Genomic DNA, 187,708 nt, shown 5'->3' with positions numbered 1-187,708 from the left:
TCGGGCGGGCCAGAACACGGAGCCAGCATCACCAGAACCAGCAGCAGCGTGATCGGCACGAGAGTCGTCGCCGTGCTGGCTGTGCTGGTCTGGGTGCTGGTTCACCCCGTCCTGGTCCTCCATGTCTCCCACGCTATCCACCTCCTCTGACGTCTCTGCCGGGGTGCCCGTCTCTGCCGTCCCTGCCGGGAAGCCCGTCCCGGCTGCCCTCTCGCGGGGATCCTGCCCCGGCTCCTCCTGGTGCTGTTCAGTCTTCCGGCACCCTCTGACACATCCCGGAGGAGCGGGACCAGCCGGCCAAAACGCACGGTCAGATCCGACCCCAGCCTCGGCCGCAGAACGACTCGAGCGGGGCCCCGACGATCTGTCGGCGACAATGGCGCCGACGTCGACGGGACCCCGCTCGAGGTGCCTCAGAGGTGAGATTCAGGCCAGGGCGGTCTCCAGCGGGAGCGCCTCCTCGCCCAGGGCGTGGGCCACCGGAGCGTGGGTGAGCCGTCCGTCGTGGACGTTCAGGCCGGCCGCCAGGTGCGGATCATCGGCCAGCGCCTGCTTCCAGCCCTTGTCCGCCAGGCGGAAGATATACGGCAGGGTGGCGTTGGTCAGGGCGGCGGTGGAGGTGTGGGGCACAGCGCCGGGCATGTTCGCCACGCAGTAGTAGATCTGCTCGCCGACGGGGAACGTCGGATCGGCGTGCGTGGTGGGGCGGGAGCCCTCGAAGCAGCCGCCCTGGTCGATGGCGATGTCCACCAGGACCGAGCCGGGCCGCATCTGGGAGACCATGTCCTTGGTCACGAGCTTGGGGGCGGAGGCACCCGGAATGAGCACCGAGCCGATCACCAGGTCTGCCGCGGCGACCTCCTCCGCGATGGTCAGGGTGTTCGAGGCCAGAGTGGTCAGCCCGCGGCCGGACATGGCAGAGAGCTCGCGCAGGCGGTCCAGGTTCAGGTCGATGACCGTCACGTCCGCGCCCATGCCATGAGCCGTGATGGCCGCCTGCTCGCCGGCCTTTCCGCCGCCGATGACGACGACCTTCGCCGGGCGTGCGCCGGGCACGCCACCGATCAGCAGCCCGGAGCCGCCCTGGGAATGCATCAGGTGGTAGGCGCCCACCTGTGCCGAGAGGCGCCCGGCCACCTCGCTCATCGGTGCCAGCAGCGGCAGGCCGGTGGGGCCGGTGACGGTCTCATACGCGATGGCGGTGACGCCGCGCTCCTTCAGGGCGGCGGCGCACGCCGGCTCCGCGGCCAGGTGCAGATACGTGAACAGCACCTGACCCTGACGCATGCGGGGGAACTCCTCGGGCTGCGGCTCCTTGACCTTCAGCACCAGCTCGGCCCGACCCCAGACGTCGTCGACGTCGGGCACCAGCTCGGCGCCGGCACCGCGGTAGTCCTCGTCGGAGAACCCTGAACCTTCCCCGGCCCCAGCCTGGATCAGCACGGTGTGCCCGCGGCGGGTGAGGTCGACGGCGCCGGCAGGCGTCAGCGCCACGCGGAACTCGTTGTTCTTGACTTCGGTCGGGACTCCGATGATCATCTGGTCTCCTTGCTCCGCCTCCCTTGTGAGGCTGCGGTCGCTGGTGGTCTGGGCGGCGGAGTCGGGCTGAGGTGCGGCGCGGGAGTGGACCGGACGACGTCGTCGTCGGCTGATCCGGGCGCTGGTGCCGCAGTCCGCCGGCCTGGGGGAGGTGGCCCCGGGCTTCACAAGGTTATGGCCCGGCGTGAGGTCCTGCCAAGTGCCGGCGTCACCTGTCGACATGGTCCTTGGATCCGCGTCATTCCGGGGGAGAGGGCTCCGGCCACGTCGCGCACGCGTCAGTGTGGTCGGTGCGGCGGCGCCGTGTGGCAGGCTGTAGTCATGCTCGAAGGACTCGTCGCGGAAGGTGTCGCCACCGGGGTGGCCTTCGTCCTGCTGCTGGTCGGCATGGCCGGAGTGGTGCTCCCGGTGCTGCCGGGCAGTCTGCTGATCATCGTCACCCTCCTGGCGTGGGCGGTGCTGCTGGGAGGGCCTGCGGTCTGGACGGCTGCGGTGATCGGCATGGTGCTGGCCACGGCTGGCTGGGCGGCGTCCACGGTGCTCACCGGACGGGCGCTGCACCGTGAACGGATTCCCCGTGGCCCCATCCTCGTCGGCGTCGTGGCGGCCCTCGTCGGGCTGGTTTTGCTGCCTCCGTTGGGTCTCTTCCTCGGCTTCGCGCTGGGACTCTTCGGCGCCGAGTTCATCCGGCGCGACCGTGACTGGCAGGCTGCCGCGCAGGCCAGCCTTGCCGCGCTGCGTGCCATGGGGCTGGGCATCCTGGTGGAGTTCGGCCTCGCCGGCCTCGCAGTGTCCAGCTTTCTGATCGGGACGCTCGTCCACCTGCTCACCTGAGCAGGGCCGCGCCGACGGTGAGGGACACTATGGCGGAAACCCCTGTCGTTCTCCGCCCGACGCGACGCTCACCAGGGACGATGTCTGCGGTGCTCCGCTCCTCGTCCGGTTCCTTCAGGGTGTCGGACGGCACAGATGTGGGCTATCTTGGCTGTCTGGACACACGCTGGATCTCGCCGTGCGCGGCGCCGCTGACATGCGCGCGGCGGCCGCGCCGAGTGATCGCCGGACGGAGGACGCTGTGGAGGCAGAGCGCGAGGAGGCCCCCGTGCGCGAGGGTGCCGACGCGCCAGAGCCGCATATCTCCTCGCCGGTGCTGATCCTCGCCGGCCCCTCTCCGGCGGTCTCCGAGCTGACGCAGCGCCTCAGAGGCCTGGACGTGAAGGTGCTCCACGCGCCCACCCCGGACTCGGCCCGGCACCTCATCACAGAGGAGCAGCCACAGCTTCTTGTGGTGGACGCCCGGTCCAGCCGACGGATCCCGGGGGTGGAAGAGACCGTGCCCGAGCTGCGTCGGCTCATGGAGGACGCCGCGGCCCTGGTGTGGTTCGACGCCGACGTGGAGTTCGCCGCGGTGACGGCGCTGTGCGAACCCGTGGACGACCACATGGCGTCTCGGATCGACGTCGAGGAGTCGCTGCGGCGTCTGCACTTCCTCACCGGGCGGCTGCCGGAGCGTCGCGAAGGTGAGCGGCTGGTGGTGGGAGACCTGCAGATGGACACCGCGGCACGCACCGTCCGGCGCGGAGAGAAGGACATCGACCTCTCCGACACCGAGTTCCGCCTGCTGCGGCTGCTGATGCGTCACGCCCGCACGGTGCTGCCGAAGACGGAGATCCTCCAGCAGGTGTGGGAGTACGAGTTCGCCGGCCAGGCGAACATCGTGGAGCTCTACATCTCGTATGTGCGGAAGAAGATCGAAGCGGACATGCCCCGCATGATCCACACGGTTCGCGGTGCGGGCTACGTCCTGCGTCCGGCTGAGCCCCCACGACCCGTCGACGGTCCATCCGACGGCCCGCCCGACGAGGAGGCGCGGGATGAAGCTGGAGGGGATGCTCAGGATGACGGCGCTCCGGCGAGGACGAGCGACCCCGACACCGCTGATTACTGATAAGTAGGTTCTGTGGCAGACTGGATGCCATGCATGTGATCTTCCGCACCCTCCTGACCCTGCTGCGCGCTCGTCGCCGCCCGCCGCTCTCGCCCTGGGAGACCTCCACGGTCACGCTGCGCGCGCTGCCCACGGACATCGACATCGCCATGCACATCAACAACGGGCAGTACTTCTCGCTGTTCGACCTCGGCCGCTTCGACCTCATGGCGCGGGCAGGTCTATGGCGGCGTATGCGTGAGCTCGGGTGGTCGCCGGTGGTCCAGGCGGAGCAGATCACCTTCCGCAAGTCGGTCACCTTCCTGACCCGCTTCGAGATCCACACGCGCATGCTCGGCATGGATGAGAAGAGCATCTACTTCGAGCAGCGCGTCGTCGTCGACGGCGAGATCTACGTCCGCGCCCATATCGCTGCGCGACTGCTGTCCGGCTCCGGACCGGTGACCAACGAGCAGATCCTGGATGAGATCCGCGGCCTCGGTCATGAGACCCCCGCCGACCTGGACGTCGGCGAGGAGCTGCGCCGGTGGCGGGAGTCAGCGGCACTGCCTTCGAGCAGGAAGCCGGCGCCGAACGTGTGGTGAACCGCGGATCAGCTCTGACCAGGTGTCAGAGTGGTGTCATGCGGAATGTCTTCAGCATCGATCTCGGTCTTCTCCTGCTCCGCCTCGCGGCGGGCATCCTCCTGCTGGTCGGCGGCCTGCGCAAGGCCACCTGGCTCGGTGTGGACGGCTCGAGCGAGTATGTCGCCGGGCTCGCCGTCCCCTTCGCCGAACATCTCGGGGCTGCCATGGTGTTCACAGAGATCATCGGCGGCGCACTGCTGACGCTTGGGCTGATGACGCGGGTCGCGGCCGCTGTGCTCGCGCTACTCTCGGGCATGGCGGCGTTCCTGCTGCTCGACGGAGGTACCGTCTTCGTCAGCGTGCACGGGTGGAATGAGCCGTTCCTGCTCCTCCTGGGCAACCCGGTGGAGTTCATGGTGCTCTACGCCGTCCTCGGGCTCGCCCTGGTCTTCACCGGGCCCGGTGCATTCAGCGTCGACGCACCCGCCTGGCGGGCGATCCGCCGCCGCTGACCCCGCCGCTGATCCTGCCGGGGACGAGTGGGACCAGTCCGCGCTCAGTGCCTCCGGCTGAGCTGACCGCGTCGGTGTGCCGTCCAGACGGCCAGGGAGCCGGCCCCGAGGGCGGCGACTCCCAGTGCTCCGGCGGCGAGGGCATGCGGGGCGGCACCGGTCGAAGCCAGTCCGTCGCCGTCGTCCTCGTCGTCCGCTCCCGTCTCGCCAGCACCCGTCTCCTCTGCGGAGGGCTGCGTGGTGGCGCTGTCGCTGAGGTCGCGATCGGGCGCGCCGGGGACCAGGGGACGCGGGCTGAAGCTCGGGCGGTCCTCGACGCCGTCGTCCTCGCTGGACTCGCCCTCGCTGGACTCGCCCTCGCTGGACTCGTCGGCGCTGTCCTGGCCCGTCGGCCGGCCCTCCGGAGTGGGGTCCGGAGTCGACGGCGCCCCGGGGACCGAGGGCACTTCGGCAGGGCTGGGCGCGCTGGTGCGGTCCACCTCCTGCGTCGGGTCGGGGTCAGCGGTCGGGTCGGTGTCACTCTCCGGGCTGTCCTCCTGCCCGGGAGTCTCGTCCACGGCGTTCGGGTACAGCGTGAACGTGCTTGAGCAGCTGGCGGTGCGTCCGTCCTCGGCCTCCACCTGCACGGTGACGGTGTCCTGGGTGATCGAGGAGACCTCACGCTCCAGCAGATAGTGGACCGTCATGCCCTCATGCCAGGAGCTGCCTCCGCGGATTCCGGAGCTCACCGAGGTGATGCGGGCGTCAGAGGCGTTGACACTGACTTCGAAGGTCAGGACCTCTCCGGGGTAGCCGGTGGCCGAGGTGCAGGTGGCCTGCAGGTCCTCCGGGTCCGGACTCGGCTCAGGGGACGGCGTCCCCTCGTCCGTCTCGCCCGGATCCGGAGTGGGCTCGGGCTCGGGCGTGGGGTCCGGCTCCGGCGTCGTGCCGGGGTCGGTCGGCTCGACCGTGGACTCGTCGCCCGGCTCGTCAGGATCCTCGGACTCTGGGGCTTCGGACTCAGGTTCCTCGGACTCGGGGTCCTCAGACTCGGGATCCTCGGTCTCCGGGGTCCGGTCGTCTTCCTCCTCCCCGTCGGCCTCGTCATCCGTGGACTCGTCGCCTGCCTCCTCGGAGTCGGCGTCCTCGGAGTCGGCGTCCTCGGAGTCAGAGTCGGAACCGGTTCCTGAGCCGTCGTCTGAACCGGCGTCGTCCTGCGTCTCCTCCTCGTCGGGGGAGGCGGAACTGGAGGCGGCCTCGTGCTGGGACTCGCTGGGCTCGGGGTCCTGGCTGGAGGCGGCCGCAGGGCCGGCGCCGCACAGCAGCAGGACGCCTGCCAGGGCGCTCCCGCACAGTGCGGCAGTCAGGCGGGGATGCCGCCCGACGTCGGTTGCGTTGCTCACGCCGGATCACCTTTCACCCGGGGATGGGATGTCAGGGTCCACAGTCTACGCAGAATCACCACAGTTCCATAACGATTTGGTCACTGCCGCAGTCTGAGGCGTCTGAGCTGGGGCGATGCCTCTCCGACGTCGTCGCGCCCGGCGTGCCCTCTGGAGGAGCTCCCGGCAGGGCGGCCCTCTGGGACGCAGAGATGCCCGGGAAGATCACGGTGGCCGTGATCTTCCCGGGCATCGTCCCGGGTGCTGAGCGTCAGGTCAGGCGAGCCTCGGGGGAGGTGGTCAGCGCCGGGTCGTCCTGGGCGAGGTGCCCGATGACCGAGTCGATGGCCTCCATGACCGAACCGTCCAGGGTGACCCCGGCGGCGGCGACGTTCGAAGCGATCTGCTCCGGCCGGGAGGCCCCCACCAGCGCAGACGCCACATTCTGGTTCTGCAGGACCCACGCGATGGAGAGCTGGGCGAGCGTGAGCCCGAGCTCGTCGGCGATCGGCTTGAGCTTCTGCACCGCGTGCAGGATCTCGTCGTCCAGATACCGCTGGATGAACTGCGCACCACCCTGCTCGTCGGTGGCGCGGGATCCCTCCGGCAACGGCTGACCCGGTACGTATTTGCCGGTGAGTACGCCCTGGGCGATGGGCGACCAGACGATCTGGGAGATGCCCAGCTCCTCGGAGGTCGGCACGACGTCAGACTCGATGACGCGCCAGAGCATGTTGTACTGCGGCTGGTTCGAGATCAGCTGGAAGCCCAGCTCCTTGGCCAGGGCGTGGCCGGCGCGCAGCTGCTCCGCCGTCCACTCGCTGACGCCGATGTAGAGGGCCTTGCCCTGCCGGACGATGTCGGCGAACGCCTGCATCGTCTCCTCCAGCGGAGTCTCGACGTCGTAGCGGTGAGCCTGGTAGAGGTCCACATAGTCTGTGCCGAGACGGCTCAGGGAGCCGTCGATGGACTCCATGATGTGCTTCCGGGAGAGTCCAGTGTCGTTGTGTCCCTTGGGGCCCGTGGGGAAGTAGACCTTCGTGAAGATCTCCAGGGATTCGCGGCGCTGGCCGGCCAGCGCGTCGCCGAGGACCTGTTCTGCGACGGTGTTGGCATAGACGTCCGCAGTGTCGAAGGTGGTGATGCCGGCGTCGAGCGCGGCGTGCACGCACTGGGTCGCGGTGTCGTTCTCGACCTGCGAGCCGTGGGTGATCCAATTGCCGTACGTGACTGATGAGACCTTGAGGCCGCTGTGGCCGAGATACCTGAACTCCATGCAGATCAGACTAGTCAGCCGGTGAGCCCCTGACCAGAGGCTCGCGGCGCAGTCACATGTGTCCATCCAGGCATGATGCGATGCTCTCCGATGACGACGTCGGGCCGATCGTTCCAGGTGAGGCCTGCCTCTCCTGCGTGGTCAGCGCGGCTCCCGGTGGCTACAGTGGCATCAGAGGCGGCCCCGGCACCCGGCGGCCGCCAGAGATCCGAGACGAGGAGTGTTCTCACCATGGCACAGCTCACCGGCGCGCTCGAGGCGGCCTTCAACGACCAGGTCACTCTGGAGCTGGAGGCTTCGCTGGTCTACCGCCAGCTCGCCATCGAGATGGACATGCTCGACCTGCCCGGTATGGCGTCGTGGTTCCGGGCGCAGGCCGATGAGGAGGTCGTGCACGCCAATCGCTTCATCGATCACATGACCGACCGGGACGCCCACCCGCGCATCCAGGCGGTGCCTGCCGTCGCGGCGACCGCGGGCACGGTGCAGGAGGCCTTCGAGGCCTCGCTCGCGCATGAGCAGAAGGTCTCGGAGTCGATCCGGAACCTGTACCGGCTGGCGCAGCAGGAGGGTGACATCGACGCCCTGCCGCTGCTCAACTCCTTCATCGACGAGCAGCTCGAGGAGGAGGCCACCGTCTCCGAGCTGATCGGCAAGATCCGGCTGATCGGAGACGACGGCCCGGGACTGCTGAAGCTGGACGAGCAGCTGGGCGCCCGTCAGTCCGGCGGCACGGAGGCCGCGGAGTAGCCAGTCCGGTTCCGATGACGCAGGCGGGCGGGCCGCCGGTTCAGAACGGCGTGTCCGCTGTGTCGGGCGACTCCGCCCGCCGGGCGAGCTGCTGTTCGATGCCGTCGAGCAGCAGCCTCAGGCCGAAGTCAAAGCTCTCCTCCCAGGTGCCCGCGAAGGTGTCCTCCGAGAGGGAGGCCATCGTGGGGTAGCGGCCGGTGTCGAAGATCTCGTAGAGGAACGGTGCCTGGGCCTCCCAGAACTCCTCATCGGTCATGCCGCTCTCCGCGGCAGCGCGCTGGGAGAGGATCTCCTGCCGCACCGCGCCGGTGACGTAGGAGTCCAAAGCGACCACCACGTGCATCTTCTCCCGGTCGGAGAGCGGCAGGTCCTTCAGGCCCGTCATGATCAGCTCCATGTCGGCCACGCTGTTGGGTCCCAGCACGGGCCGTGTCCAGTTGACCTGCAGCAGCCACGGGTGCGCCAAGTACTGCTGCCGTCCGCCGTGGCCGACCCCCTCCAGTCCGACGCGCCACCCGGCATCGAAGGTGGTGCGGCGCAGATGCGTGGGTCCGCTGACCGCGTCCAGCATGAGATTCAGCAGCTCAGTCTTGGAGGGGACGTATCGGTAGAGGGACATGGTGCCGACGTCGAGCCGCTGGGCCAGCTTCCGCATGGACAGGGCGTCGAGGCCCTCAGAGTCGGCCAGGTCGATCGCGGTGCGGACGATCTGCTCCAGCGTCAGCGTCGGCTTCGGGCCCTTCTTGGGATCCGGCAGGCCGTACCAGAGCAGCTGCAGGCTCTTCCGGACAGGATTCTCAGCATTCATGGTGGCCTCAGCCTAACCGCCCTTGATGACTGCGCACGGCGTACGCTACATTTGTTGCGTTCAGTGTACGAAGAAGGGGTGGCGTGGGATGACGGCACAGGAGCTCGCCGTGGAGACCGTGGGTCTCACCAAGCGATATAAGGACAAGGTGGCGCTCGACGGCGTCGACCTGGCTGTGCCCCGTGGGACGGTGCACGGGCTGCTCGGCCCCAACGGGGCGGGCAAGACGACCACGGTCCGGGTGCTGGCCACCCTGACGGATCCCGACGGCGGCGAGGCCCGGGTGGCCGGGCATGACGTCGTCGCTCAGCCACGCGAGGTGCGCCGCAGCATCGGTCTGACCGGACAGCAGACCGCGGTGGACGACCTGATGACCGCCCGGCAGAACCTGACGATGTTCGGCCGACTGTTCCGGCTCAGCAAGGCTGACGCGCGCCGCCGGGCGGACGAGCTGCTGGAGATCTTCGGACTCACCGAGGCCGCCGGTCGCTCTCCCAAGAAGTTCTCCGGCGGGATGCGGCGGCGGCTGGACCTCGCGGCGTCGATGATCCTGGCGCCGCAGGTGATGTTCCTCGACGAACCCACCACGGGCCTCGACCCCGCCGGGCGCCGGGAGGTGTGGGAGGCGGTGCGGAACCTCACCTCCCAGGGGACCACCGTTCTGCTGACCACGCACTATCTGGACGAAGCGGACAAGCTGTGCGACCGGATCAGCCTGATCGACCACGGGCGGAACATCATCGAGGACACACCGGCCGGGCTCAAGCGTCGGATCGGGGACGAGCGGCTCGACGTCGTCGCGGTCGATCCCGCCGACCTGGCCGGGCTGGCCGAGCTCGTCCGGCAGGCGACCGGCGCAGACCCCGCCCTGGACGAGGACGCCGCGACGCTCAGCGTCCCGGTGCCCGACGGTGTGGCCGCCCTGACCACCGTGGCGGTGGAGATCAGAGCCCAGGGCATCGAGGTCGCCGACATCGGTCTGCGCCGCCCCACGCTGGATGAGGCATTCCTGCACCTGACCTCCCGAACGGGTGCCGCACAGGAGGAGGAGACCCGATGACGACGACGACTCACCACGACGGCCGCCGCAACGGACGCACTGGCAGACACTCCCTCGGCTCCGCGACGGCCCCGACGGCCCAGCCCGGCGCCGGGCTGCTCTGGGCGGCCCGTGACTGCTGGACGATCGTCCTGCAGGAGTTCACCCACCTGGTGCGCCAGCCCAGCACCTTCGCCTGGCAGATCGGCTTCCCGGTGGTGATGGTGCTGATGTTCGTCTACGTCTTCGGTTCCGCCATGGACGTGACCGGGCAGGGCGCGGGGGAGGGGTATGTGGACTTCGCCATGCCAGGGATGTTCGCCATGACCATGGCCTTCGGCTTCATGGACACCGCCTATGCGGTCACCCACAACAAGGAGAAGGGGTTCATGGACCGCTTCCGGTCCATGCCCATGGCCTCCTCGGCACCCGTCACCGGGCGGGCGGTCTCGGATGTGATCCGCGCGGCGATCGACCTGGCCGTCATCGTCGGGGTCGCCCTGCTGATCGGGTGGCGCGCCGGCGGCAGCCTCGGGGCCACGCTGCTGGCGTTCGCGCTGCTGCTGTGGCTGCGCCTCGCACTGATCTTCGTCGGCATCTACCTGGGGCTGTGCATCCGGAACACGGAGACCGCGGGCATGCTGTTCGCCGTGGCCTTCCCTCTGGGGTTCATCTCCTCGGTGTTCGCCCCGCCGGAGATGATGCCCGGCTGGCTCGGGGCCATCGCGGCCTGGAACCCGGTGTCCTCGACGGCGGCCGCCATCCGCGAGCTCTTCGAGACCCCGGGGATGCAGCATCTGGAGCCCGCCTACTGGATCGACGGCCATGCCGTGGCCGGTGCCGTGATCTGGCCGGCAGTGATCATGCTGATCTTCCTGCCGCTGGCGGTCCGGCAGTTCAAGAACCTCAGCCGCTGAGGCTCAGCCTCGTGTGTCGGCCTCGCCGCCGCGGATGAGGCGCTCGAGGGCCTGATGCATGTGATCGTCGATCGCGCGGAGGACGGCGGCCTCGTCGCCGTCGGCGATCGCGTCGGCGATGCGGCGGTGCTCGTCCACCTGGTCCTCGGGATCGTAGTAGGTCCCCTCCAGGGCGGTGAGGCACATCCGGGTCTCCACCATGAGCGTCTCGTGCATCCGGCGCAGCCGAGCGCTGCCGGAGGCGGTGACCAGCTCCTCATGGAAGTCGAAGTCCGCATCCGAGAGGGCACTGAGGTCCCCGGCGGTCGCCGCCCGACGCATCGCGGTGCAGGTCTCGCGCAGCAGGGCGACGGCGCGGGGCGTCGTCTCCGTGGCGGCGTCACGCACGATCTTCAGCGCCGCCGCCGATTCCACGGCGGTGCGCGCCACGTAGAGATCGCGGATCTCCTCGGCGTCGAGCTCCTTGACGAAGAGTCCGCGATTCGGCTCCGCGCGCAGCAGGCCCTCCTGCACGAGGCGCTGCATGGCCTCACGCAGGGGGCCGCGGCTGACCCCGAAGGCCGCCGAGAGTCGAGCCTCGGAGAGCTGGCTGCCGGCGGGCAGGGAGCCGTCCATGATGCCTTCCCGCAGCTGCCGGGTGATCAGCGACGCCGTGGACTCCTTGTTCACGGGGGTGAATCGGCCGGCGGATCGGGCTGCGGTGGCGGGCATCGTGGCTCCAGCGGGGTGAGGGTCGGATGGTGCGCGGTGCGGTGAGACCAGTGTGGTGAGAGGGGGATCACAGGATCCGTGGATTGTCGACAATGATGATACCGCCGGGCCTCAGTCCTCGGGCCAGTCGCCGGCGTCGCCCCAGGATTCGGCGCTGACGTCGGCCCCGCCCCCTCCGGGTGCGGCCGGTCGGTCCGGGACGCTCAGGGCGTTCGGGTCGCCCAGACGTTTGGGTCGCCCAAGCAGCCCAGCTGCGGCAGGACCGGCATCGGCCGTCCGGTGAGCCGCAGGCCCTCCCAGACGGTGACCTGGTTGGCGGTCAGCACGGGCTTGCCGAGCGACTCCTCGAGGTCCGGGATCCACCGCAGCGAGTGCATGGCGGTGTCCGGCACCAGCATCGCCTCGGCCTGCGGCACATCGACGGCGCGGATCATCGCCACCACGTCCTCCCGGCCCATCAGGCCCACCTCGGCGGCGGTGAAGATCCCGTGGGAGGCGAAGGCGACGACGTCGACGCCCGCGCGCCCCAGGAGGTCCTGGAAGTGCTCGGCCAGGTCGGCAGGATAGGACGCCGCCACGGCGACCCGGCGCACTCCCAGGGTCTGCAGAGCGTGCAGGTAGGCCAGCGAGGTCGACGACGTCGGCACCCCCGCGGCCTGCTCCAGCGTCCGGGTCTGGTCGTGGGCGCCGTCGAACCCGTAGACGAAGCTGCCCGAGGTGCAGGCCCACATGAGGGCCTCCACGGGATGCTCGGCCAGCAGGCGCTGGGCCCCCTCGGCGAGCCGGGCGGGCGACCCGGTCTCCAGCAGGGCCTGGGTGGTGTGCTCATCCACCCCGATGGTGGTGTGGGTCACCGGGAGCCGGACCGCTCCGCCGCAGGCCTCCTCGAAGGCCGGATAGTCGTCCTCCGCGGCATGGCCCGGATATAGGATCCCCACCGTCGGGTTCTCGGGGCGGCCTGGGATCGGTATCTGCTGTCGCGTGTCGACGAACTCGTCGACGTCGGTGATCGCGTGGGTCTCCAGCAGGTGGTCGCTCATGGCGCCTCCTTCGTCAGGCTCGGGGGAGCAGGTTCCAGTGAGGCCAGCGCGTGGCCCGGGCCGCGATACGGCAGTCCGAAGTGCCGCAGCACGGTCCAGATGGTGGCCTGGTTCGCCGAGATCACCGGCTTTCCCAGATCCTGCTCCAGCTGGTCCAGCACCGAGGCGGTGGGCAGGTTCGTGCAGGACACCACGACGGCGTCCGCCTGGTCCGAGTCCGCCTGCCGCACCAGCTGGTAGGTCCGTTCCGCGGGGACCTCCCAGATGCGGCCGTTCAGACCCAGGTTGGAGCTGCTCATCAGGTGGACCCCGGCCTCGGCGAAGAATGCGGCGAACTGGGCGGTGATGGCGTCGTCGTACGGGGTGGCCGCGGCGATGGTGCGGGCGCCCAAGGCGCGCACCGCGGCCAGCAGGGCGCCTGAGGTGGTGAAGCTGGGGGCTCCGCCGGCGGCGGCCATGGCGCGCAGCAGGGTGCGCTCACCCGAGAGGCCCCGGACGAAGCTGCCGGAGGTGCAGGCGTAGACATAGCCGGAGGGGACCACGGCCGAGACCGCCCGGACGCATTCGGCGATGGCCTTCGGGCGGGAGATCGCCCGCGCCTGCTTGACCGTGACGGCCAGCGACTCATGCCGGGTGCGGGTGAACAGCAGGTCCAGCTGTTCGGCGCCCTGCTCATCATGGGTGAAGGCTCGCAGCTCGCGGTCCAGAGCCATGTCATAGGGGACGACGACGCCGACCGCCGGCACCTGCCGGCCCGATCCTGCGTCCTCGGGCTGCGGGTGGCCCTCCGGGACGAGTCCCGGCGCGTTTCCGGGGGTGCCGTCCAGGGGGAGGTCCGAGCTCAGATCCGAGGGGACTGCGGCCGGGTCTGCGGGAGGTTCGGGGCGATCGGGGAGAGTGGTCCGGACGCGTCCGGAGGAGGGGGTGAGCGCCATGGCCGCTCCAATCTGAGACGGTGCGATCAGCTCCTACAAGATTGTTGACAATCTTCGTGAGGTCTCCCTAGCATAGCGGCACGGGCCCCGCCCCGGGAAGACCCCGGGGAGAGTCCCCTGCGGCCATCCGGAGGTCCACGTCAGACGGCTTCCCGGCGGGCCGCACGACCATCTGAGTGCAGGTGCCGGATCCCAGGATCACGGACACGCGGAGTATGCTCAGCACGCCGCTGGAGGAAGCGAGGTGACGGATGGCGGAGTCCCTGCCGGTCATCACCGTCCTGTGTCCCGACGACGACGTCCCGCACGCCGTGCCTCCGGGCCTGGATGAGCTGCAGGACCGGGCGGAGATCCGCACCGCCACCGCCGCCGATCTCGCCGATGCCCTGCCCGGGGCCGACGCGCTCTTCCTGTGGGACTTCTTCTCCCGCGCCGTCTCTGAGGCCTGGCACGCCGCCGACTCCCTGGACTGGATCCACGTGGCCGCCGCCGGTGTGGACAAGCTGATGTTCGACGAGCTGGCGGACTCGGACGTCGTCGTCACCAACGCCCAGGGGATCTTCGACCGGCCCATCGCCGAGTACGTGCTCGGCGCGGTGCTGGCCCGCGCCAAGGACATGCCCGGCAGTCTGCGCCGTCAGCAGCGCAGGACCTGGGAGCATCGCGAGACCCAGCGCGTCGGAGGGCTCACCGCCCTGGTCATCGGCACCGGCGCCATCGGCCGGGAGATCGCCGCCCTGCTGCGCGCCGTCGACGTCGAGGTCTTCGCCGCAGGACGCACGGCACGCGAGCAGGACCCCGACTTCGGCACCGTGGTCGCCAGCGACGACCTCGCCGCCCACATCGGCGCGGCCGACATCGTCGTCAACGCTGCCCCGCTGACCCCGCAGACCACCGGACTGCTGGACGCCGAGGTCCTCGCCGCCGCCGCCGAGGGAGCCCATCTGATCAACATCGGCCGTGGAGAGACCCTGGACGAGGCAGCCCTGGTGGACGCCCTGGAGGACGGGCCCCTCGGGTTCGCCACCCTCGACGTCTTCGACCAGGAGCCGCTGCCCCAGGACTCGCCGCTGTGGGACCGCGAGGACGTGCTGATCTCCGCCCACATGTCCGGAGACGTCATCGGCTGGCGCGACGCGCTCGCTGAGCAGTTCCTGGACAACGCGCGCCGCTGGCTCGACGGCGAGGAGCTGCACAACGTCGTCGACAAGCACAAGGGGTACGTGCCCCGCCCCCAGTCCTGACACGGCCCGGGGCCGCCCGGACACGACGTCGCCCACCACCGGCACACAGGAGGTCACCATGACGGAGACTCGGACCACGCGCAGCCTCGCGGAGCTCACCGCCGCCGAGCTCATCGCAGGCTACCGGGCCGGGGAGTTCACCCCGGTGGACGCCACGGAGGCGGTGCTGGAGCAGATCGCCCGGCACGACGACGCCCTCAACGCCTTCGTGCTTGTGGACCCCGAGTCCGCCCGGGCCTCCGCGGAGGCCTCCGCGCGCCGCTGGCAGACCGGCGAGACGCTCGGCCCCGGCGACGGCGTGCCGACCTCCATCAAGGACATGTTCCTCACCCGCGGGTGGCCGACGTTCAAGGGCTCCACGCTCATCGGGGAAGACGGCCCGTGGGACGTGGACGCTCCCTGCGTGGCGCGGCTCCGAGAGGTCGGCGCGGTGCTGGTCGGGAAGACGACCACCCCGGAGTTCGCCTGGAAGGGCACCACGGACAGCATCCGCTGCGGCGCCACCGGCAACCCGTGGGACCCGTCCACCACGGCGGGCGGCTCCTCCGGAGGTGCCTCGGCGGCCGTCGGCGCCGGCATGGCCCCCTGGGCGGTGGGCACCGACGCCGGCGGGTCGGTGCGCATCCCGGCCTCGTTCACGGGGACGGTCGCGCTGAAGGGCACCTATGGGCAGGTGCCGATGTACCCGGCCTCGCCCTTCGGGACGCTGGCCCATGCCGGTCCGATGACGCGCACCGTCACCGACGCGGCGCTGCTGATGGACATCATTGCCGGCTTCGACGCCCGCGACTGGGCGGCGCTCCCCAGCCCTGTCGGCTCGTACCTCGACGGACTCGAGGACGGGGTCGCCGGACTGCGCATCGCCTACTCCCGGACCCTCGGGTTCGGGGAGAACGACCCAGAGGTGGAACGGCTGGTCACCGAGGCCGTCGGGGTGCTCGAGGGTGCCGGCGCAGTGGTGGAGGAGGTCGATCCCGGCTTTGAGGACCCGGTGGAGGACTTCCACATCCTCTGGTTCACCGGGGCCGCCAAGGTGCTGGAGGCCTTCGGGCCCGGTGCGGTGGACCATGTGGACCCGGGCCTGCGTGCCGGCATCGAGCAGTACGGCGACGCCAGCGCCCTGGACTATCTGGGTGCCACGGCGACCCGGATGGATCTGGGCGTGCGCATGGGGACCTTCCACGAGCGCTATGACCTGCTGGTCACCCCGACGATGCCGATCACGGCCTTCGACAAGACCCGTCAGGCGCCTGACGGGTGGCCCTCTGATCTGTGGACCTCCTGGACCCCCTACACCTATCCGTTCAACATGACCCAGCAGCCGGCGGCGTCGGTGCCCTGCGGAGTGGCCGCCGACGGCCTGCCGGTGGGGCTGCAGATCGTCGGGGCCCGCACCCAGGACCGCCTGGTACTGCGTGCCGCCCGGGCCTATGAGAAGGCCTCCGGGGAGCGGTTCGTCCGTCCGGTGGAGCCCGCAGTTCTGGGAGCCTGAGACGAGGACCGGTACGAGCCGCAGAAGGAGGCGAGGAGCACCATGGCCCGCTACATCAGCCTGACTCTGACCACCCGGGGCGTGAGCTGCACGGCCCGCCTGCTCGACAACGTCGCGCCCCGCACCTGTGCGGCGGTGTGGGAGGCGCTCCCGCTGGACGGACAGGTCTACCACGGCAAGTACGCCCGCAACGAGATCTACGCCCTGCTGCCGGTCTTCTCCGCGCAGGACCCGGGCAAGGAGAACACCACCGTCACTCCCATCCCCGGGGACGTGTGCTGGTTCCACTTCGACGCTGACGACCTCGGCAACCCCGGCTACGGCTACGAGGCCTCCGCCGGAGTGCGGGATCGCCCGGAGCTCATCGACCTCGCCCTGTTCTATGGGCGGAACAACCTGCTCATCAACGGGGACCAGGGGTGGGTGCCGGGCAACGTGTTCGCCACCGTGGTGGACGGGCTGGACGTGATGGCCGAGGCCTGCCAGTCGATCTGGATGGACGGGGCCCGCGGCGAGTTTCTGGCCTTCGCCCGTGCCGGGGAGGACTGATCCAGCCGCCGAGCGGCCCGCGGTCCGGTAGGTTCGGACCCGCGCGGCGAAAGGAGACGACGACGTGACCTCGACTGTGCCATCCGACGCCGAAGCCCGGGCGGGAGATGCCTCCGCCGGCGCCGAGGTCGCCGCCGCGCTGCGACGCGCCGGCGTCAGTCGGGTCGACGACTCCGCCCTGGCCCGCGGCATGTACTCCTCCGACGCCAGCCTCTACCGGGTGGTGCCCCAGGTGGTGGCCCGGCCCCAGCATGTGGACGAGCTCCACGCCGTCCAGGAGGTCTCCCGGGCCACGGGGGTGCCGGTCACCCTGCGCGGTGCCGGCACCTCAATCGCCGGCAACGCCGTGGGCCCCGGCCTCGTCGTCGACACCCGGGACCTGGACCGCATCCTGGAGATCGACCCGGAGGCACGCACCGCCCGGGTGGAGCCCGGAGTGGTGCACGCCCGGCTGCAGCGGGCCGCCGCCGGCCACGGGCTGCGCTTCGGCCCCGACCCCTCCACCCACACGCGGTGCACGATCGGCGGGATGATCGGCAACAACGCCTGCGGCTCCCGGGCGCTGGGCTACGGGCGCACCGCGGACAACGTGGAGGCCGCCACCGTGCTGTTCGGCAACGGGGAGGTCGGCACCTTCGGCGCCGGCCTCGCCTCGTCTGGCTCCACCGCGGAGCAGCTGCTGCGCCTGGTGGAGACGGACCTGGGCCATGTGCGCACCCACTTCGGCCGTTTCGACCGGCAGGTCAGCGGCTACTCGCTGGAGCACCTGCTGCCGGAGAACCGCGGGCGCATCGACCGCTTCCTGGTCGGCACCGAGGGCACGCTGGGCACGGTCCTGGAGGCCACCGTGAACCTGGTGGCCGACCATCCGCACCGGCTGCTCATCGTGCTGGGCTACCACTCGGTGGCCGAGGCCGCCGACGCCGTGCCGCAGCTGCTCGCCGCGGCGCCGGGCCGACTCATCGCCTGCGAAGGCATGGACTCCCGGCTGGTGGCGCTGGTCCGTGGGGCCGGAAGACAGGTGCCGCCCCTGCCGGAGGGCCAGAGCTGGCTGTTCGTGGAGGCTGCCGGGGACGACGCCGACGACGTCATCGCCACCGTCCGGGCGGCCTCCGGCTGCGTGGACTCCGCCCTGATCGACGACGCCGTCCAGGCCGCCGCCCTGTGGCGCATCCGGGAGGACGGCGCCGGGTTGGCCGGGATCAGTCTGGACACCCCCGCGCACTCCGGTTGGGAGGACGCCGCCGTTCCGCCCGAGCATCTGGGTGCCTGGATGCGCGAGTTCGAGGAGCTCATGGTCGACTTCGGCCTGCAGGGCTACCCGTACGGGCATTTCGGGGACGGCTGCATCCACTGCCGGATCGACTTCCCCTTCACCCACGGGGACCCCGGCAGCACGAGAGTGTTCGCGGAGTTCATGCGTACCTGCGCGGAACGTCTGGCCGCCTATGGGGGCTCGCTGTCCGGGGAGCACGGCGACGGCCGGGTGCGTTCCGAGCTGCTGCCGTACATGTATGACCAGACCTCCCTGGACCTGTTCGCCCGCGCCAAGCGGATCTGCGACCCGGAGAACCTGCTGAACCCCGGGATCATCACCGATCCCGCCCCGCACACCGAGGACCTGCGACCCACCCAGGCCACCCGGGAGCTGCCCTGGCCGGGGATGCGGCACACTCACGACGCGGGTGACTTCGGCGCGGCCGTGCACCGCTGCTCCGGGGTCGGGAAGTGCGTGGCGCCGACGACGCCGTCGGTCATGTGCCCCTCCTATCTGGCGACCAAGGAGGAGAAGGACTCCACCCGGGGGCGAGGCCGCATCCTCCAGGAGGCCCTGGACGGCAGTCTGGTGCACGGGCTCGCGGACCCGGCCGTGCATGAGGCCCTCGATCTGTGCCTGTCCTGCAAGGGATGCGCCTCGGACTGCCCGGCCGGGGTGGACATGGCCGCCTATAAGTCCGAGGCGCTGTACCAGACCTACGACGTCGGGGAGACGGCCCGCCCCGACGGCACCGGGCGACGTCGGCGGCTGCGTCCGCGCTCCCACTACATCCTGGGGCGGATGCCGTTCTGGGCACGACTGGCCTCCCCGGTGGCGCCGCTGGTCAACGCGATGATGAAGGTCCCGCCGCTGTCGGCCGTGGCGAAGTGGACCGCCGGCATCGACCGGCGTCGGGCCGTCCCGGCCTTCGCGCATCAGACGCTGCGCCGGGCCGCCGCTCGGCGGGAGCGGGGAGGCGGATCTCGCTCCGCCCCGGACGTCTGGGTGTGGGCGGACTCCTTCACGGACCATTTCTTCCCGCAGTCCGGCCTCGCGGCCCTGGAGTTCCTGCGGTCCCAGGGCCTGGAGGTGCGGGTGCTGCAGCGCAAGGGCTGCTGCGGGCTGCCGTGGATCACCACCGGCCAGCTGGACCAGGCCCGTCGGTTGGTGGACGAGGCCGTGGATGCGCTGCTGGACCCGGTGGAGTCCGGCGTGCCGGTGATCGGACTGGAGCCCTCCTGCACGGCCACACTGCGCAGCGACCTGGTGCAGCTCTCCCATCGGCCCGAGGCCCGGACCGTGGCGGACGGGGTGCTGACCTTCGCGGAGCTGGTGCATCGGCTCGTGGACGAGGGCCGGATCCAGCTGCCGGACCTCAGCGGTGTGCGGGTCGTGGCGCAGCCGCACTGCCACCAGCGCGCCGTCATCGGGTGGCGGGCGGATCAGGCGCTGCTGGAGCAGGCCGGCGCCCAGGTGACTGCGGTGCCCGGCTGCTGCGGCCTGGCCGGCAACTTCGGCGTGGAGGCCGGCCACTACGAGGTCAGCGTGGCGGTGGCCGAGACGCATCTGCTGCCTGCGGTCCGCGACGCGTTCCCCGACAACGGCGCCTCCGCCGGGGAGACCGTCGTCCTGGCCGACGGCATGTCCTGCCGCATCCAGCTCGACGACCTTGCCGACGTCGAGGCCATCCATCTGGCCGAGCTGTTGGCCCGGCGGGCCGAGTGAGGCTGGCATCTCGTGCGGCGTGATGAGATCGCCTCTCAATAAACATATTGCAATGTCTTGATATTTCTGGTGAGGTGGAGATGTGCGTGACGATCAGGGCCTCTCGGAGGCTGCCCAGCTGTTCAAGGTGCTCGGCAATGAGTCGAGGCTGCGGCTGCTGCGGCTGCTCGGCGAGGCGCCCCTGACGGTGGGGGAGCTGGTCGCTGCGACCGGACTGTCCCAGCCGCTGGTCTCGCAGCACCTGCGCTCCTTGAAGGATGCAGGGCTGGTGACCCCCGATCGCCGAGGGCAGAGTGTGAGCTACCAGCTGGCAGACGAGCACGTGTCTCACATCGTCGACGACGCCGTCGCGCACGCCCAGGAGCCAGACACCACGAGATCGGCCGACTGACGGCCGGAAGGGCCAGCGATGAGCGACCACAAGACAGCAGAGCACACAGTTGACGAGCACCAGCACGGCGAGGGCTGCGGGCACGAGGCGGTCCAGCATGAGGACCACGTGGACTACGTCCACGACGGTCACCGGCACGCCGAGCATGGTGACCACTACGACGAGCACTGACTCGACAGGCACTGAATCCACAGGCCCAGCACGCTGGGTCATCTGCGAAGCCCGGATCGCTCCTGCGGTCCGGGCTTCGTCCTGCCTCACGCGCGTGAACCCCGATCATTCAGCCGTCCCTGCATGCATCGTCTCTCCGTGAGAGATCGTCGCCGGATTGAGGGGCGATTCCTCACAGAGAGACGATCTTCCGGGAGGGCTGGGTCGATACACTCGCCCGGAGCGCGGGAAGCACCGTCCTCTGCAGCACCACCCCGCCCAGCCTGCCCAGCCTGCCCGGAAGGACCTCATGTCGGATCAGCGCATCGTCCTCACCGAGGAGTTCTCCGAGGCCCTTGCGCGTCTCGAGGCCGGCGAGTCGATGTTCCTCACCGGCAAGGCGGGCACCGGCAAGTCGACGCTGATCCGGGAGTTCCTGCGGCGCTGCGAGGCGGGGTCGGCCGCGCAGGGGACGCAGCCCGGCGAGGACTGGGCGAGTGAGGATTGGGCGAGTGAGGACTGGGCGAGCGAGACGGCCCTGACCGACGACGTCCCCTCCGGCCGTGCCGTCGTCGTCGCCGCCCCCACCGGCATCGCCGCGCTGAACGTCGGTGGCTACACGATCCATCGGCTCTTCGGCTTCCACCCGCAGATCACGCTGGAGGAGATCCGCCACGGCCGGTACTACCCCGGCCGCTTCGCCGGGACCCTGAAGGCCCTGGACACTCTCATCATCGACGAGGCCTCCATGGTGCGCGCCGACCTCTTCGACCAGCTGGTCGCCGCGCTCGAGCGCTTCGGCCCGCGCCCCGGGCAGCGGCTGGGCGGGGTCCAGCTGGTGCTCGTGGGCGACCTGCTGCAGCTGCCGCCGGTGGTCACCGAGTCCGAGCGCGTCCGCTTCGAGACCCGCTATGAGACCCCCTACTTCTTCTCGGCCGACAGCTGGAGGGCAGAGGACTTCCCGACCGTCTCACTGACCACCCTGTTCCGGCAGCTCGGCGATGACCGCCTCACCGCGGTGCTGAACTCCATCCGGGAAGGCGTGCTGCTGGGCACCGCCCGGGAGGACCTCAACCGGCATGTGGACCCGGAGTTCGAGCCGCCCGAGGGTGAATTCTGGCTGACCCTGGCCACCACCAACCGGATCGCTGAGTCCCGGAATCGACGTCGTCTGGAGCGGCTCCCCGGCCCGGAGCACGCCTGCCGGGCGGTGCTGCGCGGCGAGCAGGACGGCTTCGACTGGCCCGTGGAGGAGCGGCTGGTCTTCGCAGTCGGCGCGCAGATCATGTTCCTCACCAATGATCCCCTGGGCCGCTGGGTCAACGGCACGCTCGGCCATGTGGTGGAGGTGGGGGTCGACGACGACGGCGAGCCACGGGTCGGTGTGGTGCTGCGGGATGGAGCCCGGGTCGACGTCGGCCCGCACACCTGGGACATCACCCGCCCCGAGGTCCACGGCGGCACCCTCACCCACCTGGTGGTGGGCACCTACACCCAGCTGCCCTTCAAGCTGGCCTGGGCGATCACCGTGCACAAGAGCCAGGGGCAGACGGCCGACCGCCTGGTGGTGGACCTCTCCGGCGGTACCTTCTCCTACGGGCAGCTCTACGTGGCGCTGAGCCGGGTCACCTCGCTGTCCGGCCTGGTGCTCACCCGGCCAGTGTTCCCGAAGGACATGAAGACCGACCGGAGGATCCTGCGTTTCCTGCGCGGCGGCGCCTCCGCGGAGGAACGGCGGCCGCGCTGCGCGCTCGCGGTGCTCACCATCGGGGAGGAGGGGCGCATGTCCCGGCCGCGACCCGTCGAGCTGGCGGTTGCCTTCGAGGACGGCACGGCACTGTCCACCCTGGTCAACCCGCAGCGCGACCTCGGGGACGCACGGACCGCCTACGAGATCGCCGCCGCGGACGTCCTGCTCGCCCCGACCCTCGCGGAGGCTTGGGCGGTGCTCTCCCCGGCGCTCGCCGGCCATGTCCCGGTGGCCGAGGACGTGGACCGCACATTGGGGCTGATCGACTTCGAGCTCAAGCGGCTCGGGCACGTGGAACCCATGCCTTTCGGCGCGGAGGCGCCGCGACCGCCGTCGGGCCGGGCCGGGTCGGGCTCCTGGGCACGTTCCGGAGCAGGTGACGGCTCGCCGTCCCGCCGGCCCCCGCGGCGGGCACTGGAGGCGGCCCGTGCGGTGCTGGAGGATCTGCGGCAGGCCGAGGCCCAGGATCCGGAGGTGGTGGACCGCACGGCCACGGTGTTCGAGCCCTCGGAGGACACGGTGCAGGCCGCGGGCCACCTGCTGACCCGCGACCCGGCGACGCCCTCGCCCTCCCTCGAGGAGATGCCCGGACTCGGCGCCCTGCTGGAGGTCAGCCGGCAGGCGGGTGGGATCCTGCTGGGGGAGGAGCTTGTCGTCGGGGACGACGACGCCGACTCCTGGCATGCGGCCGCCCGGCAGACCGTGGCCGACCAGCTCACCGCTGCGGCCGCGCGGGCCCAGCTGACCGACGAGGTGGCCAGGCGCCTGGAGCGGGCCGGCCGGTTGCTGGGCCGCGAGCTCGTGGCTCCCGAGAGGCTCGCCGCGACGGTGGGGTCACGAGAGGCTCTGGACGAGCTGCTGCAGCCTGGCACGCGCATCTGCTTCACCGGGGAGGCGGTCTCCGCTGACGGTCGGCTGTGGTCCCGCGACCAGATGACCGCGCTCGCCGCCGATCGAGGCCTCGCCCCGGTCGCGACCGTCACCAAGACGCGCTGCGACGTCCTGGTGGTGGCCGAGCTGGGGACCCAGTCGGGCAAGGCCCGCAAGGCCCAGGAGTACGGCAAGCCCGTGCTGGCCGCCGAGCAGTTCTTCACCTGGGCCGGCGTGCGCTGAGCAGTCAGGAGCGGGCGGGGCTCAGCGGCGGCCCAGCTGGGCGATCGCCACGCCGACCAGGCAGGTCGTCCCGCCGATGATCGCCAACACGGTGGGCACCTCGCCGAGGGCGACCGCGGACATCAGCACCGCCACGGCGGGCACTGCGAGGGAGCAGGCGGCCAGACGTCCCGTCGGCATCCGGGTCTGGGCGAAGGCCCACAGCCAGAATCCCAGCGCGGTGGCGCCCACTCCCATGAATGCCGCCCCGCCGACGGCGGCGGCCGGTGCGTCCTGCAGCTCGGTCCACGTCTGCCCCGCGAACGGCAGGACCGCCAGGGTGCCCGCCACGCAGCCCAGCCAGACGATGGTCAGCGGATCCGTGTCCGGGAGCACGGCCCGCTGCAGCAGCATGGCGACGGAGTAGACGGCGGCGGCCACCAGTGCCAGCACCACTCCCAGCAGGGAGATCCGTCCGTCCCCGGCGGCCAGGGTGATCACCGCGATGCCCGCCAGAGCCACGGCCATCCCGGCGAACAGGGAGCGCGGCCAACCCTCCCGGAAGAACAGGCCGGCTCCTGCGGCCACCAGCACCGGCGAGAGGTTCACGACCATCGCCATGGTGCCGGCGTCGAGAAGATGGCCCGCGTGGTTGAGGACCACGGTGTAGGCGGCGAACCACAGCACGCCGTAGAGAGCGATGACCAACAGCGCCCGCGGGCCGGGCATCCTCAGGGTGTGCCGACGCAGCAGGATCACCAGCACCGTGAGCGCGGCGACGCCGGCCAGCAGTCGGATCAGCGCCAGCGGGCCGGGGGAGAACACCGGGGCCACCCACCGGATGATCACGAAGGAGGAGGCCCACAGCACCACGGTGGTGGCGACGGCGGTCGGGGCTGCCAGCCGGGGCCGGAGTGTGCCGGATGGCCGGTGCGTCGGGGACTCCGCGGCGCGTGCCGTCGGTGCATTCATCAGGCGGGTCATGGGGATGATCCTTCCGCGCCGGAATCGACAGCACAAGCGAACGTCTCTGGATGATCGTTCAGCAGAGCTTTATGATGCAGGGATGATCGATCTGATCCGGCTTCGGACCTTCCGCGCGGTGCTCGCCGCAGGCTCCGTCCACGCGGCCGCAGAGAGCCTCGGCTATACGCCGTCAGCGGTGAGCCAGCAGCTGCAGGCCCTGCAGAAGGACACCGGTCTCGAACTCTTCACCCGCAACGGGCGCGGACTGGCGCCCACCGGGGTGGCGCGACGCTTCGCCGAGGAGGCAGATCGCCTGCTCGGGCAGGCCGCTCGGCTGGAGGCCCTTGCGGTGGATCTGCGGGAGGGGCGGACCGGTTCTCTGGTGATCTCGCACATCGCTTCGGTGGGGGTGACCTGGATCCCGTCCGTCGTCGCGGCGCTCTCCGACGAGTTCCGGGATCTCCGCCTGGACCTGCGGCTCTGGGAGGCGGTGCAGGGGCGTGACGACGACGTCGACGTCGAGATCTGCGTGGCCCACCGTGACCTGCCGGCCCGGCCGGGCTTCGACGTCGAGGCGCTGCTCACCGAGCCCTATGTGGCGGTGGTGCCCAGGGACCATCCGCTCGCGGGGCGGCAGGCGGTGGATCTGGAGGAGCTCGCCGTCGAGCGCTGGGTGGACAACGATCTGACGCTGGGCACGTGCCGGCTGATCCTGCTGGAGGCGTGTGCGGCGGCGGGCTTCACGCCCGGCTTCCAGTATGAGACCCAGGACTACGGCGCCGCGGTGGCGCTGGTCGCGGCGGGGGTGGGGATCACGGTGATGCCGCGGCTGAGCTTCTCCTCGGTGCGGGCGGATCCGGCGCAGGTGGTCGCCGTCGAGCTGGGCGGGACCGCACTGCGTCGCACCATCGTGCTGCGCACTCGGGGCAGTCTGTGCGAGTCGCCGGCGGTCGGCACGGTGCGCCATGTGCTGCGCGGCCTCGCCGGGCGGGCTGGGGTGGCGCCTCCCCGCGATGTTACTGTGTAGTCACTATCGTTCTGAGAGGGAGATCACATCATGCCTGAAGCTGTCATCGTGTCCGTGGCCCGCTCACCCATCGGAAGGGCCCGCAAGGGATCCCTGGTGGATCTGCGCGCCGACGACATGACCGCCCAGATGGTCCAGGCCGCCCTGGCCCAGGTTCCGGAGCTCGACCCCCGTGACATCGACGACCTCATGCTCGGCTGCGGTCTCCCCGGCGGAGAGCAGGGATTCAATCTGGCCCGCATCGTCGCCGTGCTCGCCGGCATGGACCACCTGCCGGGCACCACCGTCAACCGGTACTGCTCCTCCAGCCTGCAGACCACCCGCATGGCCTTCCATGCCATCAAGGCAGGGGAGGGGGAGGTCTTCGTCTCTGCCGGCGTCGAGGCCGTCAGTCGGTTCGCCCAGGGCACCTCGGACTGGATCCCCGGTGCCGAGCTGGAGAACCCCCGCTTCGCCGAGGCCACGGCTCGCACCGCGAAGGCCGCCGAAGGTGGGACCACCTGGCGTGACCCGCGGGAAGACGGGGCTCTGCCCGACGCCTACATCTCCATGGGGCAGACCGCAGAGAACGTCGCCCAGCACACCGGAGTCTCCCGCGCCGAGCAGGACGAGTTCGCCCAGCTCAGCCAGAACCGCGCCGAGAAGGCCATCGCCGAGGGGTTCTTCGCCCGCGAGATCACCCCGCTCGCCCTGCCTGACGGCGGCACCGTCGACGCCGACGACAGCCCCCGCCCGGGTGTCACCGCCGAGGCGCTGTCCGGGCTGGACCCGGTGTTCCGGCCCGACGGCACCGTCACCGCCGGCAACGCCTGCCCGCTCAACGACGGCGCCGCCGCACTGGTCATCATGAGCGACGCCAAGGCGCGCGAGCTCGGCCTGACCCCGCTGGCGCGGATCGTCTCCACCGGGGTGTCCGGGCTGTCCCCGGAGATCATGGGACTCGGGCCGGTGGAAGCCAGTCGTCAGGCGCTGGGCCGCGCCGGCCTGAGCATCGACAACGTCGACCTGGTGGAGATCAACGAAGCCTTCGCCGCGCAGGTCATCCCCTCCGCCAAGGAGCTCGGCGTGCCGTGGGAGAAGCTCAACGTCCACGGTGGCGCGATCGCCGTGGGGCACCCCTTCGGCATGACCGGGGCGCGCATCACCGCGACCCTGCTCAACGGTCTGCGCAGCACCGACGGTCAGTATGGTCTGGAGACCATGTGCGTCGGAGGCGGCCAGGGCATGGCGATGGTCCTCGAGCGACTGAGCTGAGGTCGGGCCGGCGGTCCGTGATCGCCGGTGTGCCGGGGATGTGATCCTGCACGCCTCGCTTTGCCGAGACGCCGTCGGCGGGATACTATGGACAGTCGCAAGCCGTGCTGTGCTGTGCTCACGTGTGCCCGAGGGGTGCAGGACCCGAGATGCTCAGGTCCTCGCCCGGAGGAAGGACGGGGCTCGGCTCCGGAAAGCAGCCCGGTGGATTGTGAAGCCTGGATTCCAGCGCACCACAAGACAAGCACCACCGTCTTTCGTCCACGATGTGAAGGCACTTCGGTTGGATCTCACCCAGCCTGGTCCGTCCTCGTAAGTCACGGTGTCATAGCTGGTGGCGGGACTCGGCTCAACGACTGCACGGCCATCCTGGGTCTGACCTGGGAGAACTGTGTGCTCGCGGGCTCCGCCCGGAGATATTTTCGTACTTATGTTGGAGGAGTGATCATGGCAGCACGTTGCCAGGTAACCGGAGTGGGGCCGCAGTTCGGCCACAGCATCTCCCACTCGCACCGCCGCACCAAGCGGCGGTTCGACCCGAACATCCAGAAGAAGCGTTACTGGGTGCCCTCGCTGGGGCGTCACGTCACGCTGACCCTGTCCGTGAAGGGCATCAAGACCATCGATGCCCGCGGCATCGACGCCGTCGTCGCCGAGCTGATTGAGAAGGGTGAGAAGCTCTAATGGCCAAGGACAAGGACGTACGTCCCATCATCAAGCTGAAGTCGACGGCCGGCACCGGGTTCACCTATGTGACCCGGAAGAACCGCCGTAACAACCCCGACCGCATCGTGCTGAAGAAGTACGACCCGGTCGTCCGCAAGCACGTCGACTTCCGAGAGGAGCGCTGATCATGGCCAAGAAGTCCAAGATCGCAAAGAACGAGCAGCGCAAGGTCATCGTCGAGCGCTACGCCGAGAAGCGCGCTCAGCTCAAGAAGACCCTCGTGGACCCGAACGCTTCCGACGAGGAGCGCGAGGCCGCCCGCGTGGGCCTGCAGAAGCTGCCCCGTGACGCCAGCCCGATCCGAGTCCGGAACCGCGACTCCATCGACGGCCGTCCGCGCGGCACCTTCCAGAAGTTCGGCATCTCCCGCATCCGTTTCCGCAACATGGCGCACAACGGCGAGCTGCCCGGCATCACCAAGTCGTCCTGGTGACGACGCATCCGTGATCAGCATCGGCTGATCCGGACCGCTGACAGGGGCGGGACCACCTTCGGGTGGTCCCGCCCCTGTCGTGTCTGCCCAGGGTCACCCTCAGGCCTCGGTGAGGTGCACCAGCAGCGCCTGGGCGGGCCACAGCGGCTGATCGAACCTGTGGACATGGATGAGATCTGCTGCGGCGAGATGTCCAGTGAAGACCACGTGGGACAGTGACAGCTGGGCTGGATTTCTGGTGATGCGCTGACGAGGGGGCGAGCAAGCATTCGCAGGTCATGAGACGAGATGCGGTCCACATTGGGCGTAGGAATGCTGCGCGTGGCGTGCGTCCATGGAGCTTCACGTCTTGTTGTGGATCACTCGATGTCCTACGATGTCATCAATCCGGCCGGCGTGATTTCCCGCTGCCCGGAGGCTGACTGTGAGGAGCTGAGTCCATGACCACTGTCCGACGGCGTCCGCTCGAGCCGGTCCGGGCTGCTGCGCCCGGTGCTCCGCTTGTCGCCATGGATGTGGGTCAGACCAGCACCAAGGTTCTGATCCGTGACGTCTTCAGGTCCGAGCGGCGATTCCGGCTCGGCGGCGTGCAGACTGACCGCCCGTTGGTGCCGCAGCTGCGAGTCCTCATCGCCCACGCCCTCAATGAGCTGGGAGAGGACGCGGTCGTCGCTCTTGGGGTCACCGGCCTCACACGCCCCGACGCGGATGCCGGCCTGCTGTTGGAGCTTCCCGGGGACCTCGACGCTCGTGAAGTTCGCCTGGCGCATGATTCGGTGACCTCCGCCCTCGGTGCGCTGGGTGCTTCCTGCGGAGCAGTCGTCGCAGCGGGCACCGGTACCGTCGCCCTCGGCGTGGGGCGGGTGCGGGTGGCCCGCGTCGATGGCTGGGGCAACATCATGGGCGATGCAGGCAGCGCCTATTGGATCGGCCGAGCTGCGCTGGACGCGGCGATGCGCGACCACGACGGGCGCGGTCCGTCGACGGCCTTCCGGGAAGTGGCCGCTGCACGATGGCCGGACCTGGAGAGCGCCTACGTGCAGCTGCAGAACGACCCGGAGCGGGTGAGTACGGTGGCATCCTTCGCCGCAGAGGTGTCCCGACTCGCTGAGTCGGACGCCGTCTGCGCTGAGATCTGCGCGCAGGCCGGCCGCGAGCTCGCCCATACCGCCGGGACGGCCCTGCGTCGCGTGGAGGAGCCACAGGGGGACGATCCCACCCAGGTGGCAGCCATCGGAGGGGTCTTCGCCTCACCTGCGGTTCTCCGCGCATTCCGCGGCTGCCTGGCGGACACGGTGCCGCGGGCGCGACTCCTCAGCCCGGAGGTCGACGGTGTGGACGGCTCCGCCCTCATGGCCGAGCTGCCGGAGGGCCACCCGTTGCGCGATCTCATCTCCGTCGCCCGGCGCCAGGAGTCTGCGTCATGACGCTGCTGAGGATCGACAACCGGTGCATGCCCTACGACTGGGGCTCTCCCGGACGGATCTCTGCTCTGCTGGGGCGTCCTGGTGTGGCAGGCCGTGAGGCCGAGCTATGGCTGGGCGCCCACCCGAAGGCCCCCAGCCGGATCCTCGATGACCCTCGGTGGCCGGACGCCCATCAGTGGGAGCGCAGCACAGGGGCCCACCTTCCGTTCTTGCTGAAGATCCTCGCCGCCGATCGGCCGCTCTCGCTGCAGGCCCACCCCACCGCCGACCAGGCGGAGGTGGGCTTCGCCCGGGAAGAGGCCGCCGGCATCCCGATCGACGCCGCGCACCGGAACTACCGTGACCCCCGGCCGAAGCCGGAGATGATCGTCGCCCTCGAGGACGGCTTCCAGGCGCTCTGCGGATTCCAGGAGACCGCGCAGATCCTCGGCATCGTCGACGCCGTCATCGCCCGGGTCCCCCGGGAGCATGAGGCGGCGGAGCAGGAGACGCCGGGGCACGTGCAGGCGCTGAGCCGCTGGCGAGCGCACCTCCAGCAGGTCGACGACGGTCGGACGCACCTCGGGGCGGTGGTCGCCTGGCTGCTCACCGCGGAGGAGGCCGCCGGAGTCGTGCCGGCCCTGCTGGCCGCCGAGGCGGCGCCGCGGTCCGTCGACGCCGAGGAGCTCGCCCCGTGGGACCTCATCCGTCGCCTGCAGGCCGCTCACCCCGGGGATCCGGGGATCGCCGTGGCGGTGATGCTCCACCACCTGACCCTGCGGGCGGGGGAGTCGCTGTGGCTGCCGGCCGGCGTCCTCCACGCCTACGTGCAGGGCCTCGGCGTGGAGCTCATGGGTCCCAGCGACAACGTGCTGCGCGGCGGACTGACCACCAAACACCTCGACGTCGCGGAGCTGCTCCGCATCGCAGACCTCACGCCGGGGCGGCCCCGCCCCACCGCTCCCATGCCCTTGGAGGAGCATCTGCTGGCCCACCGCCCGGAGGGACAGGAGCAGGCGCCCTTCGAGCTGATGGAGATCACCGGGGACACGGAGGTCGCGACCCCGGGACCCAGCGTGCTGATCGTCCTCGACGGGACGTTCACCGTCTCGTCGCCGACGAGCGGTCCCCGCACTGCCGGCCGCGGAGCCCAGCTGCTCCACACCGACCCCGGCCGGCTGCGGCTCCGCGGTGCCGGGCGTGCTTTCCTCGCGAAGCTGCGCGGCTGAGCCGGCGAGCGCGCGTGCCGGCCCTCAGCTCGCGCCGAGCTCGGTGAGCACGGTGTGCAGACGGACGTCGAACTCGTCGGCCGCGTCGGCCGGCAGACGGTCCACCGGCCACCAGGCGACGTCCTCGCTCTCCTCGCTGACCACGATGCGCGCGTCCCGTGGGGCGATCGCCGCATAGCCGACGTCCCAGTGGGCGGTGCAGTGGGAGAACCCGGAGCCCAGCGGGTGCACGTTGAGGTCCACCGGCGTGCGGCGCAGGGGCCGCAGGGTGGTCAGGCCGCTCTCCTCGGCGGCTTCCCGGAAGGCGGCCTCCGGCACGGAGTCGTCGGCGTCCTCGATGTGGCCGCCCAGCTGCACCCAGAACCGGCCCTTGCCGTGGAAGCACAGCAGCACCTGGGTGAGCGTGTCGTCGAAGATGAAGCAGCTGGCGGTGAGGTGCTCGGGCCGCGGCCGACGGCGGAAGGCCTCATCGCCCTGTGCCGCCAGGTCCACGTAGTCCTGCTGGAGACGGCGTTGTGCGGGCGAGACCGGCGTCCAGCCGCGCAGGTCCTCCAGGAACCCCGCGGCGATCGGGGAGAGCGTGCGGGCAGAGGTGGTCGTGGGGCTGTCTCCGGTCGGCATGCCTGCCAGAGTATCCTCACCCCTCGGCATCGGACCAGACGACCTCTAAGCGCTCCATGAGCACCTCCATGTCGGGGGTGAAGCTGCGACCGGCGGCCGCGCAGACGCGCTCCCAGAAGCGTCGATGCTCAGTGCGCCAGTGCGCCAGGCTGCGGTCGCCCTCGCCCTCCGCCCAGGCGTGGTCGGCGTCGACGTCGGTGAAACCGGCCAGGGCGACGCCGGTGGTCCGTACGATCACCCGAGGGCGCCGTCGCCGTCGCAGAACACCGTGTGGGCGCCGATCCCGGGTGGGGCCTCACCCTCCCAGACGTATTCGGACAGCAGACTGGCGGTGGCGGTCTTGTACCCCGCGCGCACCAGGTCCAGCACCCCGTCGGCCAGCTCGGCATGGTCGCCGAACTGATCGACCAGGACGTCGGAGCTTGCGGACGCGGCCGCCGGGTGGGCCTGCGCGTACTGCTCCCAGAGCGTGCGGGCGGCGTCCTGGTCAGGGGCGGCGAGCGGACGGCCGGCCTGCGGAGCGTTCATGCTCCCTTTTCAACACCTTCCCCACCACCAGCAACGGAATCGGCGAGTGGCGGATTCACTGCCGCTGGCCGACGGAATCGGCGCGTGAGCGGCAGTGAATCCGTCACTGGACGGGGAGAGTGCGGAAGGGCGCGGCTCGACCGTCGCCCGGCCCTCAGGCCGGCTCGACCACCACCAGGAGGTCGCCGCCGTCGACCTGCTGCACGCCGTTGAGCACGGTGCGGGCCACGGTGCCGCCCACCGGGGTGGTGATCGCGGCCTCCATCTTCATCGCCTCGATGGTGGCGATGTTCTGTCCCGGCTCCACGGTCTGGCCCTCCTCCACGAGCAGGGAGACGGCTCCGGCGAAGGGCGCGGCGACCTGGCCGGGGACCGCGGCGTCGGCCTTCTCCGCGGTGTGCACGGTGGCCTCCACGGACTCATCGCGGACCACCAGGGGCCGGGGCTGGCCGTTGAGCGCGCAGATCACGGTGCGCAGGCCCTTCTCGTCCGGCTCGGAGACGGACTGCAGGGTCACCAGCAGCCGGACGCCCTTGCCCAGGGAGATGGTGTGCTCCTCGCCACGGCGCAGCCCATAGAGGAAGTCCCGGGTGTGCAGGACCATCACGTCCCCGTAGGCGTCGCGGGCGGCCTCGTAGTCCCGGGTCGGGCCCGGGAACAGCAGCCGGTTCAGCGTGGCCTGGCGGGTCGCGGAGTCCCCGGCCAGCCCGGCCCGGTCCTCCTCGGTGAGATCCTCGTCCAGCGGACGGACGGTGCGGCCTTCCAGCGCCTTGGAGCGGAACGGCTCGGGCCAGCCGCCGGGCGGGTCGCCCAGCTGTCCGGCCAGGAACTGGATGACCGAGTCCGGCAGGTCGAAGCTCTGCGGCGCCGCTTCGAACTCAGCGGGATCCACCCCCATGCCCACCAGCTGCAGCGCCAGGTCACCGACCACCTTCGACGACGGCGTCACCTTCACCAGCCGGCCCAGCATCGTGTCCGCGGCGTGATACATGTCCTCGATGTCCTCGAAGCGCTCACCCAGTCCCAGCGCGATGGCCTGCTGCCGCAGGTTCGAGAGCTGGCCGCCGGGGATCTCGTGGCGGTAGACGCGTCCCGTGGGGCTGGGCAGCCCGGACTCGAAGGGCTTGTAGATGGCTCGCACCGCCTCCCAGTAGGGCTCCAGCGAGGCCACGGCCTCCAGCCCCAGGCCGGTGTCGCGCTCGGTGTGCTCCAGCGCGGCCACCAGCGCGGAGGCCGGCGGCTGGGAGGTGGTGGCGGCCATGGAGGAGGTGGCGACGTCGACGGCGTCGACCCCGGCCTCCGCGGCGGCCAGCAGGGTGGCCAGCTGGCCGCCGGCGGTGTCATGGGTGTGCAGGTGCACCGGCACGTCGAAGCGTTCCCGCAGCGCCGTGACCAGGGTGCGGGCAGCGGCCGGCCGGAGCAGCCCGGCCATGTCCTTGATGGCCAGGATGTGCGCCCCGGCGTCCACCATGCGCTGGGCCAGACCCAGGTAGTAGTCCAGCGTGTAGAGATCCTCGGCCGGGTCGGAGAGGTCGCCGGTGTAGCACAGGGCGGCCTCGGCCACGGCGGTGCCGGTCTTGCGCACCGCGGCGATGGCCGGGGCGATCTGGTCGACGTCGTTGAGGGCGTCGAAGATCCGGAAGATGTCCACCCCGGTCTCGGCGGCCTCGGCGACGAACGCGTCGGTGACCTCCAACGGGTAGGGGGTGTACCCGACCGTGTTGCGGCCGCGCAGCAGCATCTGGATGGGGATGTTGGGCATCTCCGCCCGCAGCAGCGCCAGTCGGCGCCACGGGTCCTCGGAGAGGAAGCGCAGGGCGACGTCGTAGGTCGCCCCGCCCCAGGCCTCGACGGAGAGCAGCCCGGGCACCACATGGGACAGCGCCGGAGCGGCGGCCAGCAGATCCCGGGTGCGCACCCGGGTGGCCAGCAGCGACTGGTGGGCGTCACGGAAGGTGGTGTCGGTGACGGCCAGGGCGGTCTGGGCGCGCAGGGCCTGGGCGAAGCCCTCGGGGCCCTGCTCCAGCAGGACGTCCCGCCAGCCGGCGGGCCGGGGGTGCGACGACGGCCCGTCGAAGGGGCTGCGGTCCGGCTCGTCCCGCTTGTCCCCGGGGAAGCGGGGCAGCTTGTCCCGCGGGTCGATGCCGTCCACCCGCGGGCCGTGCGGCTGGTTGACGGTGGTGTCGGCCAGGTACTGCAGCACCTTGGTGCCGCGGTCCTTGGAGCGGTTGACCTTGGCGAGCTCGGGGCGCTTGTCGATGAAGTCGGTGGCCAGGTCCCCGGCGAGGAACTGCTCGTCGTCGAGCACGTTCTTCAGGAACGGGATGTTCGTGGCCACGCCGCGGATGCGGAATTCGGCCAGCGCGCGGCGGGCCCGGCGGATCGCGGTCAGCCGGTCCCGCCCCCGGCTGGTGAGCTTGACCAGCATGGAGTCGAAGTGCGGGCTGATCTCGGCGCCGGTGTAGACGGTGCCGCCGTCGAGCCGGATGCCGGAGCCGCCGGCCGAGCGGTAGACGGTCACGGTGCCGATGTCCGGGCGGAAGTCGTTGGCCGGGTCCTCGGTGGTGATGCGGCACTGCATCGCGGAGCCGCGCACCCGCAGGTCCTCCTGCCGGATGCCCAGATCCTCCAGGGTCTCCCCGGCGGCGATGCGCAGCTGCGCGGTGACGAGGTCGACGTCGGTGATCTCCTCGGTGACGGTGTGCTCCACCTGGATGCGCGGGTTCATCTCGATGAACACGTGCTGGCCCGCGCGCTCGCCGGCGGTGTCCACCAGGAACTCCACGGTGCCGGCGTTGCGGTAGCCCATGGCCTTCGCGAAGGCGACGGCGTCGCGGAACAGCGCCTGCCGGATCTCATCGTCGAGCTCGGGGGCCGGAGCGATCTCCACCACCTTCTGGTGGCGGCGCTGGATGGAGCAGTCCCGTTCGAACAGGTGGACCACATTGCCCTCACCGTCGGCGAGGATCTGCACCTCCACGTGGCGGGGCCGCACCACGGCCTGCTCCAGGAAGACGGTGGCATTGCCGAAGGCGGTCTCGGCCTCGCGCATGGCCGCGCCCAGGGCGTCGGGCAGCTCCTCGCGGGTCTCCACCCGGCGCATGCCCCGGCCGCCGCCGCCGGCGACGGCCTTCACGAAGATGGGGAAGCCGATCTTCTCAGCCTGGGCGATGAGCGCCTCGGGGTCGTCAGAGGGGTCGGAGCTCTCCAGGACCGGCACCCCGGCCGCGCGGGCGGCACGCAGGGCACGGATCTTGTCCCCCGTGGACTCCAGGACGTCGGCAGGCGGGCCGACGAAGGCGATGCCGGCCTCCTCAGCGGCGCGGGCGAGGTGGGGATTCTCGGACAGGAAGCCGTAGCCGGGGTAGATGGCGTCGGCGCCGGACTCGCGGGCCACCCGCACGATCTCCTCGACGTCGAGGTAGGCGCGGACGGGGTGTCCCTCCTCGCCGATGCGGTAGGCCTCGTCGGCCTTCTGTCGATGGAAGGAGTTGCGGTCCTCATGCGGGTAGACGGCGACGGTGCCGGCGCCGAGCTCGTTGGCCGCGCGCAGGGCGCGGATGGCGATCTCACCGCGGTTGGCCACCAGAATCTTGGAGAACATCCGTTGTCGCGTTCCTCTCAGTTGCGGCCACACGTCATTGTGCGGCCTGTCAGAAGCTCTGCGGACGGGCGTGCCGGAGTCCCTGGTGTGCGCGCCCTCCGCATCGGGCGACGCTGCCCGGTCCGGAACTGCTGGGTGCGCGCGGGACCCTCGGCTCCACAGCCAGGGGTACAGCGCAGTGAGCACAGAATACCGGCCACAGCGACGCGCGCCACGTGGGTCGCGTCACATAATGACAGGTGGTCGCCCCTCCGGCCGGGTCACAGCGGGTGCGGGCGGGGGCGTTGAGGCGGTCACCGGGTCTCGTGGCCGTCGCCGGAGCGACTGCTCGACAGGTCGCAGGAGGTGTCGTCAGATGTCCGGACCCGGGTGGACTCGACCTGCACAGGGGGCCGTGAGCCTGGAAAATCACTGTGAATCGCCCGGAATCATGCGGTTCTGGGCGTGACGGCGTGGTAGGTTGCCGTTCTGAAAGCCCCGGCAACGGGGACTGACGCCGAACCAGTCCAGGAGGACACACTATGGCTATGAACCGCAGCGAGCTCGTCGCAGCCGTCGCAGAGAAGTCCGGCAACTCCCAGGCCGCCGTCAACGGCGTGCTGGACGCGGTCTTCGAGGTCTTCACCTCCCAGGTCTCCGCTGGCGAGAAGGTGACCATCCCCGGCTGGCTGGCTGTGGAGCGCACCAAGCGCGCCGCTCGCACCGGTCGCAACCCGCAGACCGGCGAGACGATCGAGATCCCCGAGGGCTTCTCGGTCAAGCTGACCGCCGGCTCCAAGCTGAAGGCCGCCGCTTCCGGCAAGTGAGCAGCCACAGCCTCACAGGCCTGCGACGTCGGCCCTCGACCCGCCTCTCGGCGGGCGGGGGCCGACGTCGTCTCCGGAGGCCTCGTGCCGGGGCAGGACCCGCGCCGTCATACCTGCTCCGTTGATTTCTACGGCGCGTAGAATTATGGCTGGCACGGTCGATTCGACCGGATGGACCCGGACAGGGAGGTGCACCATGGCCGCAGCCCCGCGGCTCAGCGGCGCTCCACGCCTGGCCCGCGGCTCCCTGGCCGCCGGGGCCGCCGTCGGCAGCGCCGCCGCCGCGCACCTGGCTGCGGGCCATCAGGGGCCGCACGCGCTGGTCGTGATCCTGGCCTTGGCCGTGAGCCTGCCCCTGTGCACCGCCTTGGCGGGCATGCGGCTCGGTCTGACCCGCCTGACCCTCTCCGTGCTGGTGTCCCAAGCGGTGCTCCACGGTCTCTTCTCCGCCCTGCCGGCCTCCGCCGCCGGGCGGTTCGCCGGGGGGAGCCCGCGCCTCGGCCATGGCGGCCACGAGTCGCCCGCGCTGGCCAGTGCGACGACGGCCGCCTCCGTGCCAGCACCGGACCAGTCGCTGGTCGTGATGACCCCTGGGGGAGCCCTGGACGGGGGCATGCTGGCGGCCCATCTGGGTGCGGCCGTGCTGACCATCGCCCTCCTGCACCGTGGTGAGACCCTGCTGCGAGCCGTCGCCGATCTGGTGGCGCTGGGTCCCGTCCACTTGCTCATGACTCCCCGGGAGGCGCACTTCGGCGTGCGCCCGGCCCTTCCCGCCGTCCCCCGGACGGTGCGGGTCATGGAAGACCTCTGGAGCGGCCGGGGGCCGCGCACCCTGCGGGGACCGCCGGCGGCGTCCTGACGTCGTCGACGACGTCGAGGTCAGGGCCGCAGCGCCCGATGGCCGCCGCGTCAGACCCTCCGACCTGGAGGGACCACCTCAGTTCCGAGGCGGTGAGCACGCAGACGCGGCCGGACTGCCCACAGGACGTCCCCGGACCCTCACGCCGGCTCCGGACGCCACGTCCACCCCGCATAGACGCAGAGAAGGACACCATGACCACTTCCACCACCGTTGACATCCTGGCCGGGGGCTCTCGAACAGGCCGCGCGCCGCGGCTGCTGGCCCCCGCCGCCGTCGCGGCACTGGGGCTCGCCGCGATGACAGCCACCCCGGCCTGGGCCCATGACGAGCTGATCTCCTCCACCCCGGAGGCGGACGAGGTGCTCACCGAGAGCCCCGAGGAGATCGTCCTGGAATTCACCGGAGACGGCCTCACCGAGGGCGAGAACATCACCAACGAGATCCGCGTGACCGACGACGACGGTGAGAGCTGGGAAACCGAGACCGTCATCGACGGCCCGTCGATGAGCACCGAGCTCGACGGCGAGCTGGCCGACGGCGAGTACGAGGTCCTCTACCGGGTCGTCTACTCCGACGGGCATGACGAGGAAGGCAGCTTCAGCTTCGAAGTCGACCTGCCGGAGGGCGCCGCAGAGACTGACGCAGCGGAGACTGACGCCGCAGAGGCTGACGCCGCTGAGGACGAGGCAGGCGACGGCACGACCGACGACGATGCCGCCGAAGCAGATGCCGCGGAGACTGATGCCGCAGAGGCCGACGCCGGCGAGACTGGCTCGGTGGACGCCGACGCCGCCTCGCAGGAGGACCCGGCCACCGCCGAGGGACAGTTCCCCGCCTGGGCCGCGGTGCTCTTCGCGCTGGGCGGCGTGCTCATCGTGATCCTGGCCGTGGTGCTCATGCGCCGCAAGATGACCCAGGTGGAGGAGTGGAAGCAGGCGCCGCGCCAGCCCCGCGACACCACCGGCTCCACGGGGACCGCGGACGACCAGTCCGGCGACGACAGGCCCGACGAGCGCGACGACCGTCCGCGCGACGACGCGTGAGAGTGAGGGATCCCCGATGACGCCTGCCGCAGGCGGCCGAGACGCCGCCCGTCCTCCCGCGGACGCCCCCGTGCGCGCCGTCGCGCTGCCTGCGGTGGGCGCCGTCCTCTGCCTCGGCCTGGTGGCCGTGGCGCTCGCCGGACTGCTCACCGGTGTGGGCCGGCCGTCGCAGATCGCCGACCCCGGCGCGGTGACCCGGTGGGGCCTGCCCGTGGCGCGATTCGTCCACCATATGGCCATGGCCACGGCGGTCGCCGCCGTGATACTCGCCGTCGTCGCGGTGCCCTCAAGGCTCGGCCCCCGCAGCCGGCAGCGTCGTGCGGAGCGCGCGGAGAAGGTTCGTGCGGAGCGCGCGGAGAAGGTTCGTGCGGAGCGCGCGCAGAAGGTTCGTGCGGAGCGCTCCGGCGCCTCGGCCCCGTCCGTCTCGGGTGAGCACCCGCTCTACACCCGCACGCTGCAGATCGCGGGAGCCGCCTCCGTGGTGTGGACGGTGGCCGCCGTCGCGGTGCTGGTGCTCTCCTATTCGGCGCTGGCCGGCCAGCCGCTCTCTGCTGACGAGAACTTCTCCGCGGGCTTCCTGGGCTACGTGCAGTCGATCTCCACGGGTCAGGCATGGATGGCGATGGTGGTCATCGCCGCCGTCTTCGCCACTCTGGTCTTCGCGGTGCGTTCCCCGGCCGGGCTGTTCTTCGTGGCGGTGCTGGGCCTGGGTGGGATCGTCCCGATGGCGCTGGTGGGGCACTCCGGCTCCGGTGACGACCATTCGGCGGCGGTGAACTCCTTGGGCCTGCACCTGCTGGGCGTGGTGGTCTGGGTCGGTGGGCTCGTGGTCCTGGCGCTGCTCTCCCCGGAGATCCGCCGGCAGGCGACGGCACTGACGGCCCGGGAGCAGGGCGGGCCGGAGATCGTCGGGACTCTGCTGCGCCGCTACTCGGTGCTGGCGGGGCTGGCGATCGGCACCGTCGCGTTCTCCGGGGTGGTCAATGCGGCTCTGCGCATCGAGACGCTGGAGCAGCTGCTGACCACGCCGTACGGGCTCATGATCGTCCTGAAGGTCGGGGCGATCCTGGGTCTGGGGGCGGTCGGGTGGATGAACCGCAGCTGGATCATTCCGCGGCTGGCCGGGCCCCATGAGGGGGCCGGTGCGCCGTCCTCGTCCGCATCGGCGTCCACGGATCCCGCCCGCACCCGGGCGGTCACCGGGCTGCTGTGGCAGCTGGTCCTGGTGGAGATCGCGGTGATGTCCGCGGTCATCGGGGTCAGCGCCATCCTGGGCCGCACCTCCCCGCCGGTCTCGGAGGACCTGCCTCCCGATGCCACCCCGGCGCGGATCCTCACCGGCTATGACCTTCCGCCGGAGCCGACGCTGGGCCTGTGGTTCAGCCAGTGGCGCTTCGACTGGCTGTGGGTGGCGATCATCGTGTTCCTGGCCGCCTGGTACCTGCACTCCATGATGAGGCTTCGGCGCCGGGGCGACGGCTGGCCGGTGATGCGGGCGGCCAGCTTCCTCTTCGGCCTGACGGTGCTGCTGTGGGTGACCTCCGGCGGTCCGGCGATCTACGGGATGGTGCTGTTCTCCGGGCACATGATCCAGCACATGACGCTGACCATGGTGGCGCCGATGTTCTTGGTGCTGGGCTCGCCGGTCACCCTGGCCATGCGGGCGCTCACTTCCCGCACCGACGGCACCCGCGGGGCCCGGGAGTGGATCCTGTGGCTGGTGCACTCGCGGTTCTCCCGGGTGGTGACCCACCCGGTGGTGGCCGCGGCGAACTTCGCCGGCTCCCTGGTGCTGTTCTACTACACCCCGCTGTTCGGCTACGCCCTGGAGTACCACGTGGGGCATGAGCTCATGAACGTCCACTTCCTGCTCACCGGGTACATCTTCGCCCTGGTGATGGTGGGCCACGACCCGCTGCCGAAAAGGCCCGCGCACGCCATCCGGCTGGTCATGCTGCTGGCCACGATGGCGTTCCACGCGTTCATCGCCGTGGGGCTCTCCGGCTCCGAGTCCCTCATCCAGGCCAGCTGGTTCGGCAACATCGGCCACGACTGGGGCTTCTCCGCCATCGAGGACCAGCAGCGCGGGGGAGAGCTGATGTGGGGACTCGGGGAGATCCCCACGATGCTGCTGGCCGTCATCGCCGCGGTGCAGTGGTCGCGGGCGGACCGTCGGGAGATGGTCCGCGAGGACCGTGAGGCCGACCGCACCGGCGACGCCGACCTCCAGGAGTACAACGAGATGTTCGCCCGCATGGCAGAGAGGGACTCCCACCGATGATCCGCACCCGCACCCACCTGCTGCCGGCGCTGCTGCTGAGCACCGCCCTGGCGGTGACCTCCTGCGGATCCGACGGCGACGCCGCCGAGGGCGAGCAGAGCCCCCGTGCGGGTTCCGACCGGCTGGTCGCCGCAGCGGAGGCCGGCATGGAGCGGGCCTCCACGTTCGGCTTCGACTCCGCCGGGTTCTACACGGAGGCCGCCGTGGAGGAGTTCCGCGAGCAGATGGAGGGCTCCCTGGCCGAGGGGGATGCCGACGTCGAGGTTGACCCGGCCACCTGCGCGGAGCCTCTGGCCGCGGTGGACTGGGCTCCGCTGCTGCTCGGCTCGGACGCCGCGCGGGTGGACTTCGGCTCGGAGACCTTCACCGGGACCGGCTCCATCGAGATCGCCGAGATCGCCGACGACGGCGAGGCCGCCGCCCGGGTCCAGCAGCATATGGACCATGTCCGCTCCCTGGTGGAGTCCTGCCCGCAGGTGCGGCTGACGCAGATGGACGCCGACTATGTGCTGGAGTTCTCGGAGATCGAGCTGGAGGCCCTCCGCCCCGCAGAGGGTGACGGCGACGGGACGGTGGGCTACGCCCGCACCCGCAGCCTGGCGGATGCGGAGGAGGATGGAATGATCGGGGCCCAGATCCTGTTCACCCGTGCAGGCGATGACGTGGTGATGGTGTCGTTCATCGGCGAGCCCGCCGCGGCGCAGGAGGAGTTCACCGCCATGGCGGAGGCCGTCACCGCCGCGACCACGGAGGCGCTCGCCGACTGAGCGCCCGGAGATGATCTCGGGTGCGAGGCAGGCCTCACCCCAGGGACGCCCCGCCATGGCGGGGCTGAGCAGAAGGAGCACACGCATGACGCAGACGATCCGCCGCACCAACCGGGTGCGGGCCTCCGAGCTGGTCGGCCGCGGCTGGCTGAACACCGGTGGCCAGGAGATCACCCTGGAGGATCTGCGCGGCAAGATCGTGATCCTGGACTTCTGGACGTTCTGCTGCATCAACTGCCTGCATGTGCTCGATGAGATGCGCCCGCTGGAAGAGCAGTTCTCCGATGTGCTGGTCACCGTGGGCGTGCATTCTCCGAAGTTCGAGCATGAGGCCGACCCCGACGCGCTGGCCGCCGCTGTGGAGCGCTATGAGATCGCCCACCCGGTGCTGGACGACCCGAACCTGGTGACCTGGCAGGCGTACTCGGCCCGCGCCTGGCCGACGTTGGTCGTCGTCGACCCGGAGGGCTACATCGCCGCGAACCTGGCCGGTGAGGGCCATGTGGCGGGCCTGTCCTCCCTGGTGGAGGAGCTGGTGGCCGAGCACGAGGCCAAGGGCACGCTGCACCGCGGCGACGGGCCCTACGTGCCGCCGGAGCCGGTGTCCCGCACCTTGCGCTTCCCGGGCAAGGCGGTGCCGGTGACTCGTCCGCTGGGCGGCGACGCCACCACGGTGGGGCATTTCCTGGTGGCCGACACCGGCCATCACCGGATCGTGGAGCTGGAGTCCGACCTGCAGACCGTGGTCCGCAGCTGGGGCGGCGGCGTCGCCGATGACGACGGCGTGCTCGCCTCCCCGGAGAAGGGCCACCGGGACGGCGACGCTGAGACGGCGCGCTTCACCGAGCCGCAGGGCCTGGCCCTGCTGCCGGCCGAGGTGGCCCAGCAGGTGGGCTACGACGTCGTCGTGGCGGACACCGTGAACCACCGGCTGCGCGGCATCGATGTGGCCACGGGTCAGGTGACCACGCTGGCCGGCAACGGAGTGCAGCGGCTCATCGACTCCGAGCGGGTCACCCAGGCGGAGGGGCCCGTGGTGGGCAGCCTGGGCACCGCCCCGCTGGAGGTCTCGCTGTCCTCCCCGTGGGATGTGCTGTGGTCCCCGGTGACCGGCTCGGTGATCGTCGCGATGGCCGGGACGCATCAGATCTTCTCCTTCGACCCGGTCACCGGGGAGCTGAAGGTGCTGGCCGGCACCGGGCTGGAGGGGCTGACCGACGGCCCCGCCGAGGACTCCTGGTTCGCGCAGACCTCCGGGCTCGCCGCCGACGCCGCCGGGGACGTGTGGATCGCCGACTCCGAGACCTCCTCGCTGCGAGTGCTGCGGGTCAGCCAGGACCCGGAGGCCCCCGCAGTGGAGACCGTCGTGGGGGAGGGGCTGTTCGACTTCGGGTTCCGGGACGGCGACCCGGCCGAGGCGCGACTGCAGCACCCTCTGGGAGTGACCGTGCTGCCGGATTCCTCCGTGCTGGTGGCAGACACCTACAACGGGGCGATCCGCCGCTACCGTGGGGAGCACCGGGCCGCCGACGGCACCACCGTGGCCGCCGCCGTCTCCACCGTGGCCCGCGGGCTCAAGGAGCCCTCCGACGTGCTGCTGGACTCCGACGGCACGACCCTGCTGGTGGTGGAGACCAACGCCCACGAGTTGGTGCGTGTGGCCATCCCCGACGAGTTCCTCACCGTGGACGAGGGAGCCTGGGAGACCCAGCGGCCCACCACCGACGTCGCGCCGGGGGAGTTCAGCCTGAGCATCGGCTTCGAGGCCCCCACCGGGCAGAAGCTCGACGACCGGTGGGGCGATCCCACCCAGCTGAAGATCTCCTCCTCCCCGGAGGAGCTCATCCTGGAGGGTGCCGGCAGCGCCGAGGGGCTGCGCCGGACCCTGCGGCTGAATCCGTCCGTCGCCGAGGGAGTCCTGCACATCACCGCCCGCGCGGCCGCCTGCGACGGCGCCCCCGGCGAGGAGATCCCAATGCACGCCGCCTGCCACCTGTACCAGCAGGACTGGGGCATCCCGGTGACCGTTGGGTCCGAAGGTGCTTCCGCCCTGGAGCTGGACCTGCGCGGCATCAAGTGAGCTGAGGGGACCTGCTCCCCATCGGCCGAGTCTCCGTGTCCTCCCACGTCAGCCATGTCACACTGAGTCCTGCACATTCGTCGAGGGGGCCGGATCAGCACAGGTCCGCCCTGCAGGAGTGAGATGACCATGGCTGGATCGTCACCGTCCCGCACCGACGCAGGGGAGCCGACGGCGTCGCGCCGTTCCCTGTGGCGGTGGTACCTGGACGTCCCCCTGATCTGGAAGCTCGGGGTGGCGCTGGTGCTCGGCGTCGTCGCGGGCCTGGTGGTGGGGCCACCCATCGCAGTGGTGCAGCCGCTCGGTGACATCTTCCTGCGGCTGCTGACCATGCTGGTGATGCCGCTGATCCTGCTGACCCTGATGGCCGGAGTGGCCTCGGTGTCCCCGAAGACGCTGGGTCGCATCGGCGGCAAGGCCTTCCTCTACTACCTGGTGACCACCGCGTTCGCGATGACCATCGGCATCGGCGTCGCCCTGCTGGTCTCCCCGGGGACCGGGCTGAGCCTCCCCGGGGACGCCGAGGTGGACGAGCAGACCGCCCCGCCGCTGGCGGAGGTGCTCACCGGCATCGTCCCGGACAACATCTTCTCCGCCCTGGCCGAGGGGGAGGTGCTGGCCGTGATGTTCTTCGCCCTGGCCGCGGGCGTCGCCCTGGCCTTCATGCAGGACAGCACTGACGATCGGCTCGCCGGGCTGGCCATGCACCTGCGGCGCTTCGTCGACGGCGGTGTGGAGCTGGTCTTCCTGATCATCCGCGGGGTCCTGCAGTACTCGCCCATCGGCGTGTTCGCGCTGATCGCCGTGGTGGTGGGGGAGACCGGGGCCGATGCGCTGCTGCCGCTGGCCTCCCTGACCGGGGTCGTCTACGGCGGGATCGTCCTGCAGATCGTGATCTACGCGCTGATCCTGCTGCTCTTCCGTGCCCCCGTGGGACGGTTCTTCCGCGAGGCCAAGGAGCCCATGCTCACCGGTTTCGTCACCCGCTCCTCGTCCGGGACCCTGCCGGTGACCACCCAGGCGGCCGAACGGCTGGGCGTGCGTCGCGGGGTGTACTCCTTCACCCTGCCCCTGGGTGCGACCATCAACATGGACGGCACCGCCATCTACGTCGGGGCGGCCACAGTGTTCATCGCCAACGTGACCGGGACGCAGCTGACCCTGACCCAGCTGGCCACCGTGGCCGCCGTCGGAGTGCTGGCCTCCATCGGCACCGCCGGTGTGCCGGGCGCCGGGCTCATCATGCTCACCATGGCCGTCACCGCCGCGGGGCTGCCCATGGCGCCGGTGGCGCTGGTGGCGGGCATCGACGCGATCCTGGACATGGCCCGCACCCTGTGCAACGTCACCGGGGACCTCACGGGTACGCGCATCATCGCCAAGACCGAGCCCGGGATGCTGGTGGACCCGGATGCCCCGCCGGAGGACGAGGACGAGGCCGAGCACGCGGGCGAGGGCCCCGCCGGTTCATCCGCCTGAGCCCAGCGCCTCCCGGAGGGGGACCCGCTGCCCGGTGCGCAGCAGCGACCGGCTGTAGATCCGGGCGGCGAGGAGCATGAACACCACGGCGCTGGTGAGCAGGATCGCCAGGGCGAGGATCGGCTCGAACCACATCGCCTCGTTGAAGAACATCCGTAGCGGCATGGCCACCGGGGCGCTGAACGGCACGTAGGACGCGATGGTCATGACCAGCGGGGTGTCGTGGAAGAACACGACCACGAAGTACGGGATCATGCTCAGCATCATCGTCGGCGTGACCACCGCTCCCGAATCCTCCTGCCGGGAGACCAGCGCCGCGCCGGCGGCGAACATGGCGGCGATCAGCACGAAGCCGGGTACGAAGAACAGCACGAACCACAGCATCGGCACGGTGAGCATGTCCAGCACGTCCTGCTGACCGGAGAGCATCAGGGCCGCCGCGGCCGCTGAGGCGATCACCACCGCCTGCGCGATGGCCAGCACCGAGTTGCCCAGCACCTTGCCCGCCAGGAGCGATTGGGCCGTGATCGAGGAGAGCAGGATCTCCACGATCCGTGACTGCTTCTCCTGGATGGTGTTCTGCACGATCATCATGCCGGAGGTGATGGACAGCATCATGAACACCAGGCCGAAGAGCATCGCCACCACCATGCGGAGGGTCCCGTCGTTCTCGCCCTCCAGGGTGACCAGGCTCGGCGCGGCGGAGAGCATCTGGGCGACCTCCGTGGGCTCCGAGTCCAGCCCGATCACCTGCAGACCCACCGGAGAGTCGGCGTCGGCGGTGATGATCGCGTCGATGTCGCCGCCGCGCAGCAGCTCCTCGGCGGCCGCCATGTCGACCGCCTCCACCTGCTCGAGCCCGTCGGAGGGGATCAGCTGGGCCGCCTGACCGGCGTCGACGACGGCGACCTCGGGCTCGTCCTTCCCTCCGCCGAAGAGGCCCATGGCCACGATGCCGCCGGCGACGAACAGGATCGTGATGATCTGGCTGACCAGGAACGCCTTGCTGCGCACCTGGGAGATGATCTCGCGTTCGGCCACCAGCAGGGAGGCCTGGACGATGCTCAGGGGTGCCGGGGAAGGGGCCCGGGAGGCGAGGGCGGGGGTGCTCATCGGACGTTCTCCTTCTCCAGCTGGCGGGTGGCCTGTGCCGTGGTCTGCGCTGTGGTCTGTGCCGCCGGCCGCTCGTCGGCCCGGCCGGCGACGTCCTTGAAGATCTCGCTCAGGCTGGGCAGCACGGGGGCGAAATGCAGGACCGCCCCCCGCTGGACGGCGCGGTGCAGCACCTGCTGGGCGGTGTCGGGGTCGGCGCGGAACAGCGCACGCCCTGCGGCGGATTCGTCCACCTCGACGCCGGTGACGTCCCGGACCCAGCCGGCGTCGGCCTCGGTGATCAGCTCATAGCGCCGCGTTCCGTGCCGCTCGCGCAGCTCCTCCCGGCCGCCGGCGGCCAGAATCCTGCCGGCACCGATGATCACCAGGTCGTCGCAGAGCCGCTCCACCACATCCAGCTGGTGGGAGGAGAACAGCACGACGGCGCCGGCCTCCGCCTGTTCGGTGAGCACGGAGAGGACGACGTCGACCGCCATCGGGTCGAGCCCGGAGAACGGCTCGTCGAGGATCAGGACGTCCGGGTCGTGGATCAGGGCGGCGGCGATCTGCACCCGCTGCTGATTCCCCAGGGAGAGGGACTCCAGGGGATCGCCGGCACGCTCGGCCAGGTCCAGGCGGGCCAGCAGGGCCTCAGCCCGCCGTCGGGCCTCGCGACGGTCGAAGCCGTGCAGGCGTGCCAGGTAGCTGATCTGGTCAGCGACCCGCATCTTGGGGTAGAGCCCGCGCTCCTCCGGCATGTAGCCGAACCGGCCCCGAGACGTCGGGGCGACAGGGGAGCCGTCGAGCCGGATGTCGCCGGAGTCGGCGTCCAGGACGCCGAGGACGATGCGCATGGTCGTGGTCTTCCCGGCGCCGTTGCCGCCGACGAAACCGGTGAGCTTCCCGCGCCGGGCGGAGAAGGAGACGTCGTGGAGCACCTGGCGTCCGGAGTAGGACCTGCAGACGGAGTCGAGTTCGAGCATGCTCCGAGCCTAGGCCGGGGCACCGACAGGCGGATCCCCCGTGCGGGGGAACCTGGCGGGGGATGAGCGCCTGCTCATCCTGTTTCTCCTCGGTGAGCTTCCTGGCGCAGGGGCCCGCCAGGGTTCGTGGCTCAAAGCGGTGAATGTGCTGGCGAATGTGCCGGTGAAGAATGTGGACCTCACCCTCCAGCGACGGTCATCGTCACAGGCGACGGGTCTTCATCGGGGCGCCCTGCCGTGCGCGCCATTCGTGCGGCGACATGTCATGACATCGCCGGAAGGCGCGATACAAGGTGCGCTCGTCGCTGAACCCCGCCGCATGGGCGATGGCCGCGATGGTGGCGTCGCTTCGGACCAGCAGGCGTTCGGCGCGCCGGATGCGGGAACGGCGCAGGTGAGCCGCCGGCGTCGTGGAGCCATGGTCGGCGAAGAGCTTCTCCAGGGATCGTCGGGAGATCCCCAGGCGGCGCGCCACGCCTTCGATGGTGAGCCGTGGATCGGCGCTGTCGCGCTCCATGATCGCCTGCGCCGAGGCGACGAGGGATTCTCCCGAGAGAGCACTCTCGGCTGCGGCGTCGTCGAGGGTACGGATGCCGTCGGCCAGCAGCTCGAGGACGATGTGGGCATACATCTCGTCCTGTACGGCATCAAGCGACTCCTCGGCTGTGAGCAGCTCCTGGACGACATGCCGCAGCACGGCGGTGGACCGCCCAGCCACGGGAATCGCCGTCGATCGTCGGGCTGCAGCTGGCGCGATGCGCACCAGAGACCGGGGAGCTTGGATGACGTACTCGCTCATCGGACGGTCGAAGCGGAGCTCGTAGGGCCGGTCAGATTCATACAGGGCCGCCTGGGACGGGCTCAGGTGGGCCTCTCGGCCACTCTGGGTCACGGTGCCGGCGCCAGCGATCTGGAGCGACAGCAGCACGTCTTCCCTCGGTTCGGCGGCGATCAGTCGGCCTGAGCGGACGATCCGCGAGGCCCCGGAGGAGACGTGGGCGAGGCGTACGGGGCCCAGATGACGGGTGGTGATGTGCGCAGTGAAGTCATCATCTGCGGAGGTCGTCGGAGTCCTCGGGCAGGCAAGGAGAGGGACGAAGCTCCTGCTGCAGATCTCGCTCCAGTGGCCGAAGCTGTCGGCGACATGGTGCTCCATAGTCTGAGGATAGAGACGAGAGGTCAGCAGGACAAGAGCGGACGCGGCGGACCCACGGACCGGCGGTGGGGCGCAGATCGTCGGAAGGTCCTGCGCAGATCGTCTCTCTCTGCAGTCCCATGGACGTCCATGATGGTGATCACCAGCACATTCCGAGAGGATCTGGAGACACTCATGGACATCAACTACACGCGCACCGTGCGGGCTGCCGTGGTTCAGCAGGAGCCGGTCTGGCTTGACCTCGAAGGGGCCGTCGAGAAGACAGTCGAGTTGATCAGAGAAGCCGCTGACCACGGTGCTGAGATCATCGCCTTCCCGGAGACCTGGATCCCCAACTATCCCTGGTGGATCTGGCTTGACTCGGTGGCCTGGCAGTCCCAGTTCACCGTGCCCTACGCTGCGAACTCGCTCACCGTCGATGGTCGGGAGATGCGGGCGATCCAGGACGCCGCCCGCCGGTCCGGCATCGTGGTCGGCCTCGGGTACAGCGAGCGAGACGCCGGATCGCTGTACATGGGACAGGCTGTGATCGAGGCGGACGGCACCCTGGTCTCCGCCCGGCGCAAGCTCAAGCCCACACATGTGGAGCGCACGGTCTTCGGCGAGGGCGACGGTTCCGACCTGGTCGTCAGTGAGACGAGTCTCGGGAGGGTCGGCTCCCTGTGCTGTTGGGAACATCTCCAGCCGTTGAGCAAGTATGCGCTGTACTCCCAGCACGAGCAGATCCACATCGCCTCCTGGCCCAGCTTCTCGATCTTCCCCGGGGCCGTGTACGCACTGGGCCCAGAGGTCAATACGGCAGCCTCGCAGCAGTACGCCGTCGAGGGACAGACGTTCGTGCTCGCCGCATCCGCAGTCGTCGGTGAAGCGGGACTCCGGATCTTCGCCGACACGGAGGAGAAGCGCGGACTCATTCACCCCGGCGGCGGATACGCACGGATCTTCGCTCCCGACGGGCGGATGCTCGCCGAACCGCTTGCGCCGGATGAGGAAGGCATCCTGTACGCAGATCTTGATCTCTCGGCGATCCTGGCCGCGAAGAACCCTGCCGATCCGGTGGGTCACTATTCGCGACCGGACGTCCTGCAGCTGCGATTCAACGATCAGCAGCAGCCCCGCGTGACGCGGGGCGGCCATCGAGAGGATCCGCGGATCGTGCCTCCGGAGAGCGGCCTCCACGAGGTCGAGCAGGAGACGGCGTCCGAGGCGGGTGCGGTCGAATGACGCCGTGCCGTCCACGGGGTCGGTGAGCTGGGGAGACGCGCAGCGGCTCAGGGCGGTGCGGGTCGTCACCGGCACCGCCCTGAGGCGTCGTTCGTCATCTGTGCCCGACCATGGACGCAGGGAGGCTGTCAGTCCATGGCGGTCGGGACCTCAGGCGGGGTCTGCGTCCGGGGTGACGATCCGGTGCTGATAGGCGTAGGCGACCGCCTCCACCCGGTTGCGCAGGTGCAGCTTCGCCAGCACCCGGGACATATGCGTCTTGACCGTCTCCGCACCGATGAACAGCTGGCCGCCGATCTCCGCGTTGGAGAGGCCGCGGGCCGCCAGGCTCAGCACCTCCACCTCGCGTTCGCTCAGGGGGTCCGGCGCCGCTCCGGTGCGAGACTTCCGGCCGCCCAGGTCGTCGGCGCCGTCGCCGTCGGGGACGGAGCTGGGGACGGAACTGGGGACGGAGCTGAGGTCTCCGGAGCTGACCGCCCGGCGGATCAGGGACCGGGTGACCTCCGGCGCCAGCAGCGCCTCGCCGGCGGCGACCGTGCGGATGCCCTCGGCGAGCTGCTCCGGGGAGGCGGTCTTCAGCAGGAATCCGCTGGCACCGGCCTGCAGGGCCCGCAGCAGGTAGTCCTCACGGTTGAAGGTGGTCAGCATGATGACCTCCGCGGTGCCTGTCCCACGGACCTGCGCGGTGGCCTCGATGCCGTCCACACCGGGCATCTCGATGTCCATGCAGATCACGTCCGGTCGGAGGCGGTCTGCCATCTCCACAGCCTCCTGCCCCGAGGAGGCGGTGCCGACCACCGCCAAGTCCGGCTGGGCGTCGAGGATCGTGGCGATCCCCTGGAGCAGCAGTGGCTGGTCGTCGGCCAGCAGCACCCGGACGAGGTCGCCGGGAGCCGCGGGGTCCGGGGCCTGCTGGGGGAACGCCTCGGAGGGAGACATGTCGTGTGGGGGCGTCACAGTGCCTCCTCAACGGCGGCGGTCGTGGCGGGAGCCGCCGCGATGTCCAGGGGAAGCTCCACCCGCACCATGAAACCGCCCTCAGGGGAGGGGCCGGTCTCCAGCCGGCCCCCGGCGGCCGCGGCGCGCTCGCGCATCCCTGGGAGGCCGTGCCCGCCCAGGGCCTTCGGCCCGGACGGGTGCGACGAGGAGCGGGGGCCGCCGCCGTCGTCGGTGACCTCCAGCTCCACGGAGCTGCTGCGCCAGCGCAGCCGCAGGCTCGCCCGGGCCTCAGGGCCGGCGTGCTTGCGCACATTCGTCAGGGCCTCCTGCGCCACCCGGTACAGGGTCAGCGAGGCCAGGGGTTCGAGGGTCCGGGGTTCGCCGTGCACCTGGTGGTCCACCGCGACGCCGGCGCTGCGCAGCTGCTCCACCAGGTCAGGGATGTGCTCCGCCCGCAAGGTGCTGGAGACGGCGTCGGGGTTGTCCGTGCGCAGCACGCCCAGCAGGTGGTGCAGCTCAGCCACGGAGCGTCGTGCCGCGTCCTCCACACGGCGGATGCACCGCTCGGCCTCCGCGGGATCCGTGGGCAGCACGGTCCGGGCGGCGGCGGCCTGCACCCCCATGAGGGAGACATGGTGGGCCACCGAATCATGCAGCTCGCGGGCCAGCCGGAGGCGCTCCAGCGCGACGGCCTGCTCAGCGACGACGGCACGCTCCGCGCTCAGCTGCTCGGCGCGCTCCTCCGCCCGGGCACGGTCCCGGGCGGACTCCCACGCCCGGTGGCCGAACCAGATGGCCCCGGCGAAGAACAGGAGGTTGGTGAGCAGCTGGTACAGGATCATCGCCAAGGCCGGGGTCAGAGCTCCCGGGGCGAGCGGCTCGTCGGAGTCGAACATCGGCTCCACGGAGATGCGGATGAACGAGACCAGCAGCCAGACGGCCATCCCGGCCACCACCGCCCAACGGGCGATCCGAGCCGAGCGGTCCCGGTTGTTCCACGCGCCCAGCGTGTAGAGGACCAGGAAGATGGAGATGTTGCTGATGAGCAGCTCCGGCACACGCAGCTCACCAGCGAGGATCATGGCTCCGGCCACCACGACGGCGACGAGGGCCGGGCGGCGTCGGCGCCACGCGACCGGCAGGTGCAGCAGCGCCAGGCACAGCACAGAGACCACGGGGCCGGCGGGCTCCTCGAAGAAGCCCAGTCCGCGGCCCAGCGTCAGCGACAGCACCGCCCCGCAGAACAGGGCCAGGGCGATCAGCGTGTCATGGCGGAGCTCGTCGGGGGTAGGGTCGCGTCGGCGCCAGTCGGGCGAGTCGGCGGACACCGGGCGGGCTTCGGGCTCGGGTGTCGGCATCGGTGTCCTTCTGCGGTCGACGACGGCGGGCGGGCGTCCACGAGACGTCACTGATGGGGAGAGTAGTCCGATCCGAGCGGGCGCGCCATCATCGCGCGTTCTGCCCACGGCACGGAATCAGTAGACTCTGAGGAGCATCTCAGGACTGGGAAAGGTGGATGACCCCATGACCACGTTGGTCGTCACGGCGAGCAAGCACGGCTCCACGGCGGAGATCGGTGAGCGGATCGCCACCACGCTGAGCGCCCGAGGCGTCTCCACCCATGTCAAGGACGTCTCCGAGGCGGGGCCGTGGCTGTACGAGGCGGACCACGTCGTCGTCGGGCTGCCTGTGTACCGGCAGGCGCTCTACGGGCCGGGGAAGCTCTTCCTGGACAGCAATCGCACCGAGCTCAGCGGCAAGCCGCTGTTCCTCTACGCCGTAGGCGGCGGTCCGCGACTCGAGGAGCCCCTCTACGCCACCCTGCGGCAGTACCCGCATCGGGAGATCGCCTATTTCCGGGGAGCGGTGGACGCGGAGAAGATCAGCTTCCTGGAGAAGCTGCAGCTGACCGTCGCGAAGGCGCCGAAGGACGCGGACTTCCGCGACTGGCCCGCCATCGAGGACTGGGCCAGCTCGCTGCTGGCCTACGGGATCAGCTGAGGGGATCCAGACACAGGTGGCTCCGGAGGAATGGTCGGAATGCACCCGCTGAAGCGAGGTTTAGCGACCCTTCCTCCGGAGCCATCACTGCGTGTGGGGGCAGAAGTCAGCCGTGGGCGTCCAGCTCCTGGAGCACACGCGCGACCACCGCATCGGTGGAGAGCCCGTAGCGGTCGTGCAGGGTCGGCAGCGCTCCCGCGTCGAGGAACGCGTCCGGCAGCGCGATCGACTGCACCGGCTTCCCCACGGGCTTCCGCGCCAACGCGGCGGCCACCGATTCGAAGAGCCCGCCGACCACGGTGTGGTTCTCACAGGTGATGGTCAGCCGCGGTGAGTCGATCTCGGTCAGCACCGTCTCCGCGTCGAAGGGCTTGATCGTAGGGCAGTGCAGCACCGCGACGTCGACGTCGTGGGAGGCCAGCCGCTCAGCTGCCAGCAGGGCACGCATGGTCATCAGCCCGCTGGCGATGAGCAGCACGTCATTGCCGGGTCGGACCAGCTTTGCCTTCCCGAGCTCGAAGCTGTAGTCGTACTCGTGCAGCACCCGCGGCACGGCTCCACGCAGCAGTCGGGTGTAGCTGGGGCCGGGAGCGGCTGCCAGCTGGGGGACGGACTGCTCGATGTCGACGGCGTCAGCCGGGTCCACGATCGTGAGGTTCGGCATGCCCCGCAGGATCGAGATGTCCTCGGTGGCCTGGTGGGAGGGGCCATAGCCCGTGGTCAGTCCCGGCAGGGCGGCCGCCACATTGACGTTGAGCTCCGGCTCGGCGATGTCCAGACAGAGGAAGTCATAGGCGCGGCGGGTGGCGAACACCGAGTAGGTCGTCACGAATGGCACCAATCCGGTCTGCGCCATGCCGGCAGCGGCACCGAACAGCAGCTGCTCGGCCATGCCCATCTGGAAGTACCGGTCCGGGTTCTCCCGTCCGAAGACGTGCAGGTCGGTGTACTTGCCCAGGTCGGCGGTGAGGCCGACGACTCGTTCGTCCCCCGCGGCCAGGGCGTTGAGCGCGTGTCCGAACGGCGCCCGTGTGGTAGCTACGCCGGCGTCGGCGATCGAGGCGATCATCGCCGCCGAGCGCAGGGGCTGCTGGTTCTGGCCTGTCTGGCCTGTCGTGGCGTGGTGGGCGGTGCTCATCGGAGGTCCTCCTGCGTCTCGTCGGACAGGTGGCCGGTCGTGAGCTGGTCCTTGCACAGGGGCCATTCGTCCTCGGCGATCTTCATGAAATGCAGCTTCTCCCGGCTCTCCAACATCGGGACTCCCTTGCCGAGCACGGTGTCCGCGATGATCACGTGCGGGCGGCCGATGGCGGAGGCCTGGTCGGCGGCCGCGTCGAATGCCCGGATGAGGGCGGCGACGTCGTTGCCGTCGACGCGCTGGGCGTGCCATCCGAAGGACTCCCACCGCTCCGTCTGGGGCTCGTTGCGCAGCACGTCCTCGGTGCGACCGTCGGCCTGCATGCCGTTCATGTCCACCACAGCGATCAGATTGCCCAACTGGAAGTGGTTCGCGCTCATCGCGGCCTCCCAGGTGGACCCCTCATCCAGCTCACCGTCGGAGAGCAGATTGATCACCAGGGGCCGATCCTTGCCCTGGTGGCGCAGCCCGAGGGCGGTCCCCACGGCGACGCCGAGCCCGTGGCCCAGCGAGCCGCCGGAGATCTCCATGCCGGGGGTGTAGGTGGACATCCCGGACATCGGCAGGCGGGAGCCGTCTGCGGCGTAGGTGGTCAACTCTTCGCGGGGGATGGTGCCGACCTCGGCCAGTGCGGAGTACAGGGCCAGAGCGTAATGTCCGATGGAGAGCAGGAATCGGTCGCGATCGTCCCACTGAGGATCCGCCGGGTCCAGGTGCATCTGGTCGGTGTAGGCGACGGCGAGCAGGTCGGCGGCGCCGAGGGCCTGGCCGACGTAGCCCTCGCCTTGGGCCTCGCCCTGCTCCAGGACGCCCATGCGGATGTTGTAGGCGGACTCTCGGGCGGACTTGACCCTCACGTCGAGGCCGCGGTCGCGCATCGGTGCGCGCACGGCCGGGTCGGGTGCGGTGGTCATGATGTGCCTTCCTGGGTGGGGTCGGGTGCAGGACAGGGTGTGGTCACGGTCGCGGAGGCGCCCAGCAGAGTGAGGATCTCGGCCCGGCTGCGCGCGGCGTCCGCCTCGCGGTGGTCCTCGGCGACGTCGTGGGTCTCCAGTTCGAGGATGTAGCTTCCGGAGAAGCCGGAGGTCTCCAGCGATGCGATGACACCGGCGAAGTCCACCTGGCCGCGGCCGATGCCGAGGTTCAGATTCCCCGGGATCGCGTCGCGCAGGTGCACCCTCTCCACTCGGGAGGCACACTCGGCCAGCCAGCCGACCGGGTCGTCGTCGGAGGCCACCACGTGGGAGACGTCGAACAGCAGCCCGAACGTCTCGTCACCCACGGCGTCGAGGACCTTCCGGGCACGCTCCACCGAATGGACGTACCGCAGGTGGTGCAGCAGCTCCACCTGCAGACGCACGCCCCGCTCTGCGCAGATCCCGGCGAGCAGGTGCAAGTTCTCCGCAATGACGGCCAGGTCGTTCTCCTCGTCCTGGAACGGCTCCCACGAAGCCCGACCACCGGGCACGATCAGTGCACCTCCGACGGCGGCAGCCAGGTCCGCCAGCGGTGCGGCCACCTCGGTCAGTCGCTCAGGTGTCAGGGTGGGATCGTTGAGGTCGCCGACGTCGGCGTTCACGGCCCCTGCACGCAGAGCGTGCCGGTCCAGGACAGCCACATAGGCACCGGGATCCCCGGTGAAGGGCACCGGCACGTGGCCGACTACTGCGGGAATCGCCCCGAGGTCGACCTCAGTGGCGCCGAGGGCGGAGATGATGCTCAGCGCCTCCTCGAGGGGTCGGTGCCGAAAGCTGATCGTAGAGACGCCGACCCGGGACGCGTCGGGTGCGGTGGCTGCGGGCTCAGGCAATGTAGGCGCCCCCGTTGATGTTGTGGGTGCCACCGGTGATGTAGCCGGCCTCGGTGCCGGAGAGCCATACGGCCAGCGCCCCGATCTCTTCCGGGCTACCCTGGCGCTTCATCGGCACCGCCGCCGAGAGCCGTTCTTCGTTCTCCTCGTCGGTGGCGCCGGCGCGGATGTCGGTGTCCACTACGCCCGGCGAGATCGCGTTGACGGTGATGCCGTGCTCGGCGACCTCCCGGGCCAGGGAGCGTGTCAGCCCGAGGATCCCGGCCTTCGCCGCGGAGTACGGGGTCTTGGAGAAGACCCCGCCGCCCTGCTGGGCGGAGACCGACGACATGGTCACGATGCGGCCGTATCCGTGCTCGAGCATGTCCGGCAGGAAGGCCTGGGTCACCAGGAAGGTGCCGGTGAGGTTGACGTCGATCACGCGGTGCCAGAGGTCCAGATCCACGTCCAGGAAGGGCACGGGAGAGGGCAGCCCGGCGATGTTGGCCAGTGCTCCCACCGGCGGCAGGGCGGAGGAGCGGACGGACTCCGCGGCGGTGACCACCGATTCCTTGTCCGTGACGTCGACACGTACTCCGAGGGTCGGGACGCCGGCCTCCTCGGAGATCTCGGCCGCGGCGGTGCGGGCGCCGTCGGCGTCGAGGTCCAGCAGGGCGACGGCCCAGCCCTCCTGGGCGTAGCGGAGTGCCGTCGCGCGACCGATGCCGCGCGGGGAGGCGGCGCCGGTGATCACGGCGGTGCGCTGGGGCGACGGTGCGGTGGTGTGGTGGCTCACGGTGGGAGGTCCTTTCGAGGGTTCAGAGTCGGTGGCAGGTGCCGGTGGTTCAGGGGCCGGTTCAGAGGGTGACGAGCAGGGAGGGGATGAAGGCGATCAGCAGCAGCACCGCGATCGCGACGGCGTAGAAGGGCAGCAGCGCCTTCACCGTCTGTTCGACTTTCACCTCTCCGATGGCGGAGGAGATGTAGAGGGTCGTGCCCACTGGCGGGGTGAACAGGCCGATGGCCAGGGATAGGACCATGACGATGCCCAGGTGGACCGGGTCCATGCCGATCTGGTCGGCCAGAGGCATGAGCACCGGGGTGAGCAGCAGGATCGCCGGGGACATGTCCAGGAACATGCCCACCAGGAGCAGCAGAAGGATCATGGCCAGCATGATCAGCCAGGGCGCGTCGACGACGTCGAGCACCAGCCCGGCCAGTCGCTGCGGCACCTCCTGGACAGTGAGCAGCCAGCTCAGCGCCGAGGAGGTCATGATCAGCAGCATCACGACGCCGGTGGCGGCCGAGGTGGAGATCATCGACTGCAGGAATCCCTTCACCGACAGGTCCCGGTAGATCGTCACCCGCAGCACCACGGCGTACAGGGCGGCCAGCACGGAGACCTCCGTGACGGTGGCGACGCCGTAGAGCAGCACCAGACGGATCATCAGCACCGGCAGCACGATCGCCGGCAGGGCGAGCAGCAGGTCCTTGGCCAGGCGTTTCGGGGTCAGCTTCACCCGGACCCGGGGGAACCCGTTCCTGAAGGCGACGAACCAGCAGGCCGTCAACATGCCGACGGCCAGGATCAGCCCGGGCACCACGCCGGCGGCGAAGACGGCGGCCACCGAGGCACCCGAAGTCGCGGCGAAGAGGATCATCGGGATCGACGGCGGGATGATGACCCCGAGGATGGAGGTGGAGGAGTTGACGGCTGCGGCATAGGAGGCGGGGTAGCCGACCTTCTTGGACCAGGGGATCAGCACCCGGCCCAGGCCCGAGGCATCGGCCACGGCCGAGCCGGACACGCCGGCGAAAACCAGCGAAGTCACCACGGAGGACTGACCCACGCCGCCGCGGAAACGCCCCACGATGCGCGTGGCCAGCCCGATGACCTGACGGCCCAGCGTGCCGTTGGCCAGCAGGTCCGCGGTCAGGATGAAGAATGGGATGGCCAGCAGCAGGAAATCCCCGGTCGGCTGGAAGGACGCTTGGGTGGCCACGTGCAGCGGGAAGTCGCCCACTGCGAGCAGACCGATCAATGTGGCCGCGAGGATGGCGAAGGCCACGGGCACGCCCAGTGTCAGCAGCACCAACAGGGCGATCATCGCCAGCAGGATCTCAAACACCGTAGACCTCCTTGTCGGCGTCGGCGGCACCGGCCGCGGCGTCGTCCGCGCTCCGGCGGGCGATGAACCAGGCCCGGGCGAAGCTCTGCACCGCCAGGCACGCTGACATCAGCATGAACGCGGCGAAGCTGCCGACCCGAGGCCAGCCCAGGATGGGAGTGATCTGGGCGATCAACGCGTCCACCAGGCGCAGCGACAGCACTGTGATCAGAACGAAGAGCACACCGCCGAACGCCCAGACGCCCACCTGGGCGGTCTGCTCCGCGCGGGGGCTGAGCCGGGTCAGGACGAAGTCCACAGCGATGTGGCCGCCGAGGGCCATCGCGACGACCACGCCGCCGGCGATGATCCACGGATACAGGTAGGCGGGCAGCTCGGTGGCGAAGTCCAGGGAGGATCCGGTCAGGTAGCGCAGGGCCACGGCGACCAGCAGCAGCGCCCAGACGGCCACCAGGGAGACCACGGCGACCGCAGCTCCTGCCTGGCGGAAGGCCTCATTGATGGGGTCTCCGGCGCGCGGGATGACGATCTCCAGGTCCGGACGGTCGATCTCGGCGAGGTCCTCTTCAGAGAGGAAGCGCTCGCCGTCCACGGGCGCCGGGTCGGTGGGGCGGGGGTTCACGGCGTCTCCTCGTGGTCGGCGCGGGTCTGCTCGGCGGCCTCGGTGATCAGCTCGAAGAACTCGGGGTGCTCCTGCTCCCAGGCCTCGTAGACGTCGTCGGTGGCCTCACGGAGGGCGTCGCGGTCCGGATGAGTGATCTCGAGGATGTCCTCGTACTCGGTGTAGATCTCCTCGGTCTGCTCGAGCATCAGGTCCCGCTGCAGGTCGCGGGACTCCTCTGCCAGCTCGGTGAGCAGCGTCCGGTCCTCGTCGGTGAGGGTGGCCCAGGTCTGCGTGGAGATCACGAAGGGGTTGAGCTCGTACTTGTGGCCGCTGACCGCCAGATGCTTCTGGACCTCATGGAGGGAGGAGGAGTGGACGTTGACCACGGGATTCTCCTGGCCGTCCACCGCACCCTGGCGCAGCCCCAGATAGAGCTCACCGAAGTCCATGGGGGTGGGGGAGGCACCCAGGGAGTTGAAGATGTCGATGGTCATCGGATCGTCGGGGGTGCGGATCTGCAGTCCGCGGAAGTCCTCGACGTCGTCGATCGGTCGGCTGCTGTTGGTGATGTCACGGATGCCGTTGTCCCACCAGGCGAGCACATGGTACCCGCGCTCCTCGGCTTCGGCGGCCAGATGGTCGCCGGCCTCGCCGTCGATGACCTCATAGGCATGCTCGCTGCTCTCGAAGAGGAACGGCAGGCCCACCAGGTTGACCTCAGGGACCACCGGGGAGAAGGGGCCCTGGGAGTTGATGGACATGTCCAGAGTGCCGGAGGCGACGGAGACCATCATGTCCGAATCCGAGCCGAGCGATTCCTGTCCCAGCACCTGGACTTCGATGCGTCCGTCGGTCTCCTCGTCCACGCGCTCGCTGAAATGCTCGGCGGCGAGGGAGCGGGGGTTGCCAGGGGCGGCGCCGTGGCCGAGCAGGAGCCGTCGCTCATCGTCCGGGTCGGTGGCCCCTGCGACGCCGCAGGAGGTGAGGCCGACCGCCAGGGCCACGGCGCCGAGGGCTGCGACGGCACGGAAGACGTGGGGCAGGTGGCGGAGGGGACGGTGCCTCGAGGGCCGGGGCCGCCCCCGCTGGGCGAATCCGGCGTCGGGACCCCGCGGGTGGGAGGGGTGGGATGTCACGGGACACCTCCTGGTGTCGCAGCTGGGCATGGAGGTCGAGAGTGTGACGCGGCTCCGGGGGAATGGGCCTCGCCGTGGGGCGCATCACGTGCGCTGGTTCACAATCATGCGACCAGGGACGTCAACTGTCAACAGTTGGTAAATAAGTGTTGACTAAGATGGGCTTGGGGCACACCGGGGCAGGGGAGGGTGTGTCGCCGCCTGAGCTGGTCAGCGGCGCGTCAGTGTCAGCTGGCGGACTGCCTGTACGGCGGAAAGCGTGAGCTGAGTTCAGGAGCTCCAGCGCCGGGCGGCTTCGTCCATGTGGGCGAAGAAGGCATGGCGGACCGCGGCCGGGTCCTCGGCGGCGATGGCGTCCACCAACGGGGCGTGATGGTCGTCGTTCATGATGTCGATCGGATCCCCCTCGCCGGGAGAGAACATGACCACGCGCATCCGACCCTCCAGTCCCTGCCAGGTCTCGAGCAACGTGGTGTTGTCGGAGAGCTCGCACAGGCGCTGGTGGAAGGCGAGATCCAGGTTCAGTCGCTTCAGATAGTCGACGGCGGCCCCGCGTGCCGGTGGCAGCAGGGCGCGCAGCTCCGATGCGACGGTGGCGGCGTCGCCGCGGGCGATGATCTCTTCGGCCGCCAGGGTCTCCAAGGCAGCTCGGACGTGAAAGATCTCCCGGATCTCCTCAGCTCCCAGCGTGCGCACTCGCACCTTGCCGCGGGAGTCTCCTGTGACGAGTCCCGCCTGCTGCAGTGTGCGCAGCGCTTCCCTGACCGTTCCGCGACTCACGCCGTAGCTCTCGGCAAGCTCGGTCTCGGCCAGGTGGTCTCCCGGGCGGAAGGTCCCGGTGAGGATGGCGTCCCGGAGTGACTCGAGGACCTGCTCGCGCAGCGTCATGCGATTCAGCTTGGGAAGGCGCGGGTTCGACATGGCGTCAAGCCTACCGGCATGTGTCGACAGTTGACGCGTGTCGGCGTCGCCCACCCCGTTGCCTCCGCGCTTTGGGCCCTTCTGACGTGAGAAACGTCGTCATAAGGGCCCAAACCGCGGAGGCAACGCCATCAGGTGCGAGTACAGTGCAGGGCATGCGTGCCGCCGACTTCTACACCGGCTTGGTGGCCGAGATGTACGCCCCGCTGAAGGGCGAGAGCTTCGACGCCGCCCCCTATGCCGAGTTCATCCGATCTCAGGGCCAGCCGGCTCTGGAGCTGGGCTGCGGCGACGGCGAGCCGATGCTGGAGCTGCTGCAGCTGGGGCTCGACGTCGACGGCGTCGACTCCTCTCCGGACATGCTGGCCCGCTTCCGTGCGGCCGCAGAGGGCCAGGGGTCGGCGCCGCGGCTCTACGCGCAGCGCATGGAGGAACTCGATCTTCCGCGGCGGTACCGCTCCGTCTTCCTCGCCGGGCCCACCATCCTGCTGCTGCCGGACGATGCCGCCGTCGTCGAGACGCTGCGTCGAATCAGGGATCATCTCGCCCCTGAGGGTGCCGCACTCGTCCCGCTCTGGATCCCCGAGCCCGCCGCGGAGCAGGAGATCGGCCAGGTGCGCCAGACCGTCGACGACGACGGCGCCATCCTGCGGCTGACGCTCGTCACTCAGGAGCGCGACGACCCCGCCCGCACCCAGCGGACCCTGCTGCGCTATGAACGGCGCCGGGCTCATGACATCCAGGTCGACGAGCGCGAGTGGCTGCTGCACTGGCACACCCACGCGGGGTTCGTCGCCCTGGCGGAGCAGGCCGGGCTCCGGGCCTCCCTGCAGGACGGAGAACCCGACGACACACCCGGCGCCAGCTGGTCGGTGCTGCTCACCCATCCCTGACGCAGTGTTGACCCCGGAGCGATGGTCGGAATACGCCTACTGACGCGACGTTTAGCGACGATCGCTCCGGAGCCAACGGCGCAGGACAGGGTCAGACGATCGTGAACCCGCCGTCGATGCGCAGGTCCGCTCCGTTGACCATCGCGGCCTCCTGGGAGGACAGGTAGACGACGGCGGCGGCGATCTCCTCGGGCTCGGCGAAGCGCCGGACTGGGATCTCCGCCCGGTGCGCCTCGCCATGCGGCCCGTCCCAGGCCTGCCGACCCAGCTCGGTCATCACCACGGTCGGTGAGATGGTGTTGGCGGTGACACCGTGAGGCCCCAGCTCGCGGGCCAGGGACCGGGTCAGCCCGAACAGTCCGGACTTCGAGGCGCCATAGGCGGCGTGATGCTCCAGCGCCACATGGGCGGCCTGGGAGGCGATGTTCACGATCCGCCCGTAGGCGGCGGCCTTCATGTGCGTGCCCGCGGCCCGGCAGGCCAGGAACGTGCCGGTGAGGTTGACCTGCAGCACCTTCTCCCAGGTCCGTTCCGGCACCTCGTCCACCGGATCCAGGGCCACGATCCCCGCCGAGTTGACCAGGACGTCCAGCGAGCCGTGGGTCGCGACGACGTCGGCGAAGGCCTGTTCCACGGCCTCGGCGTCCGTGACGTCCAGACGGAGCGTGTCTACACCGCCTGACTCGGGGTGGGCGGTGGGCAGCTCCTCGGCGGTGGCGGAGAGGCGCTCGGCGTCCAGATCGGCCAGCACCACCAGCGCTCCCTGCCGGGCGAAGCCGTGGGCGATCGCCTCACCCAGGCCCGAGGCGCCGCCGGTGACGACGGCCACCCGCCCGGTGAGGTCGAACAGCGCGGCCCGGTCCGGTACGGGAGCTCCGCCGGTCGACCTCATCCGCAGCTCCCGGTCTGCTCGTACCTGCTGATCGCGGCGACCTTCTCCGCGGAGGCGCTGGAGGTGTCGAATTCGTAGTTCAGCCAGTCGGCGGCGAGCTTGCGGGCGAGCTCCTTGCCGACCACGCGCTGGCCCATGCACAGCACCTGGGCGTTGTTGGAGAGCACCGAGCGTTCCACGGAGAACGGGTCATGAGCCGTGACTGCCCGGATGCCGGGCACTTTGTTCGCGGAGATCGCCACGCCCAGGCCGGTGCCGCAGATCAGCAGCGCGCGGTCGGCCTTGCCGTCGGCCACCATCTGGGCGGCATCCACCGCGACATGCGGGTAGGGGGTGTGGCCGTCGGAGTCCACGCCGACGTCGACCACGGACTCCACGCGGTCGTCCGCCTCGAAGTCCGCCTTGAGGGCCTCCTTGTAGTCGTAGCCGGCGTCGTCGCAGCCGACCACCAGTCGCAGCTTCTTCGTCATGGATTCTTGCCTTTCGGATGGGATCAGAATGTGGGTCTGGGTCAGGGACAGGGGCTGGAGCGCGGGGACCGGCGCAGGGGTGGAGCTCAGCGCAGGTGTTCGGCGATGCGGCCCAGGATCATCGCCATGGACACGGCCCCGGCGTCGGGGGTGCCCAGGCTCTTCTCGGCGAGCGGACGCGCGCGGCCCACCGCCGGGCGGAGGTCCTGGGTGGCTTCGGCGGCCTTGGCGGCCTCCGCGCTGGCCGAGGACCAGGCGTCGGCCAGCGAGGCACCGCCGGCGACGGCAGCGGAGAGGGCGTCCACGAACGGCACGAGGGAATCCAGCAGCGTCTTGTCGCCCACCTGTGCCCGGCCGAGCTGCTGCATGGAGTCCTGGAAGGCCTGCACCGCGGCGACTGCGTCCTCGGCGGCGTAGGAGGCGGCGGCGTCGTCGAGGGTCCCGGCGGCGGCCTCCAGGGCCGCGCCCCACAGCACCCCGGAGGTGCCGCCGGCGTCGTCGGCCCAGGCGCGTCCGCCGGCGCGCAGCACGGCGGCCGCCCCAGCATGGTCGGGGACCTCGGCGATGGCGGCCTGGGCGGCGGTGATGCCGCGCAGCATGCCGCGGCCGTGGTCGCCGTCGCCGGCGACGGCGTCGATGCGGCCCAGCTCCCCGGACTTCTCCTCCAGCAGCACGGCCAGATCGGAGACGACGGCGCGGACCTGGCCGGCCAGGGCACGGCCAGCCTCTCCGGCGGCGGGGATCTCAGTGGCCGCCGACGTCGTCTCGACGGCGGTGTGGTCGGCGGTGCCGACGGGCAGGGCGGAGGCCACCCGCTTGAACGCCGGGGTGTACGCATCGGCGGTCCACCAGCGTTCGAGGTCCTCGTCCAGCCACATCAGGGTCAGGGAGCAGCCGCCCATGTCCAGGCTGGTGACCAGCTCGCCGATCTCGGGCTGGACCACCTCATAGCCGCGGTCCCGCAGCAGCGCGGACACCCGGCCCCAGACCAGGAACAGCTCCTCGTATTTGGTGGTGCCCAGTCCGTTGAGGATCGCCGCCACCCGGCGCCCGGCGCCCTCCGGGGCCTCGGTGAGCACCCGCTCCACGAACAGCTCCGCGAGCTGGTCGGCGCTGAGCATGGGCACATCCTCGATGCCGGGCTCGCCGTGGATGCCCAGTCCCAGGCCCAGGTGCCCTTCGGGGACCTCGAAGAGCGGCTCCTCGGACCCCGGCATGGTGCAGCCGGAGAAGGCCACCCCCAGGGTGCGGGTCATGGCGTTGGCGTGCTGGCCCGCGGCTTCGACGGCGTCGATGTCGAGCCCTTCGGCGGCGGCGGCACCGAGCACCTTGAACACGGTGAAGTCCCCGGCGATGCCGCGGCGTTTCTCCGGCTCGTCTGCGGAGGCGATGTCATCGGTGACCACCACCACGCGCGCGTCGATGCCCTCGGCGGCCAGACGCTGGGTGGCCAGACCGAAGTTCATGACGTCACCGGCGTAGTTGCCGAAGGTGAAGATCACGCCGCGGCCGGCGTCTGCGGCACGGCCGACCGTGCAGGCCCGGCTGGCCGAGGGGGAGGTGAAGATGTTGCCGACGACGGCGCCGTGGGCGAGCCCGGGGCCGACCAGTCCGGAGAAGGCCGGGTAGTGGCCGGAACCGCCGCCGACGACGACGGCGACCTCCGGGCTGTCCTGCGGCGCGGTAGAGACCACGCCGCCCTCGACGCCGCGCAGCCGGTCGGCGTAGGCGTCGAGGAAGCCGGCGAGCTGGTCCTCCATGAAGGTGGAGGGGTCGTTGTACAGGGTGGTCACGGGAGGGCTCCTTGGACGGGCTGGGGGTGGTCTGCGGACTGACAGGTCACGGGATCGGGGACGGTCGGCTCACCGAGCAGGGGAGGGGGAGGGCTCGTCGGCCAGCGGGACCTCGCGGCGGCCGAAGAGTCTGCCGTGCTTCTCCTTGATCTCGTCCTGGGGGACCTTCAGGTGCCGGATCATCACGAAGGCGCAGGCGTAGAGTCCGACGAAGACCCAGACGACCAGGGAGTTGCGGGCGAAGTCGCTCATGCCCACCCAGCTGGCGATGTTGAAGACGATCGCGACCACGGCGGAGCCGAGGAATGTGGCACCGCCGGCGGCGGTGGTGTACATGGCCATCGCCGCGCCACGGTGGTCCGGGGCCAGGGCCGGCATGATCGCGCCCATCGGCACGAAGCCGGCCAGCAGGCAGCCGAACACACAGCCGGCGATCACCGAGACGATGTATCCCCAGGTGGACCCGGCCGGGACCAGGTGCGGCACGTACCACCACAGCAGCAGGCCGATGGCGGAGCCGGTGATGCCGAACCACTTGACCGTGCGTCGCCAGCCCCAGCGGTCGCCGATGGCGCCGAAGACGGCGTTGACCAGGATGTTGGTGGCGTAGACCGCCACGGTCATGGCCAGCCAGCGGGACTGCCCCCAGCCGAGCGTGGTGGAGATGACCACCGGCAGCATGATGAACATGCCGAACTGCGGGGCCGTGTTGATCAGTCGGATCAGGAAGCCCATGGCGACCCTGCGGTTGGTGAAGGTCAGCCGGATCCCGGCGGTGAGCACCTGGGAGGCCGACTCGCCGGCCGGGGCGAGCCGCTGGGAGCCGCGGGGGTCGCGGATGCCGAAGTGGGCCAGCAGGAAGCCGGCGGCCACGAGGCCTCCGGCGAGCCACATGGCGCCGGTCTCGCCGATGCCGCCGGCCCCGCCGCCGCCGAAGGCGGGGATCGCGCCGATGGCGACCAGCGAGCCCAGGGTGGGCAGTCCGCCGGTGTACATCACGTAGAACCAGCCGATCGCCGTCGAGTTCCGCTCCGGCGGGGCGGTGACGTTGACCCACACGATGAACGCGAAGGCGAACATGGGGAACCCGAAGCCGCGCAGGAAGTAGGTGACGGCGGCCATCTCCAGGCTTCCCGCGGCCAGGGCGAGCAGGAACAGCACTTGGAAGACGATGAAGATCGCCGCGCCGACGGCCATGATGCGGCGCGGACCGAACAGGTCGGAGAGGGATCCGCCCAGGTATGAGGCGATCAGCACCGAGACGGAGTGCCCGGTGATGATCGCGGAGACGGTGGCCTCGGGGGAGCCGAGGACCTCCACCATGTGCGGGGCGAGGATGTTGGACTCCACGCCCACCCCGGTCATCACCAGCAGCAGGCCGAAGAATCCGAAGCGGAGCATGTGCGGCATGCCCATGCGGTCCAGGCGGGTCTCGTCCGGGTGCCCGGCGGGCAGCGGCCCCCGGGTGGTGGTCGCGGTGGTGCTCATGCCTCACCGTCCTGGAGGTTGTTGGCGGTTCCGGCGGGGATCGGCCCGTTGGGCAGGATGGAGACCTTCACGGACTGTCCGGAGGAGTCGGCCACCATGTCCAGGGCGTCCTGGAAGCGCTCGAGCGGGTACTGGTGGGTGCAGATCTGCTCCATGGGCAGCACACCGTCCTCGATGAGCTTGATGGCGGCCGGCCAGCAGTGCGGTCCCAGGTGGGCGCCCAGGACGTCGAGCTCCTTGTCGTCCGAGATGATCGACCAGTCCACGGCGGCCTTGTCCTTGAACACGGAGTACTCCACGAAGCGGCCGAGCTTGCGCAGCAGGTTCAGCCCCTGGCCCACCGCCGAGGGGTGGCCGGTGGCCTCGATGTAGACGTCGGCGCCGTAGCCGCCGGTCAGCTCCTTGACCTTCGCGACGGCGTCCTCTTCGGCGATGTTGATGGTCACGTCGGCGCCGACGGTCCTGGCCAGGGCGAGCTTCTCCTCGACCATGTCCAGGGCGATGATGCGCAGCGGGTTCTTCTGCCGCACCCCGGCGATCGCCGAGAGGCCGATCGGGCCGGCTCCGGCGATGACCACGGTGTCCTCGAACTGGATGCTGCCGCGCTCCACGGCGTGCATGGCGCAGGACAGTGGCTCGGAGAAGGCGGCGAACTGGCCGGGCAGGTCGGCGGATACGGGGTGGGTCAGCGCCTGGACGGGGACCAGCACGTACTCGGCCATGGCACCGTCGAAGCCCTTGAAGCCGAACATGTCGTGGGGCTCGCACATCCAGTAGATGCCGCGGCCGCAGTAGAAGCAGTCTCCGCAGGGGACGATCTGCTCGCAGGCCAGGCGGTCGCCGAAGTCCACGCCGCGGGCGACCAGGGCGCCCTCGCCGGCGGCGACGACGGTGCCGACGAACTCGTGGCCCGGGATGCGGTCGGTCTCGGCCCAGGCGGGCTTGTGCTCGCCGCCCCAGAACTTCTCGGCACCGTGGTAGCACTTCAGGTCCGAGGCGCAGACGCCGACGGCGTCGGTGCGCAGCAGCAGTTCGCCGGGGCCGGGTGTGGGGACCGGGCGGCGTTCGAGGCGGTAGTCCTGCGGACCGTGGACGACGACGGCGCGCATGGTCCCGGGGATCTCCACTCCGGGGGCGGTGGTCGCCACGGGGGAGGTGGCGTGTGCGGTGGCTGAGGTGGTGGTCATCGGTGTGCTCCTCGTGGGTGGGGCAGGTGCGCCGTCGTGGGTCCGACGGGTGCGGGCGCTGCGTCCGGCGGGGTCGTCGGCGTCGGGCCGGCGTCGGCGTCGGGCCGGCGTCGGGGTCGACGGTGCGGATGAGCGACGGATCACGTGGGGCGGATCACGTGATGACCATGGTAGCGTCACCTGAACAGACGTCAAGCACATTTGTTCACGCTCCTCGATGTGACCCGAGATACCCTGAGGAGAGCCCTGATGACCCGCGGGCATCGGCTCCGGGACCGGATGCCGAGCCGCGCGCGGTCCCCATTGCACCGACCTGGAAGGCACACCTGTGGACCGAGACCCCACCCCGGCCCGACCCGCGGGCGAGGGCGAACCCGGCCTCGAGGAGCTCGACCGGCTCTACCGGGCCGCGCAGATGTACTACGAGCAGGGCGCCACCCAGGCGCAGGTGGCCGAGCAGCTGAAGGTCTCCCGTCCCTCCATCAGCCGCATGCTCGGCGAGGCCCGCCGGTTGGGCATCGTGGAGATCCGGGTACATCGCCCCAGCGCCGTCGGCTCCGACGATCTGCGACGCTCCCTCCGCGAGATCCTGGGGCTGCATGAGGTGCATCTGGCCCCCGGTGATCAGTCCGGGCGCCTCGGTCCCGGCCTGGGGCCGATGACCCGTCATGCGCTCGCCGAGGCGCCGCTCAGCGCCGGCGACGTCCTGCTGATCTCCTCCGGGGAGACCACCTATGCGCTGGCTCAGCAGTCTCTGGGGGACTTCAGCGGCGTCGTCGTGGCGCCCACGGTGGGTGGGCAGGCGGAGCCGGACGCCTGGCACCAGACCAACGAGGTGGTGCGTGCCTTCACGGTGACGTCTGGCGGGTACCCGCACTACCTGTTCGCGCCCTCGATGCCCTCGGCGGCGCTGCTCGACGCCTTGCAGGACGACCCGGGGTATCGGCAGATCGTCGACGATTGGCGCTCGGCCAAGGTGGCGCTGGTCGGTGTCGGGGCTCCGGCCTCCACCCGCGCTTCGATCTCCCGGTCGGTGCCGCGGGAACACCCCTCGCTGGCCCGCTCGGTGGGGGACGTGTGCCTGGCGTTCTATGACGAAGCGGGCGTCGAGGTCACCTTCCCCGGCAGCGAGAGGATGGTCCGCATCCCCGCGGACACGCTGAAGGCCGTGCCCACGCGGATCGCCGCGGCGGCGGGCATGCAGAAGGTGCCCAGCATCATCGCCGCCGCCCGCGCAGACTGGTTCAACATCCTGGTCACCGACGAGGCCACCGCCCGCGGCATCGATCAGGCGCTGCGCCGCTGACCGACTCCCGGGACCAGCTCCGGCGGCCTGCCGCGCGCGGCGTGCCTACCATGGCTCCATGACGACCACCCCCGACGACGCCCGCCCTCTCTACACGGCCCGCGTGGTCAACGACGGCGGCACCTCCGGTCACGTCCGCGTTGCGGGAGGGCCCTCCCTGCCGACCGCTTCACCCTTCGACGTCGTCCCGGCCGAGGGCTCCCGCGCCGGCGCCGATCCCGAGCAGCTGCTCGGCATGACCTGGAGCACCTGCCTCAACGCCACGCTGGAGGTCGTGCTCGCCGAGGCCGGGATCACCGCACGCAGCAGGGTCTGCGTGGAGGTGGAGCTGCATCGGGAGCGCTCCGGAGTGGGGTATCGCTTCGTGCCGCGGGCGGCGGCCGCCGTCGAGGGGCTGCGGCCTGCACAGGCGCGGGTCCATGTGGAGGCCGCCCATGCGCGGTGCCCGGTCTCGAAGCTGCTCACCGGTGCGGCGGACGTCTCCGGCGGTCACCCTGGGCCGCGGGTGGAGGCGGTGGAATTCTCCGACCTCCCGGCGCGTTGAGACGGGTCGTGGACGCTTCAGCACAGACCCTGACGAGCAGGCTCGGATGATCGAGCTGCAGCAGGTCACCAAGAGTTACCGACGCCGGGGGACCGGTCGGCGCGGTGGAGAGGTCCACGCCCTGCGCGGGATCGACCTCACGATCCGGGATGAGGAGATGTTCGGCGTCGTCGGGGAGTCCGGCTCCGGGAAGTCCTCCCTGCTGCGGCTGATCAACCATCTCGAGGCACCCACCTCCGGACGCGTCCTGGTGGACGGGGTGGACCTGGCACGGCTCAGTCCCCGGGCCCGGCGGGCGCAGCGTCGTCGCATCGGCATGGTGTTCCAGCAGTTCAACCTGCTGGCCAACAAGACCGCCTTCGACAATGTCGCCCTGCCCCTGCGGCTGCAGCGCCGCAGGGAGCGGGAGAGGGTCATGCAGATGCTGGACTTCGTGAACATGGCGGACCGTGCCCACCAGCACCCCAGTCTGCTCAGCGGCGGAGAGAAGCAGCGGGTGGCGATCGCCCGTGCCCTGGTCACGGACCCGGGCATCCTGCTGTGCGACGAGCCCACCTCCGCCCTGGACGATCACCACACCGAGGAGGTCATGGACATCCTCGGGCAGGTCCGCCGCGAGCTGCGCACCACGATCGTGCTGGTCAGCCACGAGCTCGACGTCGTCAAGGCCTCCTGCGACCGGGCTGCGGTCCTGGAGCGCGGCCGCCTCACCGCCGTCACCGACGTCGTCGCCCCACCGCCGCGTCAGGCGTTCTCCTCCTACGCCGAACGCGCGCAGAGGTACCTCGCATGAGCGGGCAGGAAGCAGCCGGGCAGGGGGTCCTCGGCCGGCTGGACGAGCTCGGCGCCAGCCTGAGCGCCTACCGGGGCGAGATGCTGCAGTCCATCGCCGAGACCGGCGTGATGCTGGGCAACTCGTTGCTCGCGGCGGTGCTGCTGGGCCTGCCGATGGGCACGTGGATGTACCTGAGCCGGAAGAACGGCCCTCAGCCGCGCACCGGGATCTACGCGCTGCTCAACGGCTATGTGAACGTGGTCCGTTCGGTGCCGTTCCTGCTGTTCGTGGTGGCTCTCATCCCGTTCACCCGCTGGATGCTGGGCACCTCCTTCGGCACCACCGCCGCCTCGGTGCCGCTCGCCTTCGTGGCCGTGGCGCTCTACGCCCGCTGGGTGGAGCAGACCCTGCTGGACGTGCCCCGGCAGACGGTGGAGCTGGCCGACTCCCTGGGAGCCAGCACGCTTCAGCTGGTCACCCGGTTCCTGTATCCGGAGGCCCGCTCCGGACTGGTGCTGAGCCTGACCACGGTGACCATCTCCATGGTCTCCTACTCCACCATCATGGGCGTGGTCGGCGGCGGGGGCGTGGGAGACTTCGCCATCCGCTACGGCTACCAGACCTACGAGTACGAGGTCATGTACGCCACCATCCTCATCATGATCGTGGTGGTCATGGCCATCCAGGGCCTCGGCACCTGGACCTCCCGACGCATCGATCGGCGCCTGCGCTGAGCCGCATCCGCCGACCCCTGTCATCACATGCACACTCACACCCGAAGAAGGAGATCATGTCACCTCGTCCTCACTCTCGCCCTGCCCGCTCCCGCCCCGGCTTTCCTCGACCGGCTCGGCGTCGCACGGCCGCGCTGGCCGGGACCGCCGTGCTCGCGGCCGGTGCCCTGCTGCTGACCGGCTGCGCCTCGGACGCCGGCGGGTCCGCCGAGGAGGACGGCGAGGACACCACCATCCGGGTGGCCTCCCATATGACGCCGATGACCGACGTCGTGGAGGTGGCTGCCGACGTCGCCGCCGAGGACGGCTGGACCGTGGAGCTGGTCCAGGTCAATGACAACGTGCAGTACAACCGTCTGCTGGCCGACGGTGAGGTGGACGCCAACTTCGCCCAGCACGAGCCCTACATGGAGGCGTTCAACGCCGAGCACGACGCCGAGCTCCAGGCGCTGGCTCCCATCTACGACGCCAAGGTGGGCTTCTACTCCCGGGACTACGACGACGTGGCGGAGGTTCCCGATGGCGCGAAGGTCGCGATCCCCAACGACGCCTCCAACGAGGGGCGCGCCCTGGCCATCCTGGACGAACACGGGCTGATCAGCCTGGCCGACGGGGTGGGCTTCGAGGGCCGGATCGCCGACGTCGAGGAGAACCCTCATGACCTGGAGTGGGTCCAGGTGGACCTGCTCAACCTCTCCTCGGCCTACGAGGAGGACGACGTCGCGCTGGTCTACAACTACCCGACCTACATCGCCCGGGTGGGGCTGACGCCCGAAGACGCGGTCCTGCTGGAGGAGACCGTGGACCAGCGCTTCGCCATCCAGCTGGTCTCCCGCGCCGAGGACGCCGAGAGCGAGAAGATCCAGGCCCTGGAGCGGGCCATGACCTCCGATGAGGTGCGCGATTTCCTGGTGGAGGAGCACAGCGAGACGCTGCTGCCCTCCTTCTGAGGACTGGGGGCGGAGGAGCCCGCCTCGGTGGGCTCAGGGCATCTTCGCCAGGATGCGCTCCACGGTCCGCCAAGTGCGGGTGGTGATGTCCTTGCCCAGGCGGCGCTCTAGCCAGGCCATCACATCCGGGGATCCCGTGGCGGTGGTGTCGGTGACGGCCAGCACCGCCCCCGCGGGCCCGTGGACGCCCACCACCTGGATCGCCGACGACGGCGGCGCGCCCAGGGCGTCGACGACGGCGGCACCCGCAGGATCTGCGAACGCTCCAGGGTCCTTGAGGAACGTCACCGTCAGGTAGCTGGTCCTGGCATGCTCCCGGTCCCCGAAGGGTGCCGAGGCGACCAGGGCCGCCAGCTCCTCCCGGCTGCGGAGGACGGTGCCGCCGGCGATGCCGAGCTGGTCCTGCAGCGCGGCCTGGATGCGCGCCTCCGCCGCGGCGCGGGCCGCCGAGCCGAGCGCGCCGCCGTCGTGCTCTGGGAGGCCGCGGTCTGTGTGATCGGACGCCGCCCGGAAGATGACGTTTCCGCTGGAGATCACCGAGGCGACCTCGGAGAAGCCGAGGTCCTCGACCACCCCGCGCAGCTTCTCATTGCGCATGTTCGGATTCCCGGGGCCGATGCCGCGCAGCAGCGCGCACCACCACGGACCGGTGGCGGGAAGGGGAGGTGGAGCCGAGGCTGCCATGGGCACAGACTACTGGGGCCCGGCGGGGAAGCAGAGCTTCCCCGCCGGGCCCCAGGTTGGAGGCGGGAGAGGTCAGGCGGGGACGGTGACTGCCGCGCGCAGCGCCTGGGCGGCCGCCCCGATGTCCTCGGCCGAGTAGATGGCCCCGCCGGCGACCGCGATCTGCGCGCCCGCGGCCTGCACGTCGGTGACCGTGGAGGCGCTGACGCCGCCGGCCACGGAGAACGGCACGCCGGAGGCCCGCCCCGCGATCAGGAGGTCATCCAGCGAATAGCCTTCCTGGGCCTGCTCGTCCAGGCCCGCGTGCATCTCGACGAGCTGGGCCCCGAGCTCCACGACCTCCTGGGCCCGGTGTGCCTTGTCCTTGACGCCGATCAGGTCCACGACGACGCCCTTGCCATGGCGGCGGGCGACGTCGACGGCGCCGGCGATGGTGCTGTCATCCGCGGTGCCCAGCACGGTGACGAGGTCGGCGCCGGCGGCGAAGGCGATCTCAGCCTCCAGAGCGCCGGCGTCCATGGTCTTCAGGTCCGCGAAGACGACCTTGTCCGGGTGGGCCTCCTTCACGGCGGTGACCGCGCGGAGTCCCTCGCTCTTGATGAGCGGGGTGCCGAGTTCCAGGATGTCGACGTGGGGTGCCGCCGCGGCGGCCCACTCCAGGGCCTGCTCGGTGGTGAGGGTGTCCATGGCGAACTGGATCTTCATGAGGATTCTCCTTCAGAGTCTGGGGGTGTTGGGTCGAGACGGTGGGTCGGGGGCGGACGTCACTCGAGATTCGCGTGGCGCGGCCAGAGGTCGTCGCCGGTCAGCCCGCTGCGCTGCCACAGGGCGTGGAACAGCGCATCCCCGAGGATCATGAGGCTCTGCTCGAAGAGGCTTCCGGCGTACTGGGTCGAGGCGGCTCCGCTGCGATCCAGCTTGGCGGCCGCCGGCACGGCCACCGTGACGTGGGCGAGCTCGGCCAGGGGCGACTCCGGCGTGGCCGTCAGCGCGGCGACGGTGGCGCCCAGGCTCTGGGCCTTCTCCGCGGCCCGCAGGACTCCCGGGGTGGTCCCGGAGCCGCTGGCCACCAGCAGCACGTCCCCCGCACGGATCGCCGGGGCGGTGGTCTCGCCGACCACGTGGGTGGTGATCCCGAGGTGCATGAGACGCATGGCCGTCATCTTCAGCGCCAGGCTCGTGCGGCCTGAGCCGAGGACGAAGACTCGCTCAGCGCCCGAGACGACCTCGGCGAGGTCCTCCAGGGTGCGCCCGGCCAGTGTCAGGGTGTCGGAGCTCCGGGCAAGTTCGGCGGTGATCTCCTGCAGCGCACTGCCGACGGTGGCGTGCGCGGTGAGCGTGATGTTCGCGGTCATGGGGACGATCCTGCCCAGCGGCCGGGCCCTGCACCATCCCTCGAAGGTCCAGTGAGACTGCCCGTTCGGCCAGGACTGCCCGGACGGGCAGGTCGGCTAGCCTGTGGGGCATGACGCAGGACCCCGAACAGACTGAGGAGCCCCACGGTGCCTCGCACTCCGAGGAGCTTCGAGCCGCGGCGGAGCTGCCCGCGCCCGCGGATCGGCGCCATGCGTCCCAGCACGCCCGCTCCGTCTCGGAGCTGGCGGACCGTCACGCGGTCACACTGGAGACCATCCTTGCCGCGCTGCGCTCGCCTCGACTGGCGGATCGGGACGCGCGGGAGACCGCGATCGGCATCGCCGCCGCCGCGCTGGTGGAGGCGCGCTCCTCCGCCCGCCAAGGGGCTGATCTGTTGGAGCCGGTCACTGGAGCCTTCGGGCGTCTGAAGGCCGAGCTCCGTCCGCTGGTGCGTCATGGCCGCGTAGACGTGGAGTTCGTGGAGCCGCCGCCCAACGGCCGGGCGCTGCCCGGCGATGTGGCCCAGGCGGCGAGGGCCATCGTCCGCAGCGCCGTGCTGACCGTCGTCGACTCCTCCGAAGCCCGTCGGGTGCGCGTCCACTGGGACTGCGACGGTCTGCACCTGCTGATCCACCTGCGCGACGACGGCAACGGGAAGCTCAGCGCACACGATGACGCGCTGCGGCCGATCGCTGAGCATCTCAGCGCCTTCAGCGGACGGATGGACGTGGACTCCACGCCGGGCTGGGGCACCGAGGTCACGATCGCCATCCCCCTGGACCCGGCGCCGGCGCCTCTGCCCATGGAGGACCTCGGGGAGCTGAGCCCCCGTGAGGCCGAGGTGCTGCAGCACCTGGCCCGAGGGTCCCGCAATGCTGAGATCGCCGCGGAACTGGGCATCAGCGACCACACGGTGAAGTTCCACATCTCGAAGCTGCTGCGCAAGACCGGCACCCGGAACCGTGCGGAGCTGATCGCGCTGCTGCGCTGAGCCGCTGCTATCGTGACGCCCAGTCGCCGTCGGGCGACGGCGTGACATCGCGACGGACGACATGGCGGCAGACGAAGAACGAGGGGACACATGACGCACCGGATCATCCACCCCCGGCAGCTGAGTCCCGTGCCGTGGGCCAACGGGCTGGGCACCACGAGGGAGATCGCCACCGCCGCCTCCGCTCCGCGCGGCGCCGACCAGGGGCCCGGATTCCGCTGGCGGATCAGCCTGGCCGAGCTCACTCAGGACAGCCCCTTCTCCCGGTTGCCCGGAGTGGACCGGGTGTTCACCCTCGTGACGCCGGGGCCGGTCCACCTGTCCGTCCACGGGCAGGCTCGCCGGGTGGACCCTGGGGTGCCGGTGGCCTTCGCCGGGGAAGACGACGTCGCCGTCGAGCTGGGGTCTGCCGGTCCTCAGCAGGCCCTGAACCTCATGGTCGACCGTTCTCAGGCCCGTGGTGCGGTCCATGTGCGGCGGCTGGAGGGGTCGCCCGTTGACCTGCCCGAGGAGACGATCGCCGTCGTCGTGCTTTCCGGGGCCGTGATCCTGCCGGACGGGCGCCTCGCGGAGAGGGGGCAGGTCATCCGCCCCGAGGGTCCGCTGCGGCTGGCCGGCCGCCCCCGCGCCGTCGTCGCCTGTGTTGAGGTCACGAGTGTCCAGGTCGCAGGTGCGGAGGTCGCCGAGGTCTGACGCGCCGCCGAGCTCTGTCCTGCAGTTCGGCGGCGGACGGGGAATCAGCCGGAGGCGCCTCGGGTTGTCCATGGTGGGCAGGTCGTCTGCCGTCATCTGCGTCGGTTTCCGGCAGAACGGCGTGCTACGTTCGCTTCTCGACTGACCTGTCTGTGGCGACCTGCCTGCCGGTCTGCTCGCTCACCTGCTCGTCGGACGGGGCGTCGCTCGCGCACCCGCCCACCCAATGTCACGAATATCCTGGGGGAGAACCATGACTCACCGCCGTCTGCTGACCACTGCGGCCGCTGCCGCCCTGCTCGTCTCCACGGCTGCCTGCAGCGCCGATGACACCGCTGAGGCCGGCGACGACGCGGAGGAGGAGCCCGCCCCCGGGCTCACGCTGGAGGACGTGCAGGAGGAGGGTGTGCTGACGGTCGGGACCGAAGGCACCTATCGGCCGTTCTCCTACCATGAGGGCGGCTCCGGCGAGCTGACCGGCTACGACGTCGAGGTCGTCACCGCGGTGGCGGAGAAGCTGGGCGTCGACGTCCACTTCGAGGAGACCCAGTGGGACGCCATGTTCGCCGGGCTGGAGTCCGCGCGCTTCGACGTGATCGCCAACCAGGTCTCCATCACGGAGGACCGCCTGGAGACCTACCTGTTCTCCGAGCCCTACACGGTGAGCAACGGCGTGATCGTCACCCTGGCGGACAACGACGAGATCTCCAGCTTCGAGGACCTCGACGGCAAGACCACCGCGCAGTCGCTGACGAGCAACTGGTACAACGTCGCCGTCGAGGCGGGGGCCGATGTGGAGTCCGTCGAGGGATGGGCGCAGTCGGTGACCCTGCTGGAGCAGGGCCGGGTGGACGCCACGATCAACGACAAGCTGACTTACCTGGACTACCAGGCGACCGAGGACAACGAGAACATCGCGATCGCCGCCGAGACCGAGGACCAGTCCCAGGCGGCGCTGACCTTCCGGCAGGGCAGCGAGTCGCTGGTGGAGGCCGTCGACGAGGCCCTGGCCGAACTGGCCGAGGAGGGCACGCTGACCGAGATCAGCGAAGAGTACTTCGACGCCGATGTCTCCCAGTGAGCTGAGGGCGCGCGCTCATGGAGTGGTTGACTGACCTGGACTGGGAGCTGGTGGCCGACTCGTTCTGGCCCATGCTCAAAGGTGGGCTGACCGGCACGATCCCGCTGACGCTGGCCAGCTTCTCGCTGGGGCTCGTGCTGGCGCTGGTGGTCGCGCTGATGAGGATCAGCAGCATCCGGCCCGTCTCCTGGCTCGCACGCGCCTACATCTCCGTCATCCGCGGCACCCCGCTGCTGGTCCAGCTGTTCGTGATCTTCTTCGGGCTGCCGTCCATCGGGGTGACCCTGGATCCCTGGCCCAGTGCGGTCATCGCATTCACTCTGAACGTGGGGGGCTATGCGGCCGAGGTGATCCGTGCGGCCATCCTCTCGGTGCCCAAGGGGCAGTGGGAGGCTGGCTACACGATCGGCATGACGCATGTGCAGACGCTGCGCCGGCTGATCCTGCCGCAGGCCGCTCGGGTCTCGGTGCCGCCGCTGTCCAACACGTTCATCTCCCTGGTGAAGGACACCTCCCTGGCCTCGCTGATCCTGGTGACCGAGATGTTCCGGGTCGCTCAGCAGATCGCGGCGTTCAGTCAGCAGTTCATGGTGCTCTACATCGAGGCTGCTGTCATCTATTGGATGTTCTGCCTGGTGCTCTCGGCCGGGCAGGATCTGCTTGAGAGGAGGTTGGACAGGTATGTCGCAAGCTCAGACTCCGGGGCTCGGCGCTCCCGTCGCCGTCTCCGGCGGCCCGCTGCTGCGCGTGTCCGGGTTGAACAAGTCCTTCGGGGATCATGAGGTCCTGCGGCACATCGATCTGCAGGTCGATGCCGGGAAAGTGCTGGCGCTGATCGGACCCTCCGGGTCGGGCAAGACCACTGTGCTGCGCTGCCTGAACGGGCTGGAGCGTCCCGACGCCGGCACCATCACCTTCGACGGCGGCCCGGAGGTGACCTTCACCCCGCGGACCAGTCGGCGGCAGAAGGAGTCCCTGCGATTCCGCAGCGCGATGGTCTTCCAGTCCTACAACCTGTTCCCGCACAAGACCGTGCTGCAGAACGTCATCGAGGGGCCGGTGCAGGTGCAGCGGCGGCCCAAGGCGGAGGCGATCGCCGACGCGGAGGCGCTGCTGGACCGGGTGGGGCTGGCCGACAAGCGTGACCAGTACCCGCACCAGCTCTCGGGTGGTCAGCAGCAGCGGGTCGGGATCGTCCGCGCCCTGGCGCTGAAGCCGGCCCTGCTGCTCTTCGACGAGCCCACCTCCGCTCTGGATCCGGAGCTGGTGGGTGATGTGCTCACCGTGATCAAGGAGCTGGCCGATGAGGGCTGGACCATGGTGCTGGTGACCCACGAGCTCGCCTTCGCCCGAGAGGTGGCGGACCAGGTGGTCTTCATGGACGGCGGCGTCGTGGTGGAGGAGGGGCCTGCGAGCGAGGTCCTGCGTCAGCCGCGGCGGGAACGCACCCAGCGGTTCGTGCACCGGCTGCTGAACCCCTTCTGAGGGTGGTGCGGACACCCTCCTCCTCAATCTGCACACGCGAATCACGTCTGCACCACCAGATCGTGTGGTGCAGACGTGATGTGTGCGTGCAGAACGGCGCCAGCATGCGGTGATCACCGGGTCGCGAGAAGTGCGCCGTGCGGCCGATGCCCGGACCAGTGTGCGGGGCCCCGAGATGAAGCTCCTCGGTACGATTCGATTCTCCTGCACAAGAATCTGAGCCCAGCTCTGGGCACACGCTGGCGGAAGCCCCTCCCTTCTGGCCCCCGTTCATGACCTCGGGAGCATGAGGGGCCAGAGATCCCGCACGGTGTCGAAGAGTGAAGCCTTGAACGCGACCTCAGCGGGTGAATAGACACGTTCCTCTCGCTGGCCCACCATAATTCGACGTTCAGGAGCCTGGGCTCCCAAACTCAGTACCCGGACGCCGGGGTGCTTGATCGTGACGGCGCTCTGCGGAGCCAGCGCCACCCCGATGCCGGCGCTCACCATGGCCTGGGCCTCTTGGTAATCGTTGGCGTACATGGCGATCACCGGGCGGAATCCCGCAGCAGTGGCGGCACGGTCGAGGACTTCGACCACAGGGTGCTGGGAGGCGCGCACAACCCACGACTCCTGTGCCAGCTCAGACATGCTGACGCACTGAGCCCGGCTCAGATGATGGTGGCTGGAGACCAGGACGACGAAAGGCTCACGGAAGAGCTCCTCGATCTTGATGCCATCCGTAGTGAACGGCCTCCACGGGTGATCCCAGAGCAGGCTGAGATGCATCTGCCCTCGCTCCAGCCCGGTGACCAGCTGGTCGATGCGCGTGCTGCGGATCGAGAGAGAGACGGAAGGGTACTGGCTGGAGAAGCGCTCGATGACCAGCGGCAGAAACGACGACGCCACGGTAGGGAACGCGCCGATCACCAGAGAACCGCGTTTGCCGGCCGTCAGGTCGTCCAGGTCTGCCTGAGCGGCATCCATCTGGCGCAGGATCTTGCGAGCGTGGGCGGCTAAGACCATGCCCGCTTCTGTAGGGACCACGCCGCGGGAGCGTCGGCGCAGCAGGGGCTGTCCCACCTCCTGCTCCAGACGACGCAACTGCTGTGAAACAGCGGATGCCGTGTAGGCCAGCTCATCCGCGGCCGCCGTGATGGAACCAGCCTCGACAGTGTGCACGAAGACCTCTAGCCGCCTGGTGTCAAAGAGCGTCATGGCGATCAGTCTAGCTTGCGATGGCGTGAGTGAAGTTCTGCTACATGAAGATGGGTTTCACGTAATGCCTCGGTCTACTCGCGGATTGCAGGGGTATGCCGGGGTTCACCCATGCATCTCGACACTATGAGGGCGAGCAACCTCGATTGAACAATGAAGAGTATTAAGTGTCACTACATCATGAGTCACATATTTCACATTGTGCTTAAGTGAGGTGCCACACGAGACTGGGCCCAGACGCCCCTCGTGTGACAGGAGTAACAATTGAAGCTGATCAATGCCCGCTGGATGCGTGGCGGAACAAGCAAGTGCTGGGTCTTCGAAGCTACCGAGCTGGAAGCCGCCGGGTTCACGGCGGACACTGTCCTTCCGCGCCTCTTCGGCAGTCCAGACATCCGCCAGCTGGATGGGGTGGGTGGGGCTACCTCGACCACCAGCAAGGCACTCATACTGACCCGCGAGAACGGTACGGTTTCGGATGTGAGCTACACATTTGCTCAAGTCGGGATTGAGGAGGCATCCGTGGACTGGGGCAGCAACTGCGGAAACTGCTCCGCCGCCGTCGGGCTGTACGCGATCGAAGAAGGCTGGGTGCCCCGAGGAGACGCCATCACCGAAGTTCGCACCTTCAACACGAATACAGGGCAAATGATCATTCAGACCATTCCCACGCCCGGGGGGCGGTTGCCCGACGACCCCCAAGCGACGATCCCCGGGGCTCTCTTCCCCGGCCATAGGGTGGCTCTGGGATTCTTGACGCCGGAAGGACGTACTACCGGCTCGTTGCTGCCGTCCGGACAGGCCCAGACGCGGCTCACATTCGGTGCGGGGAAGACCGCACTGGTGAGCATGGTGGATGCTGGTGCACCCATTGTGATGATCGATGCGCAGAGTTTCGGTCTCAGTGCCCGGGACTTCCCGTCATGGACTGCTGCTGCCAACACGCGGCTGCCTGAACTGGAGGAGATCCGCCGAGCGGCTTCGGTGGCGATGGGACTCGCCGACTCCCCTGAAGCGGCCGAACGAGCGATCCCCAAAGTAGGTCTGGTGAGTGAATCCCCTGATGAGGAGGCCGACCTGCAGGTCCTGATGATGTCCATGGGCAAACCTCATCCGGCCATGCCCATCACCGGCAGCGTAGGAGTGACCGTCGCGGCACGTACTGCTGGCACTGTCGTCGCTGAGAAGATCAGCTACGCGCTCCCCAGAGAGCTGAGACTTCGGATTCCAGTCGGGGTGCTGGTGACTCTCACCGATGTCAGCTCGTTGGGCCAGACCGTCGGGGTCCATCGGACCGCTCGGACGCTGGCCGATGCCCGTCTGCCCATCTCGAACGGCGAGCTGGAACGAGCGTCACGGTCGATGCGGCAGGAGGTTGCACTGTGAACCCCGCGATCTCGCGAAGAGCTCTTCTCGGAACTGGCGCCGCTGCGGCCCTGCTGAGTGCCGTCGGATGCGCGCCCCCGCAGACCAAGTACCAGCCATCAGGAGCAGGCATCGTGGACGTGGTGGTGCCCTACAGCACCGGCGGCGGCACGGATACCTGGGCGCGTTTCATCACCCCCTACTTCGCGGACAAGCAACCTGATGTCGACCGGTATCAGGTGGAGAACGTCCCTGGCGGAGAGTCGATCACCGGAACCAACGCCTTCGTGCGATCCAACGTGACCGATGGACGGCAGACACTCGTCGCCTCGGCTACGACATACTTCCAGAGCATGCTGGGTCAGGGCACGGTCGAGTTCGACTTCGGCCGGATGGAGCCCTTGGCGCTGAACGGCACCGGCGCGGTGCTGTGGACCAGTACTGAGAGTGGCATCACCTCCTGCGAAGATCTGGTCGGCAACACCGATCAGTATCGCTACGGAGGAATGTCAGCCTCTGGACTAGACCTCGTCCCCTTGCTTGCCCTAGAAGCATTGGGAGCCAACATTCGTGGCGTCTTCGGCATGGAAGGAAGAGGCCCCAGCCGGCTGGCCGTCCAGCGAGGAGAGTCCGACCTGGACTTCCAAACCACCTCCGCATACCTCTCGCAGGTCCAACCGATGGTCGACTCCGGCGAGGCGATTCCCCTGTTCGCCGTCGGCAGCCTGGTGGACGGAGAAGTGGTCCGGGACACCAACCTTCCGAATGTTCCAACCTTTGCCGAGATCTACGAGGGGCTGGGCAACCGCACGCCCCAGCAGGAACTGGCGTACAACGCGTTCCAGGCGTTCGTAGTTCCCGGATTCTTCTATCAGAAGGGACTGTGGGCCAACGAGGGTACGGATGCTGCGGTCATCGAGACCTACGGTCGAATGGTCGCGGATCTGAACGCCGACGAGGACTTCATCACGGAGGCCAAGGACGCCCTGGGCGGATACGAGCTCGTCTCTGGGACTGACGCGCGGGCCGATTTCCGCAGGGCACTGCAGCTGGACGAGGACGTCTTGGCCTTCACCAAGAGCCTCCTCGCGGACAAGTACGACGCCGTACTGGACTGACCCGAGGGGACTGACATGTTTGACGCAGCTACTGAGGCCCTCGTGGCCTTCACAGATCCAACCATGCTCCTCTTCCTCGGGGTCGGCGTGCTTGTAGGCATCATCATCGGTGTCATACCCGGCTTGGGCGGTACGGGAGCAGTGGCCGTTCTGATGCCGTTCGTATTCGTTCTTGAACCGAACCAAGCGATCGCCATGATCATCGGGGCGGTCGCGGTCGTGCACACTTCTGATGTGATCACGTCGGTGGTCCTCGGAATTCCGGGCTCGGCGTCGGCCTCCGTGTTCCTTCTGGACGGCCACGAGATGGCGAAGAAGGGTCAGGGCGGACGCGCGTTGTCCACCAGCTTCATCTCCTCCATGATCGGAGGCCTCATCGGCATTGTGGTCCTGACGCTGATAGTCCCGATCGCGGCGCCCATCGTCACTGCCTTTGGCTCGCCAGAGATCTTCGCACTGATCGTGATGGGCATCTTCCTCACGGCCCTGCTGTCCAAGGGCAACGTCGCCAAGGGCCTACTGATCTCCGCCTTCGGCCTGGCGCTGGGGCTCATCGGCGTGTCACCGGTGTCTGCGGAATACCGCTACACCTTCAATTCGGAGTTCCTGACCGACGGCATCGGTCTGGTCGCCGCCGCCTTGGGAATCTTCGGCTTAGCAGAGATCATCGACCTTGTGGCCAAGCGGGGCGCCGTCTCGAAGGAACGTGTCGCCCTGGGCAGCGGGTGGAGACAAGGAATGAAGGATGTGGGGACCTATAAGTCGGACGTCCTTCGAGGATCGGCGGTCGGCGTCGGCGTCGGAATGCTTCCTGGCGTGGGGACCACGGCCGGCGCGTGGTTGGCCTATGGCCAGGCCCAGGCCTTCGCCGGTCGACGGAAAGATTCGACGTTCGGAAAGGGCGATCCCCGGGGAGTCATCGCCCCGTCAGCAGCCAGCAACGGGATCGAATCCGGTGCACTGATCCCCACGCTGCTGTTCGGAGTTCCGGGTGCAGCCCCTTTCGCGCTGCTCCTGGGCGTGCTGCTCATCTTCGGTGTCCAGCCCGGCCCGTCACTCATCACGAATGACCTCGACGTGGTCTACCTCATCGTGTGGGCCTTCGCCATCGCCAGCGTCATCGGAGCCGCCCTAGCTTTCTTCCTGGCCCGTCCGCTGGCACGCCTGAGCTTCGTATCCTTTCCCGTCCTCGCCGCGGCGCTCATCCCGATCCTCTTCATGAGCGGCTTCCAAGAGCCACTGCACTTGAACGTCTTCTACCTCATGTTGGCCCTGGGGATCGTGGGCTGGATCTGCAAGGTCACCCACATCCCCCGGGCCCCCTTCTTGATCGCCTTCGTGCTCGCTGAGCCCTTGGAGCGCTACTACTTCCTGACTGTCAACGCCTTTTCACCAGACGAGTGGATGACCCGTCCCTTCGTCATCGTCATCGCGATCATCCTGACGGGTGCGATCATCGTGCCGCTGGTCCGCCGGCAGAGGAAGCGGACGAGCAAGGTCGAGGAGACGATGCAGTTCTCTGAGAAGTCGGACATGGCCGTCCCTCCGTTCGTCGAGTTGGCCGTCTCGATAGCAGCGCTGCTGTTCTTCACCGCCGCCGTCGTGATGTCCCGGGATTTCTCAGAGAACGGACAGCTGTTCCCGCTGGCAGTGGGAGGGGTGGGTATCCTACTGGCCCTGATCAGCCTGGGATGGGATCTCTCCCGGGTGAGAGGCGAGGGCAGACTGGGCCGATTCGACGATGTCTGGCTGCAGCGACTGAAGATCGTCGGGATGTCCATCGCGTGGATCTTGGCATACATCTGGTTGGTCTTCCTCGTCGGCATGCTGGTGGGGTCCGCCGTGTTCGCTCTCGTCTTCCTGCTTGTGGTGGCGAGGATGAAGGTTGTGACCACGATCATCTACACCGTATGCATCGTGGGTGCGTTGTACCTTCTCGTCGAGTTCGCTCAGCTGGTTCCGCCCGCCGGGTATCTGCTCTAGGGCGTCGTCAGTCGGCTCATCGCAGGTGAGGGTGCAGAACGGCCTCAGCATGCGGTGATCGCCGGGTGGCGAGCAGTGCGCCGTGCGGCCGATGCCCCGAACCCGTTGTGAGGGCGCCTCGGGTACTCGCCTCCTCGATCTGCACACGCGAATCACGTCTGCACCACCAGATCGTGTGGTGCAGACGTGATGTGAGGGTGCAGAACGGTCTCAGCATGCGGTGATCGCCGGGTGGCGAGCAGTGCGCCGTGCGGCCGATGCCCCGAACCGGTGCGCGTGGCAGTGCGGGTCACCGTGAACCCTGCCGCTTCGACCTCGGCTGCGAGGGTGTCTATGGGCCAGTAGTAGGCGGTCGTGACGGCGTGGTCGAAGGGCCCCACCCTGGGCCCGGTGAAGAACCCCAGCGCAAGATCGCCTCCGGGGCGCAGACATCGGGCGAACTCGGCCAGGGGTGCGCCGATGTGCTCAGGGGCGGTATGGATGAGTGAGTACCAGGCCAGCACGCCGCCCAGAGTGCCGGAGTCCACGCTCAGGCGCTCCGCTCGACCGACGCGATACCGTGCGCGGGGATACGTGTCCCGCGCTCTCAATGAACTCCGGCACGGGGTCGACGCCGCACGCCTCGACGCCCATGCTCCGGAGCAGCTCCGTCCACTGCCCGGGCCCACACCCGACGTCGATCACCGGGCCGTCGAGACTCCCGGCCCACTGGCGGATCAGCGACACATCGTCAGGGTGTGCCTGGGTGATGCTCCCGAGCGCGGCGATGTACTCCTCGGCTCGGGTCCGGTAGGACGCGCGGACGCCGTCGAGGGCACGAGCGTCAGTCATCAGCAGCCGTCCCGAACGCCGGGCCGCGGCGCGTCACGCAGTGTGCTGCGCGAAGGCTTCGCGCATCTCGGTCGGCAGGCGGCAGGGCCGTCCGGTCTCCCGGTCTACCGTGACGATCCGCGTGGTCGCGGTGACCCTCGGCTCGGTGTCGCCGTCGGCGAAGAGCCGGTAGGCGATGTCCAGGCTCGCCCCGGCCAGCTTCGGGATGCTCATCTCCACCATCACCGGCGCGGTTCGGTAATCGATCTGGCGCAGGTACCGGATGGACACCTCGGCGACCACGGACCAGACCGGCGACTCCGCGGTCAGCGGCGGGAAGCCGCCGTCGTCGTGATCCGCGGTGCGCCAGAACCCGCGGGTGCGCGCCTCCTCCAGGATCCGCATGACCGCGGCGTTGTTCACATGCCCGAAGGCGTCCTGGTCTCCCCAGCGCAGCTCGATCGACACACGCACGGTCATCAGGGGTGCTCCTTCCTCCTGTGCACGTCATTCAGCGACGACGCCGCTCAGGGTAGCAATCCCGGTAGAGTGCGCCCATGACACCTGACTCCGGCGCACCGGGCGAACTCGTCCCTGCGGCGACGGCGCTGATCGTCATCGACGTGCAGGTGGGCTTCCGCGACGCCGCTCACTGGGGGCGGCGCAACAACCCGGACAGCGAGCAGAACATCCAGCGCCTGACCCAGGCCTGGCGGGCCGCGGAGATGCCCATGGTGGTGGTCCGGCACGCCTCCACGGACCCCGGATCGCCGCTGCACCCCGCGCAGGAGGGCCACCAGCTGGAGGAGTACGTGGAAGGGGCCACCGCCCTGGAGGTGGTGAAGTCCGTGAACTCCTCCTTCCACGGGGAGCCGGATCTGGACGCCTGGCTGCAGGCGGAAGGCATCACGACGATCGTGGTCTGCGGGATCACCACCAACCACTGCTGCGAGACCACGGCCCGGGTGGGCGGGAACCTGGGGCATCGGGTGCTCTTCGCCCTGGATGCCACCCACACCTTCGACCGCACCGGTCCTGACGGCCGAGTGCTCACCGCCGATGAGCTGGCCCTGGCCACAGCCACGAACCTGCATGGGGAGTTCGCCACGGTGGTCTCGACTCGGGACCTGCTGGAGGCGATTCCGCGGCTCAGCTGAGGCCGGGCCGCCGTCTCAGTCCCGCAGCGGGGACCCCACGGAGGTGAAATGCTGCTGGGTCATCTTCCCGGTCAGCAGAGGCATCGCCTCGGCGATGGCCTCCCGGGTGCTCTCCAGATGCAGCGACTGCTTATGGGCCTCGGCGGAGTCCCAGATCTCGGCGACGAAGACGGTGTCCGGCTGGGCGTCGTCCACGCCGACTTCATAGCTACGGCAGCCGGAGGCGGCCAGCTGCGGGGAATGGCGGGTCAGAATGGCGACGACGTCATCGCGCCGACCCGGCTGGGTCACGAAGGACCCCGTGTTCACATACGTCATGGTCTGACGCTAGTCGTTCGCGCGCTCCGGGGGCATGCCTCCCGGCCGAAGAGGATGCGGTCCGCACACCAGCGTGCCTACACTGCTGCGGTGCTGACCCCGCAGGACCCGATCACCTGGACGCCGCGCCGCATCGCCGTGGCGGGGACCTCGGGTGCCGGAAAGTCCACCCTCGCTGATCGTCTGGCAGAGATGCTGGACTGCCCGCGAGTGGAGCTCGACTCCCTGTACCACGGGGAAGGCTGGGTGCCCCGGGAGAGCTTCACCGACGACGTCGATGCCTTCACTGCGGGTCAGCGGTGGGTGATCGAGCACCAGTACCGGGAGGTGCGCCCGCTGATCACCGCCCGGGCGGATACTCTGCTGTGGTTGGACTGGCCAGACTGGTTCACCCTCCAGCGCCTGGTGCGCCGGACCGTGCGCCGCCGGCTGACGGGGGAGGAGCTCTGGAACGGCAACCGTGAGGGGCCGCTGAGCGGGTTCTTCACCGACCAGAACCACATCATCCGGTGGGGGATCCGGACCCGGAGCCGCCTGCGGCCGGTCATCCCCGCGCTCGAGGAGCAGTATCCGCATCTGCAGGTGGTGCGCTTCCGCCGTCCCCGTGAGGTGGAGGCGTGGCTGGCGCGGCTGCGGTGAACGGAGGCTCAGGTGCGCCCCCCTCAGAGGCTTGCCCACCGTCACCGCCGCTCCACCAGTACTGCGGCGCCCATCCCGCCGGCCACTGCACAGGCCGCCACTCCGAGCGCACCGGGCGGGGACTCGAGGAGCCGGTGCAGCAGACGTACCAGCACCATCGTCCCGGAGGCGCCCCACGGGTGCCCCAGAGCCAGCGCCCCGCCAGCCGCATTGACCCGGGGGTCCACCTCCTGGGCGCCGTCGGTGAGGCCCAGGTCATCGAGGGTCGCCAGCGCCTGGGAGGCGTAGGCCTCCACCACCTCCAGCGCGGCGAGATCGGCGACGACGGCGCCCGCCTGCGCCAGCGCGGCACGTACCGCCGGCGCGGCGGCCAGGCCCGGCAGCGCCGGATCCCCACCGACCAGCGTCTGGCCTTGGATGACCAGATGTCGTCCCGGTGCCTGATCCGCGGGTACGAGCATCACGGCCGCCGCGCCGTCGGCGATGCGCGCCGCCGTCGCCGGAGTGACTGTTGCGCCCGGTGAGCCCACCATTGGGCGGAACCGGGCCAGCATGCCGGGGGAGAGGCGGCGCGGGCCGTCGTCGAGCAGAGGTGAGCCCTCCGCCCCCGGCCAGGGCAGGGACTCACGACGCCGCAGATCGGAGTGCTCCCGGGCCAGCCGATGGCTCCGCAGGGCGAAGGCCTCCTGCCGGACCCGAGTGATGCCGCGGACGGCGGCGAGGTCATCGGCCGCCGTCGTCATGTCCGGGTCCGCGAAGCCCTCCGGGGCGAACCGTGCTTGACGGATCGGCGCGCCGTCGACGAGCCGGATCGGCGCGGTGGAGGGGCTCTCCGCCCCGCCGGCGGCCACAGCGGCCCCCGAGCGAGTCACCTGGTCGGCTCCCTGCATCACGGCGACCAGACCCGATCCGCATTGGGCGTCCACGCCCCACCCCACACAGCTCTCCCCGAACCCTGCGTCCAGTGCCGCCACCCGTCCGAGATTGCCGCCCTCTCCGGTGCAGTTGCCCAGCACCACCGCCTGCGGGGCGCGGCCCGCGGACTTCGCCACGGCGGCCAACACCCTGCCCGCCAGGTGATGTGCCGGCACGGAGGACAGGGCCCGGGAGCGGCCCGTGACCGGAGTGCGCAGACCGGAGACCACGGCGACCTCCGCGGCGCCGGGGCCGACCGCATCGACGACAGTCGCCCCGCTCACCGCGCGGCCTCCGTAGCGGCCTCCGTGACGGCCGCCGGAGCGGCCAGCGGCAGGGTGAACGCCACTTCCGATCCCAGGCGGCGGACCTTCCCGCTGGCGGTGCGTGGCAGCTCAGCCACCAGCCGCCACTTCCGGGGCCGCTGGGCCGGGCTCAGCCCGGTGCGCGCGGCCGCGGTGAGGACGCGGGCGTCGAGGGCCGTGTCCTGCGTGGGCTCCACGCAGGCGGTGACCAGCTGGCCGAGACGGGGGTGCGGTTCGCCCAGGACCAGGGCGGCCCGCACCCCAGGCAGGCTCTCCAGCCACGCCTCGACGTCGGCCGGGACCACTGTGGCGCCCCCGGTGAGGATGGCGTCGTCGGCCCGGCCCTGCAGGCTCAGCACCCCCTCGGAGCTCAGGGCGGCCCGGTCCCCGACGGTGGCCCATGAGCCGTCGCGACGGAAGGATCCGCCCTCGCCGAGCACCGCCAGGGCGGTCTGCTCGCTGCGTACCCACAGCGTGTCGGCGCGGACCTCCACCTCCACCTCGGGGATCGGCCGCAGACCGTCTCCGGTGTCCACGGCCACCAGGGAGAGCTCCGCGGCGCCGACGTAGGTGACCACCTGAAGCCCCAGACTGCGGGCGCGGGCGGCCAGACCGACGTCGAGCCGCGCCCCGCCGGTGAAGGCCGCGCGCAACGTGGTCGGGGCGCCGGACTCCAGCAGCTCGACCGTCTCCTGCAGGTGCACCGGGGTGCCGTGGAGGATCGTGGGTCCGTCCAGGTCGGCCGCGCGCAATCGGGCCCCGACGGGCGTCGACCAGGGCAGGCCGCGGTGGTGCGCATGGGCGACGGCGTAGGTGGCCATGGAGGAGACGGGGTGGACGGGGATGAGCACGGCGTCGTCATCCTGAATGCCCAGGGAGACGTCCACCGTGGGGAAGGAGACCTCCCAGGACCGGGCGCTGCGCACGATGGCCCGCGGGCGGCCGGTGCTGCCGGAGGTGAACGAGGCCCACGCGGCATCCTCCGGCAGCGGCGGGCCCAGCACCGAGCGGAGCAGTGTCTGCCAGTGCTCCTGGGACCAGCGCTCGTCGCCGATCAGCGGCACCTCCCCGGCAGCCCGGGCGGCCAGCGCGTCGGACAGCACACGCCGGTGGTCGGGGCCGCGCAGCGGGCGAAGCGTGGGGGACTCGTCCGCCGGGCTCACCGGGCGAACACCTGGGGGTAGGTCCGACGCAGCGTCATGGTCACCAGCACAGCGAGGATCACCTTCAGCAGATCCCCGGGCAGGAACGCCGTGGCCAGCAGGGCGGTCTCGCCCAGGCCCAGTCCGGTCACCCAGGCCTGCACAGGAATGCCGAAGGCGTAGATCACGGGGATGCCGCCGATGAGGCAGCCCAGCGCCGTGCGCGGCCAGGTGGGCCGGACCGGTCTCGTGCGCCGGACCCCGTGGACGATCAGCCCGATGACGGCGGCACCGGCCACCATGCCCGCCAGGTAGCCGGCGCTGGGCCCGAAGAACACGCCCAGACCACCGCGACCACCGGCCAGCAGCGGCAGCCCCAGCGCCACAAGGGCTTCGAAGGCGAGCACCGCGGCGGCGCCGCGCCACGGACCCAGCACCGTCCCGGCGAGCATCACACCCAAGGTCTGAGCGGTCACCGGGACCGCCATGCCCATCACGGGGATCGCCCCGGGCAGGCCCAGAGCCGCGATCAGCCCGGCGAAGACCGCGATCTGGGCCAGCGTGCGGGCGGTGGCGACCGAGGACGTCGTCGGGCGAGCCACCGAGGTCGAGGATCCGGGCGTCGAGGATCCGGGAGGGGTGCTCTGGTGCAGCGTGGACATGCTGATGCTCTCCTGAGGATAGGATTTGAACACTGTTCAACACCTAGCAGTGTGCACTATGCCGGAGCCCCTCGGTCGGAGATGACACGATGCGACGTCGCCTCCAGGCCAGGTGGCAGAGCCGGTCACGACGGCGTGACAGCCGCAGGGGAGCGGGTGGCAGTATGGGCACGGCGGCCCTCACGCCGACACTGCATCCCCGGCCGTCAGGAGGAGTCTGAGACCATGACTGACCAGCCCGACATCCCCACCCGCACCCTGAACGACGGCACCACGCTCCCGGAGCTCGGCTTCGGGACCTACAATCTGCGCGGCTCCGCCGGGGCCGAGTCCATCGCCGCCGCCGTCCGCTCGGGATACCGGCTGCTGGACACCGCCTACAACTACGAGAACGAAGGCGCCGTGGGAGCCGGGATCACCGCCTCCGGCATCGCCCGGGACGAGCTGCGCGTGACGTCGAAGCTGCCGGGTCGGTACCACCGCTATGACAAGGCCGTCCAGGCGGTGGAGGAGTCCCTGTACCGGGCCGGCCTCGACCACTTCGACCTCTACCTCATCCACTGGCCCAACCCGACGCAGGACGTCTACGTGGATGCCTGGCAGGCGCTGATCGACCTGCGGGAGAGAGGGCTGCTGCGCTCCATCGGGGTCAGCAACTTCCTGCCCGAGCACCTGGACCGGCTCCATCGGGAGACCGGGGTGACCCCGAGCGTGAACCAGATCGAGATCCACCCGTGGTTCCCACAGGAGGACCAGCTGGCCGCGAACACCGCGCGTGGCATCGCCGTCGAGGCCTGGAGCCCGGTGGGCAGGAACTCCCAGCTGCAGGAGGAGCCGGTTGTCACCGAGATCGCCCAGGAGCTCGGCCGCAGCCCGGTGCAGGTGATCCTGCGCTGGCACCTGACACGGGGCACCATCCCGCTGCCGAAGTCCGCCGACCCGGCCCGCCAGCGGGAGAACCTGGACGTCTACGACATCGAGCTCAGCGAGGAACAGATGGCCCGGATCGCCTCGTTGGCGACGCCCGACGGCCGCCTCGCCGGGCAGGACCCGGCGGTGTACGAGGAGTTCTGATCTTCCCGCCTCGACACCTCGTCGCCCCGGTCCGGTCGCGACACGGCAACTCTGGCCGACGGAGCGCCGCACATCTATGCTCGGCGACGTGGGGGTGGATCGCCATGGTGCTGGACGAGAGGAGTCAGAGATGACTGAGAACCGAGAAGAGACCGCGTCGCGCGATATTGCGGCCACCCGTCACGGGGTCGTCGTCGGAGTCGACGGCTCCGACCATGCCAGGGCGGCGCTCCACACAGGAGCCAGGCTGGCGGCCTCCGCCGGCGTACCCCTCACGGCGGTGTTCGCCTACCCGATCTCCCACTACGCAGTCCAAGCGGCCTCCTACGGGCAACCCGTCGTCGATGAGGCCGGGATTCGGGATGAAGGCGAAAACATGTTGCGCCAGGCGCTGGCCGAGGCGGGGGCGGACCGGGCTGACGTCCGAGGGGTGGTGAAGCGTGGTCCCGCACCCCAGGCCCTGGCGGAGCTCTCCAGCAACGCCTCGACCATCGTCGTCGGCACGCGGGGGCGAGGAGGGTTCACCGGCATGCTGCTGGGATCCACGTCGGCCAGCCTGCCCTCACGCTCCCACTGTCCCGTGATCATCGTCCCTCCGGACGCTGAGGGCACACGGGACTTCTCCGCGGGAACCGCCCTTGCCGTCGGCGTGGACGAGTCGGGGCACAGCCGGGCGGCCGCTGAGGAGGCTGCTCGCTGGGCCCGAGCCCTCCGTTGCCCGGTGCGGCTGATCAGCGCGCTGGCGCCGGTGTCTCCGGACGTGGAGGCTTGGGTCTCGCTCGAAGAGCAGCGGCGCTCTGCACGCGAGCAGCTCACCCGCACGGTCGAGGAGCATGCCGCCGCCGTGAGGGCTGCGTTCCCCGATGTGACCGTGGAGACCGAAGTCCGCGACGGCGCCGCAGCCGCAGTCATGGTGGACGAGACGCGGTCGGCGCCGCTGACGGTCGTCGGCACCCGAGGACACGGCGGATTCACCGGCATGCTCCTGGGATCCACGTCCTTGGCGATCATGCACCACGCGGAAGGACCGCTGATGATCGTCCCGCAGAGCTGACACGAGTGGCCGCGAATCCCGGCATCTCCCCGATGACACGCCGTGTCGGGAGGGAAGAAGCCGGGATTCGCGGCCACTCGATGCAGGGGTGTGAGGCTCAGACCTCCGAGCCGAAGCGGCTGGGGATCACGTCGCTCCACGCCTCGCGCAACTCGTCGAGCCCCAGGGTGAAGGAGCCGCCGTCGAACGGCCCGGTCACCTCGAGGGTGCCGGACTGGGCGTCCACCACGCCGATCCGCAGGGCGGCGAATCCACGCGCCGTGGTCATGTCCGTGAACCGCACCTCCTCGGAGCGGGGCAAGGCGACGACGGCGCGGGCCTGGGATTCGCTGAACAGTGCGGTGAAGGCGTCCACGCCGTCGCGCTCGCAGATCCCGTCCACGGCCACCCGGGAGCCGACGCCGAAGCGCAGGCTCATCTCGGCCAGTCCGGCCGCCAGACCGCCCTCGGAGAGGTCGTGGGCGGCGTCGATCATGCCGTCCCGGGACGCGTTGATGAGGATCTCGGCCAGCGTCTTCTCCGCGGTCAGGTCCACCTGCGGGGGCACGCCGCCCAGGTGGCCCCGGAGCCGGGCGAACTCCGAGCCGTCCAGCTCATCGCCGGTCACACCCAGAAGGTAGATCGCCTGACCGTCGGCCCAGCGCTCGAAGCCCGAGGGGGTGCGGCGGGAGACGTCGTCGAAGCGACCCATCACACCCACCACGGGGGTCGGGTGGATGGCCCGGCCCGCCGTCTGGTTGTAGAGGGAGACGTTGCCCCCCGTGACCGGGATGCCCAGCTCCTGGCAGCCGTCCGCGAGGCCGCGCACGGCCTCGGCGAACTGCCACATGATCTCCGGGTCCTCCGGGGAGCCGAAGTTCAGGCAGTCGGAGACGGCCTGCGGCACCGCACCGGAGGTGGCCACATTGCGGTACGCCTCCGCCAGGGACAGCTGCGCCCCCGCGTAAGGGTCCAGGTAGGCGTAGCGGGCATTGCAGTCGGTGGAGAGCCCGACGCCGAGGCCCGTGGTCTCGTCCACGCGGATCACTCCGGCGTCGTCCGGCTGGGACAGCGCCGTGTTGCCGCCCACGAAGCGGTCGTACTGGTCCGTGATCCAGGAGGTGTCGGCCATGTTGGGGCTGGTCATCAGCTCCACCACGGCCTCGCGCAGCTGCTCCCCGGAGGAGGGCAGGTCCGCCCCCTGCGCGGAGGCGCGGAACGTGTCGGCCTGCAGCTCGTCCTGCCAGGAGGGGCGGTGGTACGGGCGCTCGTAGACGGGGCCGTCGTGGGCGACGGTGCGCGGGTCCACGTCGACGATGGTCTCGCCGTCCCACTCGATGATCAGCCGACCGGTGTCGGTGACCTCGCCCAGCCAGGAATACTCCACGCCCCACTTGGCCATGACCTGCTCGAAGGCCTCGGCGTTGGCCGGGGTGACCACGGCCATCATGCGCTCCTGGGACTCGGACATCAGGATCTCGCCCGGGGTCAGGGACGGGTCGCGCAGCAGCACGTCGGTCAGCTCCACGTGCATGCCGCCCTCCCCGTTGGAGGCCAGCTCGCTGGTGGCACAGGAGATCCCCGCCGCACCCAGGTCCTGGATGCCCTCCACCAGCTCGGCGTGGAACAGCTCCAGGCAGCACTCGATGAGCACCTTCTCGGAGAACGGGTCGCCCACCTGCACGGCGGGCCGCTTGGAGGGCTTGGTGTCGTCGAAGGACTCGGAAGCCAGCACGGAGGCGCCGCCGATGCCGTCGCCGCCGGTGCGCGCCCCGAAGAGCACGACCCTGTTGCCCACACCGGAGGCGTTGGCCAGGCGGATGTCCTCATGGCGCATGACCCCGACGGCCAGGGCGTTGACCAGCGGGTTCTGCTGGTACACGGAGTCAAAGACGACCTCGCCGCCGATGTTCGGCAGTCCCAGGGAGTTCCCGTAGCCGCCGATGCCCGAGACCACGCCCGGCAGCACGCGCTTGGTGTCCGGGTGGTCGATGTCGCCGAAGCGCAGCGGGTCCATCACCGCCACCGGGCGGGCGCCCATGGAGATGATGTCCCGCACGATGCCGCCGATCCCGGTGGCCGCACCCTGGTAGGGCTCCACATAGGACGGGTGGTTGTGCGACTCGATCTTGAAGGTCACGGCCCAGCCGTCGCCGAGATTCGTCACCCCGGCGTTCTCGCCGATGCCGACCATCAGGTCCTCCGTCATCTCCTCGGTGACCTTGTCGCCGAACTGGCGCAGGTGGACCTTCGAGGACTTGTAGGAGCAGTGCTCGGACCACATGACCGAGTACATGGCCAGCTCCGCCGCCGTCGGACGTCGCCCGAGGATCTCGCGGATGCGGGCGTACTCGTCCTCCTTCAGGCCCAGCTCGGCCCAGGGGAGCTCGGTCTCCGGGGTGGCGGCGGCATGCTCGACGGTGTCGATGTTGAATGCGGTCGCAGGGGTGTGCGCAGACTGGTCCTGCGACTGGTCCTGGGCGGTGCGAGTGGTGGACTCGGTGCTCACAGGGCGCCTCCTTCAGAGGGGGAGTCGGCGAGGGACGAGACGATCGAGGTGAACACGGTCAGGCCGTCGGTGCCGTTGCGCATGCCGGTGGCGTCGTCGGAGCCGTACCCGGCCTCCACAGCGTGCTCCGGGTGCGGCATCAGCCCGACCACATTGCCGGCCGCATTGGTGATGCCGGCGATGTCGTGCCGGGACCCGTTCGGGTTCCCGCCCACATACCGGAAGGCCACCAGGCCTTCGCCCTCGAGCCGGGCGAGGGTGTCCTCGTCGGCGACGTACTGGCCGTCCTGGTTCTTCAGCGGCACGGTGATGAGCTCATCCGCGGTGAACTGGCTGGTCCACGCGGTCGAGGTGTTCTCCACGCGCAGTACCTGGTCGGCGCAGCGGAACTTCAGGTGGTCGTTCTTGATCATCGAGCCGGGCAGCAGGTGCGCCTCGGTGAGGATCTGGAAGCCGTTGCAGATGCCCAGCACCGGCAGCGGGGCACCGGCGGTCGCGGCGGCGGCCTCGGTGATGCGGCTCATCAGCGGAGCGAAGCGGGAGATCGCTCCGGCGCGCAGATAGTCGCCGTAGGAGAAGCCGCCAGGGATGACGACGGCGTCCACGTCACCGAGGGTGTCGTCGGCGTGCCACAGCGGCACTGTGGTGCCGCCGCCCAGACGCACCGCGCGGGCGGCGTCACGGTCGTCCAGTGTGCCGGGGAAGGTGACGACGCCGATGCGGGCGCCGTCCAGCGGGGCGCCGTCGGAGGGGGCGCCGAGGTCACCGATCAGGGGGGTCTCCGTCATGGTCAGGCGTCCTCCACCCGCACGTCCACGACGTCCTCGATGACGGGGTTGGAGAGCATCTCCTCGGCGGCCTTGCGCGCCTGGGCGAGGGTCTGGTCGCTGACCTCGCCGTCCACGGACAGCTCGAAGCGCTTCCCCTGGCGGACTGCGGAGAAGTCCTGGAAGCCGAGGTGGGGGAGGGCGGAGGCGATGGCCTTGCCCTGCGGGTCGAGGATCTCAGGCTTGGGCATGACCTCGACGACGATGCGCGGCATGGGGTCTCCTGTGCTTGTGTGCGGGTGAACGTGCCCGCGGACAGCACTGGGCCCCGCCGGGGTGCAGTGGTCAGGTGCCGTCTCACGCCGGGTGCCGACGTCGTGCTGGCGACGGCGGGCTCCCGGCGCTCCGCGAGCTTGCGGGTCAAGTCTACCGGCTGATGACGGGGCTGGAGTCCGTGCGACGAGGGCCACAGACCTCCCCGCCTCGGCGCGGGACGGCGAGCTCGGCGCGCGGCTCGAAGGAGACCTCGACGCGACCCCGGGCAGGGTCATGACGCACCTCGGCCTCGACCTGGTACACCCTGGCGATCAGCTCCGGTGTCAGCACCTCGTGCGGGGATCCGCCGGCGACGACGGCGCCCTGGTGCAGGACGACCAGCTGGTCACAGAACATCGCGGCCAGGTTCAGATCATGCAGCGCCACCACGGAGGTGAGGGGCAGCCGTGTGACCAGGCTGAGAAGCTCCAACTGGTGGCGGATGTCGAGGTGATTGGTGGGTTCGTCGAGCAGCAGCTCGCTGGGCTGCTGGGCGAGCGCCCGGGCGATCTGTGCCCGCTGCCGTTCTCCGCCGGAGAGCGTGTGCCACAGCTGGTCGGCCTTGTGCTGCAGTCCTGTCTGCTCGAGCGCCTCCGTGACGGCGGCGTCGTCCGCGAGGGCGTCCCCGCCCCAGGCTCCGCGGTGCGGGATCCGCCCGAGTCGGACCACGTCCTCCACTCTGATGTCGGTGTCGGTGTCGGCATGCTGGCTCACCACCGCCACCGTGCGCGCGATGCGACGCCGCGGGACGGAGGCGAGCGGTTCGCCGTCGAGCAGCACCGCCCCGGAGGAGGGCTTCACGATCCCGTGCATCAGCCGCAGCAGGGAGGACTTCCCGGAGCCGTTGGGGCCCAGCAGCCCGACGGTGTCCCCGGGGGAAGGGCGCAGCGTGACGTCGTCGACGACCAGCGAGCCTCCGCGGGTCCAGCTCACGTTCTCGGCGTTCAGGCTCATCCGACCCTCCGGCGCCGTGCGAGCAGGACGATGAACACGGGGACACCGACCAGGGCGGTGCCCACTCCGACGGGCAGCGGGGTGGGCGCGAAGGCGACCCGTGAGCCGGCGTCGACCCACACCATGAAGATCGCGCCCAGCACCACCGTCGTCGGGACCAGCAGCCCGTGCCGACTGCCGACCAGCAGGCGCGCGGCGTGCGGCAGGACGAGTCCGACGAAGCCGATCGCACCGGCCACGCTGACCAGCGTCGCGGCGATCAGCGCGGTCAGCAGCAGCAGGCCCAGTCTGACCCGCCGGACGGAGAGGCCCAAAGAGGCTGCGACCTCGTCGCCGAAGGCGAAGGCGTCCAACACGTGGGCCCAACGGAGACAGGCCAGCGCGCCGGCGAGGACCACTGCTGTGCACAGCGCCACGTCGGCCCAGCGCACCCCCTCCAGAGATCCGAGCAGCCAGAACATGACGCCGCGGGTCCCGTCGGAGTCGGCGAACGCGAAGATGATCAGGGAGGTCACCGCGGAGAAGAGCTGGGTGCTGGCCACACCGGCGAGCACCACCCGGTCGTGCCCGCCGCCTGCCATCCGGGCCAGGGCGAGCACCAGGCCGAACGCCAGCAGGGCGCCGAGGAAGGCCCCGCCGGAGAGCCCCAGAGACGCTCCGCCCAGACCGAGGACCCCGACGACGACTGCGCCGGTCGAGGCGCCGGAGGACACACCCAGCACATAGGGGTCGGCCAACGGATTGCGCAGCAGCGACTGCATGATGGTCCCGCACAGGCCCAGCCCGGCGCCGCAGGCCGCCGCGACCAGCGCCCGGGGGAGCCGTTCCTCCCAGACGATCGCGTCCTCGGAGGCGCGCACCGGGATCTGCGTGCCGGCGACGTGGTTGAGGATGACGTCGCGCACGTTGACCAGCGAGACCTCGGCGGGACCGAGGGTGACCGCAGCGCCGACGGAGAGCGCCAGCAGGACGAGGCCGGCCAGGGTCAGCGTCACCAGAGTCGCTGCGGCGCGGGCCCGCGGAGCGCGTCCGGCGACGACGTGCACCGGACCGGGGCGGGCAGCGGCGGAGCGCACAGTGGCAGCGGCGGAGCGCACAGTGGCGGGGGCGGTGCTACTCAGCGTCGCGCTCCTTCCAGAACTCACCGATCTTCTCCAGGCCGTCGACGAATCGGATGGAGGGGTTCATCTCCGCGCCGTGCAGGGCGATGTACTCCTGGTCCTCGACTGCGTCGAGCGTCCGGGCCAGCGGATCCGCCGTGAGGAACTCGATCTTGTCCTCCAGCAGGTCTCCGGGGAATCGTGCCCGCTGGAGGTCGCCCAGCACGAGGACATCGGGGTCCCTCTCCACGATGGTCTCCCAGCCCACCGCCGGCCAGTCGTCCGCGGCGTCGTCGAGCACGTTCTCCATGCCCGACATCTCCGCCAGGCGTGCGGCCGAGCCGTAGGCGCCTGCCATGTACGGGGTGCGGGTGTCCGCGAACCAGAAGGCGACGGTGGCGCCGTCGGCGTCGACTCCGTCGAGCGCGTCCTCGGCACGTTCCTCGAGGTCCGCCACGAGGGCCTCGCCGCGGGAGGGAACGTCGAAGATCGCGGCGAGCTCATGGATCTCGGTGTAGAGCGTGTCGATCTCCAACATCCGCGTGCGCGTCCCTCCGCCGTTGATGGAGGTGCCGTCCTCGCAGTCCGTGGGAGACAGATAGGACTCCATGCCGGTCTCGTCGAATCGTTCGCGGGAGGCGACACCTCCCTCCAGGGCGAAATGACGGCCGAAGGAGGCCGTGATGAAGTCCGGATCGGCATCGAGGACGACCTCGTAGGTGGGGGCGTCGTCCGAGAGCCGCGGGACGTCCTCCTCGGCCTCGGCCAAGGCGGGCAGCACCGGGTCCGTCCAGGAGGCCGTGCCGATGAGCCGGTCCTCCAGGCCCAGGGAGAGCAGGATCTCCGTGGAGTTCTGGTCCAGTGACACCACGCGTGTCGGCGGGGCCTCCACGGTGACCTCACGACCGCAGTTCTCCACGGTCAGCGGATATTCGGTGGACCCCTCGCCGGTGGTCTCGTCGGCAGGCTCGGAGCCCGGCCGGTCCTCGTCCACCGGTTCCGACGGACCGCAGGCGGTGAGCGTCACCGCCATCGCCGCCGCAAGGGTCATGCTCGCGATCGTCTGGCTCTTCATGCTGTGCTCCCGAGGTGCTCGACGTGGGGATCGTCGTGGACGCGGCCCGAGGGATGAGTTTAGCCGGTCCTCAGTGGATTACATCAACCCTGTATTGGTGAAAGGACCGAAGCGAGGAGTCGTGACGGACGCTGCAGCGCGCCGAGCAGGCCGGGGGCACTCGCTGTGACGGCGGGATATGCGTCAGAGTATGAGGATCACCACCGTCGACCGGAGGAGCCCGGAGTGTCACAGCGGATCGCCGTCCTAGGGGCCGGTGGAGTCATGGGGAGCCTGGTGCGGTCCCGGCTGGAGGAGGCTGACCAGGAGGTCGTGCCCATCAGTCGGGCGCACGGGGTCGACGTGCTGGACGCCTCGGCGCTGCGGACGGCACTGGCCGGCGTGGACGTCGTCGTCGACTGTCTGAATCGGCCGTCTCTGACCTCCGGTCCGGCGGTGCGGTTCTTCCGGACCGCGGCGGAGAACGTGGTCGCCGCGCTGGGTGACGAGACCAGTCGGCGCGGCGAGCTCCCGCGGATCGTGTGCGTGTCCATCGTGAACTGCTGGGAGCCGCGGGTGAACCGCTGGCTGGGCTACTACCAGGCCAAGTCCATCCAGGAGCAGGTCTATCGAAGTGCGCCGTCGTCGGCCCGCCGAGTCTCGATCGTGCGCACGACCCAGTGGTTCGAGCTGCTGTCCACTTTCCTCGACCAGATCCGGCTGGGTCCGCTCGCCGTGGTTCCGGCCGTGGTCACCCGTCCCCTGGCCGCCGCCGAGGCCGCCGATGTGGTGGCAGACCAGGCGCTGAGCAGAGCGCCGGAGTCGACCCTGGAGGTCTGTGGCCCCGAGGAGATGGACATGGCGCGGGCCGCGGCCCAGTACAATCTGCGCGCCCAGCAGGTGGGCCGAGTCATGCGCCTGCCGGTGGGCCTGACGTCGCTCGGCGACGGCAGCCTCATCCCGGCCGCGCCCGACGTCGTCGCGAGTACGACGTTCGAGCAATGGCTGGCGGAGCAGTCGGCAGTCTGACGTGTCGTCGGGGCGGGTCCCGGATCTCGGGACCGGTGCTCGGTGGGAACAAATCCCCTCGCCGCGCCGTTCTTTCAAATCGGAAGTACTTTCCACCCCGATCCTTCTCGACCCCCAGGAGCAGCAGATGACCGCTCAGCCGCTGACCATCGGAGTCCTCGGCGCCGGCCGTGTGGGCACCGCCGTCGCGCGCCAGGCCGTGCGCGCCGGCCACACGGTGAAGATCGCCACCGGCCGGCCCGCCGAGGACATCCGGCTGCTCACCGAGGTCATCGTGCCCGGCGCAGTCGCTGTGGACCGCCAGCAGCTGCGCGGGTCCGATCTGCTCATCGTGGCGGTGCCGCTGCACAAGTACCGCAGCATCGACACCTCCGTGCTGCAGGACCACGTGGTCATCGACACCATGAACTACTGGGCGCCGGTGGACGGGCTGATGGACGAGTTCGACGGCAGCCGCTCCACCTCGGAGGTCATCGCCGAGTTCTTCGGCGACGTGCGCCTGGTCAAGACACTGAACCACATCGGCTACGGCGACCTGGAGGTCGACTCCCACCCGGCGGGGGCGCCGAACCGCCGAGCCCTGGGCATGGCCTCGGACGACGCCGACGCCAAGGAGCTGGTGGCCGGGTTCATCGACACACTCGGCTATGACGCCGTCGACGCCGGTCCGCTGGCCGCGGGCCGGGCCTTCGAGAACGGCACCGAGATCTTCGCCGGACGGCACACCGCCGAGCAGATGCAGGCCCTGCTGGCCCAGGATCGCGAGCGGGTCTTCGCGGACGTCTGAGTCGGGTGCCTGCCACAGAATGCCGTTCGGCCCCGGGAAGCGCGTCCCGGGGCCGAACTGTGTCTGGGGTCCTAGGGGCAGCCCTCAGGTGGTGCGCACCACCATCTTGCCGATGTTGGCGCCGTCCATCATGCCCAGGAACGCGTCCACCGCGTTCTCGATGCCGTCGACGACCGTCTCGTCGTAGGCGATCTCACCGGCGGGGAACCATGCGGCCATCCGCTCCTGGAATGCCGGGGCGTGGTGGAGGTAGCCGCCCAGGGTGAAGCCCTGCATGCGCAGCCCCCGGGTGATCAGGTTCGCCAGGTTGTTCGGCCCCGGGGCGGGCCGGTCGGCGTTGTAGCTGGAGATCGCGCCGCACAGGGCCAGGCGGCCGCCGTCGTTCATCACGTCCAGGGCGGCCTGCAGGTGGTCGCCGCCGACGTTGTCGAAGAAGACGTCCACCCCGTCGGGAGCGTGCTGGGGGAGCTGCTCGCGGACCGGCGCGTCCTTGTAGTCGAACGCGGCGTCATAGCCGTACTTGTCCTGCAGCAGCGCCACCTTCTCCTGAGAGCCGGCGGAGCCGATCACTCGGGAGGCGCCGAGCAGGCGGGCGATCTGCCCGGCTGCAGTGCCCACGGCTCCTGCCGCGCCGGAGATGAACACTGTGTCCCCCTCGCGCAGCTCGGCGATGGCGGTCAGTCCCACATAGGCAGTCAACCCTGTCATGCCAAGAATCCCCACGTGGAGGGACAGCGGCGCCCCCGGGATCTCCTGCACGGGGCGGAACGCTTCGGCGTCGTCCTGGGTGATGTCGCGCCACCCCAGCTGATGCAGCACGGCGGTGCCCACGGGCAGGGACTCCGATCGGGAGGCCACCACGCGTCCGACGGCGCCGCCGGTCATGGTCTCGTTCAGGGCGAAGGGCGGGACGTAGCTCTTCACGTCGTTCATCCGGCCGCGCATGTAGGGGTCCACGGAGATGAATTCGTTGGCCACCCGCACCTGGCCCTCGGCTAGCGGCGGCAGCTCGAGGCGGACCGTGCGGAAGTCCTCAGGGGTCGGGCGGCCGGAGGGGCGGCGGATCAGCTGGATCTGAGTGCTGGTGACAGCGCGGGAGTCTGGCATCGGTGGTCCTTTCCGAACGGGTGCACCTGATGCGCTTCAGCGCTGGGTGGCGGCCCGGTATTCCTCCTCTGTGCTGAGACGTTCGGCTCACCGCGGCGGGCAGGGATCCCGCGACGGCGGCGCGTCAGTCAGGGCGTCAGGCCCGCGCGTCAGCCAGGGCGTCCACCTCGTCCAGGGCTCCCAGGATCCGGCCGCGCAGGACCTGGGCCTCCTCGGCGAAGCCCTTCTGCGCCCGGGCGTAGTCGGCACGTCCCTGCGGGGTCTCGATGCGCACGGGCTGATAGCCCCAGTCTGCGAGGTCATAGGGGGAGGCACGCATGTCCAGCTCACGGATCCTCCAGGCGAGGTCGAAGCAGTCCAGCAGCAGATCGCTGCTGACCGCGGGGATGAGCTTGTACGCCCATTTGTAGAGGTCCATGTTGGCGTGCAGGCAGCCCGGCTGCTCCAGCTCCACCTGGGTCTCCCGGGTGGGGGTCAGTGCGTTCAGGGGACGGGCCGACGGGGTGTAGAACCGGAAGGCGTCGAAGTGGGTGCACCGGATGTTCAGGGACTCCACCACCTCATCGGTGCCGTCGGACCCCAGGCGCAGCGGCACCTGATCATGACGCTGCCCGTGCTGCACCGACCGGTAGACCATCGCCCACTCGTGCAGACCGAAGCAGCCCAGTTGGGCGGGCCTTGCCGCCGTCGCGCTCAGCAGCCGGCGGGCGAAGCCGATCATGGACTCCCGTGCGTGGCGGAACCGCACGACGTCGACCGTTGCCCCGCCGGTGGGGGTGCCGTCGTCGACGGTGGTGTAGAACTTCCACCCCGCCTGCTCGGAGCCGCCAGCGCCTTCCAACACCGTGCCGGCCCCCGGATGCCAGCGGGAGAGCTGCCCGGGAGAGTGGGAGTAGTACGTGAACAGGAAGTCCTCCACGGGGTGCTTCTGTCCGGCATGCCGCCGCTGGAGGAAGCCCTGCGTGTACTCGGCGACACGTCGCTGGTGCTCCTGGGCCCGTGCGTGATGGTCCTCAGCAGGCAGGGCGCGAAGACCCTCCGGGCGGGGAGCCCCGGACGTGGTGGCGCAGACGTGGGCGGAGGCGGATGAAGTGCTCATGGGCGCGTGTCAGAATACCCGGTCCCGCTGAGCACCTGGGGGCGCGGCCCACGGCCGGGCGTTCGGGCGGTGTCCAGACACCGGGCCGAAGCCGTGCAGATGCTGACGTCCGGCTGGATCCTCGGCTAGAATCGGCTCTGTATCTCGCACCGAACGCCCAGGCGGCAGGAGCGCCCCGAGCAGGGGAGCACCTGCCGCCTGAGTGTTTCCGAGGGCAGGAACGCCGGGGGACCGACAAGCCGCACTGGGCTCAGTTCCGCGTCGACGGATGGGCCTCAACATAAGGTGCCCGTATGTGCACTGAACCTCCGCCGGCGGCTCCAGGCGAGACTGCTGCCACTGACCTGATGCTGGCACCTCCGGACCTGGATGACCTGATCGAGCTCCACGCCATCTATTCCGACCCCCGGGTCTGGACGCACTTTCCGAACGCCCGCCACACCGACGAGTCCCAGACCGCCGAGCTGATCCGTGTCTGGCGGCGCTCGTGGCAGGAGCACGGGCTGGGGCCGTGGATCGTCCGTGACCCTCAGTCAGGAGCCATGCTCGGCCACGGCGGCTGCGCTGTCCGCGGCGGATTCTGCTGGAATCTCGGGTACCGGTTCGCCGCTGAGGCGCAGGGGCGAGGCTATGCCACCCGGGTGGCCCGCGCCGGGACCTCGGCGGCCCGAGCGGCGCGCTCAGATCTTCCCGTGATCGCCTACCTCCTGGAGCACAATCGCGCCTCTGCCCGAGTGGCGGAGAAGGTTGGCCTGCTCTTGAGGCACCGTGGTCCTGACGCCGGGAATCCGGCCCCCGAGGCCGTGCGGCTGATCTACTCGGACCGGGAGCTCAGCCGGGAACAGGTCGCGCAGGCACTGGCCTGACACTGCGCCCCCCGCGCCCAGCACGACGTCGGCTCCGCGGTGTGGGCCCTTATGACGCGCTGTCAGCGCTGAAAAGGGCCCACACCGCGGAGCCGACGGATGAGTCGAGGGAACGAGGTCTCAGCGGCCGGTGCCGGCGTAGACCGTGGCCTCCTCCTCAGCGTCGAGGCCGAAGGCGGTGTGGATCGCCTGCACGGCCTTGTCGAGGTCCTCGATGTCGGTGATCACCGAGACGCGGATCTCGGAGGTGGAGATGAGTCCGATGTTGATGCCGGCGTCGCGCAGCGCGGTGAAGAACTTCGCCGAGACGCCCGGGTGGTGGCGCATGCCCCCGCCGATCAGGGAGACCTTGCCGACCTGCGGCACGTAGTCCAGCTGCTCGAAGCCGATGGACTCCTGGTGCGCGGTGAGGGTCTCGGTGGACTTCTGCCCGTCCGCGGCGGGCAGGGTGAAGGAGATGTTCGTCGTCTTGGTCTCGTCGGAGACGTTCTGGACGATCATGTCGATGTTGGTGCCGGCCTCGGCGATCAGGTTGAAGATCTCAGCGGCCTTGCCGGGGACGTCGGGCACCCCGGTGATGGTCAACTTGGCCTCAGAGCTGTCATGGGCGACACCGGAGATGATGGGCTGTTCCAAGGGTTCACCTTCCTGGAGGGCGATGGCGTCAGAGGGGTCGGGGATGACCCAGGTTCCTTCGAGCTGGCTGAATGAGGACCGCACGTGCAGCTTCACGCCGAAGCGGCGGGCATACTCCACGCTGCGCAGGTGCAGCACCTTGGAGCCGGCGGCGGCCATCTCCAACATGTCCTCGCTGGAGATCTGATCGATCTTCCGGGCGGTCTTGACCACGCGCGGGTCAGCGGTGAACACGCCGTCGACGTCGGTGTAGATCTCGCAGACGTCCGCCTTCAGTGCGGCGGCCAGGGCCACGGCCGTGGTGTCCGAGCCGCCGCGGCCCATCGTGGTGATGTCCTTCGACTCCCGGCTCATGCCCTGGAAGCCCGCGACGATGCCGACATGGCCGGCGTCGAGGGACTCCTGGACGCGCTGCGGGTTGACCTCGATGATGCGGGCCTTGCCGTGGATCGCGTCGGTGATCATCCCGGCCTGGGAGCCGGTGAATGACTGGGCGGACTCGCCCAGCTGGTGGATGGCCATGGCCAGCAGGGCCATGGACATGCGTTCGCCGGAGGACAGCAGAATGTCCATCTCCCGCGAGGGCGGCGCCTCGGTGATGTCGGCCGCCAGGTCGAGCAGCTCGTCGGTGGTGTCACCCATCGCGGAGACCACGACGACGACCTGGTGGCCGGCGCGTTTGGTCTCGACGATCTTCCGGGCCACGCGTTTGATGCTCTCGGCATCGGCCACGGATGACCCGCCGTATTTCTGGACGATCAAGCTCATGGGGTTGTTGTCTCACTCCCGTGCAGGGTTTCATCGCGGACTTCGGACAATTCTATGAGCGTGCTCCGCGACGGGGCACAGCTCAGTGCCCGGTCTCACACTGTGGATGGCGTATCTGCCGGACCAGGGGGTCCGACAGCGTCTGCCACCAGTGTCTGCCTCGGGCCCGAAGGCCCGGAACGAGACCGGACAGAAGCTTGCGTGTGATTCAGTTGTCGCCCAGCACGGCGCCCAGGAAGGCCTGGGTGCGCTCGTGATCCGGGTCGGTGAAGATCTTCTCCGGCGGGCCGGACTCCACCACGTGTCCGCCGTCGAACATCATGACCTTGTGCGACACGTCCCGGGCGAAGCCCATCTCGTGCGTGACGATCAGCATGGTCACATTGGTGGTTTCGGCGACCCGGCGCAGGATGTTGAGCACCTCGCCGACGACCTCCGGGTCGAGGGCGGAGGTGACCTCGTCCAGCAGGAGGATCTCCGGGTCCATGGCCAGGGCGCGGGCGATCGCCACCCGCTGCTGCTGGCCCCCGGACAGCGACGTCGGATGGGCGTCGGCCTTGTCGGAGAGCCCCACCTGCTCCAGCAGGTCGTGGGCCTTGGCGATCGCCTCCGCCTTGGGGCGGCCCAGCACGTGGATGGGTGCCTCGATGATGTTCTCCAGCACCGTCATGTTGGGGAACAGGTTGAACTGCTGGAACACCATGCCGATGCGGGTGCGCAGCTGCTTCTGCCGCTTCTTGGACACCGGCACCCGGCGTCCCGCGCGCTGCTCATGGGTGAGCGGCTCGCCGTCGATGAAGATGTAGCCGTCGGTGAGCTCCTCCAGAGTCATCACCAGGCGCAGGATGGTGGTCTTCCCGGAGCCGGACGGGCCGATCAGGGTCACCCGCTCCCCGCGCTCGACCGTGAAGTTCAGGTCCTTGAGCACCACATTGGAGCCGAAGCGCTTCTCCACATCACGGAACTCGATGACCGGTGTGGTGGCCTCGGAGACCGTCGTGGCCCCGGCGGGGGAGGGGTCAGTGGGCGTAGGCAAGACGCTTCTCCAATCGACTGATCAGAAGGGCAGTGGGGTAGCTGGCGGCCAGGAAGATCAGGCCTGCCAGCACGAAGACCTCGGTGTAGCGGAACGTGGGGGCGCCGATCTGCCCGGCGACGGTCACCATCTCCGCCACCGAGATGACGATCAGGAACGGGGTGTCCTTGAACATGGAGATCGCATAGTTGCCCAGGGAGGGCACGGTGGAGCGCAGCGCCTGAGGGATGACCACGCGCCGCCAGGTCCGTGCCGCGGACATCGACAGCGCCGTCGTCGCCTCCCACTGACCCTTGGGGACGGATTCGATCCCCGCCCGGTACACCTCCGACATGTAGGTGGCGTAGTGGACGCCGAAGACGATGATGCCGATGGTCATCCCGTCCAGCCACATGAAGGTCCAGAACATGAAGATCAGCTGGACCACCAGCGGGGTCATCCGGATGAAGTTGGCCATCCACTTCACGACCCAGGCCAGGGGGCGCGGCAGCACCCGCATCAGAATGGCGATCACCAGGCCCAGCACCGCGGCGATGAGGGTGCCGACCACCGTCACCACCAGGGTGACCTTCAGGAAGGCCATGAGCATGTCCGGCAGGGCGTGGAAGGCGAACTCCCAATCCCAGAACGGGCTCTCCCGGACCTCCTCCTCGTCGACCAGAGTGGGGTCCTCGATGTCGGCGGCGCGCAGCACGTGCTGGATCATCGGGCACCTCCTGCAGCGGACTTCTCGGCGGTGGGCTCAGCACCTGCGCCCACGGACTCCGGGACTGTCGTGGGCGGCTTGGGAGAGAGGATCTCCTTCAAGGAGGGGCCGCGGCCGAGCTTGTGCTTGGCGCGCGCCTCGAGAGCCTGCATGAACAGAGTGAGGATCAGGGCCAGGATGAAATAGACCACCAGGCCGATGAACGCATGGGAGAACCAGATGTCTGTGGGACGACGCAGGTTGTTCAGCTCGGCAGTGAAATCGTTGACGAAGGGGATGATGTAGGCGATCGCGCTGCCCTTGAGCAGGTGGATCCACAGGTTCGCCAGCGAGGGGAGCATCAGCGCCCACGCCTGGGGGAAGATGATGCGGCGCATCTTGTGCGACCAGGACATCGACAGGGCCGTCGTCGCCTCCCACTGGCCCTTGGGCACGGTGGTCAGGGACGCCCGGACGGCCTCGGCTCCATAGGCGCCGTAGTTGATGCCCAGGGCGAGCACGCCCAGCAGGAACGTGTTGCGGATCAGCCCTTCGAACGGCAGGTCCGGGTTGCGCATCCAGATCTGCGGCAGCACGTACAGCAGCAGGAACAGCAGGACCACCAGGGAGATCCCGCGGAAGAACTCGATGATCACCCGCGCAGGGATCCGCAGCCACAGGTTCGGGCTGCCGGCCGCCAGGCCCAGCACGACGGCGACGGCGAACGCCAGCAGCCCACCGTAGAGCGCCAGCTGCACCGTGGTCCACAGGCCCGCCAGCAGGCGGTCGGACCAGTTGACCACGACCTCGAAATAGCCTGGCCAGTCTTCCCAGAAGTTCATCGGCCCCTCTCAGAGCTCTGCGGTGACACACTCTGCGGCCGGTTCCGGGTGGAACCGGCCGCAGAGATCAGCGGACGGAGCGGCTCAGTCCTCGAGGTACTGCTCGGTCAGCTCGGCAGGGTCTTCGTCGCAGAGCTGCTGGGCGGTCAGGTCGCTCGGGGGCATCTCATCCTCGGTGAAGCCGAACTCGCTCACCAGGTCGAGGTACTCGCCGGACTCCTTGAGGTCGCTCAGGTGCTCGTTGAACTCCTCGAGCAGCTCCTCGTCGTCGGGACGGAAGGCGTGGGCGCCCACGGAGAGCTCGTGGGCGAAGGAGTCGGTGACCTCCACGCCGTCCTGGTCGCCCGCCATGGTCTCCAGGGAGATGGCCGTCAGGGCGAAGACGTCGGCGCGGCCGCCCTGGACGAAGTCGATGCCGTCATCGGCGGAGTCCACGGTGTCGTGATCGACGCCGACCTCATCCATGTAGCCGGACTCCACGGCGCCGCTCAGCGCGATGACGTCAAGGTCGGCGTCGGCCAGGTCCTCGAAGTTGTGGACGTCGTGCGGGTTGCCCTCCTCCACCAGCAGAGCGGTGGTGTAGACCAGCTCCGGCTCACCGAAGGCCGCCTCGGCGCAGCGCTCCGCGTTGATGGACATGCCCGCGGAGACCACGTCCCAGTGTCCGGCGCTCAGGCCCGGGATGAGGTTGCCCCACTCGGGCTCCTCTTCGATGGTGATGTCATAGCCCATGCGCTCGCCGAAGATCTCCTCCGCCACGGCGATGGTGGCGCCGGTGGGCTCGCCGGTCGCCTCATCGATCCACGAGTAGGGCTCTTCGCCGAACAGCGCGATGGTCAGCGCCTCGCCGGCGGCCTCGCCGTTGCCGTCACCGGTGGTGTCGTCGGTGTCATCGCCGTTGCCGCAGGCGGTCAGGGCGAGCAGCGCGGCGGCGCTGAGCGCGCCGGCCTTCACTGCCAGGGAAGTTGTGGTGGCCATGCGTGAATACCTCATCCTGTGGTGTCCGTCGTCGATGCGAGTGAGCACGCGCTGCGCACTCGTTCTCACGCTAGTGACATCTAAAGGATTTGGAAACTGTTTTCTGCCCGGATTGATTAGTTGTGACGCCCGTCCAGCCCCCGGGGAATGCCCTGAGGAAAAGAATCACGATATGGGTGCCAGGTGGACGGACTCCCGCGACGGCGGGGGTGTGCGCAGGGCCCTATGGCCTCTGGAAAGCAGGTGTGATGTCTTCGTCGGAATGAAACATCACGCTTGGATAACGTTCTCGCCGCAAGGGCGCCAGGGCGGGGTCAGGAGAGGCTGCGGCGTCCCTCGAAGGCACGTCCGAGGGTGACCTCGTCGGCGTACTCGAGGTCGCCCCCGACCGGCAGGCCCGAGGCCAGCCGGGTGAGGGAGATGCCCAGTGAGCCCAGCATGCGCACCAGATAGGTGGCAGTGGCCTCGCCCTCCAAGTTCGGATCCGTGGCCACGATGACCTCCTGGACCGTGTCGTCGGAGAGACGGTTCAGCAGCTCGCGGATGTGCAGCTGCTCCGGCCCGATGCCGGCGATCGGATTGATGGAGCCGCCGAGCACATGGTAGAGCCCGCGGAAGGAACGGGTCCGTTCGATGGCCATGACGTCCTTGGACTCCTCCACTACACAGATGATGGAGCGGTCCCGTCGATCGTCCTGGCAGATGCGGCAGGTCTCCTGCTCGGAGACGTTGAAGCAGATCTGGCAGAACTTCACCTTCTCCTTCACGGAGACGATCGCCTCCGCGAGCCGACGCATGTCTTCGGTGTCGGCCTCCAGGATGTGGAAGGCCACGCGCTGGGCTGACTTGGGCCCGATGCCGGGGAGCCTGCCGAGCTCGTCGATCAGGTCTTGGACTGCACCCTCATACACGGTCAGGACGCGCCTTTCTCAACGGGGACGGGACGGGCGGCACGATGACGGCGGAACGCGCAGATGGCCGGATGAGCGTCAGTCTACTGGGGGCCCTCGCCCAGCCGACGCTCCTCGAGCAGGGTGCCGTCGAGGATGCGTTCGATCGCCTTGCGGCCGAACACCGTGGACTCCTCCACGGTGATGTCGTCGTCGCTGGGGATGTCCTCGATCTCCGGGGCCGGAGCGGCTCCGGGCCCAGCCTCGCTGCGGGGGCCGGCTCCCGCTCCGGGGGCCGCACCTGGGGGAGGGCCCTGGTCGTACAGGGGGTCGGGCGGCGGAGGAGCGTCGTCCCAGCCCGGGGGCTCGGCCCCGGCCGCCCTTTTGGCCATCCGCTCCTTGATGGCTGCGATCCGGCCGGACGCTCCGGGTGAGGTTCCCGACGGCGCGCCGTTGCGTTCCGCGCGCGGGGCCGCCGAGGCTGGGCCCACCGCCTCCGCGGCGGGAGCACCGGGTGCCGGGGCCCGAGAGGAGCCGGGCCGGGAGCTGGACGGCCGGGCGAACACTGGCACCCGAGGCTTCGTCGCGGACTCCTCCGTGGAGGTCGGATCAGGGGACTGCTCGGACTGCGGCCCGGGCTGCGGAGTGGGATCAGGAAGAGGGTCCGGAGCGGGAGTCTGGGCGCGGGACACGTCGATGTCGGATGCGTCCATTCCCGCTGTCTCGACGCTGGGCACCCGAGCGGTGGTGGGCCCATAGGTGGGGTCGGTCAGCTCCACGGGGTCGGTGGCCGCACCGGCCTCCGAGGGGGAGTCGGCAGACAGGGCGGAGCCGGCCGGGTCGCCGCTGGGCTGACCGTTCCACGCCGGGTGGGGCGAGGGCGGGGCCTGAGGCGGTTCGGGATCGGCGTCGTAGGGCTCCGGCGTCTCCTCGGCCATCCAGGCCGGGGCACCGTCCGATTCGTGCCCGGTGGGGCTTGCGGGGCCCGCCTCGACGGGCGCCGGGCGTGCGGGGGCTTCTGCCGCCGGCGGCGTGGTCTGCGCATGGGAGCTCCAGGTGCCGGGCTGTGGCGGGTGCTGCTCACGAGGCAGGCTCGAGCCGTCCGACCCAGCAGGCGCGGGGTCCGGCTGCGCTGAGGGTGCCGGCGTCGGCCGGCTAGGACCTTTTGGGGACTGACCAGCTGCCGGGGGAGCACCTCCAGTGATGAGGTCGAAGCTGACCTGCAGGCCCAGGACCTGCTGGATGGCGGCGTTGAGGGCCTGGTCACCGCGTCGGTTCGCGAAGGTGGAGCGGGCGCCGTCGTTGGTGAACGCGATCGTGAGGGTCTGACCGTCGAAGCCGGCCACCGAGGCGTTGTCCTTGACCAGCATCCACAGCAGTCGCGACTGGGAGGCCAGCTGTTGGACGATCTCCGGCCAGGCTCGGCGCATCATCTCCGCCCGGGACCCGCTGGGGGCCGCGCCCTGCGGTGCGGCAGGGTCGGCCGGCGCGTGAGGCGGTGCCGAGTCGGCAGGACCGGGCGCGGTGGGTACCGGCGCGGTGGGTCCCGGCTCGGTGGGTTCCGCCTCGGTGGGTGCGGGCTCAGCGGACGGTGTGGCTCCGGGAGCAGCCGAGGGCACGCCTGCCGGAGCGGCAGCCTCCTCGGTGGGACCCTCGGGCCTGATCGTCTGCGCTGCCGGCGCCTCCGCGAAGCGGGAGGACTCAGCTCCTGGGCGCGGGACGCCGGGGGTGGCCCAGCCATCGTCGTCGGCTGCGGGTGCGGAGGCCGCCGCGGGTGCAGCGGCGGCAGCAGGGTTCGAGGCCGCGAGGGGCTCGGCCGCCGGAGCCTGCGCAGGAGCCTGCCCGGAAGGCGGCGCCGACGTCGGCGCGGGAACCGTCTCAGAGGCAGGTGGAGCTGCGGATGTCGGCTGAGCTGCGGATGTCGGCTGGGCCGCGGTCTGGGTGGGATCCTCGGCGGGAGGGGTCGTTCCGGAGCCGGAGACGAAGTCCACGCGCCGCTCCAGACGCTCGAGCCGCGCGGCCAGGCTGGAGGTTCCCTGATCAGCATGCGGCAGCAGCAGCCGGGCCATCAGCAGCTCCAGGTGCAGCCGCGGTGAGGTCGCCCCCACCATGTCGGTCAGCGCCTGGGCGGTGATGTCCGCCGCTCGCGAGAGCTCCGCGGAGCCGACCTTGCCCGCCTGGGCCTGCATGCGGCGGATCTGGTCGTCCGGGACGCCGCGCAGGATCGACCCGGGCGAGTCCGGCACCGACTTCACGATGATCAGATCCCGCAGCCGCTCCAGCAGGTCCTCGACGAAGCGTCGCGGGTCCTGACCCGACTGCACCACGCGGTCGACCACGGAGAACGCGGTGGAGCCGTCCAGGCCCGCCACCGCGTCGACGACGTCGTCCAGCAGCGCGCTGTGGGTGAAGCCCAGCAGGGCTACGGCCCGGTCATAGTCCAGCCCTGCCTCGGTGGATCCGGCGATCAGCTGGTCCAGCACGGAGAGCGTGTCACGGACCGAGCCGCCGCCGGCGCGGATCACCAGGGGCAGCACGCCGTGCGCCACCGGCACCCGCTCCTGCTCGCAGAGCCGCTGCAGATAGTCCAGCAGCGGCTCCGGCGGCACCAGCCGGAACGGGTAGTGGTGGGTGCGGGAGCGGATGGTCCCGATGACCTTGTCCGGCTCCGTCGTGGCGAAGATGAACTTGATGTGCTCCGGCGGCTCCTCCACGATCTTCAGCAGCGCGTTGAAGCCGGCCGCTGTGACCATGTGAGCCTCATCGATGATGAAGATCTTGTAGCGGTCCCGCACCGGGGCGAAGGTGGCCCGCTCCCGCAGATCGCGGGCGTCGTCGACACCGCCGTGGGAGGCCGCGTCGATCTCGATCACGTCCAGCGATCCCGGACCGCCGGTGGCCAGGTCCCGGCAGGACTCGCAGTGTCCGCACGGGGTGCCGGTGGGGCCCTCCGCACAGTTCAGGCAGCGGGCCAGGATCCGGGCTGAGGTGGTCTTGCCGCAGCCGCGCGGCCCGGAGAAGAGATAGGCGTGTGAGACGGCGTCCTTGCCCAGTGCCGTGACCAGGGGTGCGGTGACGTGCTCCTGGCCGATCACATCGGCGAACGTGTCGGGGCGATACCGGCGGTACAGGGCTGTGCTCACAGTGAAGAACCTTACCGTCTGGGTGGGACACATGCATTCGGCCGGTCAGGCGGCCAGCGCGTTCACGGCGGCGCCGACACACCGGGAGGACCGCCCCGGGCGGCCCGGGATCAGGGCTTCAGCGGCCGACGTCGGGCGTCGCCCCAGGCGTCGGAGTGGCCGCCGGGGCGGACTTCTGACGTGCTGCGCGCTCCTTGAGCCTCGTCGCCACCTGTTTCTGCCGCGGGTAGACGTAGAGCCACGTGGTCCAGGGCCGCAGCCACACCATCAGCAGCGTGAGCGCCAGGCCCAGCACCGTGGTGATGCCGACGTGCCAGATCGGAGCGACCTCCATGCGGGCGAGCACCCGGTGGATGACCACCAGGATCGGGAAGTGCGCCACATAGACCACGATCGAGCTGCGGCCCGCCCATTCGAAGAACGCCGAGATCCTGCCGCGTGGGAGCCGCGGAGCCAGCCAGAGGATCACGCCCAGGCCCAGCAGCGAGATCCCGGCGGCCTGCCAGGTGCCCATCCGCAGCGCCAGGTCCTCCCGGCCCAGATGGGAGAAGACCGCGGCGACGACGGCCATGGCCACCACCAGCATCCAGGGGGCCCGCAGCCACCGGTCCATGTACCGGCAGGCCCAGGCGCCGAGGAAGAAGAACGCCCCGTAGTACAAGGTCTTGTGGGGCAGCCCCGACGGGACCTCCATCAGCACGACGGCGGCCATCATCGCCGCCGAGATCAGCAGGAAGGGGAGCTTCTGCAGCAGGGCGGCCAGCGTGTAGCAGATGATCAGGGCCAGCAGGAACCACAGATAGTCGCCGGTGATCCAGTAGGACAGCTCGAAGGGCCCGTTGCGGTAGACGAACACCCCGTAGAGCACCATCCACACGGCCGCCGGCCAGACGATGGCCGCATACTTGCCCCACAGGTACTGGGGCAGCGGCTTGGCCAGCGAGCGCGGCAGCAGCATTCCGGACAGGAACATCAGCAGCGGCATCCGGAACGGCTCCAGGTACCGGTTGGTGAGGATCCATTCGCGGATGCCGGAGCCCGTCGACGTCGGGATGGACGCCGCGTGGAGGATCACCACCAGGATCACCGCCACGCCGCGGAGCAGGTCCATCCACTGCATGCGGCTGCTCGCGGGGGACTGCGCCGTGATCGGGCTGCTGGGTGTGGACATAGGTGTGTGCAGGTTCCTGGTTCGGGGAGGGAGGACTGCAGGAAGTGTACCGGTCCGTCCCGTCCAGATCCTGGAAGTTCCCTGAACGTGCTGGTCGACGGTGCGTGCCGGGGCTCGACCGCGGGGGACGGCGGCGGCATCCGTGCCCTTCCCTCCGTCCTGACGGGGACCTAGGGTGACGACCATGGACACCTCTGATGCGCACACCACCGCTCCTGACCGCACCCCGGCTGAGATCCCGACGCCGTCGTCGTCACTGGCTCGCTCCGGTCCCGACGTCGGCGCCCCGGCGGCCGCCGCCGTCGACGCCTACGTGGAGCAGACGGTGGCGCGCCCCGGACCCGAGTTCGCCGAGGTGCAGCGTCGGGCTGAGGAGGGCGGGCTGCCTGCGATCGAGGTCTCTGCCGCGCAGGGCAAGCACCTGGAACTGATGGTGCGCATCTCCGGGGCGCGTCACGTGCTGGAGGTCGGCACCCTGGCCGGGTTCTCCACCCTCTGGATGGCCCGAGCCCTGCCCGCCGAGGGGCGCCTGGTCACCTGTGAGGTGGAGCCCCACCACGCCGACGTCGCTCGGGCCAACCTGGACGGCGCCGGCGTGGGGGAGACGGTGGACATCCGCGTGGGCCCCGCCGAGGACACGCTGCTGAGCCTGGTGGACGAGGTCGCCTCAGGGGCCCGTCCGCCGTTCGACCTGGTCTTCCTCGACGCCGACAAGGCCGGCAACCCCCGCTACCTGGAGCTGGTGATGGAGATGGTGCGGACCGGGAGCGTCATCATCGGGGACAACGTGGTCCGCGGCGGCGCGGTCCTGGACGCCGAGTCCGAGGCCCCGGACGTCCAGGGCATCCGCCGCTTCCTCACGCTGCAGGGTCAGCACCCTCGCCTGGAGGCCACCGCCGTGCAGACGGTCGGGGCCAAGAGCTGGGACGGGTTCAGCCTGGCCGTGGTCACGGACGGCTGAGGCGGTTCCCGCCCTCGTCGAGCGGGGCGCGGCTCAGGACTCCGCGGCTGCTCCGGGCGGCCCCACCGGGATCTCCGGCTGCAGGTAGACGCTGCCCCCGGCGGCGGCGAACTCCCGGCTCTTGGCGGCCATGCCCTGCTCCACGATCCTGCGCTGGTCCTCCGCTGAGCCGAACTCGTCGCGGATGTCCTGGGAGATCCGCATGGAGCAGAACTTCGGTCCGCACATGGAGCAGAAGTGGGCGGTCTTCGCAGGCTCGGCCGGCAGGGTCTCGTCGTGGAACGCCTGGGCGGTCTCCGGGTCCAATGCCAGGGCGAACTGGTCCTTCCACCGGAACTCGAAGCGGGCCTTGGACAGCGCGTCGTCCCGCGCCCGGGCGGCCGGATGTCCTTTGGCCAGGTCCGCGGCGTGGGCGGCGATCTTGTAGGTGATCACCCCGGCCCGGACGTCCTCGCGGTTCGGCAGCCCCAGATGCTCCTTCGGGGTGACGTAGCACAGCATGGCGGTGCCGTAGCGGGCGATCTCGGTGGCCCCGATCGCGCTGGTGATGTGGTCATAGCCCGGGGCGATGTCGGTGACCAGCGGCCCCAGCGTATAGAACGGTGCTCCGTGGCAGAGCTCCTGCTGACGCTCCACGTTCTCTCGCACCAGGTGCAGGGGGATGTGGCCCGGGCCCTCCACCATGACCTGCACGTCGTGCTCCCAGGCCCGGCGGGTCAGCTCCGCCAGCGTGTCGAGCTCCGCGAACTGGGCCTCGTCGTTGGCGTCCGCGATGGAGCCGGGACGCAGCCCGTCGCCCAGGGAGAACGCGACGTCGTAGGCGGCGAAGATCTCGCACAGCTCGTCGTAGTGCGTGTAGAGGAAGTTCTCCTGGTGGTGGGCCAGGCACCAGCCGGCCATGATGGACCCGCCGCGGGAGACGATGCCGGTGACGCGCTCGGCGGTCAGCGGCACATGGCGCAGCAGCACTCCGGCGTGGACGGTCATGTAGTCCACCCCCTGTTCGCACTGCTCGATCACGGTGTCCCGGAAGACCTCCCACGTGAGGGCCGAGGCGTCGCCGTCGACCTTCTCCAAGGCCTGGTAGATCGGGACCGTGCCGATGGGCACCGGGGCGTTGCGCAGGATCCATTCTCGGGTGGTGTGGATGTCATCTCCGGTGGAGAGGTCCATGACGGTGTCCGCACCCCACCGGGTGGACCACCGCAGCTTGTCCACCTCCTCGGCGATGGAGCTGGTGACCGCCGAATTGCCGATGTTGGCGTTGATCTTCACCAGAAACTCCCGTCCGATGACCATCGGCTCGGACTCCGGGTGGTTGATGTTGTTCGGAATGATGGCCCGCCCGGCCGCCACCTCGGCGCGCACCTTCTCCGCGTCACAGCCTTCCCGCAGGGCCGCGTAGCGCATCTCCTCGGTGATGACGCCCCGCCGCGCGTAGTGCATCTGGGTGACCTTCCTCCCCGGAAGGGCGCGGCGCGGCACGGGACGTCTGCCGCGCCACTCGTCGCTGGCCGCCCCGCGACGCACCGCCGAGCGGCCGTCGTCGTCGAGGTGACGCCCCCGGCCGGTGTACTCCGCGGAGTCCTGCCGGGAGAGGATCCACGGTTCGCGGAACGGCGGCAGCCCGTCCAGCGGGTCGCCGCCGGGGCCCGCCGTCCGGTAGGCCTCGAACGGCTCATTGGCGGAGCCGTCCGGCGAGTCGTGCAGGTGGATCCGGGTGACGGGGACCTCAAGGCCGGAGCCGTCGGTGATGCTGGCCCGCTCGTGGGCGGGGTGAGCCTCCTCCGTGGGGGAGGCGGTGGTGTTCGCCGAAGGGGCGGTGCGCACAGAGAAATCGCTCATGATGAGCCCTCACTTCCTACGCCGGCATGACCCGGTCAGGTTCGACGGTCCAGGCGTGCATCGCCTGATCTCAGCCCCTGCAGGGGCACCCGTGTGGACTCGATGAGCGTAACGCACCTCACGACGCCGGCGTCGGCGTGTGACGAGGTGGCCTGGGGCGATGTGCCCCGAAGGGGTCGCTCGGAAGACGAAGGAAGGCCCCCGGTCTGTGACCGGGGGCCTTCTCATCAGGGCGGAGGATAGGGGATTTGAACCCCTGAGGGTGTGAACCCAACACGCGTTCCAAGCGTGCGCCATAGGCCGCTAGGCGAATCCTCCTTCACCGCTCGATCCGCAGGTGCGAACACCTGGCGTCGCGAGGGCAGGCTCCATGCTAGCGGACAATCCGGGCAGAATGCACATCGAGTCCGGATCCATGTCCTGAGGGCCCGGCAGAGGGCCGCGCCCGGTTGGCGCCGGCGGCGATCTCCGGGCTACGATGGTCCCCGGCCCCACGTGTGGTGTCATCCTGCTGAACTCCCCCAGGACCGGAAGGTAGCAAGGGTAGGTGGGCTCTGGCAGGTGCACGTGGGGCCACTTCTGTCTTCACGGCTGCTGCCTTCAGGGTCCGTCCTGAGGATGATGACGGCGCCGATGCCGGCCGCGTAGCGTCGAAGCCATGACGACCCACGCGCCGACCAGGACCTCGTCCAGGACCTCATCCCCGCTGCTGGAGATCTGCCGCAGTCCGGCGGGCCAAGGAGTGCTCACCGGAGTGAGCGGACTCGTGCCCGTCCGTCGCTATCCACGCTGGCTGCGTGGCACGCTCGTCTGGGCCCCGACCCTGCTCGTCGCCGCCGCCGGATTCGCCCCCGAGCGGGTCCAGCAGGCCGCCCGCGCCGCCGGTGTGGACCTGGATCAGGAGACCGGTGACTCCGCTGATGAACCCGCTGGTGACCCCATTGAAGACGGGGGTGACGAGGGTTCGGGCGAAGGCGCCGCGCCCCTGCCGGCTCGTCTGGGCCTCGGCCTCCTCTGTGGGGCCGCCACCTACGGTGTCATGCGGATCAGCCTGTGGTCCGACACGGCCCTCGAGTCGGCTCTGCGAAAGGCTCACGTCCCCGCTCCTCGCCTGGTCATGGCCGCAGCCGGCGGCGTGGCCGCCTGGGGTCTGGCGGAGCGGGAACGGCGTCAGGCAGGCGCCGCCTGAGGCGACCGGCGGTCCCCTGCGGAGGGGCACACCGCCTCACGTCGGGCCCCTCGCCCTGGTGCTGAGCGGGCCGATTCCCTGAGACACGGGTCTGTCGCCTAACGTTTCCGTACAGGGAAGGAATGCGCCCCGTGATCCGGGGCGCCCTCACCACCACCGATCTGCGGCCGCCCACAAGGCGCGCCGCCCCTCACGGAAGGCGAACCCCATGCCCGACACCCGGTCCACCCCGAACGTCCCCACACCGCCCGGCTACACGATCGGGGACTACCTGCTCGACCGTCTCGCCGAACTGGGCCTCACCGAGCTCTTCGGCGTCCCCGGCGACTTCAACCTCAGGTTCCTCGACCACGTGGTCGCCCACGAGACCATCCGCTGGGTGGGCTCCGCCAATGAGCTCAACGCCGGCTACACCGCCGACGGCTACGCCCGCATCCGCGGCATCGGCGCCTTCCTGACCACCTACGGGGTCGGCGAGCTCTCCGCCATCAACGCCCTGGCCGGGTCCTACGCGGAGTCCGTGCCGGTGGTCCAGATCGTCGGCGCCCCGCCCAAGGAGACCCAGGCCTCGGGCCGGAAGATCCACCACTCGCTGGGTGACGGCGACTTCAAGCACTTCCTCCGCATGGCCGAGGAGGTGACCTGCGCGCACGCGGACCTCGACGCCGCCACCGCCACCTGGGAGATCGACCGGGTGCTGCGCGACGTCGTCTTCCGCCGCCGCCCCGGCTACCTCATGCTGGCCGCCGACGTCGCCGAGGTCCCTGCCTTTCCGCCCACCGAACCGCTGACCACCGACCTGCCGGTGACCACGCCCGGGGCGGAGGCTGCCTTCGAGGAGGCCCTGCGTCGGTTCCTGCCCGGTCGCCGCACCGCCGTGCTCGCTGACCTGCTGGTCCACCGCCTCGGCGCCACCGAGGAGCTCGCCAGCTTCCTGGGGGACACCGACCTGCCCTTCGCCACGCTGGCCTGGGGCAAGACCCTGGTGGACGAGTCGGATGAGAACTTCGTGGGCATCTACGCCGGCGCTGCCTCCCAGGACCGTGTCCGCGACGTCATCGAAGGTGCCGAAGCGCTGATCACCCTCGGCGTGGAGTACACCGACAACACCACTGCCGGGTTCTCCATGGACCTGGACCCCGCCCGGATGGTCGACGTCACCCGCTTCGGCGCCCGCGTCGGTGACGAGCTGTTCACCCCCATCTCCCTGGAGCGGGCGCTCGCCGTGGTGCACCGGGTGGTGGCCGACCTCGACGACGTCGTCCCCATGCCCGCCGCACAGGCGCCCGAGCCGGAGGCCCCGCGCCACCCGGCCGAGGGCCCGCTCACCCAGAACGGAATGTGGGAGATCCTGGCCTCCCAGCTGGAGTCGGAGAACATCGTGGCCGCCGACCAGGGCACCAGCTACTTCGGCATGGCCACCCACCGGTTCCCGGCGAAGTCCACCTTCATCGGCCAGCCCATGTGGGGCTCCATCGGGTACACTCTGCCTGCCATCCTCGGGGCAGGCCTGGCCGACCGCAGCCGCCGGCCCATGCTCCTGATCGGCGACGGCTCCGCCCAGCTGACCATCCAGGAGATGGGCGTGATCATCCGGGAGAAGCTGCCGGCTGTGATCGTGCTGGTCAACAACGACGGCTACACCGTGGAGCGCGCCATCCACGGCCCCGATGAGGTCTACAACGACATCGCCCCCTGGCGGTGGGAGCTGGTGCCGCAGCTCTTCGGCGCCGCGGAGGAGGACCACCTCTTCCGCAGGGCCACCACCGAGGCCGAGCTGCTGCAGGCCTGCCAGGACGCCATGGAGAACCGCGACAAGCTGGTGTTCATCGAGGCCGTGACGCACCGTGACGACATCCCGCAGCTGCTGGAGGACGTGGCCAACGCCCTGAAGCGCTGACTCTGGCCCGCCATGATGCCCGGTCCGGGTGCAGTTTTCTGCACCAGGACCGGGCAGCTGCCCGGCTCGCCGTCCCCGCCCAGGCCGCTTAGGCTCGAAGATGATGACGACGACACCGCAGCCCCAGGCCAGCGCGGCGCCCGACGACGGCGTCCGGCTCAGCCTGCGGGCTCGGCTGGAGCGGATGGTCACGGAGCTGATCTCCCTGACCACCGGGTGGCTGGTCTGGATGCTGCCGATGACGGTGTTCCTGCTGCTGTGGCGGTTCCTGGCCTCCAGCCCCGGAGCGGCCGACCCCGGCCTCCTGGGCGGCATCGACTGGCGGCCCCTGGCGGCTCGCGTAGTGGCCACCGTCACGGTCATGGTCGTGGCCCTCCCGGCGGCGGCGCGCATCGCGGATCAGCTCCAGGTCTCTCGAGCCACCCACCTGCTGGGGGAGACGCTGAATCCGCCGCCGACCCCAGACGGTCTGCCCTGGTGGCGCTGCCTGATCATCCGGAAGAACGACCGGACCAAGCCGGGCATGCTCGGCCGGTCCCTGGGCGGTGCCGTCGTCTCCAGCCTGCTGGCCGTCGTCGCGGTGCTCTCCACGGTGACGGCGACGGTGCTCCTGCTTCTGGCCCTCACCGGGGACCGGCTGCTCTCGCGCTCCACCCTCTTCGGCGATATGGCCGGCCTGCTGCTCGGACTGCTGGCCGCGGCCACGCTGATCGCCTCCCCGTGGATCATCCATGGCCTGAGCGAGCTGGATCGGCGCCTGCTGCGCACCTTCTACGGCACCGACGAGGCCGCCCAGCTGCAGGCCCGCATCCGACGTGCCGATCAGGCACGCTCCGACGCAGTGGACGCCGCCGATGCCGAACGACGCCGGATCGAACGCAACCTCCACGACGGCGCCCAGCAGCGGCTGACCGCGCTCGCCGTGGACCTGGGCCTCTCTCGCCGCATCCATGCCGAAGACCCCGAGGAGCTGCGCGAGACGCTCGTCCGCGCCCAGGGCGAGGTGACCTCGGCCCTGCAGGAGATCCGGGATCTGGTGCGCGGGCTGCACCCGGCGGTGCTGGAGGACCGCGGGCTCGACGCCGCCGTCTCCGGGCTCGCCGATCGCGCGCCCTTCCCCGTCGCCGTGGAGGTCGACGTCGCTCCGCGCCCGGCCGTGAGCGTCGAGGCCGTGGCGTACTTCGTCGTGGCCGAGGCCCTGAACAACGCGATGCGCCACGCCGCACCGCGCCGGGGGCAGATCACCATCCTCCGTGAGGGGGACGAGCTGCGGGTCGCAGTCGAAGACGACGGCGCCGGGGGTGCGGACCCGGAGTCCGGCACAGGGCTGACCGGGCTGCGCCGCCGCGTCAACGCGGTCAACGGACGACTGGAGATCCGCAGTCCTCAGGGCGGCGGAACCACGGTGACGGCGGTGCTGCCATGCGGGTGATCATCGCGGAGGACTCGGTGCTGCTGCGCGAAGGGCTGGTGCGCCTGCTGACCCACGACGGCATCGACGTCGCGGCCGCCGTCGGGGACGCCCACGCCCTGCTGGAAGCCGTGGCCGCGCACCGGCCCGATCTGGTGATCGTGGATGTGCGCATGCCGCCCACCCACACCGATGAAGGCATCCGGGCCGCTCTGCAGCTGCGCCGGGAGGACCCCGCTCTGGCGGTGGTGGTGCTGTCCCAGTACGTGGAGGAGCGCTATGCGGTGGATCTGCTCACCGGGGAGACCCGCGGCGTCGCCTACCTGCTGAAGGACCGGGTGGCCGACGTCGACGAGTTCCTGCGGACGGTGCACACCGTGGCCGACGGCGGCACGATCCTGGACCCGGAGGTGGTCTCCCAGCTGCTGACCCGCCGGGCCGGGCGCGACGGCATCGACCTGCTGACCCGCCGTGAACGGGAGGTGCTCGGACTCATGGCCGAGGGGCGCTCCAACGCCGGGATCGCCGCCACGCTGCACCTGAGCGACTCGGCGGTGTCCAAGCACATCAACGCCATCTTCTCCACGCTGGACATCCCGCCGGCGAGCACTGACAACCGACGGGTCCTGGCCGTGCTGACGTACCTGTCCTCCGGCGCGGAGAGCGGACCCTCATGAGCTCGACGACCGACCGGCCATGGCCGCGCAGGCTGTGGGGCGGGATCGGCGCGGTCCTCACCGCGGTGGTGCTGGCCGCCTGTGTGAACCCGTCTCTGGCGGCGATCCTCCAGATGACCTGGCTGGCCGGCGGCCGCGAGCCGGAGCAGATCCAACGCACTCTCGGTGATCCGCAGGATGCGATCTGGTACACCGGCGATGCGCTGCAGATGACGTTCTCCGGGCAGGACCGTGACGGCATGGAGCTGACAGAGAACCTCTACCGGGTGCCCGGAGACCCTTTCACCGAGGTCACCCAGCTCGACGGCGCCACCGCGGTGACGACACGCTGCGGATAGGACTGCGGGACACTGGCCGATCAGGAACTCCTGCTGCCCCGTGGGTCGAACCTCCACGTCGCTTCTGCCGACGGCATGTACTACAGCGTCCAGCACCTGGCCGGGGACCTGGACCTGTGGCTCGCCGGAGGGGACCTCGCCGACGTCGTCGTCGATGGGGAGCCGAAGCCTGTGCTGGGCGAGGTCATGCTGCGCGGTGTCCAGGGCGACGTCGACGTCCGAACGTTCCGCGCCGACGTCTCGGGAAGCTCCCTCAGCGGAGAGGAGATCTCCGTGCGTGCCGGGGAGGGGGAGGTGGATCTGACCCACACCGCACTGCCGGCGTCCCTGGAGGTCCGTACCGGTCGCGGGGACATCAGCATCACCCTGCCGGCCCAGGAGGATCCGCGGCGGTGCACGGTGGAGACCGAGGCGTCAGGGGAGGTCGACGTCGACCTCGGAGAGGGCGCAGCCGACCGGGAGGATGACGCCGAGGTGTCCTGCCGGATCGCCCTGCACACCGGAGACGGCGACATCACCGTCACCAGCGCGCCGCCGCCGTGGGAGCGGGACTGACCACGGCTCGGAGCCCCGGAGCCTGCGCACGACGACGGCGGGCCGGTGTCCGCAGAGCCGAGCTCCGCGGACACCGGCCCGCCGCCGTCGTGATCCTGACCTCACCGCCGGAGCGTCACACCCCGGCCGGGACCCGGGCCAGCTCGGCGCGCACCACCGCGGTGGCGTTGACCAGATGGCGCAGCGAGGCCTCCGTCTCCTCCCAGCCGCGGGTCTTCAGGCCGCAGTCCGGGTTGGACCACACGATCTGCGGGTCCAGCACCTCGGCGGCCAGCCGCAGCCGTTCGATGAGCTCGTCCACCCCGGGCACCCGCGGGGAGTGGATGTCCCACACGCCCGGGCCGATGCCGCGGGAGAAGCCGTGCTCCGCCAGGGCGGTGACCACCTCGAAGCCGGACCGGGAGGCCTCCAGGGTGGTGACGTCGGCGTCGAGGGCGTCGATCGCGTCGATGACGGTCTCGAACTCCGAATAGCACAGGTGGGTGTGCAGCTGGGTGTCCGGCTTCGCCGCGGAGGTCGCCAGGCGGAAGGACTCCACCGACCAGCGCAGATACTCGGGGCGGTGGGCCACCTGCAGCGGCAGCAGCTCCCGCAGCGCCGGCTCGTCCACCTGGATGATCCGGGTGCCGGCGGCCTGCAGATCCTCCACCTCGTCCCGCAGGGCCAGTGCGATCTGGTCGGCCGTGGCGGCCAGCGGCTGGTCGTCGCGCACGAAGGACCAGGCCAGGATCGTCACCGGGCCGGTCAGCATGCCCTTGACGGGCCGGCGGGTCAGCGAGGCGGCGTAGCGGGTCCACTCCACGGTGATCGGGGCGGGACGGTGCACATCGCCGAAGAGGATCGGCGGGCGCAGGCAGCGGGAGCCGTAGGACTGCACCCAGCCGTGGGTGGTGGTGATGAAGCCCTCCAGGTTCTCCGCGAAGTACTGGACCATGTCATTGCGCTCCGCCTCGCCGTGCACCAGCACATCCAGACCCAGGTCCTCCTGGCGGCGGATGCAGTCGGCGATCTGCCCGCGGATGGCCTCCTCGTACCCCTGCTGGTCCAGGGCCCCTCGCCGGTGGGCGGCGCGCACCCGACGGATCTCGGAGGTCTGTGGGAAGGAACCGATCGTGGTGGTCGGCAGCGGCGGCAGGTCCAGAGCCGCCTCCTGAGCGGCCCGGCGGTGCTCGGCGGCGGCCCGGCGGCGGTCCTCCGGCAGCACCTCGTCCAGACGACGGCGCACCGCCTCCACCCGCACCTGCGGGTGCCGTTCACGCAGCCTGCGGCGGGAGGCGTCATCCGCGCGCAGCCCCTCCAGGGCGTCCGGACCTGCAGTGAGATGACCGGCCAGCGCCAGCACCTCGCCGACCTTCTGGTCCGCGAAGGCGAGCCAGCCGGCCACCTGCGGGTCCAGCTGCGTCTCGCGGGCTGCGTCATGGGGGACGTGCAGCAGCGACGTGGAGCTGCTGACCGTCACCGGGCCCTCGTGGCGCTCCCGCAGCTGGTCCAGCAGCCCGGCCGCCCGGGCCACATCGGTACGCCACACGTTCAGCCCGCCGACGATGCCGGCGGCCACGGTCCGTCCGGCAAGCGGCGCCAGGCCCTCCTTCGCCGGCAGCGCGCCGCGCTCCAGGTCGAGGCCGACCGCCTCGACGCCGGCTGCGCCGAGGGCGGCCAGCGCGTCGTCGCCGGCGGTGCCGTAGCTCACCGGGACGAACAGCGCCGGACGCGCTGTGAGCCCGGCGAACGCGGTGTAGGCGGTGCGCAGGCCGGTGACGATCTGCTCCCGCGGGACGTCCCATCCGTCGGAGGCCAGTGCGGGCTCCTCCAGTTGCACCCAGGCGGCACCGGCGTCATGGAGGGCGCCGAGCAGGGCGGAGTAGGCGGCCACCAGCTCATCGAGCCGGTCGAACCGAGACTCCTGGGCGAGGGCGCCGTCGGTGCCGCCGGTGGGGCTCTCGGCGGAGCTGACGGCCTTGGCCAGCAGCAGGAAGCTCACCGGGCCCAGCAGGGTGGGGCGGGGGAGGGCCGCGCCGGCCGTCTCGGCGGCCAGGTCGCGGAAGGCACGGAAGCGCTCGACGACGGCGTCCGTCTGAGCGGAGAAGCCGACGTCGGGCTCGATCTCCGGCACGTAGTAGTGATAGTTGGTGTCGAACCACTTGGTCAGCTCCAGCGGCTCCACCGTGGAGGTGCCGCGGGCCAACGCAGAGACCAGGGCCAGGCCCTCGCCGGTGTCCGGGGAGGTGGCGGAGAAGCCCGCCTCACGGAAGCGCCGCGGCACCAGGCCGAGCAGCACGGAGGCGTCCAGGACCTGATCGATCACGGCGCCGTCGGCCGGGATCGCCGAGTCCGACTCCAGGCCCAGGCCTGCCAGACGGCCCAGGGTGCGGGCGCGGTGAGCGTGGATGGCCTCGCGCAGCGCAGCGACGTCGCCGCCGCGCCAGTGTGCCTCCAGCGCCTTCTTGATCGCCCGATTGGGTCCGATGCGCGGGTAGCCGAGCACGGTCGCCGGCAGGGCGGGAACCTGAGCGGGCGGCTGGTCCTCGGGGCGGGCAGGGGTGGTGGTCATGATGTCTCCTCTGTCAGATGTGTCAGATGTGTCTGGGGTCAGATGCAGGTGATGGACGGATCGCATGGGGTGCCCGGACTGTTCGTCCCGGGTGACGCGGCAGGGCGCACCAGGACAGCCGACCGCGATGCGGTCCGCAGGAATGAAGGGGCCCTGTGCGGCAGGGAGCGGTGCGCTCCGGGGTCAGGACAGCTCGGGCAGGACCCGCTGCTGACGTGCGGCGTCTCGGATCCTCAGGTGATCGAGGATCGCCAGGGCGGCCGGGTGCTGGTTGAAGGTGAACAGGTGGAGGCCGGGACATCCGAGCTCCAGCACCGCGTCGATCAGGTTCAGAGTGGCGGCCACCCCGCGGCGTCGTCGTTCGGCCGGGTCGGCGACGTCGAGGTAGTCGAGCAGGTGCTGCGGCACCGGAACTCCCGAGATCTCCTCCAGGCGTCGCAGCCGCTTGGGGCTGGTCAGCGGGGCCAGTCCGGCGACGACCGGCAGGTGGATGCCCTGGGATCGGGCGTCGTCCACCAGGCGGGCGTAGTCCTCGGGGTCGTAGAAGACCTGGGTGATGGCGTAGTCGGCGCCGGCCTCCTGCTTCTCCCACAGTGCGCACAGGTCCGCCTCGTGGTCCCGGTCCGTGCCGGAGGGCGGATAGGCGGCCACTGAGATGGACACCGGGCGGGCGCCGGGCCCCTCGGGCGGGTCGAGGCGCTCCTGCTCCACCTCCCGGACCAGACGCACCACCTCGGCGGCGCGGTTCAGGCCTGCAGGCTGGTGGATCCACTCCCGGGCACCGCCCGGTGGGTCCCCGCGCAGGGCGAGCACGTCCCGCACGCCGAGGTCCAGCAGCTGCTCCACCGAGCGGCGCACCTGGGCGCCGGTGCTGCCTGCGCCGATGAGATGCGCCATCACGGGGGCGGGAGTGCTCCGGAGCAGGTGCCGGATCACCTCCAGATTCGCTCCCTCGGGCTGGTTGTGGCCGTGGGTGACGGAGAAGTAGTCCGGGCCCGCCTCGGCCAGCAGTTCGATGCTGCGCCAGGGGTCACGGCCGTCGCGGGCAGGCCGCGGCGGGAAGACCTCGAAGGAGATCAGCGAGCGTCGTCGGGTGCGCTGCACCAGATACGAGGTGTGCGGCGCGTGGTCGTCAGATTCCAGGGCGTGCTGAGACAGAGTGCCGGCGGACGGCACGGATGGTGTCATGGAGGGTCCTCCGTGTGGGGCGTTCATCATCGTTCATGAGGCGCCACAGGGAGGCTTCCCCTGCGCCGTGCTTGCCGCTGAAGATAAATCCACCTCGGTGAATATGAGCTTCGCGGCCGGATCGTCATCTGGGGCACCCCGTCACGCGGGAAAGGGTTGCCGACCGGCCAAGCCAGAGCCTGTGTGACCGGTTCTCGTGATCCTTGTGTGGTCTTGACGTTAGCACGGGCCCGTGGTTCGGGGAAGACCCTCGACAAGGGATGACGTTATGTGAACATATTGAGGTGCCTCCTGCACAAACTGGCAGCCAGCGGAGCTCGACGGCCCTGTGGGGGTCCTCGGAGGCCTCCGGGCTCCCTGTCATGGCCTCCGGATACGCTGGTCCCCATGGTCGACCGGTATCTGAAGAATGCGATGCGCCGCAATGCCCGCAAGGCGGTGCGACGCTCCCTGCGCACGGCTTCCCGCGGAGGTTCGGGCGGAGTGTCTGGGGGAGTCTCCGGGGGAGTGTCCGGTGGAGTGTCTGGTGGTGGAGCGGCGGGACGCCGGCGCCGCCGAGGCGGCAGTCAGGGCCTGCTGTGGTGGTTGCTCGGGCTCGTGCTGGTGGTCCTCCTCGGTGCGCTGATCAGCTGGATCCAGAGCCCGGGAGAAGGTGCCGCGCCGTCGCCGTCGGAGGACGGCGAGGTCGCCACCCTCGTGCGCGTGGTCGACGGCGATACGCTCGTCGTGGAGCTGGACGGACAGGAGGAACGGGTGCGGCTGCTGAACATCGACACCCCGGAGTCGGTGCATCCCCATCAGCCGGTGGAATGCCTGGGGCCGGAGTCCTCGGCGCATATGGAGTCACTGGTCGCCCCGGGGGATCCCCTCGTCCTTGAGTTCGACCACGAGCGCACGGACCGCTATGACCGCCTGCTCGCCGGCGTCTGGGCCGATGACGTCCTGCTGAACGTCCAGATGGCCCGGGACGGATTCGGGGTTCCCGTGCACTACCCGCCCAACGACCGGTTCCTCAGTTCCGTGGAGGATGCCTGGTCCCAGGCGGAGGATGACGGCGTCGGGCTCTTCGCCGATGATCTCGACTGCGAACCGGCCCTGCCCTGACGCCCTCGGGGCGGGGCCCGAAATAGGATGGGGGCATGAGCAGCTCCCCGACGCCGGCGACCCGGCGGCAGAAGATCGCCGTCGCAACCAGCACCATCGGCGTCCTGGGAGGGATCACGGTCGGCAGCTGGCTGATGATCGACGGCACCATCGACATTGCGATCGTCGGCGGCGGCTCCATCCCCGCCGGGGAGGACTGTCCCAGCCGCATCCTGTCGCCGGTGGTCCCCGAGAGGGTGCCGGTTCAGGTCCTCAATGCCACCAATGAGCCGGGACTCGCCGGCGACGTCGCCGAGGATCTCACGGATCGCGACTTCCGGGTGGAGGCGGTGGACAACGACTATTTCGCCGACACCGGCTTCGAGGCCATCATCCGTGCCGGTGAGCGAGGGCTGCGGCAGGCCTACACGGTGCAGCACCACATCCCCGGAGCCCTGGTGGACGTCGACGACCGCGACGACTTCACCGTGGACGTGGTCCTGGGCTCCGAGTTCGCCGGCCTGCAGGATGTCGAGGAGATCGAGATGGAGCCCGGCCGGCTGGACTGCGCGGGCTCTGGACGCTGACTCCGCCTGTCGACCGCCGGAGACGACGATGGGCCGCCCCGAGTGACTCGGGGCGGCCCATAGTGTGGTCGCGCTCAGGCGGCGTGGGGGAGGCTCAGGCCTCGGCGGCCTCGGCGCCCTTCCAGCGGCGCGCGCGGATGAACGAGCGCACCCCGGTGATGATGTAGACGATCAGCAGGACGAAGGTGATGGAGCTGACGACGACGGCGGCGGGCCGCTCGGCCTCGCCGGCGAACAGCGCGCCCAGCTGCATCACGTTCATGGAGGTGCCGAAGACGCCGAGCAGCGCCACCACCAGGGCGATGTGGATGCCGACCTTCGCGTTCTTCAGGCCGATGAGGCCGCTGATGAGCAGCACGACACCGAGGATCGCGGGGATCAGCGCGGTCCAGCTGGCGAAGGACGTGGCGATGTAGGCGATGACGCCGAGCAGGATCAGAATCCCGCCCAGGCCGATGGTGATGCGGGGCATGGTGCTCCTTGGGGTCGAGGGGAACGGCTTCTTCTACAGAGTGTAGTAGAACTGAGGGGTCGGCGAGGAGGGGTGATGTGCCGGCTCCCGCCTCTCCGCCTGTCAGCGGACCTTCGTCCAGGTGCCGCAGGACTCCGAGCTGACCACCAGCTGCTCCTGGTCGCCGAGGGTGATCTGCAGCGGTTCACCGAACTCCGGGGCATCGCGGGGGATGAATCCGGAGTCCAGGATGTGGCCGTCCCCGCGCAGGTCCCGGAAGATGTCCCACCAGCAGAGCATCGTGTCCTCGTCCCAGTCCAGTTCATAGGTCCCGGGCTCCACGTGTTCACCGACGACGTGCATGCCGGTGCCGAACTGGGTCTCGGGCCTCTCCGGGACGGTGTCCTCCAGGGGCAGCCAGTCGCCGCAGTCCACCGAGTCGACCACCTCACCGTCCTCCAGGACGGCGATTCCGCGGTCATCGGCCCCCGTGCGCCGCACGGTGGTCTCACTGGCGTCGGCGTAGATCACGTAGAAGCACGTCGCATCCGTCGGGCCCGAGCCGGGGTCCTGGCGGTAGGCGCCGGGCGCGATGTCCTCCCCGACCACGAGCCCCTCGCCGTCCGAGAAGGCCTCGCCCCCGGCGGGGAGGAGGTCCTCATGGGCCGTCTTCTCCGGCCGTGCCTCCGCGCCGAGCAGGCCGACGGCCCGGCCCTCCCGGCTCGCACCCTGGTCGTCGGCTTCCTGGGGTGGTGTTCCCCGGTGGGGGTTGGCGGTCAGGATCAGTCCCCCGACCAGGAGGACCAGCAGCAGGCTCAGCCCCCCGATGACGGCAAGGCCCCAGCGGTACTCCTCGAGGAACCCGCGACTCGAGGACGTTTCCGCAGCCCCGACCCCGAGCTCGGCGTCGGACTCGAGCTCGGCGTCGGCGTCGGCGTCGGGAGCGGGCGACGCTGCGGCGTCAGGGCATGCAGGAGATGCGGCGGAGTCTGGGGATGCAGGAGAGTCGGCGGACTCGGGCGCATCAGACGGCATGGGCTCGTCCGGACGCGCTGTGCTCATCGATCGGTGGTCTCCATCCGCTGGGATGCGTGGTGTCGCGGACCCCATTCAACACCAGAGACGTGGCCCTCGCAGTCCGCCACGCACGCGCGTCAGCAGGTGAGACGGACCGCGGCGCTGACCTGTGTCATCGAGGCTCCAGGCGGACCGCGCCGTCGAGCCGGATGACCTCGCCGTTGAGCATGGGGTTCTCGATGATCTGCCGCACCAGCAGGGCATAGTCGGCCGGCCGGCCCAGTCGCGCCGGATGCGGCGTCTTCGAGGCCAGAGACTCGCGGGCGGCCTCGGGGAGCCCGGCCATCATCGGCGTCTCGAACAGGCCCGGGGCGATGGTCACGCTGCGGATCTGTGAGGAGGCGAGCTCGCGGGCGACCGGCAGCGTCATCGAGGCCACGGCGCCCTTCGATGCCGCGTAGGCGACCTGTCCGATCTGTCCCTCGAAGGCGGCCACGGAGGCGGTGCTGATGAGGACGCCCCGGTCCTCGCCGTCGAGCTCGTTCTCGCGCATCGCCGCCGCGGCCTGGGCCATCATGTTCACCGTCCCGCCCACATTGATGGACAGCACCTTCATGAATCCCTCCAGGGGAAGCGGTCCTCCGCGGCCCACCAGTCTGCCCGGGGTGGCGACGCCGGCGCAGTTGACCACCACGCGCAGCGGCCCGAGCTCCTGCGCCTCGGCCACGGCACGCAGGGCCGTCTCGGGGTCGGTGACGTCCCCGGGGCAGAAACGGGCGCGATGCCCGAGGCGTGCCACCGCCTCGGTGCGTGTGACGCCGTCGGGGCCGGTCTCGCCGTCGTCGGGAAGGTCCACCACGACGACACCGGCTCCGGCGTCGTGCAGCATCTGGGCCGTCTCGCGTCCGAGCCCGGAGGCCCCGCCCGTGACGATCGCGCTGGCCTGGGTCAGATCCATGGAAGAGTCCTCTCGCCGTCAGGTGTGGTCTGTGCCACCAGACTACGGCGGAGCGGGGGCAGGGCCCAGAGGGGCGCCGTACGGTCGATCTTCGCGTCGCTGAAGCGCGTTTGCTTCGGCTTCCGCCACCATCCCCGGTGATCCGGCGTGAGTTCCCGCACTTCTTGCAGGAATGCGAAGAACTGCAGATCTTTTCTCAGATTCCTGTGGTCAGGGGGTTCAAGAGGGCCGAAAACTGGAGATGTACCAACCACTCGGTACCAACCACTGGTCGACGATCCATTGGTCACCGATTCGAAGGAGAACACTGTGACTGCCACCGTCAACGCAAGCACTGACATCCGCGGAGACTTCGAGGAGCGCGTCGAGCGCATCCAGCAGGACTGGGACACCAACCCGCGGTGGAAGAACGTGCGGCGCGACTACGGCGCCGACGAGGTGGCCAAGCTGCAGGGGTCGGTGCAGGAGGAGCACACGCTGGCCAAGCGAGGCTCGCAGAAGCTCTGGGAGCAGCTCACCGCCGAGCACGCCGAGGGCACCTACACCAACTCCCTGGGTGCGCTCACCGGCAACATGGCCGTCCAGCAGGTCAAGGCCGGACTGCGCGCCATCTATCTCTCCGGCTGGCAGGTCGCCGGTGACGCCAACCTCTCCGGCAACACCTACCCCGACCAGTCGCTCTACCCGGCCAACTCGGTGCCCAACGTGGTGCGCCGCATCAACAGCGCCCTGCAGCGGGCCGACCAGATCGAGTACCTCGAGGGCATCCGCACCGTGGAGGACTGGATGGTGCCGATCATCGCGGACGCCGAGGCCGGCTTCGGCGGCCCGCTCAACGCCTACGAGCTGATGCGGTCGATGATCGCCTCCGGCGCCTCGGGCGTCCACTGGGAGGACCAGCTGGCCTCCGAGAAGAAGTGCGGCCACCTGGGCGGCAAGGTGCTGGTCCCCACCGGGCAGCACATCCGCACCCTGCAGGCCGCGCGCCTGGCCGCCGACGTCGCGAACACCCCCTCGGTGGTCATCGCCCGCACCGATGCGGAGGCGGCCACCCTGATCACCTCCGACGTGGACGAGCGTGACGCCGAGTTTCTCACGGGGGAGCGCACCGCAGAGGGCTTCTACAAGGTCCGCAACGGCATCGAGCCCTGCATCGCCCGGGCCAAGGCCTATGCGCCCTACTCCGACCTGATCTGGATGGAGACCGGCACCCCGGACCTGGAGTACGCCAAGCAGTTCGCCGAGGCCGTGAAGTCTGAGTTCCCGGACCAGATGCTGGCCTACAACTGCTCGCCGTCCTTCAACTGGAAGAAGCACCTCGACGACGACACCATCGCCAAGTTCCAGCGCGAGCTGGGCGCGATGGGCTTCACCTTCCAGTTCATCACGCTGGCCGGGTTCCACGCCCTGAACTACTCGATGTTCGAACTGGCCAAGGGCTACAAGTCGGTGCAGATGAAGGCCTACGTGGAGCTCCAGGAGAAGGAGTTCGCCGCCGAGGACGAGGGCTACACCGCCACCCGCCACCAGCGGGAGGTCGGCACCGGCTACTTCGACGCCATCTCCACCACGCTCAACCCCGAGTCCTCCACGGTCGCCCTGAAGGGCTCCACCGAAGAAGGACAGTTCCACTGAACCGAGCCGGAGCCCGGCGACGGCCTCGATGGAGAGGCCGTCGCCGCTCCCGCCGCTGAGACTCCCGAGGAGAAAGCCATGAACACCCCCGAACTCTCGATCACGATCAACGGCATCGCCCTGTCGGCACCGCGGGTGCCGCGACAGAAGGAGGTCCTCACCGCCGAGGCCCTCAGCTTCCTGGCCGCGCTCCACGAGGAGTTCGGTGCACGGGCCGCAGCCCTGGGCGTGCGGGAGGACGGCTCAGGCGCCGACCCGGTCATCGAAGCCTCCTGGCGCGCGCTGATCACCAAGCAGCTCGCCGAGCCGGCCAGCTCCATCGTCCGGCCCCGCTGCCTGGGTCGTCGTGAGGGGCGCATGTTCCACCGGGGTGAGGCACTCTCCGCCGGGCTCGTGGACTTCGGCATCCACGTCCACCACAACGCCCGGCGCCTGCTGGCCGAGGGGCGTGCTCCCTACGTGGAGCTGCCGCCCTTCGACCGGGAGGAGGAGGTCACGCTGTGGCAGGAGATCTTCAGCCGCACCGAGCAGCTGCTGGAGCTCCCGGAGGGCACGATCCGTGCCATCCACCTGAACAAGCGGGCCGCCGCCGAGACGCGGTCCGCCCGAACGGCCGGCTCCACTGGTGGGCGCCGGCGGCTCGCCGAGGCGGCAGCGTAGGGACCTGCCCCACGCCTCGGCGAGTCGGAAGACCGGGGTCCGCGCCTCTCGAGGTCGGGCGCGGACGGCCCGGTCGGCACGACGGACCGCCTCCTGTCGCACTGAGGTCGAGGCAGGAGGCGGTCAGCCGTGCCGGAAGTGAAGAAGGCGCCGTCGGGGCCGAGGACGCGTGGTCTGCATCCTCGGCCCCGACGGCGCCGACGTCTGGGCCTGCTCAGCGCTCAGTGGAAGCTGAACAGCCCGAGGGTCAGCGCAGCGAGCATCACCAGGAGGGAGAAGCCCCAGATGATGAAGAAGGAGTACCGCAGATGCTGACCCAGGTTCGCCCCGGACAGGCCCAGGGCCAGCCACAGGGCGGGCGAGAACGGGCTGACGAACGTGCCGATCACATTGCCGGCCATCATCGCGTGGGCGACCTCCATGGAGCCGATCCCGAACTGCGCGGAGGTGGCGTCCACCAGCGGCAGCACCGAGAAGTAGTAGGCGTCGGTGGAGGTCAGCAGGTCCATGGGCACGCCCAGCACACCCATGATGATGTGCAGGTTCGCGCCGGCGGCCTCCGGGATCACCGCCAGGGTGGACAGCGCCACGGACTCCAGCATCTCGGACTCGTTGAGCACGCCGAGGAACACCGAGGCGCCCAGGATCACCGCGCCCATCATCAGCGCGTTCGGCGCATGCGCACGGATGCGCTCCATCTGCAGGTTCGAGCCCTTGAAGTTCAGCGGCAGCGCGATGGCCACACCCAGCATGAAGGCCAGCGGCGGGGGCAGGATGTCGGCGAGCATCAGGCCGATGACACCCAGGGCCAGCACCGCGTTGGCCCAGAAGATCACCGGGTGGGAGTTCATCCGCTCCACGATTTCGGCACGCGCATAGTGCTGGCGTTCGGTGAACTCGTCGGCGATCTGCCGCACGTCCACGGTGTCGGGGGCGTCGGCGTCGCCGGCCACCACGCGACGGCGGATGCGCCGGACCTCGCGCATCCCCAGCAGCCAGGCGATCCCGAGCACCAGGACGACGGCGACCACCTGCACCGGGATGAGGGGCCGGTAGAGCTCCACCGGGTCGATGCCCGTCACCGAGGCCGCGCGGCCCAGCGGCCCGCCCCAGGGGATCATGTTGATGATGCCGGCCGAGAGCGCGAGCAGCAGCAGCAGAAGGTACCGGCTCATGTGCAGCGCCTGGTAGAGCGGCAGCAGGGCCGGGACGGTGAGGAGGAAGGTGGTCGCTCCGGCGCCGTCGATATGGGCCACGATGCCGATCAGCGCGGTGCCGACCGCCACCAGGACGACCTTCCCGCGGGTGAGCAGGATCAGCGACCGCACGATCGGATCGAAGAGCCCGGCGTCGGAGAGGATGCCGAAGAACAGGATCGCGAAGATGAACATCACCACGACGCTCATCACCTGGTCGACACCGGAGTCGAAGAACTCCACGATGTCGCCCACCCCGAAGCCGACCAGGAGCGCCCCGACGATGGGGGTCACCACCATGGCCACGACAGGGGAGACCTTGTTCCACATCAGCAGGCCGACGGTCACGGCGATGATGCCGAGCCCGCCGACGGTCAGAAGAGTTGAAGGCTCGTCCATGAGCTGCTCCAGTCTGTGGGAGGTTCCGTCAGGATCAGTGGTCGGGCTCGGACCAGGGCCGCAGGGCCTGGGAGCCGCATCACACCCTAACCCGGCCGTCACAGATGTGCACGCCGGAGCTGTAGAATGAGCGGCATGCGGCCCGTGCCAGAGCAGGCGCGCACAGCGCGGACGACCACGTCGCCGGCCGGCGCCGGGGCGGCCCGCCCCACCGGCCGGGCGTACCTGCGCGCCGTCGACGCCGAGGGCTCCGCACAGGACGGCGATTCGGACCTGGACCTCATCGCCCTGGGGCGCCGCGTGCGGCACCTGCGCAAACAGGCCGGCATGACCCTGGACGACCTCGCCGCTGAGCTGGGCACCGCGCCGAGCCAGCTCTCTCTGCTGGAGAACGGCAAACGGGAGCCGAAGATCTCCCAGCTCAACCAGCTGGCGCGCGTGTTCGGCGTCGGGTTGGACGACCTCTTCGGCGCCGAGCCCCCTTCCCGCCGAGCGGCGCTGGAGATCGAACTGGAGAAGGCTCAGCGCGGACCTCTCTACGCGTCCCTGAACCTGCCCACGGTGCGCATCAGCAGCCGCCTGCCGATGGACGTGCTCGAATCTCTGGTGGGGCTGCAGCGGGAGCTGCGCCGCCGGCTGGAGGAGCAGGCCGCCACTCCGGAGGAGGCCCGGCGGGCCAACACTGAGCTGCGCGAGGAGATGCGCGCGAAGAACAACTATTACTCGGAGATCGAGTCCGCCGCGCAGGAGCTGCTCGACGCCGTCGGGCACGGTTCCGGTCCGCTGTCCCATCATGTGGCCGCCGACATCGCCGAGCATCTCGGGTTCTCCCTGCGGTTCGTGCCCAACCTGCCCAATTCCACCCGGTCCGTCACGGATCAGCGCAACCGGATCATCTACATGACCCAGGGGCGCTCCCGGGACTGGGATGCCCGCTCGGTGCTGCTGCAGGCCCTAGGGCACCACGTGCTGGGTCACACCGAGCCGGAGGACTACTCCGACTTTCTGCGCCAGCGGGTCTACACCAACTACTTCGCCGCCTCCCTGCTGATGCCGGAGCGGACCACCGTGGCGTTCCTGCAGGAGGCCAAGGCCCGCAAGGAGCTGGCCATCGAGGACCTCCGGGACGCCTTCGCGGTCTCCTATGAGTCCGCCGCCCACCGGTTCACCAACCTGGCCACCGAGCACCTGGGCATCACGTGCCACTTCCAGAAGGTCCACGAGTCCGGGATCATCCACAAGGCCTATGAGAACGACGGCGTGAACTTCCCGGCGGACCATTCCGGGGCCATCGAGGGGCAGACGGTCTGCCGGTACTGGACCTCCCGGGTGGTCTTCGACGTCGAGGACAAGTTCCGGTCCTTCAACCAGTACACCGACACCTCGGTGGGCACCTTCTGGTGCACCGCCCGGACCGAGGGGCATTCCTCCGGCATGTACTCATTGAGCATCGGTGTGCCGTTCGAACACGTGAAGTGGTTCCGCGGCCGGGACACCACGGAACGGTGCACCTCCCGGTGTCCGGAGGACCCCACGTGCTGCCGGCGGCCCCCGCAGGAGCTCGCCGACGTGTGGGAGGGGAAGGCCTGGCCGGCCGCCCGTGCCAACACGCATCTGCTGGCCGCCATGCCGCAGGGGGCGTTCCCCGGCGTGGACACCACGGAGGTCTACGAGTTCCTGGCCCGACATCAGGACCGCGGCTGAGGCTTCTGCGGACCAGCTCGCTGCGGTGGGGCGGAGGGCGGCCGGCTCCACCCAGCCGGCTCAGGGCCGCCGAGGCCTGCGACTCACGCCCTGCTTGACGCTGAATCGTCCGTGCAGCAGCCAGTAGAGGACCAGCGTGGAGGTCACCAGGACGGCGCAGGCGGCGAACATGATCCGGTAGCTGCCGAACTCCACCAGCGGCCCCAGCACGAGCGGGGAGAGCCCGAAGCCGGTGTCGAGCAGGATGAAGAACGTGGAGATGCCGATGCTGGTGCGGGTGGTGGGCAGCATGGAGGCGATCGTGGCCTGGAAGGCCGGCAGCAGGGCGCCGAAGCCGAGGCCGGCGAGCACTCCGGCGACCATGATCACCGCCTGGTTCGGCGACCAGGCCAGCAGTCCCAGGGAGACCGCGTAGAGCACGATGGTCGGGTAGACCACCACGTTGTCCCCGTACCGGTCCTGGATCCTTCCGGCGAAGAGTCGGGTGACCAGGACGGCGGCCGCGTAGATGACGAAGAACAGGGACGCGGCGGTGACCATGCCCTCGCTGCGGGCGAAGCCGTTGAGGAAGGTCATGATGGAGGCGAAGCCGAAGCCCAGCAGCATGGCGATCGCCGCCAGGGCGAAGGCGCGGGGCTCGATGATGTCCGCCGGGCGCAGCCGCAGCCGATCCCGCCAGCGGTCGGGCACATGCGCGGCCTCCGGCATGCGGATCAGCAGCGCGGCGACCAGACCGATCACCGAGACCACGGAGGTGCTGACGAACATGGCCCAGAACCCCAGGTGCTGGGTCAGCTGCAGGGTCAGCATGGGGCCGATCGCCGGCGGGAGGGCAACCGCCAGCATGTAGTAGCCGGCGCCCTCGCCGCGGCGTGAGGCGGGGATCAGGGAGAACACCGCGGCATTGAGGGCCGTCTGCCCGAAGCCGAAGGCGACGCCGTGGACCACGCGCAGGGCGATGAGCACCTCATAGCTGTCCACCCACAGATAGGCCAGCCCGGCGAGCACATAGATGGCCAGGCAGGCGATCATGGTGCGCCGGCGGCCCAGGAACTCCACATACTTGCCGGCCGCGAACCGGGAGACCAGCGCGCCGATGACGAACGCGGAGGCGGCGAACCCGGCCGCGGTCTGTCCGCTGCGGAACTCCTCCACCGCGAAGACGGCCATGCCGGTGACCAGCATGTAGAACACCAGGGCGAAGACGACGTTGATCACGATCGCCAGCAGGAAGTCCTTGGTGAACAGGCGCGGCCGTTCCATGTTCGGCGGGGGTGGCGGCGCGTCGTCGGTCTGGTCGCCGGAGACGGCGGCGTCGTCGCCCTCGGCGCTCGCATCCGGCCGGCTCGCATCCGGCCGGGTCTCGTCGAACTGGTGGTCGTCGATCTGGTGGTCGTCGGCCTGGGGCTCCTCGGCGGGATCAGGCTGCTGGGGTGTCCTGCGCTCCGTGGTGTCTCCTCGTGATCGTCTCGGGACGTCGTGTGGGGCCGCTGTGTGGGCCCGTGGCGTCCGGCGGTCATGCGGTACGGAATGCATTATTCCATGACGCAACAAAGTGATCCTCGCCGTCGGCACTGTCCGGGGCGCTCGGAAGGGGAGCGCGCCTCCGGGTGACGCCCAGCTTCCTGTCAGTGTCACAGGATTGTTGAACAATCCTCAGTTCTGCGGCATGCTGGAGATCACGCACGTGATCTCGGCGACATTCCCGACGGATCGGCCCGAGTGCTCACCAGCGGCACACCAGCAGGAGACCAGCAGCCCGCAGCAGACGGGCAGGGGAGGAGCACCCATGGCAGTGACCACCGGCGCACCGCGCATCGACCTCAACTCCGATGTCGGAGAGTCCTTCGGCAACTGGCGCATCGGCGACGACGGCGCCATCCTGCAGACCGTCTCCAGCGCCAACATCGCCTGCGGCTTCCACGCCGGGGACCCGCTGACCATCCAGGCCACTGCGCGCATCGCCGCCGAGCACGACGTCGCCATCGGCGCTCACATCGGCTACCGCGACCTCGCCGGCTTCGGCCGTCGACACCTGGAATGCTCCTACGACGAGCTCGCCGCCGACGTGCGGTACCAGCTCGGGGCCCTGCAGGCCATGGCCGGCGCCGCGGGAGCCCGCATCCGCTACGTGAAGCCCCACGGCGCCCTCTACCACTCGATGATCGCCCACGAGACCCACTCCCGGGCCGTCATCGACACCATCGCCGACTATGATCCGGAGCTCCCCGTCCTGCTGCTGCCGGGCTCGGTGGCCCTGCAGCACGCCGCCGAGGCGGGGCTGCGCGGCGTCGCCGAGGCCTTCGCGGACCGGAACTACAACCCCGACGGCACCTTGGTCTCCCGCCGCGAGCCCGATGCCGTCCTGCACGAGACCGCCCAGGTGGTGGAGAACATGCTGCGGCTGGCCCAGGATCGCGAGATCATCGCCCGCGACGGCACCCGCATCCCCGCCGACGCCGAGTCGATCTGCGTCCACGGCGACACCACCGGCGCCGTGGAGATGGCCCAAGCCGTCCGCGCCGCGCTGGAGGACGCCGGTGTCGAGATCCGCAGCTTCGTGGCATGACGGCGGCACCATGAACGCGATCCTCGACATCCGCGACGCCGGGCCGCGCGCCCTGCTGCTGGAGTTCGCCGGACTCGACGACGTGCTGGCCCACCACCAGCATCTGAGCCGCCTCCCCCTGGCCGGCCAGCGGGAGGCCGTGGCCGCAGCCCGCACTGTGCTGCTGCGCTTCGACGCGCCCGAGGCGGCACGCCGGGCCCGGCACGCGCTGGACACGCTCACCGTCGGGGCCTTCTCCGCCCAGGACTCCCAGGTGGTGGAGCTCGAAGTCGTCTACGACGGCGAGGACCTCGCCGATGTGGCCGGCCGGGTGGGCATGAGCGTGGACGCGCTCATCGCCTGGCACACCGGCACCGAGTTCACCGGCGCCTTCGGCGGATTCGCCCCCGGCTTCACCTACTGCGTGCCGGTGGATCCCACCAGTGCCCTGGAGGTGCCGCGCCGGGACACGCCCCGCACGGCCGTGCCCGCCGGATCGGTGGCGCTCGCGGGAGAGTTCTCCGCGGTCTACCCGCGGGTCTCGCCCGGCGGATGGCAGCTGATCGGCCGCACCCCGGCCCGCATGTGGGACCTGGACCGGGAGGAGCAGGGCGAATCCCCGGCGCTGGTGCGCCCCGGCGACGTCGTGCGGCACCGAGCCGTTCGGGACGCCGCCCGGGTGAGGACCCCCGCCCCGGCGGCTGGACCAGCCCCCGCCGAGGCTCCGGAGGTCGCCCTCGAGGTCCTCGACCCGGGCCTGCAGACATTGATCCAGGACCTGGGTCGTGACGGGCTGAGCGACCTCGGGGTCTCCCGTGCCGGAGCGGCCGACGAGTCCGCCATGCGACAGGCGAACCGGCTGGTCGGCACCGCCGCTGAGGCACCGGTGCTGGAGGTGCTGCACGGCGGGCTGCGGCTGCGCGCCGCACAGAGCCTGGTGCTCGCCGTGGCCGGGGCTGAGGTGCCGGTGAGCGTCACCGATGCCGACGGCGGCACCCGCACCCCCGGGATGCGGGAGCCCTTTCTGCTCACCACCGGTGACACCGTCCACCTGGGCACCCCGCGCCGGGGGCTGCGCGCCGTGGTCGCCGTCCGCGGCGGGTTCGCCGCCGAACCCGTGCTGGGCAGCGCCTCGGCGGACACGATGTCCGGCTTGGGCCCCGCGCCCCTGCAGGCCGGGGATCGGTTGGGGGTCGCCGACGCCGTCGTCGCCCCGGTGGGAGAGCCCGAGCCCACCACGCTGCCGGAGGCTGAGCCTGACGGCGCGATCCCCCTGCGCTTCACCCGCGGGCCTCGGGATGACTGGTTCGCCGAGGAGGAGATCCATCGGCTGCAGTCCCAACGCTGGAGGGTCACTCCGGAGTCCAACCGCATCGGCATCCGGCTCGGCCTGCCCGCCGCCACGGAGGGCGGCGGGGAGGACAGCGGAGAGGAGGGCGTGAAGCCCCGACCGCTGGAGCGAGCGCGCGACGGCGAGCTGCCCAGCGAAGGCGTGCCGCGCGGCTCTCTGCAGATGCCTCCGGCCGGGCTGCCCGTGCTCTTCCTCAACGACCACCCGGTGACCGGCGGCTACCCGGTGATCGGCGTCGTCATCGACGAGGACCTGCCGGCTGCCGCCCAGCTGGCCCCGGGCGACGTCGTCGCCCTGCGCGCCGTCGACCCCCTGAGCCTCGAACCTGCTGATGCCGCACTCACCGCCACCGCACTCACCGTCACCGTGCCCGCTGACACCAGACCTGCCCACCGGACACCCTTCACCTGCGAGGATCCCGCATGACCACCCTGCTCATCGCCAACCGCGGAGAGATCGCCGTCCGCATCATCCGCGCCGCCGCCGAGCTCGGCCACCGCACCGTGGCCGTCTATGCCGACCAGGACGCCGCAGCTCTGCACGTGGAGCTGGCTGACGTCGCCGTCGCCCTCCAGGGCACCACCGCCGCCGAGACCTATCTGGATCAGGACAAGATCCTCGCCGCCGCGGCCGAGACCGGAGCTCAGGCGGTGCACCCCGGGTACGGGTTCCTCTCCGAGAACGCCGACTTCGCCCGCGCCGTGGAGCAGGCCGGCATGATCTGGGTCGGGCCTGCTCCGGAGACCATCGAGCAGCTCGGTGACAAAGTCGCGGCCCGGGAGCTCGCGGTGTCCGTGGGGGCGCCGCTGGCCCCCGGCACGGACGGCCCCGTCGGGGGTGCTGCCGAGGTGCGCGCCTTCGCCGCCGAGCACGGCCTGCCCGTGGTCATCAAGGCCGCCCACGGCGGCGGCGGGCGCGGCATGCGCGTGGTGCGGGAGACCGGGGAGATCGACGACGCCTACGCCTCCGCGGTCCGCGAGGCTGAAGGGGCCTTCGGCCGCGGGGAGTGCTTCGTGGAGCGGTTCCTGGACCGCCCCCGCCATGTGGAGGCCCAAGTGGTGGCCGATGCGCAGGGTGAGGTCGCCGTCGTCGGGATCCGCGACTGCTCCCTGCAGCGCCGGAACCAGAAGCTGGTGGAGGAGGCCCCCGCCCCGTTCCTGTCCGCCGAGCATCGACTCGCGGTGATCGACTCCGCCGGAGCGATCTGCGCGGCCGCCGGCTATATGGGCGCCGGCACCGTGGAGTACCTGCTCAGTCCGGACGGGGTGCTCAGCTTCCTGGAGGTCAACACCCGCCTGCAGGTGGAGCACCCGGTCACCGAGGAGACCTCCGGAGTGGACCTGGTGGCCGAGCAGCTCCGCATCGCCGCCGGGGAGCCGCTGAGCGCCGCGGCCCGCGACGCCGCCACGGCGCTGCACGAGACCGGGGTGCCCTCCGGGGGCCACGCGATCGAGTTCCGCCTCAACGCCGAAGAGCCTGCCCACGGCTTCCTGCCCACCCCCGGGCCCGTGGATCTGCTGCAGCCGCCCACCGGGCCGGGCATCCGCCTGGACACCGGGGTCCGCAGCGGTGACGAGGTCTCCGGGGCCTTCGACTCCCTGATCGCCAAGCTCATCGTGACTGGGCCGGACCGTGCGACCACGCTGCGTCGGGCCCGCACCGCGCTGGCCGAGATGCGGATCGAAGGCCTGCCCACCGTGCTGCCGTTCCACCGGGCAGTGCTGGAGGCGGATGACTTCCTCGCCGCCGACGGTGCCGAGAGCTTCCGGGTGCACACCCGGTGGATCGAGACCGAGTTCGAGGCCGAGCTGGCCGAATCCGAGCACCTGGCAGCCGCCGTGCGGCACCGGGAGCAGGGCATGCGCCGGGCCACCGTGGAGATCGACGGCCGTGCGGTCAGCCTGGGGCTTCCCGCCGCCCTGCTGGGCCTGTTCGGCTCCGCCGGCGGCACCGCGTCGGGATCCGCGGATTCGGACAGCTCCTCGGGTGGGAATGCCGACGACGGCGTGATCACCTCCCCGGTGGCCGGCACCCTGGTCAGCTGGGCGGCCGAGGACGGGGCGGACGTGGAGGAGGGTGCCGCCGTCGCCGTCGTGGAGGCCATGAAGATGGAGTCCACGGTGCGCGCCCCGCGGGCCGGCACGCTGCGCCGTGAGGAGCTGGACGCCGGCGCCTCCCTGACGGCGGGGCAGGTGCTGGCGCGGCTGGGCTGACGGCCATTCCCGGAGGACGGCCTGCCTCGTGCCCAACATGATCCTGAGGGCCCTCAGCGTGCACAGACCGATAGGTTGGTGTCATGCACGGCGCACAGCAGGACGTCCGGGATGTCAGCACAGTCAGGAGGCGGCCCATGAGTGACGCGGCCTTGGAGGAGCTGCTCGCCGACGAGGCGGTGCGCCGGGGCTTGGGCGATCACGCCCATGTGCCGGACCGGGTGGCGGACATCCTGCGTCGGCTGATCGCCTCCGGCGGGATTCTTCCCGGCACGAAGGTGCCTGAGGTCCGCACCACCGAGCTGCTCGGCGTCTCCCGGCACACCCTGCGCACCGCCTTCCAGACGCTTGCCGCCGAAGGGTTGGTGGAGCGGCGGCCCAATCGCGGAGTCTTCGTCCACTCGCCCACGGTGGAGGACATCCGGGAGACCTATCGAGTCCGACGCGTGGTCGAGATCGGCGCGGTGCGGCAGGGGGTCTTCGATCCGCACGCGGTGGAAGCGCTGGAGTCGATCATCGCCGCGGCCCGGACCGCCGTCGCCGCCGACGACCTGCCCGCCGTCGCGCAGGCCAACCAGCAGTTCCACCGGCTGATTATCGCGCAAGTGGGCAGCGACCAGCTGAGCACCTTCATGGAGCAGATCCTGGCCCGCATGCGCCTGGTCTTCCACACGATGCGCGACGAGCCGACCTTCCACACGTTCTACGTGGAGCGCAACGCCCGGCTCACGGAGCTGCTGCGCCACGGAGACCGGCCTGCCGCCGAAACCTACCTGGCCGACTACTTCGACGCCGCCGAGCAGCAGCTGCTGGAGACCATGGGCTGACTCCGGAGTGGAGCAGCACAAGAGCATACGATCGCCACAGGAGGCCTCATGTCCGCCCCAGAGGAGCCGTCACCACGCGTCTACACCCGTGACGCCGCCTACAGGTCGCCGCCCGGAGGGGCGCTCGACGTCGACCGGGCTCTCTACGACCGGATCGCCGTGGCCGAGCGGCGCCTGGTCCAGGAGTTCGAGATCCCCGTGCGCTCCGGAGTCGCCTGGGAGGTCCCGGCGGGGCATGTGGTGCGGCTCCATCAGGTGGACGGGCCGCAGGTGGGGGACCTGAACCTATGGAACCGGCATGACCCGAGGGAACGGTTCTGGGCCGCTCGCACGCGGCAGCTGCAACGATCCTCGATGACCACCTATGACCGGTTCTGGTCGACGCTGCCGCATCTTCGGCCGTTGGCGACCGTCGTCACCGACACTCTGGCCGACCACCCGGATGCCGCGGTGATCCATGACCTGCTGGGCACCCGCTGCGACCCGTATGTGAACCGGATGCTCACCGGGGAGGACTTCGACCGCCACTGCCACTCCAACCTCACCCGGGCAGTGCTGCCCTACGGGCTCACGGAGTACGACGTCCACGATGTGCTCAACGTCTTCCAGCTGGCCGGGCTGAATCACGAGCACCGCTACTTCATGGACGCCTGCCCGGCCCGGCCCGGGGACGTCTTCGAGTTCTTCGCCGAGGTGGATCTGCTCTGCGCGCTGTCCACCTGCCCGGGTGGAGACCTCTCCGTGCACATGTGGGGCCCGGAGGCGGCGTCCACGCAGGAGCAGCTGGAGCACTGCCATCCGCTGGGTGTGCAGGTCTTCGCCGTCGACGACGACGCGCTCGCCGGTTGGGAGCCCCCGGCCCGTGCCTCCTACCGCGGTGCGGACGGGCTCCACGGGCTCCACGGGCTGCGCTGACGTCACGGTTGACTCCGGAGCGGTGGTCGCTGAACCTCGCTTCAGTGCGTGCTTTCCGACCACAGCCCCGGGGCCAACGCAGGGGTGTCCGCTCAGGGCACCTGGAGTTCGGCGTCGGGCAGGTCGGTGATGAGCATGTATCCCGGAACGTGGCTGATGGCCAGCTCGGGCTTCGACTCCATGACGGCGGCCTGCGGGGTCACTCCGCAGGCCCAGAACACCGGGATCCACCCGTCCGGGACGTCGACGGCGTCGCCGAAGTCCGGCTCCGCCAGGTTCGCGATCCCCAGGGCGGAGGGATCACCCACGTGCACCGGGGCGCCGTGGACTCCCGGATAGCGGGAGGTGATGCGCACCGCGTCGGCCACCCGCTCGGCCGGCACGGGGCGCATGGAGACCACCAGTGGCCCGGACAGCGCCCCGGCGGGCTCGCAGCGCCGAGAGGTGCGGAACATGGGCACGTTCACCCCGAGGTCCATGTGGCGGACCGGGATCCCCGCGGCGCGCAGCGGGGCCTCGAAGGTGAAGCTGCAGCCCAGCAGGAAGGTCACCAGGTCCTCGCGCCAGTGCTCGACGGCGTCGTCAGGATCCGCCACCAGCTCGCCCTCGCGGTAGACCCGGTAGGCCGGCACATCGGTGCGGATGTCCCCTCCTGCCAGCAGGGCAGAGGACACCTGCCCGGGCTCCAGCACGCCCAGCACGGGGCAGGACTTCGGGTTCCGCTGGGCGAAGAGCAGCATGTCGAAGGCCAGCTCACGTGGCAGCGCGAGCACATTGGCCTGTGCGAAGCCGGGCGAGAATCCGCTGGTGGGCACGCGCAGCCCGCCGCGGAAGGCCTGACGGGCCTGGGCGGGGGTCAGGGTCTCGGGTGCGGCGGTCATGGGGATCCTTCGTTCAGGGCAGAGGTCGTGCAGGGGCGTTCGGTCACCGTCAGGCTCAGCCGGTCATCCACAGCTCTGCCAGGCCGGTCAGGGAGTTCGCCCCCATGTAGAGGGTCAGCAGCCAGGCCAGCACGCCGATGATCAGCAGCCACCGGGGGTAGCGGTAGCCCTGCAGCAGGTCCCGACGGCGCCACGCCGCGTAGAGCACCACGGTGAAGCCCAGCGGGAGCACGACGCCGTTGAACGCGCCGGCCATGATCAGCAGGGTCTGCGGGGCCTGGCCGAGGGTGAGGAACACCGAGCAGGTCAGCACCAGGAAGCCGGAGAAGTACAGGTTCTTGGTCCGCTCCGAAGTCTTCGGCGTCGTCAGGAAGGAGACCGTGGTGAAGGTGGCGCCGAGGATCGAGGTGATCGCGGCGACCCAGAACACCAGGCCGAAGACCCTCAGTCCGATCTCTCCCAGCGCGGCGCCGAAGGCCTCGGCGGCCACATTGTCCTCGGCCAGGCTCACTCCGGTGGTGACGACGCCGAGGATGGCCAGGAACAGCAGGAAGCGGATGATGCTGGCCACCACGATGCCCGTCACGGAGGTGCGGGTGATCGCGCGGACGTTCTCCGGGCCGGTGTTTCCCGAGGCGATGAGCCGATGGGCCCCCGCATAGGTGATGTACCCGCCGACGGTCCCGCCCACCAGGGTGGTGATGACGAAGAAGTCCACCTGTTCAGGCAGGACGGTCTGCTTCAGCGCCTCGCCCACCGGGGGAGCGGTGGTGATGGACATGTAGATCATCAGCAGGATCAGCAGCGCCCCGCAGGCGACGACGACGCGGTCCAGGGCGATGCCGGCGCGCTTGGAGAGGAAGATCAGCAGGGCTATGGCCACCGAGAGGGCGCCGCCGATGCGGGCGTCCAGCCCGGCCAGCGCGTTGAGCCCCATGCCGGCCCCGGCGATGTTGCCGATGTTGAACACCACGCCGCCGAAGAAGATCAGCACGGCAAGCGCCCAACCCACTCCGGGGAGGATCCTGTTGCCCAGGTGCTGGGCGTAGAGCCCGGAGACGCCGATGACGCGCCACACGTTGAGCTGCACGGCGATGTCGATCAGCACCGAGACCAGGATGGCGAAGGCGAAGGCGGCGCCCAGCTGGTGGGTGAAGGTCGCCGTCTGGGTAATGAATCCGGGGCCGACGGCACTGGTGGCCATGAGGAACATGGCGCCCAGCAGGGCTGTGCGTCGGGTGCGCCGACGCTTGGCGGCGGCTGCCGAGGTCTCGGCGGTGGTCTCAGCCATGGGCTCGCTCTCCGGGTGGTGGCAGGGGGTGGTCGGCACGGCCCGAGCGTGGGCTGCTGCGGGATCGGGCTCCGATGTGACGTGGGTCTGTGACGCGCGTCTCCCAGAGTAGTGGTTGTTCAACAATCCGGCAAGAGATTGTCCAACAATATTGACCGGACCGGATTGCTCCTCCTACTGTCGGCAGTCCCTTCCCGGCCCGGCAACCCTTGCCGTCGCATACGGTTCCGTTGAGGATGGCCGCATGTCAGAGCCGCGCAGCTGTGTCATCGCCGGAGGCGGACCGGCCGGAATGATCGCCGGACTGCTGCTCGCCCGCGCCGGAGTCGACGTCGTCGTGCTGGAGAAGCACGAGGACTTCCTGCGCGACTTCCGGGGGGACACCATCCACCCCAGCACTCTGCTGCTCCTGGACGAGCTGGGGCTCATGCCCCGCTTCCAGGCGAGCGTGCCGCACCAGCGCGTCCAGGCGGCCCGCCTCCCTGTCGCCGACGGCGGCCGCGTCACCATGGTGGACTTCTCCCGCCTGCGCCATCCCTATCCCTATATCGCCATGGCCCCGCAGTGGGACTTCCTGGACCTGCTGGCCGAGGCCGCCGCCGAGGAGTCGAGCTTCGAGCTGCGCCTGGGCGCCGAGGTCACGGGGCTGCTCTGGGACGGCGCGGCGGCTGAGGGATCACAGCACGACGACGACGGCGCCTCCAGCGCCGCCCAGGTCACCGGCGTGACGGTGCGCGGCCCGGACGGCGAGGAGCAGATTCCGGCCCTGCTGACGCTGGCCGCAGACGGCAGGACCTCGCGGGTGCGTGAACAGGCCGGACTCCCGGCGGTCACCTTCCCGGTGCCCCTGGACGTCTGGTGGTTCCGGCTGGAGTCGAGCAGCCGTCTCGGCATGGCCGAGACCGTCCTGCCCAGATTCACCGGCGCGTATCCCATCCTGCCCATCCCGCGCGGGGACTATGTCCAGGCCGCCATGCTCATCCCGAAGGGCGCAGACGCCCGGCTGCGCGCCCGCGGCATCGAGGTGCTGCGCGAGGAGGTCTGCGCCGCCGTGTCCGAATGTGAGGAGGCTGCAGCGCGGCTCGAGCTGGAGGACGTGAAGCTTCTCGACGTGCGCATGGACCGGCTCACCCGGTGGTGGCGGCGCGGCATGCTGTGCCTCGGAGACGCCGCCCATGCGATGTCCCCGGCCGGGGGAGTGGGGGTCAACCTCGCCGTGCAGGACGGGGTGGCGGCCGCGACACTGCTGGCCGCGCCGCTGCGCCGCGGGGTCATCACCGATGCGGACGTCGCAGCCGTACAGCGCCGCCGCATGCCGCCGACGCGTCTCACCCAGGCGCTGCAGTCCCAGATCCACCGGCAGCTGGAGGCGATGTTCAGCGCCGGAGCCCCGCCGGAGGTGCCCGCCTCCGTGGAACGACTCATGCGCCGGGTTCCCCAGCTCAGCGGGCTGATGCCCTGGGTGATCGGCGTCGGTGTGCGCCCCGAGCACGCACCGGCGTGGGCGCGGCGCTGAGGCTGTCCGTCGTGTGAGCTCGGTGGCCGGGGTATCAGTCCACCGTCGGCCCGTAGCGCCGGGCGCTGAAGTCCCGGAGCCGGGCAACCAGCCCTTCCAGCGCCTCGGCCGCATGATGGCCCCGCCGCCACGAGGCGTGCAGCCGGATGTGCAACGGGCGGCGGCCCTCTCCGCCGTCGGTGAGTATGCGCAGCGGTACCAGGGAGAAATGGGGGTCGTCGGTGACGACGGCGGCGCCGCGTCCGGCCGCGGCCAGCGCCTGGGCGACGCGGCCGTGACGGACCTCCAGCAGGCTGCGTGGGGTGAGGTCGGCCAGGTCCAGGGCGGCGTCGAGCAGGCGGCGGGCCTTGAAGTCGGCGGCGGTGACCACCAGCTGCTCCTCCACCAGCTCCTCCAGCGGGATCTCCTCGCGGTCCGCCCAGGGGTGGTCGGTCGGCACGTAGGCCCACACCGGCAGCTGGGCGATGAGCCGGGAGGCGACGTCGTCGCCGGGGGACTGGGGGGCGATGACCAGATCATGGTCGGCCACCAGGCGGTGGGGGCGCTCGTCGCCGCCGATCTCCACCACTGAGGGCACAGGGTCCTGGTGGGTGAAGGTCGCCACGAAGGGCGCGACGACGTCGATGAGCGTGGTCCGCGGAGAGGCCAGAGAGACCTTGCGCAGCTCCCCGGAGGCCAGCCGGTCCGCGAAGTCCCGGGCATGGGCGTGGGCCTGCAGCACCGTGCGGGCAGTCTCGAGGAACTCACGGCCTTCGGGGGTCAGCCGCAGGCGTCCTTCGCCGCGGTCGAAGAGGGTGAGTCCCAGGTCAGCCTCCAGACCGCGGATCTGCCGGGAAAGGGCGGGCTGGGTGATGTGCAGGGCGTCGGCGGCCGCGGAGACGCCACCCTCTTCGGCGACGGCCACGAAATAGCGGAGCAGACGGGAGTCCATGCCTGAAAAGCATACCCTGCATCAATGGCAGGCATTAGACGGCATGAGCTGGATGGGGGACGATCACTTCAGGAGAACCATCGCCCCCGGCCGCGCCGACATCGGAGCCGGCCCGTCCCTCAAGGAGGACCCATGACCGCACTGCCCCAGTCCCGCCACCTGGCCACAGAGATCCCCGGCCCCCGGGCCAGCGAGCTGCTGGAGCGTCAGCGCGCCGCCGTGCCGGCGGGCGTGGCCTCCGTGATGCCCACCTTCGCCGTGCGCGCCGACGGCGGCATCATCGAGGATGTGGACGGCAACCGGCTGATCGACCTCGGCTCCGGCATCGCGGTGACCAACGTCGGCGCCTCCGCCGAGCGCGTGGTCGCCGGCGTCCAGGAGCAGGTCGCCCAGTTCACCCACACCTGCTTCATGGTCACCCCCTACGAAGGGTACGTGCGCGTGGCCGAGAAGCTCGCCGAGCTGACCCCCGTCGACGGCGAGGTCCGCACGGCCCTCTTCAACTCAGGTGCCGAGGCCGTGGAGAACGCGGTCAAGGTCGCCCGCGCCTACACCGGCCGCCAGGCTGTGGCCGCCTTCGACCACGCCTACCACGGCCGCACCACCCTGACCATGGCCCTCACGGCCAAGAACATGCCCTATAAGCACAGCTTCGGGCCCTTCGCCCCGGAGGTCTACCGGGCGGCCGGCTCCTACCCGCTGCGCGACGGGCTCGACGGCGCGGCCGCCGCCGAGCGGGCCATCGACCAGCTGGAGAAGCAGGTGGGCGCGGAGAACCTCGCCGCTGTCATCATCGAGCCCATCCAGGGCGAAGGCGGTTTCATCGCTCCGGCCCCGGGCTTCCTGCCGGCGATCGTGGACTGGTGCCGCGCGAACGGCATCGTGTTCATCGCTGATGAGATCCAGACCGGCTTCGCCCGCACCGGCCAGTGGTTCGCCTGTGAGGACGAGGGCATCTCCCCGGACATCATCACCACCGCCAAGGGCATCGCCGGCGGCCTGCCGTTGTCCGCGGTCACCGGCCGCGCCGAGATCATGGACGCCGCACACCCCGGCGGGCTGGGCGGCACCTACGGCGGCAACCCGGTGGCCTGCGCGGCCGCCCTGGGCGCCATCGAGACCATCGAGGCCGAAGACCTGACGGCTAAGGCCCGGCGCATCGAGGAGATCGCCGCAGGCCGACTGCGTGAGGCCCAGCAGCAGGACCCGCGCATCGGCGAGGTCCGCGGCCGCGGGGCGATGCTCGCCGTCGAGCTGGTGGACCCGGAGACCGGAGCCCCCGACGCCGCCCTGACCGGCGCCGTGGCGGCCGCCGCCCGCGCGGCCGGCGTCATCACCCTGACCTGCGGCACCTACGGCAACGTCATCCGCCTGCTGCCCCCGCTGACCATCGGCGAGGACCTGCTCACCGAGGGCCTGGACATCATCCTCGACGCGCTGGCCGCCGCCTGAGCTGACCGTCGGCCCGACCCGCTTCACACCACCCCTGGAGGACACCATGACCGAGTTCGAGGTCCGCAATCCCGCCACCGCCGCGGTGATCGACACCGTCCATGACCACACCGCCGAGGAGGCCGCCGCCCAGGTCGACGCCGCTCAGGCCGCCTTCGAGCAGTGGCGCACCGTCGCCCCGCGCAAGCGTGCGGAGATCCTGATGGCCGCCCATCGCGGCATGCTCGACGACGCCGAGCGGCTGCGCGACATCATCGTGGCCGAGAACGGCAAGTCTCAGGCCGACGCCGCCGCGGAGGTGGCCTACGCCGCCGAGTTCTTCCGCTGGTACGCCGAAGAGGCCGTCCGGGCCCCCGGCGAGTACGGCGTCGCCCCCGCCGGCGGCGTGCGCAACGTGGTGACCCGCCACCCGGTGGGCGTGGCGGTGCTCATCACCCCGTGGAACTTCCCGGCCGCCATGGCCACCCGGAAGATCGCCCCGGCGCTGGCCGCCGGCTGCACCGTGCTGCTCAAGCCCGCCAGCGAGACCCCGCTGACCGCCCTGGCCATCGCCGAGATCCTGCAGCAGGCCGGTGTTCCCGAGGGCGCAGTCCAGGTGGCTGCCTCCTCCAGCGCCTCGAAGGTGGTCTCCGCCTGGCTGGCGGACGACCGGGTCCGCAAGCTGTCCTTCACCGGCTCCACCGGTGTGGGACGCCGGCTGCTGGCCCAGTGCGCCGAGCGGGTGGTCAACACCTCCATGGAGCTGGGCGGCAACGCGCCGTTCATCGTGACCGCCGACGCCGACGTCGAGGCCGCCGTCGAGGGCGCGATGGTGGCGAAGTTCCGCAACTCCGGCCAGGCCTGCACTGCGGCCAACCGGTTCTACGTGCACGCTGACGTCGCCGAGGAGTTCGTAGCGGCCTTCGGTCGGCGCATCGAGCAGCTCAAGCTGGGCGACCCCGCCGCCGGGGCGGCCATCGGCCCGGTCATCCACGCCCGGGCGGCCGCGGAGATCCGCGAGCTGATCGACGGTGCGGTGACGCAGGGTGCGCGGATCGCGCACCAGGCCGCGCTGCCCGAGGGCGAGGGCCTGGACCACGAGGCGTTCGTGGCTCCGACCCTGCTGGCCGACGTGCCGGCCGACGCCGACATCCTGGGCCAGGAGATCTTCGGTCCGGTGGCGCCCGTGGTGGTCTACACCGATGAGGAGGACATGCTCCGCCGCGCCAACGACGCCGAGGTGGGCCTGTCCTCCTACGTCTACGCCGGGAACCTTCAGCACGCGATGCAGATCGGTGAGAAGCTGGAGGCCGGGATGGTCGGCGTCAACCGCGGCATCGTCTCCGACCCGAGCGCACCCTTCGGCGGAGTCAAGCAGGCCGGCATCGGCCGTGAGGGCGGCAGCTTCGGGATCGAGGAGTTCACCGAGGTGCAGTACCTCAGCGTCGACTGGTCCGCCGTCTGATCCACGGCCCGACCCGCGGTCCGGTCATGGGTCTGGCCGCCGCCGTCCGTCCCGCCGTCTGTTCTGCCGTCGACCACGGCGGCACGGACGGCGGGACGATCACTGTCCAGCTGGATGAGCCGTCACCGAAGAGCCGTCACCGAACGGCCGTCACCGAGGAGCCGAGACGATGACTGAGACACACGCCGAGACGAGCACCGATGCGAAGGCTGCGAGCGGGACCGGGCGTGGCCCCGCCTACCGGACCCGCGACCCGCGCACCAATGCGGTGCTGGAGACCTTCGACGTCGTCGACGACGACCACCTCGAGGAGGCGCTGGCGGCCGGGCACCTGGCCTACGGACCGTGGAGCGGTCTCGACATCGAGGACCGTGCCGTGTTCGCCCATCGGATCGCCGACCTCTTCGAGGAGCGGCGCACCGAGCTGGCGGTCATCGCCTCCACCGAGATGGGCAAGGCGCTGGACCAGGCCGACGGTGAGATCCAGGAGTGCATCGACATCTTCCGGTACTACGCCGTCAACGGCCCGCACCTGGGCGCGGACGAGGTCATCAAGGAGGAGGCCGGGCGCCGCTCGGTGATCCAGAAGCGGCCGCTGGGTCTGCTGCTGGGCATCATGCCCTGGAACTTCCCCTACTACCAGATCGCCCGCTTCGCCGCCCCGAACCTGCTGCTGGGCAACACGATCCTGCTCAAGCACGCCGAGTCCTGCCCGAGGGCCGCCCTGGCGCTGCAGCGGCTCTTCGACGACGCCGGCCTGCCCGCCGGGGTGTATCAGAACCTGTTCGTCACCCACGAGCAGGTGGAGCGCATCATCGGCGATCCTCGGGTCCAGGGGGTGTCCCTGACCGGCTCGGAGCGTGCCGGCTCCGCGGTGGCCGCCATCGCCGGACGGCACCTGAAGAAGGTCGTGCTGGAGCTGGGCGGCTCGGATCCGCACATCTACCTCTCCGCCGACGACGTCGCCGCCGCGGCCCGTGAGGCGGTGGAGACGCGCCTGGACACCATGGGGCAGGCCTGCACCTCCAATAAGCGGCTGATCGTCGCCGACGACATCTACGACGAGTTCGTGGACACCCTGGTGGAGACCGTCGCCGGGCTGGAGCCGGGGGACCCGGTGGAGCCGCAGCCGGGACGCTACTATCCGCTGTCCTCGGAGGAGGCCGCCGTCGGGCTGCACGGCCAGCTGCGCCGCGCCGCCGAGCAGGGCGCGGTGATCCGCGCCGGCGGCGAGCGGCCGGACCAGCCCGGAGCCTGGCTGCAGCCCACCGTGCTCACCGACGTGACCGAGCAGATGGACGCCTTCCATGAGGAGCTCTTCGGTCCGGTGCTCACGGTCTACCGGGTGCGCGACGAGCAGGAGGCGGTGCGCCTGGCCAACGATTCACCCTACGGTCTCGGCGGCGCGGTGTTCTCCCAGGACCACGCGCAGGCGCTGCGCGTGGCCCAGCAGCTCGAGGTGGGCATGTCGAACGTCAATGTGGCCGGCTCCGAGGCCGCGGACATGCCGTTCGGCGGGGTCAAGCGCTCCGGCTTCGGCCGGGAGCTGGGGCCGCTGGGCATGGACGAGTTCGTCAACAAGCGGCTGCTGACCATCGTGGACCCGGAGATCGCGGGCGGCGAGGGCTGAGTCCCTTGCGCAAGATGATGTCACCGGCGCGAGTTGATGTCACCGGCGCGAGTTGGTCCGACGTAGTGGATACTCGAGTCGATCGAGTCGAGTATCCCCAACTCCGGACCACCTCACCTCGCGGGGGAGGGCCTCAACTCCGAGGAGGACAGGGCTGATGAGTTCGACGCCGACGTCGCCGGCGGGTGCTGGGCTGCTCGACCTGAGCCGGCCCGTCCATGACGCGATGATGGTCTACCCCGGGGACCCCTCCGTGGCGTTGGATCCCGCGCTCACGCTGGGCGACGACGGCGTCGCCGTCGCCCGGTTGTCCTGCGGCACCCACACCGGCACGCATCTGGACGCGCCGTCCCACACGGTGCCCGGCGGGCGGACGACCTCAGAGATCTCGCTCGAGGAGCTGGTGGGTCCCACCCTGGTGGTCCACGTCGAAGCCGACGCCGGCCAGCTGGTCACCGGGCAGCAGCTGGAGCCGCTGCTTCCGGGGCGAGTGCCGCCCCGGGTCTTTCTGAGCTTCGGCTGGGACACCTTCTTCGGCACGGACCGCGCGCTGGAGCATCCGGGGCTGAGTGCTGAGGCCGCTGCGCTGCTGTGGGCGCGGGGGATGCGGGTGCTGGGCACGGATGCGCTGAGCCCGGACCTGACGCAGGGAGCCGGCGACGCCGGTGATGACGTTCCAGACGGCGGCACCGAAGGCGACGACGCCGCGGCCGGCTTCCCGGTCCATGCGGTCGTGCTGGGGCGGGACGGGCTGATCGTGGAGAACCTCACCGGGCTGCGCGAGCTGCCGGCCGGTGAGCACCACATCGGGATCTTCCCGATGCCGCTGGAGGAGTGCGACGGCGCCCCGGCCCGCGTGGTCGCCTGGAGGTGACGCGCTCCCGAGGCTCAGGCCTGCTGACCCACCTGCGCGGCCAGCAGTGTGAGCTGCTCCGGATCTTCGAGCGCTGAGCCCACGGCCACCACGCGGACACCGGCGTCGAGGAACTCCTGAGCATTGTGGGCGTTCAGCCCGCCGGTGGCCACGAAGCTGACCTGGGGGAACGGGCCGCGCATCAGCGAGAACCACGAGGTCCCCAGCCAGGCCGCGGGGAAGGCCTTCACCCAGGTCAGTCCGAGCGTGGTGGCGGCCTGCAGCTCGGTGGGAGTGGTGACACCCGGCAGGAAGGGCATGGACTGCTGCGCGGCGGCCCGGATGAGCGATTCGTCGTAGCCGGGGGAGACCAGGTACTCCGCACCGGCTTCCTGGGCGGCGGAGATCTGCTCCTCCCGGACGATGGTGCCCGCGCCGACGGACGTGCCCCGCTCGGAGGCCAGGCGGGAGACCTCACGCAGGGCCGCATGGTCCTCGTCGGTCTGGAGGGGCAGCTCCACGGAGTCGATGCCGAGGTCCCAGGCCGTGGTGGCGAGCTCCACCGAGCGTTCCACTCCCATGCCGCGGAGGATGGCCATGACCGGAGCGGAGGCGAAGGCGTGATCGAACCAGGTGTTCTCCACCGGTGAGGATGTCGAGGTCATGCGGATGCTCCTTCGTCCAGGAAGTCAGTGGTGGTCTGCAGCGCCAGTGCGGCACGGCGGTGACCTGCCGTGAGACGCGCCGCAGAGGCTTCGCCGTCGAGCATCGCCGCGAGGTATCCGGCGGCGAAGGCGTCACCTGCTCCTACGACTTCGACGACGTCGGTCGGAATGGCAGGTTCGAAAACGCGCTGTTCTCCGGTGAACTCCGTGGCGCCGACGTCGCCGTCCTTGATGACCAGGGTGGGGACGTCGTCCAGGAGGTCGCGCACGGCCTCGGCCGTGCTCGTTCCCCAGAGCAGCTCCGCCTCGTCACGGCCGACGAAGACGACGTCGGCCTGTCGGGACAGGCGCAGGAGGGCCGCAGCGGCGTCCTCGCGCGGCCAGAGCGGGGAGCGGTAGTTCACATCGAAGCTGACGGGGATGCCGGCTTCTGCGGTACGCACCACCAGCTGGTCGATGAATGCCGCTGCCGAGGTGGACAGCGCAGGGGTGATTCCCGAGAGGTGCACCAATCCGATGTCGCCCAGATCCAGCGCATCGGCGTCGGCCGCCGAAAGCCGGGAGGCGGCAGATCCCTTGCGGTAGTAGAGGACGCCGTGGCCGGGGTCTTTGAAGTAGACGCCGGTCGGAGCCTCCGGGTCGAAGATCACCGGGGCGAGGTCCACGCCGCGAGCGGTGAGCACATCCGAGACTCGCCGGCCGAGCTCGTCGTCGCCGAGTCGGCTGAACCAGATGCTGCGGCGTCCGAGCTGGGCGAGGTGTGCGGCCACATTGGACTCGGCCCCGCCGACGTCGAGGGCGAACGCACCGGCCGTGCGCAGCCGGTCCGTGCTGCTGGGGGTGACAAGCGCCATCGTCTCGCCCACGCACAGCACGGGTGAGGGTGTGATCGTCATGGGGTGCCTTCTTCCGGTCTGGGGCTTCCGCGGGCACGGTGTGCCCCACGGAGTCCGCCGGGTGGTTCAGGAGTTGCGGATGGTGTCCAGGTAGCTGTAGGCCGTGACCTTGGAGATGCCCAGGCGTTGGGAGACGCGGTCCACGGCGCGTTTGATATGGAACGCCCCGCGCGCTTCGAGCCTGCGCAGCACCGCGATGCGATCGTCTTTCACCATGACCGGCGGCGGCTTGCCGATCTCGGCGATGGCTGATTCCAGCATCCCGTCGAGGACGGCGTCGATGCTGGGGCCGACGATCTCCTCCGGCTCATCCTGCTGCTGGGTCGGCAGGAGGGAGGAGATGATCGAGCGGACGTTCTCCAGCGCCGTGAGGTCCACATTGATGCACAGCGCCCCGATGACAGAACCTGCGCGGTTCCGGTAGTACACCGAGGAACAGTGCAGCTCCCGGCCGTCGGCGGTGCGACCGCGGTAGCCGAAGGCGTCATGGTCGACTGACTCGTCCTTCAGCAGGGTCAGGCCACGGTCCGTCGAGGGCCCGCCGACGGACCTGCCGCTGACGTGGCCGTTCTCGATCGCGTGGATCGTCTGGTCCATGTCGCGTCGGCTCAGGTCATGGAGAACCACCTCGCAGTGCTCCCCGATGGTGACGGCGACGGCCTTCATCACCGGAGCCAGCACCGCATGGAGCTCCTCGATGCTCTCGAACCGCGGCGGATCTGCCGTCACATCGCTCACTGGATTCCTCTCGGCTGTGCGCTGATTCAGGGTTGTGTGGTCCATACGGTACCCCGTGGACAGGGACTCCGTCCCCGCACTCTCATGTAAAAGTTACATCAAGTGTATAGATTCTCGGTAAACCATGCGTTAGTCTCGATCCCGGCACAGTGTTGCCCACGACACATCGATGGACGACGACAGCACGGGAGGCGATGATGCACGACCGACAGCTCATCCGAGGCGGGGACCTGCTCGACGGCACCGGACGTCCCCGCCGTCGTGCCGATGTCCGGATCGCCGGCGGACGGGTGGTCGAGGTGGGCACCGACCTGTCCCTCACCGAGGGCGAGACGCTGCGGGACACCACGGGACGCCTCCTGCTTCCCGGGTTCATCGACGTCCACTCCCACGACGACGCCGCCCTCCTCCGCCCCCGTGCCCTCGATCCGAAGCTTTCCCAGGGGGTGACGGCCACCATCGTGGGCAACTGCGGCCACGGGTGTGCGCCCTCCGTCGCCGGTGGAGGCATGGAGGACTACGCGAGGCCCGTGCTCGGCCCGTTCCCGGAGCAGGTGTTTCCCCGATTCACCGACTACCTCGACGTGGTGGAACGTTCCGCCACCGCACTCGACGTCATCGCCCTGGTCCCGCACGCGCCCCTGAGAGCCAGCGTGATGGGTATGGAGCAGAAGCCGGCCGATGCCGTCCAGATCCGTGAGATGGCCGCGCACCTGGACGAGGCGCTCAGCGCCGGAGCGGCGGGTCTCTCCCTGGGACTCATGTACTCCCCGGGGAGCGCGGCCGGGCGCGACGAGCTGCTGGCGCTCGCCCGGGTGGTGGCTCGCCGGGGCAAGGTGCTGGTGGCGCACATCAGGAACGAAGGCGGCAGGTTGGAAGGCTCCCTGGAGGAGTTTCTGGCCCTGGGTCGCGACGCCGGATGCGCGCTGCACATCAGTCATCTCAAGGTCACCGGTGCCGCCAACTTCGGCACGATGCCTCGGATCATCGACCGCCTGGAGGCCGCCCGCGCAGAAGGGATCGACGTCACCGCCGACGTCTACCCCTACACCGCCGGCAGCACCACCGCCTCCACGCTGTTCCCCAGTTGGACCACCGACCGCGGAACAGACTCGCTGCTGGAGGTCCTCACCGATCCGGATGCCCGGTCCCGGGCTCTCGAAGAGATGCGCACCCCGTGGGACGGGCCCCTGGAGAACCAATTCACTTCGGTGGGGCCGGAAGCGATCCTGCTCGCCGGATTCAGCGATCCGCAGGCCCAGGCGTTCGACGGTCGAGCGCTGGCGGACATCGCCGCCGAACGAGGCGAGGATCCCGCCGAGGCGCTGGCTGATCTCCTGCTCGCGGAGGACGGAGTCCTCACCATCATCGTCCACCACTCGGACCCGCAGGGGATGCGGGAGGTGCTCAGCTGGCCCCACGCCTTCCTCGGCTCCGACGGCCTTCCCCGGGAGGAAGGGTATGTCCACCCGCGGCTGTTCGGCACGTTCCCCCGGGCTCTGAGCACGTATGCGTGGGCTGAGGGAGTGGTGCCCGCCGAGGAGGTCGTCCGGAGGATGACCTCGGCTCCGCGTGCGCGCTTCGGAGTCGCCGGCGGCTCCATCGTCCCGGGGGCACCAGCTGACCTGCAGATCATCGACCCTGCCACCTACATGGACCGGGCCGACTATCAGAACCCGCGGCGGGAGACACAGGGGCTCGACGCCGTGCTGCTCGGAGGCCGACCGGTCTGGCCACGGCGTCCCGAGGCGCCAGGCGATGCCGGTTCCGGCTCGGGACAGCTGCACCGCACCGGTCCTGTGGGCAGGTCGCTGCCGTCAGGGCGCACCGGAGACGAGTAGGCCGACACACGTGAGGAGACAGATGATGACGCAGCACGACACCGACACGATCCGAACCGCCGTCCTGGCGGAGCACGAGGCCCCCGGCCCGCGCTCCAAGTCTTCCCTGGGGAGACTCGAGCCCGGGCAGACTCTCCGCATCAGGGACGAACTCCCGACGCCGATGCTGACCGTGGAGACCGAGGCGGTGGTCTCCAACATCGAACGCATGGCGTCCTGGATGGCCGAGCAGGGAGTCCAGCTGGCCCCTCACGGCAAGACGACGATGACCCCGGCTCTGTGGCGCGCCCAGCTGACCGCCGGTGCCGTGGGCATCACGGTGGCGAACTTCCCACAGGCCCGTGTGGCGGTGCAGGAGGGAGTTCCGCTGGTGGTGATCGCCAACGAGTTCCTCACGCCGCCCGGGCTGACCTGGCTGCGTGGCGTCCTGGAGGACGACGGGCCAGAGATCATGTGCTGGGTGGACTCCGTGCGTGCCGTCGAGCAGATGCAGGCAGCATTGGGCCGGACTCCACGTCCGGTGCAGGTGTGCATCGAACTGGGCATCCCGGGGAAACGGGCCGGAGTCCGGCAGGACGATGAGGTCGGCGAGATCGTGGAGGCGATCACGGCATCCGATGCCGTGGCCTTCGCCGGGTTCTCAGGTTTCGAAGGCGTGCTGCCCCAGGAGCGGATCGAGGAGGTCCGGGCGTTCCTTCGGCGCATGGCCCGGCTCTTCGAGCGCTATGCGGACCGGATGGAAGTGGATCATCCCGTACTCACCGCCGGCGGCGGGCTCTACTTCGACCTGGCGGCCGAGATTCTCAGGCCAGCGGCAGAGACCGCCGTCGGCGGGCGCGTGGTCCTCCGCCCGGGCTCCTACCTGCTTCATGACCATGGTCATTACGGGCGGCTGACCCCCTACCAGCTGCGTGACTCTGGTCCGCAGCTGCGTGCGGCAGCCACGCTCTGGGCGCGGGTGCTCTCCACACCAGAACAGGGACTCGCGATCCTCGACGCCGGCAAACGGGACCTGGCCTATGACATCTCCCTGCCCCGACCGCTGCGGATCCACCGGGCTGACGGGCGCATCGAACCGTTCACCCAGGCGGAGCTGGTGGACACCAATGACCAGCACGGTTACCTGGAGCACGCCGACCAGGAGATCGAGATCGGCGACGTCATCGAATTCGGGCAGTCCCATCCCTGCACGATCGCCGACAAATGGCGGGACCTGCTGCTGGTCACGGCCGTCGAGCCGGGCCACCTGCGCTGGGACGCCTCCGTCCGCACCAGATTCTGACGCCGGGCCTTCCCCGCCTGACGTCCCTCACATGTCTCCCGAGACAGTCCCCAACCCGAGCACTGAAAGGACAATGCTATGACTAAGAAGCCGATCATGACCCCCGAGGCCTGCCGTCCCGGAGGGCCGTACGCGCACGCCGTGCGTGCCGGCGATTTCGTGTTCCTCTCCGGAGCCACACCGCACCGGCCGGACGGCAGCCTGGTGGAGGGCGACTTCGCCACCCAGGCCAAGGTCACCTTCGACCATCTGGCCGCCATCGCCGCCTCCGCAGACGCGAGCCTCGATCAGGCCGTCCGCGTGGGTGTCTACCTGTTGGATCTGGGCAACTTCGCCGGCATGAACGAGCTCTTCCCGCAGTATTTCGGGGAGGGGCAGGTGGCTCGCACCACGCTGCAGGCGGATCTCCCCGGGTTCGAGATCGAGGTGGATGCCGTGCTGTACTCGCCCCTCTCAGGTTCCGAGGGGTGATCGCCAGTGGACATCACGCCGCACCCTGTCTACCTGGGTGTCTTCATCGGGTTCGTCGTCCTCATGCTGGTCGTCGGGATCCTGATCGCCCGGAGGACGAAGACCGGTGAGGACTTCCTGCTGGCCGGACGGAATCTGACTACGCCGCTGCTGCTGGCCACCACGTTGGCCACCCTGGTGGGCACCGGCTCCAGCCTGGGCGCCGTCGGCTTCGGCTATGAGAACGGGTGGGCCGGGGCGCTCTACGGCATCGGCGGGGCCACCGGCGTGCTGCTCCTGATGCTGCTCTTCGCCGGTGTCCGGAAGCATGGCTTCATGACCTACTCCGAGGAGGTCAGCTTCTACTACGGAGCGGACCGCAAGGTGAAGGGCCTCGTCGCCGTGGTCCTCCTGCTGGCCAGCGTGGGGTGGCTGGGCGCCCACATCATGGGCGGATCCATCTACCTGACCTACCTGACGGGAATCGACATCACCCTGTCCAAGGTCATCGTCGCCCTCGGCTTCGGCATCTACACCGTCGTCGGCGGCTACCTCGCTGTGGTGATCACCGACGCCATCCAGGGGACGCTGCTCTTCCTGGGCTTCACCGGCCTGGCAGTGCTGGCCGTCGTGACGCTGGGCGGGTTCTCCGGCCTGGATGCTGCCTCTGGCGAAGAGGCCATGGGCTTCCTCGGCCTGGAGGCCATGGGGCCGCTGCCGGCTGTGTCCTTCGCCGCCGTCATCGCCGTCGGAGTGCTGGCCACACCCTCCTTCCGGCAACGCATCTACTCGGCGCGGAACACCCAGGTGGTGCGACGCAGCTTCCTCTGGGTGGCGGGGCTGTTCGCCGCATTCGCGGTGATGCCCGCGCTCGTCGGTATGGCCGCCTACAGCCTCAACCCTGACCTGGCGTCACCGGACATGGCGTTCCCGTATCTCGCCACCGAGGTCTTCCCGCTGGCTGTGGGTGCGTTCCTGCTGGTGGCGGGGCTCTCGGCGACCATGTCCTCCGGGGACTCCGACGCGGTGACGGCCGTGACGATCCTGCTGCGCGATGTCGTGCAGATGGTCACCGGGCGGATGCCGAAGAAGGAGAAGATGGTCCTGTACTCACGGATCTCCCTGGTCTGCGTGCTGACGCTGGCATTGGCCGGGGCGCTGATCGCGGACACTGTCATCGGGTACATCACCACGATGATCTCGACGATCCTCGCAGGGCTCTTCGTGGCCTCCGTGCTGGGGCGCTTCTGGTCGCGTGCCACCTGGCAGGGCGGTATGGCGGCGATCGTGGCGGGCTCCGCCACGTCCCTCACCGTGCAGGCCAACGACACCTGGATCGAGTTCTGGGGCGGTCCGGTGTTCCCCTCCCTGGCCGTGGCCACGGCGGCCTGCGTGCTCGTCAGTCTGATCACTCCCCGGTCCCAGGTCTCCGAACAGGAGGCCCTGGACCAGCTCGCGGCGGAGCGGGCGCAGATCGACGTCGGCACCACGGTGCGGGCGGACGCTTCCTGACCCTGTGGCAGGGCCTGAGATGACGGCCTGACAACCCGCTGAGTTGGTCTGGAGTTGTGGGTACTCGACTCGATCGACTCGAGTATGCACAACTCCAGACCAACTCAGCGCAGGGGCAGGGCCCCAGGGGTGCAGGGGCAGGGCCCCAGGAGCGCCGGGGTCAGCGCTGCAGGAACGCGGCGAACCGGTCGGCGTCGATGTTGCCGCCGGTGGCGACCGTCAGGACCTTCTTCCCGCGCAGATCCTCCAGCAGCCCCTGCTGGAAGGCGGCGACGCCGACCGCCCCGGAACCCTCGATCATCTGCCGGTGATGCCGGGCGAGCCAGGCGACGGCCTCAGCGATGCTGTCCTCGGAGACCGCCACGAAGTCGTCCACATGCTCCAGCACGACCTGCAGGTTTAGCTCTCCGATGTCTCCCGGCAGACCGTCCGCCCAGGAGGATCGGTAGGGGACGTCTACGCGGTGCCCGGCGGCGAAGCTGGCGCCGAACTTCGCCGAGACCTCGGGCTGGACCCCGATGATCCGGATCTGGGGGCTGATGGCCTTGGCCGCCACCGCGATCCCGGAGATGAGTCCGCCGCCGCCCACGGGCACCACGATCGCCTCCAGGTCGGGGTGCTCCAGCAGCGCCTCCAGTGCCACGGTGCCCTGTCCGGCGATGATGCGCGGATCGTCATAGGAGTGCACGTAGACCGCACCGCGCTCCTCGGCGAGCGTCCAGGCGTGCGCCTCGGCGTCGTCATAGGAGGAGCCGTGGACGATCAGCTCCGCCCCGAGCGTCCGCGCCCCCGCCTTCTTGGTCTCCGGAGTGGTCTCCGGCACCACGATCGTGGCCGGCACCCCCTGGGCCGCGGCCGCCCAGCTCAGCCCCTGGGCGTGATTGCCCGAGGAGGCGGTGACGACGCCGCGGGCGCGTTCCGCCTCCGAGAGCGAGTCCACGGTGTTCAGCGCTCCGCGCGCCTTGAACGAGCCGGTGACCTGCTGGTTCTCCCATTTGATGAGCACCTCGGCGCCGGACTCTGCGGAGAGCGGACCGGAGGCCTCCACGGCAGTGGTGCGCACCCGGCCGCGCAGGCGGCGGTGGGCGGTGACGACGTCGAGCAGGCGCGGAGCACGGTTCATGGGACCTCGTTCTCAGGGAGACGGTTCTCTAGCGGTGGGTACTCGGTGGGTACTCGGTGGGTACTCGGTGAGGCGGTGCGGATCTGGGGGCGATCCGGCCGCCGACGCCCCAGCCGCGGGAGGCGGCCGGGGCGTCGGCGGGGCTCAGGCTTTTCAGCCGGAACGATCAGTAGAACAGGTGCGCCAGCCCGATGATGATCGGCAGGGTGATCAGGGTGCGCAGCAGGAAGATCGCCGCCAGGTGGTGGAAGCGGACCGGGATCTTCGAGGCGAGCAGCAGACCACCGACCTCGGACATGAAGATCAGCTGGGTGACCGACAGACACCCGATGATGAACCGGGTCATCTCCGCCTCGATGCCGGTACCGATCAGGGCCGGCAGCAGCATGTCCGCGAAGCCGATGAACAGGGTCTCAGAGGCCGCCGCGGCCTCCGGGACGCCCATCAGCTCCAGGACCGGCACGAACGGTGCGCCCAGCCAGGAGAACAGCGGCGTGTGCTCGGCGATCAGCACCGCCACGGTGCCCACAGCCATGATGATCGGGATGATGCCGATCCACATCTCCAGCACGTTCGAGCCGCCGCGCCGGGAGATGTCGCTCAGCCGGGAGGACGCCGCCCGATCCAGGGCCGCGCCCCACGCACGCCGGATCATCGGCGGCTGGGAGGTGGAAGAGCGGGAGCCGGAGGACGCCTCGGACCCGGCCGGGGCCTCGGCGGCCGAGGCGGCCACGTCGGCCTGATGCCCAGCGGCCTGGTGCTCGGTGTCCCCGTGCTCGGTGTCCCCGTGCTGATCGGCCTCGTGCTCAGCGGCGACGGCGGCCTCGGTGCCGCCCTGGGGGATCCAGTCGGCGTAACTGTCGCTGAATCGGGAGAGCGGCGGGATGCGGGGCATGATGACCGCGGCGGCCAGGCCGGCCACCACGATGGTCGCGTAGAAGGGGGCGAACATGTGCTGCAGGCTCAGGTAACCCATGATGACGATGGTGAAGGTCAGGGAGACCACGTTGAACGTGGTGCCCAGCACGGCGGCCTCACGCTTGGTGTAGTAGCCCTGCACGTACTGCTGGTTGGTCATCAGCACACCGATGGTGGCGTCGCCCAGCCAGGAGGCGAGGCTGTCGATGGAGGAGCGCCCCGGCACGGTGAACAGCGGACGCATCACCTTGGTCAGCATCACCCCGGCGAATTCCAGCAGCCCGAAGTTCAGCAGCAGCGGCAGCAGGAAGCCGGCGAAGAAGAACACGGTCACCATGAAGGCGGCCAGCCCGAAGATCAGGCCGCCGGTGTCCTCGTGCCACAGCCACTCCGGCCCGACCTGCAGCACGGTCAGCAGCCCGAAGATCAGGCCCAGGATGCGCAGCCCGAACCACACGGGTGTGGTGGAGAACAGTGCGCGCACCAGCGGGCGCTCCCGCAGGTGCTCGGGGAGGGCGCGGAAGAGGGAGGTGCCGAGCACCGAGACCGCCATCACGCCCACGGTCAGCCAGGCCAGGGCGTCGCCCAGCCCGGCCTCGGTGGCGCCGGCCAGCCAGGCCACCGGGATGGTGATGGATCCCTCCCCATCCGGGATGGGCACCACGAAGATCATGATCCCCAGCAGGGATGGGATGAGGAACCAGGGGGCGGCTCGTCGAGTGGTTGTCTGTGTCATGGCAGGTGACCTCACCTTGTGGTGGACAGCTGGGCGGGGGAGTCAGGGTCGGAGGACGCCGGGGCGGCACGTCCCGGGGAACGAGTGTGCCACGACAGCGCCAGGTACGCGGCGGCGCTGAGCAGGAACGCGGGGATGGAGGCGCCGACGGCCAGGGGCCAGACGTAGGTCCAGCAGTAGATGGACGCGGCTCCGGCGAACCACACCAGGAAGGCCCGCCAGTTCACACCCTGGCGGTACCAGTAGGCGCCTCCGGCGGAATTGAGGATGTCCCGGGTGTAGCGGCCGCGGCGCAGCAGGTAGTAGTCGATCAGCAGGATCGCGAACACCGGGATGAAGAAGGCGCTGATCATGACCAGGAAGTCGGTGAACTGGTCCAGCAGGGCCAGCCAGGTGGAGCCGAGCACGGAGACGCCGCCCAGCACCAGCGCGGTGGGCAGGAAGCGGAAGCGGCGCCCGGGCAGCAGACCGACCGCCGACGTCGTCATGCCGTAGACGGCCATGGTGTTGGTGGCCATCACGGAGAAGAAGATCACCACGGCCACCGGGGTGCCGAAGCCCTCCACGAACGCCACCGGGTCGAAGGCCTCCGGGCCGGTGCCGGAGGCGATCAGGTAGGAGATTCCGGTCAGGCCCAGCAGCATGGCCAGCACCGTGGAGGTCGTGTAGCCCAGCCCGGAGCCGACGACGCCGGCCCGCGGGGTGCGGGCGAAGCGGTTGAAGTCCGCGGAGAGCACCGTCCAGGAGATCGCGGTGGCGATCACGATGTCCAGGGCGATGATCGAGGTCATTCCGGCCTCGGGGTCCTCAGGAAGGGCCTGGAAGTCCGTGACGGAGAACGCGGAGAGAGCCAGGTAGAACACGTAGCCCATCACCGCCAGGATGAAGACCGCCAGCCAAGGCTCGACCTTGGCGATCCCGGAGTGGCCGAAGATCGCCAGGGAGACCACGATGATCTCGCAGACCACCGACCACAGCACGGGGTTGGCCCAACCGGTGAACCCGGCGATCAGGTGGTCCACGGTGATGCCTGCCAGCATGGCCTGCACCCAGCTCCACCCCATCAGGACCGTCACATTGGCGGCCACCGGCAGCATGGAGCCGCGCAGTCCGAAGGGCCCGCGGGTCAGCGCCATGGTGGCCAAGCCCGTGCGGGTGCCGATCGCGCCCACTGCGGTGAGCACCGCCGCCCCGACCAACGTCCCGATCAGGATCGCGGTGGCCGCAGCCCCGTAGCCGATCCCAGGGACGAACAGGGTCCCGGTGAGCATGGTGGTGACCACCAGGTTCGCGGCCAGCCAGATCATGAAGATCCGGCGGCCGGTGAGCTCACCGACGACCGGCTGCCCCGTCTCGGAGTGGGTCTCGAGGTGCTGGTCGAGGCGGCGGTAGAGGTTCATGGGCTCAGGCTTCCTGGGTGTTCTCGACCTCGGTGTTCTCGACCTGGGCGTTCTTGGACTGGCCCATCGCGGAGATCAGCTCGTAGACCACGTGGCTGGCCGCCACGGCCGTCAGCTGGGCGTGGTCGTAGGCCGGGGCGACCTCGACGACGTCGGCACCCACCAGGTTCAGGTCCGAGAGTCCGCGGATGATGCGCAGCAGCTCCCGTGAGGTCAGGCCACCGGCCTCCGGGGTGCCGGTGCCCGGGGCGTGGGCCGGGTCCAGGACGTCGATGTCCACCGAGATGTACACCGGGCGGTCGCCGAGGCGGGCGCGCAGCCGCTCGATCGCCGCCGGGACGCCGTGCTCCTCGATGAACTCGCTGGTGGTGATCTGGAAGCCCAGGCGGGCGTCGTCGTCGAGGTCGCCCTTGCCGTAGAGCGGACCGCGGATGCCCAGGTGAGCGCTGGCGGTCAGGTCGATGAACCCGTCCTCGGAGGCGCGGCGGAACGGGGTGCCGTGAGTGATGGGGGCGCCGAAGTAGGTGTCCCAGGTGTCCAGGTGGGCGTCGGCGTGCAGCACCGCCACCGGGCCGTGCTTCTCCGCCATGGTGCGCAGCAGCGGGTAGGCGATGGTGTGGTCGCCGCCGATGACCACCAGCTTCTCGGCCTGGGTGAGCAGGTCGCGGGCGCCGTCGGCCACCTGCTGGATGGCCTCGTCCAGGTTGAACGGGTTGGCCACCAGGTCACCGGCGTCGGCGACCTGCTGCACGGCGAACGGGGAGATGTCCTGGGCCGGGTTGTAGGGGCGCAGCAGGCGCGAGGCCTCCCGGACGTGGGAGGGACCGAAGCGCGCCCCGGGGCGGTAGCTCACTCCGGTGTCGAAGGGGACCCCGGCCACGGCGATGTCGGCGCGGCCGACCTCGTGCAGCTCCGGGAGCAGGGCGTAGGTGGCCCGACCGGCGTAGCGCGGGGTCTTGGAGCTGTCGCGGGGGCCGACCGGCGTCGTGGGGGTGTTCTCGGGGGAGGACTGGCTGGTCATGATGTCCTTTCGGGGCGGGGAAGGGAGGGGAAGGGCGGGAAGGGCAGGAAGGGCAGGAAGCGGGGGTGCCTCAGTCCAGGGCGATGGGCTTGAGCTCGTCCCAGACGTCGCCGGGGCCGGGGTTGTCCGTGGCGGTGGAGCCGCCCAGGTGGTCCATGACGCCCCAGACGGCGTTGAGCGCGGTGGTGACGGCGCCGTCGGCCCAGCCGGCGGTGAAGGAGATGTCGTCGCCGGCCAGGAAGATGCCGCGCTGGTGCTGCGGCAGGTCCTTCTGCACGAAGTGGTTGAACAGCTTCTCCTGGTACCGGTAGTGGCCCGGCAGGTTGTTCTTGAAGGCGCCCATGAAGTTGGGGTCGGCCTCCCAGGAGACGGTGATCGGCTGGCCGATGATGTGGGAGCCGATGTCCAGGGTGGGGTAGATCTTGTGCAGCGAATGCAGCATGAGCCGGGTGCGTTCGTCGGCGTCCAGCGGCAGCCACTTCAGGGCGTCGTCGTTCCAGGTGTAGGAGAGCAGGATCGCCGCCGGCTTGTCCGGGCCCTCGTCCAGCAGGTAGGTGGCCCGCGGGAGCCGGTCGGTCAGCGTCATGGACATCACCGGGCGGCCGGTCTCCGGGTCGATGTCCCGCCAGAACGGGCGGTCCACCATGACGAATGTCTTCGAGGAGAGCATGTAGTGGCTCTTCTCGATGGCGTTCCACATCTCCGGGGTGAAGAGGTCTTCGTCGGTGTCGATGCGGGCTGAGAGCAGCCAGGACTGGCAGGTCACGACGGCGGCCGGGTACGTGGTGGTGCGGCCCCACTTCTCGGTGATGGTGACGCCGCCGTCGGGCAGCGAGCCGTCCTGGCCGCGGTGGATGCCGGTGACCGCACCTCGGGGTGCGCCGCCGTGCAGCGACTCCAGCGAGGTGCCGGCCGGCCAGTGGACGATGTCCTCCGGAGCGTGGCGCCACAGCGACTCGGGCAGACGCTGGGCGCCGCCGACGATGCCGCGGTGGTCGTCGTCGGCGTCGGTGAAGACGACGCGCAGCACCTCCAGCACGGAGTTGGGGAAGTCGGTGTCCCAGCCGCCGGAGCCGAAGCCGACCTGGCCGAAGGTCTCGATGTGCTTCCAGCTCAGCGCCTTGAAGGCCTCGGAGCCGGCGACGAAGCCGTAGAAGGACTCGTCGTCGAAGCGGGCCACCAGCTCGTTCCAGAGCCGCTTGAGGGTCTGCGCGTCGCGGTGACGGATGGCGTCCTGCACGGCGTCGAGCTCGGCCTCGTCACGCAGCGCCTGCTTCCATGCCTCGGCGACCTCCCGGTAGAGCGGGGGGAGCTGGTCCTCGGTCTCCGCGTAGGTGGGCTCGGGCTCGTGGGCGAGGTCGATCACGGTCGACGGGGTGACGGGCGAGAGCGGGTTGGGGAACGCACGGGTCTCCAGGCCCAGCTTGTCCACGTAGTGGTAGAAGGCGCGGCCCGTGGTGGGGAAGCGCATCCCGCCGAGGTCGACGACGACGTCGGGGGCGCCGTCGAAGGCCTGGGACTTCAGGCGCCCGCCGATTCCGGCCGCCTCGTAGACCACGGGCTTCAGGCCCATCTTCATCAGCTCATAGGCGGCCACGATGCCGGCCAGTCCGCCGCCGACGACGGCGACCTCGGTGCCGTGCGCCTGTTCGGGGACCTGACCCAGTCCGGTCGGGCTCGCCAGATAGTGGTCGTAGCTGAAGGGGAAGTCCGGGCTGAGCATGGTCAGGGGCGGGGTGTCGGCGGGCCGCTCGGCGGCGGGGGACTCATCGGGAAGCGGGGTCGAGAGCGTCATGGGCGGTCCTCACGAGACGGGGGTGGGCGTGTCGCCGGTGGCGTCGGCGGGCAGGGTGCACCGGTGCGCACGGCGGGGATCTGCTTCCGAATGTACTGAGAGGCGCGTCACATGGCAATAGGGAAAAGTTCAGGACGAGGGTGCTGATGATTCACTTCTGACGGTTGATCCGCCAGAATGTGACGCAGAAGGTGTTCCATGTGCTCTCCATGGTGATGATCTGCCCGAGATGGTGTCGCATGTGGGGAAATCGGTGGGTCGGCCTCTGGGGGCCGCCGATGGAAGGAGGAAGCCGATGGCGACGTCGATCGACGACGAGCTCATCGCCGCGCTGCAGGAGGACGGCAGAGCCAGCTTCAGCGCGTTGGCGGAACAGCTGGGGGTCCCGCGTTCCGTGGTGTCCGCGCGTGTGCGGGAGCTCATCGAATCCGGTGCAGTGCGCATCGTGGCGGCCGCGGCGCCGGCGTTCCTGGGGGAGAGCTGCCTGGCCCACGTGTCCATCACCGGGCGTGGTGAGCTCAGCGGGGTGGTCGAGGAGCTCAGCGGCCGCGATGACATCCCCCTGGTCTCGGCGATCTCCGGCTCCCAGGACCTCGTGGTGGAGGTCCGGGCGGCGGACCACGAGGCCCTGTTCGAGGTGCTGGCCCAGGTGCGCAGCTTCCCCGAGGTGGCGCGCATCCGCACAGCCATCTACACCGAGGTGCTGCGCGGATCCTTCGTCTCGGACTACGACGGCGGCGGCCGGGTGGACGAGATCGACAGCGAGCTGGTGGAGCTGCTGCGCCACGACGGACGCATCAGCTACCGGGACCTGGCCCGGCAGGTGCGGCTCTCGCCGACGGCGGTGCGCAGCCGGGTGCGGCGCATGCTCGACGACCGGATCCTGCGGATCAGTGCGGTGGTGACCCACTCCGCCCATGCCCGCCGCGTCAAAGTGGGGGTGGGGCTGCACCTGGGTGGGGAGGACGAGTCCGTGGCCCGGAGGCTCATGGGCTATCCGGAGACGGAGTTCGCGGCGATGAGCATCGGGCCCTTCGACCTGATCGCCACTCTGGCCTCCTCTGTGCCCGGGGACGTCTTCGCCCGGCTCGACGACCTCAAAGGCCTGCCCGGGGTGACCGGGATGGAGACCTGGTTCCACCTCAAGACGCTCAAGGAGGACTACTCCCGCGCGATCTGAGTCGGTCCTTCTGCGTTGCCTCCGCTGCGTTGCCTCCGCGGCTTGGGCCCTTATGAGCTCGGATCCCGCGTCATAAGGGCTCACACCGCGGACTCAACGTGTTGGCCCCGGAGTCGTGGTCGCTACAAGCCGCGTCAGTGCACTCATAGCGACAATGCCTCCGGACTCAACCGGAGGGAGCGTACCGCTCAGTCGGCGTCCGTCTCCGGGCCGTGCGTCAGGCTCCAGACCCGCAGCGCGAGATGCACGTCCAGGCTGCGCGGCGCGTGGTCCCATCCTTCCCTGAGGATCCGGCGGATGGACTGCAGCCGCTGCTTGACGGTGCTGCGGTGCAGGAAGAGCGCTTCGGCGGTGCGGTCGATCCGCCGGTCGGTCTCGAAGAAGGTCGCAGCCGTCCGCACCAGCTCGGTGCCCCGTTCGGCATCGTGGGAGACCAGCGCGGCGATCGGCGCGGTCAGGTCGATCGGATCCCCCTGGGCCTCGGCCTGGCTTGCCGCGTGGAGCACGGCACCGACCACACCCACGTCGGCAGCGTCCACCAGCCCCTGGCGGCCGCCCAGCCGCATCGCCGTGACGGCCAGGCGTGCGATGCGGTGGTGCTTCGGCAGGTGGCGGATCGACGGCATCGGCCCGGACCAGGCGCCCTGGATGCCCAGCCCCTGCTCGGAGGCCTGGCGGCGTGCGGACGCCACCCAGCGCTCGTCGTCGAAGATCACACACAGCTGGTCGCCGAGGGGCGCCGCCAACCGGGAGCCCGGGAGGCCACGCAGCAGCCGGCGCACGGCGTCGGTGTCCTGTGCGGGCAGGATCACCGCGACGTGGATCGGGTCGTGCAGGCCCAGCCGCCAGCGTTGCAGGCGGCGGGCGAGCCGGTGGTCGGAGATCGGCCGTTCGGCCAGCAGATCCTCGATCACGTCCAGCTGCTGGCGGTGCTGAGCGTCCTCCTCCGCCCGGACGAACTGCAGCGCCAGCGCCATGTGCGCCGCCGCGTGATCGAGCAGCTGAAGCTCGGCCGGGTCCTCGACGCCGCAGGTCACCAGGTGCCCCAGGGCGTCATGGCCGGAGCGGATGGGCGCCACGACGACGGCATCAGGGCCCTCGCCGATCCGCAGGGCCCGGCCTTCGGCGGTCGCCGCCTCCAGGGCTGCGGGCTCCGGGGGTGGGATCGTGGGTGTGCGGCCTGCCGGGTCATCCGGGTGGCCAGGCCGGGCTGCGGCGACGGCGATCTGCTCGCCGGTCTCGGAGAGCAGCGCCACGGGTGCCCCGAGGGTCCGTGCGGTGAGCGTCAGGACGCCGTCTTCGGTGGGGGCGCGGTTGATCTCGTGGAGCAGCTCGGCGTCGAAGTCCATCAGCTGTGTGCGGGAGACGAGCTCCTCCTGGCTGCGCTCATGCTCGCGGCTGAGCTGCTCGGCGTCGTGCAGGGCGCGGGTGTACCGCTCGGCATTGTCCAGGGCCACGGCGGCGTGCGTGCCCAACGAATCCGCGACGTCGATCTCCTCCGGGCTGAAGACCCGGTGGGAGCGTTCAGCGACCATGAGCGCGCCGATGACCTGCCCACCCACCAGCAGGGGCACTCCCATGATGGTCAGCACGCCCTCGCCGGCGACGATCTCATCGATGGAGTCCAGGTGAGGGATCGACTCGTCCCGCAGATAGTCGGTGGTCTGATACGGAGCCACGCCGGTGGCCACCCGACCGAGGATGCCGTAGCCGATCGGCATGCGCAGCGTCCGGTACTCCTGGGTGGTGACGCCGTCGGACTGGCGGATGTAGGTCTCGCCGGCGGCATGGTCGTTGAGGCTGATGTAGGCCATGTCGGAGCGCAGCAGGTGCCGGGTGCGTCGGACGATCGACTGGAGCACCGATTCGACGTCCTGCAGGCTGGACAGCTCGGCCGCGGTGTCCAGCAGCGCCCGCAGCAGCGCTTCCCGGCCGTGACCGGTCTCGTCAGTGCCTGAGCCATCCAAGGTGTCCACCATGGACACATCATAGGAGAATTCTCAGCCACGGCGGCTGTGGCCCAGGGAACAGGGAGCTGATGTCATCAGACACAGCACCACGCCCGCCTCACACCTGCCGAGACGCCCAGGAGAATCATCCGTGAAGATCAGAGGTGCCGTCCTCGAAGAGATCGGCCGCGCCCGCCCCTACGCCTCCACCGAGCCGCTGCGCATCAGCGAGCTGACCCTCGAGGCTCCCGGACCCACAGAGGTCCTGGTCCGCATGGAGGCCGCCGGGGTCTGCCATTCGGACCTCTCGGTGGTCAACGGCCACCGGGAACGCCCCGTGCCCATGCTGCTCGGCCATGAGGCGGCCGGCATCGTGGAGGCCGTCGGCTCCGCCGTCGACGACGTCAGCCCCGGCCAGCGGGTGGTGATGACGTTCCTGCCGCGCTGCGAACAGTGCGAGAACTGCGCGGCCGGGGGACGACTGCCCTGCACCCGCGGCTCCCGGGCCAACAACGCCGGCGAGCTGCTCCACGGCCATCGCCGCCTGAGCCGCGACGGTGCCGAGGTCCATCACCACCTCGGCGTCTCCGGATTCGCGACCCACGCGGTGGTGGACCGGGCCAGCGTGGTGCCGGTCGGCGACGACGTCCCGCCCCATGTGGCCGCCGTCCTCGGCTGTGCCGTGCTCACCGGAGGAGGGGCCCTGCTCAATGCCGCGCAACCCGCGCCGGCGGAGTCGGTGATGATCGTGGGCCTGGGCGGCGTCGGAATGGCCGCGCTCATCACCGCCCTGGCCGAAGGCTGCCAACGGGTGATCGGCGTCGACATGGCCGAGGACAAGCTGACCATGGCCGGCGAGCTCGGAGCCCATGAGACCTGGACCCCCCGGCAGGTCGCCGAGGAGGGCCTCACCGCGGATCACGTGATCGAATGCGCCGGAAGCCCCCGCGCCTTCGAGACCGCCTTCGACGCCACCGCACCGGGAGGCCGCACCGTCACCACCGGGCTGCCCGCCCCCACCGCCACTGCCACGATCTCCCCCTTGCGCATCACCGCAGAGGCCCGCACCGTGATCGGCTCCTATCTGGGCTCCTCGGTGCCCAGCCGGGACATCCCCCGGTACGAACAGCTCTGGCGCGAAGGACGGCTGCCGGTGGAGAAGCTCATCACCTCGCGCATCCGCCTGGAGGACATCAACCAGGCGATGGACGACCTCGAAGACGGACGTGCCGTGCGGCAGATCATCGAGTTCGACGCCGACCCCGCACCCGCCGATGCGGAGCAGCCCGCATCAAGGGCCCTCGACCACCACCTCGCCCACCACCCCGCCCACCGACAGGGAGCATGATCATGGCCCAGACCATCGAAGACCACGGGGACAGCCCCGGAGAGCAGGGCGACGGCGCCCCCTCCTCACCCCACTGGAAGGCCGGCCCCTTCGAGATCCGGCTTCCCTTCGTCCACTACCGCCTCGAATGGCCCGACTACACCCAGGGCCTGTTGATGTGCGCGGTGGACCTCGCTGCCATCCCGATGATGATCACCCTGCTGGGCATGCCCTTCGAGGTGGCGCTCGCCGTGATCCTGCTCAACGGGTTCCTCTACCTGACGCACCACCTGCTGGGCGATCCCGTGGTCCCGGGGTGGATCACCCCGGCGATCCCGTTGGTCATGGCCTACTGCATGACGTTCCCGGAAGGCCCCGAGCGCGTCCATGCGCTGATCTCCTTCCAGATCCTGCTGGGACTGTTCTCGATCCTGCTCGGCGTCACCGGGCTGGCCAAGCGGGTGGTGCGCGCCATCCCGCCGGCCATCAAGGCCGGTGTGCTCATGGGCGCGGGCATCGCTGCGGTGCAGACCGTCTTCGGGGAGGGCGGCCAGTTCGAGCAGTTCCCGATCACCATCACCATCGCGATCGGGCTGGTGTTCTTCCTCCTGTTCTCCCGTCACTTCCCCCGCTGGCGGGAGAAGAACCGCCTGGCCATGCAGATCGGCAAGCTCGGTGTGCTGCCGGCGATCCTGGTGGCCGTCCTCATCGCCCCGCTGACCCGCGAGGCGGAGTGGTCGCAGATCGAGTGGGGCATCGTGCAGCCCGACTTTCTCACGCTGTGGCGCGAGTACACGATCTTCGGGCTGGGCCTGCCGCCGCTGATGATGTTCGTGACCGCCATCCCCACCGTGCTGGCCACCTACATCGTGGTCTTCGGAGACACGCTGCAGGCCAACGCCGTGCTGAAGCAGGCGAACAGAGCCCGGCCGGACGAGAACGTGGAGTACAACCCCGACCGCTCCCACCTGATCTTCGGCGGACGCAACGCCCTGATGGGAGTGATCGGCCCCGACGTCGCGATGTGTGGTCCCTCCTGGTCGGCGATGCTGGTGGTGATCACCGAACGGTACAAAGAGGGCCGGAAGGCCATGAAGTCCCTCTACGGAGGAGCCGGGTCCTTCCGCTGGGGCACCAACACGGGCCTGCTGCTGCTTCCCATCGTCACTCTCGTGGAGCCGGTGCTCGGCGTCGCGATGGCCCTGACCCTGCTGGTCCAGGCCTACGTGAGCGTGCGGATCGGCATCATGGAGGCCCGCAGCCAGCGCGATCTGGGGATCGCCGGAGTGACCGCCGGAGCGTTGGCCCTGCTCGGTGCGGCTTGGGGACTCGGCGTCGGGATCCTGCTCTGCCTGGTCATCTACGGCCGTGACTTCTTCCGCGGGGAGAACGACGGCACGTTCGCCGAGGAGCAGGCCTGAGCCGCGCTGTCCCACCCCGTTGCCTCCGCGGTTTGGGCCCTTATGACGCCGGAGTCGGGCTCAAGAGGGCCCAAACCGCGGAGGCAACGTCATGAATGGGAGGAGAGGGCTCATACCCAGTGGCGCACGCGGCCCCCGGTGATCACCCCGGCCACCGGGATGTGCGGCAGGTCGGAGGGCGCGACGGCGAACGGATCCTCGCGCAGCACGGTGAAGTCGGCAAACATCCCGGGGCGGATCTCCCCGGTCAGGTGCCCCATCCCGGCGGCATGTGCGGCTCCGGTGGTGAAGCCGGTGATCGCCTCGCCCACGCTGAGGCGCTCCTGGGGCTGCCAGCCGCCGTCGGGCCTGCCGTCCGGCCTCTGGCGGGTGACCGCCGCGTGGATCCCGCCCAGCGGCGACGGCGGCTCCACCGGCGCGTCCGAGCCGAAGGCGAGCGTGGCCCCGGCGTCGATCAGCGATCGCCAGGCGTAGGAGGCCATCGGCCGGTCACCCATGAGGCGCTCGGCCAGCTCGAAGTCCGCGGTGGCATGCAGCGGCTGCATCGACGGCACCACGCCCAGTGCCGCGAAGCGCCGCACGTCCTCGACCGCGAGGTGCTGGGCGTGCTCGATCCGGTGCACCAGCGGGGAGGCCGGGACGACGCCGGAGCTCACCTGCTCCGCCAGCCACTGGTACGCGTCGAGGACCAACTCATTGGCGCGGTCCCCGATCGCGTGGGTGGCCACGGCCAGCCCGGCGCTTGCGGAACGGGCCAGCAGGTCGCGCAGCCCGGCCTCCTCGGTGACCGCGACCCCATGCCCGTGCGTGGAGCCGGCCAGGGGCTCATGCATCAGGCATGTGTGGGAGCCCAGGGCGCCGTCGGAGAAGATCTTCACCGGCCCGGTGCGCAGCCAGGCGTCGCCGGAGCCGGTGTACCGCCCCTCGGCCAGGGCCAGATCCAGGTCCGGGGCGAGGACCGCCTTGGTGACGCGCATCCTCAGCCGCCCCGTCTCCTGCAGGGCTGAGAATCCGGCGCGGACGTCCTCGCCGTCGAAGTCGTGCACACCGACCAGCCCCTGGGCCCAGAGCTGCCGCTGGGCGTGCTCCAGCTGGGCCGTGAGGTCCCCGGCGGCACCGGAGGTCAGGATCTGGTCCACCGCCCGCCCGGCAGACTCCCGCAGGATGCCGGTGAGCTGCCCGTCGGTGTCGCGGTCGAAGCTTCCGCCCACCGGGTCCGGCGTGGAGGCGTCCAGCCCCAGGGCCTCCAGGGCGGCGGAGTTGACCCACCAGGTATGAGCATCGGTGGAGTGCAGAGCGGTGGGGAAGGAGCCGGTGACGGCGTCGAGCGCTCGGCGGTCCGGCACCTGGGGGACGTCCCAGATGTTGTGGTCCCAGGCCTGTCCGAAGATCCACTGGGGCTGCTGCGGCCAGGTGCCCTCGGCCTTGGCGGCCTCCACCCGGTTCCGCAGGTGGGTCGCGACCCGCTGCAGGGCGGCCTCCAGGGAGGTGCAGTCCCGCAGGTCGGCGGAGAAGAGGCCGCGGGCGTAGAGTCCGGTGTGGACGTGGGAGTCCACGAATCCGGGCAGCACCACCGCTCCCTGCAGGTCGATGACCTCCTCGCCGGCGGCGAGATCGGGATGCAGTCGGGTGGCCTGTCCGACGGCGGCCACGCGTTCGCCACGGACCAGCACGGCGTCGCCGCGGGCCTCACCGATGCGGGCTGAGGGGATCACTCGGGCGTTCACGAAAAGCGTCACGCGATCACTCTAGCGACAGTGTGCCGGGGGACCGGAGGTCGACACCGTCGGCCACCGGATGGTCAGGTCCCCAGGCATGGGCAGGGCGGCGCCGGTGATCCCGACGCCGCCCGCTCCCGGCTCACACGGCCGAAAGGCTCGGCACGCGTGAGGTGTGGTGCTCCGGTCCGAGGCTCATCTCAGACCGGGCCGTCTCTCAACAGGGGTTGCCTGCGGTGACCTCGCCTTCTGAGACCTGCTGCTCGCCGGCGGCGATGCTGTAGTCCTGGTGGTCGTTGTTGTCCCACGTGCCGGCGCCGTCGTTGAAGGCGGCCGTGATGCCGTCCGCGTCGTCGAGCTGGATGTCGGCCCGGAACCAGCCCTCGCAGGCCTCGGCCATCGCCACGCCCGGAACGTCCGTCCAGCCGCCGTCGCCCACCTGGTAGTGGATGCGCGGGTTCTCCCAGCCCGTCTCGTAGTACACGGTCAGGTCCGGGTCCTCGCCCGGGGCGGGCTGGGCCTCGCAGGGGTCGCCCTCGGCCAGCTGGCCGTCGGCGAGCTGGATGACGCCGGAGCCGATCGTGTAGTCCTCGCCGGCGTTGTTGTCCCAGGCGTCGCCGCCGTCGTTGAACGCCGCGGTGATGGTGCGGGCGGTGCCGAGGTCGATCTCGGTGTGGGCCCAGCCTTCGCAGACCTCCGTCAGTGCCTCGCCCGGAGCATCGGTCCACTCGCCGTCGCCCACCTGATAGTGGACGTACGGGGTCTCCCAGTCGGTGGCGTAGAACAGGGACAGCTCGCGCTCCTCCGGCGGCGTCGATCCGTCACCGTCGCCGTCTCCGTCGCCGCTGGCCGGGGTGGCGCCCACGTGCAGAGCCACGGCGGAGTCCGGGCCCACGTGGGCGCTGAAGGTGCCGTCGGCCGCCACGGTCACGGTCTCCCCGGAGCAGCCCTCGGAGGTGGCGGAGCCGGTGTAGACGTTGCAGTACTCGCCGGCCGGCAGGGAGGTCTGCCAGGTGTGCTGCACACTGTTCGGTCCGCGGTTGGCCACCAGGAAGCCCTGGTCGCCACGGCCGAAGGCCAGGGCGTGGGAGTCGTTGGTCCACGTGTCGGTCACCGGGGCGTCCCCGACGGCGTTGCGGAACCCGACCATGTTGGCCACCTCGGTCTGGGCGTGGATGCAGGTCCAGTTCTCCTCGCCGCAGACCGCGTCGCGGATCCGACCGTCCTCGTGCTGCACAGGGCCGGCGTCGTAGTCGCTGAACGAGTAGCCGGAGTGCACCGCGGGCATGCCGTACGGCCAGGCCAGTGTGAAGGCCTGGGCCAGGCGGTAGGCGTCTCCGTCCTTGTAGCTCAGGGTCTCGCCGTTGCGTTCGGTGTCGTGGTTGTCCACGAAGGTCCCGGCGTGCTCGTCGGCGATGAATCCGTCCCAGGTCTCGCCGATGCCCTCGCCGGAGAGCAGCCAGTGGATGTCGCCGCCGTCGAAGGCCTCCTTGAGCTTCCGGCCCCAGGTGAACTCGTGGACGTCGCCCAGGTGCTGGTACTCCTCGGGCTGGATGGGTTCGCCGCCGCCGCGGATGACCTCGGAGACCACGTAGATGTCGGTCAGGTCCACCCGGTCCAGGATGCCGGTGAGGTCGTCGGCGGAGATGTGCTTGACCGCATCGATGCGGAAGCCCTCGACGCCGAGGTCGATGAGGTCCTCGAGGTGTTCGGCGATCCTCGACTGGACGTAGTCGGAGCTGGTCTTCAGATCGGCGAGTCCGAGCAGGTCGCATTCCTGGACCTGCCAGCGGTCGGTGTAGTCCTCCACCTCGCAGCCGTGGTTGTGGAAGTCATCGGGCGAGTAGGTGCCGGGGTAGTCCGTGTGGGTGAACTCGCTGCCGGCCCAGCCCACGCCTTCCTGCTGGCCGGTCATGTGATTGATCACGACGTCGGCGATGACCTTCACACCGGCGTCGTTGCACTCGGTGACCATGTCCGCGAACTCCTCGCGGGTGCCGAGCCGGGATTCGATCTGATAGCTCACCGGCTGGTAGTGGGTCCACCACTGTTCGCCCTGGATGTGCTCCTGGGTGGGGGAGGTCTGCACGTAGCCGTAGCCGGCCGGGCCGAGCGTCTCACGGCATTCGCGGGCGATGCTGTTCCACGTCCACTGGAACATCACGGCGGTGGTGTCCTTCGGGCCTTCCGCGCTCTGCGCCGCGGTGCGGAACTCCGGGAGCCGGTCGGTGTGGTGGGCGGAGTTCTGCGAGGCATTCTCCGCGCCGCGGGCACCGGCATGATCGGCCGCGTTGTCGGAGGCCGGGGGCCCGCCGTCGAAGGCGGTGGCCGCAGGCATGGTGGCGGGTGCCAGCATGGCCCCGGCCAGTCCGAGGGCCCCTGCCGTCCGCACCGCATGTTTCCGCAAGCGCTTCCAAGGTGAGTGCGGCACAGGCTCCGCCGTACTCTGTGTCGTCGTCATCAGTGCTGTCTCCAAGGTGATGGCATCTCAGTCCGCCGGGAATCGGATGAGAGGCGTCGTCGCCGTAGCATCGGCGACCGCGTCGAGTCGACGTCTCCTGACTGAAGATAGCGTGAATGTGATCCAGATCGCAAGGATTCGTGGAAGCGCTTGCAGATGCATTCTGTCGAGATGCGGCCTCGCAGGGACGCAGCCGACCCCTCCTTCTGGCCGCGTGGGCGGGCGGCTGAAGGAGGGGTCGTCTGCCTCAGGGCGGTGAGGTGGCCGGGTCGGGGCCGGCGGTGTCAGCTGATGCGCCAGTCCGAGATGCCGGTGCGCAGTCCGGTGTCCGGGCCGGGGTTGACGAACTGCTCGTAGCGCTCGTCGTCATCCAGGTGGAGCTTCAGCCAGGCGATGCTGTACTTCGCGATCGTGGTGTTCGACCGGTTGGGGGCGAAGTGGCTGGCCCCGCGCAGCTCCAGGTAGGCCCGCTGTCCGGCGTTGGTCAGGGACTCGTAGAACGGGATGGAGTGGCTGCGCACCGGGGCGGTGCGGTCGTTCTCCGCCCCGATGATCAGGGTGGGAGCATCCACGGAGCTCCAGTTCTTCTTGGCGTTCCACGGGGTCAGCGGCACCACGGCCTGGATCTCGTCGCGGTCCTCGGCGGCCTGCAGCGCCCCGCCGCCGCCCATCGAGTGGCCCATCACGGCCTGACGGCCCTCGTCGATGAGTGGGCCGACCACGCTGTCGTCGATGGCGTGGTCGAGCGCGCTGAGGAGCTGTGTGGCGCGCTGGCGCGGCTGGTCGTAGCGCGAGTTGGTGTCGAAGGTGACCACGACGAAGCCGAAGGAGGCCAGGCGCGGCCCCAGCCAGGAGATGGAGGACTCGCTGGCCGTGTATCCCGGGGAGATCGCGACGACACCGAAGGTCTCGTCGGTGCCGGTGGGGTAGTACATGGTGCCGCCGTTGAAGCCGTCTGCGGCGAAGCGCGAGATGCTGCGCTCTCCGACGCTGTAGCTGCCCCGAGTCTGCTCGATGGAGGACTCGGTGGGATCGGGGCCGCGGCTGGTGTCCGCCTCGGCCTGGGCGGCCGGTGCCATCAGGCCGAGCAGCGCGATGAGGGTCAGCAGCAGTGTGCCGACGCGACGCAGGTGTGTCATGGATTCCTCTGGTGTCAGGCCTCCGGCGGGGGAGGCGGCTGGCGGGTGCTCCTCGATGAAGCGCGTCAGCACAGTACCCTCCAGTGTCGTGGAGCTGGTGTCAAGGGTTTGTGTCACGATAGTTCATAAATTCACACAGTGTTCGGATGGCAAGGCGGGTGCCCAGCGGCGGGACAGCGGGGCAGAACGGCGGCAGGGAGTGGGCACAGCGTCCGGGCACAGCGAGGGCCCGGGGAGGCGCCTGTCGCCTCACCCGGGCCCTGGAGGGGCTTCCGCCGCTGTGGTGGTCAGCTCACCGCTGACCTGCAGCCATCTCTGAGGCGGGGTCCGTCCACCGTCCTGCGCGCACACCGCGGTGGTAGATCATGCCGGCGGTGATCGCCGCGACGAACAGCACCGCCATCGGGATCAGCACGATGTAGACGCTGCCGGTGGCGTACATGATCGGAATCGAGATCGCCGTGATCAGTCCACCGCCGAAGAAGGGCTCGAAGGCCAGCTGCTTGTAGCCGAAGGCCTCCAGGGCGGGGGACTGGTCGTCAGGGTCGGCCACGCGGAGCAGCGCGAGGCCCGTGGCCGTGACGCCCATGGACTGGCCGAAGTCGGCGATGCCGCGCTCCAGCCAGAACTCCGGGACGATCCGCGGGGTGAAGTACAGCAGCATGAACGTGCAGAACGCGACGCCGGCCACCGAGAGGATCAGGAACGTCTGCCAGAAGTCGGCGATCACGGTCAGCGAGATCGTGGACAGAGCGGCGACGATGAGGATGTCCAGGGCGAGCCCCTGGATGCGCTTCATCATCTCGTGGTCCAGCAGGTTCGTGTTGCCGGTGTGGTCCAGCACCACCTGGATGATGACCCCGCCGATCATCGCCAGCGGGAACAGCGGCACATAGCCCAGCAGCGTGGTGCCGTCCTCGCCGGCGGGCGTCCACAGGGAGTCCGGCTGGCCCCACAGCAGATCCTCCACCCAGACGATGCCCTCCAGCAGGATCCAGCCCAGGATGATCGCCAGGCCGACGACGGCCACGTGCAGGGTGAGCGGCTCGATGGAGCCCGGGCGGGCCGTCATCCGGCCGGCGTAGACGGTCTCGTCGTCTGAGTAGAGTCCGCGCAGCTCGGCGGTGGACTGCTCGGAGACCTGCTTGAGCACCCGGGTGCGGCCGGTGCGCACGCCCCAGTTCACCACGGCGACACCGATGACGATGGCCGAGACGAGCCCGACGGTGGCCATGGCCAGGGCGAGGTCGGCGGCTTCAGGGATGCCCATGTCTTCGAAGGCGGGGCGCATGCCGCCGGCGGTGCCGTGGCCGCCCTCGAAGGCGATCTCGATCAGCGCTCCCATCATGGGGCTGACGCCGAACAGGGGGGCGAGCACCAGCAGGGCCAGCAGCAGCCCCACCACGTACTGGCCGGAGCCGTAGGCCACGCCGATGGACAGCTGGGGACCGGCCAGCTTGGCCACGCGCTTCGGCGAGGGGATGCGGGAGCCGAGGAACAGGGTCGCGAAGACCACGGAGATCAGCAGCCCGGGCAGGGTTCCCCAGACCTCGTAGATGTCGGCGGTGAAGACGCCGCCCTCGGCCAGCCAGCCGAGGTTCAGCGGCTCGGCGAGGCGCCCGATCACCTCCGGGCCGAGGATCAGGCCGAGGAATCCGGCGATGATGCAGCTGGGAAGCAGCAGCTTCTGGATGAACGGGACCTTCACGCGAAGGTACTTGCCGAGCAGCATGATCGCCGCCAGCAGGACGATCGCGAATCCGATGGCCTGGGGACTCATCGTCGTCTCCCCTTCCTCCCGTGTCACGGGTGGCTTGAGCACCGCGGTTCTCCGGTGGTGCGCAGGTGGTCATGGTGGCAGGGAGACGCCAGGACGACGACGTAGACTGAGGCCGCCGTCCGCTCCGGGCGTGACAGACAGCCCGCCGTCGCGGCGCTTCCCAGGGTGCCCTGGTCGGACAGGGTCCGGCCGGAGCGCCTCATGGTGGTGTGATCCGTGTCTCGTGACCTGTCTGACAGGCCCGGAGACCTCAGTGTAAGGCGTGAAAGGCGAGTGCGCTATGCCAGCATCATCCTCTGCCGGAGACCTCTCCCAGCAGACCCCTGACGACGCCGCGGGCGCGCCCGAGCAGCGCCGCACCAGCGTGGTCGGAGACCTGGTCCGTGGTGCCCTCATCGGCACGGTGGAGACCGTCCCGGGCGTCTCCGGCGGGACGGTGGCCCTGGTGGTAGGGATCTACACCCAGCTCATCGACTCGGCCTCGCATGTGGTCTCGGCCGGGCGGCGGCTGGTGACCGGTCCGGATCGGGCGGCGGGGATGCGCGAGCACCTCGCCGCGGTGCGGTGGAAGCTGGTCATCCCCGTGCTGTTCGGCATGGCGCTGGCCGTGTTCACCATCGCCGGTCCCATGGCCGATGCCGTGGAGTCCCATCCGGAGGCCACGCGGGCGGCGTTCTTCGGCATGGTGCTGGCCTCCATCGCGGTGCCGCTGCGCATGGCCATGCACGTCAGCCCGGAGCAGACGGGCAGGGCCGCCCGCACCTGGGGTCTGCGGGTGCTCAGGCTGCGGCACGTGCTGGCCGGACTGGCCGCGGCCGCGGTGACGTTCTGGCTGGTCTCCCTGCCGCCCACGGATGTGGAGGCGACCCCGGTGACCATCATCCCGGCGGCCGCCGTCGCCGTCTCCGCCCTGCTGCTGCCCGGCCTCTCCGGCTCCTTCCTGCTGCTGACCTTCGGCCTCTACGAGCCCACGCTGCGCGCGGTGGACGAGCGCGACGTCGGCTACCTGGGGCTGTTCGCCGTCGGGATGGTGCTGGGGGTGATCCTGCTGGTCAAGCTGCTGCAGTGGCTGTTGGAGCACCACCACCGGATCACCATGGTGGTGCTGGCCGGGGTGATGCTGGGAGCCCTGCGCACGCTGTGGCCCTGGCAGGACGAGGCTCGCGGCCTGCAGGCCCCGACCGGGGATCTGCTGCCGATCCTCGGCCTGGCGGTGGCCGGCTTCGCCGTCGTCACGGTGCTGGTGATCCTCGACGCCCGACTCGTGGCCAAGCAGGAGCGGCAGGCCCGTTCCGTCTGATCCGTCGCCGTCTGATCCGTCGCTGTCTGATCCGTCGACGCGGCCCTGCCGACGCCGGCTCCGCCGCCGGGGCGTGATCCCCCTCCGGCAGTGCAGGTAAGATGGGCCGCAGGTCAACTGAATACGCCACGTCCCCTGTGTGGGAGAGCCCGGAGTGCACGCCGTCATGGCGGGTGAGCCCCGGCGCCGAAGGAGCAACATCCTCCCCAGGAATCTCTCAGGCACCCGTACCGTGCAGGGGTGGCGACTCTGGAAAGCAGGACCCCGACGCCCGGCCGCAGGATCCGGCCCGCGACGGCGGCTCCTCACCCACGGTGCAAGCCCGCGTCCGACGGCGACTCCTCGCCTCAGCAGCCGGGTCAAACTCTCAGGTTCCCTACAGAGCTCGGGGAGGGACACGAGCATGTCCACCCCTCTGCGCTCCGGAAGGAAACCTCCCCGATGACCAGCACTCTCAGCCCCGACGCCAGCACCCCCTCGGGCGTCCCCGACGGCGGCGTCAGCCCCGCCTTCTCCGTGCCGGAGGGCTTTGCCTCCCGCCACATCGGACCCACCTCCGAGGCCGCCGAGACCATGCTTCACACCCTGGGCCACCGGTCCCTGGCCGACCTGGTGGACGCCGCCGTCCCGGACTCGATCCGCCAGGCCCGTCGGCTGCAGCTGCCCGCCGCCCTCTCCGAGGCCGAGGCTCTGGAGGCGCTGCGCGGCTACGCCCGGCGCAACACGGTGAAGACCCAGATGATCGGTCAGGGCTTCTACGGCACCCACACTCCGCAGGTGATCCTGCGCAACGTCCTGGAGAACCCGGCCTGGTACACCGCGTACACGCCGTATCAGCCGGAGATCTCCCAGGGCCGCCTGGAGGCGCTGCTGAACTTCCAGACCATGGTGGCGGACCTGACCGGCCTGGACATCGCCAACGCCTCTCTGCTGGACGAGGCCTCCGCCGTCGCCGAGGCGATCCTGCTCATGCGCCGGGCCAACAAGAAGAAGGCCTCCGGGACCATCGTCCTCGACGCCGACACGTTCCCGCAGACCCGTGAGGTCGTCACCGGCCGCGCCGAGGCGCTGGGCATCGACGTGCAGATCATCGACCTGGCCGCCGAGGGCCTGCCCGCCGGTGAGCTGTGCGGCGTGGTGGTCCAGCAGCCGGGCGACTCCGGCGCCGTCGTCGACCACACCGCGCTGATCAGTGAGGCCAAGGAGCGCGGGGCCATGGTCACCGTCGCCGCCGACCTGCTGGCCCTGACCCTGATCACTCCGCCCGGTGAGCTGGGCGCCGACATCGCCGTCGGCAGCTCGCAGCGCTTCGGGGTGCCGCTGTTCTTCGGCGGCCCGCACGCCGCCTATATGGCCGTCCGTTCCGGTCTGCAGCGTCAGCTGCCCGGCCGCCTGGTCGGCGTCTCCCACGACGCCGAGGGCCGCCCGGCCTACCGGCTGGCCCTGCAGACCCGGGAGCAGCACATCCGCCGCGAGAAGGCGACCTCCAACATCTGCACCGCCCAGGCGCTGCTGGCCGTGGCGGCCTCCATGTACGGCGTCTACCACGGGCCCGAGGGGCTCCGCCGCATCGCCGAGCGCGTCCACGGCCACGCCCGGACCCTGGCCGCCGGGCTGCAGGCCGGCCGACGCCGGCTGGTCAGTGAGTCCTTCTTCGACACCGTGCAGGTCCGCCTGGACCTCGACGCCGAGGCCGAGCACGTGCTCTTCGCCGCGGAGGAGGCCGGCATCAACCTGCGCCGGGTGGACGAGACCACCGTGGGCATCAGCGTGGACGAGACCACCACTGCGGGCGATGTGGACGCGGTGCTGCGGGCCTTCGGTGCTCCGACCGAGACCCCGGCGGGCACGCCCGCCGACTCTGGTGACTCTTCCGACTCCGCCGCGGCCGGCCACGGCACGGCATTCCCCGAGGCGCTGCGCCGCACCAGCGAGTTCATGACCCACCCGATCTTCCACGAGGTCCGCTCGGAGACGCAGATGATGCGGTACCTGCGGAAGCTCGCCGACCGGGACCTGGCCCTGGACCGCACCATGATCCCGCTGGGCTCCTGCACCATGAAGCTCAACGCCGCCACGGAGATGGAGGCCATCTCCTGGCCCGAGTTCGCCGGCATCCACCCCTACGCCCCGGCCGAGCAGACCGCCGGGTGGCGGGCGCTCATCGAGGACCTGGAGGCGAAGCTGACCGCGGTGACCGGCTATGCCGCCGTCTCCATCCAGCCCAACGCGGGCTCCCAGGGGGAGTACGCCGGGCTGCTGGCCATCCGGCAGTACCACCTGGCCCAGGGCGACGCCGACCGGGACATCTGCCTGATCCCCGCCTCCGCACACGGGACCAACGCCTCCTCGGCCGTGCTGGCCGGACTGCAGGTGGCCGTCGTCGCCACCGCTGAGGACGGCACCATCGAGATGTCCGACCTGCAGGCGAAGATCGCCCAGCATCCGGACCGGATCGCCGCGATCATGCTCACCTACCCCTCCACCCATGGGGTCTATGAGGCCGATGTCCGCGAGGTCTGCCGCACCGTGCACGAGGCCGGCGGCCAGGTCTACGTGGACGGCGCCAACCTCAACGCGCTGGTCGGCCTCGCCGAGCCGGGGGAGTTCGGCGGCGACGTCAGCCACCTGAACCTGCACAAGACCTTCTGCATCCCGCACGGCGGCGGTGGGCCCGGCGTCGGACCGGTGGCCGTGGCCGAGCACCTCAAGCCGTTCCTGCCCAGCACCGCGGTGGGAGGGGCCGGCGGCAACGGGGCCGGCACCGACGCGGCCAGCCGCGGCGGCGCCCCGGTGACCTCCACTCCCTACGGCTCGGCCGGCGTGCTGCCCATCTCCTGGGCGTATCTTGCGATGATGGGTGCCGAGGGGCTGACCAGCGCCACCGCGCACGCCCTGCTGAGCGCAAACTACATCTCGCGGCGCCTGGCGGATCACTTCCCGACCCTCTACACGGGCGAGGGGGACCTGGTGGCCCACGAGTGCATCCTGGACCTGCGGGAGCTGACCAAACGCTCCGGGATCACCGCCGAGGACGTGTGCAAGCGGCTCATCGACTACGGCTTCCACGCCCCGACGCTGGCCTTCCCGGTCAACGGGACCTTGATGGTGGAGCCCACCGAGTCCGAGGACCTGGCGGAGATCGACCGGTTCATCGAGGCGATGATCGCCATCCGGGCCGAGATCCAGCAGGTCATCGACGGCGAGGTGGAGGCTGCGGACGCGCCGCTGCGGCACGCTCCGCACCCGGCCGCCGTCGTCGCCTCCGACGACTGGGACCGGGCCTACTCCCGGCAGCAGGGCGCCTTCCCGGTGCCCGGGGTGCTGCAGGACAAGTACTTCCCGCCGGTGAGCCGCATCGACGGTGCCCACGGGGACCGCAACCTGGTGTGCAGCTGCCCGCCGCCCGAGGCGTTCGAGATCAGCTGACGGCCGCTGACGCCGACGCACCCGCACAGATCGTCTTTCGGTGAGAGATCGTCGTTGGATTCAGGGACGATCTCTCACCGAGAGACGATGAACCGATCAGGAGACGCTCCATGACTGAGACCACCCCGCAGCAGACGCAGACGACGACGTCGGCGGACACCCCGCTGCGCGAGACCGCCCTGGCGGCCGAGCACGAGGCGCTGGGCGCCAGCTTCACCGACTTCGGCGGCTGGCGCATGCCCCTGAAGTACACCTCCGAGCTCACCGAGCACCGGGCGGTGCGCGAGACCGCCGGACTCTTCGACCTCTCCCACATGGGAGAGATCCGCGTGGCCGGCCCCGACGCTGCCACGTACCTGAACACCGCGCTGGTGGGGGACCTGGCCAAGGTGAAGGTCGGCAAGGCCAAATACTCGCTGATCTGCACGCCCGACGGCGGCATCCTCGACGATCTCATCGGTTACCGCATCACGGAGGACGAGTATCTGATCGTCCCCAACGCCGGCAACCGGGAGACCGTGTATGCCGCGATGGCCGAGCGTGCGACCGGCTTCGACGTGGAGGTCTGGGACGAGTCCGAGGCGATCAGTCTCATCGCCGTCCAGGGACCGAAGGCGGAGGCCATCGTCTCCTCTCTGGTGCGCCTGGACGAGACCACCATCGTGGAGAACCTGCCCTACTACGCGGCGGACACCGTGACGATCGGCGGCGAGGAGATCCTGCTGGCCCGCACCGGGTACACCGGCGAGGACGGCTTCGAGATGTTCCTGCGGGACGACAAGGCCGGCGCCCTGTGGCGGGCGCTGCTCAGCCGTGGCGAGGAGCACGGCCTCACCCCCTGCGGGCTGGCCTGCCGCGACTCCCTGCGCCTGGAGGCCGGGATGCCGCTCTACGGCAATGAACTCTACACCGAGCGGGTCAGCTTCGAGGCCGGACTGCCTGTGGTGTCCTTCTCCAAGGAGGAGGACTTCGTGGGCCGCGCCGCGCTGCAGCAGGCCAAGGCCGAGGGCCGTGGGAAGACCACGGGTCAGCGGCTCGTCGGGCTGAAGGGCCTGGGCCGCCGCGCCGGCCGCGGGGGATACCCGGTGCTGGCCGCCGAGGGGGAGCGCGCCGGTCAGCAGATCGGCGTGGTGACCTCTGGCCAGCCGAGCCCGACCCTGGGCCACCCGATCGCGATGGCCTATGTGGACGTGGAGTTCACCGAGCCCGGTACACGGCTCGACATCGACGTGCGCGGCAAGGCGCAGCCCTTCGAAGTCGTCCAGCTGCCCTTCTACCGCAGGGAGAGGTGATCCGTCATGGCGATCAGCGTGTTTGATCTGTTCAGTGTGGGGATCGGTCCGTCGTCCTCGCACACGGTGGGGCCGATGCGGGCTGCGCGGCGGTTCGTGGTCGAGGAGCTGACCGCCCCTCTGGAGGCAGGGGAGGGCGGTCCTCTCGCGGAGGTCCGGGTGGACCTCTACGGCTCCCTTGCCGCCACCGGGCAGGGACACGGCACGTTCGACGCCGTGCTGCTGGGCCTGGAGGGCTGGGATGCCGAGGAGATCCTGCCCGAGCAGGTCGAGGAGCGACTGGCGGATATGCGCGCGACCGGGACGGTCCGTGTGGCCGAGCAGCTGGGGCGACGCCGTGACATCGCGCTGCGCACCGAGGATCTGGTGCTGAGGCCCCTGACCTTCCTGCCGCAGCACAGCAACGGAATGGCCATCACAGCCCTCGACGACGACGGCGGCGTCTTGGCCGAGCAGACCTACTTCTCCATCGGGGGAGGGTTCGTGCTCACCGCCGCCGAAGCGGAGGACGCCTCACTGGGTGATGCCGTGGAGTCCACCGAGGCGGAGGTTCCCCACCCCTTCACCACGGCGGCCGAGCTCATGGAGCACTGCCGCAGCACCGGCCGGGTCGTCTCCGAGGTGATGATGGCCAATGAGACCGCCGTCCGCAGTGAAGCGGAGGTGCGTGCCGGGGTGCTGCACATCTGGCAGGTCATGGAGGAGTGCAAGAACTCGGCCCTGCGTCGGACCGGTGTCCTCCCCGGGGGTCTGAAGGTCCGACGTCGTGCGCCCGACTGGCATGCCCAGCTGACGGAGAAGGACCCCGAGCGTTCCCACGCCTATTGGCAGGAGTGGGTGAACCTGGTGGCGTTGGCCGTGAACGAGGAGAACGCCTCCGGCGGGCGAGTGGTCACCGCGCCGACCAACGGGGCGGCAGGGATCATCCCCGCGGTGGGCTTCTATGCCACGCACTACGGACCCGGGGGGAGCTACGCCGCGCGAGATGAGCGCGACGAGATCGTGGTGCGGTACCTGCTCACTGCCTCAGCGATCGGGGTGCTCTACAAGGAGCAGGCCTCGATCTCTGGTGCTGAGGTGGGGTGCCAGGGAGAGGTGGGGTCGGCCTCCTCGATGGCGGCGGCCGGGCTGTGTGAGGTGCTCGGGGGTACTCCGGAGCAGGTGGAGAATGCCGCGGAGATCGCGATGGAGCACAATCTCGGGCTGACCTGTGACCCCATCTCAGGCCTGGTGCAGGTGCCGTGCATCGAGCGCAACGCCATCGCGGCCACGAAGGCCGTCAATGCCGCCCGGATGGCGCTGATGGGGGACGGCTCGCACCGGGTCAGCCTCGACGAGGTCATCGTGACCATGCGCGAGACCGGGGCGGACATGTCCTCCAAGTACAAGGAGACGGCCCAGGGCGGGCTGGCGGTCAACGTCATCGAATGCTGAGGTCTCGGGGCCGATCAGCCCCGTGACCCCTCGGCACGTCGATACCGCTCATAGACCACGCGGCCGCCGAAGACGCGGCTCTCCACCAGCTCCAGGGGTACGGCCTCGTCCACTGGCGGCAGCAGGGGAGTGCCTCCGCCGAGGATGATCGGGTGCCGGAAGATCTGGTACTCCTCCACCAGTCCGAGCTCCACGGCCTGGGCGGCCAGCGTGGGGCCGCCGATCTCCACGTCCTGCTCGGTCGCGGCGAGCACCGCGGGGATCTCCTCGGCCAGGGAGCGCTGCGCCAGCCGGGCGTTCCCCTCTACCTGGTCCAGGCTGCGGCTGAACACGATCTTCGGCAGCGCGGCCCAGACGTCGGCGAACTCCGCACCGAGGGCGTTCTCCCGCATCAGCGGATCCGTCTCCCAGGGGAGCATCGTCTCGTAGAGGCGACGCCCGCACAGGCAGGCTCCGAGCCCGCGCACCGTGTCCAGATGGAAACGGAACAGCTCTTCGTCCGGGGCGCCCCAGCTGAAGTCGCCGGTGCGGTCCGCGGTGAACCCGTCCAGCGAGGTGCTCATCGAGATCAGCAGCATAGCTGTCACTGTAGGCAGGATCGAGTCCCCGCAGGGAGAGCTCGCGGCTGAAGGGCTCGCGAGTTGGTCTGGAGTTTTTGGGGGGGGGGGGGGGGGGGGGGGGGGGGGGG

Annotated in this window: 165 protein-coding genes, 1 tRNA gene, 1 other RNA gene, 1 pseudogene and 3 riboswitches; of the genes and pseudogenes, 85 read left to right on the top strand and 83 right to left on the bottom strand. The window is 70.0% G+C overall.

Annotated features, from left to right (window positions below; translation table 11 throughout):
* Positions 1-426 precede the first annotated feature (426 nt).
* Positions 427-1,539 carry an alanine dehydrogenase gene (gene ald, locus Q7C18_RS11015; RefSeq protein ID WP_311025435.1) on the bottom strand — a complete coding sequence of 371 codons (1,113 nt, stop codon included), beginning with the start codon at positions 1,537-1,539 and terminating at the stop codon, positions 427-429.
* Between the two features lie 321 nt (positions 1,540-1,860).
* On the opposite strand from ald, the gene Q7C18_RS11010 reads away from it, so the two are divergent.
* The 4 genes from Q7C18_RS11010 (at position 1,861) to Q7C18_RS10995 (ending at position 4,565) form a co-directional block, all read left to right on the top strand.
* Positions 1,861-2,373, top strand: a complete 513-nt coding sequence (locus Q7C18_RS11010) for a DUF456 domain-containing protein (RefSeq protein WP_311025434.1) — start codon at positions 1,861-1,863, stop codon at positions 2,371-2,373.
* A 241-nt stretch (positions 2,374-2,614) separates the two neighbouring features.
* On the top strand, positions 2,615-3,487 hold the full coding sequence (locus Q7C18_RS11005; protein WP_237090114.1) for a response regulator transcription factor: 873 nt from the start codon (positions 2,615-2,617) through the stop codon (positions 3,485-3,487).
* A 29-nt stretch (positions 3,488-3,516) separates the two neighbouring features.
* Complete coding sequence (locus tag Q7C18_RS11000) at positions 3,517-4,071, top strand: thioesterase family protein (RefSeq protein ID WP_070160960.1); 555 nt, start codon at positions 3,517-3,519, stop codon at positions 4,069-4,071.
* Positions 4,072-4,109: 38 nt separating this feature from the next.
* Positions 4,110-4,565, top strand: coding sequence for a DoxX family protein (locus Q7C18_RS10995; RefSeq protein WP_311025433.1), 456 nt, complete (start codon positions 4,110-4,112; stop codon positions 4,563-4,565).
* Between the two features lie 44 nt (positions 4,566-4,609).
* Here Q7C18_RS10995 and Q7C18_RS10990 read toward each other — a convergent pair whose 3' ends face one another.
* Positions 4,610-5,947 (bottom strand): hypothetical protein, encoded by a 1,338-nt coding sequence (locus Q7C18_RS10990; protein WP_311025432.1) that lies wholly within the window; start codon positions 5,945-5,947, stop codon positions 4,610-4,612.
* A 250-nt stretch (positions 5,948-6,197) separates the two neighbouring features.
* Positions 6,198-7,202 carry an aldo/keto reductase family protein gene (locus Q7C18_RS10985; RefSeq protein ID WP_311025431.1) on the bottom strand — a complete coding sequence of 335 codons (1,005 nt, stop codon included), beginning with the start codon at positions 7,200-7,202 and terminating at the stop codon, positions 6,198-6,200.
* 231 nt (positions 7,203-7,433) lie between these two features.
* Here Q7C18_RS10985 and Q7C18_RS10980 point away from each other — a divergent pair, with 231 nt between their 5' ends.
* Positions 7,434-7,952, top strand: coding sequence for a ferritin (locus Q7C18_RS10980; RefSeq protein ID WP_085437709.1), 519 nt, complete (start codon positions 7,434-7,436; stop codon positions 7,950-7,952).
* A gap of 40 nt (positions 7,953-7,992) precedes the next feature.
* On the opposite strand, the gene Q7C18_RS10975 is transcribed toward Q7C18_RS10980, so the two are convergent.
* Positions 7,993-8,760, bottom strand: coding sequence for a TetR/AcrR family transcriptional regulator (locus Q7C18_RS10975; protein ID WP_311025430.1), 768 nt, complete (start codon positions 8,758-8,760; stop codon positions 7,993-7,995).
* 88 nt (positions 8,761-8,848) lie between these two features.
* On the opposite strand from Q7C18_RS10975, the gene Q7C18_RS10970 reads away from it, so the two are divergent.
* Together Q7C18_RS10970 and Q7C18_RS10965 are read left to right on the top strand one after the other, a co-directional pair.
* Entirely contained in the window at positions 8,849-9,820 is a 972-nt protein-coding gene (locus tag Q7C18_RS10970) for an ATP-binding cassette domain-containing protein (protein WP_311025429.1), read from the top strand.
* Positions 9,817-10,716 carry an ABC transporter permease gene (locus tag Q7C18_RS10965; RefSeq protein ID WP_311025428.1) on the top strand — a complete coding sequence of 300 codons (900 nt, stop codon included), beginning with the start codon at positions 9,817-9,819 and terminating at the stop codon, positions 10,714-10,716. The genes Q7C18_RS10970 and Q7C18_RS10965 overlap by 4 nt, the downstream gene beginning before the upstream one ends.
* Positions 10,717-10,719: 3 nt before the next feature.
* On the opposite strand, the gene Q7C18_RS10960 is transcribed toward Q7C18_RS10965, so the two are convergent.
* From Q7C18_RS10960 to Q7C18_RS10950, 3 genes are all read right to left on the bottom strand, one after another.
* The gene (locus Q7C18_RS10960; RefSeq protein WP_311025427.1) at positions 10,720-11,427 is read right to left on the bottom strand and encodes a GntR family transcriptional regulator; all 708 of its coding nucleotides are present in this window, start codon (positions 11,425-11,427) and stop codon (positions 10,720-10,722) included.
* Positions 11,428-11,630: 203 nt separating this feature from the next.
* On the bottom strand, positions 11,631-12,467 hold the full coding sequence (locus Q7C18_RS10955; protein WP_311025426.1) for a maleate cis-trans isomerase: 837 nt from the start codon (positions 12,465-12,467) through the stop codon (positions 11,631-11,633).
* Positions 12,464-13,402: a hypothetical protein gene (locus Q7C18_RS10950; protein ID WP_311025425.1), complete on the bottom strand. Its 939-nt coding sequence runs from the start codon at positions 13,400-13,402 to the stop codon at positions 12,464-12,466. The genes Q7C18_RS10955 and Q7C18_RS10950 overlap by 4 nt, the downstream gene beginning before the upstream one ends.
* A 251-nt stretch (positions 13,403-13,653) precedes the next feature.
* Here Q7C18_RS10950 and Q7C18_RS10945 point away from each other — a divergent pair, with 251 nt between their 5' ends.
* The 7 genes from Q7C18_RS10945 (at position 13,654) to Q7C18_RS10915 (ending at position 23,074) form a co-directional block, all read left to right on the top strand.
* The gene (locus Q7C18_RS10945) at positions 13,654-14,646 is read left to right on the top strand and encodes a D-2-hydroxyacid dehydrogenase (RefSeq protein WP_085437708.1); all 993 of its coding nucleotides are present in this window, start codon (positions 13,654-13,656) and stop codon (positions 14,644-14,646) included.
* 58 nt (positions 14,647-14,704) lie between these two features.
* Positions 14,705-16,138 (top strand): amidase, encoded by a 1,434-nt coding sequence (locus tag Q7C18_RS10940; RefSeq protein ID WP_070160973.1) that lies wholly within the window; start codon positions 14,705-14,707, stop codon positions 16,136-16,138.
* 42 nt (positions 16,139-16,180) lie between these two features.
* Positions 16,181-16,687 carry a DUF3830 family protein gene (locus Q7C18_RS10935; protein WP_311025424.1) on the top strand — a complete coding sequence of 169 codons (507 nt, stop codon included), beginning with the start codon at positions 16,181-16,183 and terminating at the stop codon, positions 16,685-16,687.
* 64 nt (positions 16,688-16,751) lie between these two features.
* Entirely contained in the window at positions 16,752-19,670 is a 2,919-nt protein-coding gene (locus Q7C18_RS10930; protein ID WP_311025423.1) for an FAD-linked oxidase C-terminal domain-containing protein, read from the top strand.
* Between the two features lie 82 nt (positions 19,671-19,752).
* On the top strand, positions 19,753-20,061 hold the full coding sequence (locus Q7C18_RS10925) for a helix-turn-helix transcriptional regulator (protein ID WP_085437707.1): 309 nt from the start codon (positions 19,753-19,755) through the stop codon (positions 20,059-20,061).
* An 18-nt stretch (positions 20,062-20,079) separates the two neighbouring features.
* Positions 20,080-20,232 carry a zinc transporter permease gene (locus Q7C18_RS10920; protein WP_070160977.1) on the top strand — a complete coding sequence of 51 codons (153 nt, stop codon included), beginning with the start codon at positions 20,080-20,082 and terminating at the stop codon, positions 20,230-20,232.
* A 289-nt stretch (positions 20,233-20,521) separates the two neighbouring features.
* Complete coding sequence (locus Q7C18_RS10915; protein WP_311025422.1) at positions 20,522-23,074, top strand: AAA family ATPase; 2,553 nt, start codon at positions 20,522-20,524, stop codon at positions 23,072-23,074.
* A 21-nt stretch (positions 23,075-23,095) separates the two neighbouring features.
* Here the strand turns inward: Q7C18_RS10915 and Q7C18_RS10910 are convergent, their stop codons facing one another.
* A complete protein-coding gene (locus Q7C18_RS10910) occupies positions 23,096-24,037 on the bottom strand; it encodes a DMT family transporter (RefSeq protein WP_311025421.1) in 942 nt (313 codons plus the stop codon).
* Between the two features lie 82 nt (positions 24,038-24,119).
* Between Q7C18_RS10910 and Q7C18_RS10905 the strand changes: the two genes are divergently transcribed.
* The 7 genes from Q7C18_RS10905 to manA all read left to right on the top strand — a co-directional run bounded on the left by Q7C18_RS10905 (position 24,120) and on the right by manA (position 30,094).
* Positions 24,120-25,046, top strand: a complete 927-nt coding sequence (locus Q7C18_RS10905) for a LysR family transcriptional regulator (protein ID WP_311025420.1) — start codon at positions 24,120-24,122, stop codon at positions 25,044-25,046.
* Between the two features lie 30 nt (positions 25,047-25,076).
* On the top strand, positions 25,077-26,300 hold the full coding sequence (locus tag Q7C18_RS10900; protein WP_311025419.1) for an acetyl-CoA C-acetyltransferase: 1,224 nt from the start codon (positions 25,077-25,079) through the stop codon (positions 26,298-26,300).
* A 447-nt stretch (positions 26,301-26,747) separates the two neighbouring features.
* Entirely contained in the window at positions 26,748-26,984 is a 237-nt protein-coding gene (gene rpmB / locus Q7C18_RS10895) for a 50S ribosomal protein L28 (RefSeq protein ID WP_070158326.1), read from the top strand.
* Complete coding sequence (gene rpmG / locus Q7C18_RS10890) at positions 26,984-27,151, top strand: 50S ribosomal protein L33 (protein WP_022872124.1); 168 nt, start codon at positions 26,984-26,986, stop codon at positions 27,149-27,151. The genes rpmB and rpmG overlap by 1 nt, the downstream gene beginning before the upstream one ends.
* Positions 27,152-27,153: 2 nt before the next feature.
* Complete coding sequence (rpsN, locus tag Q7C18_RS10885; RefSeq protein WP_070158325.1) at positions 27,154-27,459, top strand: 30S ribosomal protein S14; 306 nt, start codon at positions 27,154-27,156, stop codon at positions 27,457-27,459.
* Between the two features lie 440 nt (positions 27,460-27,899).
* Complete coding sequence (locus Q7C18_RS10880) at positions 27,900-28,886, top strand: BadF/BadG/BcrA/BcrD ATPase family protein (protein WP_311025418.1); 987 nt, start codon at positions 27,900-27,902, stop codon at positions 28,884-28,886.
* A complete protein-coding gene (gene manA / locus Q7C18_RS10875; RefSeq protein ID WP_311025417.1) occupies positions 28,883-30,094 on the top strand; it encodes a mannose-6-phosphate isomerase, class I in 1,212 nt (403 codons plus the stop codon). The genes Q7C18_RS10880 and manA overlap by 4 nt, the downstream gene beginning before the upstream one ends.
* 24 nt (positions 30,095-30,118) lie before the next feature.
* Here the strand turns inward: manA and Q7C18_RS10870 are convergent, their stop codons facing one another.
* From Q7C18_RS10870 to Q7C18_RS10855, 4 genes are all read right to left on the bottom strand, one after another.
* The gene (locus tag Q7C18_RS10870; RefSeq protein ID WP_311025416.1) at positions 30,119-30,715 is read right to left on the bottom strand and encodes an NUDIX domain-containing protein; all 597 of its coding nucleotides are present in this window, start codon (positions 30,713-30,715) and stop codon (positions 30,119-30,121) included.
* A 16-nt stretch (positions 30,716-30,731) separates the two neighbouring features.
* Positions 30,732-30,953, bottom strand: a complete 222-nt coding sequence (locus Q7C18_RS10865; RefSeq protein WP_311025415.1) for an ASCH domain-containing protein — start codon at positions 30,951-30,953, stop codon at positions 30,732-30,734.
* Complete coding sequence (locus Q7C18_RS10860; RefSeq protein ID WP_311025414.1) at positions 30,950-31,243, bottom strand: hypothetical protein; 294 nt, start codon at positions 31,241-31,243, stop codon at positions 30,950-30,952. Before Q7C18_RS10860 ends, Q7C18_RS10865 begins: the two co-directional genes overlap by 4 nt.
* Positions 31,244-31,397: 154 nt before the next feature.
* Positions 31,398-34,847 (bottom strand): pyruvate carboxylase, encoded by a 3,450-nt coding sequence (locus Q7C18_RS10855; RefSeq protein WP_311025413.1) that lies wholly within the window; start codon positions 34,845-34,847, stop codon positions 31,398-31,400.
* 521 nt (positions 34,848-35,368) lie between these two features.
* Between Q7C18_RS10855 and Q7C18_RS10850 the strand changes: the two genes are divergently transcribed.
* The 7 genes from Q7C18_RS10850 (at position 35,369) to Q7C18_RS10820 (ending at position 44,165) form a co-directional block, all read left to right on the top strand.
* Positions 35,369-35,653, top strand: a complete 285-nt coding sequence (locus Q7C18_RS10850; RefSeq protein ID WP_070158322.1) for an HU family DNA-binding protein — start codon at positions 35,369-35,371, stop codon at positions 35,651-35,653.
* Between the two features lie 196 nt (positions 35,654-35,849).
* Positions 35,850-36,512: a hypothetical protein gene (locus Q7C18_RS10845; protein WP_311025412.1), complete on the top strand. Its 663-nt coding sequence runs from the start codon at positions 35,850-35,852 to the stop codon at positions 36,510-36,512.
* 194 nt (positions 36,513-36,706) lie between these two features.
* Complete coding sequence (locus Q7C18_RS10840; RefSeq protein WP_311025411.1) at positions 36,707-37,558, top strand: copper resistance protein CopC; 852 nt, start codon at positions 36,707-36,709, stop codon at positions 37,556-37,558.
* A gap of 16 nt (positions 37,559-37,574) precedes the next feature.
* Positions 37,575-39,839 carry a cytochrome c oxidase assembly protein gene (locus tag Q7C18_RS10835; protein WP_311025410.1) on the top strand — a complete coding sequence of 755 codons (2,265 nt, stop codon included), beginning with the start codon at positions 37,575-37,577 and terminating at the stop codon, positions 39,837-39,839.
* On the top strand, positions 39,836-40,606 hold the full coding sequence (locus Q7C18_RS10830) for a hypothetical protein (protein WP_311025409.1): 771 nt from the start codon (positions 39,836-39,838) through the stop codon (positions 40,604-40,606). Before Q7C18_RS10835 ends, Q7C18_RS10830 begins: the two co-directional genes overlap by 4 nt.
* A gap of 85 nt (positions 40,607-40,691) precedes the next feature.
* Entirely contained in the window at positions 40,692-42,686 is a 1,995-nt protein-coding gene (locus tag Q7C18_RS10825; RefSeq protein WP_311025408.1) for an NHL domain-containing thioredoxin family protein, read from the top strand.
* 123 nt (positions 42,687-42,809) lie between these two features.
* The gene (locus Q7C18_RS10820) at positions 42,810-44,165 is read left to right on the top strand and encodes a dicarboxylate/amino acid:cation symporter (RefSeq protein WP_311025407.1); all 1,356 of its coding nucleotides are present in this window, start codon (positions 42,810-42,812) and stop codon (positions 44,163-44,165) included.
* On the opposite strand, the gene Q7C18_RS10815 is transcribed toward Q7C18_RS10820, so the two are convergent.
* From Q7C18_RS10815 to Q7C18_RS10805, 3 genes are all read right to left on the bottom strand, one after another.
* Positions 44,154-45,278 carry an ABC transporter permease gene (locus Q7C18_RS10815; RefSeq protein ID WP_311025406.1) on the bottom strand — a complete coding sequence of 375 codons (1,125 nt, stop codon included), beginning with the start codon at positions 45,276-45,278 and terminating at the stop codon, positions 44,154-44,156. The genes Q7C18_RS10820 and Q7C18_RS10815 overlap by 12 nt on opposite strands.
* Positions 45,275-46,240 (bottom strand): ATP-binding cassette domain-containing protein, encoded by a 966-nt coding sequence (locus tag Q7C18_RS10810; protein WP_311025405.1) that lies wholly within the window; start codon positions 46,238-46,240, stop codon positions 45,275-45,277. The genes Q7C18_RS10815 and Q7C18_RS10810 overlap by 4 nt, the downstream gene beginning before the upstream one ends.
* A gap of 202 nt (positions 46,241-46,442) precedes the next feature.
* Positions 46,443-47,396, bottom strand: coding sequence for a helix-turn-helix domain-containing protein (locus tag Q7C18_RS10805; RefSeq protein WP_311025404.1), 954 nt, complete (start codon positions 47,394-47,396; stop codon positions 46,443-46,445).
* A 129-nt stretch (positions 47,397-47,525) separates the two neighbouring features.
* Between Q7C18_RS10805 and Q7C18_RS10800 the strand changes: the two genes are divergently transcribed.
* On the top strand, positions 47,526-48,620 hold the full coding sequence (locus Q7C18_RS10800) for a carbon-nitrogen hydrolase family protein (protein WP_070162030.1): 1,095 nt from the start codon (positions 47,526-47,528) through the stop codon (positions 48,618-48,620).
* Between the two features lie 150 nt (positions 48,621-48,770).
* On the opposite strand, the gene Q7C18_RS10795 is transcribed toward Q7C18_RS10800, so the two are convergent.
* Positions 48,771-49,577 carry a response regulator transcription factor gene (locus Q7C18_RS10795; RefSeq protein ID WP_311025403.1) on the bottom strand — a complete coding sequence of 269 codons (807 nt, stop codon included), beginning with the start codon at positions 49,575-49,577 and terminating at the stop codon, positions 48,771-48,773.
* The gene (locus Q7C18_RS10790) at positions 49,574-50,917 is read right to left on the bottom strand and encodes a sensor histidine kinase (protein WP_311025402.1); all 1,344 of its coding nucleotides are present in this window, start codon (positions 50,915-50,917) and stop codon (positions 49,574-49,576) included. Before Q7C18_RS10790 ends, Q7C18_RS10795 begins: the two co-directional genes overlap by 4 nt.
* A 166-nt stretch (positions 50,918-51,083) precedes the next feature.
* On the opposite strand from Q7C18_RS10790, the gene Q7C18_RS10785 reads away from it, so the two are divergent.
* On the top strand, positions 51,084-51,560 hold the full coding sequence (locus Q7C18_RS10785) for a flavodoxin domain-containing protein (protein WP_070162024.1): 477 nt from the start codon (positions 51,084-51,086) through the stop codon (positions 51,558-51,560).
* A gap of 106 nt (positions 51,561-51,666) precedes the next feature.
* Here the strand turns inward: Q7C18_RS10785 and Q7C18_RS10780 are convergent, their stop codons facing one another.
* From Q7C18_RS10780 to Q7C18_RS10745, 8 genes are all read right to left on the bottom strand, one after another.
* Positions 51,667-52,698, bottom strand: a complete 1,032-nt coding sequence (locus Q7C18_RS10780) for a transketolase C-terminal domain-containing protein (RefSeq protein WP_311025401.1) — start codon at positions 52,696-52,698, stop codon at positions 51,667-51,669.
* Positions 52,695-53,576: a transketolase gene (locus Q7C18_RS10775; protein WP_311025440.1), complete on the bottom strand. Its 882-nt coding sequence runs from the start codon at positions 53,574-53,576 to the stop codon at positions 52,695-52,697. The genes Q7C18_RS10780 and Q7C18_RS10775 overlap by 4 nt, the downstream gene beginning before the upstream one ends.
* 32 nt (positions 53,577-53,608) lie before the next feature.
* Complete coding sequence (locus Q7C18_RS10770) at positions 53,609-54,508, bottom strand: sugar phosphate isomerase/epimerase (protein ID WP_311025400.1); 900 nt, start codon at positions 54,506-54,508, stop codon at positions 53,609-53,611.
* Positions 54,501-55,283 (bottom strand): SDR family NAD(P)-dependent oxidoreductase, encoded by a 783-nt coding sequence (locus Q7C18_RS10765; RefSeq protein WP_311025399.1) that lies wholly within the window; start codon positions 55,281-55,283, stop codon positions 54,501-54,503. The genes Q7C18_RS10770 and Q7C18_RS10765 overlap by 8 nt, the downstream gene beginning before the upstream one ends.
* A 61-nt stretch (positions 55,284-55,344) precedes the next feature.
* A complete protein-coding gene (locus Q7C18_RS10760; RefSeq protein ID WP_311025398.1) occupies positions 55,345-56,616 on the bottom strand; it encodes a TRAP transporter large permease in 1,272 nt (423 codons plus the stop codon).
* Positions 56,609-57,238: a TRAP transporter small permease gene (locus Q7C18_RS10755; protein WP_311025397.1), complete on the bottom strand. Its 630-nt coding sequence runs from the start codon at positions 57,236-57,238 to the stop codon at positions 56,609-56,611. Before Q7C18_RS10755 ends, Q7C18_RS10760 begins: the two co-directional genes overlap by 8 nt.
* A complete protein-coding gene (locus Q7C18_RS10750) occupies positions 57,235-58,356 on the bottom strand; it encodes a TRAP transporter substrate-binding protein (RefSeq protein ID WP_311025396.1) in 1,122 nt (373 codons plus the stop codon). The genes Q7C18_RS10755 and Q7C18_RS10750 overlap by 4 nt, the downstream gene beginning before the upstream one ends.
* Before the next feature lie 270 nt (positions 58,357-58,626).
* Positions 58,627-59,277 (bottom strand): GntR family transcriptional regulator, encoded by a 651-nt coding sequence (locus Q7C18_RS10745; protein WP_311025395.1) that lies wholly within the window; start codon positions 59,275-59,277, stop codon positions 58,627-58,629.
* Positions 59,278-59,432: 155 nt separating this feature from the next.
* Between Q7C18_RS10745 and Q7C18_RS10740 the strand changes: the two genes are divergently transcribed.
* Positions 59,433-60,170 (top strand): class I SAM-dependent methyltransferase, encoded by a 738-nt coding sequence (locus Q7C18_RS10740; RefSeq protein WP_311025394.1) that lies wholly within the window; start codon positions 59,433-59,435, stop codon positions 60,168-60,170.
* A gap of 91 nt (positions 60,171-60,261) precedes the next feature.
* Here the strand turns inward: Q7C18_RS10740 and Q7C18_RS10735 are convergent, their stop codons facing one another.
* From Q7C18_RS10735 to Q7C18_RS10715, 5 genes are all read right to left on the bottom strand, one after another.
* On the bottom strand, positions 60,262-61,062 hold the full coding sequence (locus Q7C18_RS10735; RefSeq protein ID WP_311025393.1) for a GolD/DthD family dehydrogenase: 801 nt from the start codon (positions 61,060-61,062) through the stop codon (positions 60,262-60,264).
* On the bottom strand, positions 61,059-61,532 hold the full coding sequence (locus Q7C18_RS10730; RefSeq protein WP_070162022.1) for a ribose-5-phosphate isomerase: 474 nt from the start codon (positions 61,530-61,532) through the stop codon (positions 61,059-61,061). The genes Q7C18_RS10735 and Q7C18_RS10730 overlap by 4 nt, the downstream gene beginning before the upstream one ends.
* Before the next feature lie 86 nt (positions 61,533-61,618).
* Entirely contained in the window at positions 61,619-63,325 is a 1,707-nt protein-coding gene (locus tag Q7C18_RS10725; protein WP_311025392.1) for a dihydroxyacetone kinase family protein, read from the bottom strand.
* Between the two features lie 69 nt (positions 63,326-63,394).
* Positions 63,395-64,813 carry an RbtT/DalT/CsbX family MFS transporter gene (locus Q7C18_RS10720; protein WP_311025391.1) on the bottom strand — a complete coding sequence of 473 codons (1,419 nt, stop codon included), beginning with the start codon at positions 64,811-64,813 and terminating at the stop codon, positions 63,395-63,397.
* The gene (locus tag Q7C18_RS10715) at positions 64,810-66,000 is read right to left on the bottom strand and encodes a zinc-binding dehydrogenase (protein WP_083277327.1); all 1,191 of its coding nucleotides are present in this window, start codon (positions 65,998-66,000) and stop codon (positions 64,810-64,812) included. Before Q7C18_RS10715 ends, Q7C18_RS10720 begins: the two co-directional genes overlap by 4 nt.
* A 328-nt stretch (positions 66,001-66,328) precedes the next feature.
* On the opposite strand from Q7C18_RS10715, the gene Q7C18_RS10710 reads away from it, so the two are divergent.
* From Q7C18_RS10710 to Q7C18_RS10690, 5 genes are read left to right on the top strand one after another with little or no spacing between them, the layout of a single operon-like run.
* On the top strand, positions 66,329-67,306 hold the full coding sequence (locus Q7C18_RS10710; RefSeq protein WP_311025390.1) for a sugar-binding domain-containing protein: 978 nt from the start codon (positions 66,329-66,331) through the stop codon (positions 67,304-67,306).
* A gap of 58 nt (positions 67,307-67,364) precedes the next feature.
* Positions 67,365-67,850 (top strand): OsmC family protein, encoded by a 486-nt coding sequence (locus Q7C18_RS10705; RefSeq protein ID WP_311025389.1) that lies wholly within the window; start codon positions 67,365-67,367, stop codon positions 67,848-67,850.
* A 46-nt stretch (positions 67,851-67,896) separates the two neighbouring features.
* Positions 67,897-68,643, top strand: a complete 747-nt coding sequence (locus Q7C18_RS10700) for an ATP-binding cassette domain-containing protein (RefSeq protein WP_311025388.1) — start codon at positions 67,897-67,899, stop codon at positions 68,641-68,643.
* Positions 68,640-69,359 (top strand): methionine ABC transporter permease, encoded by a 720-nt coding sequence (locus tag Q7C18_RS10695; protein WP_311025387.1) that lies wholly within the window; start codon positions 68,640-68,642, stop codon positions 69,357-69,359. The genes Q7C18_RS10700 and Q7C18_RS10695 overlap by 4 nt, the downstream gene beginning before the upstream one ends.
* 56 nt (positions 69,360-69,415) lie before the next feature.
* Positions 69,416-70,309: a MetQ/NlpA family ABC transporter substrate-binding protein gene (locus tag Q7C18_RS10690; RefSeq protein ID WP_311025386.1), complete on the top strand. Its 894-nt coding sequence runs from the start codon at positions 69,416-69,418 to the stop codon at positions 70,307-70,309.
* A gap of 33 nt (positions 70,310-70,342) precedes the next feature.
* On the opposite strand, the gene Q7C18_RS10685 is transcribed toward Q7C18_RS10690, so the two are convergent.
* The 3 genes from Q7C18_RS10685 to hxlB all read right to left on the bottom strand — a co-directional run bounded on the left by Q7C18_RS10685 (position 70,343) and on the right by hxlB (position 72,348).
* Positions 70,343-70,993, bottom strand: coding sequence for a DUF1697 domain-containing protein (locus tag Q7C18_RS10685; protein WP_311025385.1), 651 nt, complete (start codon positions 70,991-70,993; stop codon positions 70,343-70,345).
* Positions 70,994-71,065: 72 nt separating this feature from the next.
* Positions 71,066-71,698 carry a 3-hexulose-6-phosphate synthase gene (hxlA, locus tag Q7C18_RS10680; protein ID WP_070158626.1) on the bottom strand — a complete coding sequence of 211 codons (633 nt, stop codon included), beginning with the start codon at positions 71,696-71,698 and terminating at the stop codon, positions 71,066-71,068.
* 59 nt (positions 71,699-71,757) lie between these two features.
* On the bottom strand, positions 71,758-72,348 hold the full coding sequence (gene hxlB, locus Q7C18_RS10675; RefSeq protein ID WP_311025384.1) for a 6-phospho-3-hexuloisomerase: 591 nt from the start codon (positions 72,346-72,348) through the stop codon (positions 71,758-71,760).
* 110 nt (positions 72,349-72,458) lie between these two features.
* On the opposite strand from hxlB, the gene Q7C18_RS10670 reads away from it, so the two are divergent.
* The 5 genes from Q7C18_RS10670 to Q7C18_RS10650 all read left to right on the top strand — a co-directional run bounded on the left by Q7C18_RS10670 (position 72,459) and on the right by Q7C18_RS10650 (position 76,599).
* Complete coding sequence (locus Q7C18_RS10670; RefSeq protein WP_311025383.1) at positions 72,459-73,340, top strand: LuxR C-terminal-related transcriptional regulator; 882 nt, start codon at positions 72,459-72,461, stop codon at positions 73,338-73,340.
* A gap of 90 nt (positions 73,341-73,430) precedes the next feature.
* On the top strand, positions 73,431-74,033 hold the full coding sequence (locus Q7C18_RS10665; protein WP_311025382.1) for a HutD family protein: 603 nt from the start codon (positions 73,431-73,433) through the stop codon (positions 74,031-74,033).
* Positions 74,034-74,286: 253 nt separating this feature from the next.
* Complete coding sequence (locus Q7C18_RS10660; RefSeq protein WP_311025381.1) at positions 74,287-75,114, top strand: amino acid ABC transporter substrate-binding protein; 828 nt, start codon at positions 74,287-74,289, stop codon at positions 75,112-75,114.
* 35 nt (positions 75,115-75,149) lie between these two features.
* Positions 75,150-75,896 carry an amino acid ABC transporter permease gene (locus tag Q7C18_RS10655; RefSeq protein WP_083277244.1) on the top strand — a complete coding sequence of 249 codons (747 nt, stop codon included), beginning with the start codon at positions 75,150-75,152 and terminating at the stop codon, positions 75,894-75,896.
* Positions 75,796-76,599, top strand: a complete 804-nt coding sequence (locus Q7C18_RS10650; RefSeq protein WP_070158622.1) for an amino acid ABC transporter ATP-binding protein — start codon at positions 75,796-75,798, stop codon at positions 76,597-76,599. Before Q7C18_RS10655 ends, Q7C18_RS10650 begins: the two co-directional genes overlap by 101 nt.
* Before the next feature lie 270 nt (positions 76,600-76,869).
* Here Q7C18_RS10650 and Q7C18_RS10645 read toward each other — a convergent pair whose 3' ends face one another.
* Entirely contained in the window at positions 76,870-77,799 is a 930-nt protein-coding gene (locus tag Q7C18_RS10645; protein WP_311025380.1) for a LysR family transcriptional regulator, read from the bottom strand.
* Between the two features lie 264 nt (positions 77,800-78,063).
* Here Q7C18_RS10645 and Q7C18_RS10640 point away from each other — a divergent pair, with 264 nt between their 5' ends.
* Genes Q7C18_RS10640 through Q7C18_RS10630 form a run of 3 tightly spaced genes read left to right on the top strand, consistent with a single transcriptional unit; the run spans position 78,064 to position 82,265 of the window.
* A complete protein-coding gene (locus Q7C18_RS10640) occupies positions 78,064-79,185 on the top strand; it encodes a PrpF domain-containing protein (RefSeq protein ID WP_311025379.1) in 1,122 nt (373 codons plus the stop codon).
* Positions 79,182-80,282 (top strand): hypothetical protein, encoded by a 1,101-nt coding sequence (locus tag Q7C18_RS10635; RefSeq protein ID WP_311025378.1) that lies wholly within the window; start codon positions 79,182-79,184, stop codon positions 80,280-80,282. Before Q7C18_RS10640 ends, Q7C18_RS10635 begins: the two co-directional genes overlap by 4 nt.
* 15 nt (positions 80,283-80,297) lie before the next feature.
* Positions 80,298-82,265, top strand: coding sequence for a tripartite tricarboxylate transporter permease (locus Q7C18_RS10630; protein ID WP_311025377.1), 1,968 nt, complete (start codon positions 80,298-80,300; stop codon positions 82,263-82,265).
* Positions 82,266-82,417: 152 nt separating this feature from the next.
* Here Q7C18_RS10630 and Q7C18_RS10625 read toward each other — a convergent pair whose 3' ends face one another.
* From Q7C18_RS10625 to Q7C18_RS10620, 3 genes and pseudogenes are all read right to left on the bottom strand, one after another.
* Positions 82,418-82,933: a class I SAM-dependent methyltransferase gene (locus Q7C18_RS10625; protein WP_396954362.1), complete on the bottom strand. Its 516-nt coding sequence runs from the start codon at positions 82,931-82,933 to the stop codon at positions 82,418-82,420.
* Positions 82,887-83,096, bottom strand: a pseudogene (locus tag Q7C18_RS16775) (SAM-dependent methyltransferase); the annotation flags it as partial. The pseudogene Q7C18_RS16775 and the gene Q7C18_RS10625, both read right to left, overlap by 47 nt.
* Before the next feature lie 33 nt (positions 83,097-83,129).
* The gene (locus Q7C18_RS10620; RefSeq protein WP_311025375.1) at positions 83,130-83,555 is read right to left on the bottom strand and encodes a thioesterase family protein; all 426 of its coding nucleotides are present in this window, start codon (positions 83,553-83,555) and stop codon (positions 83,130-83,132) included.
* A gap of 77 nt (positions 83,556-83,632) precedes the next feature.
* Between Q7C18_RS10620 and Q7C18_RS10615 the strand changes: the two genes are divergently transcribed.
* Entirely contained in the window at positions 83,633-84,232 is a 600-nt protein-coding gene (locus Q7C18_RS10615) for an isochorismatase family protein (protein WP_311025374.1), read from the top strand.
* Positions 84,233-84,247: 15 nt separating this feature from the next.
* Here the strand turns inward: Q7C18_RS10615 and Q7C18_RS10610 are convergent, their stop codons facing one another.
* Positions 84,248-84,550, bottom strand: coding sequence for an antibiotic biosynthesis monooxygenase (locus tag Q7C18_RS10610; RefSeq protein WP_311025373.1), 303 nt, complete (start codon positions 84,548-84,550; stop codon positions 84,248-84,250).
* Between the two features lie 90 nt (positions 84,551-84,640).
* On the opposite strand from Q7C18_RS10610, the gene Q7C18_RS10605 reads away from it, so the two are divergent.
* Entirely contained in the window at positions 84,641-85,189 is a 549-nt protein-coding gene (locus Q7C18_RS10605) for an AAA family ATPase (protein WP_311025372.1), read from the top strand.
* A gap of 41 nt (positions 85,190-85,230) precedes the next feature.
* Here Q7C18_RS10605 and Q7C18_RS10600 read toward each other — a convergent pair whose 3' ends face one another.
* Genes Q7C18_RS10600 through Q7C18_RS10590 form a run of 3 tightly spaced genes read right to left on the bottom strand, consistent with a single transcriptional unit; the run spans position 85,231 to position 88,213 of the window.
* Entirely contained in the window at positions 85,231-86,388 is a 1,158-nt protein-coding gene (locus Q7C18_RS10600; protein ID WP_311025371.1) for an acetyl-CoA C-acyltransferase, read from the bottom strand.
* On the bottom strand, positions 86,385-87,572 hold the full coding sequence (locus tag Q7C18_RS10595) for a fatty acid--CoA ligase family protein (RefSeq protein WP_311025370.1): 1,188 nt from the start codon (positions 87,570-87,572) through the stop codon (positions 86,385-86,387). The genes Q7C18_RS10600 and Q7C18_RS10595 overlap by 4 nt, the downstream gene beginning before the upstream one ends.
* Positions 87,569-88,213 carry a biotin transporter BioY gene (locus Q7C18_RS10590; protein ID WP_311025369.1) on the bottom strand — a complete coding sequence of 215 codons (645 nt, stop codon included), beginning with the start codon at positions 88,211-88,213 and terminating at the stop codon, positions 87,569-87,571. The genes Q7C18_RS10595 and Q7C18_RS10590 overlap by 4 nt, the downstream gene beginning before the upstream one ends.
* 225 nt (positions 88,214-88,438) lie before the next feature.
* Between Q7C18_RS10590 and Q7C18_RS10585 the strand changes: the two genes are divergently transcribed.
* A complete protein-coding gene (locus Q7C18_RS10585; protein WP_311025368.1) occupies positions 88,439-89,287 on the top strand; it encodes an aldo/keto reductase in 849 nt (282 codons plus the stop codon).
* A 130-nt stretch (positions 89,288-89,417) separates the two neighbouring features.
* Complete coding sequence (locus Q7C18_RS10580) at positions 89,418-90,341, top strand: universal stress protein (RefSeq protein WP_311025367.1); 924 nt, start codon at positions 89,418-89,420, stop codon at positions 90,339-90,341.
* A gap of 97 nt (positions 90,342-90,438) precedes the next feature.
* On the opposite strand, the gene purL is transcribed toward Q7C18_RS10580, so the two are convergent.
* From purL to Q7C18_RS10550, 6 genes are all read right to left on the bottom strand, one after another.
* Positions 90,439-92,748 carry a phosphoribosylformylglycinamidine synthase subunit PurL gene (purL, locus tag Q7C18_RS10575; RefSeq protein WP_311025439.1) on the bottom strand — a complete coding sequence of 770 codons (2,310 nt, stop codon included), beginning with the start codon at positions 92,746-92,748 and terminating at the stop codon, positions 90,439-90,441.
* 77 nt (positions 92,749-92,825) lie between these two features.
* Positions 92,826-93,617, bottom strand: coding sequence for a phosphoribosylformylglycinamidine synthase subunit PurQ (gene purQ / locus Q7C18_RS10570; protein ID WP_311025366.1), 792 nt, complete (start codon positions 93,615-93,617; stop codon positions 92,826-92,828).
* 2 nt (positions 93,618-93,619) lie between these two features.
* Entirely contained in the window at positions 93,620-93,871 is a 252-nt protein-coding gene (gene purS, locus Q7C18_RS10565; protein ID WP_311025365.1) for a phosphoribosylformylglycinamidine synthase subunit PurS, read from the bottom strand.
* 151 nt (positions 93,872-94,022) lie between these two features.
* Complete coding sequence (locus Q7C18_RS10560) at positions 94,023-94,865, bottom strand: ABC transporter ATP-binding protein (protein ID WP_311025364.1); 843 nt, start codon at positions 94,863-94,865, stop codon at positions 94,023-94,025.
* On the bottom strand, positions 94,862-95,941 hold the full coding sequence (locus tag Q7C18_RS10555; protein ID WP_396954361.1) for a FecCD family ABC transporter permease: 1,080 nt from the start codon (positions 95,939-95,941) through the stop codon (positions 94,862-94,864). Before Q7C18_RS10555 ends, Q7C18_RS10560 begins: the two co-directional genes overlap by 4 nt.
* Before the next feature lie 37 nt (positions 95,942-95,978).
* Positions 95,979-97,040, bottom strand: coding sequence for an ABC transporter substrate-binding protein (locus Q7C18_RS10550; RefSeq protein ID WP_311025363.1), 1,062 nt, complete (start codon positions 97,038-97,040; stop codon positions 95,979-95,981).
* Between the two features lie 225 nt (positions 97,041-97,265).
* Between Q7C18_RS10550 and Q7C18_RS10545 the strand changes: the two genes are divergently transcribed.
* Together Q7C18_RS10545 and Q7C18_RS10540 are read left to right on the top strand one after the other, a co-directional pair.
* Positions 97,266-98,048 (top strand): hypothetical protein, encoded by a 783-nt coding sequence (locus tag Q7C18_RS10545; protein ID WP_311025362.1) that lies wholly within the window; start codon positions 97,266-97,268, stop codon positions 98,046-98,048.
* A gap of 127 nt (positions 98,049-98,175) precedes the next feature.
* Positions 98,176-98,835: an NAD(P)-binding domain-containing protein gene (locus tag Q7C18_RS10540; protein ID WP_311025361.1), complete on the top strand. Its 660-nt coding sequence runs from the start codon at positions 98,176-98,178 to the stop codon at positions 98,833-98,835.
* 84 nt (positions 98,836-98,919) lie between these two features.
* On the opposite strand, the gene Q7C18_RS10535 is transcribed toward Q7C18_RS10540, so the two are convergent.
* The gene (locus tag Q7C18_RS10535; RefSeq protein ID WP_311025360.1) at positions 98,920-99,942 is read right to left on the bottom strand and encodes an NADP-dependent oxidoreductase; all 1,023 of its coding nucleotides are present in this window, start codon (positions 99,940-99,942) and stop codon (positions 98,920-98,922) included.
* Between the two features lie 136 nt (positions 99,943-100,078).
* Complete coding sequence (locus Q7C18_RS10530; RefSeq protein ID WP_311025359.1) at positions 100,079-101,041, bottom strand: 3-methyladenine DNA glycosylase; 963 nt, start codon at positions 101,039-101,041, stop codon at positions 100,079-100,081.
* Between the two features lie 347 nt (positions 101,042-101,388).
* On the opposite strand from Q7C18_RS10530, the gene Q7C18_RS10525 reads away from it, so the two are divergent.
* The gene (locus Q7C18_RS10525; protein ID WP_139827821.1) at positions 101,389-101,907 is read left to right on the top strand and encodes a GNAT family N-acetyltransferase; all 519 of its coding nucleotides are present in this window, start codon (positions 101,389-101,391) and stop codon (positions 101,905-101,907) included.
* A gap of 120 nt (positions 101,908-102,027) precedes the next feature.
* Here the strand turns inward: Q7C18_RS10525 and Q7C18_RS10520 are convergent, their stop codons facing one another.
* The 8 genes from Q7C18_RS10520 to Q7C18_RS10485 all read right to left on the bottom strand — a co-directional run bounded on the left by Q7C18_RS10520 (position 102,028) and on the right by Q7C18_RS10485 (position 112,056).
* Positions 102,028-103,311 carry an aspartate kinase gene (locus Q7C18_RS10520; RefSeq protein WP_070162046.1) on the bottom strand — a complete coding sequence of 428 codons (1,284 nt, stop codon included), beginning with the start codon at positions 103,309-103,311 and terminating at the stop codon, positions 102,028-102,030.
* Positions 103,312-103,519: 208 nt separating this feature from the next.
* Positions 103,520-104,347, bottom strand: coding sequence for an ectoine/hydroxyectoine ABC transporter ATP-binding protein EhuA (gene ehuA, locus Q7C18_RS10515; protein ID WP_070162044.1), 828 nt, complete (start codon positions 104,345-104,347; stop codon positions 103,520-103,522).
* On the bottom strand, positions 104,331-105,053 hold the full coding sequence (ehuD, locus tag Q7C18_RS10510; RefSeq protein ID WP_083277744.1) for an ectoine/hydroxyectoine ABC transporter permease subunit EhuD: 723 nt from the start codon (positions 105,051-105,053) through the stop codon (positions 104,331-104,333). Before ehuD ends, ehuA begins: the two co-directional genes overlap by 17 nt.
* Positions 105,050-105,874, bottom strand: a complete 825-nt coding sequence (locus tag Q7C18_RS10505; protein WP_311025358.1) for an amino acid ABC transporter permease — start codon at positions 105,872-105,874, stop codon at positions 105,050-105,052. Before Q7C18_RS10505 ends, ehuD begins: the two co-directional genes overlap by 4 nt.
* Before the next feature lie 84 nt (positions 105,875-105,958).
* Positions 105,959-106,852, bottom strand: a complete 894-nt coding sequence (locus tag Q7C18_RS10500) for a transporter substrate-binding domain-containing protein (RefSeq protein WP_311025357.1) — start codon at positions 106,850-106,852, stop codon at positions 105,959-105,961.
* A 314-nt stretch (positions 106,853-107,166) separates the two neighbouring features.
* Positions 107,167-107,763, bottom strand: coding sequence for a recombination mediator RecR (gene recR, locus Q7C18_RS10495; protein WP_070159174.1), 597 nt, complete (start codon positions 107,761-107,763; stop codon positions 107,167-107,169).
* Between the two features lie 83 nt (positions 107,764-107,846).
* Positions 107,847-110,885: a DNA polymerase III subunit gamma and tau gene (locus Q7C18_RS10490; RefSeq protein ID WP_311025356.1), complete on the bottom strand. Its 3,039-nt coding sequence runs from the start codon at positions 110,883-110,885 to the stop codon at positions 107,847-107,849.
* A gap of 118 nt (positions 110,886-111,003) precedes the next feature.
* Complete coding sequence (locus Q7C18_RS10485) at positions 111,004-112,056, bottom strand: acyltransferase (RefSeq protein WP_311025355.1); 1,053 nt, start codon at positions 112,054-112,056, stop codon at positions 111,004-111,006.
* Positions 112,057-112,240: 184 nt separating this feature from the next.
* Between Q7C18_RS10485 and Q7C18_RS10480 the strand changes: the two genes are divergently transcribed.
* A complete protein-coding gene (locus tag Q7C18_RS10480) occupies positions 112,241-113,017 on the top strand; it encodes an O-methyltransferase (protein WP_311025354.1) in 777 nt (258 codons plus the stop codon).
* A 33-nt stretch (positions 113,018-113,050) separates the two neighbouring features.
* On the opposite strand, the gene thiC is transcribed toward Q7C18_RS10480, so the two are convergent.
* Both thiC and Q7C18_RS10470 read right to left on the bottom strand, forming a co-directional pair.
* A complete protein-coding gene (gene thiC / locus Q7C18_RS10475; RefSeq protein ID WP_311025353.1) occupies positions 113,051-114,862 on the bottom strand; it encodes a phosphomethylpyrimidine synthase ThiC in 1,812 nt (603 codons plus the stop codon).
* A riboswitch (TPP riboswitch) is annotated at positions 114,859-114,965 on the bottom strand. Its footprint overlaps the gene before it by 4 nt.
* Positions 114,966-115,095: 130 nt before the next feature.
* Positions 115,096-115,180: transfer RNA gene (locus Q7C18_RS10470), tRNA-Ser, on the bottom strand.
* Positions 115,181-115,346: 166 nt separating this feature from the next.
* Between Q7C18_RS10470 and ffs the strand changes: the two genes are divergently transcribed.
* The 7 genes from ffs to Q7C18_RS10435 all read left to right on the top strand — a co-directional run bounded on the left by ffs (position 115,347) and on the right by Q7C18_RS10435 (position 120,932).
* Positions 115,347-115,443: signal recognition particle sRNA small type (gene ffs, locus Q7C18_RS10465), an RNA gene on the top strand.
* Positions 115,444-115,520: 77 nt separating this feature from the next.
* Positions 115,521-116,051, top strand: coding sequence for a hypothetical protein (locus Q7C18_RS10460; RefSeq protein ID WP_311025352.1), 531 nt, complete (start codon positions 115,521-115,523; stop codon positions 116,049-116,051).
* 208 nt (positions 116,052-116,259) lie between these two features.
* Positions 116,260-117,951 (top strand): thiamine pyrophosphate-binding protein, encoded by a 1,692-nt coding sequence (locus Q7C18_RS10455; protein WP_311025351.1) that lies wholly within the window; start codon positions 116,260-116,262, stop codon positions 117,949-117,951.
* A 103-nt stretch (positions 117,952-118,054) separates the two neighbouring features.
* Entirely contained in the window at positions 118,055-119,383 is a 1,329-nt protein-coding gene (locus Q7C18_RS10450) for a sensor histidine kinase (protein WP_311025350.1), read from the top strand.
* Entirely contained in the window at positions 119,374-120,039 is a 666-nt protein-coding gene (locus Q7C18_RS10445; RefSeq protein WP_070158972.1) for a response regulator transcription factor, read from the top strand. Before Q7C18_RS10450 ends, Q7C18_RS10445 begins: the two co-directional genes overlap by 10 nt.
* A complete protein-coding gene (locus Q7C18_RS10440; protein ID WP_311025349.1) occupies positions 120,036-120,377 on the top strand; it encodes a hypothetical protein in 342 nt (113 codons plus the stop codon). The genes Q7C18_RS10445 and Q7C18_RS10440 overlap by 4 nt, the downstream gene beginning before the upstream one ends.
* Before the next feature lie 75 nt (positions 120,378-120,452).
* Complete coding sequence (locus Q7C18_RS10435) at positions 120,453-120,932, top strand: DUF4097 family beta strand repeat-containing protein (RefSeq protein ID WP_311025348.1); 480 nt, start codon at positions 120,453-120,455, stop codon at positions 120,930-120,932.
* A gap of 115 nt (positions 120,933-121,047) precedes the next feature.
* Here the strand turns inward: Q7C18_RS10435 and metE are convergent, their stop codons facing one another.
* The gene (gene metE, locus Q7C18_RS10430; RefSeq protein WP_311025347.1) at positions 121,048-123,483 is read right to left on the bottom strand and encodes a 5-methyltetrahydropteroyltriglutamate--homocysteine S-methyltransferase; all 2,436 of its coding nucleotides are present in this window, start codon (positions 123,481-123,483) and stop codon (positions 121,048-121,050) included.
* Between the two features lie 183 nt (positions 123,484-123,666).
* Positions 123,667-124,671, bottom strand: a complete 1,005-nt coding sequence (locus Q7C18_RS10425) for a methylenetetrahydrofolate reductase (protein ID WP_311025346.1) — start codon at positions 124,669-124,671, stop codon at positions 123,667-123,669.
* 62 nt (positions 124,672-124,733) lie between these two features.
* Positions 124,734-124,873, bottom strand: a riboswitch (SAM riboswitch).
* 185 nt (positions 124,874-125,058) lie between these two features.
* On the opposite strand from Q7C18_RS10425, the gene Q7C18_RS10420 reads away from it, so the two are divergent.
* Positions 125,059-125,775 carry a thermonuclease family protein gene (locus tag Q7C18_RS10420; protein ID WP_311025345.1) on the top strand — a complete coding sequence of 239 codons (717 nt, stop codon included), beginning with the start codon at positions 125,059-125,061 and terminating at the stop codon, positions 125,773-125,775.
* A gap of 35 nt (positions 125,776-125,810) precedes the next feature.
* Positions 125,811-126,341: a LytR C-terminal domain-containing protein gene (locus Q7C18_RS10415; protein ID WP_311025344.1), complete on the top strand. Its 531-nt coding sequence runs from the start codon at positions 125,811-125,813 to the stop codon at positions 126,339-126,341.
* A 94-nt stretch (positions 126,342-126,435) separates the two neighbouring features.
* On the opposite strand, the gene Q7C18_RS10410 is transcribed toward Q7C18_RS10415, so the two are convergent.
* From Q7C18_RS10410 to Q7C18_RS10400, 3 genes are all read right to left on the bottom strand, one after another.
* Entirely contained in the window at positions 126,436-126,813 is a 378-nt protein-coding gene (locus Q7C18_RS10410) for a hypothetical protein (RefSeq protein ID WP_311025343.1), read from the bottom strand.
* A gap of 102 nt (positions 126,814-126,915) precedes the next feature.
* Positions 126,916-127,854, bottom strand: a complete 939-nt coding sequence (locus Q7C18_RS10405) for a hypothetical protein (RefSeq protein WP_311025342.1) — start codon at positions 127,852-127,854, stop codon at positions 126,916-126,918.
* A 127-nt stretch (positions 127,855-127,981) separates the two neighbouring features.
* Positions 127,982-128,767, bottom strand: coding sequence for an SDR family NAD(P)-dependent oxidoreductase (locus tag Q7C18_RS10400; protein WP_311025341.1), 786 nt, complete (start codon positions 128,765-128,767; stop codon positions 127,982-127,984).
* Between the two features lie 339 nt (positions 128,768-129,106).
* Between Q7C18_RS10400 and aceA the strand changes: the two genes are divergently transcribed.
* Positions 129,107-130,402, top strand: coding sequence for an isocitrate lyase (gene aceA / locus Q7C18_RS10395; RefSeq protein ID WP_311025437.1), 1,296 nt, complete (start codon positions 129,107-129,109; stop codon positions 130,400-130,402).
* A 78-nt stretch (positions 130,403-130,480) separates the two neighbouring features.
* Positions 130,481-131,062 carry a hypothetical protein gene (locus Q7C18_RS10390; RefSeq protein WP_311025340.1) on the top strand — a complete coding sequence of 194 codons (582 nt, stop codon included), beginning with the start codon at positions 130,481-130,483 and terminating at the stop codon, positions 131,060-131,062.
* Between the two features lie 221 nt (positions 131,063-131,283).
* On the opposite strand, the gene Q7C18_RS10385 is transcribed toward Q7C18_RS10390, so the two are convergent.
* Positions 131,284-132,657 carry a citrate:proton symporter gene (locus Q7C18_RS10385; RefSeq protein WP_311025339.1) on the bottom strand — a complete coding sequence of 458 codons (1,374 nt, stop codon included), beginning with the start codon at positions 132,655-132,657 and terminating at the stop codon, positions 131,284-131,286.
* 135 nt (positions 132,658-132,792) lie between these two features.
* On the opposite strand from Q7C18_RS10385, the gene Q7C18_RS10380 reads away from it, so the two are divergent.
* Positions 132,793-134,361 carry a helix-turn-helix domain-containing protein gene (locus Q7C18_RS10380; protein WP_311025338.1) on the top strand — a complete coding sequence of 523 codons (1,569 nt, stop codon included), beginning with the start codon at positions 132,793-132,795 and terminating at the stop codon, positions 134,359-134,361.
* A 60-nt stretch (positions 134,362-134,421) separates the two neighbouring features.
* On the opposite strand, the gene Q7C18_RS10375 is transcribed toward Q7C18_RS10380, so the two are convergent.
* Positions 134,422-135,897, bottom strand: a complete 1,476-nt coding sequence (locus tag Q7C18_RS10375; RefSeq protein WP_311025337.1) for an MFS transporter — start codon at positions 135,895-135,897, stop codon at positions 134,422-134,424.
* A gap of 253 nt (positions 135,898-136,150) precedes the next feature.
* On the opposite strand from Q7C18_RS10375, the gene Q7C18_RS10370 reads away from it, so the two are divergent.
* The 5 genes from Q7C18_RS10370 to Q7C18_RS10350 all read left to right on the top strand — a co-directional run bounded on the left by Q7C18_RS10370 (position 136,151) and on the right by Q7C18_RS10350 (position 142,215).
* The gene (locus Q7C18_RS10370; RefSeq protein ID WP_311025336.1) at positions 136,151-136,930 is read left to right on the top strand and encodes a 5-oxoprolinase subunit PxpA; all 780 of its coding nucleotides are present in this window, start codon (positions 136,151-136,153) and stop codon (positions 136,928-136,930) included.
* Positions 136,902-138,686, top strand: a complete 1,785-nt coding sequence (locus Q7C18_RS10365; RefSeq protein ID WP_311025335.1) for a carboxyltransferase domain-containing protein — start codon at positions 136,902-136,904, stop codon at positions 138,684-138,686. The genes Q7C18_RS10370 and Q7C18_RS10365 overlap by 29 nt, the downstream gene beginning before the upstream one ends.
* Positions 138,683-140,473 (top strand): biotin carboxylase N-terminal domain-containing protein, encoded by a 1,791-nt coding sequence (locus tag Q7C18_RS10360; protein WP_311025334.1) that lies wholly within the window; start codon positions 138,683-138,685, stop codon positions 140,471-140,473. The genes Q7C18_RS10365 and Q7C18_RS10360 overlap by 4 nt, the downstream gene beginning before the upstream one ends.
* Positions 140,474-140,610: 137 nt before the next feature.
* Entirely contained in the window at positions 140,611-141,300 is a 690-nt protein-coding gene (locus tag Q7C18_RS10355) for a GntR family transcriptional regulator (RefSeq protein ID WP_311025333.1), read from the top strand.
* A gap of 48 nt (positions 141,301-141,348) precedes the next feature.
* Positions 141,349-142,215, top strand: a complete 867-nt coding sequence (locus Q7C18_RS10350; protein WP_311025332.1) for an urea carboxylase-associated family protein — start codon at positions 141,349-141,351, stop codon at positions 142,213-142,215.
* A gap of 92 nt (positions 142,216-142,307) precedes the next feature.
* Here Q7C18_RS10350 and Q7C18_RS10345 read toward each other — a convergent pair whose 3' ends face one another.
* Both Q7C18_RS10345 and Q7C18_RS10340 read right to left on the bottom strand, forming a co-directional pair.
* Positions 142,308-143,096 carry a putative hydro-lyase gene (locus tag Q7C18_RS10345; protein ID WP_311025331.1) on the bottom strand — a complete coding sequence of 263 codons (789 nt, stop codon included), beginning with the start codon at positions 143,094-143,096 and terminating at the stop codon, positions 142,308-142,310.
* A gap of 55 nt (positions 143,097-143,151) precedes the next feature.
* The gene (locus tag Q7C18_RS10340) at positions 143,152-144,387 is read right to left on the bottom strand and encodes a divalent metal cation transporter (RefSeq protein WP_311025436.1); all 1,236 of its coding nucleotides are present in this window, start codon (positions 144,385-144,387) and stop codon (positions 143,152-143,154) included.
* A 244-nt stretch (positions 144,388-144,631) separates the two neighbouring features.
* On the opposite strand from Q7C18_RS10340, the gene Q7C18_RS10335 reads away from it, so the two are divergent.
* On the top strand, positions 144,632-145,903 hold the full coding sequence (locus Q7C18_RS10335; RefSeq protein ID WP_311025330.1) for an FAD-dependent oxidoreductase: 1,272 nt from the start codon (positions 144,632-144,634) through the stop codon (positions 145,901-145,903).
* Between the two features lie 34 nt (positions 145,904-145,937).
* Here the strand turns inward: Q7C18_RS10335 and Q7C18_RS10330 are convergent, their stop codons facing one another.
* The gene (locus Q7C18_RS10330; protein ID WP_311025329.1) at positions 145,938-146,834 is read right to left on the bottom strand and encodes a LysR family transcriptional regulator; all 897 of its coding nucleotides are present in this window, start codon (positions 146,832-146,834) and stop codon (positions 145,938-145,940) included.
* A gap of 132 nt (positions 146,835-146,966) precedes the next feature.
* Between Q7C18_RS10330 and gabT the strand changes: the two genes are divergently transcribed.
* The 4 genes from gabT (at position 146,967) to Q7C18_RS10310 (ending at position 152,234) form a co-directional block, all read left to right on the top strand.
* Positions 146,967-148,286 (top strand): 4-aminobutyrate--2-oxoglutarate transaminase, encoded by a 1,320-nt coding sequence (gene gabT, locus Q7C18_RS10325; RefSeq protein WP_311025328.1) that lies wholly within the window; start codon positions 146,967-146,969, stop codon positions 148,284-148,286.
* 46 nt (positions 148,287-148,332) lie between these two features.
* Positions 148,333-149,730: an NAD-dependent succinate-semialdehyde dehydrogenase gene (locus Q7C18_RS10320; RefSeq protein WP_311025327.1), complete on the top strand. Its 1,398-nt coding sequence runs from the start codon at positions 148,333-148,335 to the stop codon at positions 149,728-149,730.
* A gap of 169 nt (positions 149,731-149,899) precedes the next feature.
* On the top strand, positions 149,900-151,360 hold the full coding sequence (locus Q7C18_RS10315) for an NAD-dependent succinate-semialdehyde dehydrogenase (RefSeq protein WP_311025326.1): 1,461 nt from the start codon (positions 149,900-149,902) through the stop codon (positions 151,358-151,360).
* Between the two features lie 157 nt (positions 151,361-151,517).
* Positions 151,518-152,234, top strand: coding sequence for a cyclase family protein (locus Q7C18_RS10310; RefSeq protein WP_311025325.1), 717 nt, complete (start codon positions 151,518-151,520; stop codon positions 152,232-152,234).
* Positions 152,235-152,248: 14 nt separating this feature from the next.
* Here Q7C18_RS10310 and Q7C18_RS10305 read toward each other — a convergent pair whose 3' ends face one another.
* The 3 genes from Q7C18_RS10305 to Q7C18_RS10295 form a co-directional block, all read right to left on the bottom strand.
* Positions 152,249-152,878 carry a bifunctional 4-hydroxy-2-oxoglutarate aldolase/2-dehydro-3-deoxy-phosphogluconate aldolase gene (locus Q7C18_RS10305; RefSeq protein WP_311025324.1) on the bottom strand — a complete coding sequence of 210 codons (630 nt, stop codon included), beginning with the start codon at positions 152,876-152,878 and terminating at the stop codon, positions 152,249-152,251.
* Positions 152,875-153,774, bottom strand: a complete 900-nt coding sequence (locus Q7C18_RS10300; RefSeq protein WP_311025323.1) for a sugar kinase — start codon at positions 153,772-153,774, stop codon at positions 152,875-152,877. The genes Q7C18_RS10305 and Q7C18_RS10300 overlap by 4 nt, the downstream gene beginning before the upstream one ends.
* A 66-nt stretch (positions 153,775-153,840) precedes the next feature.
* Complete coding sequence (locus Q7C18_RS10295; protein ID WP_170922647.1) at positions 153,841-154,503, bottom strand: transcriptional regulator; 663 nt, start codon at positions 154,501-154,503, stop codon at positions 153,841-153,843.
* A 203-nt stretch (positions 154,504-154,706) separates the two neighbouring features.
* Between Q7C18_RS10295 and Q7C18_RS10290 the strand changes: the two genes are divergently transcribed.
* The 4 genes from Q7C18_RS10290 to Q7C18_RS10275 all read left to right on the top strand — a co-directional run bounded on the left by Q7C18_RS10290 (position 154,707) and on the right by Q7C18_RS10275 (position 159,597).
* Positions 154,707-156,353: an amidohydrolase family protein gene (locus tag Q7C18_RS10290; RefSeq protein ID WP_311025322.1), complete on the top strand. Its 1,647-nt coding sequence runs from the start codon at positions 154,707-154,709 to the stop codon at positions 156,351-156,353.
* A 22-nt stretch (positions 156,354-156,375) separates the two neighbouring features.
* Positions 156,376-157,635 carry an alanine racemase gene (locus Q7C18_RS10285; protein WP_311025321.1) on the top strand — a complete coding sequence of 420 codons (1,260 nt, stop codon included), beginning with the start codon at positions 156,376-156,378 and terminating at the stop codon, positions 157,633-157,635.
* A 78-nt stretch (positions 157,636-157,713) separates the two neighbouring features.
* Positions 157,714-158,106, top strand: coding sequence for a RidA family protein (locus tag Q7C18_RS10280; RefSeq protein ID WP_070161474.1), 393 nt, complete (start codon positions 157,714-157,716; stop codon positions 158,104-158,106).
* Between the two features lie 6 nt (positions 158,107-158,112).
* Positions 158,113-159,597 (top strand): sodium:solute symporter family protein, encoded by a 1,485-nt coding sequence (locus Q7C18_RS10275; protein ID WP_070161472.1) that lies wholly within the window; start codon positions 158,113-158,115, stop codon positions 159,595-159,597.
* A 160-nt stretch (positions 159,598-159,757) separates the two neighbouring features.
* Here the strand turns inward: Q7C18_RS10275 and Q7C18_RS10270 are convergent, their stop codons facing one another.
* The 5 genes from Q7C18_RS10270 to Q7C18_RS10250 form a co-directional block, all read right to left on the bottom strand.
* On the bottom strand, positions 159,758-160,720 hold the full coding sequence (locus tag Q7C18_RS10270) for a threonine/serine dehydratase (protein WP_311025320.1): 963 nt from the start codon (positions 160,718-160,720) through the stop codon (positions 159,758-159,760).
* Between the two features lie 166 nt (positions 160,721-160,886).
* Positions 160,887-162,374, bottom strand: coding sequence for a YjiH family protein (locus Q7C18_RS10265; RefSeq protein ID WP_311025319.1), 1,488 nt, complete (start codon positions 162,372-162,374; stop codon positions 160,887-160,889).
* An 11-nt stretch (positions 162,375-162,385) separates the two neighbouring features.
* Positions 162,386-163,774 carry a cytosine permease gene (locus Q7C18_RS10260; protein WP_311025318.1) on the bottom strand — a complete coding sequence of 463 codons (1,389 nt, stop codon included), beginning with the start codon at positions 163,772-163,774 and terminating at the stop codon, positions 162,386-162,388.
* 4 nt (positions 163,775-163,778) lie between these two features.
* The gene (gene speB, locus Q7C18_RS10255) at positions 163,779-164,795 is read right to left on the bottom strand and encodes an agmatinase (protein ID WP_311025317.1); all 1,017 of its coding nucleotides are present in this window, start codon (positions 164,793-164,795) and stop codon (positions 163,779-163,781) included.
* A gap of 70 nt (positions 164,796-164,865) precedes the next feature.
* Complete coding sequence (locus Q7C18_RS10250; RefSeq protein WP_311025316.1) at positions 164,866-166,590, bottom strand: NAD(P)/FAD-dependent oxidoreductase; 1,725 nt, start codon at positions 166,588-166,590, stop codon at positions 164,866-164,868.
* Positions 166,591-166,885: 295 nt separating this feature from the next.
* Between Q7C18_RS10250 and Q7C18_RS10245 the strand changes: the two genes are divergently transcribed.
* Positions 166,886-167,770 (top strand): Lrp/AsnC family transcriptional regulator, encoded by an 885-nt coding sequence (locus tag Q7C18_RS10245; protein WP_311025315.1) that lies wholly within the window; start codon positions 166,886-166,888, stop codon positions 167,768-167,770.
* Positions 167,771-167,958: 188 nt separating this feature from the next.
* Here the strand turns inward: Q7C18_RS10245 and Q7C18_RS10240 are convergent, their stop codons facing one another.
* Positions 167,959-169,749: a GAF domain-containing protein gene (locus Q7C18_RS10240; protein WP_311025314.1), complete on the bottom strand. Its 1,791-nt coding sequence runs from the start codon at positions 169,747-169,749 to the stop codon at positions 167,959-167,961.
* Positions 169,750-169,870: 121 nt separating this feature from the next.
* Here Q7C18_RS10240 and Q7C18_RS10235 point away from each other — a divergent pair, with 121 nt between their 5' ends.
* On the top strand, positions 169,871-171,067 hold the full coding sequence (locus Q7C18_RS10235; RefSeq protein ID WP_311025313.1) for an alcohol dehydrogenase catalytic domain-containing protein: 1,197 nt from the start codon (positions 169,871-169,873) through the stop codon (positions 171,065-171,067).
* Between the two features lie 2 nt (positions 171,068-171,069).
* Positions 171,070-172,467 carry a solute carrier family 23 protein gene (locus Q7C18_RS10230; protein WP_139827714.1) on the top strand — a complete coding sequence of 466 codons (1,398 nt, stop codon included), beginning with the start codon at positions 171,070-171,072 and terminating at the stop codon, positions 172,465-172,467.
* A 110-nt stretch (positions 172,468-172,577) separates the two neighbouring features.
* Here the strand turns inward: Q7C18_RS10230 and Q7C18_RS10225 are convergent, their stop codons facing one another.
* The 4 genes from Q7C18_RS10225 to Q7C18_RS10210 all read right to left on the bottom strand — a co-directional run bounded on the left by Q7C18_RS10225 (position 172,578) and on the right by Q7C18_RS10210 (position 179,565).
* Positions 172,578-174,206, bottom strand: coding sequence for an amidohydrolase (locus Q7C18_RS10225; protein ID WP_311025312.1), 1,629 nt, complete (start codon positions 174,204-174,206; stop codon positions 172,578-172,580).
* A gap of 196 nt (positions 174,207-174,402) precedes the next feature.
* Complete coding sequence (locus tag Q7C18_RS10220) at positions 174,403-176,577, bottom strand: carbohydrate binding domain-containing protein (protein WP_311025311.1); 2,175 nt, start codon at positions 176,575-176,577, stop codon at positions 174,403-174,405.
* Positions 176,578-176,930: 353 nt separating this feature from the next.
* Positions 176,931-177,785 carry a dienelactone hydrolase family protein gene (locus tag Q7C18_RS10215; RefSeq protein ID WP_311025310.1) on the bottom strand — a complete coding sequence of 285 codons (855 nt, stop codon included), beginning with the start codon at positions 177,783-177,785 and terminating at the stop codon, positions 176,931-176,933.
* 292 nt (positions 177,786-178,077) lie between these two features.
* Complete coding sequence (locus Q7C18_RS10210) at positions 178,078-179,565, bottom strand: sodium/glutamate symporter (RefSeq protein WP_311025309.1); 1,488 nt, start codon at positions 179,563-179,565, stop codon at positions 178,078-178,080.
* A 280-nt stretch (positions 179,566-179,845) separates the two neighbouring features.
* Between Q7C18_RS10210 and Q7C18_RS10205 the strand changes: the two genes are divergently transcribed.
* From Q7C18_RS10205 to Q7C18_RS10190, 4 genes are all read left to right on the top strand, one after another.
* Entirely contained in the window at positions 179,846-180,865 is a 1,020-nt protein-coding gene (locus Q7C18_RS10205) for a DUF368 domain-containing protein (RefSeq protein WP_311025308.1), read from the top strand.
* 130 nt (positions 180,866-180,995) lie between these two features.
* Positions 180,996-181,108: riboswitch (glycine riboswitch) on the top strand.
* 198 nt (positions 181,109-181,306) lie between these two features.
* Entirely contained in the window at positions 181,307-184,294 is a 2,988-nt protein-coding gene (gcvP, locus tag Q7C18_RS10200; RefSeq protein ID WP_311025307.1) for an aminomethyl-transferring glycine dehydrogenase, read from the top strand.
* A 110-nt stretch (positions 184,295-184,404) separates the two neighbouring features.
* Positions 184,405-185,586, top strand: coding sequence for a glycine cleavage system aminomethyltransferase GcvT (gcvT, locus tag Q7C18_RS10195; protein WP_311025306.1), 1,182 nt, complete (start codon positions 184,405-184,407; stop codon positions 185,584-185,586).
* Between the two features lie 6 nt (positions 185,587-185,592).
* Positions 185,593-187,020, top strand: coding sequence for an L-serine ammonia-lyase (locus Q7C18_RS10190; RefSeq protein WP_311025305.1), 1,428 nt, complete (start codon positions 185,593-185,595; stop codon positions 187,018-187,020).
* Between the two features lie 14 nt (positions 187,021-187,034).
* On the opposite strand, the gene Q7C18_RS10185 is transcribed toward Q7C18_RS10190, so the two are convergent.
* The gene (locus Q7C18_RS10185; RefSeq protein WP_070159114.1) at positions 187,035-187,598 is read right to left on the bottom strand and encodes a dihydrofolate reductase family protein; all 564 of its coding nucleotides are present in this window, start codon (positions 187,596-187,598) and stop codon (positions 187,035-187,037) included.
* Between the last annotated feature and the right edge of the window lie 110 nt (positions 187,599-187,708).

It is taken from the genome of Nesterenkonia sp. CL21, from assembly GCF_031705515.1.
Classification (GTDB): Bacteria; Actinomycetota; Actinomycetes; order Actinomycetales; family Micrococcaceae; genus Nesterenkonia; species Nesterenkonia aethiopica.
Note: the sequence above shows the minus strand (reverse complement) of the source record. Positions and strands in the feature narration are given on the sequence as shown.

Excerpts from the sequence above, each read along its gene's own strand:
- ald (WP_311025435.1), bottom strand. The coding sequence starts at position 1,539 with ATGATCATCGGAGTCCCGACCGAAGTCAAGAACAACGAGTTCCGCGTG.
- Q7C18_RS11010 (WP_311025434.1), top strand. The coding sequence starts at position 1,861 with ATGCTCGAAGGACTCGTCGCGGAAGGTGTCGCCACCGGGGTGGCCTTC.
- Q7C18_RS11000 (WP_070160960.1), top strand. The coding sequence starts at position 3,517 with ATGCATGTGATCTTCCGCACCCTCCTGACCCTGCTGCGCGCTCGTCGC.
- Q7C18_RS10995 (WP_311025433.1), top strand. The coding sequence starts at position 4,110 with ATGCGGAATGTCTTCAGCATCGATCTCGGTCTTCTCCTGCTCCGCCTC.
- Q7C18_RS10985 (WP_311025431.1), bottom strand. The coding sequence starts at position 7,202 with ATGGAGTTCAGGTATCTCGGCCACAGCGGCCTCAAGGTCTCATCAGTC.
- Q7C18_RS10980 (WP_085437709.1), top strand. The coding sequence starts at position 7,434 with ATGGCACAGCTCACCGGCGCGCTCGAGGCGGCCTTCAACGACCAGGTC.
- Q7C18_RS10975 (WP_311025430.1), bottom strand. The coding sequence starts at position 8,760 with ATGAATGCTGAGAATCCTGTCCGGAAGAGCCTGCAGCTGCTCTGGTAC.
- Q7C18_RS10970 (WP_311025429.1), top strand. The coding sequence starts at position 8,849 with ATGACGGCACAGGAGCTCGCCGTGGAGACCGTGGGTCTCACCAAGCGA.
- Q7C18_RS10965 (WP_311025428.1), top strand. The coding sequence starts at position 9,817 with ATGACGACGACGACTCACCACGACGGCCGCCGCAACGGACGCACTGGC.
- Q7C18_RS10960 (WP_311025427.1), bottom strand. The coding sequence starts at position 11,427 with ATGCCCGCCACCGCAGCCCGATCCGCCGGCCGATTCACCCCCGTGAAC.
- Q7C18_RS10955 (WP_311025426.1), bottom strand. The coding sequence starts at position 12,467 with ATGAGCGACCACCTGCTGGAGACCCACGCGATCACCGACGTCGACGAG.
- Q7C18_RS10950 (WP_311025425.1), bottom strand. The coding sequence starts at position 13,402 with ATGGCGCTCACCCCCTCCTCCGGACGCGTCCGGACCACTCTCCCCGAT.
- Q7C18_RS10945 (WP_085437708.1), top strand. The coding sequence starts at position 13,654 with ATGGCGGAGTCCCTGCCGGTCATCACCGTCCTGTGTCCCGACGACGAC.
- Q7C18_RS10940 (WP_070160973.1), top strand. The coding sequence starts at position 14,705 with ATGACGGAGACTCGGACCACGCGCAGCCTCGCGGAGCTCACCGCCGCC.
- Q7C18_RS10935 (WP_311025424.1), top strand. The coding sequence starts at position 16,181 with ATGGCCCGCTACATCAGCCTGACTCTGACCACCCGGGGCGTGAGCTGC.
- Q7C18_RS10920 (WP_070160977.1), top strand. The coding sequence starts at position 20,080 with ATGAGCGACCACAAGACAGCAGAGCACACAGTTGACGAGCACCAGCAC.
- Q7C18_RS10915 (WP_311025422.1), top strand. The coding sequence starts at position 20,522 with ATGTCGGATCAGCGCATCGTCCTCACCGAGGAGTTCTCCGAGGCCCTT.
- Q7C18_RS10910 (WP_311025421.1), bottom strand. The coding sequence starts at position 24,037 with ATGACCCGCCTGATGAATGCACCGACGGCACGCGCCGCGGAGTCCCCG.
- Q7C18_RS10905 (WP_311025420.1), top strand. The coding sequence starts at position 24,120 with ATGATCGATCTGATCCGGCTTCGGACCTTCCGCGCGGTGCTCGCCGCA.
- Q7C18_RS10900 (WP_311025419.1), top strand. The coding sequence starts at position 25,077 with ATGCCTGAAGCTGTCATCGTGTCCGTGGCCCGCTCACCCATCGGAAGG.
- rpmB (WP_070158326.1), top strand. The coding sequence starts at position 26,748 with ATGGCAGCACGTTGCCAGGTAACCGGAGTGGGGCCGCAGTTCGGCCAC.
- rpmG (WP_022872124.1), top strand. The coding sequence starts at position 26,984 with ATGGCCAAGGACAAGGACGTACGTCCCATCATCAAGCTGAAGTCGACG.
- rpsN (WP_070158325.1), top strand. The coding sequence starts at position 27,154 with ATGGCCAAGAAGTCCAAGATCGCAAAGAACGAGCAGCGCAAGGTCATC.
- Q7C18_RS10880 (WP_311025418.1), top strand. The coding sequence starts at position 27,900 with ATGACCACTGTCCGACGGCGTCCGCTCGAGCCGGTCCGGGCTGCTGCG.
- manA (WP_311025417.1), top strand. The coding sequence starts at position 28,883 with ATGACGCTGCTGAGGATCGACAACCGGTGCATGCCCTACGACTGGGGC.
- Q7C18_RS10870 (WP_311025416.1), bottom strand. The coding sequence starts at position 30,715 with ATGCCGACCGGAGACAGCCCCACGACCACCTCTGCCCGCACGCTCTCC.
- Q7C18_RS10860 (WP_311025414.1), bottom strand. The coding sequence starts at position 31,243 with ATGAACGCTCCGCAGGCCGGCCGTCCGCTCGCCGCCCCTGACCAGGAC.
- Q7C18_RS10855 (WP_311025413.1), bottom strand. The coding sequence starts at position 34,847 with ATGTTCTCCAAGATTCTGGTGGCCAACCGCGGTGAGATCGCCATCCGC.
- Q7C18_RS10850 (WP_070158322.1), top strand. The coding sequence starts at position 35,369 with ATGGCTATGAACCGCAGCGAGCTCGTCGCAGCCGTCGCAGAGAAGTCC.
- Q7C18_RS10845 (WP_311025412.1), top strand. The coding sequence starts at position 35,850 with ATGGCCGCAGCCCCGCGGCTCAGCGGCGCTCCACGCCTGGCCCGCGGC.
- Q7C18_RS10840 (WP_311025411.1), top strand. The coding sequence starts at position 36,707 with ATGACCACTTCCACCACCGTTGACATCCTGGCCGGGGGCTCTCGAACA.
- Q7C18_RS10835 (WP_311025410.1), top strand. The coding sequence starts at position 37,575 with ATGACGCCTGCCGCAGGCGGCCGAGACGCCGCCCGTCCTCCCGCGGAC.
- Q7C18_RS10830 (WP_311025409.1), top strand. The coding sequence starts at position 39,836 with ATGATCCGCACCCGCACCCACCTGCTGCCGGCGCTGCTGCTGAGCACC.
- Q7C18_RS10825 (WP_311025408.1), top strand. The coding sequence starts at position 40,692 with ATGACGCAGACGATCCGCCGCACCAACCGGGTGCGGGCCTCCGAGCTG.
- Q7C18_RS10820 (WP_311025407.1), top strand. The coding sequence starts at position 42,810 with ATGACCATGGCTGGATCGTCACCGTCCCGCACCGACGCAGGGGAGCCG.
- Q7C18_RS10815 (WP_311025406.1), bottom strand. The coding sequence starts at position 45,278 with ATGAGCACCCCCGCCCTCGCCTCCCGGGCCCCTTCCCCGGCACCCCTG.
- Q7C18_RS10810 (WP_311025405.1), bottom strand. The coding sequence starts at position 46,240 with ATGCTCGAACTCGACTCCGTCTGCAGGTCCTACTCCGGACGCCAGGTG.
- Q7C18_RS10805 (WP_311025404.1), bottom strand. The coding sequence starts at position 47,396 with ATGGAGCACCATGTCGCCGACAGCTTCGGCCACTGGAGCGAGATCTGC.
- Q7C18_RS10800 (WP_070162030.1), top strand. The coding sequence starts at position 47,526 with ATGATGGTGATCACCAGCACATTCCGAGAGGATCTGGAGACACTCATG.
- Q7C18_RS10790 (WP_311025402.1), bottom strand. The coding sequence starts at position 50,917 with ATGCCGACACCCGAGCCCGAAGCCCGCCCGGTGTCCGCCGACTCGCCC.
- Q7C18_RS10785 (WP_070162024.1), top strand. The coding sequence starts at position 51,084 with ATGACCACGTTGGTCGTCACGGCGAGCAAGCACGGCTCCACGGCGGAG.
- Q7C18_RS10780 (WP_311025401.1), bottom strand. The coding sequence starts at position 52,698 with ATGAGCACCGCCCACCACGCCACGACAGGCCAGACAGGCCAGAACCAG.
- Q7C18_RS10775 (WP_311025440.1), bottom strand. The coding sequence starts at position 53,576 with ATGCGCGACCGCGGCCTCGACGTGAGGGTCAAGTCCGCCCGAGAGTCC.
- Q7C18_RS10745 (WP_311025395.1), bottom strand. The coding sequence starts at position 59,277 with ATGTCGAACCCGCGCCTTCCCAAGCTGAATCGCATGACGCTGCGCGAG.
- Q7C18_RS10740 (WP_311025394.1), top strand. The coding sequence starts at position 59,433 with ATGCGTGCCGCCGACTTCTACACCGGCTTGGTGGCCGAGATGTACGCC.
- Q7C18_RS10735 (WP_311025393.1), bottom strand. The coding sequence starts at position 61,062 with ATGAGGTCGACCGGCGGAGCTCCCGTACCGGACCGGGCCGCGCTGTTC.
- Q7C18_RS10730 (WP_070162022.1), bottom strand. The coding sequence starts at position 61,532 with ATGACGAAGAAGCTGCGACTGGTGGTCGGCTGCGACGACGCCGGCTAC.
- Q7C18_RS10720 (WP_311025391.1), bottom strand. The coding sequence starts at position 64,813 with ATGAGCACCACCGCGACCACCACCCGGGGGCCGCTGCCCGCCGGGCAC.
- Q7C18_RS10715 (WP_083277327.1), bottom strand. The coding sequence starts at position 66,000 with ATGACCACCACCTCAGCCACCGCACACGCCACCTCCCCCGTGGCGACC.
- Q7C18_RS10705 (WP_311025389.1), top strand. The coding sequence starts at position 67,365 with ATGACGACCACCCCCGACGACGCCCGCCCTCTCTACACGGCCCGCGTG.
- Q7C18_RS10700 (WP_311025388.1), top strand. The coding sequence starts at position 67,897 with ATGATCGAGCTGCAGCAGGTCACCAAGAGTTACCGACGCCGGGGGACC.
- Q7C18_RS10695 (WP_311025387.1), top strand. The coding sequence starts at position 68,640 with ATGAGCGGGCAGGAAGCAGCCGGGCAGGGGGTCCTCGGCCGGCTGGAC.
- Q7C18_RS10690 (WP_311025386.1), top strand. The coding sequence starts at position 69,416 with ATGTCACCTCGTCCTCACTCTCGCCCTGCCCGCTCCCGCCCCGGCTTT.
- Q7C18_RS10685 (WP_311025385.1), bottom strand. The coding sequence starts at position 70,993 with ATGGCAGCCTCGGCTCCACCTCCCCTTCCCGCCACCGGTCCGTGGTGG.
- hxlA (WP_070158626.1), bottom strand. The coding sequence starts at position 71,698 with ATGAAGATCCAGTTCGCCATGGACACCCTCACCACCGAGCAGGCCCTG.
- hxlB (WP_311025384.1), bottom strand. The coding sequence starts at position 72,348 with ATGACCGCGAACATCACGCTCACCGCGCACGCCACCGTCGGCAGTGCG.
- Q7C18_RS10670 (WP_311025383.1), top strand. The coding sequence starts at position 72,459 with ATGACGCAGGACCCCGAACAGACTGAGGAGCCCCACGGTGCCTCGCAC.
- Q7C18_RS10665 (WP_311025382.1), top strand. The coding sequence starts at position 73,431 with ATGACGCACCGGATCATCCACCCCCGGCAGCTGAGTCCCGTGCCGTGG.
- Q7C18_RS10660 (WP_311025381.1), top strand. The coding sequence starts at position 74,287 with ATGACTCACCGCCGTCTGCTGACCACTGCGGCCGCTGCCGCCCTGCTC.
- Q7C18_RS10650 (WP_070158622.1), top strand. The coding sequence starts at position 75,796 with ATGTCGCAAGCTCAGACTCCGGGGCTCGGCGCTCCCGTCGCCGTCTCC.
- Q7C18_RS10645 (WP_311025380.1), bottom strand. The coding sequence starts at position 77,799 with ATGACGCTCTTTGACACCAGGCGGCTAGAGGTCTTCGTGCACACTGTC.
- Q7C18_RS10630 (WP_311025377.1), top strand. The coding sequence starts at position 80,298 with ATGTTTGACGCAGCTACTGAGGCCCTCGTGGCCTTCACAGATCCAACC.
- Q7C18_RS10620 (WP_311025375.1), bottom strand. The coding sequence starts at position 83,555 with ATGACCGTGCGTGTGTCGATCGAGCTGCGCTGGGGAGACCAGGACGCC.
- Q7C18_RS10615 (WP_311025374.1), top strand. The coding sequence starts at position 83,633 with ATGACACCTGACTCCGGCGCACCGGGCGAACTCGTCCCTGCGGCGACG.
- Q7C18_RS10610 (WP_311025373.1), bottom strand. The coding sequence starts at position 84,550 with ATGACGTATGTGAACACGGGGTCCTTCGTGACCCAGCCGGGTCGGCGC.
- Q7C18_RS10590 (WP_311025369.1), bottom strand. The coding sequence starts at position 88,213 with ATGTCCACGCTGCACCAGAGCACCCCTCCCGGATCCTCGACGCCCGGA.
- Q7C18_RS10585 (WP_311025368.1), top strand. The coding sequence starts at position 88,439 with ATGACTGACCAGCCCGACATCCCCACCCGCACCCTGAACGACGGCACC.
- Q7C18_RS10580 (WP_311025367.1), top strand. The coding sequence starts at position 89,418 with ATGACTGAGAACCGAGAAGAGACCGCGTCGCGCGATATTGCGGCCACC.
- purQ (WP_311025366.1), bottom strand. The coding sequence starts at position 93,617 with ATGACGGAGACCCCCCTGATCGGTGACCTCGGCGCCCCCTCCGACGGC.
- purS (WP_311025365.1), bottom strand. The coding sequence starts at position 93,871 with ATGCCGCGCATCGTCGTCGAGGTCATGCCCAAGCCTGAGATCCTCGAC.
- Q7C18_RS10560 (WP_311025364.1), bottom strand. The coding sequence starts at position 94,865 with ATGAGCCTGAACGCCGAGAACGTGAGCTGGACCCGCGGAGGCTCGCTG.
- Q7C18_RS10550 (WP_311025363.1), bottom strand. The coding sequence starts at position 97,040 with ATGAAGAGCCAGACGATCGCGAGCATGACCCTTGCGGCGGCGATGGCG.
- Q7C18_RS10540 (WP_311025361.1), top strand. The coding sequence starts at position 98,176 with ATGACCGCTCAGCCGCTGACCATCGGAGTCCTCGGCGCCGGCCGTGTG.
- Q7C18_RS10535 (WP_311025360.1), bottom strand. The coding sequence starts at position 99,942 with ATGCCAGACTCCCGCGCTGTCACCAGCACTCAGATCCAGCTGATCCGC.
- Q7C18_RS10530 (WP_311025359.1), bottom strand. The coding sequence starts at position 101,041 with ATGAGCACTTCATCCGCCTCCGCCCACGTCTGCGCCACCACGTCCGGG.
- Q7C18_RS10525 (WP_139827821.1), top strand. The coding sequence starts at position 101,389 with ATGCTGGCACCTCCGGACCTGGATGACCTGATCGAGCTCCACGCCATC.
- Q7C18_RS10520 (WP_070162046.1), bottom strand. The coding sequence starts at position 103,311 with ATGAGCTTGATCGTCCAGAAATACGGCGGGTCATCCGTGGCCGATGCC.
- ehuD (WP_083277744.1), bottom strand. The coding sequence starts at position 105,053 with ATGATCCAGCACGTGCTGCGCGCCGCCGACATCGAGGACCCCACTCTG.
- Q7C18_RS10505 (WP_311025358.1), bottom strand. The coding sequence starts at position 105,874 with ATGAACTTCTGGGAAGACTGGCCAGGCTATTTCGAGGTCGTGGTCAAC.
- Q7C18_RS10500 (WP_311025357.1), bottom strand. The coding sequence starts at position 106,852 with ATGGCCACCACAACTTCCCTGGCAGTGAAGGCCGGCGCGCTCAGCGCC.
- Q7C18_RS10485 (WP_311025355.1), bottom strand. The coding sequence starts at position 112,056 with ATGTCCACACCCAGCAGCCCGATCACGGCGCAGTCCCCCGCGAGCAGC.
- Q7C18_RS10480 (WP_311025354.1), top strand. The coding sequence starts at position 112,241 with ATGGACACCTCTGATGCGCACACCACCGCTCCTGACCGCACCCCGGCT.
- thiC (WP_311025353.1), bottom strand. The coding sequence starts at position 114,862 with ATGAGCGATTTCTCTGTGCGCACCGCCCCTTCGGCGAACACCACCGCC.
- Q7C18_RS10460 (WP_311025352.1), top strand. The coding sequence starts at position 115,521 with ATGACGACCCACGCGCCGACCAGGACCTCGTCCAGGACCTCATCCCCG.
- Q7C18_RS10455 (WP_311025351.1), top strand. The coding sequence starts at position 116,260 with ATGCCCGACACCCGGTCCACCCCGAACGTCCCCACACCGCCCGGCTAC.
- Q7C18_RS10450 (WP_311025350.1), top strand. The coding sequence starts at position 118,055 with ATGACGACGACACCGCAGCCCCAGGCCAGCGCGGCGCCCGACGACGGC.
- Q7C18_RS10445 (WP_070158972.1), top strand. The coding sequence starts at position 119,374 with ATGCGGGTGATCATCGCGGAGGACTCGGTGCTGCTGCGCGAAGGGCTG.
- Q7C18_RS10440 (WP_311025349.1), top strand. The coding sequence starts at position 120,036 with ATGAGCTCGACGACCGACCGGCCATGGCCGCGCAGGCTGTGGGGCGGG.
- Q7C18_RS10435 (WP_311025348.1), top strand. The coding sequence starts at position 120,453 with ATGTACTACAGCGTCCAGCACCTGGCCGGGGACCTGGACCTGTGGCTC.
- metE (WP_311025347.1), bottom strand. The coding sequence starts at position 123,483 with ATGACCACCACCCCTGCCCGCCCCGAGGACCAGCCGCCCGCTCAGGTT.
- Q7C18_RS10425 (WP_311025346.1), bottom strand. The coding sequence starts at position 124,671 with ATGACACCATCCGTGCCGTCCGCCGGCACTCTGTCTCAGCACGCCCTG.
- Q7C18_RS10420 (WP_311025345.1), top strand. The coding sequence starts at position 125,059 with ATGGTCGACCGGTATCTGAAGAATGCGATGCGCCGCAATGCCCGCAAG.
- Q7C18_RS10415 (WP_311025344.1), top strand. The coding sequence starts at position 125,811 with ATGAGCAGCTCCCCGACGCCGGCGACCCGGCGGCAGAAGATCGCCGTC.
- Q7C18_RS10410 (WP_311025343.1), bottom strand. The coding sequence starts at position 126,813 with ATGCCCCGCATCACCATCGGCCTGGGCGGGATTCTGATCCTGCTCGGC.
- Q7C18_RS10405 (WP_311025342.1), bottom strand. The coding sequence starts at position 127,854 with ATGAGCACAGCGCGTCCGGACGAGCCCATGCCGTCTGATGCGCCCGAG.
- Q7C18_RS10400 (WP_311025341.1), bottom strand. The coding sequence starts at position 128,767 with ATGGATCTGACCCAGGCCAGCGCGATCGTCACGGGCGGGGCCTCCGGG.
- Q7C18_RS10390 (WP_311025340.1), top strand. The coding sequence starts at position 130,481 with ATGAACACCCCCGAACTCTCGATCACGATCAACGGCATCGCCCTGTCG.
- Q7C18_RS10385 (WP_311025339.1), bottom strand. The coding sequence starts at position 132,657 with ATGGACGAGCCTTCAACTCTTCTGACCGTCGGCGGGCTCGGCATCATC.
- Q7C18_RS10380 (WP_311025338.1), top strand. The coding sequence starts at position 132,793 with ATGCGGCCCGTGCCAGAGCAGGCGCGCACAGCGCGGACGACCACGTCG.
- Q7C18_RS10375 (WP_311025337.1), bottom strand. The coding sequence starts at position 135,897 with ATGCATTCCGTACCGCATGACCGCCGGACGCCACGGGCCCACACAGCG.
- Q7C18_RS10370 (WP_311025336.1), top strand. The coding sequence starts at position 136,151 with ATGGCAGTGACCACCGGCGCACCGCGCATCGACCTCAACTCCGATGTC.
- Q7C18_RS10360 (WP_311025334.1), top strand. The coding sequence starts at position 138,683 with ATGACCACCCTGCTCATCGCCAACCGCGGAGAGATCGCCGTCCGCATC.
- Q7C18_RS10355 (WP_311025333.1), top strand. The coding sequence starts at position 140,611 with ATGAGTGACGCGGCCTTGGAGGAGCTGCTCGCCGACGAGGCGGTGCGC.
- Q7C18_RS10350 (WP_311025332.1), top strand. The coding sequence starts at position 141,349 with ATGTCCGCCCCAGAGGAGCCGTCACCACGCGTCTACACCCGTGACGCC.
- Q7C18_RS10345 (WP_311025331.1), bottom strand. The coding sequence starts at position 143,096 with ATGACCGCCGCACCCGAGACCCTGACCCCCGCCCAGGCCCGTCAGGCC.
- Q7C18_RS10340 (WP_311025436.1), bottom strand. The coding sequence starts at position 144,387 with ATGGCTGAGACCACCGCCGAGACCTCGGCAGCCGCCGCCAAGCGTCGG.
- Q7C18_RS10335 (WP_311025330.1), top strand. The coding sequence starts at position 144,632 with ATGTCAGAGCCGCGCAGCTGTGTCATCGCCGGAGGCGGACCGGCCGGA.
- Q7C18_RS10330 (WP_311025329.1), bottom strand. The coding sequence starts at position 146,834 with ATGGACTCCCGTCTGCTCCGCTATTTCGTGGCCGTCGCCGAAGAGGGT.
- gabT (WP_311025328.1), top strand. The coding sequence starts at position 146,967 with ATGACCGCACTGCCCCAGTCCCGCCACCTGGCCACAGAGATCCCCGGC.
- Q7C18_RS10320 (WP_311025327.1), top strand. The coding sequence starts at position 148,333 with ATGACCGAGTTCGAGGTCCGCAATCCCGCCACCGCCGCGGTGATCGAC.
- Q7C18_RS10315 (WP_311025326.1), top strand. The coding sequence starts at position 149,900 with ATGACTGAGACACACGCCGAGACGAGCACCGATGCGAAGGCTGCGAGC.
- Q7C18_RS10310 (WP_311025325.1), top strand. The coding sequence starts at position 151,518 with ATGAGTTCGACGCCGACGTCGCCGGCGGGTGCTGGGCTGCTCGACCTG.
- Q7C18_RS10305 (WP_311025324.1), bottom strand. The coding sequence starts at position 152,878 with ATGACCTCGACATCCTCACCGGTGGAGAACACCTGGTTCGATCACGCC.
- Q7C18_RS10300 (WP_311025323.1), bottom strand. The coding sequence starts at position 153,774 with ATGACGATCACACCCTCACCCGTGCTGTGCGTGGGCGAGACGATGGCG.
- Q7C18_RS10290 (WP_311025322.1), top strand. The coding sequence starts at position 154,707 with ATGATGCACGACCGACAGCTCATCCGAGGCGGGGACCTGCTCGACGGC.
- Q7C18_RS10285 (WP_311025321.1), top strand. The coding sequence starts at position 156,376 with ATGATGACGCAGCACGACACCGACACGATCCGAACCGCCGTCCTGGCG.
- Q7C18_RS10280 (WP_070161474.1), top strand. The coding sequence starts at position 157,714 with ATGACTAAGAAGCCGATCATGACCCCCGAGGCCTGCCGTCCCGGAGGG.
- Q7C18_RS10270 (WP_311025320.1), bottom strand. The coding sequence starts at position 160,720 with ATGAACCGTGCTCCGCGCCTGCTCGACGTCGTCACCGCCCACCGCCGC.
- Q7C18_RS10265 (WP_311025319.1), bottom strand. The coding sequence starts at position 162,374 with ATGACACAGACAACCACTCGACGAGCCGCCCCCTGGTTCCTCATCCCA.
- Q7C18_RS10260 (WP_311025318.1), bottom strand. The coding sequence starts at position 163,774 with ATGAACCTCTACCGCCGCCTCGACCAGCACCTCGAGACCCACTCCGAG.
- speB (WP_311025317.1), bottom strand. The coding sequence starts at position 164,795 with ATGACCAGCCAGTCCTCCCCCGAGAACACCCCCACGACGCCGGTCGGC.
- Q7C18_RS10250 (WP_311025316.1), bottom strand. The coding sequence starts at position 166,590 with ATGACGCTCTCGACCCCGCTTCCCGATGAGTCCCCCGCCGCCGAGCGG.
- Q7C18_RS10245 (WP_311025315.1), top strand. The coding sequence starts at position 166,886 with ATGGCGACGTCGATCGACGACGAGCTCATCGCCGCGCTGCAGGAGGAC.
- Q7C18_RS10240 (WP_311025314.1), bottom strand. The coding sequence starts at position 169,749 with ATGGTGGACACCTTGGATGGCTCAGGCACTGACGAGACCGGTCACGGC.
- Q7C18_RS10230 (WP_139827714.1), top strand. The coding sequence starts at position 171,070 with ATGGCCCAGACCATCGAAGACCACGGGGACAGCCCCGGAGAGCAGGGC.
- Q7C18_RS10215 (WP_311025310.1), bottom strand. The coding sequence starts at position 177,785 with ATGACACACCTGCGTCGCGTCGGCACACTGCTGCTGACCCTCATCGCG.
- Q7C18_RS10210 (WP_311025309.1), bottom strand. The coding sequence starts at position 179,565 with ATGAGTCCCCAGGCCATCGGATTCGCGATCGTCCTGCTGGCGGCGATC.
- Q7C18_RS10205 (WP_311025308.1), top strand. The coding sequence starts at position 179,846 with ATGCCAGCATCATCCTCTGCCGGAGACCTCTCCCAGCAGACCCCTGAC.
- gcvP (WP_311025307.1), top strand. The coding sequence starts at position 181,307 with ATGACCAGCACTCTCAGCCCCGACGCCAGCACCCCCTCGGGCGTCCCC.
- gcvT (WP_311025306.1), top strand. The coding sequence starts at position 184,405 with ATGACTGAGACCACCCCGCAGCAGACGCAGACGACGACGTCGGCGGAC.
- Q7C18_RS10190 (WP_311025305.1), top strand. The coding sequence starts at position 185,593 with ATGGCGATCAGCGTGTTTGATCTGTTCAGTGTGGGGATCGGTCCGTCG.
- Q7C18_RS10185 (WP_070159114.1), bottom strand. The coding sequence starts at position 187,598 with ATGCTGCTGATCTCGATGAGCACCTCGCTGGACGGGTTCACCGCGGAC.